This window comes from Enterobacter cloacae complex sp. 2022EL-00788, from assembly GCF_026627565.1.
GTDB classification, from domain to species: Bacteria; Pseudomonadota; Gammaproteobacteria; order Enterobacterales; family Enterobacteriaceae; genus Enterobacter; species Enterobacter pasteurii.
In genome coordinates this window covers 1-230,686 of sequence record NZ_JAPNMC010000003.1, presented here as the reverse complement: position 1 = coordinate 230,686, position 230,686 = coordinate 1, and the positions used below count along the sequence as shown (strand labels likewise).

The following is a 230,686-nucleotide window of genomic DNA, read 5'->3' as shown; positions in this document are numbered from 1 at the left end:
CTGAAAGCGTTTTAAAGGTGTCGACCACCGGCGCAAACAGCGGGCTGTAGACAGGCTGAATATCCCGCACCTCCGGCACGCCACCTTCACGCTCGGCGCGGCGGATAAAGATCTGATTCAGTAAATCCTGCACCTGTGCGGTTGTCAGCACCGTTTGCGGGGTGGCCTGCCAGGCCTGCTGAGCGTAGTCCCTAACGGCTGCAAACTCCTGCGGCTCAAGGGGCTGCTTAAGCGACGCCTGCACCGTATGCAGCGTCGGGGCGCTCTGGGCGCTGAGCGTCTGCCGCGCCTGGAGCCAGGTGACCAGATGGGTAAACTGTTTTGCCGGGATCGTCTCGCCCGCTTTCACGCCGGAGAGTTCCAGCATGGACTGCCAGATAAGCTTTGTCGGCTCGCCGGTGGCCGCAGCCAGCTTAGTGACCATCTGCTTGAGCGTGTTATGTTCCGCAGGCTGCATTGGCCGTTCTGTAGGCTGGCGCTGTTGCGGCTGCGGGATAGAGAGCTGATTACTTTGCAGCAGGGTCAGCACGGTTTTAAGCTGTTCCGGCGAAAGCTGGCTCAGCGCGGTATGCCCGTACTGTTGACGGATAAAATCACTCACCGCCTGGCGATTGTTCCCCTGGCCCAACAGCTCGGTCAGCTGCGAGACAGTCTGGCGGGTCGTATGCTGCTGCTGCGCGCTGGTGAGACGCTGATTCAGGTTTTGCTCAGCGGCAGGGAAATGGCGCGACTGTAGCGGCGCATCGTTTCTGACGCCCAAATCGTGCTTAACGCCTGCCCATACCTCAGCGTTTTGCTGCGAGGTCAACGCGATAAGGCGCGTGATCAGACGCTCCAGTACGGTGCGCTGTTGCGTGGAGAGCGGCTGGTCGCCTGGCGTGTTGGGCGTTACGGGGCCTTCACCCGGAGGGCGCGGAGGCGTACCTGAAATGGGCTGCATCGTCAAAAATCCTTAAAGTCAAACTCTGCGTAACCGGGCAGAAATATATGCCCGGCGGCGAGATTATGGCACACTTGGCAGGTTTACTTCCTCTCAAACAGGTACTCAGACGTGAAAATCCTCGTTGATGAAAATATGCCTTACGCCCGCGAGCTGTTCAGCCGCCTGGGTGAGGTTAAGGCTGTCCCTGGTCGCCCGATTCCGGTAAGCGAGCTGGACGATGCAGACGCCCTGATGGTGCGCTCGGTGACCAAAGTAAATGAGGCACTGCTCTGCGGCAAAGGGATTAAATTTGTCGGGACGGCAACGGCCGGGACCGACCATGTGGATGACCAGTGGCTTAAGCAGGCGGGGATCGGTTTTTCAGCGGCGCCAGGCTGTAACGCGATCGCCGTCGTGGAATACGTCTTTTCCTCACTGCTGATGCTGGCCGAGCGCGACGGGTTTGCGCTGAAGGACCGCACCGTAGGCATCGTGGGCGTGGGAAACGTGGGCGGACGCCTGCAAAAGCGCCTGGAAGCGTGGGGCATTCGCACGGTATTGTGCGATCCGCCGCGCAAGGATAACGGCGATGAAGGTGATTTCCGTACGCTGGATGAGCTGGTTGACGAGTGCGACGTCATTACCTTCCACACGCCGCTCTTTAAAGAGGGGCCTTACAGGTCCCTGCATCTGGCCGACGAAACGCTGATCCGCCGCCTGAAGGCTGGCACTATTCTGATAAATGCCTGCCGTGGTCCGGTGGTAGATAACGCGGCGCTGCTGAAATGCCTCGACGAAGGTCAGGATCTCAGCGTCGTACTGGACGTCTGGGAGCCCGAGCCGGATCTCAACGTCGCGCTGCTGGATAAGGTGGACGTGGGCACCGCGCATATCGCGGGTTATACCCTCGAAGGCAAAGCGCGCGGCACGACTCAGGTATTTGAGGCCTACAGCGCCTTTATCGGCCATCCGCAGCAGGTGGCGCTGGACACGTTACTTCCCGCGCCCGAGTTCGGCCGGCTCACCCTTCATGGGCCGCTGGATGAGGCAACGCTGAAAAGGCTGGTGCATTTGGTGTATGATGTGCGCCGCGATGACGCGCTGCTGCGTAAAATGGCGGGTATTCCGGGTGAGTTTGACAAGCTGCGCAAGAATTATCTCGAGCGCCGCGAGTGGTCTTCCCTGTATGTGATGTGCGACGACGCCTCAGCGGCGACGCTGCTGCACAAGCTGGGATTTAACGCCGTTCACCATCCGGCACGTTAATGTCTTTCTGCTCCCTGCCGGAGGCTCCGGCAGGGACGCTTTTTTATTTCTGGAGTAAACCACCATGTCTGAAGGCTGGAACATTGCCATTCTGGGTGCCACTGGCGCCGTGGGCGAAGCCCTGCTCGAAACCCTTGCTGAGCGTCAGTTCCCGGTGGGCGACATTTTTGCGCTGGCGCGTACCGACAGCGCCGGTGAACATCTGCGCTTCGGCGGCAAAACCGTGACGGTGCAGGATGCCGCCGCGTTCGACTGGACGCAGGCTCAGCTGGCATTTTTTGCCGCAGGTGCAGAAGCAACGGCGTCTTATATTGAAGAAGCCACCAACGCCGGATGTCTGGTTATTGACCTGAGCGGCCTGTTCTCCCTGGAGCCGGACGTGCCGCTGGTGGTACCGGACGTTAACCCGTTCGTGCTGGCTGACTACCGTAACCGTAACATCATTGCGGTACCAGACAGCCTTACCAGCCAGCTGCTGACCGCGCTGAAGCCGCTTATCGACGACGGTGGCCTGTCGCGTATTTCCGTGACCAGCCTGCTGTCCGCCTCCGCCAGCGGCAAAAAAGCGGTCGATGCGCTGGCAGGGCAGAGCGCGAAGCTGCTGAACGGTATCCCGATCGACGAAGACGATTTCTTTGGCCGCCAGCTGGCGTTCAACATGCTCCCGCTGCTGCCGGATCGTGAAGGTTCGGTGCGGGAAGAGCGCCGCATCGTCGACGAAGCGCGCAAAATTATGCAGGATGACGGGCTGACGATCTCCGTAAACGTCGTGCAGTCGCCGGTCTTTTACGGTCATGCGCAGATGGTCGGGTTTGAAGCCCTGCGTCCGCTGGCGGCCGAAGAGGCGCGCGACGCGTTTGGTCGTGCCGAAGACATCGTGCTTTCCGAAGAAGGCGAGTTCCCGACGCAGGTGGGCGACGCAACCGGCAGCGCGCACCTCTCCGTGGGCTGCGTTCGCAACGACTACGGCATGCCGGAGCAGGTGCAGTTCTGGTCCGTGGCGGACAACGTTCGCTTCGGCGGCGCGCTGATGGCGGTCAAAATCGCCGAGAAGCTGGTACAGGAGTACCTGTACTGATGTCGGAAGTGGAACAAAAGCCGGTCCACAGAATTGCCCTCGGCATCGAGTACGACGGCAGCAAATATTATGGCTGGCAGCGTCAGAATGAGGTGCGCAGCGTCCAGGAAAAGCTGGAGAAAGCGCTCTCTCAGGTGGCGAATGAACCGATAAGCGTCTTCTGCGCGGGCCGCACCGATGCGGGCGTTCACGGCACGGGACAGGTGGTGCACTTCGAAACTACCGCCGTGCGCAAAGACGCGGCCTGGACGCTGGGCGTAAATGCGAATTTACCTGGTGACATTGCGGTGCGTTGGGTTAAAGCTGTGCCGGATGACTTTCACGCGCGTTTCAGCGCGACGGCGCGGCGCTACCGTTACGTCATCTACAACCAGCGCCTGCGCCCGGCGGTGTTAAGCCAGGGCGTGACGCATTTTTATGAACCGCTCGATGCAGAACGTATGCAGCGTGCGGCGCAGTGTCTGATTGGTGAAAATGACTTTACGTCGTTCCGTGCGGTGCAGTGTCAGTCCCGTACGCCGTGGCGTAACGTTATGCATATTAGCGTCAGTCGTTATGGCGCGTATGTGGTGGTGGATATCAAAGCCAATGCCTTTGTACATCATATGGTGCGGAATATTGTAGGCAGCCTGATGGAAGTGGGCGCCGGACACCAGCCGGAGAGCTGGATTGCAGAACTGCTGGCAGCGAAGGACAGAACGCTTGCGGCAGCAACGGCGAAAGCGGAAGGGCTGTATCTGGTTTCGGTGGATTATCCGGACCGGTTCGACCTGCCAAAACCGCCAATGGGCCCGCTCTTTTTAGCGGACTAAACAAAGGTGCAATTAAGGCTTAGACAATATGGACGTAATACGTTTTCTGATTGATTTCATCCTGCATATTGATGTTCACCTGGCGGAGCTGGTCGCGCAGTACGGCGTCTGGGTTTACGCCATTCTGTTCCTCATTCTGTTCTGTGAAACCGGTCTGGTCGTCACGCCATTCCTGCCGGGCGATTCGCTGCTGTTCGTGGCAGGCGCGTTATCCGCGCTGCCAACCAATGACCTGAACGTTCATCTGATGGTTGCGCTGATGATCGTTGCGGCGATTATTGGCGATGCGGTCAACTACACCATTGGACGGGTATTTGGGGAACGGTTATTCAGTAACCCGGACTCGAAGATTTTCCGCCGCAGCTATTTAGACAAGACCCACGCCTTTTATGAGCGCCACGGCGGTAAGACCATTATTCTTGCCCGCTTTGTGCCTATCGTCCGCACGTTTGCCCCGTTTGTGGCGGGAATGGGCCACATGTCCTATCGTCATTTTGCAATGTACAACGTGGTGGGCGCGCTGCTGTGGGTGCTGCTCTTTACCTATGCGGGCTACCTGTTTGGCGATCTGCCTGTAGTTCAGGAAAACCTTAAGTTACTGATTGTAGCGATTATTGTGCTTTCCGTACTGCCGGGCGTTATCGAAATCATTCGTCACCGACGCGCGGCGGCAAAGCAGGCGAAGTAAGTGCACGCTGGCGGTTCGACCACTTTTTTATCCAAAGTTTCGGGCTGTTATGTTTTAATGTGCAACATTCATGGTCTGTTGGAGGCAAAAATGGCATTATTCGCCTCTTACAGCAAAACTGGCATACGACCAGGTTCAGGCAGAAAGGTTATCAATGAGCTGGATTGAACGAATTAAAAGCAACATTACCCCAACGCGTAAAGCGAGCATTCCTGAAGGGGTATGGACGAAGTGTGATAGCTGCGGCCAGGTTCTGTATCGTGCAGAGCTGGAACGCAATCTTGAGGTGTGTCCGAAGTGTGACCACCACATGCGTATGTCGGCGCGCAACCGCCTGCATAGCCTGCTGGACGAAGGTTCTCTGGTAGAACTGGGCAGCGAACTGGAGCCAAAAGACGTGCTCAAGTTCCGCGACTCCAAAAAATACAAAGATCGTCTGGCCTCTGCACAGAAAGAGACCGGCGAGAAAGACGCGCTGATCGTCATGAAAGGCACCCTGCATGACATGCCGGTTGTTGCCGCCGCGTTCGAGTTCTCCTTCATGGGCGGCTCTATGGGCTCCGTGGTGGGTGCGCGCTTCGTGCGTGCCGTTGAGCAGGCGCTGGAAGACAACTGTCCGCTGATCTGCTTCTCCGCCTCCGGCGGTGCGCGTATGCAGGAAGCGCTGATGTCCCTGATGCAGATGGCAAAAACCTCTGCTGCGCTGGCGAAAATGCAGGAGCGCGGTCTGCCGTACATCTCCGTACTGACCGACCCAACCATGGGTGGCGTCTCTGCAAGCTTCGCGATGCTGGGCGACCTGAACATCGCTGAGCCAAAAGCGCTGATTGGCTTCGCCGGTCCACGCGTTATCGAGCAGACCGTACGTGAGAAACTGCCGCCGGGCTTCCAGCGCAGTGAGTTCCTCATTGAGAAAGGCGCCATCGACATGATCGTCCGCCGCCCGGAAATGCGCCTTAAACTGGCAAGCGTCCTGGCGAAGCTGATGAATCTGCCGTCGCCTAGCCCGGACGAGCCGCGCGAGGGCGTGGTGGTACCGGATCAGGAACCCGAGGCCTGATAACTGAAAAGGGCAGGGCCGGTTGGCGCTGCCCTTTTGCTTTCTAAACCGCTTATGACAACCGGGCATCATGGAAAATAAACGCATTCCTCAAGCCACGTCGCCCCTGGCCGCGTGGCTTTCTTATCTGGAAAACCTGCACAGTAAAACCATCGACATGGGCCTTGAGCGCGTAAGCCAGGTTGCCGCGCGTCTCGACGTGCAGAAACCCGCGCCTTTCGTGTTTACCGTTGCCGGCACTAACGGTAAAGGGACCACCTGCCGCACCCTGGAATCTGTCCTGATGGCGGCGGGTTACAGGGTTGGCGTATACAGCTCTCCACATCTGGTGCGCTATACCGAGCGCGTGCGGGTGCAGAACGCCGAGCTTGCGGAATCGGCCCATACGGCGTCGTTTGCCGCTATCGAAGACGCGCGCGGCGATACCTCATTAACCTATTTTGAGTACGGTACCCTGTCGGCGCTGTGGCTGTTTAAGCAGGCGCAGCTGGACGTGGTGATTCTGGAAGTCGGGCTGGGCGGGCGTCTGGATGCCACCAATATGGTGGATGCGGATGTTGCCGTCGTCACCAGCATCGCGCTGGACCACACCGACTGGCTGGGCCCCGACCGTGAAAGCATCGGACGTGAAAAGGCCGGTATTTTCCGGGCGAATAAGCCTGCCGTGGTCGGCGAGCCGGACATGCCCCACACCATCGCTGACGTGGCGAGAGAGAAGGGCGCTCAGCTGCTGCGTCGTGGCGTGGACTGGCACTATGAGGTTCAGGACCACGGCTGGCGCTTTAGCGATGCACGGGGCGTGCTGGACAACCTGCCGCTGCCGCAGGTACCGCAGCCCAACGCGGCGACCGCGCTGGCGGCACTGCGCGCCAGCGGGTTAATGGTGAGCGAGCAGGCGATCCGTGACGGCATCAGCAACGCGCTGCTGCCGGGGCGTTTTCAGATTGTGAGTGAGTCACCGCGTCTGATTCTGGATGTTGCGCATAACCCGCATGCCGCGGCGTACCTCGCAGGCCGTCTCAAATCCTTACCAAAAACCGGGCGCGTGCTGGCGGTTATCGGTATGCTTCATGATAAAGATATCGGCGGTACGCTGGCCTGCATGGAGAGTGTGGTCGATAGCTGGTATTGTGCACCTCTGGAAGGGCCGCGTGGTGCGACTGCCGAACAGTTGATGGAACATCTCGGCAAAGGCGAAATCTACAGCAGTGTGGTTTCGGCCTGGCGCGCCGCGATGGCGGAGGCTAAACCAGAAGATACCGTGCTGGTGTGTGGATCGTTCCACACGGTGGCACATGTCATGGAAGTGATGGAGGCGGGGAGAACCGGTGGCGAGTAAGTTTCAGAACCGTTTAACAGGAACCATTGTGCTGGTCGCGCTCGGGGTGATTATTCTACCCGGGCTGCTCGACGGGCAGAAAAAGCATTACCAGGATGAATTTGCGGCCATTCCGCTGGTACCTAAACCGGGCGACCGCGACGAGCCCGACATGCTGCCAGCGGCAACGCAGGCGCTGCCTGCCCAGCCGCCTGAAGGCGCAGCGGAAGAGGTGCGTGCAGGCGATGCCGCAGCGCCATCCCTTGACCCGTCGCGTCTGGCTGCGAACAATAACGTTGAAATCGATCCCATACCGACAGAGCAGCCTAAGCCGGTTGAAAAACCGAAGCCGGTAGAGAAAACGCAGCCTAAACCGCAGCGTGATAAAGCGGCCGAACAGCTGGCTGCGGCATCAGAAGCGCCGCCACCGGCAAAACAGGCCCAGCAGGAGGCAGCCCCGACGGGTAAAGCCTACGTGGTACAGCTGGGTGCGTTGAAGAATGCCGACAAGGTCAATGAGATCGTGAGTAAGCTGCGCGGCGCGGGATACCGCGTTTATACTTCACCAACCACGCCGGTGCAGGGTAAAATTACCCGCATCCTCGTGGGGCCGGATGCGTCCAAAGATAAGCTGAAAGGATCGCTTGGCGAACTGAAGCAGATCTCCGGGCTGAGCGGTGTGGTGATGAACTACAGCGCGAACTGATAAGGCTCCCCTCACCCCGGCCCTCTCCCCAAAGGGGAGAGGGTGCAAATAATTCCCTCTCCCCTTTGGGGAGAGGGTTAGGGTGAGGGGGAGAAAGCAGACGTCCACAGAGACGTCAGGCGGAGGGGCGTTGAACATTTTTTCAGCGCCTTTTTTATTTACGCGCGGGAAGGAAATCCCTACGCAAACGTTTTCTTTTTCTGTTAGAATGCGCCCCGAACTGGATGACAGGGCGTTAAATCGTGGGACATATATGGTCTGGATTGATTACGCCATCATTGCGGTGATTGGTTTTTCCTGTCTGGTTAGCCTGATCCGTGGCTTTGTTCGTGAAGCGTTATCGCTGGTAACCTGGGGTTGTGCTTTCTTTGTTGCCAGTCATTACTACACTTACCTGTCTGTCTGGTTCACGGGCTTTGAAGATGAACTGGTCCGAAACGGAATCGCCATCGCGGTGCTGTTTATCGCGACGCTGATTGTCGGCGCTATTGTTAATTTCGTGATAGGTCAGCTGGTCGAGAAAACCGGTCTGTCCGGAACGGACAGGGTGCTCGGCATCTGTTTTGGCGCATTGCGAGGCGTGCTGATTGTGGCCGCGATCCTGTTCTTCCTGGATACCTTTACCGGGTTCTCCAAAAGCGAAGACTGGCAGAAGTCGCAGCTTATTCCGGAGTTCAGCTTCATCATCAGATGGTTCTTTGACTATCTGCAAAGCTCGTCGAGTTTCTTGCCCAGGGCGTAAGCTCTGAGATGTGGCTTAACGAGGAAAAGACGAATGTGCGGTATTGTCGGTATCGCCGGTTTCATGCCGGTAAACCAGTCGATTTATGACGCGTTAACGGTGCTTCAGCACCGTGGGCAGGATGCTGCGGGTATCATCACCATTGATGCAAACAACTGCTTCCGTTTACGCAAGGCGAACGGCCTGGTAAACGATGTGTTTGAAGCCCGCCATATGCAGCGTCTGCAAGGTAATATGGGGATCGGTCACGTTCGTTATCCTACTGCTGGCAGTTCCAGCGCCTCCGAGGCTCAGCCTTTTTACGTTAACTCCCCGTATGGCATCACGCTTGCCCACAACGGCAACCTGACCAACGCTCACGAGCTGCGTAAAAAGCTGTTTGAAGAGAAACGTCGCCACATTAACACCACGTCTGATTCTGAGATCCTGCTCAATATCTTTGCCAGCGAGCTGGATAACTTCCGTCACTATCCGCTGGAAGCCGATAACATCTTTGCCGCCGTTGCTGCGACTAACCGCCTGATCCGCGGCGCGTACGCCTGCGTGGCGATGATTATCGGCCACGGCATGGTGGCCTTCCGCGATCCAAACGGGATTCGCCCGCTGGTGCTCGGCAAGCGCGAGCTCGGCGATGGCCGTACCGAGTACATGGTTGCCTCCGAAAGCGTGGCGCTGGATACGCTGGGCTTCGAATTTCTGCGTGACGTTGCGCCGGGCGAAGCGGTTTACATCACCGAGAAGGGCCAGCTGTTCACACGCCAGTGCGCCGACAGCCCGGTCAGCAACCCGTGCCTGTTTGAATACGTTTACTTCGCGCGTCCTGACTCGTTCATCGACAAGATCTCCGTTTACAGCGCCCGCGTGAACATGGGCACGAAGCTGGGTGAGAAGATTGCCCGCGAGTGGGACGACCTCGATATCGACGTCGTCATTCCTATTCCGGAAACCTCCTGCGACATCGCGCTGGAGATCGCCCGCATTCTGGACAAGCCGTACCGTCAGGGCTTCGTGAAGAACCGCTACGTTGGCCGCACCTTTATCATGCCGGGCCAGCAGCTGCGCCGTAAATCCGTGCGCCGCAAGCTGAACGCCAACCGTGCCGAGTTCCGCGATAAGAACGTGCTGCTGGTGGATGACTCCATCGTGCGTGGCACGACGTCCGAGCAGATTATCGAGATGGCGCGTGAGGCCGGGGCGAAGAAGGTGTATCTCGCCTCTGCGGCACCGGAAATCCGCTTCCCGAACGTGTACGGCATCGATATGCCTACCGCCACCGAGCTGATTGCTCACGGCCGCGAAGTGGACGAAATTCGTCAGATCATCGGGGCCGACGGCCTGATCTTCCAGGATCTGAACGATCTTATCGACGCGGTACGCGCCGAGAACCCGGATATTCAGCAGTTCGAATGCTCCGTGTTTAACGGGATTTACGTGACCAAAGACGTTGACCAGCAGTATCTCGATTACCTGGATTCGCTGCGTAACGACGACGCGAAAGCCGTCCAGCTGCAAAACGATCTCGAAAGCTTAGAGATGCACAACGAAGGTTGATGCTGACGCAGGTGAGGGCGCTCGCCCTCACTTGCAACTCCCCGTAAAATCCTGCACAGTCTGCCCTGAAATCAGCAAGGGCGAAAATCATGAAACGACTCATTGTAGGGATCAGCGGTGCCAGCGGCGCCATTTATGGCGTCCGGCTGTTACAGGTGCTGCGTGACGTTGCCGACGTGGAAACCCATCTGGTGATGAGCCAGGCGGCGCGCCAGACCCTCTCTCTTGAAACCGACCTTTCGCTGCGCGACGTTCAGGCCCTGGCTGACGTTGTCCACGATGCGCGCGATATCGCTGCCAGCATCTCTTCGGGCTCGTTTAAAACCGCAGGCATGGTCATTTTGCCCTGTTCCATTAAAACCCTTTCCGGGATTGTGAACAGCTATACCGACACGCTGGTGACGCGCGCGGCAGACGTGGTGCTGAAGGAGCGTCGTCCTCTGGTTCTCTGCGTGCGGGAAACCCCGCTGCACCTGGGGCATCTGCGCCTGATGACGCAGGCGGCCGAACTGGGCGCCGTGATTATGCCGCCGGTCCCGGCGTTCTACCATCGCCCGCAAACGCTGGATGACGTAATCAATCAGACCGTTAATCGCGTGCTGGATCAGTTCGATATCGACCTGCCGGAAGATCTCTTTACCCGCTGGCACGGGGCGTGAAGGAATGCACCGACAGGGTGCATGAAAAGTTGTTTTGCCCTGTTACAGGGCAAAACTGCAACCGCGATCATATCCTCGACATTTAATTCGCTTTTTCCCTTTTTCTCTTTCCGGTTCGTTCGGCAGACCTGCTATCTTTCACCATTAAGGCAGTATCGCAACGTTTTATTAACATATTTAACGTCGTAGTTTTAGCCCGACGGCAATGTGGCATAAGACCTGCAAGAGCAGCCTGCAACACAACACACAACGCAAACCATAATAAAATCACGGTTCTTGAGGGTAAATGTATGAAGAAGACGGTTCTGGCTCTGTCTTTGCTCGTGGGCTTGAGTGCGGCAGCAGGTAGCTATGCAGCGCTTCCACAGACGGTTCGTATCGGTACGGACGCAACCTACGCGCCATTCTCTTCGAAGGATGCGAAAGGCGATTTCGTTGGGTTTGATATCGACCTGGGAAATGAGATGTGCAAGCGCATGGAAGTGAAATGCACGTGGGTGGGCAGTGACTTTGACGCGCTGATCCCATCGCTGAAAGCCAAGAAAATTGATGCGATTATCTCTTCACTCTCCATCACGGAAAAACGTCAGCAGGAGATCGCCTTCTCCGATAAGCTCTACGCGGCCGATTCACGTCTGATTGCCGCGAAAGGCTCACCGATCCAGCCGACCATCGACTCCCTGAAAGGCAAGCATGTTGGCGTGCTTCAGGGGTCGACTCAGGAAGGCTACGCAAATGCCAACTGGCGCGAGAAGGGCGTTGATGTGGTCGCCTATCAGAACCAGGATCTGATCTACTCTGACCTGGCGGCGGGCCGTCTGGACGCGGCGTTCCAGGATGAGGTTGCCGCAAGCGAAGGCTTCCTGAAGCAGCCAGCGGGGAAAGAGTACGCCTTTGCCGGCCCGTCCGTGAAGGATAAAAAATACTTTGGTGATGGCACCGGTATTGGCCTGCGTAAAGATGATACCGAGCTGAAAGCCGCCTTCGACAAAGCTTTCTCCGAGCTGCGTAAAGACGGAACCTACGACAAACTGGCGAAGAAATATTTCGATTTTAACGTCTACGGTGACTAACGCCCGACGGCAATGCTCTGTTTTGGTGCATTGCGGGTGTTGATGATCCAATATGGTGCAGCTGGTGCACCGTATTGGATCGCTTCGTGCATAGTTAAGCATTTAAAATGCAAAAATTCCCGCCCGGCGGCATTAATCTTTGCCTGAATGAGGGGATTAATGGCACATTAACGTCACCCCGTGGTCGTAAAAATCTCGTATTAAGACAGTTTGTTGAGGACAGATATGAAAAAACTGGTGTTGTCACTTTCTCTGGTACTGGCCTTTTCCAGCGCCACCGCGGCATTCGCAGCAATCCCGCAGAAAATTCGTATTGGTACTGACCCCACCTATGCGCCTTTCGAATCCAAGAATGCGAAGGGTGAACTGGTCGGTTTTGACATCGATCTGGCTAACGAGCTGTGCAAACGCATTAAAGCGCAATGTACCTACGTTGAAAACCCGCTTGACGCGCTGATCCCGTCCCTGAAAGCGAAAAAAATCGACGTGATCATGTCCTCCCTCTCTATTACGGAAAAACGCCAGCAGGAGATTGCCTTCACCGACAAACTCTATGCTGCCGATTCACGTCTGGTTGTGGCGAAATCTTCCGACATTCAGCCAACTATCGACTCGCTGAAGGGCAAACGCGTGGGCGTGCTGCAGGGCACCACCCAGGAAACCTACGGCAATGAGCACTGGGCGCCGAAAGGGATCGAAATCGTCTCCTATCAGGGCCAGGAAAATATCTACGCTGACCTGACGGCAGGCCGTATCGATGCGGCGTTCCAGGACGAAGTCGCGGCGAGCGAAGGCTTCCTGAAACAGCCGGTGGGTAAAGATTACAAGTTTGGCGGTCCGTCCATTAAGGATGAAAAACTGTTCGGCGTCGGCACCGGTATGGGCCTGCGTAAGGAAGACAATGAACTGCGTGAAGCCCTGAACAAAGCGTTCGCCGAGATGCGCGCGGACGGCACCTACGACAAGCTGGCGAAAAAGTACTTCGATTTTAATGTTTACGGCGGCTAATCGCCCCGTCTGATAACGTGCGGCCCCTCCCGCTGCGGGAGGGGAAAAGACACGGTTCCACCACTCACGAGACGACAGGGCAGGCGGTATGCTGTACGGATTTTCTGGCGTTATTTTACAGGGCGCGCTTGTCACCCTTGAGCTGGCTATCAGCTCCGTGGTGCTGGCGGTGCTGATAGGCCTGGCGGGCGCGGGGGCAAAGTTATCGGCCAACAGACCGCTGGCGCTGATATTTGAAGGCTATACCACGCTGATTCGCGGCGTTCCTGACCTGGTGCTGATGCTGCTGATCTTCTACGGGCTGCAAATTGCGCTTAACGGCGTGACGGATGCCGTCGGCATGGATCAGATCGATATCGATCCGATGGTGGCCGGCATCATTACCCTGGGCTTTATCTACGGCGCATACTTCACTGAAACCTTCCGCGGCGCGTACATGGCCGTCCCGAAAGGGCACATTGAAGCGGCGACCGCCTACGGTTTTACCTCTTCACAAACGTTCCGTCGGATCATGTTTCCGGCCATGATGCGCTACGCGCTGCCGGGCATCGGTAACAACTGGCAGGTTATTCTCAAAGCGACGGCTCTGGTCTCCCTGCTCGGCCTGGAGGACGTGGTGAAAGCCACGCAGCTGGCGGGCAAGAGCACCTGGGAACCGTTCTACTTTGCGGTGGTCTGCGGCGTGATTTATCTGGTCTTTACGACCGTCTCCAATGGTGTGCTGCTTCTGCTCGAACGTCGCTACTCCGTGGGTGTGAAGAGGGCTGACCTGTGATTGAGATTATTCAGGAGTACTGGAAATCCCTGCTGTGGACGGACGGCTACCGCTTTACCGGCGTGGCGATCACGCTGTGGCTGCTGATCTCCTCCGTGGTGATGGGCGGTATTCTGGCGGTGTTTTTGGCCATCGGGCGCGTGTCGAACAACAAATTTATCCGCTTCCCGATCTGGCTGTTCACCTACGTGTTTCGCGGCACGCCGCTGTACGTGCAGCTGCTGGTGTTCTATTCGGGAATGTACACGCTGGAGATCGTTAAAGGCACCGAGATGCTGAACGCGTTCTTCCGCAGCGGTCTGAACTGTACGGTGCTGGCGTTAACGCTCAACACCTGCGCCTATACCACCGAGATCTTCGCCGGGGCCATCCGTTCCGTGCCGCACGGTGAGATCGAGGCGGCGCGCGCGTACGGTTTCTCCTCCGTGAAGCTTTACCGCTGCATTATTCTGCCTTCGGCGCTGCGGATCGCGCTGCCGGCATACAGCAACGAGGTGATTTTGATGCTGCATTCGACGGCACTGGCGTTTACCGCCACGGTACCGGATCTGTTAAAAATCGCCCGCGATATTAACTCCGCGACCTACCAGCCGTTTACCGCGTTTGGCATTGCGGCGGTGCTCTATTTGATCATTTCTTACGTCCTGATCAGCCTGTTCCGTAAGGCTGAAAAACGCTGGTTGCAGCATATAAAACCGTCGACGCACTGAGAATTTATGATGGCTGAGAACAAATTAAACGTAATTGATTTGCACAAGCGCTACGGCGAACATGAAGTGCTGAAAGGGGTATCGCTGCAGGCGAATGCGGGCGACGTGATCAGTATTATCGGCTCATCCGGTTCCGGTAAGAGTACGTTCCTGCGCTGCATTAACTTCCTCGAAAAGCCGAGTGAAGGTTCGATTGTGGTGAGCGGACAGAATATTAATATGGTCCGCGATAAAGACGGCCAGCTTAAGGTGGCGGATAAAAACCAGCTGCGCCTGCTGCGTACGCGTCTGACGATGGTGTTCCAGCACTTTAACCTCTGGAGCCACATGACGGTGCTGGAGAACGTTATGGAAGCGCCGGTTCAGGTACTCGGCTTAAGCAAGCAGGAGGCCCGCGAGCGTGCGGTGAAATACCTGGCGAAGGTGGGCATCGACGAGCGCCAGCAGATTAAGTATCCGGTGCACCTGTCGGGTGGTCAGCAGCAGCGCGTTTCCATCGCCCGCGCGCTGGCGATGGAGCCTGAAGTGCTGCTGTTTGACGAACCGACCTCCGCCCTTGACCCTGAACTCGTCGGTGAAGTGCTGCGCATCATGCAGAAGCTGGCCGAAGAGGGCAAAACGATGGTAGTGGTGACCCACGAGATGGGCTTTGCCCGTAACGTTTCTAATCACGTTATCTTCCTGCATCAGGGCAAGATTGAGGAGCAGGGGCACCCGGATGAGGTGCTGGCGAATCCGCAAAGCCCGCGTCTGCAGCAGTTCCTCAAGGGATCGTTGAAATAGTCTTGCGGAACTGGATTGGGCTGAGGGGGACGTTTCTCCCTCTCCCCGTGGGAGAGGGCTGGGGTGAGGGCATCAGGTCGCGCTACGCTCCAGCCGGTACGCCCAGTCGTCATACCGCACGCCGTTAATCTCGTACGCCTTCTCCAGCACCTGCGTGCGCACAAAGCCGGCTTTCTCCAGCACGCGCACCGATCCGCCGTTATCCGCCAGTACATACGCATTAATCGCCTTCACGCCGATCTGGTTAAAGGCGTAATCACACACCGCACGCAGCGCCTCGCTGGCAATCCCTTTTCCCTGCGCGGCAGGCACCACGGTATAGCCAATATCCGCCTCTTCACGGTTCGCCGCGCTGATTTGCAGCCCGATATCGCCCAGCGGCGTATCGTCATTATGCAGACGGATCGCGAAGACATGCTCCGCCATCAGACGTGCGGCGAATACGCGGCGCGTCTCTTTTTCCGGGGCGATGGCGGCCATGTAACGCATGATGAGAGGATCTTCACGCAGCGAGCGAAAGAAGGCCCAGTCAGAAGGTTCGAAAGGTGTGAGGTGAAGCCGGGCTGTAGTGATGGTTGCCATAGTTACGCCATATCATCCAGACATGGCGTATAACTGTAACATATTCACCGCACCACATCCCCCAGCGCCTCTTCCAGGTCATACCAGCGGAACGTAAACCCGGCCGCTTCCAGCCGTTTCGGCAGCGCGCGCTGCCCGCCCAGCACCAGCACCGACGATTCACCCATCAACAGCCGAATCGCCGTCGCGGGCACGCGCAGTACCGCCGGGCGGTGCAGGGCATGGCCCAGCGCGTGCGCAAACTGTTCATTACGTACCGGATACGGTGACACCATGTTAAACGGCCCGCGCAGGTCGTTATCCAGCAGCCAGATAATGCCGTTAACCATGTCGTCGATGTGGATCCACGCCAGGTACTGACGACCGTTGCCGATGGGCCCGCCAAGCCCCATTTTAAACGGCGGCAGCATTTTGCCGAGAATACCGCCCTTCGGGGCGAGCACCACGCCGGTGCGCAGCAGGCAGACGCGGGTATTATCGCTCTGCGCACCGCAGGCGATGCGCTCCCACTGGGCGCAGAGCTTGTGGGTAAACTCGTTATGCGGAGGCTCTTCCTCAGTCACCACCACTTCCCCGAGATCGCCGTAGTATCCCGTGGCAGAGCCGGAAATCAGCACCGGCGGCGGCGTTTCGCTGTTGCGTATCAGCTCAACCAGCTTCCCGGTTATGTTCCAGCGGCTGCTGCATAAGCGCTGTTTTTGCTCTTCGGTCCAGCGCTTATCGGCGATGGGTTCGCCTGCGAGGTTGATGACGGCATCAAAGCCGTCCAGATCCTGCCGTTCCGCCAGGCCTTTCCAGAACGCCACCCCGCCACCCAGCACCTGACGGGCTTTCTCCGGGCTGCGCGTGACCACGGTGATGTCGTGCTGCAGCGCCTGCAGGCGCGGAATGAGATGGCGACCAATCAGGCCCGTACCGCCGGTGAGCAGAATCTTCATACAACCTCCAGGTTTACGCCTGGCGCCGCCAGCTTAACGTCATGGAGACGGAGTCGGCGTAGCGCAGGGCGTGAAGTTTATCGATCTCCACTTCAGCATAAGTGACCCAGTGGTGTTCGCGTGCGATGTCGAGCACATCCTGAGTTAATTTTTCCAGCAGCGCGAAACGGTTGTTCTCGACGTACTGGATGATGCTTTTGGTGATCGTGCGATAGTTCAGCGCGTCATTAATGTCTTCGCTGGCGCGCGCCTTGTCCGCCGGGTAATGGATCGCGACATTCACCACGATATCCTGGCGATTAGCGATCTCTTCCTCTTTGATGCCAATGAACGTGCGCAGGCGTAAATTTTTTATACGAATAACAGCGTCATGCTGGGACATTGCAGGTCTTCTCCGTGTCAGTATTATCGCCTCATCATACATGAGGACAACACCTGCACCCAACGGGGCGCAGGCTCAAATCTGATGGATTTTTTGCATGGCGCGTTCGGTGGCCGGACGGGTTCGGATGCGCTCAAACCAGTTGTTCACCGCCGGATAGGTGGCCAGGTCAATCCGGTGGCGTTCATGAGTGTTGACCCACGGCCAGCAGGCGATATCTGCGATGCTGTAGTGATCGCCACCGAGCCACGGTGACGTTTCGAGCCGCCGGTTGAGGACACCGTACAGGCGCTGCGTTTCGACCTGATATCGCTCAATGGCATAAGGGATAGTTTGCGGCGCATAGGCGGTGAAATGGTGGTTCTGCCCCAGCATCGGCCCCAGGCCGCTCGACTGCCAGAATAACCATTGCAGCGTGTGATGGCGTTCGCGCAGCTCCCCGCTCAGAAGCTTGCCGGTTTTCTCCGCCAGATAAAGCAGTATCTCCCCGGATTCAAACAGGCTTAGCGGTTTTCCGCCGTCTGAAGGCAGGTTATCAATGATGGCCGGAATTTTATTGTTGGGCGAGATGGCCAGAAAAACGGGGCGGAACTGATCGCCTTTGCTGATATCAACGCGAATGATTCGGTAGTCCAGTTCGGCTTCTTCGAGAAAGAGGGTGATCTTATGACCATTCGGGGTAGGGGCATAATAAAGATCTATCATTCTCAACTCCTGTCGGTTCGAATAGTGTTGCCATGAAAAAACAGTATAGGTGCTTGTTGTAAATCGTGAGTTTTCATCAAGTGACAGCGAGGCCGGGAGATTATATCTTGAGTGAAAACCGATCAGCCGATGAGGATGTTATGAGCCAGCCTGTAATAACGTTGTGGTCCGATGCGAACTTCTTTTCTCCTTATGTTTTGAGCGTTTACGTTGCGCTGGCTGAAAAGGGGCTTTCCTTTAGTCTGAAAACCGTCGATCTGGACAGTGGCGAACATCTGACGCCTCAGTGGCAGGGTTACGCGCTCACCCGCCGGGTGCCCGTGCTGGAGATTGACGGCTTTGAATTAAGTGAATCCTCGGCAATTGACGAGTACCTTGAAGACCGCTTTGCGCCACCGGAGTGGGAGCGCATTTATCCTCACGATCTGCAAAAGCGCGCCCGTGCCCGTCAGATTCAGGCGTGGCTGCGAAGCGATCTGGTGCCGATTCGCACGGAGCGATCGACGGATGTGGTGTTTGCAGGGGTCAAAAAGCCAGCCCTCAGCGAGGAGGGGATAGCCAGCGCTCAGAAGCTGATTGATACCGCTTCATCACTGCTCGCCCACGGTAACCCGAATCTGTTTGGCGAGTGGTGTATTGCCGATACCGACCTTGCGCTGATGCTGAACCGCCTGATCCTTAACGGAGATGCGGTCCCGCAGCTGCTGGTGGATTATGCCGCGTTTCAGTGGCAACGCGCGTCGGTGCAGCGCTATCTGGCACTCTCTGCTAAGCGTGCAGGCTGATAAGCCCGGGCGCTTCAGGTATGATATGGGCAGTCTGTATTTCCGAGGAGTAACTGATGAAGCTGATGTTTGCATCGGATATTCATGGATCGCTGCCCGCGACCGAGCGCGTGCTTTCTCTGTTTGACCAGAGCGGGGCGCAATGGCTGGCGATCCTGGGCGACGTGTTAAACCACGGCCCACGCAACGCGCTGCCGGAAGGCTATGCGCCCGCCCAGGTGGCGGAAAAACTGAATCACTACGCCTCCCGTATTATTGCCGTGCGCGGCAACTGCGACAGCGAAGTGGATCAGATGCTGCTGCAATTTCCCATCACCGCCCCCTGGCAACAGGTGCTGCTGGAAAACTGCCGTCTGTTCCTGACGCATGGGCACCTGTTCGGCCCGGATAATCTCCCGCCGCTCGCGGCTGGCGATGTCCTGGTTTACGGTCATACTCATATTCCGGTAGCGGAAAAACGCGGGGCGATTTATCACTTTAATCCCGGCTCTGTCAGCATTCCTAAAGGCGGCAACCCGGCAAGCTACGGCATGTTTGAAGACGGGACATTAAGCGTTATCGCACTTAATGATCAGCAAGTTATTGCGCAGATAGCGATTAATCCGTAAGTTACACCACAACTGCAAACGCGCCGTAAGAGCGCTTAGACGAGAAGGTTTCCCGATGGTGGAGCAGAATCATTTGGCAAGTACTGAGTGGGTTGACATTGTCAGCGAAGAAAATGAAGTGATCGCGCAGGCCAGCCGCGAACAAATGCGTGCGGAGCGTCTGCGTCACCGCGCTACGTACATCGTTGTTCATGACGGAATGGGCAAGATCCTGGTCCAGCGCCGCACGGACACCAAAGATTTTCTTCCAGGCATGCTGGATGCCACCGCGGGCGGCGTCGTCCAGGCCGATGAAGTTCTGCTGGATTCCGCACGTCGTGAAGCGGAAGAAGAGTTAGGCATTGCCGGCGTGCCGTTTGCCGAGCACGGCCAGTTCTATTTTGAAGACGAACATTGCCGCGTCTGGGGCGGTCTGTTTAGCTGCGTTTCCCACGGGCCTTTTGCCCTGCAGGAAGAGGAAGTTAGCGAAGTTAGCTGGATGACGCCGGAAGAGATCACCGCCCGCTGCGATGAGTTCACGCCGGACTCCTTAAAAGCGCTGGCGCTGTGGATGACCCGCAACGCCAAAAACGAATCCGCTAAGCCGGAAAACAAAGCGGAAAAAGAGGAAGAGGCGGAGTAAGCCTCAACAGCTTTCCCGCAGGCACAGGCTGGACGCGATGGGCTTACGATCGCGCCAGCCTCCGTCATTCAGGCGCTCCAGAAGCGCTTTTCCGGCCTCAATCCCAATCTTACGATGCGGCACCGCCATCGTCGTCAGCGGCGGCTGACAGACGCGGCTGACGTCGCTGTCGCCAAAGCCCACCACCGCTAAATCGTCCGGCACTTTGATGCGCCGACGCTGGCACTCATACAGCGCGCCGCAGGCGAGCTCATCGGATACGCACACCAGTGCGTCCAGCTCCGGCCACGCCAGCAGGAACTCGGGCAGCTGCGCCGCGCCGGTAGAGAAGTTCGGCGGCATGGCGGCATTAATCACCCTGTTCGGCGACATATGGTGGCGCAGCATCGCCTTGTACCAGCCCTGCAAATGCTGCTGAAAAATCCACTGCTCCTGGTTAGCACACAGCAGGCCGATATTCTGGTAGCCGCGCTGGATCACCATTTCTGTGAGTTCATACATGGCGGCGACATTATCAATCCCGATATTCATATCAATCGGATCGGCACGCATCGCACCCATTTCCATCACCGGAATGGAGGCATTTTTCAGCCAGTGGCGGACCGTGTCGGAGTGCTCAACGCTGAGCAAAATCGCGGCGGCGATATTCGACGCCAGCAGCGTTTCAAGCAGTTTCTCTTCCTGTTCGACTCGATGCTGAGACTCCGCCAGCATGATCTGGTAACCGGCGGGCTGAAGCACCTGCTGAAGCCCGGCAAACATCTCTGAACACCCGGCTTCGGAAAGGTTGGGAACGACCATCGCAATCGTCCACGATGACGCCGATGCCAGTGCGCTGGCGGCCAGGTTGGGCATATATCCCAGCTCCTGCACCGCAGCTTCAATTTTTTCACGCAGTTTATCGGAAACCTGTTCGGGCGTGCGGAGCGCGCGTGAGACGGTCATTGTGCCGACGCCGGCAAGCTGCGCGACATCTGCGAGGGTTACTTTTCCGGTGCTGCGCCGTTTTCGGGTTAAAGACATACATCTTCCTGCTGACAGGACGCGATTGAATTTCATCCTTCATTTTACGTGACTGGCAGTATACGCCTTAAATCCCTTTTTTTGCTGTGATTTCATACCGTGCGGGTAATTTGATAGCGCTATCACACTTCTGCATGTTAGTTTTTGGTAGCGCTATCTTTGTGATCCCGATTGCAGTCATTGGCTGACGGGTTGAATAAAGTTCGACCATGTCAGGCGTTACGCGGGAGTGAAAAATGCTCAAAAAATGGATATATGATACAACCATTACGCTACAGGATAGCGTCGATAACTGGCCGCAGGCGCTGGAGACTTGTGCGAAACCGCTGCTGGAAATGCAGGTTATTTCGCCGGAATACGTTACGGCCATCGTTGCGCAGCACCATACGCTAGGGCCTTACTACGTACTGGCGCCAGGGCTCGCAATGCCGCATGCGCGCCCGGAAGAAGGGGCGAAAGGTCTCGGCCTCTCATTATTAAAGCTGAAGCAGGGCGTTTCGTTTGGCGCCGGTGAGTTTGACCCCGTCGATGTGATTATTATGCTGGCGGCGCCGGACAAACACAGCCATATCGAAACAATCTCCGCGCTCGCAGAACTTTTTTCCAGCGACGAGGATATGGCGAAATTGCATCAGGCAAATACCCTGGAGGAGATAAAAGCCATTATCGACCGCTTCTGATTTAATTATTTCATCCGATTTATCTCAACATTACGCATCAGCGTGATGGGGCGTGCTCTACTCAAAAAAGGGGTTAACAATGAAAATCATGGCTATTTGCGGCTCCGGCCTGGGCAGCAGTTTTATGGTCGAAATGAATATTAAAAAAGTGCTCAAAAAGCTGGAAATAGAGGCCGAGGTTGAACACTCCGATCTCTCCTCCGCCACGCCGGGTGCGGCCGATCTGTTTGTAATGGCGAAAGACATTGCAGCCAGCGCCAGCGTGCCGGAAAGCCAGCTGGTGGTGATCAACAACATCATCGATATCAACGAACTCGAAGCGCAGCTGCGCACCTGGTTCGAAAGACAATAATCCTGATAAGGCGAGGTGGATATGTTTATCCTTGAAACGCTGAATTTCGTTGTTGATATTTTAAAAGTCCCTTCGGTGCTGGTGGGGTTAATTGCCTTAATTGGTCTGGTTGCGCAGAAAAAAGCGTTTTCAGATGTCGTAAAAGGCACAATTAAAACGATCCTCGGCTTTATTGTGCTGGGCGGCGGCGCCACGGTGCTGGTAGGTTCATTAAATCCCCTTGGCGGCATGTTTGAGCACGCCTTTAATATCCAGGGCATTATTCCAAACAATGAAGCGATTGTATCGATTGCCCTGGAAAAATACGGTGCCTCCACCGCGCTCATTATGGCCTTCGGGATGGTGGCGAATATTATCGTCGCGCGCTTTACCCGCCTGAAGTACATCTTCCTGACCGGACACCACACCTTCTACATGGCGTGCATGATTGGCGTGATCCTGACGGTGGCGGGCTTTGAGGGGGTAGGGCTGGTCTTCACCGGCTCGCTGATCCTCGGCCTGATCATGGCCTTCTTCCCGGCAATTGCGCAGCGCTATATGAAGCGCATCACCGGCAACGATGAGATCGCCTTCGGTCACTTCGGTACGCTGGGCTACGTGCTGTCCGGCTGGATCGGCGGCAAAGTCGGCAAAGGCTCGCGCTCCACCGAAGAGATGAACCTGCCGAAAAACCTCAGCTTCCTGCGCGACAGCTCGATCTCCATCTCCCTCACCATGATGATTATCTATCTGATCATGGCGGTGAGCGCCGGGCGCGAGTATGTGGAAGCGACCTTCAGCGGCGGCCAGAACTACCTGGTATACGCCATCATCATGGCAATCACCTTTGCGGCGGGCGTTTTCATCATCCTCCAGGGCGTGCGCCTGATTCTGGCGGAAATCGTCCCGGCCTTTACCGGCTTCTCTGAAAAACTGGTCCCCAACGCGCGTCCCGCGCTGGACTGTCCGGTTGTCTATCCCTACGCGCCAAATGCGGTGCTGATTGGTTTCCTGTTCAGCTTCCTGGGCGGGATTGTGGGGCTGGTCATCTGCGGACAGCTTAACTGGGTGCTGATCCTGCCGGGCGTTGTTCCGCACTTCTTCACCGGCGCGACCGCAGGCGTGTTTGGTAACGCCACCGGCGGACGTCGCGGGGCGATGATTGGCGCATTTGCCAACGGCCTGCTGATCACCTTCCTGCCGGTTCTGCTGCTGCCGGTGCTGGGCGCGATTGGCTTTGCCAATACCACCTTCTCGGATGCCGATTTTGGCGCGGTCGGGATTGTGCTGGGCAACCTGGCGCGCTTCCTGTCGCCGCTTGCCATCACCGGGCTGGTTGTTGCGTTGTTCGCGCTGCTGGTGGCCTACAACGTATTCGCTAAAAACAAACCTGCGGGCGGTGACGCGCAGGAAAATACCGGAGCCAAATGATGAATGAGAACGAAATAACCGAACTGGCGCGTCAGATCCGCCTTGAGACGCTGAAATCCCTGACGCAGCTGGGTTTTGGCCACTACGGCGGCAGCATGTCGGTCGTCGAAACGCTGGCGGTGCTGTACGGCGCGGTAATGAAGATTGACCCGGCCGATCCGGACTGGCCTGAGCGGGACTACTTCGTGCTGTCGAAAGGCCATGCGGGCCCGGCGCTCTACAGCACGCTGGCGATTAAAGGCTACTTCCCGATTGAAGAGCTGAACACGCTGAACCAGAACGGAACGCGTCTTCCCAGCCACCCGGACCGCCTCAAAACCCGCGGCGTGGACGCCACCACCGGTTCGCTTGGGCAGGGGATCTCTATCGCCGGCGGCATGGCGCTGTCGCACAGGCTGGCAGGAAGGCCAAACCGGGTGTTCTGCATCGTTGGCGACGGGGAGCTGAACGAGGGGCAGTGCTGGGAAGCGTTCCAGTTTATTGCCCACCATCGCCTGAATAACCTGACCGTGTTCGTGGACTGGAACAAACAGCAGCTCGACGGCGAGCTGGACGAGATCGTCTGCGCGTTCGACCTGGAAGAGAAGTTCCGCGCCTTTGGCTTTGACGCGGTGACGGTGAAGGGGGACGACATTCCGTCGCTGCTGGAGGTAACGTCGCCGATGCCCGGGGCCGATGCGCGCCCGCGGGTAGTGATCCTCGACAGCATCAAAGGGCAGGGGGTGCCGTACCTAGAACAGCTCGGCAACTCGCACCATCTGCGGTTAACCCCGGAGAGCAAAGCGGCCCTCAACGAGACGATTCGCCAACTGGAGGCTTCACATGATTAAGCTTGCACCGCCACAACAGAAAGATGCCGTTGAGATGCGTAAGGTCTACGCGGGCTTTGTGGCAAAACAGATTGAGGCCGGGAGCGAGATTATTGCCCTCGAAGCGGATCTGATGAGTTCGATGGCGATGGATGGCGTGGCGCGCGATTATCCGCAGCACGTTATCAACTGCGGCATTATGGAGGCTAACGTGATTGGAACGGCGGCGGGGCTGTCGCTTACCGGACGTAAGCCTTTCGTGCACACCTTCACCGCCTTTGCCAGCCGCCGCTGCTTCGACCAGCTGTTTATGTCCCTCGACTACCAGCGCAACAACGTGAAGGTGATTGCCTCGGACGCGGGGGTAACGGCCTGTCACAACGGCGGCACGCATATGTCGTTTGAGGATATGGGCATTGTGCGCGGCCTGGCGCATTCGGTGGTGCTGGAGGTGACCGACGCGGTGATGTTCGAAGACGTGCTGCGCCAGCTGATGGACCTGGAAGGCTTCTACTGGGTGCGCACGATACGCAAGCAGGCGCCGAGCGTGTATGCGCCGGGCTCAACGTTCACCATTGGCAAAGGCAACGTGCTGCGTGAAGGGAGTGACATCACCCTGATAGCCAACGGCATCATGGTGGCGGAAGCGCTGGAGGCGGCGCGTCAGCTAGAGCAGGAGGGCGTAAGCGCGGCGGTTATCGACATGTTTACCCTGAAGCCCATCGACAGGATGCTGGTGAAAAACTATGCCGAGAAAACCGGGCGTATTGTGACCTGCGAAAACCACAGCATCCATAACGGGCTGGGCTCGGCGGTGGCGGAAGTGCTGGTGGAAACCTGCCCGGTGCCGATGCGTCGCGTTGGCGTTAAGGAACGCTATGGTCAGGTGGGGACGCAGGACTTTCTTCAGAAGGAGTATGGCCTGACGGCCCACGATATTGTGTCGGCGGCGAGAGAGCTGCTGTAAAAAAAAGGCGACCGTCGGGTCGCCTTTTTAATGCAGTTAAAGCATTACTGCTGCTGTGAAGACTGGATCGCCGTCAGCGCGATGGTGTAGACGATATCGTCAACCAGCGCACCGCGGGAGAGGTCGTTCACAGGCTTGCGCATGCCCTGCAGCATTGGCCCGATGGAGATCAGGTCTGCTGAACGCTGTACCGCTTTATAGGTGGTGTTACCGGTGTTCAGATCCGGGAAGATGAACACGGTAGCGCGACCTGCAACCGGCGAGTTTGGCGCTTTGGATTTCGCCACGTCAGCCATAACGGCAGCATCGTACTGGAGCGGGCCGTCGATCATCAGATCCGGACGTTTTTCCTGCGCAATGCGGGTTGCTTCACGGACTTTCTCTACGTCGCTACCTGCACCAGAGGTGCCGGTAGAGTAGGAGAGCATTGCCACGCGCGGTTCGATACCGAATGCCGTTGCGGAGTCCGCAGACTGGATTGCGATTTCTGCCAGCTGCTCTGCGGTTGGATCCGGGTTGATCGCGCAGTCGCCGTAAACGTAAACCTGTTCAGGCAGCAGCATGAAGAACACGGAGGAAACCAGAGAGCTACCCGGTGCCGTTTTGATCAGCTGCAGCGGCGGACGGATGGTGTTCGCGGTGGTGTGTACCGCACCGGAAACCAGGCCGTCAACTTCATCCTGCTCCAGCATCAGCGTACCCAGCACCACGTTGTCTTCCAGCTGCTCGCGCGCAACGGCTTCGGTCATGCCTTTGTTCTTACGCAGCTCAACCAGACGGGCAACGTAGCTTTCGCGAACCACTTCTGGATCGACGATTTCGATGCCTGCGCCCAGCTCAACGCCCTGGGACGCCGCAACGCGGTTAATCTCATCCGGATTACCCAGCAGCACGCAGGTCGCGATGCCGCGCTCTGCACAGATAGCGGCCGCCTTAACGGTGCGTGGTTCGTCGCCTTCTGGCAGAACAACACGTTTGCCCGCTTTACGCGCCAGCTCGGTCAGCTGGTAACGGAAGGCTGGAGGAGACAGACGGCGGCTGCGCTCGGAGGTCGCGGTCAGGGATTCGATCCAGTCTGCGTTGATATAGCCAGCAACGTATTCCTGAACCTTCTCGATACGCTCGTGGTCATCAACCGGTACTTCCAGGTTGAAGCTCTGCAGGCTCAGGGAGGTCTGCCAGGTGTTGGTGTTCACCATAAACACCGGCAGGCCGGTGGCGAACGCGCGTTCGCACAGCTTGCTTACGCGTGGGTCCATCTCATACGCGCCGGTCAGCAGGATCGCACCGATTTCCACGCCGTTCATCGCGGCCAGGCAGGCTGCAACCAGCACGTCCGGACGGTCTGCGGAGGTCACCAGCAGAGAACCAGCGCGGAAGTGCTCCAGCATGTGTGGAATGCTGCGCGCGCAGAAGGTCACGGACTTCACGCGGCGGGTATTGATGTCGCCTTCGTTGATCACGGTAGCGTTCAGGTGGCGCGCCATATCGATTGCACGGGTAGCAATCAGATCGAAGCTCCACGGCACCGCGCCCAGAACGGGCAGCGGGCTGGAATCCTGAAGTTTAGCCGGGTCAACTTTGATGACTTTCGCTTTAGAAGAGTCGTCGAAGATTTCGGACAGGTCAGGACGCGTACGGCCCTGTTCATCAACCGGTGCGTTCAGTTTGTTAACGATAACGCCGGTGATGCTGGTGTTTTTCGCACCGCCAAAGCTGCTGCGCGTCAGTTCGATACGCTCTTTCAGCTGCTCTGGGGTATCGGTGCCCTGAGACATCACGAAAACGATCTCTGCGTTCAGGGTTTTCGCGATTTCAAAGTTCAGGGACTGGGCAAACTGGTGTTTACGGGTCGGGACCAGGCCTTCAACCAGCACCACTTCAGCGTCCTGCGCGTTAGCGTGATAGTTGGCGATGATCTCTTCCATCAGCACGTCTTTCTGGTTGCTGGAGAGCAGAGACTCAACGTGGCTCATCTTCAGCGGTTCAGCCGCCGGCAGATTGGAATTTTTGCGAACGATGGTGGTGGTCTGGTCTGGCGCATCGCCACCGGCGCGAGGCTGGGCGATTGGCTTAAAGACGCTCAGACGAACGCCTTTGCGTTCCATAGCACGGATCACGCCGAGGCTGACGCTGGTCAGGCCGACGCTGGTTCCGGTAGGGATCAGCATAATTGTACGGGACACGGTTTATCCTCTTTCGTTACCGCCGCGTTGGGCGGGCTACAAAACAGCACCGCCAGCATTGCTGGCGGTGTGGAATCAGGCGGTCAGACGGCACGCGTCTTGCGCGATGACCAGCTCTTCGTTAGTTGGGATAACGATAGCCGGGCGGGTGCCTTCTTTGTTGATGAAGCCAGACTTGCCGAAGCGGGCAGCCAGGTTACGCTCGTGATCAACCTCGAAGCCCAGAACGCCCAGTTTGCCCAGGGACAGTTCGCGAACCATTGCCGCGTTCTCACCGATACCACCGGTGAAGATAACTGCGTCAAGGCGGCCTTCCATCAGCGCGGTGTAAGAACCGATGTACTTCGCCAGACGGTGGCAGTAAACGTCCATTGCACGTTTAGCGTCTGCTTTGGTTTCGTAGTTATCTTCAACGTAACGGCAGTCGCTGGTGACTTCGGTCAGACCCAGCAGGCCAGACTCTTTGGTCAGCATTTTGTTGATGTCGTCAACGCTCATGCCCAGGGTGTCGTGCAGGTGGAAGATGATCGCCGGGTCGATGTCACCGGAACGGGTACCCATCACCAGACCTTCCAGCGGGGTCAGACCCATGGAGGTATCAACACATTTACCGTTGCGGATAGCAGAAACAGAACCACCGTTGCCCAGGTGGCAGGTGATGATGTTCACTTCTTCAACCGGCTTGTTCAGCACTTTTGCGGCTTCCTGAGTCACATAGAAGTGGCTGGTGCCGTGTGCGCCGTAACGACGGACGCCATGCTCTTTGTACAGGCTGTATGGCAGGGCATAGAGGTAAGACTCTTCCGGCATGGTCTGATGGAACGCGGTATCGAACACGGCCACGTTTTTGTCTTTCAGATTCGGGAAGGATTTCAGTGCTTCAGCGATACCGATCAGGTGAGCCGGGTTATGCAGCGGTGCGAAAGACGCAGAGTCTTTGATGCCCTGGATCACAGAGTCGTCAATCACCACGGAACTGGTGTATTTTTCGCCGCCGTGGACGATACGGTGACCAATTGCAGTCAGCTGAGCAGACAGTTCTGGTTTTTGTGCCAGAATAGTGTTAACGATAAAGTTCAGCGCTTCACTGTGAGCGGCGCCTGCACCTAAAGCCGCTTCTTGTTTGCTGCCGTCCATCTTCCACTTGATACGTGCTTCAGGCAGATGGAAACATTCGGCCAAACCAGAGAGGTACTCGTCACCGTTGAGCGCATCGATGATGGCGAATTTCAGTGAAGAGCTACCGCAGTTCAGAACCAGTACTAACTTACTCGACATGGAAGTACCTATAATTGATACGTGGCTAAAAAAACGTCAATGAGTCTAAAAGCGTAACGCATGCTGACCCAGACATTTATGATTAACATCATGCCAAACGAACATTCTGGCAGGATGGAAGAAATACCTATGATTTTAAGCCATTTTGAACATTTTTCAGACAATGGCATAATATGCGATAATTTGACGAGTTAACGCTTCTCGTCTACGGCCCTATCAGGCTGGCACAGGATACCCGATACGGGGTAGCGATGACAAAATATTTTGAACGTTGTCATAGCCTGTTGTGGTTTTGCACGAAAATTTTAATTTTTATATGTGAAGTTGAGGTACAGCCATGTCGACACCCGAAATCCCGTCCGTTAACTTTTTTAGCCTGTTTCGTCGGGGACAGCATTATGCAAAGACATGGCCGATGGAAAAGCGCCTCGCGCCCATGTTCATTGAAAACCGCACCATTCGCGCCACGCGCTACGCGATCCGCTTTATGCCCCCGATCGCCGTCTTTACCCTGTGCTGGCAAATTGCGCTGGGTGGACAGCTTGGCCCGGCCGTTGCGACTGCGCTCTTTGCCTTAAGCCTGCCGATGCAGGGGCTGTGGTGGTTAGGTAAACGCTCCATTACGCCGCTTCCGCCTTCTATTTTACACTGGTTTTATGAAGTGCGTGGAAAACTGGAGGAAGCCGGCCAGGCGCTGGCGCCGGTGGAAGGCAAGCCGGACTATCAGGCGCTGGCAGATACCCTCAAGCGAGCGTTTAAACAACTTGATAAAACATTCCTCGATGACTTGTGATTGATCATCGAAACGACGACCAAAAGAAGGCACAGTAACACACCGTTACCGTGTCTTTTTTTTACAGTGCAATGCGCTACAGGAGTCGAAAGATGGAAATGACCCATGCTCAACGTCTGATTTTGTCTAACCAGTACAAGATGATGACTATGCTTGATCCCGATAACGCTGCGCGCTACAGCCGCCTGCAGACCATCGTCGAACGTGGTTTTGGTTTGCAGATGCGCGAACTGGATCGCGAGTTTGGCGAGCTGAAAGAGGAAACCTGCCGCATCGTTATCGACATCATGGAGATGTACCATGCGCTGCATGTGTCCTGGACCAACCTTAAAGACCAGCAGGCCATTGACGAGCGCCGGGTGACGTTCCTGGGCTTTGATGCGGCGACGGAAGCGCGCTATCTGAGCTATGTGCGCTTTATGGTGAACACCGAAGGGCGCTATACCCACTTTGACGCGGGCACGCACGGCTTTAACGCCCAGACCCCAATGTGGGACAAATATCAGCGTATGCTGAGCGCGTGGCATGCCTGCCCGCGTCAGTACCACTTAAGCAGCAACGAAATTCAACAAATCATTAATGCCTGACGGAGGTGCGTGTGCAGTGTAAAGGTTTTCTGTTTGATCTGGACGGTACGCTGGTGGATTCGCTGCCGGTGGTTGAACGCTCGTGGTGCCACTGGGCCGACCGGCACGGCATCGACCATCAGGACGTACTGAATTTCATCCATGGCAAACAGGCCATTACCTCATTGCGGCACTTCCTGGCGGGACGTTCTGAGGAAGAGATCCAGGCGGAGTTTACCTATCTTGAGCAGATTGAGGCCAACGATACCGACGGCATCACCGCGCTGCCCGGCGCGCGCGAATTGCTTGAGCATCTGAATGAAGCGCAGATCCCCTGGGCTATCGTCACCTCCGGCTCGGTTCCCGTCGCTCACGCCCGCCACAAGGCGGCAGGTTTACCGACGCCGGACGTGTTCATTACCGCTGAACGCGTGAAGCGCGGCAAGCCGGAACCGGATGCGTTTCTGCTCGGCGCCGAGCTGCTTGGCCTTGCGCCTGCGGAGTGCGTGGTTGTGGAAGATGCGGCGGCAGGCGTGCTGGCCGGGCTGAACGCCGGGAGCCACGTCATCGCCGTTAACGTTCCGGCGGGATCGCCCCGGCTGAACGAGGCAGACTTTGTGCTCAACACGCTGACTGCCATCGACGTCTCGAAGACGCCGGACGGCATTGTAACCGTCTCGCTAAAAATGTAATCCCATGATATAGCCCCACGCTGCTGGGGCTTTTTTATGGCAAAATTGCTTCTCCTCCACTGACAAGGACATGTTGTGAACGGTGAACTGATTTGGGTCCTGAGCCTGCTGTTAATCGCCATCATTCTTTTTGCCACGGGCAAGGTGCGCATGGATGCCATCGCCCTGTTCGTGATTGTCGCCTTCGTGCTGAGCGGCACGCTCTCGCTGCCGGAAGCCTTTTCCGGGTTTAGCGATCCCAACGTTATTTTGATTGCCGCCTTGTTTATCATCGGCGACGGGCTGGTACGCACCGGCGTGGCGACGATGATGGGCGCGTGGCTGGTCAAGGTGGCGGGCAGCAGCGAGACCAAAATGCTGATTTACCTGATGCTGACGGTGGCCGGGCTGGGCGCGTTTATGAGCTCAACGGGCGTCGTCGCTATTTTTATTCCGGTGGTGCTGAGCGTCTGCATGCGAATGCAGATCTCCCCGTCGCGCCTGATGATGCCGCTAAGCTTTGCCGGGCTTATCAGCGGCATGATGACGCTGGTGGCGACGCCGCCGAACCTGGTCGTAAACAGCGAACTGATCCGTGAGGGGCTCGAGGGGTTTAGCTTTTTCAGCGTTACGCCGATCGGGCTGGTCGTGCTGGTGATGGGCATTATCTATATGCTGCTCACCCGTTTTGCCCTGAAAGGAGAGAAGCAGGATAACGCCAGAGAGGGCTGGAAGCGGCGCTCCTTTCGCGATTTGATTAAAGAGTACCGCCTGACCGGGCGCGCCCGGCGTCTGGCCATCCGACCGGGTTCGCCCATGGTGGGGCAGCGGCTGGACGATCTCCGGCTGCGCGAACGCTACGGCGCAAACGTGATCGGCGTGGAGCGCTGGCGTCGCTTTCGTCGGGTCATTGTCAACGTGAACGGGGTATCCGAATTCCGGGCGCGGGATGTCCTGCTGATTGATATGTCCACGGCGGACGTGGACCTGCGTGAATTCTGTAGCGAACAGCTGCTGGAGCCGATGGTGCTGCGCGGCGAATATTTCTCTGACCAGGCGCTGGATGTCGGCATGGCCGAGGTGTCACTGATCCCGGAATCGGAGCTGTTGGGTAAAACGGTGCGCGAAATCGGCTTTCGCACCCGCTATGGCCTGAACGTGGTGGGACTGAAGCGCGATGGCGTGGCCCTGGAAGGAGCGGTAGTGGATGAGCCACTCCTGCTGGGGGATATCTTCCTGGTGGTTGGCAACTGGAAACTAATTAGCCAGCTCGGGCAGAAAGGCCGCGACTTTGTTGTGCTGAATATGCCGATTGAGGAGAGCGACGCGTCGCCGGCGCACAGCCAGGCACCCCACGCGATATTCTGCCTGGTGCTGATGGTCTCCCTGATGCTGACGGACGAGATACCTAATCCCATAGCGGCGATAATTGCCTGCCTGCTAATGGGCAAATTTCGCTGTATCGATGCCGAAAGCGCTTACAAGGCGATTCACTGGCCGAGCATCATTCTGATTGTCGGTATGATGCCTTTCGCCCTGGCGCTACAGAAAACCGGCGGGGTGGATTTGATCGTTAAAGGCTTAATGGACGCGGGCGGCGGTTATGGACCCTATCTGATGATGATCTGCCTGTTTGTCATGTGCGCCACCATCGGACTGTTTATCTCCAACACCGCCACCGCCGTGCTGATGGCGCCTATTGCGCTGGCGATGGCGAAATCGATGGGCGTTTCGCCGTATCCGTTTGCGATGATGGTTGCGATGGCGGCGTCCGCGGCGTTTATGACGCCGGTCTCTTCGCCGGTCAATACGCTGGTGCTGGGGCCGGGGAATTATAAATTCAGCGACTTCGTGAAGATTGGCGTGCCGTTCACCGTGCTGGTGATGCTGGTGTGCGTGGTGTTAATTCCGGTCTTATTCCCGTTTTAAGCAGGGGCACGCGCTTCAGGCCGGGCAGGCGACGACGCCGCCCGGCAAACGTTATAGCGGGGAGTCCTGGCTAATCTCATCCAGCGACAGATGGAAGCTCGCCACAAATACCTGCATAAAGTAGTCCATCTCCTCGCTGCGGCGGGATGCCAGGGTTTTTTCCAGGCGCGTTTTCGCCAGCAGGAACTCGTTATTCCCCGCGGATAGCTCTTCCAGGCATTTCAGGTACGCGCACAGCGCATCGGCCTGCTTCACCAGGGACTTTTCTTCTTCCGTATACTGATGTTCGTCGATAAGCGGCTCGAAGATATCACGCAGCTCCTCGGGCACCATTTCAATCAGCTTCTGCTGCGCAATCTTCTCGATGGCCTTATATTCCTGCGCAATCTGCGAGTTGAAATATTTCACCGGCGTCGGCAGATCCCCGGTCAGCACTTCCGAAGCATCGTGATACATCGCCAGCAGGGCGATACGCTCGGCATTCACCTGCCCGTTGAATTTGCGGTTCTTAATGGCGGCCAGCGCGTGAGCGACCATGGCAACCTGCAAACTGTGCTCTGACACGTTTTCCGTGCGCACGTTGCGCATCAGCGGCCAGCGGTTGATGAGCTTCAGGCGGGAGAGGTGGGCAAAAAAATGACTCTGACTCATAGGTTACCTTACGTCTTAACAGCGACAGACTTCATTGTGCGGGGAGGGGAGGGAAGATGCAAATTAGCGGATGCTGAAAGCCGGGCAGGTGAAGCGCCACCCGGCAGGCGAGAAAGTTTACTGATGATACCCGGACAGGAAGCGTCCGAAGCGGCTGATGGCCATTTCGAGATCGTCTTCGCGCGGCAGCGTCACGATACGCACGTGATCCGGCCACGGCCAGTTAAACGCCGTTCCCTGCACCAGCAGCACTTTTTCCTGTAGCAGGAAGTCGAGCACCATTTTCTGATCGTCGTGAATGTTGAAGCGCTTCGCGTCAATTTTCGGGAACATATACAGCGCGCCGTTTGGCTTCACGCAGGAGACGCCCGGGATATCGTTGATCAGTTCCCACGCGCGGTTGCGCTGTTCATACAGACGGCCGCCAGGCACGATGAACTCGCTGATGCTCTGATAGCCACCGAGCGCCGTCTGGATCGCATGCTGCGCCGGTACGTTGGCGCAAAGACGCATGGATGCCAGCATCTCCAGCCCTTCTATATAGCCCTTCGCATGTTTCTTCGGACCGTTCAGCACCATCCAGCCCTGACGGAAACCGGCCACGCGGTAGGTTTTAGACAGGCCGTTAAAGGTGACGGTCAGCAGGTCGGGGGCCAGCGCGGCGATAGAGTGGTGCTGCGCCGCGTCGTACAGGATCTTGTCGTAAATCTCGTCGGCAAAGATGATCAGGTTGTGCTGGCGGGCGATCTCCACGATCTCCATCAGCAACGCTTTTGAGTAGACGGCGCCCGTCGGGTTATTCGGGTTAATGATGACGATACCGCGGGTGCGTGGCGTAATTTTGGCGCGAATATCATCCAGATCCGGGAACCAGTCAGAGGATTCGTCGCACAGGTAGTGGACCGCCTTGCCGCTGGACAGCGACACCGCAGCCGTCCACAGCGGGTAATCCGGCGCGGGAACCAGCATTTCGTCGCCGCTGTTCAGCAGCGCCTGCATCGCCTGGACGATCAGCTCCGACACGCCGTTGCCAATGTAGATATCTTCCACGGTGACGTCGCGCATACCGCGCGCCTGATAGTGCTGCATGATGGCTTTACGGGCGGAGTAAAGCCCTTTTGAATCGCAGTAACCCTGGGCCGTTGGCAGGTTGCGGATCACATCCACCAGGATCTCATCCGGCGCTTCAAAACCAAATGGCGCGGGGTTGCCGATGTTGAGTTTCAGAACCTTATTGCCTTCCTCTTCGAGACGTTTAGCCTCTTTAAGAACCGGGCCACGGATGTCGTAACAGACGTTGTCGAGCTTGCTGGATTTTTCGATAGGGGACATGAACCTTTAACCTTTTCGCTATTGTTGCTACTCCCTGCCGTGGAAGCTAGCACGGAACAATGTACTCCCACCGCGCTTCGTTTTGAAGGGCGCACAGAAGAAGATTTTGTACAACAGGACGGAGCCGTTGCGATCTCTTAAGCTGAATGCGGACCGATCGGGTTCCTGAATTTATCGCTATACAGGCAAATGTTAGGATTTTTATGCTGAAAATTTAAAATAAATGTGAATATTGTGCTGACGTAAATTAAAAGTCGATTGGGGAGGAGGCGTTAGTCGCCGGGCGTGACCTTTCGTAAAACCTGAATGCTAAGATACGCATTGCCTTATTAGCAAAGCCAGGTTAGAAGTTACTCATGTGAAATTAATGTTAAGCGATATTAATGATTGAACTGAATCTAAATTAAACTTTATTTATTATTAACGACGAAAATGCAACTTTCGTTAATTTTAATAAAAAGAGTTTAGCGGCTTATCGGTGGCGGTAAATCTGTAATATTGCAATAAGACTTATAAATATAGTGGATTTGGGTTAAGATGTGTTTCGGGAAAGCGGTTGCGCGATACGCCTGTTACGTATATCGGATTCTGCTTTCCTATATTAATCGATTGTTATTGTTGAAGTTATCTCTGGCTGAATTGGGTGAGTTACATCTTGCTGCGCTGACAACGCTGCGATATAGATAGCAGAAAACCTGTCTTACCCTATATGGAATTTACATCTACCTTCAGACAGCGAAATATCCTGAGCGCAAGAGAATAAAAATAACGTCATGAAACGTGATTTCTGACCGTTGATATACCGCAGTACAATAACTATCTGTCAGGCAGTCTGCCGGGCCGGGATGCGAGGGAAACTCTTCAGAAGGAATTGCTTAACTGTTACACACAGCTTAAACCCGGGCAGCTCCGTACGAGCAACCTGAAAGTGAAAAGATATGATAAATGCAAATCGTCCGATAATGAATCTCGACCTCGATCTGCTGAGAACGTTTGTTGCGGTCGCCGATCTCAACACTTTTGCAGCAGCTGCTGCCGCAGTTTGCCGTACCCAGTCCGCCGTGAGCCAGCAAATGCAGCGGCTGGAACAACTGGTTGGTAAAGAGCTTTTTGCGCGCCATGGGCGTAATAAGCTTTTAACGGAACATGGTATACAGCTTCTGGGTTATGCCAGAAAGATACTGCGCTTTAATGATGAAGCTTGTATGTCTTTAATGTTTAGCAACCTTCAGGGAGTGTTAACATTAGGGGCATCGGATGAATCAGCGGATACCATTTTACCTTTCCTTCTCAATCGTATTAGCTCGGTTTATCCGAAGCTTGCGTTGGACGTTAGCGTTAAACGTAATGCTTTTATCGTTGAGATGCTGAAAGAGAACGAGGTTGACTTGGTGGTCACCACGCATCGGCCCGGTCAGTTTGACTGCCTGACGCTGCGTACCTCTCCCACGCACTGGTACTGTGCGGCGGAGTATGTACTGCAACAGGGTGAGCCAATACCCCTGGTCCTGCTGGACGATCCCAGCCCGTTCCGCGATATGGTGCTGGCCGCGCTTAACGAAGCCAATATTCCCTGGCGTCTGGCGTACGTGGCATCCACGCTTCCCGCCGTGCGGGCCGCGGTGAAGGCTGGACTTGGCGTAACGGCCCGTCCGGTTGAGATGATGAGCCCGGATCTGCGCGTTCTGGGTAAATCCGATGGCCTGCCATCGTTACCGGATACGGAGTACCTGCTTTGCCATAACGCCGCCAGCAACAACGAGCTGGCGAAAGTGGTGTTCGAGGCGATGGAAAACTACCATAATCCGTGGCAGTACGCGCATGTTACTCCCGAAGGAGGGGGCAATCCCCTGATCGTGGAAGGGGATTTTGAGTGATCGTTCCCTCAAAATTCTCGTAACAAAATGTAAGTGCAAAAAAGAGCCACTCGCATGATTTTTTCATGGAGTGGTTTTTTTTTGCTAATCATAACCGCGAGCGCAGTGTGGATAAGTGAAATACCCGTTATTTATCAACGCAGCATATGCTTTTGGTTAAGATGTAAACGATGGCCGTTCTAACTTCCCTCAACCCCCGTCGATGTTAAAAAAACAGGAAATATGTTGCTGTTTTTTTGATTGAATTAACAAAAGCGTGTCTCAGATCAAGAAAATACTCCTATTTGGGGGGAGGAATCGTTGGCAAATCCTGTCAAAATAGGAGGGTTATTTTTTTTACTTCCAAAACGGACACGATTCAACAAGATGCATTTGACGTAAAGTCACCTGGCCACCAGGGTTAAAGGGCATGTTTTGTTAATGAGAATCGCACGATGTAATTTAATGTGAAGAAACCTTTGTTAAAGTTGACAAAAGGTTATAGAAAGGAGTAAAAAACCCCATCATTTTGCTGTCTATGTCTCATTTCAGACAGTTAGTGTAAGGTTATTTGTTCCTCCCCATGAATCGATGTGATGCCCATCTGCCAGCAAGAGCAGTGTCGTCGGTATCACTTTTGATGAGTAAGCAATGAGTATGTCAACATCCACAGAAGTCATCGCTCATCACTGGGCATTCGCAATCTTTCTTATTGTAGCCATTGGCCTGTGCTGCCTGATGTTAGTCGGCGGCTGGTTCCTGGGCGGTCGCGCCCGCGCAAGGCACAAAAACACACCTTTCGAATCAGGTATTGATTCAGTAGGTACCGCTCGCTTACGCCTGTCTGCCAAGTTCTACCTGGTAGCCATGTTCTTCGTCATCTTCGACGTGGAAGCGCTTTACCTCTTCGCGTGGTCTACCTCGATTCGCGAAAGTGGTTGGGTGGGCTTTGTCGAGGCCGCAATTTTCATTTTAGTGTTACTGGCCGGTCTGGTTTATCTGGTGCGTATTGGCGCGCTGGACTGGACACCTGTGCGTTCACGCCGTGAACACATCAACCTGGAAAACAGTATCTCTAATCGTCAGCAGTAACAGCGAGGCAATAAGATGGATTATACGCTCACCCGCATAGATCCTAACGGTGAGAATGACCGTTACCCCCTGCAAAAACAGGAGATCGTAACCGACCCCCTGGAGCAAGAAGTCAACAAAAGCGTGTACATGGGCAAGCTCGAGCATGCCATGCACGACATGGTCAACTGGGGTCGTAAGAACTCCATCTGGCCATACAACTTTGGCCTTTCTTGCTGCTACGTTGAAATGGTGACGTCATTCACTGCGGTGCATGACGTTGCGCGTTTTGGAGCCGAGGTACTGCGTGCTTCCCCGCGTCAGGCTGACCTGATGGTGGTCGCCGGCACCTGCTTTACCAAGATGGCGCCTGTTATACAGCGTCTGTATGACCAGATGCTGGAGCCAAAATGGGTTATCTCCATGGGGGCATGTGCAAACTCGGGCGGTATGTACGACATTTATTCCGTTGTGCAGGGCGTTGATAAGTTCATTCCGGTGGATGTTTACATTCCTGGCTGCCCGCCGCGTCCGGAAGCCTATATGCAGGCGCTGATGCTGCTCCAGGAGTCCATTGGTAAAGAACGCCGCCCGCTCTCATGGGTTGTTGGCGATCAGGGTGTCTATCGCGCGAACATGCAGTCTGAGCGCGAGCGTAAACGTGGTGAACGTATTGCCGTCACCAACCTGCGTACGCCTGACGAAATTTAATTTGCGCCTGTGGGCCTGGAGAACACCTTCGCATATCACTACTCAAATAGCGCGAAGCCAGGCTTAACAGTCACCACGGACCATTTGCAATGGTGAACAATATGACCGACTTAACCGCGCAAGAAGCCGCCTGGCAGACCCGGGATCATCTCGATGACCCCGTCATTGGCGAACTGCGCAACCGTTTTGGGCCGGATGCCTTTACTGTTCAGGCCACCCGCACCGGGGTACCCGTTGTTTGGGTGAAGCGTGAGCAATTACTGGAAGTGGTCGATTTCCTCAAGAAATTGCCAAAGCCTTACGTCATGCTGTTTGACTTACACGGCATGGACGAACGTCTCAGAACGCACCGCCAGGGCCTCCCTGCTGCGGATTTTTCCGTTTTCTACCACCTGATCTCAATAGACCGCAACACGGATATCATGCTCAAGGTGGCATTGTCTGAAAACGACATGCATCTGCCGACGATCACCAAACTTTTCCCGAACGCCAACTGGTACGAGCGTGAAACCTGGGAAATGTTCGGCATGACCTTTGACGGCCACCCGCATCTGACGCGCATCATGATGCCGCAGACCTGGACCGGCCACCCGCTGCGTAAAGACTATCCGGCCCGTGCAACCGAATTCGATCCGTTTGAGCTGACTAAAGCCAAGCAGGATCTGGAGATGGAAGCGCTGACCTTCAAGCCGGAAGACTGGGGCATGAAACGCGGTACCGAAAACGAGGACTTCATGTTCCTCAACCTCGGTCCAAACCACCCGTCCGCGCACGGTGCGTTCCGTATTATTCTTCAGCTTGACGGCGAAGAGATTGTCGACTGCGTTCCTGACATCGGCTACCACCACCGTGGTGCCGAGAAGATGGGCGAGCGTCAGTCCTGGCACAGCTACATTCCGTATACCGACCGTATCGAGTACCTCGGCGGCTGCGTAAACGAAATGCCGTACGTGCTGGCCGTTGAGAAACTGGCAGGCATCACCGTGCCGGATCGCGTTAACGTGATCCGCGTCATGCTGTCTGAACTGTTCCGTATTAACAGCCACCTGCTGTACATCTCCACGTTCATTCAGGACGTCGGCGCGATGACCCCGGTCTTCTTCGCCTTTACCGATCGTCAGAAAATTTACGATCTGGTGGAAGCGATTACCGGTTTCCGTATGCACCCGGCCTGGTTCCGTATCGGCGGTGTGGCACACGACCTGCCGCGCGGCTGGGACCGCCTGCTGCGTGAGTTCCTCGACTGGATGCCGAAGCGTCTGGCCTCTTACGAGAAAGCCGCGCTGCGTAACTCCATCCTGAAGGGCCGTTCCCAGGGCGTTGCTGCCTACGGCGCGAAAGAGGCGCTGGAGTGGGGGACCACAGGTGCTGGCCTGCGCGCAACCGGTATTGATTTCGACGTGCGTAAAGCCCGTCCTTACTCTGGCTACGAGAACTTCGACTTTGAAGTCCCGGTTGGCGGCGGCGTTTCCGACTGCTACACCCGCGTGATGCTGAAAGTGGAAGAGCTGCGCCAGAGTCTGCGCATCCTCGAGCAGTGCCTCAACAACATGCCGGAAGGCCCGTTCAAGGCGGATCACCCGCTGACGACGCCGCCGCCGAAAGAGCGCACGCTGCAACATATCGAAACCCTGATCACCCATTTCCTGCAGGTTTCCTGGGGTCCGGTCATGCCGGCACAAGAATCCTTCCAGATGATTGAAGCGACCAAGGGTATTAACAGTTACTACCTGACCAGCGACGGCAGCACCATGAGCTACCGTACCCGCGTGCGTACGCCGAGCTTTGCGCACCTTCAGCAGATCCCTTCCGCCATCCGCGGCAGCCTGGTCTCTGACCTGATTGTGTATCTGGGTAGTATCGATTTTGTTATGTCAGATGTGGACCGCTAATTATGCACGAGAATCAACAACCACAAACCGAGGCTTTTGAGCTGAGTGAAGCAGAGCGTGCCGCCATTGAGCACGAGATGCACCACTACGAAGACCCGCGTGCGGCGTCCATTGAAGCGCTGAAAATCGTACAGAAACAGCGTGGCTGGGTGCCGGATGGGGCGATCTACGAGATCGCAAAAGTGCTGGGTATTCCGGCGAGTGACGTAGAAGGCGTAGCCACGTTCTACAGCCAGATCTTCCGTCAGCCGGTAGGCCGCCATGTGATCCGCTACTGTGACAGCGTTGTCTGCCACATTACCGGCTATCAGGGCATTCAGGCTGCAATTGAGAAGAAGCTCAATATCAAGCCGGGCCAGACCACGTTCGATGGTCGCTTTACTCTGCTGCCAACCTGCTGCCTGGGTAACTGCGACAAGGGGCCGACCATGATGATTGATGAGGACACTCACAGCCATCTGACGCCGGAAGCGATTCCTGACCTGCTGGAGCAGTACAAATGAAAACTGTAATTCGTACTGCTGAGACGCATCCGCTGACCTGGCGTCTGCGCGATGACAAACAGCCGGTATGGCTCGACGAATACCAGAGCAAAAACGGCTATGCCGGGGCGCGTAAAGCCCTCGGCGGCATGGCGCCGGACGAGATCGTCAACGCGGTCAAAGAGTCTGGTCTGAAAGGCCGCGGCGGCGCGGGCTTCTCCACCGGTTTGAAGTGGAGCCTGATGCCAAAAGATGAATCCATGAACATTCGTTACCTGCTGTGTAACGCCGATGAAATGGAGCCGGGTACCTATAAAGACCGTCTGCTGATGGAGCAGCTGCCGCACCTGCTGGTGGAAGGCATGCTGATCTCCGCGTTCGCGCTGAAAGCGTACCGTGGCTACATCTTCCTGCGCGGTGAGTACATCGAAGCGGCAGAAAACCTGCGTCGCGCGATTGCCGAAGCCACCGAAGCCGGCCTGCTGGGTAAAAACATCCTGGGCACCGGGTTTGACTTCGAGCTGTTCGTGCACACCGGCGCAGGGCGCTATATCTGCGGTGAAGAAACCGCGCTGATTAACTCCCTGGAAGGCCGTCGTGCGAACCCGCGCTCCAAGCCGCCTTTCCCGGCAAGCTCCGGCGTGTGGGGTAAACCGACCTGTGTGAACAACGTCGAAACCCTGTGCAACGTTCCGGCGATCCTCGCCAACGGCGTGGAGTGGTATCAGGGCATCTCTTCAAGTAAAGATGCCGGCACCAAGCTGATGGGCTTCTCTGGTCGCGTGAAAAACCCTGGCGTCTGGGAACTGCCGTTCGGTACCACCGCACGCGAAATTCTTGAAGACTACGCGGGCGGCATGCGCGATGGTCTGAAATTCAAAGCCTGGCAGCCGGGTGGGGCAGGGACCGACTTCCTGACCGAAGCCCACCTTGACCTGCCGATGGAATTCGAAAGCATTGGTAAAGCAGGCAGCCGTCTGGGTACGGCGCTGGCGATGGCCGTCGACCACGAGATCGGCATGGTGTCGCTGGTGCGTAACCTGGAAGAGTTCTTCGCCCGCGAGTCCTGCGGCTGGTGTACGCCGTGCCGTGACGGTCTGCCGTGGAGCGTGAAGATCCTGCGTGCAATCGAACGCGGCGAAGGTCAGCCTGGCGATATCGAGACGCTTGAGCAACTGTGTCGATTCTTAGGCCCAGGCAAAACCTTCTGTGCCCACGCACCGGGTGCCGTCGAGCCGCTGCAGAGCGCGATAAAATATTTCCGCGACGAATTCGAAGCAGGCATTAAGCAGCCGTTCAGCAATACCCATTCTATCAATGGTATTCAGCCGAACCTGCTTAAAGCACGCTGGTGATTTTTTACCCCTCACCCTAACCCTCTCCCCGGAGGGGAGAGGGGATGAGCCGGAGCCGCTTTTCTCCCTCGCCCCTTTGGGGAGAGGGCAGGGGTGAGGGGAAACGAATTTTGATTAACGCTCGAAGCAATTCGAGACAACTGGAAGCATGCTAATGGCTACGATTCATGTAGACGGCAAAGAATACGAAGTCAACGGGGCGGACAACCTGCTGGAAGCTTGTCTGTCTCTTGGCCTCGATATTCCGTACTTTTGCTGGCATCCGGCGCTGGGCAGCGTCGGTGCTTGCCGCCAGTGTGCGGTGAAGCAATATCAAAACGCGGAAGACACGCGTGGTCGCCTGGTGATGTCCTGTATGACGCCAGCCGCCGAAGGCACCTTTATTTCGATTGATGACGAAGAAGCCAAACAGTTCCGCGAAAGCGTGGTGGAGTGGCTGATGACCAACCACCCGCACGACTGTCCGGTTTGCGAAGAGGGCGGTAACTGCCACCTTCAGGATATGACCGTCATGACCGGTCACAGCTTCCGTCGCTATCGCTTTACCAAGCGTACCCACCGTAACCAGGATCTGGGGCCGTTCATCTCTCACGAAATGAACCGCTGCATCGCCTGCTACCGCTGCGTGCGTTACTACAAAGATTACGCAGACGGCCAGGATCTGGGCGTGTATGGCGCGCATGACAACGTCTACTTTGGTCGTCCGGAAGACGGTACGCTTGAGAGCGAATTCTCCGGTAACCTGGTAGAAATCTGTCCGACCGGCGTATTCACGGATAAAACGCACTCCGAGCGCTACAACCGTAAGTGGGACATGCAGTTTGCGCCAAGCATCTGCCAGCAGTGTTCGCTGGGCTGTAACACCAGCCCGGGCGAGCGCTACGGCGAACTGCGTCGCATCGAAAACCGCTACAACGGTACCGTTAACCACTACTTCCTGTGCGACCGCGGTCGTTTCGGCTATGGCTATGTGAACCTGAAGGACCGTCCGCGTCAGCCGGTTCAGCGCCGTGGCGACGACGTCATCACCCTCAACGCCGAGCAGGCGATGCAGGGCGCCGCGGATATTCTGCGCCAGTCGAAGAAAGTGATCGGTATCGGCTCCCCGCGCGCCAGCATCGAAAGCAACTTCGCGCTGCGCGAGCTGGTTGGGGCGGAAAACTTCTATACCGGTATCGCCCAGGGCGAACAGGAACGTCTCCAGCTGGTGCTGAAGGTGCTGCGTGAAGGCGGTATTCACACTCCTGCGCTGCGCGAAATCGAATCCTACGATGCGGTTCTGGTGCTGGGTGAAGACCTGACTCAGACCGGCGCTCGCGCGGCTCTGGCGGTTCGCCAGGCGGTGAAGGGTAAAGCGCGTGAAATGGCAGCCGCGCAGAAGGTGGCCGACTGGCAGATTGCGGCAATCCTCAACATCGGCCAGCGCGCGAAGCATCCCCTGTTTGTGACTAACGTTGACAATACCCGTCTGGACGACATCGCCGCGTGGACCTACTGCGCGCCGGTTGAAGATCAGGCGCGCCTTGGCTTTGCCATTGCCCACGCGCTGGACGGCAACTCTCCGGCCGTTGAGCTGGATCGCGACCTGCAAAACAAGGTCGACGTGATTGTTCAGGCGCTGGCGGGGGCGAAAAAGCCGCTGATTATCTCCGGGACCAACGCCGGAAGCGCCGAGATCATTCAGGCCGCAGCGAACGTTGCCAAAGCCCTGAAGGGCCGCGGTGCGGACGTCGGTGTGACCATGATTGCCCGTGCCGTGAACAGCATCGGTCTGGGCATGATTGGCGGCGGATCGCTGGAAGAAGCGTTAAGCGAACTGGAATCCGGTGCCGCCGACGCCGTTGTGGTGCTGGAAAACGATCTGCATCGCCACGCGTCTGCCGCACGCGTTGACGCCGCGCTCTCCAAAGCGCCGCTGGTGATGGTGATTGACCATCAGCGCACCGCGATTATGGACAAAGCGCACCTGGTGCTCTCTGCGGCAAGCTTCGCAGAAAGCGACGGTACGGTGATCAACAACGAAGGCCGCGCGCAGCGTTTCTTCCAGGTTTATGACCCGGCGTACTACGACAGCAACACCATCATGCTGGAAAGCTGGCGCTGGCTGCACTCCCTGCACAGCACCGTGCAGAGCCGCGAGGTGGACTGGACGCAGCTCGACCACGTTATCGATGCGGTAGTCGAAAAACTGCCTCAGCTGGCGGGCATTAAAGATGCCGCGCCTGAAGCAAGCTTCCGCATTCGCGGCCAGAAGCTGGCGCGTGAACCGCACCGTTACAGCGGCCGTACCGCAATGCGCGCCAACATCAGCGTGCACGAACCGCGCCAGCCGCAGGATAAAGACACCATGTTCGCCTTCTCCATGGAAGGGAACAACCAGCCGTCCGCGCCGCGTTCGCAAATCCCGTTTGCATGGGCGCCGGGCTGGAACTCCCCGCAGGCATGGAACAAGTTCCAGGCTGAAGTGGGCGGCTCCCTGCGCCACGGCGATCCGGGCGTGCGTCTGATTGAAGCCTCCGAAACCGGTCTGGACTTCTTCACCACCGTTCCGGCGAGCTTCCAGGCGCAGGAAGGGCACTGGCGTATTGCGCCGTACTACCATCTGTTTGGTAGCGACGAAATGTCCCAGCGTTCACCGGTATTCCAGCAGCGCATGCCGCAGCCGTACATCAAGCTCAACCCGGCGGATGCCGCGAAGCTTGGCGTTAACGCGGGCGCGAACGTTGCCTTTAGCTACGACGGCCAGACAATCAGCCTGCCGCTGATTATCTCTGAAAGCCTGACAGCAGGGCAGGTTGGTCTGCCGATGGGTATGCCAGGCATCGCGCCGGTACTGGCGGGTGCGCACCTTGATAACCTGCAGGAGGCACAAGCATGAGTTGGTTAACGCCGGATCTTATCGACATCCTGCTGAGCATTCTGAAAGCGGTTGTGATTCTGCTGGTGGTGGTCACCTGCGGTGCGTTCATGAGCTTTGGTGAACGTCGTCTTCTCGGTCTGTTCCAGAACCGTTACGGACCGAACCGCGTGGGCTGGGGTGGTTCACTCCAGCTGGTCGCGGACATGATCAAGATGTTCTTTAAAGAGGACTGGGTTCCGCGCTTCTCGGATCGCGTGATCTTTACTCTGGCACCGATGATCGCCTTCACCTCGCTGCTGCTGGCGTTTGCTATCGTTCCGGTCAGCCCGACCTGGGTGGTGGCTGACCTGAACATCGGCATTCTGTTCTTCCTGATGATGGCAGGCCTCGCGGTTTACGCGGTGCTGTTCGCAGGCTGGTCCAGTAACAACAAATACTCGCTGCTGGGTGCGATGCGTGCTTCCGCGCAGACCCTGAGCTACGAGGTGTTCCTGGGGCTCTCCCTGATGGGCGTGGTGGCGCAGGCCGGTTCATTTAACATGACCGACATCGTCAACAACCAGGCCGACATCTGGAACGTTATCCCGCAGTTCTTTGGGTTTATTACCTTTGCTATCGCGGGCGTGGCGGTGTGTCACCGTCACCCGTTTGACCAGCCAGAAGCCGAACAGGAACTGGCCGACGGTTACCACATTGAATATTCCGGCATGAAGTTCGGTCTGTTCTTCGTGGGCGAGTACATCGGTATCGTCACCATTTCCGCGTTGATGGTAACGCTGTTCTTTGGTGGCTGGCATGGCCCGTTCTTACCGCCGGTCATCTGGTTCGCGCTGAAAACCGCGTTCTTCATGATGATGTTCATTTTGATTCGCGCAGCGTTACCGCGTCCGCGTTATGACCAGGTAATGTCCTTCGGCTGGAAAGTGTGCCTGCCGCTGACGCTCGTCAACTTGTTGGTAACGGCGGCTGTCATTCTCTGGCAGCAGCCATAAGGGGCTATAGACCATGACCTTAAAAGAATTATTGGTAGGTTTCGGCACCCAGGTACGCAGTATCTGGATGATCGGCCTGCACGCGTTTGCCAAACGCGAAACCCGGATGTACCCGGAAGAGCCGGTATATCTGCCGCCGCGCTACCGTGGCCGTATCGTGCTGACGCGCGACCCGGACGGTTCCGAGCGCTGCGTTGCCTGTAACCTGTGTGCGGTAGCGTGCCCGGTCGGCTGTATCTCTCTGCAAAAAGCAGAGACGGTAGACGGCCGCTGGTATCCTGAGTTCTTCCGCATCAACTTCTCACGCTGCATCTTCTGCGGCCTGTGCGAAGAAGCGTGCCCAACCACGGCGATTCAGCTGACTCCAGACTTCGAGCTGGGTGAGTACAAGCGTCAGGATCTGGTGTACGAGAAAGAGGATCTGCTGATTTCCGGTCCGGGCAAATACCCGGAATATAACTTCTACCGGATGGCGGGTATGGCAATCGACGGCAAAGATAAGGGCGAAGCAGAGAACGAAGCTAAGCCTATCGACGTCAAGAGCCTGTTACCGTAAGGAGAGGGCAATGGAATTCGCTTTTTATATCTGTGGCCTTATCGCCATCCTGGCTACGCTACGAGTGATTACGCACACCAATCCGGTGCATGCGCTGCTGTATTTAATCATCTCGCTGCTGGCCATTTCCGGGGTGTTCTTCGCGCTGGGCGCGCACTTTGCGGGCGCGCTGGAAATCATCGTCTACGCCGGGGCCATTATGGTGCTGTTCGTGTTCGTGGTGATGATGCTGAACCTGGGCGGCTCTGAAATTGAGCAGGAACGTCAGTGGTTAAAACCGCAGGTGTGGATTGGCCCGGCAATTTTGTCGGCCATCATGCTGGCGGTGATTGTTTACGCCATTCTCGGCGTCAACGACCAGGGTATCGACGGTACGCCGATCGGCGCTAAAGAGGTCGGTATCACGCTCTTTGGCCCATACGTTCTGGCGGTTGAACTGGCTTCAATGCTGCTGCTGGCGGGTCTGGTTGTCGCCTTCCACGTCGGACGCGAAGAGCGTTCTGGCGAGGTGCTGAGCAACCGCACCGACGACCGCGCGAAAAGAAAAACGGAGGAGCGCGCATGATCCCCTTAACACATGGACTGATCCTCGCTGCGATTTTATTCGTTCTGGGCTTAACCGGTCTGGTTATCCGCCGCAATCTGCTGTTTATGCTGATTGGTCTGGAAATCATGATTAACGCTTCCGCGCTGGCCTTTGTGGTCGCCGGTAGCTACTGGGGCCAGACCGATGGTCAGGTGATGTACATTCTCGCCATCAGCCTCGCGGCTGCCGAAGCGAGTATTGGCCTGGCGCTGTTGCTGCAGCTCCATCGTCGCCGCCAGAACCTGAACATCGATTCAGTAAGTGAGTTGCGTGGATGAACATGCTTGCCTTAACCATTATTTTTCCGCTAATTGGCTACCTGCTGCTGTCGTTCTCGCGCGGCCGCTGGTCTGAAAATCTGTCTGCCACCGTCGGCATGGGCTCTGTTGGCCTGGCTGCTCTGGTGACGGCATATGCGGGTGTCGACTTCTTTAACAACGGGCGTCAGGCCTTCAGCGTGCCGCTGTGGAACTGGATGTCGGTCGGTAACTTTAACATCGGTTTTAACCTGGTGCTGGATGGTCTGTCTCTGACCATGCTCTCCGTGGTCACCGGCGTGGGCTTCCTGATCCACATGTTCGCCTCCTGGTATATGCGCGGTGAAGAGGGATACTCCCGCTTCTTCGCCTACACCAACCTGTTTATCGCCAGCATGGTGGTTCTGGTCCTGGCCGATAACCTGCTGCTGATGTATCTGGGCTGGGAAGGCGTGGGCCTGTGCTCTTACCTGCTGATCGGCTTCTACTACACCGATCCGAAGAATGGCGCAGCGGCCATGAAAGCGTTCGTCGTGACCCGCGTGGGTGACGTCTTCCTCGCGTTCGCGCTGTTCATTCTCTACAACGAACTGGGCACGCTGAACTTCCGCGAAATGGTGGAACTGGCGCCGGCGCACTTCGAAGCAGGCAATAACATGCTGTGGTGGGCGACGCTGATGCTGCTGGGTGGTGCCGTGGGTAAATCCGCGCAGCTGCCGCTTCAGACATGGCTGGCCGACGCGATGGCGGGTCCAACCCCGGTCTCTGCGCTGATCCACGCCGCAACCATGGTGACCGCCGGTGTTTACCTGATTGCGCGTACCCATGGCCTGTTCCTGATGACGCCTGAGATTCTGCATCTGGTGGGTATCGTTGGTGCGGTGACGCTGGTGCTGGCAGGCTTTGCCGCGCTGGTCCAGACCGACATCAAGCGCGTTCTCGCGTACTCCACCATGAGCCAGATTGGCTACATGTTCCTGGCGCTGGGCGTTCAGGCGTGGGACGCGGCCATTTTCCACCTGATGACGCACGCGTTCTTTAAAGCGCTGCTGTTCCTCTCATCCGGTTCGGTGATCCTGGCCTGCCACCACGAGCAGAATATCTTCAGGATGGGCGGACTGCGTAAGTCCATCCCGCTGGTTTATGTCTGCTTCCTGGTGGGCGGCGCGGCGCTGGCGGCACTGCCGCTGATTACCGCGGGCTTCTTCAGTAAGGACGAAATCCTTGCGGGTGCCATGGCGAATGGTCATATCAATCTGATGGTTGCGGGTCTGGTCGGTGCGTTCATGACCTCCCTGTATACCTTCCGTATGATTTTCATCGTATTCCACGGTAAAGAACAAATTCACGCTCACGCAGGGAAGGGGATCACCCATCACCTGCCGCTGATTGTGCTGCTGGTACTGTCCACCTTCGTTGGCGCGATGATTGTGCCACCGCTGCAGGGCGTACTGCCGGCGACAACCGAGCTTGAGCACGGTCGCGTTCTGACGCTTGAAATTACCTCCGGCGTGGTCGCAATTGCGGGCATCCTGATTGCTGCATGGCTGTGGCTGGGTAAACGCACGCTGGTGACTGCCGTTGCCAACAGTGCACCAGGCCGTCTGCTGAGCACCTGGTGGTACAACGCGTGGGGCTTCGACTGGCTGTACGACATGATCTTCGTTAAGCCGTTCCTGGGCATTGCGTGGCTGCTGAAGCGCGACCCGCTGAACAGCCTGATGAACATCCCGGCGATCCTCTCTCGCTTCGCAGGTAAAGGCCTGCTGTTCAGCGAGAACGGTTATCTGCGCTGGTATGTGGCGTCCATGAGCATCGGTGCGGTTGTCGTACTGGCGCTGCTGATGGTGTTGCGTTGATCGTTAAGTGAATTTTATTCGAATTCGTTGAAAATCAGGCCCCTGTTGGGGGCCTTAAAAAGGAATATAAATCGCCATGTTACTACCCTGGCTAATATTAATTCCCTTCATCGGCGGCTTCCTGTGCTGGCAGACTGAACGCTTTGGCGTGAAGATGCCGCGCTGGATCGCGCTGATTACCATGGGATTGACGCTCGCGCTTGGCCTGCAACTCTGGTTGCAGGGTGGCTACTCACTGACCCAGTCTGCGGGGCTTCCGCAGTGGCAGTCTGAGTTCATTCTGCCGTGGATCCCGCGTTTCGGCATTACGATCCACCTGGCCATTGACGGTCTGTCGCTGCTGATGGTGGTGCTGACCGGCCTGCTCGGCGTTCTGGCGGTACTGTGTTCCTGGCGTGAAATCGAAAAATACCAGGGCTTCTTCCACCTGAACCTGATGTGGATCCTGGGCGGCGTTATCGGCGTGTTCCTGGCCATCGACATGTTCCTGTTCTTCTTCTTCTGGGAGATGATGCTGGTGCCGATGTACTTCCTGATCGCGCTGTGGGGCCACAAGGCCTCCGACGGTAAAACGCGTATCACGGCGGCAACCAAGTTCTTCATCTACACCCAGGCGAGCGGTCTGGTGATGCTGATTGCTATCCTGGCGCTGGTGTTCGTGCACTACAACGCGACCGGCGTCTGGACCTTCAACTATGAAGACCTGCTTAAGACGCCGATGTCCCACGGCGTGGAATACCTGCTGATGCTGGGCTTCTTCATCGCCTTCGCGGTGAAAATGCCGGTGGTACCGCTGCACGGCTGGCTGCCAGACGCGCACTCTCAGGCACCGACGGCGGGTTCCGTTGACCTGGCGGGTATCTTGCTTAAAACCGCGGCCTACGGTCTGCTGCGTTTCTCCCTGCCGCTGTTCCCGAACGCCTCCGCGGAGTTCGCACCGATTGCCATGTGGCTGGGTGTGATCGGTATCTTCTACGGCGCGTGGATGGCCTTCACGCAGTACGACATCAAACGTCTGATTGCTTACACCTCCGTTTCCCACATGGGCTTCGTGCTGATTGCTATTTACACCGGCAGCCAGCTGGCGTACCAGGGTGCGGTGATTCAGATGATTGCGCACGGTCTGTCCGCTGCGGGTCTCTTCATCCTGTGCGGTCAGCTGTACGAACGCCTGCATACCCGCGACATGCGTATGATGGGCGGCCTGTGGGGCAAAATGAAGTGGCTGCCAGCGCTTTCCATGTTCTTCGCGGTTGCCACCCTGGGGATGCCGGGTACCGGTAACTTCGTCGGCGAATTTATGATCCTGTTCGGCAGCTTCAAAGTGGTTCCGATGATCACCGTCATCTCCACCTTTGGTCTGGTGTTCGCTTCCGTGTACTCGCTGGCGATGCTGCATCGCGCTTACTTCGGTAAAGCGAAGAGCGAAATTGCTGCAAAAGAACTGCCGGGGATGTCGCTGCGCGAGCTGTTCATCATCCTGCTGCTGGTCGTACTGCTGGTGCTGCTGGGCTTCTATCCGCAGCCGATTCTGGATACCTCGCACTCCGCGATGGGTAATATCCAGCAGTGGTTTGTTAATTCTGCTTCTACTACAAGGCCGTAATTCGCCATGACAATAACTCCACAACAACTGATCGCGCTGCTACCGCTGCTGATCGTCGGATTGACGGTGGTGGTTGTGATGCTCTCCATTGCGTGGCGACGCAATCACTTCCTGAATGCGACCCTGTCCGTTCTGGGTCTGAACGCTGCGTTAGTCTCCCTCTGGTTTGTTGGCCAGGCGGGAGCGATGGACGTCACGCCGCTGATGCGCGTTGACGGCTACGCCATGCTCTACACCGGTCTGGTGCTGCTGGCGAGCCTGGCAACCTGTACCTTTGCGTACCCGTGGCTCGAAGGCTACAACGACAACAAAGAAGAGTTTTACCTGCTGGTACTGATTGCCGCACTGGGCGGCATTCTGCTGGCGAATGCGAACCATCTGGCCGCGCTGTTCCTAGGTATTGAGCTGATCTCTCTGCCGCTGTTCGGCCTGATAGGCTACGCCTTCCGCCAGAAGCGTTCTCTGGAAGCGGCAATCAAGTACACCATTCTGTCCGCTGCCGCGTCGTCGTTCCTCCTGTTCGGTATCGCGCTGCTGTACGCACAGACGGGTAACCTCTCCTTCATGGCGCTCGGCAAGAGCCTCGGAGACGACATGCTGCACGAGCCGCTGCTGCTGGCGGGTCTGGGCATGATGATTGTTGGCCTTGGCTTCAAGCTGTCTCTGGTTCCGTTCCACCTGTGGACGCCAGACGTATACCAGGGCGCACCCGCGCCGGTCTCTACCTTCCTGGCGACGGCGAGCAAAATCGCTATCTTCGGCGTGGTGATGCGTCTGTTCCTGTACGCGCCGGTGGGCGACAGCGAAGCGGTTCGCGTGGTGCTGGGCATTATCGCCTTCGTTTCCATCATCTTCGGTAACCTGATGGCGCTGAGCCAGACCAACATCAAGCGTCTGCTGGGCTACTCCTCTATCTCTCATCTGGGCTACCTGCTGGTGGCGCTGATTGCGCTGCAAAGCGGCGAGATGTCGATGGAAACCGTGGGCGTGTATCTGGCCGGCTACCTGTTCAGCAGCCTCGGCGCGTTCGGCGTGGTGAGCCTGATGTCCAGCCCGTACCGTGGTCCGGATGCAGATTCTCTGTTCTCCTACCGTGGTCTGTTCTGGCACCGTCCAATCCTGTCCGCGGTGATGACCGTGATGATGCTCTCGCTGGCGGGTATCCCGATGACGCTGGGCTTTATCGGTAAGTTCTACGTGCTGGCCGTCGGTGTCCAGGCGGGTTTGTGGTGGCTGACTGCGGGCGTCGTTATCGGCTCCGCTATTGGTCTCTACTACTACCTGCGCGTAGCGGTGAGCCTGTACCTGAGCGCGCCTCAGCAGCTTAACCGCGATGCACCGTCCAACTGGCAGTACAGCGCCGGGGGTATCGTGGTGCTGATCTCTGCGCTGCTGGTGCTGATCTTCGGTATCTATCCGCAGCCGCTGATTGATATCGTGCAGCGAGCAATGCCGCTGATGTAAAAGCAAAAAACCCGCCTCGGCGGGTTTTTTATGGTTTTCGCCTTCTCCCGGTGGGAGAGGGACGGGGTGAGGGCACCAGCCCGCACCAGACTTAAGCCAGCTGCTTCCTGCTAATCAACGGCCCGTCAATTTTCTTCATCGAACGATCCAGCACCTCTTCAATCACCGACGACAGCTCGTTCAGCTCAAACTTTGCCACGTAGCCGTCGGCCTTCACTTTGCGAATATGGTCTTCGTTGGCGTTGCCGGAGAGCGACGAGTGGATCACCACCGGAATATCTTTCAGCAGCGGATCGGTTTTGATTTTGCGCGTCAGCGTGAAGCCGTCCATCTCCGGCATTTCGAGGTCGGTCAGCACCAGGGCAATTTTATCGGTGATCGGCACCCCTTCAGCCTGCGCCTGCGCGGCCAGCACGCCAATTTTCTCCCACGCGTCTTTACCGGTAATGTGCAGCTGCGCCGGGATCTCCATCGCCTGCAACCCCTTCTCCAGCATCGAGCGCGCCACCTTCGAGTCTTCCGCAACAATCGCGACAGAGCCCGGCTTGATGTTGAATTTGGTGATCTTCAGGTTAGTGGCGTGCAGATCGTGGTTGGCCGGGGTGATGTCGTAGAGGATCTGCTCCACGTCCAGCACCATCGCCAGATCGTTGGTATCGGTCTTGTCATCAAGGCAGGCAATGCTGGTAATGTAACGTCCGCTAACGGCGGTTTCCGCGGCGTGAACCTGCTTCCAGTCCAGACGCATGATGTTCTCCACCGATTCCACGGCAAACGCCTGCACGCTGCGGGCATATTCGGTGATCAGCAGTATGTTCAGCCCGGTTGCTGGCCTGCAGCCCGCGACGGCGGCAAGATCGATCACCGGGATAACCTGGTCGCGAATATTCACCATCCCCATCAGCGGAGACTTCATCCCCGCGGGTTTGGTGAACGACGGCATCGGCACAATTTCGCGCAGCTTGAATACGTTGATGCCGAACAGCTCGGATTTGTTTTCGTTCAGAGAGGTGCCAAGACGGAACAGCAACAGTTCAAAACGGTTGGACAGGGTCAGATTCGCCCTGTCATCAATATCTTTCTGGAAATTATCCATTCTACCCTCAAGAGAAATGCTGGCCTTTTAATCGTTATCGGCATCCTGAGGGAAAAGTGAAGGACTAAACGCTGACCTTAGCGAAATCTTCCGCCAGCTCACACGCCGGGAAGACCTCCCGACACTCCGCCAGCAGGCTTTGGCAGCCGCGGGCGTCGTAGCGCGAGCTGACGTGAGTGACAATCAGCTTCCCGACGCCTGCTTCACGGGCAAGCCGTGCCGCCTGACGCGTTGAGCTATGGCCCCGGCCGTTGGCCTTTTCCTCCATCGCCGCGTCCAGCGTCGCCTCATGCACCATCACGTCCACGCCTTGCGCAAGCCTCAGCGCTGAAGGGCAGGGGGCGGTATCGCCGAATATCGCCAGTTTTTTGCCCGGCTGTGGCGGCGCGAGATAATCCTGGCCGTTGATAACGCGGCCGTCTTCCAGCGTGACGGTCTCTCCGTGCTTCAGGCGCTGAAACAGCGGACCGGGTTTAACGCCATCGGCCTGCAGCGCGGCGGCGTTGAGCGCGCCGGGTTTATCATGCTCTTCCACGCGATAGCCATAGCACTCCACCGGATGGTTAAGCGGGTAGGCGAGCACCTGATAGTCGCCGTCGTCAAAGACCAGACCTTCGCCAATCTCCACCACCTCCAGCGGATAATCGGTCCATGAACCGCTCAGGCGCAGCGTGGTCTCAACAAATTCCTGAATACCCGCCGGCCCGTAAATCGTCAGCGGGTTGGCGTTGCCCGCCATTGAACGGCTGCACAGCAGGCCCGGCAGGCCAAACAGGTGGTCGCCATGCAGATGCGTGATAAAGATCTTATCCAGCTTGCCGGGATGATATGAGGTATGCAGCAGCTGATGCTGCGTGCCCTCTCCGCAGTCAAACAGCCACAGCCCGCCGCGGGTAGGATGCTTAAGATCCAGCAGAATTGCCGTCACGTTTCGTGAGCGGGTTGGCACCCCGGCGGACGTACCCAGAAAAATCAGTTCCATAACGCAATCAGCCCTTTGCCGAATGGGAAGGGGTTTAGTATAACGTGATGAACCCCAGGAAGGAGAAACACATGATCCAGTGGCAAGATTTACACCACGGTGAACTGACCGTTCAGTCACTATATGCCCTGCTCAGGCTGCGCTGTGAAGTCTTTATTGTTGAACAAACCTGCCCGTATCAGGATATCGACGGCGACGATCTGGTGGGCGAGAACCGGCATATCCTCGGCTGGCGGGGTGATGACCTGGTGGCGTATGCGAGGATTCTGAAAAGCGAGGACGATTTCGACCACGTCGTTATTGGCCGGGTTATTGTCAGCGGCAGCGCCCGCGGTGAAAAGCTGGGCTATCAGCTGATGGAAAAAACGCTGGAAGCGTGCAGAAAACGGTGGCCTGACAAGGCGTTATACCTTGGCGCGCAGGCGCATCTGCAGCCTTTCTACGCCCATTTCGGTTTTGCCCCGGTGACGGAAATCTATGACGAGGACGGCATCCCGCACGTCGGCATGGCGCGCGAAGCGAAACAGGCGTAATGGCGAGACGTTGTCTATAGTTACCGGACTGGTGTACTAACATGGAGAACATTATGTCATTTCAATCCTGGGATTCCCGAGCAGACGACGACCTGACGCTGCTGAGCGAAACGCTGGAAGAGGTGCTTCGTTCGTCAGGCGATCCTGCCGATCAGAAGTACATTGAGCTTAAAGCGCGTGCCGAACAGGCGCTGCATGATGTGAAAAACCGCGTCAGCAACGCCTCCGACAATTACTATTACCGCGCCAAGCAGGCGGTATATCGTGCCGATGATTACGTCCATGAAAAACCATGGCAGGGCATTGGCGTCGGGGCAGCCGTAGGGCTGGTGCTGGGCCTGCTGTTAGCCCGCCGTTAAGCCGCTAAACCCCTCCCTAAACGTGGGTACTGCTATTTATCGTCAGTACCCCGTATAATAGTAGGTTTTAACAGGGAGAGGTTCGCGTGCATTCAATTTTCCTCGCGCTGGAACGCCTGCGCATTCAGCTTGCGCAAGCGTTGCCCGCTACGCCCGGCTTACGTCATTTCGACGTTTCATTCCCGTTAAACGATGCCTTCGATCCCCTGGCATGGCTGGGCGCGCAGCGGATCTATCCTCAGTTCTACTGGCAGCAGCGCAGCGGCGATGAAGAGCTTGCCGCGCTGGGAAGCCTCGTCCACTTTGATTCTCTGGCCTCGGCCTCACGGTTTTTGCATGCCCATGATGCGGCAGATGATACCCGCATCTGCGGCCTGAACGCCTTTAACCCGGCGCAGGGAAACCTGTTTTTGCCGCGCCTGCTCTGGCGACGGTCTGCCGGCGTCGCCACGCTGCGCCTGCAGCTATGGAGCGAAACGTCCCTGCGTGAAGATGCCCGTCAGGCGCTGAGCGTTATAGACAGCCTGCGCGATGCCGCCCCAATTCGCCCGCTGTCCGTTCAGGTTGCGCAGGAAACGCATCATCCACAAAAGCCGGAGTGGCTGCGGCTGATCCGTCATGCGACGGATACCATCGCGCTCGGCGATGTCGAAAAAGTGGTGCTGGCGCGAGCGACGGATTTGCAGTGCAGGCAGCCCGTAGACGCGATTGCGCTGATGGCCGCCAGCCGCGCGCTGAACCTCAACTGCTACCATTTTTGTATGGTTTTCGATGCCGGCAACGCGTTTCTCGGTTCGACCCCCGAGCGCCTGTGGCGGCGGCGCGGCACGCTGCTGCGCACCGAAGCGCTGGCAGGCACCGTTGCCAGCCATACCGACGACAGGCAGGCCAGGCATTTAGGCGACTGGCTGATGAACGACGACAAAAATCAGCGTGAAAATATGCTGGTGGTGGAAGATATCTGCCAGCGTCTTCAGCACCATACCCGGACGCTTGAGGTACTGCCCCCGCAGGTGCTGCGTCTGCGCAAGGTACAGCACCTGCGCCGCTGCATCTGGACCGAGCTTAAACAGCCTGACGACGAGCAGTGTTTACACGCCCTGCAACCGACGGCGGCGGTGGCCGGGCTGCCGCGTCAGGCCGCGCGTGAGTTTATTGAGAAAGTGGAGCCGTTTGATCGGGAGTGGTATGCCGGTTCGGCGGGCTATCTGTCGGTCGAACAAAGTGAATTCTGCGTGGCATTACGCTCCGCCCGCGTCCACGACGACGCGCTGCGCCTTTATGCCGGGGCGGGCATCGTCAGCGGCTCCGATCCGGAGCAGGAGTGGCAGGAGATAGAAAACAAAGCCGCCGGGCTGCGCTCCCTTCTCCTTAGGGATTAATACTGATTCGCGCAATCCCGATTCACATCAAAATTCTGATTTTTTCTATTATTTATACTGTGTCGCATTCTTGATACTGGACAACCTCATGTCAGTAAGTTCTTTTAACCGACGCTGGGCGACGGTGATCCTTGAAGCCCTGACCCGCCATGGCGTCAGGCACGTGTGTATTGCCCCGGGCTCTCGCTCCACGCCGCTCACCCTTGCAGCGGCGGAAAACCGGGCTTTTATTCATCACACCCATTTTGACGAGCGCGGCCTGGGCCATCTGGCACTCGGGCTGGCGAAGGTCAGCAAGGCGCCCGTGGCGGTGATCGTCACGTCCGGTACGGCGGTGGCGAACCTCTACCCGGCGCTGATTGAAGCGGGCTTAACCGGTGAAAAGCTGATTTTACTGACTGCCGATCGCCCCCCTGAACTTATTGACTGCGGCGCTAACCAGGCGATTCGCCAGCCCGGCATTTTTGCTTCGCATCCCTCTCAGACGGTTTCGCTGCCGCGCCCCACTCAGGATATCCCCGCCAGCTGGCTGGTCTCCACCCTCGACCACGCCATGAACGCGCTGCGCAGCGGCGGGCTGCACATCAACTGCCCGTTTGCCGAGCCGCTGTACGGCGAAATGAACGATACCGGCCTCGCCTGGCAGCAGCAGCTCGGAGAGTGGTGGGAGAGCGAAAAGCCGTGGCTGCGCGAGCAAACGCATCTGGAAAGCGCAAAGCAGCGCGACTGGTTCTTCTGGCGTCAGAAGCGCGGCGTGGTGCTTGCCGGGCGGATGAGCGCGGCGGAAGGCAGGCTGGCGGCGGAGTGGGCACAAACGCTTGGCTGGCCGCTGATAGGTGACGTGCTTTCCCAGACGGGTCAGCCGCTGCCGTGCGCCGATCTCTGGCTGGGGAACGCGAAAGCGGTCACCGAGCTGGCGCAGGCGCAGATTGTCGTCCAGCTGGGATCGAGCCTGACGGGTAAACGCCTGCTTCAGTGGCAGGCCACCTGTACGCCGGAAGAGTACTGGCTGGTGGACCCGCTCGAAGGGCGCCTCGATCCGGCGCACCACCGCGGTCGCCGCCTGGTGAGCGATATCGATACCTGGCTGGCGCTGCATCCGGCGGAAAAACGCAAGCCCTGGGCGGTAGCGATCCCCGAGCTGTCACGCCAGGCGTGGGAGCTTACCAAAGCGCAGTGCGAAGCATTCAGTGAAGCCGGGCTGGCGCACCGTATCCGGAAATATCTTCCCGAGCAGGGGCAGCTTTTTGTCGGTAACAGCCTCGTCGTGCGCCTGATTGACGCCCTCTCGAAGCTGCCCGCTGGTTACCCGGTGTACAGCAACCGGGGGGCGAGCGGCATTGACGGCCTGATCTCCACCTCGGCCGGCGTACAGCGCGCCAGCGCCAAATCCACGCTGGCGATTGTGGGGGACCTCTCCGCGCTCTACGATCTCAACGCGCTGGCGCTGCTGCGTCAGGCGTCGGCACCGTTTGTGCTGATTGTCGTTAACAATAACGGCGGCCAGATTTTCTCGCTGCTGCCGACCCCGCAGAGCGAACGCGAGCGCTTCTATCTGATGCCGCAGAACGTGCAGTTTGAACATGCCGCCGCCATGTTCAGCCTTAAATACCATCGCCCGGAAAGCTGGGACGATCTGGAAACGGCGCTGAGCACCGCCTGGCGACAGCCCGGCGCAACGCTGATTGAGCTGGTGGTCAACGATTCTGACGGCGCGCAGAAGCTGCAAACTCTGCTGGCGCAGGTGAGCCATCTGTGATCCTCGCAGGCGTCACGCAGCCCGGAAAGCCAGGCTACCCCTGGCTGGTTTTCCTGCACGGTTTTTCCGGCGACCGCCGCGAGTGGCAGGCTGTTGGAGCGTCGCTGAAGGGCTATCCCCGGCTCTACCTGGACCTGCCGGGACACGGTGAGTCAGCGGACGTCGGCGTGACGGGATTTGCCGGGATGAGCGCGCTGCTTACCCGCACCCTTATTAGTTACAACATACTAGAATACTGGCTGGTGGGGTACTCCCTCGGCGGCCGCATTGCGATGTTTCATGCCTGCCAGCGTCCTGCGGGCCTGACCGGGCTGATTGTGGAAGGCGGGCACCCGGGCCTGCTCCAGGCCGAGGCGCGCGAGGCGCGGCTTATATCCGACCGCCGCTGGGCGTCACGTTTTCGCGGCGAGCCGCTGGAAGCCGTCTTCGCCGACTGGTATCAGCAGCCCGTCTTTGGCTCCCTCACGCAGGCGCAGCGCCGCGCGCTTATCGCCCTGCGCAGCCGGAACAACGGCCTGAAGCTGGCAGAGATGCTGGAAGCCACCTCGCTTGCCGTTCAGCCTGACCTGCGTCCCGCGCTCAGCGCGCGTGATTTTCCTTTTTACTATCTCTATGGCGCACGTGATGAGAAGTTCAACGCCATCGCTGCTGAACTTAACGCTACGCGCCATGCTATCCCTCATGCCGGACACAACGCTCACCGGGAAAACCCGGATGCGGTTGCCGCGAGTCTGGCTCAGATACTGCGTTATCGAACAAAGGACACGCTATGATCTATCCTGATGAAAACATGCTTTACGCGCCGGTTGAATGGCAGGACTGCTCCGAAGGCTACACCGACATTCGTTACCACAAGTCCACCGACGGCATTGCCAAAATCACCATTAACCGCCCTCAGGTGCGCAACGCGTTTCGTCCGCTGACCGTCAAAGAGATGATCCAGGCGCTGGCGGATGCCCGCTACGACGACAGCATCGGCGTCATCGTCCTGACCGGCGAAGGCGAAAAAGCCTTCTGCTCCGGCGGCGATCAAAAAGTGCGTGGCGACTACGGCGGATACCAGGACGATGCGGGAACGCACCACCTGAACGTGCTGGATTTCCAGCGCCAGATCCGCACCTGCCCGAAACCGGTGGTGGCGATGGTGGCAGGTTATTCCATCGGCGGCGGCCACGTGCTGCACATGATGTGCGACCTGACCATCGCGGCGGAAAACGCCATCTTCGGCCAGACCGGCCCGAAAGTGGGCTCCTTCGACGGCGGCTGGGGCGCATCCTACATGGCGCGCATCGTCGGCCAGAAAAAAGCCCGCGAGATCTGGTTCCTGTGCCGCCAGTACAACGCGCAGGAAGCGCTGGATATGGGGCTGGTCAACACCGTGGTGCCCGTTGCCGATCTTGAGAAAGAGACCGTGCGCTGGTGTCGCGAAATGCTGCAAAACAGCCCAATGGCGCTGCGCTGCCTTAAAGCCGCGCTCAACGCCGACTGTGACGGCCAGGCGGGCCTTCAGGAGCTGGCGGGCAACGCGACCATGCTGTTCTATATGACCGAAGAGGGTCAGGAAGGGCGCAACGCGTTCAACGAAAAACGCCAGCCAGACTTCAGCAAATACAAACGGAACCCGTAATGCGTCGCGCGCAGGTTTACCGCTGGCAGATACCGATGGACGCGGGCGTGGTGCTGCGTGAACGGCGGTTAAAAACCCGTGACGGCTTTTTCGTGCACCTCCGGGAGGGCGAGCGGGAAGGGTGGGGCGAGATAGCCCCGCTTCCGGGCTTTAGCCTGGAAACGCTGGACGAGGCGCAGGCCGCGCTGTTGGCCTGGACGCACGCCTGGCGCGACGGAGACGATCCGGCGCTGCCGGACGTTCCTTCCGCCGCGTTCGGCATCAGCTGCGCGCTGGCAGAGCTGGACGGCAGTTTGCCGGACGCGGCGAACTATCGCGCCGCCCCGCTCTGCACCGGCGATCCGGATGAACTCTTCGCGCTGCTCTCCGCGATGGCGGGCGAGAAGGTGGCGAAAATCAAGGTCGGCCTGTACGAAGCGGTGCGCGACGGGATGGTGGTCAACCTGCTGCTGGAAGCCATCCCCGACCTGCACCTGCGCCTGGACGCCAACCGCGCCTGGACGCCGCTCAAGGCGCAGCAGTTCGCGAAGTACGTTAACCCCGCGTACCGCAGCCGCATTGCGTTTCTCGAGGAGCCGTGCAAAACCCGCGACGATTCCCGCGCCTTTGCCCGGGAAACGGGCATTGCTATCGCCTGGGATGAAAGCCTGCGCGAAGCCGATTTTGCCTTCTTCGCCGAGCCCGGCGTCAGTGCCGTGGTCATCAAGCCGACGCTGACCGGCAGCCTTAATACGGTGCGCGAGCAGGTCGCGGCGGCCCATGCTTCGGGGCTGACGGCGGTGATCAGCTCGTCCATCGAGTCAAGCCTTGGGCTGACGCAGCTGGCGCGCGTTGCCGCCTGGCTAACGCCGCAGACCACTCCCGGCCTCGATACGCTGAACCTGATGCAGGCGCAGCTTATTCGCCGGTGGCCAGACAGCACCCTGCCGTGCCTCGACGCTGGGGCGCTGGAGCCGCTGCAATGACTTTTACCGACTGGCCGTGGCGGCACTGGCGCGCGCGGCATGCCGACAGGACCGCGCTGCGCTTAGGCGATGTAACGCTCAGCTGGTCTCAGCTGTGCGAGCGTATCGACAGGCTCGCAGCCGGTTTTCAGTCTCAGGGAGTCAGGGACGGTGACGGCGTCATGCTGCTCGCCCACAACCATCCCCGGACCCTGCTGGCCTGGCTTGCGCTGCTGCAGTGTGGCGCACGCATTCTGCCGGTAAACCCTCAGCTTCCTCGTCCCCTGCTGGACGTGCTGCTGCCGCAGATGACGCTGCGCTTTGCGCTGGTGCTCAACGGTGAATACGACGGTCTGCCCGCGCTGGCGTTAAGAGAGGGAGAGGGGCAGGGCGGCGTGACGTGGCGGGCGGAACGTCTGGTCTCGATGACGCTCACCTCCGGCTCCACCGGCCTGCCGAAGGCGGCGGTGCACACCTGCGCTGCCCACCTTGCGAGCGCAAAAGGCGTGCTGTCGCTGATGCCTTACGGCGGTGACGACGACTGGCTGCTGTCCCTGCCGCTGTTTCACGTCTCCGGTCAGGGGATCTTGTGGCGCTGGCTGCAGGGCGGAGGCCGTCTCACCGTGCGCGAAAAACAGCCGCTGGAGCAGGCGCTACGGGGCTGCACCCACGCCTCGCTGGTGCCGACCCAGCTGTGGCGACTGCTCAATTCACACCATCCCGTCGCGCTGAAGGCCGTGCTGCTCGGCGGAGCGGAAATCCCCGTTGAGCTGACCGAACAGGCGCGCGAGAAGGGTATCCGCACCTTTTGCGGCTACGGCCTGACCGAGTTTGCTTCTACCGTCTGCGCCAAGGCGGCCGACGGCAAGCCCGACGTGGGCAGCGCGCTGCCGGGCAGGGAGGTTCAGGTGGTCAACGGTGAGGTCTGGATCCGGGCAGACAGCATGGCAACGGGCTACTGGCGAGACGGCGCGCTGCTGCCGCTGGTCAACGAGCAGGGCTGGTTTGCCACCCGCGATCGCGGCGAGTGGCGTAACGGCCGTCTGACCATTCTGGGCCGGATGGACAATCTCTTTTTCAGCGGCGGAGAAGGGATCCAGCCGGAAGCGCTGGAGCGCGTCATCGTCACGCACCCGCAGGTGAGCCAGGCGTTTATCGTTCCGCTGGATGACGTTGAGTTCGGGCAGCGCCCGGTTGCGGTAGTGGAATGCGAGCCCGGCACGGATATCACGCTGTTACCGGAGTGGGTTAAGGGCAGGCTGGCGCGCTTTGAGCAGCCGGTGCACTGGCTGGCCCTGCCGCCGGAGCTAAAAAATGGCGGGATAAAGATCTCCCGCCAGGCGTTAAAGCAGTGGGTCAATGCCCTGTTGAGGGGATAATCAGCCGATATCCGGCTGCGGTTTGTGGTGGCGTCGGCGCATCCAGCGCAGCACCGGCGGCACGACAATAACCATGATCGCCATCCCCAGCAGGATCTTCGTCACGCTGCTCTCCCACAGAATCGCCATGTTGCCGTTGCTGATGGAGAGGGCGCGGCGCAGGTTCTGCTCCAGCATTTCACCCAGCACGAACCCTAAAATCAGCGGCGACATCGGGAAGTGCATCTTGCGTAAGATGTACCCCAGCACCCCGAGCAGCACCATTAACACCAGGTCGAAGGTGGTGCTGTGCACCGCGTATACCCCAACCGCAGAAACGGCGGCGATAGCCGGGACCAGGAACCACAGGGGAATGGTCAGCATTCGGGTAAACAGGCCGATCAGCGGGATGTTCATCACCAGCAGCATCACGTTGGCAATCAGCAGCGCCGCAATCAAGCCCCAGACGATATCGGGCTGCTCGGTAAACATCGCCGGACCGGGAGTGATGTTATAGAGCGTCAGCGCGCCCATCATCACCGCCGTGGTGCCGGAGCCCGGCACGCCGAGCGTCAGCATCGGGATAAACGAGCCGCAGGCCGAGGCGTTATTGGCGGCCTCTGGCGCCGCCACGCCGCGTATGTCGCCTTTGCCGAAGCTGTCGCCGTTACCGCTCAGCTTCTTCTCGGTCATGTAGGTAATGGCGCTGGCGATGGTTGCCCCCGCCCCGGGCAGAATGCCGACGAAGAAACCGATTACCGACGAACGCAGGGTGGCACCCACGCACTGCGCCCCCTCTTTGGCGTTAAAGAGCATACGGCCGGTTTTACGCACCAGCGTCTGCCCGCTGCTGGTATGTTCCAGCATCAGCAAGATTTCCGATACGGAGAACAGGCCAATCACGACGACGATAAACTGCACGCCGTCGGACAGGTGAACGCTGTCGAAGGTAAAGCGATAAACCCCGGTGTTGGCATCCACGCCGACGGTGGCTAACCCTAAGCCAATCAGCGCGGATAAAAACGACTTCAGCGGGTTCTGCGCCATCATGCTGCCGAGGCAGGCGATGGCGAACACCATCAGGGCAAAATATTCGGCCGGACCAAAGGCCAGCGACCACTGGGCCAGCGCCGGGGCGAACAGGATGATGCCGCCAATGGCGATCAGGGAGCCAAAGAACGAGCTGACGGCGGAAATCGAGAGCGCCACGCCGCCGCGCCCCTGCTGCGCCATCGGATAACCATCCAGCGCGGTCATAATGGCGGCGGCATCGCCGGGCACGTTAAGCAGTATCGACGAAATACGCCCGCCGTATTCGCAGCCGATATACACCGTCGCCAGCAGGATCAGCGCCGATTCCGCGGGCAGATGCAGGGCAAAGGCCAGCGGCAATAAAATCGCCACGCCGTTGATGGGGCCAAGGCCGGGCAGCAGGCCGACGATGGTCCCGACAAAACAGCCGATCAGGGCAATCACCAGGTTTTCCGGGGTCATCGCTACCGCGAACCCCTGAGAGAGATAGATCCAGGTATCCATAGCGTGCTCCGTTAGTTAAACCATGCGCCGAGGGGCAGCGTCACGTCCAGCAGGCGGTCGAAGGCGTACCAGAGTAAAATGCCCAGCACGACCCCGGAGATCCCCGCCGCGGGCAGCGAGGCGTTAAACAGCAGGCCAATCACCATCGTCAGCAGGGCGGTGGCAATCGGGAAGCCGAGCCACTCAAAGCCCCATGCGTACATCAGCAGCACAATCACCATCACCAGCAGACGCTGCATCGTGCGGCGCGGCGGCCACTCCACGGTATCCGGGTGGCGCAGCAGCAGGGCTACCGAGCAGAGCAGCATCAGGCCGACAATGCCCACAGGGAAGGGGCGTGGCCCCACGGGTTCATAGCTGTATTCGCTGTGGATCTGCCAGGCGACAAACATCCCGCCAACGCAGAGCAACAGCCAGATCCCGGCAAAAATGCGATCGCTCATAGCGCCTCCGGTTATTTCGCCAGGCCAAAGGCTTTCGCCTGCTCGCGGTAATCATTCACCTGTTTTTTCACGTAGTCGTCCAGCTGCTTGCCGTTCAGGTTGAACTCAAACAGCCCGCGCAGATCGCGCTGCTTTTTGAACGACTCGGTTTGCTGGAGTTTTGCGAAGGTATCCACCCACCACTGGTACTCGGCGTCGGTCACCTTTGGCCCGACGAAGAAGCCGCGAATGATCGGCCAGACCAGGTCATAGCCCTGCTCTTTGGCGGTTGGGACGTCTGCCAGCTGGCCCGGCAGGCGGTTTTCCGAAAACACCGCCAGCACGCGAATTTTATCCCCGCTCAGGTAGGGCACCATTTCGCTAAGATCGCCAGAAACGGCCTGCACGTGGTTGCCCATCAGCGCCGTGACCGGCTCGCCGCCGCCCTCAAAGGCCACGTAGCGCATCTTGTGCGGATCCACTTTTGCCTGCTGCGCCAGCAGAGCGGCTTTCATCCAGTCCTGGCTGCCGATAGACGCGCCCGCGCCAATCACCACGCTGTTCGGATCTTTTTCCATGGCGGTCAGCAGATCTTTCAGGGATTTCCACGGGGAGTCGGCGCGAACGGCAATCATGCCGTAATCGGTGCCCACGGTGGCGAGCCAGCGCACGTCGTCCACGTCATAGCGGCCAAATTTGCCCTGCGACAGGTTCAGAAGCGAGCCGCCGGAGAAGGCCACCACGGTACCCGCTTCGGCAGGGCGCTGCGCGACAATGGCGTTGTAGGCTACCGCGCCCACGCCGCCGGGCATGTAGGTAACGCGCATCGGTTTTTCGATGGCCTTCGTCTCCAGCAGGCTGACCTGAATCAGCTTGCAGGTCAGGTCGAAACCGCCGCCGGGCTTGGCCGGTGCAATGCATTCGGTGCGGGACGGGGCATCCTGCGCCTGGACGACAGAGGCACTCAACATCAAAACGCTTGCAGCAAGAGCAGAAAGTAATTGTTTTTTCATCGTTTATCCTCACGCCGGAGAACCGGGAGTACGGGTACGGGTGTCTTTTTTCTGATTATGTGAACCACCTTGTAGCGGTTCCGTTGCGTGATTGTTAAAACAATAACCTTTCATTTCCCTTTCACTGCGATACCAACTTTACAGGATGTGATATGCGTCTCTTACTGGCGGAAGATAATCGTGAGCTGGCTCACTGGCTGGAGAAAGCGCTGGTACAGAACGGTTTTGCCGTGGACTGCGTTAACGACGGGCGCGCGGCCGATCACCTTTTGCAGGGGGAAAACTATGCCGTCGCGATCCTGGATATCGGCATGCCCGGCTTCGACGGGCTGGAGGTGGTGCACCGCCTGAGAAAGCGCGGGCAGACGCTTCCCGTGCTGTTTCTTACCGCCCGCAGCAACGTGGCGGACAGGGTGAAAGGGCTGAATGCCGGGGCGGATGACTATCTGCCGAAGCCGTTCGAGCTGGAGGAGCTTGATGCCCGCCTGCGCGCGCTGCTGCGCCGCAGTGAAGGGCGAACCCAGGAGCGCCAGCGCCTGGGGGAGCTGGAATACGATGACGACGGCTTTTTTCTTTTGCGCGATGAGCCCCTCTCGCTCACGCCCCGCGAGCTTTCGTTACTGAAGGTGCTGATGCACCGCCGCACCCGCCCCGTATCCCGACAGCAGCTTTTCGACCAGGTGTTTAGCCTGAACGACGACGTCAGCCCCGAGAGCATCGATCTCTATATTCACCGCCTGCGTAAGAAGCTGGCCGGCAGCGGGGTGCGGATCACCACGCTTCGGGGTCTGGGCTACGTGCTGGAGTGCGGCGATGAGGTGGGTTAAGCCGCAGTCGCTTTACCAGCAACTTCTGCTCTTTCTGGGTTTGCCGCTGCTGCTGTTATGGGGGCTGTCGGCCTTCAACAGCTACGTCAGCGCGCTTCAGGCGGCGACGCAGGCCTATGACCGCACGCTGCTATCCTCGGCGCGTACGGTGTCTGAGCGGCTGGAGGTGCACAACGGCAAGCTGCTGGTCAACGTTCCCTGGGTGGTGCTCGACAGCTTTGAGCTGAACATGAACGATCGCCTCTACTACAAGGTGGTTGACCCGGACGGTCGGACGATCTCCGGCTATGACGATCTGCCGAACATGCCCCCCTCCACGTCGCGCACCACGCACTATCCCGCGCTGGCCTGGTTCTATCATACCGAGTATCGCGGTCAGGCGATCCGCGTGGCGAAGCTGCTCCAGCCGGTTAACGAAGAAAGCGTGTCCGGAATGGCGGAGATCTACGTTGCCGAAACCCTGCAGTCGCGGCGCTATCTGGCCACCCAGCTTCTCTTTTCATCCCTTGTCTCGCAGGGGCTGCTGGTGCTGCTGACGCTGGTCTTAACTGCCTGGCTGCTGCGCCGCGTGCTGCGCCCGATGCGCCAGCTCTCCTCGCTGATGGTGCGCCGTGAGCCCGGGCTGCTGGCCCCGCTGCCGGAGCTGCTGCCCTGGTCGGAAACGCGGCTGCTGATCGTGGCGTTTAACCGCTATATCGACCGGCTGCGCGGCGTGCTGTCGCGGCAGGAGCGCTTCAACGCCGATGCCTCCCACCAGCTCAAAACGCCGCTGGCGGTGCTCAAAACTCAGGTTTCCGTTGCCCTGACGCGAAACGATCCGGCCCTGTGGCAGGAGAGCTTGCGGGCGATGAACGTCACGCTGGACAACACCATCGTGCTGACCGAGCGGCTGCTGCAGCTTTCGGCGGTGAAGCGAAAGGAGCAGGGTGAGCGGCAGTGTGGCCCCGTCGATCTGGTGCAGGTGGTGCAAAACTGCTGCTTTTCGCGGCTGGCGCAGGCGCGCAGCAAGGGTATCGATCTCGGATATGACGGCGTTCAGCAGCCGGTGATGATCGAAGGGGACGACGTGCTGCTGGGCGAGCTGTGCGCGAACCTGCTGGAGAACGCCATCAAATACACCCCGGAGCAGGGCATAGTCACGGTGTTTCTGCGCATCGATAACGACGCCGTTGAGCTCCGCGTGGAGGACAGCGGGCCGGGAATTGCTGAAGATCAGATCGCCCAGGCCATGCTGCCGTTTCATCGGCTGGATAACGTGGGGGACGCCGCCGGGTCCGGGATTGGGCTGGCGCTGGCCGGGGACATCGCCCGCCTGCACCGCAGCCATCTTCAGCTCTCGGCCAGTGAACAGCTGGGCGGCCTGAGCGTGAAAATGCGCTTTTTATTGATGACGTAAATGCCGATATTTTCATATCGTTACAAACTAATTGTTCGATGTATGCGGAGTCCATTGATCCCACGGATAGTCAGGTTAAAATCTCGCGGTTTTGGGACATCTGTGAATAAATTGTGCGGGATCACGACAATGAAAAAAGTGGCATTAATGGGCTTAGGCCTGATGGTTGTATCGGCTGCGGCCAACGCTATCTCCTTCAACGGCTCGGCGGGCGAGGACTATACCCACCTGGGCTTTGGTCTTGGCACGGATAGCGCAGGCCTGGCGATGACCGGCGGCTGGACGCATAACGACGACGATGGCGACGCGGCGAGCCTGGGCCTCGGCTTTAACGTTCCGCTTGGTCCATTCCTGGCGACCGTCGGCGGTAAAGGGATCTACACCAACCCGAACGACGGTGACGAAGGCTACGCGGCGGCAGTAGGCGGCGGGCTGCAGTGGAAGATTGGCGACAGCTTTGGCCTGTTCGGCGAGTACTACTACTCCCCGGACTCCCTCTCCAGCGGTATCGAGAGCTACCAGGAAGCCAACGCCGGCGCGCGCTGGACCATCATGCGTCCAATCACCATCGAAGCAGGCTACCGCTATCTGAACCTGGCCGGTAAAGACGGCAACCGCGACAACGCGCTGGCCGACGGCCCGTACGTAGGCGTTAGCGCAGGTTTCTAACCCCTTCGGCGCGGCGTTCCGTCGCGCCAGTTTCTCTCTTCCCCCGCTCTTCGATTGCGCTATAGTGTTTTGACCATTGAAATGGGAGAACACAATGATAAACGTGGAAATGTTATCCACTGGCGACGAAGTGCTGCATGGGCAAATCATTGATACCAATGCCGCCTGGCTCGCCGATCTCTTCTTTGAGCAAGGATTACCGTTAACGCGCCGCAACACGGTGGGCGACAGTCTTGAGTCACTGGTCAACGTTCTGCGCGAGCGCAGCGAGCAGTGCGACGTGCTGATTGTGAACGGCGGGCTGGGTCCCACCAGCGACGATCTTAGCGCGCTGGCCGCCGCCACGGCCAAAGGCGAAGGGCTGGTGCTGCACGAGGCGTGGCTGGCGCAGATGGAGCGCTTTTTCTCCGATCGTGGCCGCGTAATGGCTCCCAGCAACCGCAAACAGGCTGAAATTCCCGCCAGTGCGGAACTGATTGATAACCCGGTCGGCACCGCCTGCGGGTTTGCCGTTCAGCTTAACCGCTGCCTGATGTTCTTCACCCCCGGCGTGCCGTCGGAATTTAAGGTGATGGTCGAGCAGCAGATCCTGCCGCGCCTGCGCGCGCGCTTCACCCTGCCTGAACCGCCGCTGTGCCTGCGCCTGACCACGTTTGGCCGCTCGGAGAGCGATCTGGCCCAGAGCCTCGACGGCCTGCAGCTGCCGCCCGGCGTGTCGATGGGCTATCGCTCCTCCATGCCGATTATCGAACTCAAGCTGACCGGGCCGGCGACGGAAAAAGCCGCCATGCTGGCGCTGTGGCCTGAGGTGCAGCGCGTTGCCGGGGAAAGCCTGATCTTCGAAGGCACGGAAGGGCTGCCGGCGCAGATTGCACGGCATTTGCAGTCTCGCCAGCTGAGCGTGACGCTAAGCGAGCAGTTTACCGGTGGGCTTCTGGCGCTTCAGCTTACCCGCGCGGGTGCGCCGCTGCTGGCCAGCGAAGTGGTGCCGTTCCAGCAGGAGACGCTGGCGCAGACGGCACGCTGGGCGTCCGAGCGCAGAGTGAAGCATTTCGCGGGGCTGGCGCTGTTCGTCGGCGGGCTGGATGACGAATACCTCAACCTTGCCCTGGCGACGCCGGAAGGCACGCACGCCCTGCGCGTGAAGATGAGCATTACCCGCCATAGCCTGGCCGTGCGCCAGGAGGTATGCGCGATGATGGCGCTGAACATGCTGCGCCGCTGGCTGAACGGGAAAGAGGTCGCCAGCGAGCACGGCTGGATCAACGTGGTGGAAACGCTGTTCGTCGAGTAAGCGGTCGCCGGGGCGATGGCCCCGGCAACGGTTACGCCAGCGCTTTTGCAAGCAGGCTAATGGGATGTTCACAGCGCTTGCTGGTGGACATCTCAATCTGCCATTTACAGGTTTCGCAGTCGGTCACCACGATATCCGCGCCGCTTTCTTCAATCTGGCGGAACAGCGGAGCCCCAATCGCCTGTGACGTCTGGTAATTTTCCCGCTTAAAGCCGTAGGTGCCTGCGATGCCGCAGCAGCGGGAATCCAGCACCGTCAGATCCAGCCCCGGGATCAGCCGCAGCAGCTCCAGCGTATAGATTGACCAGCCCATCTTCTCCATATGACACGGGGTGTGATACACCACCTTCAGCGGCAGGTTGCCCAGCGGCAGCGTCTGCCCGCCGTCCAGCCTGCGCCAGAGAAAGCGGGTCGCCAGCTCAATGTGCTCGCGCAGGCAGCTGTTATCCACGTCCAGCAGGTGAGGATATTCATCGCGCAGCGTGAAGGTGCAGGTTGACGACGTCGCCAGCACCGGGATCCCTTTGTCGACGATCGCCTCGCGCAAAGCGGTGACGTTGCTTTTCGCCTGCTTGCGCGCTTTGTCGGTAAAACCGTTGGCAATCAGCGGAACGCCGCAGCACTTCTCCTTGCTCACCAGCTGTACGCCTGTTCCCATGGCGTTCAGCACCTTCAGCAGGTCTTTTCCCAGCTGCGGATGGTTGTAGTTCACGTAGCAGCCGTGGAAGAAGGCGACCTGGTCGGCAAAATGCGCCTGATCTGCCGCCACGGATTTATACCAGCGGCGGAAGGTGCCGTGAGCGTATTTCGGCAGGCTACGGTGATGGTCGATTTTAAGCGTTGCGTCCAGCAGCCTGCGCACCGGTTTTAGCGCGGTGGCGGCATTGACCACCGGCGCGAAAGGCGTGGAGACGCTGCCCATCAGGTCGGTGTGGCTCAGTATCGCGTCGCGCAGCGTCGGCTTTTGCGTGCTGTAGCGCGCCCGGGCGCGCTGGATGATGTCGCCAATCTTCACGTCCGACGGGCAGGCAACTTCGCAGCGTTTGCAGTTGATGCAGTATTTCAGCGCCTCGTCGTACAGCGCCCCGTCCTTCAGGCGCAGACGTTCTCCGTCGGGGCCGGCCTGTTTCGGGCCGGGATAGCGCGGATCCACGCCGCTCACCGGGCAAACCGTGGTGCAGACCGTGCATTTGATACAGCTTTCAAAACGGGTGTCGTTCATCGTGCAGCCTCCCTGCGCTGGATAATCTGCTCCGCAACGTGCAGCGCGGTAACCGCGCAAACGCCGCCGCCGCAGCCCTGCGCCACGGGATCGTATCCGCCCAGAACCGAGCCGATGGCGTAAAGATTTTCAACCGGTTTCCCGTGCAGCTGCGGACGCAGCTGGTCGTCAACGATGACGCCGAACTGCTGCCACGGCTGCGGGGCGAAGAAATCGCTCTGATACCAGTCCGCGCGGGAGCCGCTTTGCCGGACGTCCAGCCCGAGGATCGCCTCACGCACGCCATCCCGGCTGCTCAGCAGACCGTTGCTGAAAAAGCTGCCGCTGGCCAGCACCGTATAGCACGCGCGAAGGGGGATATCGCCGTGGTTGCGGGTCCAGACTTCACCTGCCGCGCCCCCGTTCAGGGTGATTTTCTTCACCTCGTCGCCCGCCATCCACACGCCGCCCTGCGCGACAAACTGGCGCTGCAGCTGGGTATGCAGACGAATGCCGGGCACGGAAGGGGGAAGCGTCGGCAGTAAACCGAGCGTGCAGGGCAGGCGCTCCGAGAGCCAGCGCCAGAGCCGGTTGTCGCTTAAGCCAAAACAGGCGGGCATAAACAGGGCGTCGCAGCTCTCGCCGAGCGGCCGAAGCGCCTCGTACAGGCGCGGCCAGTAACGTTCATTATCCAGCAGGCGGGCGATATTCACCGCACGAAACTCGCTGGGGTTCTCGCGCAGCACGTCGAGTTCGGGAAGGTCAATCTCTGCCGTCTCCGCCTGCACCCCCTGCTGCTTAAGAGACGCGGCGGCCAGGTGCGGCTGGAAATCGAGGAAACCGCCGATCCCAACCACCAGCACGCGTGCCGCCGTGATGGGGGCGACGGGCACCTCTTCCGGACTAAGCCAGGCGGCGCGCAGGGTGCCGAGCGGCGTAACGCGCAGATGATTTTGTTCTGCGTCACCCTGCATGCGGGCGCCGCAGGTGGACAGCAGATGTTCAGCTTCACAGGCAAAGCGGGCCATATTCTCTGCGCCCGTCAGGCGGTAGGGGTGCTCGGGCGGGAGATCCGCAAGCGTCAGCGCGCCCAGTAAATCCAGCGAGCCGGAGGAGAAGTGAAGGGCGCTTTGTCCACGGGTCACGATGGCGCAGCGCAGACCCTGCTGCGTCAGCTTAATGCCGCAGAGCAGGCCCGCCAGCCCGCCGCCGACGATCACGGTATCAAATTTCATGATTTGGCTCCTTCTCCAGGCCGCAAAGCCCCTGATAGACCCAGCGGGTAAACTCGCTTTCGCGCAGGGCATCGCCCCAGGCGACGGGCTGAATGCCTTTCCAGCGCTCGTTTAAAAAATCGCTCAGCTGGGCGAGCGACTGGGTAGAGGTGGTCGCGTGAAAACGTTGCAGCAACCCGGCTGCGCGGCAGGCGCAGAGCTCCCCCTGGCAGGTGCCCATCCCCACGCGCGTGCGGCGGCGTAAGTCGAGCAGGTTGTTCACCGTCAGGTTTTCCACCGCATACTGCACCTCGCCTGCGGTTACGGCTTCGCATTCGCACACCAGGCTGCGGCTCAGCCGCCCTTCACCGAGCCAGGCCGGGGTGCGGTCGCCGTGGCGGTAAATCGCCGAACCGCGAAGCGGCGCGGGAAGGGAAATGATGCTGTGCAGCGTTTTTTCTGTCGACTGCTGCGAGCCAGGCAGGGCCCGTTCTGCCGTGACGCACGGCGTGGTGTTCCCGAGCTTGCGGCAGACCGCGTCGGTGGCCCACTGCGCCATCAGGCGGTAGGTCATCAGCTTACCGCCGGTGATGGTGATAAACCCGTCCATGCCGTCGCGCTCGGCGTGATCGAGCAGCACGATGCCGCGGCTGACGTTGCGCCCGCTCGGGTCGTTATCGCTGGCAACCAGCGGGCGCACCCCGGCATAGGCGCGCAGGATGCGGGTCTGCGCCATCGCCGGGGCCAGCTTTTCCCCTTCGCGCAGCAGAATGTCCACCTCTTCAGCAGTGACGCGGTTAACGTCAATGTCGCTATAGTCGACGTGCGTAGACGTCGTGCCGATGAGCGAAATGGTGTCGCCGGGCACCAGGATGTCGGCGTCGGACGGTTTGCGGCAGCGGTTGATCACATGGTTATTGATGCGGTGATCGAGGATCAGCAGCGAACCCTTTGCCGGGAACATGCGGATGGCTAAATCGGCATATTCTGCGATGCGCTGGCCCCAGATCCCCGCCGCGTTCACCACTACGGCGGCATACAGCTCGCTGTGTTCGTTATACTGCGTATCCAGAACGCGCACCCCGCGCACGGTATTGCCTTCACGAATAAGCCCGGTGACGCTATGCCCGGTCAGAATACGTGCGCCGTGCTCGCGCGCGTCCAGCATATTCGCGGCGGTCAGGCGGAAGGGGTCAACGGTGCCGTCAGGCACTTTTACCGCGCCGAGTAAGGCCGGGTTGACCGACGGTTCAAGACGGCGCGCCAGCGCAGGATCGATTGCCTCCGCGCGGATGCCTGCCGCCGTGCAGGCGGTAATAAAGGTATGCTGAAAGGCGAGGTCATCTTCGGGAAGGGTAATAAAGAGCCCGTCGGTGGGCTCAACGCAGTGGCGGGCGATGCGCCTGAGGATCTGGTTCTCCGCGATGCATTCGCGCGCGGATTCCGCATCGGTAACCGCGTAGCGCGCGCCGCTGTGCAGCAGGCCGTGGTTTCGCCCGGTCGCGCCGGTGGCGATATCGTGGCGTTCCAGAAGCGTGACGCTCAGCCCCCGCAGGGCGCAGTCGCGTGCGATGCCGGCACCCGTCGCGCCACCGCCAATGATAATCACATCGCTGTAGCGTGGATCGTGAATTGTCATTGCCTTTCCTCTATGTTCGTTTTTTAGCATTTAGCCACAGTGATAGTGTGGTTTGTTTGATTTCGAACATAAACGCGCGAAATTCGAAAGTGAAACGTGATTTCATGCGCTTTTTTGCGCATTCTGTCATATTTCTGTAACAATCTGTGCGTTGATTCACAGTAACAATCACCGTGATTTCTTAACATCGCCGCCTCTGTAGCCGGGCGCGTTATGTCCGGTCATTTTTTGAAAGGCCACGGAGGCTGTTATGCTCAGTATCTTTAAACCTGCGCCACATCGGGCGCGACTGCCAGAGGCAGAGATAGACCCTCTCTACCGCCGTCTGCGTTGGCAAATCTTCATGGGGATTTTCTTTGGCTATGCGGCGTACTACCTGGTACGTAAAAACTTCGCGCTCGCCATGCCGTACCTGGTGGAGCAGGGCTTCTCGCGCGGCGATCTGGGTTTCGCGCTGTCGGGGATCTCTATCGCCTACGGTTTTTCGAAATTTATTATGGGGTCCGTGTCGGATCGCTCGAATCCGCGCGTGTTCCTGCCCGCCGGCCTGATCCTGGCGGCAGCGGTGATGCTGTTTATGGGCTTTGTGCCGTGGGCGACGTCCAGCATTGCCGTCATGTTCGTGCTGCTGTTCCTCTGCGGCTGGTTCCAGGGGATGGGGTGGCCGCCGTGCGGACGCACCATGGTGCACTGGTGGTCGCAGAAGGAGCGCGGCGGCATTGTATCGGTCTGGAACTGCGCGCATAACGTCGGGGGAGGGCTTCCTCCGCTGCTGTTCCTGCTGGGGATGGCCTGGTTCAACGACTGGCACGCCGCGCTTTATATGCCAGCCTTCGGGGCAATCCTGGTCGCGCTTATCGCCTTTGCGCTGATGCGCGATACGCCGCAGTCCTGCGGCCTGCCGCCGATTGAAGAGTACAAAAACGACTATCCGGATGATTACAGCGAGAAGCATGAAGAAGAGCTGACGGCAAAGCAGATCTTCATGAAGTACGTCCTGCCCAACAGGCTGCTGTGGTACATCGCGGTGGCAAACGTCTTTGTTTACCTGCTGCGTTACGGCATTCTCGACTGGTCGCCAACCTACCTGAAAGAGGTGAAGCACTTCGCGCTGGATAAATCGTCCTGGGCCTACTTCCTGTATGAATACGCGGGGATCCCGGGGACGCTGATTTGCGGCTGGATGTCGGACAAGGTGTTTAAAGGCAACCGCGGCGCAACGGGCGTGTTCTTTATGACCCTGGTGACCATCGCGACGGTCGTTTACTGGCTCAACCCGCCGGGCAACCCGGGCGTGGACATGGCCTGTATGATCGTCATCGGCTTCCTGATTTACGGCCCGGTAATGCTGATTGGCCTGCACGCGCTGGAGCTGGCGCCGAAGAAGGCGGCAGGAACGGCGGCAGGCTTTACCGGCCTGTTTGGCTATCTGGGCGGTTCCGTGGCGGCAAGTGCTATCGTCGGCTATACCGTTGACTTCTTCGGCTGGGACGGTGGCTTTATGGTGATGATTGGCGGCAGCGTGCTGGCGGTTCTGCTGCTCATCATTGTGATGATTGGTGAAAAACGTCACCACGCCGAAGTGCAGGCGCGTCGTCAATAAGGAGCATGGGCATGAAATTATCTTACTTAACAACCGGCCTGCTGCTGGCCGGTTTAATGACCGGCTCCGCGCTGGCGGCGGATAAAATCGTCATCGCCCACCGCGGCGCCAGCGGCTATCTGCCGGAGCATACGCTGCCGGCGAAAGCGATGGCCTATGCGCAGGGCGCGGATTATCTGGAGCAGGATCTGGTCATGACCAAAGACGACCAGCTGGTCGTCCTGCATGACCACTATCTCGACCGCGTTACGGACGTGGCGGAACGCTTCCCGGACCGCGCCCGCAAAGACGGCCGCTACTACGCCATCGACTTCACGCTGGCGGAGATCCGCTCGCTGAAGTTTACCGAAGGCTTCGAGATTGAGAACGGTAAGAAGGTGCAGGTCTATCCGGGACGCTTCCCGATGGGCAAGTCCGACTTCCGTATTCATACCTTCCAGGAAGAGATTGAGTTTGTTCAGGGGCTGAACCACTCAACCGGGAAAAATATCGGCATCTACCCGGAAATCAAGGCGCCGTGGTTCCACCATCAGGAAGGGAAGGACATTGCCGCGAAAACGCTGGAGGTGCTGAAGCAGTACGGCTACACCAGCAAGCAGGACAAAGCCTATCTCCAGTGTTTTGACGCCGCTGAGCTGAAGCGCATTAAAACCGAGCTGGAGCCGAAGATGGGGATGAACCTCAATCTGGTACAGCTGATTGCTTATACCGACTGGAACGAAACCCAGGAGAAGCAGCCGGACGGGAAGTGGGTGAACTACAGCTACGACTGGATGTTTAAGCCGGGCGCGATGAAGCAGATTGCGCAGTACGCCGACGGTATCGGGCCGGATTACCACATGCTGGTGGCGGAAGGCTCAACGCCGGGCCACGTGAAGCTCACGGCGATGGTGAAGGAGGCGCATGCCAGCAAGATGCAGGTGCATCCGTATACGGTGCGTGCCGACCAGCTGCCGCCGTATGCCACGGACGTGAATCAGCTTTATGAGATATTGTACAACCAGGCAGGCGTGGACGGACTGTTTACGGATTTCCCGGATAAAGCGGTGGAGTTCTTAAAATAGAAAAAGGGCCGCAAGGCCCTTTTTTACATCTCGATCTCAATATCGCCTTTCGCGCGGCAGCAGCAGGGCAAAATTTCCCCTTCACTGATAAAGGCCAGCGGTTCGGTCAGCCAGTCTACCTGACCGGCGACCAGTCGGCAGCGGCAGGAGCCGCAGTAGCCTTCGCGACACTGGTACTCTACCTCCACCTGATGCGCTTCAAGCGCCACCAGCAGAGAAGGGTGCTCTTCCTGGCACAGCACTTCTGTACCCGAAAGGCTCAGCGTTACGCGCGTCATCAGAGCTGGAAGTCGCTCAGATCGTCGGTGTTGACTTCAGAGTCAATCTGACCGACCAGATAGGAGCTCACCTCGACTTCCTGCGGCGCCACCTGCACGTTATCGGACACCAGCCAGGTGTTGATCCACGGAATCGGGTTAGAGCGCGTCTGGAACGGCAGGTCGAGACCAACGGCCTGCATGCGGATGTTGGTGATGTACTCAACGTACTGGCACAGGATGTCTTTATTCAGGCCGATCATGGAGCCGTCGCGGAACAGGTAGTCTGCCCACTCTTTCTCCTGCTGCGCGGCCAGAACGAACAGGTCGTAGCACTCCTGCTTGCACTCTTCAGCAATTTCCGCCATCTCCGGGTCGTCCGTACCGCTGCGCAGCAGGTTCAGCATATGCTGGGTGCCGGTCAGGTGCAGGGCTTCGTCACGGGCGATCAGGCGGATGATTTTGGCGTTGCCTTCCATCAGCTTGCGCTCGGCAAAGGCGAAGGAGCAGGCGAAGCTCACGTAGAAGCGAATTGCTTCCAGCGCGTTGACGCTCATCAGGCACAGGTACAGCTGCTTTTTCAGCGCGCGCAGGTTCACGGTGACGGTTTTGCCGTTCACGTTGTGCGTGCCTTCGCCCAGCAGGTGCCAGTAGCTGGTCATCTCAATCAGCTCGTCGTAGTAGTGCGAAATGCCTTCCGCACGTTTCTGGATCTGCTCGTTGGTAACGATATCGTCAAACACCACCGCCGGATCGTTAACGATGTTGCGGATGATGTGGGTGTAAGAGCGGGAGTGGATCGTCTCGGAGAACGCCCAGGTTTCTACCCAGGTTTCCAGCTCAGGGATGGAGATCAGCGGCAGCAGCGCCACGTTCGGGCTACGGCCCTGAATGGAGTCCAGCAGCGTCTGGTATTTCAGGTTGCTGAGGAAGATGTGCTTTTCGTGATCCGGCAGCGCCTGGAAATCGATACGATCGCGGGAAACGTCAACTTCTTCCGGACGCCAGAAGAAGGAGAGTTGCTTTTCAATCAGCTTTTCGAAGATGTCATATTTTTGCTGATCGTAGCGTGCCACGTTGACCGGCTGGCCGAAGAACATCGGCTCTTTGAGCTGGTCGTTTTTCGTCTGTGAAAAGGTGGTATATGCCATTGCGGTGAGTCCTGTGGTGTTATTTCCCCTCACCCTAACCCTCTCCCCTGAGGGGAGAGGGAAACGTTCGGAGCAATTTTTTCACCCTCGCCCCTGTGGGGAGTGGGCCGGGGTGAGGGGCGTATTATTAGATCTTACATGCGCCGCTTTCGCAGCCATCGTCCTGAATTGACGGCACCAGGTCGTCCTGAGCGTCTTCCGCACCGTCACGGGTGTTGTGATAGTACAGGGTTTTCACGCCAAACTTATAGGCGGTGAGCAGGTCTTTCAGCAGCTGCTGCATCGGAACCTTGCCGGACGGGAAGCGCGTCGGGTCATAGTTGGTATTGGCAGAGATCGACTGGTCGATGAACTTCTGCATGATACCCACCAGCTGCAGGTAGCCGTCGTTGTTTGGCATTTCCCACAGCAGCTCGTAGTTGTTGCCCAGCGTTTCGTAATCCGGCACAACCTGACGCAGCACGCCGTCTTTGGACGCTTTGATGCTGACGTGGCCGCGCGGCGGCTCAATCCCGTTGGTGGCGTTAGAGATCTGCGAGGAGGTCTCGGACGGCATCAGGGCAGAGAGCGTGGAGTTACGCAGGCCGTGAGTCTTGATGGACTCGCGCAGGCCTTCCCAGTCGAGATGCAGCGGCTCGCTGACGATCGCATCCAGGTCTTTTTTGTAGGTGTCGATCGGCAGAATGCCTTTCGCATAGGTGGTTTCGTTGAACCACGGGCACGCGCCTTGCTCTTTCGCCAGCTCGTTGGAGGCTTTCATCAGGTAATACTGAATCGCTTCGAACGTCTGGTGGGTCAGGTTGTTGGCGCTGCCGTCGGAGTAACGCTTGCCGTTTTTCGCCAGCCAGTAGGCGAAGTTAATCACGCCAATACCCAGGGTACGACGGCCCATTGCGCCGCGTTTTGCCGCCGGGATCGGGTAATCCTGGTAGTCCAGCAGGGCGTCGAGGGCACGAACCGCCAGCACGGCCAGCTCTTCCAGCTCGTTCAGGCTCTTAATCGCACCCAGGTTGAACGCAGAGAGCGTACACAGCGCGATTTCGCCGTTTTCGTCGTTCACGTCTTCCAGCGGTTTGGTCGGCAGGGCGATCTCAAGGCACAGGTTAGACTGGCGCACTGGCGCAACGACCGGGTCGAACGGGCTGTGGGTGTTGCAGTGGTCAACGTTCTGGATGTAGATACGGCCGGTAGAGGCACGTTCCTGCATCATCAGGGAGAACAGGTCTACCGCCTTCACGCGCTGCTTGCGGATGCTGTCGTCTTTTTCGTATTTGGTGTACAGACGCTCGAACTCGTCCTGATCGGCGAAGAACGCGTCGTACAGGCCCGGGACGTCAGACGGGCTGAACAGGGTGATGTCCTCGCCTTTCAGCAGGCGGGTGTACATCAGCTTGTTGATCTGTACGCCGTAGTCCATGTGGCGCACGCGGTTGCCTTCCACGCCGCGGTTGTTTTTCAGAACCAGCAGGCTTTCCACTTCCAGGTGCCACATCGGGTAGAACAGGGTTGCTGCACCGCCGCGCACGCCGCCCTGAGAGCAGGATTTCACTGCGGTCTGGAAGTGCTTGTAGAACGGGATACAGCCGGTGTGGAACGCTTCCCCGCCGCGAATCGGGCTGCCCAGCGCGCGGATGCGACCGGCGTTGATGCCGATACCGGCGCGCTGGGAAACGTATTTCACAATGGCGCTGGAGGTGGCGTTAATGGAATCCAGGCTGTCACCGCACTCGATCAGCACGCAGGAGCTGAACTGACGGGTAGGGGTACGCACGCCAGACATGATTGGCGTTGGCAGCGAGATCTTGAACGTCGACACCGCATCGTAGAAACGCTTCACGTAGTCCAGACGGGTTTCGCGTGGATAATTAGAGAACAGGCAGGCGGCCACCAGAATATAGAGGAACTGGGCGCTCTCGTAGATTTCGCCCGTCACACGGTTCTGAACCAGGTATTTACCTTCGAGCTGCTTCACCGCCGCGTAGGAGAAGTTCATGTCGCGCCAGTGATCGATAAACCCGTTCATCTGCTCGAACTCTTCTTCCGTATAGTCTTCCAGCAGATGCGTATCGTATTTGCCCAGCTCAACCATTTTTACCACGTGGTCGTAAAGCTTCGGCGGCTCGAACTGGCCGTAGGCTTTTTTACGCAGGTGGAAGATGGCCAGACGTGCAGCGAGGTACTGATAATCCGGCGCGTCGCGGGAGATCAGATCTGCCGCCGCCTTGATGATGGTTTCGTGGATATCAGACGTTTTGATGCCGTCGTAGAACTGAATATGAGAACGCAGTTCAACCTGGGAGATAGATACGTTGTTCAGTCCTTCTGCTGCCCAGTCGAGAACTCGATGGATTTTGTCCAGATTGATGCGCTCGGTAGTACCGTCGCGCTTTGTCACCAGCAGACTCTGATTCATGTGGGTTTTTACCTGTCCGTGAAATAAAAAAATATCCCCCGCTTATCCACAGATCCGTCTTGTGACTAACTCTGTGGATAAATACTACATATAGGGGTTTTGCGATAAGAAGAACGCTATATGGTGAGTATTCTAGTATCGAATCTTTTCAGCACAAGGGTTGATTTTGAGGTTAAATTGAGGTTGTGAAAGGGTAAAAAAGCCTAAGTCCTCGTACCGTAAGGCCTGGAAGAGATGTCAATATTTCAGAAAAAAAATTCAAAATTTGATCGAGTGCTGATTTCTTCAACGGGAGGTCAGAATTGCGCAACATGATGTCGCGCAATCTTTATAAGAATAACGAATGACGTTAGGCGTTTTTGGCGGTTGTGTGCAACATATAGTTAACATCAACGCCCGGCGCGAGCTTGAATTTATCCGTCAGCGGGTTGTAGTGCAGGCCCGTCATGTGCTGCTCCTTGAGCCACGTCTGGTCAACCCAGCTCAGCAGCTCGGCAGGCTTGATGAATTTCTTCACGTCGTGCGTTCCTTTCGGCACCATGCGCAGGACATACTCTGCACCAACCACGGCCATCAGCCAGGCTTTGCCGTTACGGTTGATGGTGGAGAAGAAGACCTGACCGCCCGGCTTGACCAGTTTCGCACAGGCGCTGACCACCGACTGCGGATCGGGAACGTGCTCCAGCATCTCCATGCAGGTCACGACATCATACTGGTGCGCGTGTTTTGCCGCATGTTCTTCTACGGTCTCCTGTACGTACTCCACCTGCACGCCGGACTCCAGGGCATGAAGACGAGCCACCTGCAGAGGTTCGAAGCCCATGTCCAGACCGGTAACGGTGGCGCCTTCGCGGGCCATGCTTTCCGCCAGGATGCCGCCGCCGCAGCCCACGTCGAGCACTTTCTTACCGAACAGACCGCCGGAACGCTCCGCGATATAGCCCAGACGCAGCGGGTTAATACGATGCAGAGGTTTGAACTCACCTTCGAGATCCCACCAGCGGGACGCCACCGCTTCAAATTTGGCAATCTCTTCGTGGTCAACGTTGTGAGCCACCGGGGATTTTTCGGCATTCATGGGCGCTTTTACTCCTTATTTAGCAAGACAAATGAGTATATCAGGCAATCCCCGTGAATAAAGCGTATAGGTTTACCTGTATCACCGCGGCTGTGTTATAATTTGCGACCTTTGAATCCGGGATACAGTAGAGGGATAGCGGTTAGATGAGCGACCTTGCGAGAGAAATTACACCGGTTAACATCGAGGAAGAGCTGAAAAGCTCCTATCTGGACTATGCGATGTCGGTCATTGTTGGCCGTGCGCTGCCGGACGTCCGCGATGGCCTGAAGCCGGTACACCGTCGCGTACTATACGCCATGAACGTATTGGGCAATGACTGGAATAAAGCCTACAAAAAATCTGCCCGTGTCGTTGGTGACGTAATCGGTAAGTACCATCCCCATGGTGATTCCGCGGTGTACGACACCATTGTCCGTATGGCGCAGCCGTTCTCGCTGCGCTACATGCTGGTAGATGGTCAGGGTAACTTTGGTTCTATCGACGGCGACTCCGCCGCGGCAATGCGTTATACGGAAATCCGTCTGGCGAAGATTGCCCATGAGCTGATGGCCGACCTGGAAAAAGAGACGGTTGATTTCGTTGATAACTACGACGGCACGGAAAAAATTCCTGACGTTATGCCAACGAAGATCCCTAACCTGCTGGTGAACGGTTCGTCCGGTATCGCCGTCGGTATGGCAACCAACATTCCGCCGCACAACATCACGGAAGTGATTAACGGCTGCCTGGCCTATATCGACGATGAAGACATCAGCATTGAAGGGCTGATGGAACACATTCCGGGCCCGGACTTCCCGACGGCGGCAATCATCAACGGTCGTCGTGGTATTGAAGAAGCGTACCGCACCGGTCGCGGCAAGATTTACATCCGTGCCCGCGCCGAAGTGGAAGCGGACGCCAAAACCGGCCGTGAAACCATCATTGTTCACGAGATCCCGTATCAGGTGAACAAAGCGCGTCTGATTGAAAAAATCGCCGAGCTGGTTAAAGAAAAACGTGTTGAAGGTATCAGCGCGCTGCGCGACGAGTCTGATAAAGACGGTATGCGCATCGTGATTGAAATCAAGCGCGACGCGGTGGGTGAAGTTGTGCTGAACAACCTTTACTCCCAGACTCAGCTTCAGGTCTCCTTCGGTATTAACATGGTTGCGCTGCACCATGGTCAGCCGAAAATCATGAACCTGAAAGAGATCCTGAGCGCGTTCGTGCGTCACCGCCGTGAAGTGGTGACGCGCCGTACCATCTTCGAACTGCGCAAAGCGCGTGACCGTGCGCATATCCTTGAAGCACTGGCCGTTGCGCTGGCGAACATCGACCCAATCATCGAGCTGATCCGCCGTGCGCCAACGCCGGCAGAAGCGAAAGCGTCGCTGGTTGCGCGTCCATGGGACCTGGGTAACGTGGCGGCAATGCTGGAACGTGCGGGTGATGACGCCGCGCGTCCAGAGTGGCTGGAACCGGAATTTGGCGTGCGTGACGGGCAGTACTACCTGACCGAGCAGCAGGCTCAGGCGATTCTGGATCTGCGTTTGCAGAAGCTGACCGGTCTTGAGCATGAAAAACTGCTCGACGAGTACAAAGAGCTGCTGGAGCAAATCGCCGAGCTGCTGCACATCCTGGGTAGCGCAGAGCGCCTGATGGAAGTGATCCGCGAAGAGCTGGAGCTGGTGCGCGATCAGTTCGGCGACGAGCGCCGTACCGAAATCACGGCCAACAGCTCTGATATCAACATTGAAGATCTGATTAACCGCGAAGACGTGGTGGTTACCCTGTCTCACCAGGGCTATGTGAAGTATCAGCCGTTGACCGACTACGAAGCACAGCGTCGTGGCGGTAAAGGCAAATCAGCGGCGCGTATTAAAGAAGAAGACTTCATTGACCGTCTGCTGGTGGCGAACACCCACGACACGATCCTCTGCTTCTCAAGCCGTGGTCGTCTGTACTGGATGAAAGTCTATCAGCTGCCGGAAGCGAGCCGTGGAGCGCGTGGTCGTCCAATCGTTAACCTGCTGCCGCTGGAAGCGAACGAACGTATCACCGCCATCCTGCCGGTACGCGAGTACGAAGAGGGCGTGAACGTCTTTATGGCCACCGCCAGCGGTACCGTGAAGAAAACCGCGCTCACCGAGTTCAGCCGTCCGCGCTCTGCCGGTATTATTGCGGTGAACCTGAACGAAGGCGACGAGCTAATCGGTGTCGATCTGACTTCCGGTTCCGATGAAGTGATGCTGTTCTCTGCGGCCGGTAAAGTGGTGCGCTTCAAGGAGAACGCCGTGCGCGCAATGGGTCGTACCGCGACCGGCGTGCGTGGTATCAAGCTGGCGGGTGAAGACGCCGTTGTGTCCCTGATCGTTCCACGTGGCGAAGGCGCAATCCTCACCGTCACCCAGAACGGCTACGGTAAACGCACGGCGGAAAGCGAATATCCGACCAAATCACGCGGCACGCAGGGCGTTATCTCCATCAAAGTGACCGAGCGCAACGGTTCCGTTGTGGGCGCGGTGCAGGTGGACGACGCGGACCAGATCATGATGATCACCGATGCCGGTACGCTGGTGCGTACCCGCGTCTCCGAGATCAGCGTGGTGGGTCGTAACACCCAGGGCGTGATCCTCATCCGTACTGCGGAAGATGAAAACGTTGTGGGTCTGCAACGCGTTGCCGAGCCGGTGGATGACGAAGAGCTCGACTCAATCGACGGAAGCGTCGCGGAAGGTGATGATGAAATCGCACCGGAAGCGGACACCGATGATGAACCAGCAGATGATGCTGACGAGTAACGTCTCCTGACGCGTAAAGGGCCGGTTTCCGGCCCTTTTGTTTTGCGCAAGCAGACAAGTGAACGTTGCGACAAGCCGCGTTTACCGCTACCTTAACCACATTCTTTTTTCCCCGATGGCGGAGCCTCGCCCCTTTGAAATACCTCGTCTCCTTTCGTACCACGCTTAAAGTCTCTCGCTATCTGTTTCGGGCGCTTGCGCTGCTGCTATGGTTGCTGGTGGCGCTACTCTCGGTGTTTTACATCGTCAACGCGTTAAACCAGAAAGAAGCGGAGATCCGCCAGGAGTTTAACTTAAGTTCAGACCAGGCCCAGCGCTATATCCAGCGCACGTCTGACGTGATGAAAGAGCTTAAGTATATTGCTGAGAATCGACTGACGGCGGAGAACGGCATCCTGGCCATCCGTGGTCGGGATGAAAAAACGGAAGTACCTGATTTCGAACCGCTCTTCCCGGACTCCGATTGTTCAGCCATGGGCAAAGCCTGGCGCGGATCGCTGGAATCGCTGTCGTGGTTCATGCGCTACTGGCGCGACAACTTTTCAGCCGCCTATGATCTGAACCGCGTCTACCTGATTGGTAACGAAAACCTGTGCATGGCGGATTTCGGCCTGCGGGATATGCCGATGGAGCGGGAAGACGCGCTGAAAAGCCTGCATGAACGCATTGTGAAATACCGCAACGCACCGCAGGAAGAGCGGGGGAACAACATCTTCTGGATAAGCCAGGGCCCGCGCATGGGCGTCGGCTATTTCTACGCCCTGACCCCGGTTTACCTCGGGAACCGCCTGCAGGCGCTGCTGGGCATTGAGCAAACCATCCGCATGGAAAACTTCTTCACGCCGGGCAGCCTGCCGATGGGCGTGACCATTCTGGATGAAAACGGCCACCCGCTTATCTCGCTTGCCGGGCCTGAAAACCGTCTGAAAGTTGAACCCGGCTGGATGCAGGAGCGCTCATGGTTTGGCTATACCTCCGGTTTCCGCGAGCTGGTGCTGAAGAAAAGCCTGCCGCCATCGTCGCTGAGCATTGTTTACTCGCTGCCTGTCGACAAGGTGCTGGAGCGCATTCGTATCCTGATCCTCAACGCCATCTTGCTGAACATCGCGGTAGGCGTGGCGCTGTTTATGCTGGCGCGCATGTACGAGCGGCGGATTTTCATTCCGGCGGAAGCGGACGCCCAGCGTCTGGAGGAGCACGAGCAGTTTAACCGTAAAATTGTCGCCTCGGCGCCGGTAGGGATCTGTATCCTGCGCACCCAGGACGGCACGAATATCCTCAGCAACGAGCTTGCCCATAACTACCTGAACATGCTGACGCATGAAGACCGCCAGCGGTTAACGCAGATCATCTGCGGGCAGCAGGTTAACTTTGTGGATGTCCTGACCAGCACCCACACCAACCTGCAAATCAGCTTCGTCCATTCGCGTTACCGCAATGAAAACGTAGCGATCTGCGTGCTGGTGGACGTCTCCGCGCGCGTGAAGATGGAAGAGTCACTGCAGGACATGGCGCAGGCGGCGGAGCAGGCGAGCCAGTCGAAATCCATGTTCCTTGCCACCGTCAGCCACGAACTGCGCACGCCGCTGTACGGCATCATCGGTAACCTCGATCTGCTCCAGACCAAAGAGCTGCCTAAAGGGGTCGACAGGCTGGTTACGGCGATGAATAACTCATCCAGCCTGCTGCTGAAAATCATCAGCGACATTCTCGACTTCTCAAAAATTGAATCCGAGCAGCTGAAGATTGAACCGCGCGAGTTCTCCCCGCGCGAGGTGATGAACCATATCAGCGCCAACTATCTGCCGCTGGTCGTGCGTAAACAGCTGGGGCTGTACTGCTTTATCGAGCCGGATGTGCCCCTGACGCTGCACGGCGACCCGATGCGTCTGCAGCAGGTCATCTCTAACCTGCTGAGCAACGCCATCAAATTCACCGATATCGGCTGTATTGTGCTGCACGTCAGTCGGGCAGGGGATTACCTGACCATACGCGTGCGCGACACGGGCGTCGGCATTCCGGCGAAAGAGGTTGTGCGCCTGTTCGATCCGTTCTTCCAGGTAGGAACTGGCGTCCAGCGTAACTTCCAGGGGACCGGGCTGGGTCTGGCGATATGCGAGAAGCTTATCAGCATGATGGACGGGGATATCTCCGTGGATACCGAGCCAGGCATGGGCAGCCAGTTCACCATCCGTATTCCGCTCTATTCCGCGCACTATCCGGCAAAAACCACGGTCGACGGGCTGAGCGATAAGCGTTGCTGGCTGGCGGTGCACAACGCCTCCTTACAGGATTTCCTGACCTCGATGCTGACCAGCAGCGGCGTGCGGGTATCGCGCTACGAAGGCCAGACGCCGGATGCGGACGACATGCTGATCACCGACGTCGAGCCGGAGCAGGCGTGGGCGGGGCGCGGCGTGGTAACGTTCTGCCGTCGGCATATCGGTATCCCGGTTGAGCGATCACCTGGAGTATGGGTGCACAGCGTGGCGACGCCGCACGAGCTGCTGGGCCTGCTGGCGCGCATTTACAGCGTACAGCTTGAGGACAGCGACGGCGCCACCGCCCTGGCTTCCCCGGATGAACTGGCGTCGGTGAACGACGACATGATGATTCTGGTCGTCGACGATCACCCGATAAACCGTCGTCTGCTCGCCGACCAGCTGGGCTCCCTGGGCTATCAGTGTAAAACGGCCAACGACGGGGTGGATGCCCTGAATGTCCTGAGTAAGAACCATATTGATATCGTGCTCAGCGATGTGAACATGCCAAACATGGACGGCTACCGCCTGACGCAGCGTATCCGCCAGCTGGGCCTGACGTTGCCGGTGGTTGGGGTTACGGCCAACGCGCTGGCGGAAGAGAAGCAGCGCTGTCTGGAGTCGGGAATGGACAGCTGTCTGTCGAAGCCGGTCACGCTGGACGTGCTCAAACAAACGCTGTCTGTTTATGCGGAGCGCGTGAGGAAAACGCGGACGTAAAAATAGGCCCGCAAGGGCCTTTTTTACTGGTGCTCTCTGCCGGGGAAGAGGGCAGGGTGCGGGCAACAGGCCGCACACCCGTTGGGATCAATCCTTGTCCGTCGCGCTCAGCGTCACGGAGGAGAGGTAGTTCAGCAGGGCGATATCGTTATCCACACCCAGCTTCATCATCGCTGATTTCTTCTGGCTGCTGATGGTTTTGATGCTGCGGTTCAGCTTCTTGGCAATTTCCGTTACCAGGAAACCTTCAGCGAACAGGCGCAGAACTTCACTCTCTTTTGGTGAGAGACGCTTGTCGCCATAGCCGCCCGCGCTGATTTTTTCGAGCAGACGTGAGACGCTCTCAGGCGTGAATTTCTTCCCTTTCTGCAGCGCCGCAAGGGCTTTTGGCAGATCGGTAGGCGCGCCTTGTTTCAGCACAATCCCTTCGATATCGAGATCAAGAACGGCGCTCAGGATCGCCGGGTTATTGTTCATGGTCAGAACAATGATCGAAATGTCCGGGAAGTGACGTTTAATGTATTTGATAAGCGTGATCCCATCACCGTATTTATCTCCCGGCATAGAGAGATCGGTAATGAGCACGTGCGCATCAAGTTTAGGCAGGTTGTTGATGAGAGCTGTGGAGTCTTCAAATTCACCGACTACATTCACCCACTCGATCTGTTCAAGTGATTTGCGAATACCGAACAGTACAATCGGATGGTCATCGGCAATAATTACGTTCATATTGTTCATGTATAAGGCTACCTTGCTACAGCAAGCTCTTGACGTAAGCGTCAATGTCGCTGATGTATTTTTCAATGCCAGAGGCATCTTTCTCACGAATTAGATGTTCCAGCGTTTCACATAACTGCTTGCCGGGAACCAGATTTAGCATGGCAAACACCCCTTTAAGCCGGTGTGCTGTCTGTGCCAGCGCTGCAAAATCCTGCGCAGCGGACTCAGTATACAACCGCTTAACATCATCTGGTACTGTATCAACGAAGAGCGAATAATATCCGCTGGCATGGAGTTCGGCATTTTCATCGCCGCCTAACGGTGACTCCAGGATCTCTTCCTGCGCCAGATGCTCTTCAATCAGTTGTAATACAGCTTCCTGCATCGCATTGCTCATATTAAAGTTGACGCGCAGCTGGCCAGGGCCGATTTTTCGCACGCCTGGCTCATCATCGCTTAAAAGCAAGCCGGAGGCAGTAAGATTAGACGGATTATCAGTTAAAAATAGATCAAATTCTTGACTCGCGAGCCTTTCGTCCGGGGTGATGCAGGACGCGCCCCAGTTTTCCAGCTGACGAACCACGATATTACGGATCTCATTAGAGGTCACATCCACCATGACCACCACGTCATCCAGCAGACGCTCTTCATCTTCTTCCTGCGGATTTGCCGCCATTTTAACGTGTAAAGAGTAGCGGGTGCCGAGGGATTCGCGCGCCTTAATATTCAGGTGGCCGCCCAGCTTGCGCGCCAGCTGATCGCAGAGCCAGAAGGTGAGGGCGTTAGCCTTACCATAGTGGTCGCGCTGGGTATCGTTCAGGAACGGGAAGTGCAGATTATCAATTTCGCTTACGGTCACGCCTTCGCCCGTATCCAGAATACGGAAGGTCAGACGATCGTCGCTGGATTCATCGGTGCTGACTTCAAGCGTGATCTTGCCGATCTGCGTCGTGGTAACGGCATACTGGATCAGCATCACCAGGATCCGGCGCAGGGCATCGCGATCGCCGTGACGCTCGTCGTTCGCCGGTAAACGGTTGTTGATCAACAGCTGGAGACCTTTGCGCTTAATGACCGGCAGCACTTCAGGAACGACTTCATCAATCAGATCCTGGATAGAGAAAAGCGTCGGGGTGCCTTTCCAGATGTCATTCTCCAGCATGTTCGCAAGCTGGATCTCATCTACCAGACGGACCAGCGAGTCGGCCTGGTTGCTGAGCTGGCGGCTTTCCGGCGTGCTTAGCTCAGCGATCTGCGTGGCGAGCGACTTCAGCGGCTGCTTAAAGGCATCGCCAATATTTTGCATAAACGCGGCGCGGCCGTGCTGGTTTTTCTCGTACAGCCTTTGTGCCTGCTTGAGTTTTTTATTCACCAGCACTTCACGGTCCTGGTCGCGGATAATGAAGATTTGCGTGCGTGAAGCGACCTGGCTGCGGAACTGACGGATTTCATACAGCTCGTTATTAATGGTGGCCTGAATTACGCCCTGATGCTGGTCCGCCATCGCGGTAATGTTTTGCAGATTAAGATGCGGCAGAAGGTGATCGGCAATTTTATTGCTCATCACCGTGCGGTTCGCCTCCTGATCGTGCACTAACACCCCGAGCGGCAGCACGGAAATAATCTCTTCGTTAAGGGCACGCAGCACGCGCAGCTCGTTGCTGGTTCCGGCTGACACCGAGGTGGAGTCGCTCTGGCGCCCTGACTGGAAGCGGAAGGTGCTGTAGCCAAACAGCGCCAGCGCCAGCAGACCGATATTCAGCAGCAGCGGCAGCAGGATATTTTGCAGGGTATCAAGCATCAGGGTGCCAAAAGGCACCTGCCAGACAAGACGCATACCGGTTGAGTTCAGCGAGGACGCAATCTCAATCTTTGAGCCATTAAAGGAGATAGCCACGCTGTCCGCGCCTTCTTTGTCCGACGGTGTACGCATGTTCTGGGAGCTGTTGTCAGGCTCCAGGCGGAAGCTGTCCAGCGGCATATCCGGCGGGATCAGGTCATTTATAGGCAGGTCGAAAGCAACCACGGTCGCCAGATGGCCCGGCTGGTTAAAGGTGGTGCGCAGCGTAAAGTAATGCCCATTCTGCCAGGCAAGGCGGCGCAGCGAGGAGAAACTTTCGCGCTCGTCCAGCGCGTTGGCCTGCTGCAACATTTCTGCCCGACGGGAATCCACAATGCTGCCGACGGTCGTCTCTTTAAAGCCTGACGAGAGATCCTTAAGCGGCAGGGTCGAGATCAGGATCATGCTGTTGTCCTGACCGTTCAGGTAATACATAGACCACGGCACCGTTTCGGCACCCCACAGGGTGTCGAGATAGGACGAGATCCGCTGCGTCATTTCAAGCGTTGCGCTGTCGTGCGAGCCGAAAATCAGGGCTTCGGTCTTGCGCTGCGGTTTTTCCAGATAATAGACATCCTGCTTCAGGCGCGTTTCCTGTAACCCTTCTCCTGACGAGGTGGCCGGAGCCGCAGCGATATTGTCGTAGATTTGCCAGGTCGCATAGCGCCACGTATCAATGCGCTTATGCACCGCGTGGGTGATATCGACGATCTGATAGCTCTTATCTTTAAGCCAGGTGTTAACGGCGCTCTGAACCATAACCCCCATTGTGACTAACAGCACAACGATCAGCAGAAGAAAGAAACGGGTGATGCTGCCCGGTAGAAGGGAAAATTTGCTCGGGGCGGTAGTTTCAGTCTGACTCATCGATGTGTTTAACCCGTAATGGCCGCGCGGTAATGGGATAGGGCAGTATAAAGGGTAATAACCGAATTTCCAGCGTCGTTATCGCTGTAACCTTGACTTTTTATCCGCTGAACCTCGCTACAGCGAGCCGGCTTAAAGGTGTACAAACCGCGGCGAAATGTACAAATGCGCGGCAACAGTCGCAGAAAAATAGCACGAATTAACAAGAAATTAATCTTTAAGGTAAAAAATCAATCAGGAAAAGGGAGAGAACAGCATTTAGTTAATAGTCGTTATCATAACGCGCGGGTAGCACATAAAATGCCTGGCGACGTAAAGAAAGGTAAAAAAAAACCGAATGCGAAGCATCCGGTTCAATTAGGGATAAACAGACATTCAGAACTGAATGACGGTAATAAATAAAGTTAATGATGATAGCGAGAGTTATTTTAGAGATGTTGAGCGAATTTTTTTTGTCATTCAGTGCTGTGTATAGTTTCGTTTTAACTTGTTGAATATAATTAGATATATTTCAATCTTGATTATAAGTGCTATATTTTTAAACTCTTCATGCTATTCAAAAAGTTCCTTCATATTTACAAATTGAAACATCTTGCAGGTAAAATGAAACATCTTCAAAGTTTTCGTATCATATTCCTGTTGGATTATTCTGTTTTTTTGAGGAGAATGAACTTGCCGACTGGTTAAGAGGGTTGACCAGTATGCAGTGGCAAATAATAAGGCATATAACAGAGGGTTAATAAAATGAAAGTTAAAGTACTGTCCCTCCTGGTACCAGCACTGCTGGTGGCAGGCGCAGCAAATGCGGCTGAAATTTATAACAAAGACGGCAACAAATTAGATCTGTACGGTAAAGTGGACGGCCTGCACTATTTCTCTGATGACGACGGTGCAGACGGCGACCAGACCTACATGCGTCTGGGCTTCAAAGGCGAAACTCAGGTTAACGACCAGCTGACCGGTTACGGCCAGTGGGAATACCAGATTCAGGGCAATACTACCGAAAGCGACAACCAGTCCTGGACGCGTGTAGCCTTTGCAGGTCTGAAATTCGCGGACGCAGGCTCTTTCGATTATGGTCGTAACTACGGCGTGATTTACGACGTAACTTCCTGGACTGACGTACTGCCAGAGTTTGGCGGCGACACCTACGGTTCAGACAATTTCCTGCAATCTCGTGCTAACGGCGTAGCGACTTACCGTAACCAGGACTTCTTCGGTCTGGTTGATGGCCTGAACTTCGCTCTGCAGTATCAGGGTAAAAACGGTAGCGTAAGTGGCGAAAATGATACTGGCCGTAGCACGCTGAAACAGAACGGCGACGGTTACGGCGCATCCCTGACCTACGATCTGGGCGAAGGCTTCAGCGTCGGTGGTGCGATGTCTTCTTCTAAGCGTACTGCTGACCAAAACAACACTGCGAACCTGGCGCTGCGAGGCGAAGGTGACCGTGCAGAAGTTTACACTGGTGGCCTGAAATATGATGCTAACAACATCTATCTGGCAGCACAGTACTCCCAGACCTACAACGCAACGCGCTTCGGCAACTCTCAGAGCAGCAGCGACATTTACGGTTTTGCTAACAAAGCGCAGAACTTCGAAGTGGTTGCTCAGTACCAGTTCGACTTCGGCCTGCGTCCATCCGTGGCTTACCTGCAGTCCAAAGGTAAAGACATCGAAGGTTATGGCGACCAGGATCTGCTGAAATACGTTGACGTTGGTGCGACTTACTACTTCAACAAAAACATGTCCACCTACGTTGATTACAAAATCAACCTGGTTGATGAAAACGAGTTCACCCGCGCAGCAGGTATCGGTACTGACGATATCGTAGCGCTGGGTCTGGTTTACCAGTTCTAATTGCTTATACCGCGACAAAGGGGCCATCAGGCCCCTTTTTTCATGCTTTTTTAGGGTCTTACAAATACGCTGTTTTAGTGTACTCTTGCCGCCCTGGCATGAGGATAATAACGAATGGAAATGACTTTTTTACGCGCCAGCTTTCTGGCTACTGTTTTACTCCTGACCGCGTGTGACTCTTCTACGCAGCCCGCAAAAACCGAGGCGCCAGCCGCGACGGTGCTGGAAGGGAAAACCATGGGAACCTTCTGGCGCGTCAGCGTAATGGATATCGATAAATCCCGCGCTGAAGAGCTGCGCGGTAAAATTCAGGCGCAGCTGGATGCCGACGATCAGCTGCTCTCAACGTATAAAAACGACTCGGCGCTTATGCGCTTCAATCGCTCCAGCAGCACCTCGCTCTGGCCAGTGAGCGAAGCAATGGCCGATATCGTGACGGAATCCATGCGCGTGGGCCACAAAACCAACGGCGCAATGGATGTGACCGTGGGGCCGCTGGTAAACCTCTGGGGATTTGGCCCCGACAGGCAGCCGGTCGCTACGCCCGATCGGGCCGCCATCGATGATGCGCGCGCGCGTACAGGGCTAAAGCACCTGGCGGTGATTACGCAGTACGGTCAGCAATACCTGCAAAAAGACATTCCCGACCTGTTTGTGGATCTCTCCACGGTGGGCGAGGGCTATGCGGCGGATCATCTTGCAGCCCTGATGGCGCAGGAAGGCATTCCCCGTTATCTGGTGTCCGTCGGCGGCGCGCTTGTCAGCCGGGGCATGAACGCCAGCGGCAAACCGTGGCGAGTGGCTATTCAGAAGCCAACCGACCAGCAAAACGCGGTGCAGGCGATTGTGGACATCAACGGACACGGCATCAGCACTTCCGGAAGCTACCGCAACTATTACGAACTGGACGGTAAACGTATTTCGCACGTTATCGATCCGCAAAGCGGAAGCCCGATTACCCATAATCTGGTGTCCGTCACGGTGATAGCGCCAACGGCGCTGGAAGCGGACGCCTGGGATACCGGACTGATGGTGCTCGGAACGGAGAAAGCCAAAGAGGTGGTGCGTCAGGAAGGGCTTGCCGTCTACATGATCACCAAAGAGGCGGACGGGTTTAAAACCTGGAGTTCACCCCAGTTCAAAAGCTTCCTGGTGAGCGAAAAAAATTAAAAAGCAAGGTTGCGGGTTTTTGTTCGGTGGCGTTCAGGCAGGCTGAGGGTATGCTTGTAAGAGGAGCCGATCATGAAAAACACAGCCTATCTCACCGATGAGGATCGCTGGCAGGCCGTTCTGGCCCGCGATCCACAGGCGGATAATCAGTTTGTCTTTGCCGTGCAGACGACCGGCATTTTTTGTCGTCCGTCCTGCCGCGCCCGCCATGCCCTGCGAAAAAACGTCTGCTTCTATCCTGACGCTCACCGCGCCGGGCAGGCGGGTTTCCGCCCCTGTAAGCGCTGTATGCCGGAAAAAGAAGACCCTCAGGCGCAGAAAAAAGCAAAAATTGCGCTGGCGTGTCGTCTGCTGGAGCAGGACGCCGGGCTGAACCTTGAGGCGCTGGCCCGGCAGGTTGCCATGAGCCCGTTCCATTTCCATCGCCTGTTTAAATCCGTCACCGGCATGACGCCGAAAGCCTGGCAGCAGGCCGCCCGTGAACAGCGCCTGCGCAGCGCGCTGGCGCAGGGCGATAAAATTACCGACGCCGTTCTGGCCGCAGGGTTTCCGGACAGCAGCAGCTACTATCGCAAGGCCGACGGCGCGCTGGGGATGACGGCGAAGCAGTACCGCAAGGGTGATGCCGCGGTGCGCTATGCCCTCAGCGACTGTTCGCTTGGCCGCTGTCTGGTGGGGGAAAGCGAGCGCGGGATCTGTGCGATACTGCTGGGGGACGACGATGCCGCGCTGACCGCAGAGCTGCGGTCGCTGTTCCCGCTTGCCGAACGGGAACCGATGGAGGGCGCGTTTGCCGATCGGGTTCGTCAGGTGATTGCCGCTGTCGACAGCCGCGAGGCGCCGCTGGCGCTGCCGCTGGATATCCGCGGAACCGCTTTCCAGCAGCAGGTCTGGCAGGCGCTGCGGGCTATCCCCTGCGGTGAAACGGCGAGCTACCAGCAGGTGGCGAAGGCCATCGGTAAACCCAACGCCGTGCGCGCCGTGGCGGGCGCCTGCGCCGCCAATAAACTGGCGATTATCATTCCCTGCCACCGCGTGGTGCGTAACGACGGTGCGCTTTCGGGTTATCGCTGGGGCGCTGGCCGTAAGGTGCTATTGTTGAAACGTGAGGCGAATAATCCGGAGGGATAATGCTCGATCTTTTTGCTGATGCTGAACCCTGGCAGGAGCCACTCGCGCCGGGGGCGACGATCCTGAGACGCTTTGCGCTCTCCCGCGCGGCGGCGCTGTTCGACGGTATTGATGCCGTCACCGCCCGTTCCCCGTTTCGCCATATGGTCACGCCCGGCGGGTATACCATGTCCGTGGCGATGACCAACTGCGGCGAGCTGGGATGGGCGACGAATGAACGGGGCTATTTGTATGCCCCGAACGATCCGCTGTCCGGTCAGCCGTGGCCGCCGGTGCCGGAGGCGTTTCAGGCGCTATGTCAGGAAGCCGCCGTGGCGGCCGGCTACCCCGATTTTCAGCCCGACGCCTGTCTTATCAACCGCTATGCCGTCGGGGCAAAGCTCTCGCTGCACCAGGATAAGGACGAGCCGGATCTGCGCGCGCCTATCGTCTCGGTTTCCCTTGGGCTGCCCGCCGTGTTTCAGTTTGGCGGACTGCGGCGCAACGATCCGCTAAAACGGCTGCTGCTGGAGCACGGTGATGTGGTGGTCTGGGGCGGCGAATCGCGGCTGTTTTACCACGGTATTCAGCCGCTGAAGCCCGGCGTTCACCCGGAGGCAGGGGCGTTTCGCTACAACCTGACGTTTCGGCAGGCAGCCAGCAGAGAATAAAAATAAGAATTATTCTTGATGTGTGCGAAAGGCAGTTTACACTGCTGGCTGATTTTTCTTGTCCGGATTGCTCTGCATGCAACTACTTCTTCTTGTCTGGCGGCAGTATCGCTGGCCTTTTATTGCGGTAATGGCGTTAAGCCTTGCCAGCGCGGCGCTGGGGATTGGCCTGATTGCCTTCATTAACGTGCGTTTGATCGAAATGGTCGATACGTCGCTCTCCGTCCTGCCGGAATTTCTGGGATTACTGCTGCTGCTAATGGCGGTTACGCTCGGCTCACAGCTGGCGCTGACCGCGCTTGGCCACCATTTCGTGTTTCGCCTGCGCAGCGAGTTCATCAAACGTATCCTCGACACCCAGGTTGAACGTATCGAGCAGCTGGGAAGCGCCTCCCTGCTGGCGGGGCTGACCAGCGACGTGCGCGCCATTACCATCGCGTTTGTACGCCTGCCGGAGCTGGTGCAGGGGATCATCCTGACCTTTGGCTCGGCGGCGTACCTCGCCTGGCTCTCCAGCAAAATGCTGGCGGTAACGGCGCTGTGGATCGTTATCACCATCTGGGGCGGATTCCTGCTGGTATCCCGCGTCTATAAGCACATGGCGGTGCTGCGCGAAACGGAAGATAAGCTTTATCACGACTACCAGACGGTGCTGGAAGGGCGCAAGGAGCTGACGCTGAACCGTGAGCGCGCAGAGCATATCTTCAACAATCTCTATATCCCCGACGCGCAGGAATATCGCCATCATATTATTCGCGCCGATACCTTCCACCTGAGCGCCGTGAACTGGTCCAACATTATGATGCTGGGCGCCATAGGCCTGGTGTTCTGGATGGCGAACAGCCTGGGTTGGGCGGACACCAACGTGGCGGCAACCTACTCGCTAACGCTGCTGTTTTTGCGCACGCCGCTGCTGTCGGCCGTCGGCGCGCTGCCGACGCTGCTGAGCGCCCAGGTGGCCTTCAACAAGCTGAAGAAATTCGACCTTGCGCCGTTTAAGGCGGAGTTCCCGCGCCCGCAGGCGTTTCCGGACTGGAAAACGCTTGAGCTGCGTAACGTTACCTTCCGCTATCAGGACAATGCCTTCTCCGTGGGGCCGATTAACCTGACGATCCATCGCGGCGAACTGCTGTTCCTGATCGGCGGCAACGGCAGCGGAAAATCCACCCTCGCGATGCTGCTGACGGGGCTATACCAGCCGCTGTCGGGCGACATTCTGCTGGACGGGAAGGCCCTGAGCGCGGAGAAACCGGAAGATTACCGCAAGCTCTTCTCGGCGGTATTTACCGATGTCTGGCTGTTCGACCGGCTGCTTGGCCCGGAAGGGCAGCAGGCGGATCCGGTGCTGGTGGATAAATGGCTTGCGCACCTTCAGATGTCGCACAAGCTGGAGCTACAGGATGGCAGGATCCTGAACCTCAAGCTGTCGAAAGGGCAGAAGAAACGCGTGGCGCTGCTGCTGGCGCTGGCTGAAGAGCGCGATATCATCCTGCTGGACGAGTGGGCAGCGGACCAGGACCCGCACTTCCGCCGCGAGTTCTATCAGGTACTGCTGCCGCTGATGCAGGCGATGGGCAAAACCATTTTTGCCATCAGCCATGACGACCACTACTTCATTCACGCCGACCGTCTGCTGGAGATGCGCGACGGCAAGCTGAGTGAACTGACCGGCGATGAGCGCGATGCGGCATCGCGGGATGCGGTGGCGCGTACGGCGTAATACCATCACCCGGCCCCTCTCTCACAGGGAGAGGGGTTAAATCGCGGCCGTTATGCCGCTTTTTTCTCCATCCCGCCCCGTTGTTTATTCTTATTTACATATCTCCGCGCTATGCTTAAAGCCAACTTATTTCATGGATTTATGATTAATGTCGTTATTAAAGAAAAACAGCGCAAGGCAGCGTGACCAGGAGCGTGCGCGCCTCATCTGGCTCCTGACGACCGATAAAGCGGTAACGTCAACGCTATTGGGTAAGCTGACCCTGGCTGAGCAATATGATGTCGGCACGCTGGCCGACGATATTGCTGAGGTAGGTGCGCTGGTTGCACATTTACCCCCTCCGGATCTGGCGGATACCCTGGAGGCGCTGCCCTCCGAGGAGCGCCACGCCCTGTGGCGGCTGGTGCAGGATCACGAGCGCGGTCAGGTGCTGCTGGAGGCCTCGGAAAACGTCTGGGATGACCTTATCGATGAGATGAGCGACCGGGACATTCTCGACGCCCTGCAAACGCTGGATATCGATGAGCAGATTTACCTCGTCCAGCATCTTCCACGCAACCTGACCGGTCGCCTGCTGGCTTCCCTGCCCGCCGAGGAGCGGGCGCGCGTGCGTCAGGTGATGCACTACGAGAAAAACAGCGTCGGCGCCATCATGGAGTTTGGCGTCATCACGGTGCGTCCGGACGTTACCCTTGGTACGGTGCAGCGCTATCTTCGTCGCCTGGGCAGTATGCCGGACAACACCGACAAACTGTTCGTCACCTCCCGGGATAAAACCCTGCTCGGAGAGCTGGAGCTTAAAACGATCCTGCTGAACAGCACCCAGCGGCGGGTCAGCGAGGTCATGGAAACCGAGCCGATGGTGTTCTCGCCGGAAGACGATGCCGAAAAAGCGGCGCGTACCTTCGAACGTGATGACCTGGTGAGTGCGGCGGTGGTGGATTCCGTGGGCAAGCTGATGGGGCGTCTGACCATCGATGAGATCGTTGACGTGGTCTATGAAGAGACCGATAACGACCTGCGCGCCCTTGGCGGGATCAGCGCCGAAGATGACGTTCACGCCTCCGTTGGCAAGGCCGTTAAAACGCGCTGGGCGTGGCTCGCCATCAACTTATGCACCGCCTTCGTGGCTTCACGCGTCATCGACGGTTTCGAACATACCATTTCCCAGCTGGTGGCCCTGGCCTCGCTGATGCCGATTGTGGCGGGGATCGGCGGAAACACCGGTAACCAGACCATCACCATGATCGTTCGCGCCCTGGCGCTGGAAAACATTCAGCCGGGGAACTTCTCGTGGCTGATTTTCAGGGAGATGGGCGTCGCGCTGATAAACGGCCTGGTCTGGGGCGGCATCATGGGCGGCGTCACCTGGTGGCTGTACGACGATATGGCGCTGGGCGGGGTCATGATGCTGGCAATGGTGCTGAACCTGCTGGTGGCGGCGATAATGGGGGTGATTATCCCGCTGACGATGACCCGGCTGGGGCGCGACCCCGCGGTGGGGTCGAGCGTTATGATTACCGCGATTACCGATACCGGCGGTTTCTTTATTTTTCTTGGGCTGGCGACGATTTTTCTTCTGTAGCCAGCGCTTTTTGCTTAAGACGGGCGGGAAGGATGAACATCATTACGATGCCGCCCAGCACGCCAATCGCCAGGTTACCGGTTGATACCGTTGCCGCAACCGTCACCAGCATAACGACGGTTTCCGCAACGGGCGCCTTTTTCAGCGTTCCGGGCTGAACGCTGTGCCAGCTAAAGGTCTTGATGGCCACAATCGCCATAATACCCGCCAGGACCGCCATCGGGATCCTGGCCATCACGTCGCTGAGCGCCGTGACCAGCACCAGCAGCACAATGCCCGCCGCGAGCGTGGAAATGCGGCTTCTTCCTTTACCCATCTCCACGTTAACGATGGTCTGCCCAATCATCGCACAGCCCGCAATGCCGCCGTAGAAGCCGGCCAAGATATTTCCCACGCCCAGCCCGATGCTTTCGCGACGCTTGCTGGATGGCGTTACGGTCAGTTCGTCCACCAGCTTCGCCGTCAGCAATGATTCCAGCAGGCCTACGAAAGCAATACTGAGCGCGCACGGCCAGATGATGCTCAGCGTTTCCAGGTTGAGCGGCACCAGCAGCTGCGTAAATCCAGGCAAACCGCCGCTCATTGAGCCTTCATCTCCCACCGTGGGCAGGATTTGCCCGCTGGTGACGGTGAACAGCGTTAGCACCACAATGGCAATCAGCGGGGAGGGCACGCTTTTGATATAGCGCGGCACCCACAGCACAATCAGCAGCGTCAGCACGAACAGGCCCACAATCAGCGGGCTTCGGCTCCAGAAGTGGGGAACCTGGGCAAAGAAAATCAAAATGCCGAGGGCGTTAACAAAACCCGTCATCACCGACTGCGGGATAAAGCGCATCAGCCGCGCCATGCCCAGCGCGCCGAACAGGATCTGAATCACGCCCGCCATCACCACCGCCGGCAGAATGTACTGTACGCCGTGCTGATGGACCATCGGGCCAATTACCAGCGCGACGGAACCAGCCGCCGCCGTCACCATGGCCTGACGTCCGCCGAGCAGGGAAAGGGCGAAGCAGAGCACCACGGAGGCGATAAGACTGACTTTAGGATCCACGCCTGCGACCACGGAAAATGAAATAACTTCCGGGATCAGCGCCAGCGCGGTAATCACGCCGGCCAGGGTTTCACGCATCAGAAGCTTAGGCGAACGTAAAACGGTGGCGACATGGCCTTCATGGGGTACGGACGAGTGGGGTAATGACATAACAATTCGCAAGTAGGGGCAGGCTTCCGTGCGCGCGATCACAAAGTGCAGCATAGTAGCCAGGTTAAACGCCTTTTGCCAGCCTGCTCCCTAAATCCACACAAACAAACGATCATTAAATTTCACAATTACAATAATTTCTTAACCTTTAAACAATATTTAAAAGTTGCTACCGTGCCACCGCAGCGTGTTTCACCTGTAATTTCTACGCATCACGCACTATTTAACTAAGGCATAAATGATGAAAAAAATGACTGCCGTGCTCTTTTCCCTGGCCGTGGGGCTGAACGCCGTCTCGCTGGCGGCGAAAGCAGACGCACCAAAAGAGCAGGAAACGGATGTCCTTTTAATTGGTGGCGGCATCATGAGCGCCACGCTGGGAACGTATCTTCAGGAATTAGAGCCGAACTGGTCAATGACCATGGTCGAACGCCTCGATGGCGTGGCGCAGGAAAGCTCTAACGGCTGGAATAACGCCGGGACGGGGCACTCGGCACTCATGGAACTGAACTATACGCCGCAGAAAAAGGACGGTTCCATTAGTATCGAGAAAGCGGTTGAGATCAACGAAGCGTTCCAGATCTCACGCCAGTTCTGGTCTCATCAGGTTAACAGCGGCGTGTTGAACAACCCGCACTCCTTTATTAACACCGTGCCGCACATGAGCTTTGTGTGGGGCGAGCAGAACGTCAATTTCCTGCGCGCGCGCTACGCTGCGCTGCAGCAGAGCACGCTGTTCCGCGGAATGAAATACTCTGAAGATCACGCTCAGATCAAAGAGTGGGCACCGCTGGTAATGGAAGGCCGCGATCCGAATCAGAAAGTGGCGGCGACCCGCACTGAAATTGGTACCGACGTTAACTACGGTGAAATCACCCGTCAGCTGGTTGGCTCTCTGAAGAAAAAAGAGAACTTCAATCTGCAGCTCGGCACCGAAGTGCGTGGCTTTAAGCGCAACGCGGACAACAGCTGGAGCGTGACCGTTGCCGATCTGAAAAACAACGAAGCCGAGCATGTGATCAAGGCGAAGTTCGTGTTTATCGGTGCGGGCGGTGCGGCGCTGAAGCTGTTACAGGAGTCCGGCATTCCGGAAGCGGATGACTACGCGGGCTTCCCGGTCGGCGGCCAGTTCCTCGTGTCGGAAAACCCGGAAGTGGTTAACCGCCATCTGGCAAAAGTGTACGGTCAGGCCTCCGTCGGTGCACCACCGATGTCCGTTCCGCATATTGATACCCGCATGCTTGACGGGAAGCGCGTTGTGCTGTTCGGGCCGTTCGCCACGTTCTCCACCAAGTTCCTGAAGAACGGTTCCCTGTGGGATCTGCTGAGCGCGACCACCACCTCGAACGTCAAGCCAATGATGGACGTGGGGCTGGATAACTTCGATCTGGTGAAATACCTGATAAGCCAGGTGATGCTCTCTGATGAAGAACGCTTCGAGGCGCTGAAAGAGTATTATCCGCAGGCGAAGAAAGAAGACTGGCGTCTGTGGCAGGCGGGCCAGCGCGTGCAGATTATCAAACGCGATCCGAAAGAGGGCGGCGTGCTGCGCCTGGGTACCGAAGTGGTGAGCGATAAGGATGGCACCATTGCCGCGCTGCTGGGTGCGTCACCGGGCGCGTCTACCGCTGCGCCAATCATGCTGCACCTGATGGAAAAAGTGTTTAAGGATAAAGTGTCCAGCCCGGAATGGCAGGCGAAGCTGAAAACCATTATTCCGTCCTACGGTACTAAGCTGAACGGTAACGTTCAGGCCACGGAACAAGAGCTGGAGTACACCAGCCGCGTTCTGCAGCTGCAGTACGTCAAACCGCAGGCTGCGGATGCTGCACCAAAGGCAGAGCTGAAGCCTCAGGCGGAAAGCAAGGCGGTTGCGGATATCGCGCTGTAAGGTAAACGAAAAACGGTAACATCCGTTACCGTTTTTCGCGTTTTCTCCCTCTCCCACCGGGAGAGGGGTGGGGTGAGGGCACCAGCACACACCCTTATACAGGTCGGGTAAGGCGAAGCCGTCACCCGGCCTGATTTTAACGTACTACCGCTTGCCCGACCGTCTCGTCCGCCTTCCATACGCGATATTTCACATCCACGTTTTCCGGCGTATACACGACGATTGGCAGCTTGCTGTTATAGCGCAGCAGACTGTTGTCACCCAGATACGCGGTGATAAATTTCTTCTCTTTTTTGCCGTCCGGGCACGCCATCATGGTGGAGACCGGCGACGTGACTTTGTCGAAGACATAGTAGTCATAGCCCCAGCCTTCCAGGGTTTTGCTTTCCAGCTGGCCGCCGAGACGATGGTGGTTGCAGTCCACTTCCAGCGTCTGGCCGATTAACAGCTCCACTTTGAAATTCGCTTCATCCTGCTGCGCCGGCAGCTGAATAACCTGGCGCTTCATCCCTTTCTCCGCCTGTGGATAAGGCGCGACTTTTTCCAGAGGCTGGACTTCAGGCGCGTCGCTGGCAAAAGCGCTGGCGCTCACGCAGGCTGCGGCGATAAGGGCAAGGGCAAATTTAGGTGCGTTTTTCACTGTCATTCCTTTTTTGTCAAAACGATCGTGACCAGACTAGCATAACTCGCATGAATGGTTGGCGTAATTTACTCACATTTTCATTTTGTTTGGCGTAATAAACTGGTGTTCTGGCTTTTTTGTGGTGTTTAATGCTGTGGTGGAGTCGATGGGAAGATCGTGTTATTTTACACGTTAGATATTGTTATTCATCTGTAAAGGGAAGAGAGAGATGGTACGCGCAAAACTGAAGACACCTGAAGGCCGCAAGTTCCTGCTGGCGCTGCTGGTGGTATTTATGATTGCTGCCGCATGCGTAGGGCGGGCAACCATTGTCGGCGTGATCGAGCAGTACAACATTCCGCTCTCCGCCTGGACAACCAGCATGTTTGTCCTGCAGTCGGCGATGATCTTTGTATACAGCCTGGTGTTTACCGTCCTGCTTGCCATCCCGCTGGGAATTTTCTTCCTGGGCGGACGCGAGAAGCACTAACCATTCCGCATGTGGGTGCAGGCATAAAAAAACCAGCCATTAAAGGCTGGTTTTTTTTATGTATTGTTGGTCGGCACGAGAGGATTTGAACCTCCGACCCCCGACACCCCATGACGGTGCGCTACCAGGCTGCGCTACGTGCCGACGCATTAAAGGAATAGTACTCGATTCCTTTTTGATTGCAAGGGGGAAGCCGCGCTAACTGATTCATAAATAATCAGTTAGCGATGAAGCGCTTCTCGTCCGTCAGCACCTGCAGCAGCAGGCTGAGCTGCGGCTTCTGGTCTTTCAGCTTCTCACCTTCGGGACTGTACGTCTGGTAATTTCCGTTACTGTTCAGCACCAGGGACAACGATGGAGTTGTCACTACCAGCGTGTTTCCACCCGCAGCCGTGACCCAGTTATGGCGCCGCGTGGCGCTAAAGAGATCCTGCCCCTGCGAGTATTCATTTGCCGGTGTGCTGACGTGCAGAAGACGCTGCATTAACGTCGTCATAACGTCTTTATGGTCGGTCAGCATGGTAATGCGCTGCGCAGGCGTTCCCGGCCAGTGGATCACCAGCGGCACGTGCAGGTTCGGACGCGACCATTCCATGCTCTTCGCCTCATCACCCAGCGGCACGCCGTGACCCGCCGTGATAATGACCACCGTATTGTCCAGTTTGCCCGCATCGCGCAGGGCGGTCAGCACGCGGCTAATCTGCGCATCGACGTCACCCGCGGCACGGCTATAGCGGCGCGCGAAGCCTTTCTGATTGCTGTCATCAAGCGTTGTGCCGTTAAACGCAACCCAGGAGAACCAGCGGTTATCTTCCTGCGCATAGCGCTTGAGCCAGTTAATCCACTGATCGGCGGTCTGAGTGTCAGACTGGCTCTGCGCGGCTGGCAGGGAGAAGTCAGACAGCAGCGCCTGGCGGTAGAGCGAGCTGTTGAACCCATCGGAGGCAAACAGCCCCAGCTGGTAGCCCTGCTGGTTAAGGCCGGTGATCAGCGCCGCCGGAATACGGGCCGACAGCACGCCGTCCATGTAGCTCGGTGAGATGCCATAGAACAGGCCGAAAATACCCGCGTCGGTCGAGTTACCGGAACTCATGTGCTGAGTGAACGTGATGTTGTTCCCGGCAAACTCCGCCAGCGCGGGCATCTGCTTCTCATAGCGGGAATAGTTCAGGCCATCGACGGTAATCAGCAGCACGTTCTGACCACGGCCCATGTCGCGGTATCTCAGATCGCTCAGGGGATACTGCACGCTGACCGCTTCCGGATTACCCTGTTCGACCAGACGACGCTGATACTCCTGCGCATCCAGCAGGCCGTGTTTTTCAAGAAAACGACGCGCCGTCATCGGATAGGAGAGCGGCAGGTTAGCGCGCTGCATGGTAATCGGGCGGTAGAAGTTCGCATCTGCCCAGATATACATCAGGTGCGAACCGATAAAAGAGGCGAAAAAGAGCGCCGCGACGGGCTTCGCGTAATGGCGGCGCCGGGTCAGACTGCGAAGCTTTTGCCAGCTCCACGTGGCGAACAACATCTCGATCAGCAGGATAATGGGCACGCTGATAAACATCAGCTGCCAGTCGCGCGCGGTTTCGTTCTGGTCCGGGTTAATCACCAGTTCCCAGACGATCGGGTTCAGGTGCAGGTGGAACCGGGTGAAGACTTCACTGTCGATAAGCAACAGCGTCATGCCCGCCGTCGCAAGAATAGCGGACAGGAAGCGCATCAGCCGCTGCGACATGACGATAAACGTCAGCGGAAACAGGATCAGCAGATAGGTGGCGAAAACCAGGAAGCTAAAGTGTCCAACCAGGCTCATCCAGGAGTAGATACGCCCGGTTAACGTGGTTGGCCAGTCTGCCACAAACAGATAACGGCAGCCGAGCACCATCGCCAACAAAATGTTGAACAGGGCAAACCAGTGCCCCCAGCTGACCATCTGGGAGACTTTTTCACGGTAGCGCTGACGATTCGTCACCATAAACTGTTGTTCGTTTCCCTTAGTGTGCCTGGTCGTCGCTAACGGAGGACTGCAAGGCCTGGGCGAAAGATTTGGCGATCGCCTGACGCTGAGCCGGAGCAACGCTGGTATTGATAAGGTTGGTAACCATATTTCCCAAAACCATCAGGGAGAGATCGGTTGGCGTTTTATGTTTTTCCAGTACGTTGACCAGCTCACTGAGCAGTTGTTCAACGTGTTCGTCACTGTAGCGGGAATGTTGTGGCATAAATCAAAATCAGTTTGTTGAGAGAAGGGCGACATATTACCGTAGCAACAGCTTTTTTTCCCCTTTTTTATCTTCTGTTGCACACATGCGTTGGTGGTGGTTGAATACCGCCCGGTCTAAAAGGAGAGTTTATCATGAGTCTGGAAATCAACCAGATTGCCCTGCACCAGCTTATCAAGCGTGATGAGCAAACCCTTGAAGTGGTGCTACGCGATTCGTTACTGGAACCAACGCCTACCGTTGTCGAGATGATGGCGGAGTTGCATCGCGTCTACAGCGCGAAAAATAAAGCCTATGGCTTGTTCAGCGAGGAGAGCGAACTGGCGGATAGCCTGCGCCTGCAGCGTCAGGGTGAAGAGGATTTCCTGGCATTCAGCCGCGCTGCGACTGGCCGTCTGCGTGACGAACTGGCGAAATATCCGTTCGCCGATGGCGGTATCGTCCTGTTCTGCCACTATCGCTATCTGGCGGTAGAGTATCTGCTGGTTAGCGTGCTGAATAATCTGAGCAGCATGCGCGTGAACGAGCAGCTGGACATCAGCTCAACGCACTATCTGGACATCAACCATGCGGATATCGTGGCGCGTATCGATTTGACCGAATGGGAAACCAACCCGGAGTCAACCCGCTATCTGACCTTCCTGAAGGGCCGCGTAGGGCGCAAAGTGGCGGATTTCTTCATGGACTTCCTCGGCGCCAGCGAAGGCCTGAACGCTAAAGTGCAGAACAAAGGTCTGCTACAGGCGGTGGATGACTTTACGGCCGAGGCGCAGCTGGATAAAGCCGAGCGGCAGAACGTGCGCCAGCAGGTTTACAGCTACTGCAACGAGCAGCTGCAGGCGGGTGAAGAGATTGAGCTGGAGTCGCTGTCCAAAGAGCTGGCGGGCGTTAGCGAGGTCAGCTTCCAGGAGTTCACCGCGGAAAAAGGCTACGAGCTGGAGGAGAGCTTCCCGGCGGATCGCAGCACGCTGCGTCAGCTGACCAAATTTGCCGGCAGCGGCGGGGGGTTAACTATCAACTTTGATGCGATGCTTCTCGGGGAACGTATCTTCTGGGATCCGGCTACCGACACGCTGACCATTAAAGGCACGCCGCCGAACCTGCGCGATCAGCTTCAGCGTCGCACCTCTGGCGGTAAGTAACAGCCATAAAAAAACCCCGCAGAAGCGGGGTTTTTCTCGACAGGTTTGCGATTACGCGCGAACGAAGTCGATGTGAGTCAGTTTTGGCTTGAACGCGTGACGCTGAACAGCCTGAACCTTCACTTTTTCTTCTTTACCGCCAACAACGATGGTCAGAACTTCGCTGTAGAATTCAGCTTTGTTCTGCATGTTCCATACTTTGTCGTGATCCAGTTCGATAGCAACTGGAGCAGCTTCGCCACCGTAAACGATAGCCGGGAACTTGTTAGCGTTACGCAGGCGGCGGCTCGCACCCTTACCCTGCACGTTACGTACTTCTGCTTCGATAGTGAACATTGATTTCTCTCTGTATTTAAAACCCTACTACAGGCGACCCAGCAGCAGGTGAGTGTTCTGCCTCACGGATGTGAAGCGGGCGGCATTTTATACTCAAATGGCGCGCGCATCAACGAAAAGTCCCGTTAACCGCGCAATTCATTTGCCCGGCGGAACCGTCCTTCATAGTCAAAGACCTTCTCACGTACCTGCCAGAACTGGCCTTTTTTGCGGGCGACAACAAAATCAGGATGGCGCAGCAGCGCCTGCTGATGCACGATGTCGGCAACGGTTATCCAGCGCAGCGGCACGCCGGGCGTGCGGGTATGGGGGCGGATAAAGAGCTGCTCGAAAGCGGTCCGCTGGGCGGGCGTCTGAACCCTGAAGCGCTCGCTCACGTCCGCCCCGTCCTCGTCGTAATAGGTAATCTTTAGCCACTCGCCTTTTTCATCCGCGCCGGGCTGCAGCGCCATGCCGGAACAGCGCAGCACCAGCGCATCTTTCAGCTTCAGCGCCGCTTTCAGCATGTCGTCCGGGTCTACCAGAACCGTGTCGCACTCGCGGCAGCGGCGGGCGGCGATATCGTTCTCGGCGTTGCACTGCGGACAGTTTTTAAAGCGAAAGCGGAAGTCACACTGTTCGCGATGGCCCTCATCGTCTTCAAACCAGCCCTGGCAGCGGCGGCCAAAGTGTTCAATCAGCGTACCGTCGGCGGTGGTTTTCCCCCAGAAGGTGTTGGCAAACCCGCAGGCCGGACAAAATACCTGTACCGGCACGTTGTCGCTTTTTCCTTTTGGCGTGCCCACTTCAGGGGAGTAAAGATCGTGCGGATTACCGGCGTAATCGAGGATCAGACAGTCGGTTTTGCCCGGGGCCAGGCGCAGCCCGCGCCCGACAATCTGCTGATACAGGCTGACGGATTCGGTCGGGCGCAGAATCGCAATCAGGTCGACGTGCGGGGCGTCAAACCCGGTGGTTAATACGGAGACATTCACCAGATAGCGGAACCGCTGGGCTTTGAAGGCCTCAATCAGGCTGTCGCGTTCCGGGCCGGGAGTTTCACCGGTAATCAACGCCGCGTCGCTTACGGGCAGCAGCCCCGTGATTTCGCGCGCGTGTTCGACGGTGGCAGCAAAAATCATCACCCCTTTTCGCGTTTGGGCGAACTCTTCAATCTGGCTGACGATATGCGGCGTGATCCGCTTCTGCTTTTTCAGTTCGTGATTAAGGTCCGCTTCGCTGAACAGCCCGTTACTCTGCGCCTGCAGGCGGCTGAAGTCGTACTGCACCACCGGCATATCCAGACGCTCCGGCGGCGTCAGGTAGCCGTGCTTGATCATGTAGCGCAGCGGAAGCTCATAGATGCAGTCGCGGAACAGGGCCTTCTCATCCCCGCGAACCATGCCGTGATAATGAAACTGATAAATCCAGCCCTTGCCCAGCCGAAACGGCGTGGCGGTCAGGCCAAGCAGACGTAAGTGAGGATTCACCTCTTTCAGGTGCGTGAGGATTTGCTGATACTGGCTGTCGTCGTCATCGCTGATGCGGTGACACTCGTCGACAATCAGCAGGGAAAACTCGCTGCGGAACAGATCCAGGTTGCGGGCCACCGACTGCACGCTGCCAAACACCACCTTGCCGTGGCTCTCCTTGCGCTTCAGCCCGGCGGCAAAGATATCGGCCTCCAGGCCGAGCGCGCAATATTTGGCGTGATTCTGCGCCACCAGCTCTTTGACGTGCGCCAGCACCAGCACGCGCCCGCGCGCCAGACGCGCCAGTTCGGCGATGACCAGGCTTTTCCCGGCTCCGGTCGGGAGCACGATGGCGGCAGGTTCCCGGTGCCTGCGAAACCAGGCGAGGGTGGCGTCAACGGCTTCCTGCTGATAGGGGCGTAGTGTAAAAGTCATGACATCTCTATTCAGTTAACTCGCATATAGTATGCCACGAAACTTTTTCCCTTGAGTGGCGCAACCAGACCATTATACTGAACCGTTTCTGACTGCTTCTTTTTCGGACGCGTAGTCCGACTTCCAGCACCATTAAGGCTAAAAAGATTTCATGCGACTTGATAAGTTTATCGCTCAGCAACTCGGCGTAAGCCGCGCTATTGCCGGGCGTGAAATTCGCGCCAGCCGCGTAACCGTGGACGGCGACATTGTGAGAGACAGCGCTTTTAAACTCCAGCCTGACCACCAGGTGGAGTATGACGGCAACCCGCTGACCCAGCAGAACGGCCCGCGCTATTTTATGCTCAACAAACCGGAAGGTTACGTGTGCTCAACGGACGATCCGGATCACCCGACGGTGCTCTACTTCCTTGATGAACCTGTGGCGCACAAGCTGCATGCGGCAGGGCGACTGGATATTGATACCACCGGCCTGGTGCTGATGACCGATGACGGTCAGTGGTCGCACCGTATTACCTCCCCGCGCCATCACTGTGAAAAAACGTATCGGGTGACGCTTGAGTCGCCGGTCTCGGACGACACGGCAGAGCAATTCGCGAAAGGCGTTCAGCTGCATAATGAAAAAGATCTGACCAGGCCGGCGGTGCTTGAAATCATCACCCCAACCGACGTGCGCCTGACCATCAGTGAAGGCCGCTATCACCAGGTGAAGCGTATGTTTGCCGCCGTGGGCAACCACGTTGTGGGTCTGCACCGTGAACGTATCGGCGCGATTGAACTCGATCCGGAACTGGCGCCAGGTGAATATCGCCCGCTGACGGAAGAAGAGATCGCCAGCGTCGGGCTGCCATCACGCTAAATTCAGGAGAACCCTGTGACCACCAGGCCACACTCGTCGTTTAAAATCGTGTTTATCCTTGGCCTGCTGGCCATGCTGATGCCGCTGTCTATTGATATGTACCTGCCCGCGCTGCCGGTGATTTCCGCGCAGTTTGGCGTTCCGGCAGGCAGCGCGCAGATGACGCTCAGCACCTACATTCTCGGTTTCGCGCTCGGTCAGCTTTTTTATGGCCCCATGGCAGATAGCCTGGGGCGTAAACCCGTTATCCTCGGCGGGACGCTGATCTTTGCCGCGGCGGCGGTGGCCTGCGCGCTGGCGCAGAGTATCGATCAGCTGATCGTGATGCGTTTCTTCCATGGCCTGGCGGCGGCTGCGGCAAGCGTGGTGATAAACGCGCTGATGCGCGACGTCTATCCGAAGGAAGAGTTCTCGCGCATGATGTCGTTCGTCATGCTGGTCACGACAGTTGCGCCGCTGGTTGCCCCCATGGTGGGCGGGGCGGTGCTGGTGTGGTTTAGCTGGCATGCGATTTTCTGGATCCTGGCGATTGCCGCGCTGCTGGCATCGGTGATGATCTTCGTCTTTATTGATGAAACGCTGCCCGTCGAGCGCCGTCAGAAGTTCCACGTCCGTACCACGCTTGGAAACTTTGCCTCGCTGTTTCGCCATAAGCGCGTCCTGAGCTACATGCTGGCCAGCGGCTTCAGCTTTGCCGGGATGTTCTCGTTCCTGAGCGCGGGGCCGTTTGTCTATATTGAACTCAACCACGTTTCACCCCAGCACTTTGGCTACTACTTCGCGCTGAATATCGTCTTCCTGTTTGTGATGACCATCATCAACAGCCGCTTTGTCCGGCGGGTAGGGGCGCTGAATATGTTCCGCGCCGGGCTGTGGATCCAGTTCGTGATGGCCATCTGGCTGGTGGTGAGCGCACTGCTGGGCGTTGGCTTCTGGGCGCTGGTAGTGGGCGTGGCGGCGTTTGTGGGATGCGTGTCGATGGTCTCTTCTAACGCGATGGCGGTGATCCTCGACGAATTTCCCCATATGGCGGGCACCGCTTCGTCGCTGGCGGGGACATTCCGCTTCGGTATCGGCGCGATTGTCGGCGCGCTGCTTTCAATGGCGACCTTTAATACCGCCTGGCCGATGCTGTGGGCGATAGCGTTCTGCGCCACCAGCTCCATTCTCTTCTATCTTTATGCCAGCCGGCCGCGTAAGACGGCGCATAAATAAACAGTTAAGGCCCGGTACGGGCCTTTTTGTTGACCCATATCAACCAACCCTTCGTTCGTTTACCCTGTGTTTGTTTCTTTTATGTAAAATCTATTTATGTAAAAAGTCACACCATTGTATTTAAAAAGGTTGAGTTAGATCGCAGAAACGGGTACATATAGCGCCGACGTGAGCCTGTAACGCTTATAAAATCTGCTAAATAGTGCAGGCTGGCGATGATGTGTTACTATAAATGTAAATAAATTGTGAAGTAAATTTGCTTCCGGGGAAATGAACGTGAATACATTACAACTCTCCATTGTCCATCGCTTGCCCCAGAGCTATCGCTGGTCAGCGGGTTTTGCAGGTTCGAAAGTTGAACCGATTCCGCAAAGCGTTGCAGGGGGAGATAATTGCCTGGTGGCGCTCAAGCTGCTCAGCCCGAGCGATGAAAACGCGTGGCCGGTAATGGAGCGTCTCAGCCAGGCGCTGACGGACATCGAAGTGGACAGCTCCGTGCTGGAATGCGAAGGGGAGCCGTGCCTGTTCGTCAACAGCCAGGACGAATTTGCCGCGACCTGTCGCCTGAAAAACTTCGGCGTAGCGATCGCCGAGCCGTTCTCCGGCCACTATCCCTTCTGAGTGCTAGTCAGCGGACAATAGCTGGCGCGTGTAATCCTGCGTCGGCGCAGTGAATACGCGCTGGCACTCACCCTGCTCAACGACCTCTCCCTGTCGTAACACAATCACCTGATGGCAAAGCGCGCGCACCACCTGTAAATCGTGGCTGATAAAGATATAGGCCAGCCGATGTTTTTCCTGTAACCCCTTCAGAAGCGCCAGGATCTGCGCCTGCACGGTGCGGTCCAGCGATGACGTGGGTTCGTCCAGCACGATCAGCGCCGGTTTCAGGATCAGCGCGCGGGCAATCGCAATGCGCTGGCGCTGCCCGCCGGAAAACTCGGCCGGGTAGCGGTGCCGGGTTTCGGGATCTAAGCCCACTTCCGCCATCACCCGTTTCACCTCGTTTTCACGCTGCCGCGCCGTCAGCGCGGGCTGGTGAACGCGCAGGCCCTCTTCAACAATCTGCAATACGCTGAGCCGTGGGTTAAGCGACGAGTTGGGATCCTGAAATACGACCTGCATCCGCGGGCGAACGGACAGCAGCGCGCGGCGATTCAGGTTTTGCAGCGGCACGCCGTCAAAAACAATGCTGCCCCGGGAAGCGATTAAGCGCAGCAGCGCCAGGCCGGTGGTGCTTTTTCCGGAGCCGGATTCACCCACCAGACCCAGCGACTCGCCCGGACGCAGCGAGAAGCTCATGTTTTTCACCACGGGGTTGCAGGCGACCACGCGGCGGAAAATGCCTTTGCGGATCGGGAACGACACCGCCAGATCCTCAACCTTCAGCAACGGCGCGCTGCCGGCGTCCAGAGGAACCGGGTCGCCGGAGGGTTCGCTATCGAGCAGGCGCTGCGTATACGGGTGCTGAGGCGCGCTCAGCAAGGCAGATGCCGTATTCTGCTCCACGCAGCGGCCGTTTTGCATTACGGCTACCGCGTCAGCGAGCTTTCTCACGATGCTCAGGTTGTGCGTGATAAACAGCAGGCTCATGTTCAGCTCGTCGCGCAGTTCGCGCAGCAGCTGGAGAATTTGCGCCTGCACCGTAACGTCCAGCGCGGTGGTCGGTTCATCGGCAATCAGCAACTCGGGACGCGTCAGCAGGGCCATTGCAATCATCACGCGCTGGCGCTCGCCGCCGGAAAGCTGGTGCGGGAAATCGTTCAGCCGTTTCGCCGCATTGCGAATGCCGGTACGTTCAAGGCAGTCGAGGATCTCGCCCCGGGCCGCTTCTTTGCGCATTCCCCGGTGGAGCGACAGCACTTCCCAGAGCTGTTTTTCCAGCGTATGCAGCGGGTTGAGCGACACCATCGGCTCCTGGAAAATCATGGCTATCCTGTTGCCACGGATGCCGCGCAGGGTGCGCTCGTCGGCGTTCAGCAGCGATTGTCCATGGAACAGGATATCCCCCTGCGGGTAGCTGACCGGCGGGGAAGGCAGCAGGCGCAGCACCGACAGCGCCGAGACGCTCTTACCGGAGCCGGATTCCCCCACCAGCGCCAGCGTCTCGCCGCGCTGGATCTGTAGCGATAAATCCGTCACTACGGTGCGCGACTCGCCCTGTTTTGAAAACGCAATCGACAGATTTTCAATACTCAGAAGGGGCCGGGTCATGTCATACCGCCTTGTTGGGGTCGAAGGCATCGCGGACGGCTTCGCCAATAAAAATCAGCAGGGAAAGCAGCACCGCCACGGAAAGAAAGGCGGTGATGCCCAGCCAGGGAGCCTGGAGGTTGTTTTTGCCCTGCAGCAGCAGCTCGCCAAGGGATGGCGAACCCAGGGGTAAACCGAATCCGAGGAAATCAAGCGATGTCAGGGTGGTGATGGAGCTGCACAGTATAAACGGCAGGAAGGTGAGGGTCGCCACCACCGCATTGGGGAGCATATGGCGGAAGATGATTGCGCGGTCGCTCACGCCTAACGCCTGCGCGGCGCGGATATAGTCGTAGTTGCGCGTGCGCAGAAACTCCGCGCGCACGACGCCGACCAGCGCCATCCAGCCGAACAGGACGGTGATCCCGAGCAGCCACCAGAAGCCAGGCTGCACCACGCTCGACAGCAGGATAATCAGAAACAGCGTCGGCATGCCGGACCAGACCTCAATCACGCGCTGCCCCCACAAATCGATTTTCCCGCCGTAGTAGCCCTGTACGGCGCCGGCCACGACGCCCATCGCGCTTGAAAAGAGCGTCAGCATCAGCCCAAACAGGAGCGAGATGCGGGTGCCGTAGAGAATGCGCGCCAGCACATCGCCGCCGTTCGCGTCCGTTCCCAGCCAGTTTTGCGATGACGGCGGAGAAGGGAAGGGGGTGGATGTGGCAAAGTTAATGCTGTTCGCGCCAAACCGAATGGGAGCCCAGAGCGCCCAGCCGTGCTGCGCTATCTGCTCGCGCAGCCACGGATCCTGATACTCGGCCGGCGTCGCAAACGGGCCGCCAAAATCGCTTTCGGTGTAGCTGGCAAGCACCGGCACGTACCAGCGGTCTTTGAAATGCACCAGCAGGGGCTTATCGTTGGCAATCAGCTCCGAACACATACTTAAAACGAACAGTACGGCGAAGATCCACAGCGACCAGTAACCGCGACGGTTGTGGCGAAAGCGGGCCCAGCGGGCCTGGTTGACGGGGCTTAAACGCGACATCAGCGGCCCTCAAAGTCGATACGGGGATCGACCAGCGTATAGCTGATATCGCTGATGATATTCAGCAGCAGGCCGATCAGGGTGAAAATGTAGAGCGTGCCGAACATGACCGGATAATCACGGGAGACGGTGGCCTCATAGCCCAGCAGCCCTAATCCGTTCAGGGAGAACATGACCTCTATCAGCAGCGAGCCGGTAAAAAACATGCTGATGAACGTGGCGGGAAAACCGGCAATGACCAGCAGCATGGCGTTACGAAAAACGTGCTTCCACATGATCTGCTTTTCGCCAACGCCCTTGGCGCGCGCGGTGACGACGTACTGTTTGCGGATCTCATCGAGAAAGGCGTTTTTAGTCAGCATCGTAAGCGCCGCAAAGCCGCCGATCACCGTCGCAAGCACCGGCAGCGTGATGTGCCAGAAGTAATCGGTGATTTTCTGATACCACGGCAGGGTGTCGAAATCAGCTGACACCAGCCCGCGCAGCGGGAAGAGGTCGAAGTAGCTGCCGCCGGCGAAAAAGACAATCAGCAGCACGGCGAACAGAAACGCCGGGATGGCGTAGCCGATGATGATGAACGTGCTGCTCCAGATATCAAAACGGCTGCCGTTGTGGACTGCTTTACGGATCCCCAGCGGAATGGAGACCAGGTAAATAATCAGCGTTCCCCACAGCCCGAGCGTGATGGAAACCGGCAGGCTTTGCTTGATCAGGGTTAACACCGAGGCGCTGCGAAACAGGCTGTCGCCGAAATCAAAGCGAACGTAATCCCAGAGCATGCTGAAATAACGCTCGTGAAGCGGCTTGTCGAAACCATAACGATGGGTGATCTCGGCGATCACCTCCGGATCCAGCCCCCGGCCGCCCCGGTAGTGGCTTTCACTGATATTCCCCACGCCGGTGCGGGCATGGCTGGCGCCCATCCCTTCACCGCCGCCGCCCGGCATGCCGCCGGCGTGGCCAAATTCTATTGCCGCAATCGCCTGGTCGACCGGGCCGCCCGGAGCAATCTGGACGATGAAAAAGTTGATGGTGATGATGGCCCACAGCGTCGGGATAACCAGCAGCAGACGGCGGATAAGATAAGCGCCCATCGTAATTCCTTAACGCCGCTCTGCGGGCAGTTTTGCGGCTTTATTCACGTCATACCACCAGGTATCAAAGCCCAGGGTGTAAACGGGACGCACGGCAGGCAGGGAGAATTTGTCCCAGCGCGCCACGCGATCTTCACCCATATACCACATTGGCAGCATGTAATAGTTCCAGGTTAACACCCTGTCGAGCGCGCGCCCGAGCGGCAGCAGTTTTTCTTTGTCGCCCTGAGCGGCCACGATTTTCGCAATCAGGGCATCGACCACCGGGCTTTTGACGCCCGGGGCGTTATAGGAGGAGTCGATATAGCCTGATGCCCAGGAGATTTGCAGATCTGAGCTCGGCCACGGCTGCGCGGCCCACAGGCTTTGCATCATGTCGTAATCGCGGCTGCGCTTGCGGTTGGTGAGCTGGGCCATATCGACCTGGCGAATATTCATCGTTACCCCAAGCCGGGCAAGGTTCTTCTTAAAGGGGAGCACCCACTGATCGTTTGCCCCGGAGGCAATCAGCAGTTCGAAGCTCAGCGGTTTACCGGTTTGGGCATTGACCCGCTTCTGATTTTTCAGCACCCAGCCCGCCTCATCCAGCAGGCTGCTGGCTTTCAGCAGGTTTTCGCGGTCGAACCCGTTGCCGTCAGAGGTAGGGGGCTCAAATACGCGGGTAAATACTTCCGGCGGCAGTTCCGCTTTTAGCGGGGCCAGCAAAACCAGCTCATCCGCGTGGGGGTAATCCCGGGCGGCGTACTCGGTATTCTGGAAATAGCTGTTAGCCCGGCTGTAGGCCCCGTAAAACAGCGCCTTGTTCATCCATTCAAAATCAAACGCCAGGGTAATCGCTTCGCGCACCCGACGATCGTGAAAGACCGGGCGCTGAATATTAAACGCCAGCCAGCGCGTGTCCTGCGCGGATTCGTTTTTATGTTCGTCCTTAACGATATAGCCTCTGTCGAAGTTTTTGCCGATATAGCGAGTGGCCCAGTTTTTGGCGCTGTTCTCCACACGCAGATCAAACGCGCCTGCCTTAAACGCCTCAAAGGCCACGTTGTCGTCAAGATAGTAGTCGTAGCGGAGGGTATCGAAGTTCCAGCGGCCGCGGTTTACCGGCAGCCCGGCAGCCCAGTAGTCCTTCACGCGGGAATAGATCACATACTGGCCCATCCGCCAGTCGGTGATGCGATACGGCCCGCCGGCTAACGGCGGGGTCGAGAGAGGATCGCTCAGCTTGTGGTGCTTCCAGAATGACTCGGGCATCACGGGCAGTGAGAACAGGCTCAGCATATTCTCTTTGTTCGGTTCGCTCAGCTCGATTCGTACGGTCAGCGGAGCGATGGCCTTTACCGTGGTGCCTTTGTACACCAGACGAAACTGGGGAACGCCCTCGGTCATAAATTTATGAAAGGTGAACGCCACGTCGCGGGCGCTAACCGGGGTGCCGTCGTGAAACCGCGCCCGCGGGTTAAGGGCGATTTCTGCCCAGCTAAAATCGTCGGCGTAACGCACGTTCTCGGCAACCAGCGGATAATAGCTGCCGGGCTCGTCGTCGGAGGTGACGAACAGCGTGTCGTAAAGCGATTCGGTTCGGGCTGCCGCCACGCCGCGCAGGGCAAAGCGGTTAAAGTTATCAAACGTGCCCGTGGCGGAAAGCGTCACGCTCCCGCCTTTGGGCGCGGCGGGGTTCACGTAATCGTAGTGGGTAAAGTTAACCGCGTATTTCGGCTCGCCTATGACGGCAAAGGCCGTGCTTTCTTTGATGGTCTGCGCCTGGCCAGGCAGGCTCACCAGCGCCAACAGCATCAGTACAACGCGCATAATCATAGTGCGGCGGATCCCTTTGTTCACAGGCAGGCTCGGTTGAACAGAATAATAAGTGACTGCGCCGCGATTGTGAAATTATTCCCCGAGCGTAACGCTGGGCTGCCACGTCTTAAACTGCTCCAGCGGCATCGGGCGGCCGATCCAGTAGCCCTGGAGATAGTTCACGCCGTGCTCGCGCAGCCACGCCGCCTGCTCCGGCGTTTCGACGCCCTCTGCGACGGTTAACATATTCAGGCGTCCCGCCAGCGTCAGCACCGCATCAAGCACTGGCGAGGTCACGGTTTCTGTCCCAATGGCGTTCACGAAACCGCGGTCAATTTTCAGGTAATCCATCGTGAAGCGTTCTAAATAGATGAGCGCGCTGTGGCCGGTGCCAAAATCGTCGATGGCGATTTCAAATCCTTCATCGTGCAGCCATTCGAACAGCTGGTTAGCCTCGCGGTGGTTGATCATGTCGCGCTCGGTTATTTCCAGCACAATCTGGAAGTGATCGGGGGGAAGGGCGGCGGCAAACGCGCGCATATCCTCTTTAAAGCTTTCCGAATGCAGATGACCGGGCGCGATGTTTATCCCAAACTTGGCGCCGGGGGGAAGCAGGGTTTGCAGAACGGGGGCATCGCGCACGATAAGGTCAAAAAGATGCAGCGTCAGCGGAACAATCAGCTTCTGCGCTTCGGCAAAATTGATAAACGCGTCCGGTGGGATTTCCCCCATCACCGGGTGCTTCCAGCGCATCAGGACTTCCAGCCCGGTCATCCTGAGCGACTGCGCATCCACGACCGGCTGATAGACAACGTAGAACTGGTCGCGCTTGATGGCCGTGAGGATCTCTTTTCCGGGATTAAGTCGAATAGTGAGAATATAGAAGTTCAGCAGACCTGCCGCGATGCCGCAGACCAGGCCGAAAAACACGGCGTAGAGCAGTTCATCGGTCGTCCACTCTTGCGCGTAGACGTTAACGGTCAGAGGAATATTTTTCAGCGTGGCGGTGCGGGCAGGGACGTCGGGCAAATCCCGCGCCTGAACCAGCATTCCGGACTGGGTGGATAACGCGGCATCGCCAATAACGATCGATATTCCGGCAAATTCATCCTGACGTGACGTATAGAGAAGGTAAGGCGTCAGGTTGATGTTCACGGAGGTAAATACGCCTCCGTCTTTCACCAGCGGATTACGATACCAGATGGCGATCGCGGGCTTATCCGGGAGCATGGGCGTGCCCGGCAGAAGCGCGATATCAACAGGTTTGCTGATATGTAGCTGAGGGATAAGCGTTTCCATCGGGGTATTCATCGGACCTGTTGCCGAGGAGCAGAAGGCCTGTTTATCCCTGACCAGCAAAAAGGCGCGCACGTTAAGGCTGAAGGCCGCGCGCGAGGTCAGCGCCGCGCTGACTTCGTCACAGCTGTTCAGCGTGAGCGGTTGGAGCGTATCAATGGAGGTTTTGAGCTCGTCGAAAAAGCTCTCCATGTAGACGCTTAAATCCGTAATGAGGGTATCGTACCTGACTTCTCGCTTGTGATAGCTCCAGTAAAACTGTAACGCACCCAGAAGCAGGGCGGTAAATAACCCCGTCAGAAAACTGAGAAACAGTATCCTGCGGTTGCTGGAGAAGTAGCGGGTAAACATAGATGTCGTGATTCCTGAAATGCCGCTGAATAACTATCAGTGTAACGGGCAAAAAAAAACACTGCCGAAGCAGTGCTTTTTTTTATCGTATCGCCGGCCAAGGGATAACCAACGATACGACAGCAAGATTAACTGCGGCTCAGAACGCGGCGCGCTTCGTTGTAGCGCTTCTTCCAGTAAGGCTCGTTCATGCTGGAAATCGTCACACCACTGCTGGTGGAGGCATGGACAAACTGATCGTTACCGATATAGATGCCAACGTGTCGACCAGTTGAACCCGCTCTGAACAGGACTAAATCCCCGGTGCGCAGTTTAGTGCGCGAAATGGACTTGCCCATCTCCTGCTGTTCATAAGTAGAACGCGGAAGATCTAACCCAAACTGCTCGCGGAACGTACGCTGCACGAATGCGGAACAGTCAATACCTTTCTTGGTGCTGCCGCCCAGGCGATAGCGCACGCCCTTCCAGTCAGCATACTGGTCCATAATGCGGGACTTCACGTCCAGATTACGTACCATATTTTCAAATTCATCCTGAGAGGCTTGCAGTGAAGAGGAATCTTCCATTCCCACAACACGCGTCTCAGGATGCATATTCCTGGCGGTATTGGTTGTACTACATGCCGAAAGCAGAACCGCTACTGCAATCGCCGGGATCCCCCGCATGATATATCTCAAGATTGGTTGAGATTTGACCATTTTGTTTATTTTCCCTTGAAGTCCTTAACGAAAAAAATCGTTATAAAAATGCCAACCGTGACGAGACTAATTATCTGTTCACAATGAGACAATTCTTTATGGTGAAAACTGTGGCGCAACGCACAAAATTATTCACCACGAAAATAATTATCTCCGTGGGGCAAAACGAGTTCGAGGTTAACCGATTGCAAGGGGCATTGCGAGCAAAAAAGTCTGATTTTTTATAAGAAATTGTGATACACAACGTTACAGCGCGCAATTGCTCAAAATACCGTCGACGATGCCCGTAAACCCTGCAATTGCTTCATTTTTATCATGAACGGTATGACGGGATGATGACAGCGTGGCGCGCGACGGGAAAGAAATAAATCAGGGATCGAAAACAATCCCTGATGAATGATGTTAATTTTGGTTATTTATTTGTTTTCGGTTTGTTTAAATTTACCGGGAAGATAACGATCAAACAACCTTATTAAGCGATCGCTGAGGGGGGTCATCAGAACCCATGGTAAACCAATCAGCACCGCCGTAAGCGAACCCACCGCGATATCGGTCAGCCAGTGAGCGCCAATCATCACCCTCGGGAATGCAAATATCACCACGATCGCCAGAGCTACCGCGAAGGCTTTTTTACCGAAATAGCGCAGCATAAAGCCGGCGAAAATCAGCAGCATCATACCGTGGTCGCCCGGGAAGCTATCCTTAGAGGCGTCTTTTGTCGGAATGTGCAGCAGCTCGCTGACGCGGTTAATATTCGGGAAGGTGAGCGACGGGCTGGCGCGTTTAACCGGCATCAGGTGCTGCGCCAGCTGGTTGATGATGACCGCGGACAGCAGCATCACCAGCCCGATAATCAGAATGCGTCGACGACCCGCGCTGTCCTCTTTTAGCCAGAAGGAGAGCATCAGGCAGCCCATTGCCAGCAGCGAAAAGCCGTCAAAGGCGCGGTTGTTGGTGATCGCGACCAGCCACAGGAACGCCTGACTCTTCGCCAGCGCCTGGTTAAAGAAGTGGAAAAGACCAGAATCCAGCGGGAACCAGAAGCCGTGATCCACCGGGATATACCAGGAGAAAAAGATCGCCAGGCCGGCAGCATTAAGCAATAAAATAGCAGGAAGTCGAGTCGTCATAGTCTTCAGCACGCAATAAACCAGGGGAAACGTTAGCCGCCCAAACTTAAACGAAGCTTCAACAGGGTGGACTGAAGAGCGTTCCAGTCGGCGTTAACCGCACTTATTAACTCTATTCGGCTGTCGGGTGGCGCAACATTCTGCGTTTCAATGAAGAAATCCTCGCCCTGACGGTTAATGCGAACCAGCCCATCCGGGGTGCGCATGATCCCCTTAACCCGTTCAACCGGGGCCAGCCTCGCCCACTCCAGTATGCCAATGGTATCGAAAACCGTGTCGGCGTCGAAGATCCACCCGCACGCCTGATGCCCCTGGCCGCTGTTCAGGTTACGACGCCAGCGCTGATGTTCTGGCAGGCTCAGCGCAGCCAGACCGTGCTTCACGCCGTGGCTATGGGAATGCGCCGCGCTGGCAGGCAGCGGCGTCTGGTTGAGGCGGGGGAGATCCAGCAGGGCGCCATCGATATTACCCTGAGTCGCCTGAACAAACTGACGTCCGCCGCCAGCCTGCCGCCACCAGGCCTCGAACGCGGCCTGACTCTCGGCCGTCGCGCGATCGGATTTATTCGCAACGATAATATCTGCCGAGGCGAGCTGGTCGCGGAAATTATCGTTATTAACCGCTTTTTCATCCAGCAGCTGGCGCGGATCGAGCAGGCAAAGCGTCGCGCGGAGCTCAAGCCAGGGCTCGTATACCGGCGCGGTCAGTAAATCGAGAATTTGCTTCGGATGACCCAGCCCGGTAGGTTCAATCAGCAGGCGGTCCGGTTTGCCCTGACGCAGCAGCGTATTAAGCCCGACCTGCATCGGCAGACCATTCACGCAGCACATACACCCGCCCGGGATCTCTTTTACCATCGCGCCGCTGTCGGCGAGCAGCGCGCCGTCGATGCCGACTTCGCCAAATTCGTTTACCAGCACGGCCCATTTTTCCGACGGATCTTTATTGGCCAGCAAATGCAGGATGGACGTAGTTTTACCGCTGCCGAGAAAACCGGTGATCAGGTTGGTTTTGGTCACGTGCGCTCCGATAGATAATTGTGATGTACTAACAGCTATCTATCATCCTGACGAAAAAAACGGGCATTGAGAAGAGGGAGGGCGAACGGAGCGCAATGCCGTTCGCCATAAACGCAATTATCGCTAAATTTTTAACGTTTCGATAACGGCCTGGCGCGCGCCGAGGCGGGCGATGCGCCGGTACGCCCCGTCTATCGCGTCGACAAAGACAGGGTTTTGCGGCAGGTCGTCGCCAAAAATTTCTTTTAGCGTCAGCAGGGCGTTAACGCGCTCCGCGTCGCTGCTGGCTTCAGCAATCGCCCTAAATTTTTCGCTCAGCGGATCGCGCACGTCAATGGCGTTGCCCTGGTCGTCCGTCCCGCTGACGTAGCGCATCCAGCCTGCGACGCCCAGCGCCAGCAGTGGCCAGGGGGTCTGGCGCGCAAGATGCACGCGGATCCCGTCCAGCAGGCGTTGCGGCAGCTTCTGGCTACCGTCCATTGCAATTTGCCAGGTGCGGTGCTGTAGCGCCGGGTTCGCAAACCGCTCGATGAGGCTGTCGGCATACGCCGTAAGATCGACGTCGGTGATGCGCAGCGTTGGCGCCTGCTCGTTCAGCATCAGCCTGCGGGCGGCCTCGCGGAAGCTGTCGTCCTGCATACATTCATTAATATGCGCGTGTCCGGCAAGGTAGCCGAGATAAGCGAGGAAGGAGTGGCTGCCGTTCAGCATCCGCAGCTTCATCTGCTCCCAGGGCAGAACGTCCTGCACCATCTGCACGCCTGCGGCTTCCCACTCCGGGCGTCCGGCGACAAAGTTATCTTCCACTACCCACTGAATGAACGGCTCACAGCTGATGGCACACGGATCGTCAACGCCCAGCTCCCGGGTAATTTCCGCGAGCGAGGCGTCGGTGGCGGCGGGAACAATTCTGTCGACCATGGTACCAGGGAAGCTCACGTGCGCCTCTATCCAGCCGGCCAGCTCTGCGGACCGCTTCGTGGCCATGCCGAGTACGGCGTTTTTCACAACGTGGCCGTTGTCGGGGATATTATCGCAGGAGAGCACGGTAAACGCCGGCAGCCCCCGCTCGCGGCGGCGATGAAGCGCTTCGACCAGGATCCCCGGCGCGGAATGCGGCTCGGAAGGGTGTTCCAGATCGTGAAGTATGCGGCCGTTTTGCATGTCCAGCCTGCCGGTTGCCGGATCGATGCAATACCCCTTTTCGGTAATGGTGAGCGAGACAATCGCCACCTGCGGTTCGCAGAACTTTTCGATAATGGCTGCCAGCGAGTCGAGTTTCGCATTCAGGCATTCATTTACCGCCCCGACGATGATGGGCTGGTTGCCATCGGCGCCTTTCTCCAGCACGGTGAACAGATGATCCTGCGCCCTAAGCTGGCTCATGAGGACATCGCCGCTAAAAAGACTAATCTCACAAATACCCCAGTCGCCTCCTCTGGCGTTAAGTACCCGGTTTGTTAACAGCGCCTGATGCGCCCGATGGAACGCGCCGAAGCCGAAATGGACGATGCGGGAGCGCAGTAGCGCGCGATCGTAGCGGGGCTGCTGGACGTGGGCAGGAAGCGCGGTGGAGGCAATAGTCTTCATGAAGTACACACCTGATTAACCATTAATTAACAATGCCAGTGTAAAGTTATATGACAACAAATTGAATTGGTAAGCCGTAAATATCCCCGTTATGTGAGTTTGATCAATCAATGCCGCCTGCTGTATTGACCACTGACGGTAAACATGTATGGTAGTCGTCATCGAAGACATTCATATTGGTATAACAACTTGCGAGGGTGGGGCAATGGAACAAACCTGGCGTTGGTACGGGCCGAACGATCCGGTTTCTCTTGATGATGTGCGTCAGGCTGGCGCAACGGGTGTGGTCACGGCGCTGCATCATATTCCGAACGGCCAGGTGTGGCCGGTTGAGGAAATTCAAAAGCGTCAGGCACAGCTGGCCGAGAAAGGGCTAACCTGGTCTGTTGTGGAAAGCATTCCGGTTCACGAAGATATCAAAACGCATTCCGGCGAGTGTGAAACCTGGATTGCGAACTATCAGCAAAGCATTCGTAACCTGGCGGCCTGCGGTATTGATACCGTCTGCTATAACTTTATGCCGATTCTGGACTGGACGCGTACCGATCTGGAATATGAAATGGCGGACGGTTCAAAGGCCCTGCGCTTCGATCAGATTGCCTTTGCGGCTTTTGAGTTGCACATTCTGAAGCGTCCGGGTGCGGAAGCAGATTACACCGCCGATGAGCAGCAGCAGGCGCTGGCGTGGTTCAATGCCGCCAGCGAAGCGGAGAAAGAAAAGCTGGTCCGCAACATCATCGCTGGCCTGCCGGGGGCGGAAGAAGGGTATACCCTCGACAGGTTCCGCGCGCGCCTGGCGGAATATGGCGATATCGATAAAAACCAGCTGCGCGAAAACATGGCGCACTTCCTGCGCGCTATCGTGCCGGTGGCTGAAGAGGCTGGCGTGCGGCTGGCGGTTCACCCGGACGATCCTCCGCGCCCCATCCTTGGCCTGCCGCGTATCGTGTCGACCATTGAAGACATGCAGTGGCTGAAAGAGACGGTGGATAGCATTTACAACGGCTTCACCATGTGTACGGGCTCTTACGGCGTGCGTGCGGATAACGATCTGGTGCGGATGATTGAAACCTTCGGCGATCGCATTCACTTCACGCACCTGCGCGCAACCTGCCGTGAAGAGAACCCAAAAACCTTCCACGAAGCCGCGCACCTGGGCGGTGACGTGAACATGGTTGCGGTGGTGGACGCCATTCTGACGGAAGAGGCGCGCCGGAAGAAGGCGGGGGATTTACGTCCTATCCCGTTCCGTCCGGACCACGGCCACCAGATGCTGGACGATCTGCGTAAGAAAACGAACCCAGGGTATTCGGCGATTGGCCGGCTGAAGGGCATGGCGGAAGTGCGCGGTATTGAGCTGGCGCTGAAAATGACGAAATATCCAGAGCTGCTGTAAAGGGTGTTGTCGGACTATCCGACCAGCAAAAATACAAAAACCGGCCTCAGGGCCGGTTTTTCGTGAGATACGCTAAGCGTATCAGTCAGCGCGACCCATATAGCGTTTTTCTTCGATATGGATGCGGATTTTCTCACCAGCAGACAGGTATTCTGGCACCTGTACGACCAGGCCGGTGGTCAGTGTAGCCGGCTTGTTACGCGCGCTCGCAGACGCGCCTTTGATGCCCGGTGCCGTTTCAACGATTTCCAGATCGACCGTCTGCGGCAGCTCCAGCGCCAGCAGCACGCCGTCCCAGGTCAGCACCTGCATGTCCGGCATCCCGCCTTCAGGAATGAACAGCAGCTCTTCTTCAATCTGATCTTTGGTGAAGATATACGGGGTGTAGTCTTCTTTATCCATGAACACGTATTCGTTGCCGTCGATATAGGAGAAATCAACGTAGCGACGGGTCAGGGTCACGGTATCCACGATATCGTCACCTTTGAAGCGTTCTTCCACCTTCAGGCCGGTACGGACGTCGGCGAAGCGCATTTTGTACAGCGTTGCTGCGCCACGGGCGCTCGGTGCCTGAATATCGATATCTTTCACAAACAGCAGTTTGCCGTTGTAATTCAGTACCATACCTTTCTTAATTTCGTTCGCTCTTGGCATTGCAGTAATCCTGTTTACGGGAGGTAAAAAATATCGCGCCAAATTACTCGCGCGCGGCCTTTCAGGCAAGCGGAATTCGTGGGTTTTGCTATCAATACATAAAAGGTGTTACTGTGCGCGCAATGCCCGACCGCACGGGCGTTTGCCACCAGCAGAGAGCATTTATGGATTGTCGTTCCGACTGTGGCGCGTGCTGTACCGCACCGTCCATCTCAAGCCCCATTCCAGGAATGCCGGACGGCAAGCCTGCCAATACCCGCTGCGTTCAGCTCTCTGATTCCAACCTGTGTATGATCTTTGGCTCGCCCCTGCGCCCGAAGGTGTGCTCCGGCCTACAGCCAACCGCCGAAATGTGCGGCAGTACGCGGCAGCAGGCCATCACCTATCTTCTTGAGCTGGAAGCGCTCACCGCGCCTTAGACGTCCTTAATACGCGTCAGGCAGCCTAGCGTCAGGACGCACATCACCAGCGCAATCCAGAACACCGTATGATAGTTCCAGATTTCTGCCACGATGCCCGCCAGCGAGCCTGCAATAATCCAGCCCACGCGGGTGGTATTAGTATAAAGGGTGGTGGCAGCGCCTGCCTGACCCGGCATCAGATCCTGGAAGTAGAGCATGCCGATACCGGCCAGAATGCCGATATAAATGGCGTTCAGCAGCTGTAAAGCAAGAAGCAGAGCGGGCATATGGACCGTCAGCATGCCGACATAAAACAGCAGCCCGGCAGCGGCGGCAATGCGCATCAAAAAGCGCTTTCCGAAACGCTTCGCGTAATAGCCCGCAATCAGCATGGTGGGGATCTCAAGCCCTGCGGCGGTACCCATCATGATCCCGGCCAGCTTCTCGGGCAGATGCAGCTCATCAATAATAAACAGCGGCATATTAATGATATACAGGCTGTTCGTTCCCCACATCAGCGTACAGATAATGAATAACAGCAGCGCGTCGCGCCGGTTACGCCGCGGTGCTTCCAGCGTACCGGTTGCCACTTTTGGCTCTTTACGCATGGATGGCAGAAAGAACCAGACCATCGCGCCGCACACCACGAAGGCTACCGCCGCGCTGAGGTACATCACCGTAAAGCCAAAACCCATTGCCAGCGCGTAGGCGAGCGGGGGACCAATCACCCACGCCAGCGACACCTGAGCGCGCAGTATCGAGCTGAACATCACCGCTTCCCGCCCGGTACGGTCGGCGTGCTCGCGGGCAAGGGCGAACATTTGCGGGTTGGCGGTGGAGCCAAAGCTGCTCAGGAACACGCCCACAAACAGCAGGATGAAATAGTTACGGTTCCAGGCAAACAGCAGGCAGGCAAACACCCCGAGCAGGCAGCAGAACACGATCAGGCTTTTGCGGTCGCCTTTGCGGTCTGAACGCCCGGCAAGAAACTGGCTGACGAGAATGCCGATGATGGCGCTCCCGGTAAAGAAGAAGCCGACCATCGCCGGGCGCGCGTGGACTTCATTGGTCAGAAACAGGCTCAGGGTAGGCGTTTGTAACGCACCGGCAATCCCGGTGAGGAAAGCGACTATCAAAAACGCCGTTGACGTCAAATCAAAGGGCTTTGGTGAGGCGGCAGCGGGGGTGTTATGCATGGTCAGTATTTGCGAGTGACAGGGAGACGCGGAGTTTACGCCGCCCGTCATTAAATAAACAGAGGGTGAGGTCAAGATTGCCACAAAAAATCAAAATGCCATTTCAGTTTATTGAGCCTGCGCTGAAGCGTGCTGAACCTGTTTGCTGAACATCAGCAAAACGTCACGGTGTGAAGAAGAAATGTGCTGCACTTCTAAATTCTGATACACGAAACGTAACTTTTCTTGCAACCTTCTGAAGAAAAGACAAGACTTCTTGAAACGTTTCAGCGCTATCTTGTTTGTCCTGATGGAGCAGGTTAGCGCCTATTTTCTCAGTTAAGCTGAAACGATTCAATTTCAGCAGGAGAGGAGAACCATGTTCCAGTTATCTGTTCAGGATATCCACCCGGGCGAACAGGCCGGGAATAAAGAAGAGGCTATTCGCCAGGTCGCCGCTGCTCTCGTGCAGGCTGGCAACGTGGCTGACGGCTACGTCAACGGCATGCTGGCGCGCGAGCAGCAGACCTCCACCTTCCTCGGCAACGGCATTGCTATCCCGCACGGCACCACGGACACCCGCGACCAGGTGCTGAAAACCGGCGTACAGGTTTTCCAGTTCCCTCAGGGCGTGCTCTGGGGAGACGGTCAGGTGGCTTACGTGGCTATCGGCATCGCGGCCAGCGGTGACGAACACCTGGGTCTGCTGCGTCAGCTGACCCACGTGCTGAGCGATGACTCCGTTGCTGAACAGCTTAAATCCGCGACCACCGCTGAAGAGCTGCGCGCGCTGCTGATGGGCGAAAAGCAGAGCGAAGCGCTGAAGCTCGACAATGAAACCCTGACGCTGGACGTCGTCGCTTTCGATCTGGTCACCCTCCAGGCGCTGAATGCGGCGCGCCTGAAAGAGGCGGGCGCGGCTGATGCCGTCTTCGTCACGCGCGCCATCAACGACAGGCCGCTGAACCTGGGCCAGGGCATCTGGCTAAACGACAGTGCTGAAGGCAACCTGCGCAGCGCTATCGCCGTCAGCCGCGCTGCTGCTGCCTTTGACGCAGACGGCGAGCGTGCGGCAATGCTGGTGACCGTCGCCATGACCGACGACCAGCCGGTTGCCGTGCTGAAGCGTCTGGGTGACCTGCTGCTGAACAATAAAGCTGAAAAACTGCTGAACGCCGACGCGGCAACGGTGCTGGCGCTGTTGACCAGCGACGATGCGCTGAAGGACGACCTGCTGAGCGCAGAGTACGTGGTGCGTAACGAACACGGCCTGCATGCCCGTCCGGGAACCATGCTGGTGAATACCATTAAACAATTTGAGAGCGAGATCACCGTGACCAATCTGGATGGTTCGGGTAAGCCTGCCAACGGGCGCAGCCTTATGAAAGTCGTCGCGCTGGGCGTGAAGAAAGGACACCGCCTGCGTTTCACCGCGCAGGGAGCAGATGCTGAACAGGCGCTGAAAGCGATTGGCGATGCCATCGCGGCCGGTCTGGGGGAGGGCGCATAATGAGCAGACGTGTTGCGACCATTACGCTGAATCCGGCCTACGATCTGGTGGGCTTCTGCCCGGAAATAGAGCGTGGCGAAGTTAACCTGGTGCGAACCACCGGCCTGCATGCCGCAGGGAAAGGAATTAACGTGGCGAAAGTGCTGAAAGATCTCGGCATCGACGTCACCGTTGGCGGATTCCTCGGTAAAGACAACCAGGACGGTTTTCAGCAGCTGTTCAGCGAGCTGGGCATCGCTAACCGTTTTCAGGTTGTACAGGGCCGTACCCGTATCAACGTAAAGCTGACCGAGAAAGACGGTGAAGTGACCGATCTGAACTTCTCGGGCTTTGAGGTTACCCCGTCTGACTGGGAGCGCTTCGTTGCCGATTCCCTGAGCTGGCTGGGACAGTTTGACATGGTGTGCGTCAGCGGCAGCCTTCCGTCCGGCGTCAGCCCGGAAGCCTTCACCGACTGGATGACCCGTCTGCGCAGCCAGTGCCCTTGCATTATTTTCGACAGCAGCCGCGATGCGCTGGTCGCCGGACTGAAAGCCTCTCCATGGCTGGTTAAGCCTAACCGCCGCGAGCTGGAGATCTGGGCTGGCCGTAAGCTGCCAGAATTAAAGGATGTGATTGACGCTGCCCATGCGCTGCGCGAGCAGGGTATCGCTCACGTGGTGATTTCGCTTGGCGCAGAAGGTGCCCTGTGGGTTAACGCCTCCGGGGAATGGATTGCTAAACCCCCTTCAATGGAAGTGGTCAGCACCGTGGGTGCCGGGGATTCCATGGTTGGCGGCCTGATTTATGGCCTGCTGATGCGGGAATCCAGTGAACATACCTTACGTCTTGCTACCGCCGTTGCGGCCCTGGCCGTAAGCCAGAGCAACGTCGGCATTACCGATCGTACCCAGTTAGCCGCGATGATGGCGCGCGTTGACTTAAAACCGTTTAACTAACAGCAGGAGAGGAATAATGAAAACGCTGCTGATCATTGACTCCGGTCTCGGACAGGCTCGTGCCTATATGGCGAAGACCCTGCTGGGCGCGGCGGCACAAAAAGCGCACCTGGATATCATTGATAACCCGGGTGATGCCGAAATGGCGATTGTTCTGGGCGATAAAATCCCCGCCGACAGCGCCCTGAACGGCAAAAAAGTGTGGCTGGGCGATATTAACCGCGCGGTGGCACACCCTGAACTGTTTCTGAGCGAAGCAAAAGGTCATGCCGCGGTTTACAGCGCACCCGTTGAGGCGGCGCCGGTTGCGGCCACCGGGCCGAAGCGCATCGTCGCGGTAACGGCGTGCCCGACGGGCGTGGCTCATACCTTTATGGCGGCAGAGGCCATTGAAACCGAAGCGAAAAAACGCGGCTGGTGGGTGAAGGTTGAAACCCGTGGCTCCGTGGGCGCAGGTAACGCCATCACGCCGGAAGAGGTCGCTGAAGCCGATCTGGTTATCGTGGCGGCAGATATCGAAGTGGATCTGGCGAAGTTTGCCGGCAAGCCGATGTATCGCACCTCTACCGGCCTGGCGCTGAAGAAAACCGCGCAGGAATTTGACAAGGCGCTGGCGGAAGCCAAACCGTATCAGGCAACCGGTGCGGCTAAAACCCCGACCGAAGGGAAAAAAGAGTCTGCGGGCGCGTATCGTCACCTGCTGACCGGCGTCTCCTATATGCTGCCGATGGTGGTAGCGGGCGGCCTGTGTATTGCGCTCTCCTTCGCCTTCGGTATCGAAGCGTTTAAGGAGCAGGGCACGCTGGCGGCGGCGTTAATGCAGATTGGCGGCGGCTCCGCCTTCGCGCTGATGGTGCCGGTACTGGCTGGCTTTATCGCCTTCTCTATTGCCGACCGTCCGGGCCTGACGCCGGGTCTTATCGGCGGCATGCTGGCGGTAAGCACCGGTTCAGGCTTTATTGGCGGTATTATTGCCGGTTTCCTGGCTGGCTACGTGGCGAAGCTGATTAGCTCGAAGCTGAAGCTGCCGCAGAGCATGGAAGCGCTGAAGCCGATCCTGATCATCCCGCTGATTTCCAGCCTGGTGGTCGGTCTGGCAATGATTTACCTGATCGGTAAGCCGGTCGCGGGCATTCTGGAAGGCCTGACCCACTGGCTGCAAACCATGGGGACGGCGAACGCGGTTCTGCTGGGCGCTATCCTCGGCGGTATGATGTGTACCGACATGGGTGGTCCGGTAAACAAAGCGGCATACGCGTTTGGCGTTGGCCTGCTGAGTACCCAGACCTATGCGCCGATGGCGGCGATCATGGCGGCAGGCATGGTGCCACCGCTGGCGCTCGGCCTGGCGACGATTATTGCCCGTCGTAAGTTCGATAAAGCGCAGCAGGAAGGTGGGAAAGCGGCGCTGGTGCTGGGCCTGTGCTTCATTACCGAAGGCGCAATCCCGTTTGCGGCGCGTGACCCAATGCGCGTTCTGCCCTGCTGTATCGTAGGCGGTGCGGTAACGGGCGCCATCTCTATGGCGGTGGGTGCGAAGCTGATGGCGCCGCACGGCGGTCTGTTCGTTCTGCTGATCCCAGGCGCAATCACTCCGGTGCTGGGTTACCTGCTGGCGATTGTTGTCGGTACGCTGGTGGCGGGCCTGTCTTACGCGGTGCTGAAGCGCCCGGAAGCGGAAGCGGTCGCCAAAGCGGCATAAGCGTTAACGCAATAAAAAAGCCGGGTCGCATTACGCGCCCGGCTTTTTTTATGCCGCCTGTTCAGCGGTCTGCTGCGCTTTCAGCCAGGCAATTTCTTCCGCCCAGATATCCGGGTTGATGGTTTCCAGCACCATCGGAATGCCGTCGAAGCGGGCGTCCTGCATAATAAAGCGGAACGCATCGTGGCCAATATTGCCTTCGCCCAGGCTGTGGTGGCGGTCAACGCGGCTGCCGAAAGCGCTTTTCGCATCGTTTAAGTGCATGCCGCGCAGGTAGTTAAAGCCAACAATCCGCTCGAACTCGTCGAAGGTGTTCTTCGTTGCCTCGGTCGTGCGCAGGTCATAGCCTGCCGCAAACGCGTGGCAGGTATCAATGCACACGCCCACGCGGGATTTGTCTTCCACGCCGTCGATGATCGCCGCCAGATGTTCGAACCTGAAGCCCAGGTTGCTGCCCTGACCGGCGGTGTTTTCAATCACCGCCGTCACGCCTTTGGTTTTATCCAGCGTTATGTTAATGGACTCGGCAATGCGCGCCAGGCAGGCGTCTTCATCGATCTGCATCAGATGGCTACCCGGATGGAAGTTGAGCAGCGTCAGGCCCAGCTGCTCGCAGCGCTGTACCTCATCCAGGAACGCTTCACGGGATTTTTCCAGCGCCTCAGCAACCGGGTGGCCGAGGTTAATCAGATAGCTGTCGTGCGGGAGGATCTGGCCTGGCCCATAGCGGTACTTCTCGCAGGCGGCCCTGAAGCTATCAATCACTTCAGCGGTGAGGGGAGCAGCGCGCCACTGGCGCTGATTTTTGGTGAACAGGGCGAAGGCGGTCGCCTCGATTTCGGCGGCACGAATGGCGGCATTCGCAAGGCCACCGGCAGCGCTAACGTGCGCTCCAACATATTTCATAAAAAGACTCCTGTTAACCCGAAACGCCTATGATAACGGGTTAACAGGAGAAGGACGAGATGGTTTATGCCAGCAGGCTGTGTACGGCGAGGTTAATCGCGCCGCCGCCCACAATCAGCCAGATGAAGAGCACCAGCGCCATCAGCAGCGGCTTCGCACCGGCTTTTTTCAGGGCGCTCACGTGCGTGGTTACGCCCAGCGCCGCCATCGCCATGGCCAGCAGTACCGTATCCAGCGTGACCAGCATATCCACCACCGCCTTGGGCAGCAGGTGGAAGGAGTTAAAGATGGCAACCACGATGAACAGGATCGCAAACCATGGAATGGTGATTTTACTTTTCTCGTTGCCGCCCGCCGGCGCCAGCTGTTTAACCCGCGCCGCCAGGAAAATCAGGAACGGTGCCAGCATCATTACGCGCAGCATTTTAGCGATGACCGCCGCGTTTTCCGCATCCGGACTGATGGCGTGACCTGCCGCTACCACCTGCGCCACTTCATGCATGGTTGAACCGATATAGATGCCGTAGGTTTCCGGGCTGAACCAGTGCGCCACCAGCGGGTACATGGCCGGATAGAGGAAGATCGCCAGCGTACCGAAGATGACTACCGTCGCGACGGCCACCGTGACTTTACTGGCCTCGGCCTTAACCACCGGCTCCGTCGCCAGCACCGCGGCCGCGCCGCAGATGCTGCTGCCAGCACCAATCAGCCAGCTGGTTTGTTTGTCGAGCCCAAAGATCTTCTGGCCGATGAAGCACGCCAGTAAAAAGGTGCTCGTAAGGGTCAGGACGTCGATGGCAATCCCGCTGACGCCCACATCCGCAATCTGCGAAAAGGTGAGGCGAAAGCCGTAAAGGATGATCCCGAGACGCAATAAATGCTGTTTGGCGAAAATAACGCCCCCGTCACAGGATTTCCAGATGTGCGGATAAACGGTATTCCCGACGACCATGCCGAGCAGAATGGCCAGCGTTAAGGCGCTGAACCCTGCACCGGCCACCGCCGGAATGCTGCCGCCCCATAAGGCGACACCGGTAACCACGGCGCTGAGCGCAAGACCCGGCACGAAGTGCCACACTATACGATGATGTTGTAAGGTGATTTCTGACATAACCTTCTCCTTTGTCTGGCTAAAGGTTACGGCGCTCTGGCTTAAAAATAAAATTGATTATATATTTATAATCAATCTTTATAAGTGGTAAGCAACCATGCACATTACATTGCGTCAGCTGGAAGTTTTTGCCGAAGTGCTGAAGAGCGGCTCGACGACCCAGGCGTCACAAATGCTGGCGCTCTCGCAGTCTGCCGTCAGCGCGGCCTTAACCGATCTTGAAGGCCAGCTGGGCGTCCAGCTGTTCGACAGGGTAGGGAAGCGGCTGGTGGTGAACGAACATGGCCGACTGCTCTACCCGCGCGCGCTGGCGTTGCTGGAGCAGGCCGTCGAAATCGAACAGCTGTTCCGCGAGGACAACGGTGCGATCCGCGTGTACGCCAGCAGCACGATCGGTAACTATATTCTGCCGGAAGTGATCGCCCGCTACCGCCGGGATTTCCCGACCCTGCCGCTGGAGATGAGCGTGGGCAACAGCCAGGATGTCATCAACGCGGTGATTGATTTCCGCGTGGATATCGGGCTTATCGAAGGGCCATGCCACAACGTCGATATCATCGCCGAACCCTGGCTGGAAGACGAGCTGGTGGTGTTTGCGTCTCCGGCCTCTTCTCTACTGCAGGGCGAGGTCACGCTGGAGCGGCTGGCGCAGGCCCAGTGGATCCTGCGAGAGCAGGGATCCGGCACGCGTGAGATTGTCGATTATCTGCTGCTCTCGCACCTGCCTCATTTCCAGCTGGGCATGGAGCTGGGCAATTCAGAGGCGATTAAGCACGCCGTACGCCATGGTCTGGGCATTAGCTGTCTTTCCCGACGGGTGATTGCCGAGCAGCTGGAAACCGGATCGCTGGTTGAGATCCCCGTTCCGCTGCCGAAGCTGGTGCGCACATTATGGTGCATCCACCATCGCCAAAAGCACCTTTCCAGTTCGCTGCAGCGTTTTCTGCGCTACTGCGAGATGTAAAATCGCCCCTCACCCTGGCCCTCTCCCCAAAGGGGAGAGGGTGTTTTAAGTCCCCTCTCCCCTTTGGGGAGAGGGTTAGGGTGAGGGGATAGACCCTATTTATGCTTTACTTATAATCCTGGCCGAGTCATGAAGCTCTCTTATAACTGAGCATTTCTGCCGGAAGGAACGCGGATCGTCTGCTACAATCGCGCCTCATTTATTGAATGGACAGCATTTTCACATGGTTTCAGAAACTAAAACCACAGAAGCGCCCGCGCTACGTCGCGCACTTAAGGCGCGTCACCTGACGATGATCGCCATTGGCGGATCTATCGGTACAGGTCTTTTCGTTGCCTCTGGCGCAACGATTTCGGCAGCAGGCCCGGGTGGGGCACTATTCTCTTATATCCTGATTGGCCTGATGGTGTACTTCCTGATGACCAGCCTGGGCGAACTGGCAGCCTATATGCCGGTATCGGGTTCGTTTTCGACCTACGGTCAGAAATACGTTGAAGAAGGCTTCGGCTTCGCGCTGGGCTGGAACTACTGGTACAACTGGGCGGTGACTATCGCCGTGGATCTGGTCGCCGCACAGCTGGTGATGACCTGGTGGTTCCCGGACACGCCGGGCTGGATCTGGAGTGCGCTGTTCCTTGCGGTGATTTTCCTGCTGAACTACATCTCCGTTCGCGGCTTTGGCGAAGCGGAATACTGGTTCTCTTTGATTAAAGTGGCAACCGTCATCATCTTTATCGTCGTCGGTGTGGCGATGATCGTTGGTATTTTCAAAGGGGCTGAACCGGCCGGGTGGAGCAACTGGAGCATAGGCGATGCGCCGTTTGCCGGAGGCTTCTCGGCGATGATTGGCGTGGCGATGATTGTCGGCTTCTCCTTCCAGGGCACCGAGCTGATTGGCATTGCGGCCGGTGAATCTGAAAACCCGGAGAAGAACATTCCTCGCGCGGTGCGTCAGGTGTTCTGGCGTATCCTGCTGTTCTACGTATTCGCGATCCTGATTATCAGCCTGATCATTCCGTACACCGATCCAAGCCTGCTGCGTAACGACGTGAAGGACATTAGCGTCAGCCCGTTCACGCTGGTCTTCCAGCACGCGGGGCTGCTCTCTGCGGCGGCGGTAATGAACGCGGTGATCCTGACGGCGGTGCTGTCTGCGGGTAACTCCGGCATGTACGCGTCCACCCGTATGCTCTATACCCTGGCCTGCGACGGCAAAGCGCCGCGTATTTTCTCGAAACTGTCCCGCGGCGGCGTGCCGCGCAACGCGCTGTACGCGACCACGGTGATTGCCGGTCTGTGCTTCCTGACCTCCATGTTCGGCAACCAGACGGTGTACCTGTGGCTGCTCAATACCTCCGGTATGACGGGCTTCATCGCCTGGCTGGGCATTGCCATCAGCCACTATCGTTTCCGCCGCGGCTACGTCAAGCAGGGCCACGATCTGAACAACCTGCCGTACCGTTCAGGGTTCTTCCCGCTGGGGCCGATTTTTGCCTTCGTTCTGTGCCTGATCATCACCCTGGGCCAGAACTACGAAGCCTTCCTTGCGGACACCATCGACTGGGGCGCCGTGACGGCCACCTATATCGGTATTCCGCTGTTCCTGATTATCTGGTTTGGCTACAAGCTGACGAAAGGAACCCGCTTCGTTCGCTACAGTGAAATGGATTTCCCGGAACGATTTAAACGCTAAACGCACTTCCTCTCTTTAAGCCCGCTCATTTGAGCGGGCTTTTTTATGGGCAGATCAGAAGCTGTAGGTCATGCCAACCGTATAGCGTCGCCCGTCAAGCACGGTGTCATACGTATCGTAATCAATCTGCTTATCAAGCACGTTATACACACCGGCGGTAACAAGCAGGTTTTTATTCGCGTTGTAGCGCAGACCGACATCAACCTGAGTGTAGGACGGCGTGCCCTGGGACATTGACGTACGGCTCAGATACTCGGACGTTTTACCGCGAAGGTTCAGACGGCTCCAGAAACCGACGTCGGGCGTCGCCTGCCAGTCCAGGGTGGTGTTGAACATGTGCTTAGGCATCTTGTTCAGCGGCTTGCCGGAGAACTGACCGCTCTTCTGCTCGGATTCGGTATAGGTATAGTTTGCGGTCCAGTTCACATCGCGCGAGATTTTCCAGCCGAAGGAGGACTCCACGCCGCGCATGTTGGCTTTGTCCACGTTGACGCGGTCGCTCACGAAATCATAGCTGTGATCGCCAATCGTACAGGCGGGATCGGCGCTGCTGTTACAGCGGCGAACTTCCGTAATCTTGTCCTTGAAGTCGGTATTAAACAGCGTCACGCCGGCATTCAGGTTATCGTTGTTATCCCAGAGCAGGGCGAGCTCTTCGCTCAGGCTCTTCTCTGGTTTCAGATCCGGGTTGCCAACGATGATACCGTCAAGACGGCCGCCACCCGTTACCTGGCCCCAGCTGGCGGAAGACTGACGCAGATCCGGCGCCCGATAGCCAGCCGAAACCCCGCCTTTCAGCGTCCACTGTTCGGCCAGGTGCCATACGCCGTAACCGCGCGGCGTCCAGTTCGTCCCGTAGTTTTGGTCTTTGTCCATACGCAGGCCACCGGTCAACGTAAAGCTTTCCGTCATTGACCATTCATCTTCGGCAAACAGGGCCCAGCTCCAGCGCGTCAGTTTGTTCAGGCCGTCCGCAGCTTCCAGCTGATTGCCCTTGTCGCGCAGTTTCTCATACCGATACTGCCCGCCGAGGGTCAGGGTATGATCGCCGAGGAAAATCTGGTTCTGGTTGTTGAAGGTGGTGTTATACGAGCGCATTTTGCGACCTGGGTTATTGGTCTCTTCCTGCTGGATATAGCTGGTGGAATTGAAGTCGTCGTAATACCCGCTGTGGGTTAAGGAGTAAGTTGTATGCTCATAGCGCGAGTCGCTTTTGGTATTTGGCTTACAGGTCGTTCCCCGGCAGGTTTCAGCCGCTTTCGACATGCCTGGCGTGCTGTTTCTGTCCTGAAGCTCACGAGCAAAATCAAGATCGAAATCGTTCTTCTCGTCCGGCGTAAAGTTCAGCGTAATGCCACCGTTACGCATTTTCTGCTCGTTATACCCGTTCACTATCTTATCTTCGGCGCGGCGTGACAAAAGCCCCGTCACTTTTGCGCCCAGCAGGCCGTCAATCAGAGGACCTGAAGCGTAGGCGTTGGTCTGGAAGATGTCGCCGGAATCATGGTTTTCCTGGAAGGTTGCATCGCCATGCAAAGAACCGGTCCAGGCTTTGGTGTTCGAGACTTTTTTGGTAAAAACGTTGATGACACCACCCATAGCATCAGAGCCGTAAAGCGAGGACATCGGGCCGCGGATGACCTCGATGCGCTCTATGGACTCCAGTGGCGGCAGCCAGCCTTGTTCAATACCCGAGTTATCGCTGTTTGGGCGGGTGCTTCGCGTACTGACGCGTTTGCCGTTCACCAGAAACAAGGTGTACTGAGATGCCATACCGCGAATGCTGATATCACTGCTACTCCCGCCGCCAGTGACGACAACGCCCGGGACGTCTCTCAGGGCATCGGTAACATCACGGTAGGCTTTATCTTCAATCTGCTGTTTCGAAATAACAGAGATGGAGGCGGGGGCATTCTGGATCTTTTGTTCAAAACCCGTCGCGGTGACGACAACGGTGTCCTGATCGGCTGCGTGAACGAAGGGGGTAAATGTGGCAGCGCCAACGGCGACGGCCAGGAGCTTAACGCGGAGTATTGTCATTTGTACATTCCATATAAAAAGAATAAAACTCCATCGGGATAACCCTGAGAACTGTATGTTTTTGTCTTTTAAGAACTCTTTGAGATGGAGAAGAGCCTGGAATTGTACAAAAGAATGTAGAATTGTAAACACAAATGATAATTGAAATCATTTGTGTTTGATGTAAATAAAAAAAACCGGTCTGGTTTCAAGCGGATAGGATTATGTAAATGAGGGGGAGGGGATAGGCCCGGTATACAGGAGTCTACCGGGCAAAAGGCCGAACTTACCTGAACAAATGCTCCGCATGGAAGCGGAGATGGTCCTCAATAAAGGACGCCATAAAGTAATAGCTGTGGTCGTATCCCGGCTGGATGCGCAGCGTCAGCGGCCAGTCTTTCTGACGCGCCGCTTCGGCCAGCACCGCAGGCTGTAGCTGCCCGGCGAGGAACTGATCCGCATCACCCTGATCGATAAGCATCGGAATCGCGTCTTCCGTCCGGCTTGCCAGCATCAGCGCGCAGCTGTCCCATTCCTGCCATTTTTGTACATCTTCCCCCAGATAGGCCGTAAAGGCTTTTTGCCCCCACGGTACCTGCGTTGGGTTCACGATGGGCGCAAATGCCGACACGCTCGCGTACTTACCCGGATTTTTCAGCGCCATTATCAGCGCGCCGTGGCCGCCCATGGAGTGACCGCTAATCGCGCAGCGCTCGCTCACCGCGAATTCTGACTGAATCAGTGCAGGTAGTTCATCACGGACATAATCATACATGCGGTAGTGGCTCGCCCACGGCTGCTCGGTGGCGTTCAGATAGAATCCGGCGCCTTTGCCTAAATCGTACGCGGCATCGTCCGCCACATCATCCCCTCGCGGGCTGGTGTCTGGCATCACCAGCGCGATGCCCAGCTCAGCGGCAATACGCTGGGCTCCCGCTTTAGTGGTGAAGTTTTCGTCATTGCAGGTCAGGCCTGAAAGCCAGAACAGAACCGGTGGATTTTCCGTCGGTGGGAGGAAAATGCTGAACGTCATGGCGCAGTTCAGGACGGTGGAGTCGTGCCGCCAGCGCTGCTGTCGACCTTCAAAACAACGATGCTCTTCGAGCAGTTCCATGCAGGGCTCCTTATACGGAAGACTATTCATGAAACTCATAATACAGAGTTTTCATTGACCTGTGAGCAACTTTCACTTTCGCAGGACGGCGAGATGTTGCATCATGATTTTACTTTTCTTTAACATTTGGAGCGATCATGGCGCTGCGTATCGCGCTCAGCGGATTTGTGGTTCTGGTCGTGGCGATGGGGATAGGGCGCTTCGCCTTCACGCCTCAGGTGCCGCTGATGATTGCCGCCGGGCAACTCACGCTCACCAGCGCGGGGCTGGTCGCGGCGATGAACTATCTGGGCTATCTGGTAGGCGCGTGGGATGCCATGCGCGCCCATCGCTTCGTTGAAACGCGTCTCTGGCTGGGCATTGGCGGCGCGGTGGCGCTGACGCTGCTCTCCGCGGCGGCAGATAACGCCATCGTTCACGGCCTGCTGCGCTTTGTGATTGGCTGCATGAGCGGCTGGTCGATGGTGCTGATTGCCGCCTGGACCAACGAGCGGCTGGGGCAGCTGGGCAAGCCGGGGCTGAGTGCGGCCGTCTTTGCCGGTCCCGGTGCCGGTATTGCCCTGAGCGGCCTGCTGGCGGTCTATATTCAGGCGAAATCCCTGTCCGCCGGAGCGGCATGGCAAATTTACGGCGTGCTGGCGCTGGTGCTGATTGCGCTGGTGGCCCGGTATCTGCCGCGTGCGGGTCAGCTTCATCGTCCGGGTTCCGCACCTGAACCGCTGCTGCTGACCGCAGATTTAAAGCGCCTGGTCTGGAGCTACAGCCTGGCGGGGTTTGGCTATATCCTCCCGGCGACCTTCCTGTCGCAAATGGCGACCGTGCGCTTTCCCGGCAGCCTGTTTGCCCAGTTTGTCTGGCCGATTTTTGGCGCCGCCTCGGTGGTGGGAATTGCCCTCAGCATCATCCTGCGCCATACCTCGACGTCCAACCGCAGGCTGGCGATTGTCCTGTGGCTACAGGGCGTTGGCGTGCTGGCGGCATGGCTCCTGCCGGGCATTGGCGGTTTGCTGACGGGCGGGCTGCTGGTGGGCGGCGGTTTCCTCTGCGCCGTACAGCTCTCCCTTTTATACGGGCGCGAGCTGGCGCCAGACCACACGCGCTACATGGCGGGACTGCTCACCACCGGGTATGCCATCGGTCAGCTGATCGGTCCGGTCACCTCGGCCCTGTCGACCTGGCTTACCCACCGGCTGGAGCCTGCGCTTGGGCTGGCCGGTATCGCGCTCTTTGTTGCTGGCGGCCTTGTCTGGAATCGTCACGCTGAAAGGCAACAGCAATTGCAATAATTATCGTCGTGAATACTGGATTATGTGCGTCGCCTCACGCACAATGAGCGCACACTTTTGCCACAACGAGGGCAAAAGACGCCACACCTGCAGGAGAAAAGAATGCCATCACTCAGTAAAGAAGCAGCCCTTGTCCATGAAGCGCTGGTTGCGCGCGGTCTTGAAACGCCACTGCGCCCGCCCGTGCAGGAACTGGACAATGAAACCCGCAAGAGTCTGATCGCCGATCACATGACGGAGATCATGCAACTGCTGAATCTCGATCTGAGCGACGACAGCCTGATGGAGACGCCGCACCGCATTGCAAAAATGTACGTCGACGAAATTTTCTCCGGCCTGGACTACGCGAACTTCCCGAAAATTACCGTCATTGAAAACAAGATGAAGGTTGATGAGATGGTGACGGTGCGCGATATCACGCTGACCAGCACCTGTGAACATCACTTCGTGACGATCGATGGCAAAGCGACGGTGGCCTATATTCCTAAAGATACGGTGATCGGCCTGTCCAAAATCAACCGCATCGTGCAGTTCTTTGCCCAGCGTCCGCAGGTGCAGGAGCGTCTGACGCAGCAGATCCTGACCGCGCTGCAAACCCTGCTGGGTACCAACAACGTGGCGGTGTCCATCGACGCGGTACACTACTGCGTGAAGGCCCGCGGCGTACGTGATGCCACCAGCGCGACCACCACCACCTCGCTGGGCGGTCTGTTTAAGTCGAGCCAGAACACCCGCCAGGAGTTCCTGCGCGCCGTGCGTCACCACAACTAAGCAGACAGGGCAGGGACCATGGAGCGAAACGTCACGCTCGATTTTGTTCGCGGCGTCGCCATTCTCGGTATCCTGCTGCTGAATATTAACGCCTTCGGTCTGCCGAAGGCGGCGTATCTCAATCCGGCGTGGTATGGCGACATCACGCGCAGCGATGCCTGGACGTGGGCCCTCCTCGATCTCTTTGCCCAGGTTAAATTCCTTACCCTCTTTGCGCTTCTCTTTGGCGCGGGGCTTCAGCTTCTCCTCAGGCGCGGCACGCGCTGGATCCAGTCGCGCTTAACGCTGCTGGTCATCCTCGGCTTTATTCACGGACTCCTTTTCTGGGACGGCGATATTCTGCTGGCTTATGGCCTGGTGGGCCTTATTTGCTGGCGGCTGATCCGCGACGCGCCCGGCGTAAAAAGCCTGTTCAACAACGGGGTGATGCTCTACGTCATGGGGCTGGCCGTGCTGCTGCTGCTGGGCATGATTGCGGATGGTTCCACCAGCCGGTCATGGACCCCGGACGCGGCGAACCTGCAATATGAGCAGTACTGGAAGCTGAAAGGCGGCGCGGAAGCCATCGGCAACCGGGCCGATATGCTCGGCGATAACCTGCTGGCGCTGGGCGCGCAATACGGCTGGCAGCTGGCGGGAATGATGCTGATTGGCGCCTCCCTGATGCGCACCGGCTGGCTGAAAGGGGAGTTTAGCCTGCGTCACTATCGTCTCACAGGCGCGGGCCTGGTGCTGCTCGGCGTGATGATTAACCTTCCGGCGACGATCGTACAGTGGCATCTTCAGTGGGATTACCGCTGGTGCGCGTTCCTGCTCCAGGTCCCGCGAGAGCTGAGCGCACCGTTCCAGACCGTTGGCTATGCGGCGCTGATCTACGGCTTCTGGCCGCAGCTTTCTCGCCTGTGGATCGTCAGCGCGGTGGCCTGCGTTGGGCGGATGGCGTTAAGCAATTACCTTCTGCAAACCCTGATATGCACCACGCTATTCTATCGATTCGGCCTGTTTATGAAATTCGACCGCCTGACGCTGCTGGCGTTTGTTATTCCGGTCTGGATTGTTAACGTGATGTTTTCCGTCATCTGGCTGCGCTATTTCCGTCAGGGCCCGCTGGAGTGGGCGTGGCGGCAGTTAACCGCGCGTGCGTCGGGTGTATCATTACGTAATACATCCAGATAACGATCTGGATCACAATCATTAACAAAACGGATGTAAGCGTTTTCATCTGTGTGAGCTTCTTCACGTAGTCTCCTTTCTCTCGCTGCCAGAATAGCCACCTTGCTAAACACAGGGGGTGTCTGTGAGTTGCTGCAATTCCTTAAAGGGTGGTGAATATGATCACCATTCGTGACGTCGCCCGCCTGGCGGGTGTTTCTGTTGCTACCGTCTCCCGCGTGCTGAACAACAGCGCGCTGGTCAGCCCTGAAACGCGTGAAACCGTAATGAAAGCCGTGACCCAGCTGGGGTACCGGCCAAACGCCAATGCTCAGGCGCTGGCCACGCAGGTCAGCGATACCATTGGCGTGGTGGTGATGGATGTGTCGGACGCCTTCTTTGGCGCGCTGGTTAAGGCGGTGGACGTTGTCGCCCAGCAGCACCAGAAGTATGTGCTGATTGGCAACAGCTACCACGAGGCGGAAAAAGAGCGTTATGCCATTGAGGTGCTGATCCGCCAGCGCTGCAACGCCCTGATCGTACACTCAAAAGCCCTGAGCGATGAGGAGCTTGCCGGGTTTATGGAGCAGATCCCCGGCATGGTGCTCATTAACCGCATCGTGCCCGGCTATGCGCACCGCTGCGTTGGTCTGGATAACATCAGCGGCGCAATGATGGCGACGCGGATGCTCATCAGCAACGGCCATCAGCGTATTGGCTATCTGGCTTCCAGCCACGGCATTGAAGACGACATGATGCGCCGCCAGGGCTGGCAAAACGCCCTCAAAAAGCAGGGCATTGTGCCGCTGGAGAGCTGGGTAGGAACCGGTTCGCCGGATATGCAGGGCGGTGAAGCGGCAATGGTTGAGCTGCTGGGACGTAATCTTCAGCTGTCGGCAGTGTTCGCCTACAACGACAGCATGGCGGCAGGGGCGCTTACCGCGCTGAAGGACAACGGCATTGCGGTGCCGCAGCATTTATCGCTGATCGGCTTCGACGATATCCCGATTGCCCGTTACACCGATCCGCAGCTGACGACGGTGCGTTACCCCATTGCGTCGATGGCGAAACTGGCGACGGAGCTGGCGCTGCAGGGGGCGGCAGGGCTGCTGGATCCTGACGCAACGCATTGTTTTATGCCGACTTTAGTGCGGCGTCATTCGGTCGCGGTTCGGCAAACTGTGGCTCCGATCACTAACTGATAACATCAGGTGATGTAACCGTTTTCAATCTGTGAGTAAATTCACAGTATCTTAACAAGCCGCTGTCTATGATGTCAGCGTTTTAGGGGCTGAAACATAATGTAACGGTGATTATTCGCTTTTACCGTTACCACCATGCCTCAAACAACGAATAAAACGCATTTCTGGAGCGTTACCGAACACGGAAGCTGGACATTTTATAAGTGAACTTCGGCGATCAGTAACGTTTTATTAACATCTGCCCGCCGACCGTTTTTCACAAGAACTACCCTGCATAAAAAAAACCGGAGATACCATGAATAAGAAGGTGTTGACTCTGTCTGCTGTCATGGCAAGCATGCTTTTTGGCGCAGCAGCGCACGCAGCGGATACCCGTATTGGCGTAACTATCTATAAATACGACGACAACTTCATGTCTGTTGTGCGTAAAGCAATTGAAAAAGATGCTAAAGCGGCGCCAGACGTGCAGCTGCTGATGAATGACTCCCAGAACGACCAGTCCAAACAGAACGATCAGATTGACGTTCTGCTGGCAAAAGGCGTGAAGGCGCTGGCCATCAACCTGGTTGACCCGGCGGCGGCGGGCACGGTTATCGAGAAAGCGCGCGGCCAGAACGTGCCAATTGTCTTCTTCAACAAAGAACCTTCCCGTAAGGCGCTGGATAGCTACGACAAAGCGTACTACGTGGGTACTGACTCCAAAGAGTCCGGTATTATCCAGGGCGATCTGATTGCGAAACACTGGGCGGCGAACCCGAACTGGGATCTGAACAAAGATGGGCAGATTCAGTTTGTGCTGCTGAAAGGCGAGCCGGGCCACCCGGATGCTGAAGCACGTACCACTTACGTTATCAAAGAGCTGAACGACAAAGGCCTGAAAACCCAGCAGCTGGCGTTAGACACCGCAATGTGGGACACCGCTCAGGCGAAAGATAAGATGGATGCGTGGCTCTCTGGTCCGAACGCTAACAAAATTGAAGTGGTTATCGCAAACAACGATGCGATGGCAATGGGCGCAGTAGAAGCGCTGAAAGCGCACAATAAATCCGCCGTTCCCGTGTTTGGCGTAGATGCGCTGCCAGAAGCGCTGGCGCTGGTGAAATCTGGCGCCATGGCCGGTACCGTGCTGAACGATGCTAACAATCAGGCGAAAGCCACCTTCGACCTAGCGAAAAACCTCGCTGACGGTAAAGGCGCTGCTGACGGCACCAGCTGGAAAATTGAAAACAAAATCGTTCGCGTTCCTTACGTGGGCGTAGACCAGTCCAACCTGGCTGAGTTTATCGGTAAATAAGATCTTCGTTTTATCTTCACTGGGCGCAATTCGTTGCGCCCTTTTATAACGCGATATGCGAGGCCAACAAGGTATAATTATGGTCAGCACAGCTACTCAGTCGTCCGGTGAATACTTGTTGGAAATGACCGGCGTTAATAAGTCATTCCCCGGCGTTAAGGCACTCGATAATGTTAATTTAAAAGTGCGTCCTCACTCTATTCATGCGTTAATGGGTGAAAACGGTGCGGGTAAATCAACGTTATTAAAATGTCTTTTTGGGATCTATCAAAAAGATTCTGGCAGCATTCTTTTTCAGGGAAAAGAGATCGATTTCCACTCAGCGAAAGAAGCGCTGGAAAACGGCATCTCGATGGTACACCAGGAGTTAAACCTGGTTCTGCAACGTTCAGTAATGGATAACATGTGGTTGGGTCGTTATCCAACCAAAGGCGTTTTTGTCGATCAGGACAAAATGTATCGCGATACTAAAGCCATTTTTGACGAGCTGGATATTGATATCGATCCGCGCGCGCGCGTGGGGACATTATCCGTATCCCAGATGCAGATGATCGAAATTGCCAAAGCGTTCTCCTATGATGCGAAAATCGTGATCATGGATGAGCCGACATCGTCATTAACGGAAAAAGAGGTTAACCACCTTTTTACCATTATTCGCAAGCTGAAGGATCGCGGCTGCGGCATCGTCTATATCTCACATAAAATGGAAGAAATTTTCCAGCTGTGCGATGAAATCACCATCCTGCGCGACGGCCAGTGGATTGCCACGCAGCCGCTGGAAGGGCTGGATATGGACAAGATCATCGCCATGATGGTTGGCCGTTCCCTGAACCAGCGCTTCCCGGACAAAGAAAACAAGCCGGGCGAAGTGATTCTGGAGGTGCGAAACCTTACCTCGCTGCGTCAGCCGTCCATACGTGACGTCTCTTTCGACCTGCACAAAGGCGAGATCCTGGGTATCGCGGGGCTGGTGGGCGCTAAGCGTACCGATATCGTGGAAACCCTGTTCGGGATCCGTGAAAAATCCGGCGGCACCATTACGCTGCACGGCAAGAAAATCAATAACCACAACGCGAACGAAGCCATTAACCACGGTTTTGCGCTGGTGACGGAAGAACGTCGTTCAACCGGTATTTATGCCTACCTCGATATTAACTTTAACTCGTTAATTTCGAATATCCGTAACTACAAAAGCAAAATCGGTCTGCTGGATAATTCCCGCATGAAGAGTGATACCCAGTGGGTCATTGACTCCATGCGCGTGAAAACGCCGGGCCACCGTACGCAAATTGGCTCACTCTCAGGAGGGAACCAGCAGAAGGTGATTATCGGTCGCTGGTTATTAACGCAGCCTGAAATTCTGATGCTGGATGAACCCACGCGCGGTATCGACGTCGGGGCAAAGTTTGAGATTTACCAGCTGATAGCAGAGCTGGCTAAAAAAGATAAAGGGATCATTATTATCTCTTCCGAAATGCCGGAACTGTTAGGGATCACAGATCGTATTCTGGTTATGAGCAATGGTCTCGTTGCCGGTATTGTTGACACCAAAACGACAACGCAAAACGAAATTTTGCGTCTTGCGTCTTTGCACCTTTAAGATCAGGGGCTCCTCATGAGTGCGTTAAATAAAAAAAGTTTTCTCACTTATCTGAAAGAAGGCGGTATTTACGTTGTTCTTTTAGTATTGCTGGCAATTATTATTTTCCAGGACCCTACGTTCTTAAGCCTGCTGAACCTGAGTAACATTCTGACCCAGTCTTCCGTACGTATTATTATCGCGCTCGGCGTGGCGGGGCTTATCGTTACCCAGGGGACTGACCTTTCGGCAGGACGCCAGGTGGGTCTGGCGGCGGTTATTGCGGCAACCCTGCTGCAGTCGATGGAAAACGCCAACAAGGTGTTCCCGGAGATGGCAACCATGCCGATTTTTGTGGTGATCCTGATCGTCTGCGCCATCGGCGCGGTGATTGGCCTGATTAACGGCATCATCATCGCTTACCTGAACGTGACGCCATTTATCACCACGCTGGGCACGATGATCATCGTTTACGGTATCAACTCCCTGTACTACGATTTCGTCGGCGCGTCCCCCATCTCCGGCTTCGACAGCGGTTTCTCCACCTTCACGCAGGGGTTTGTGGCGCTGGGCAGCTTCCGGCTCTCCTATATCACCTTCTATGCGCTGATTGCGGTGGCGTTCGTCTGGATCCTGTGGAACAAAACCCGCTTCGGTAAAAACATCTTCGCCATCGGCGGTAACCCGGAAGCGGCGAAGGTCTCCGGCGTTAACGTGGCCCTGAACCTGCTGATGATTTATGCCCTGTCCGGCGTGTTCTACGCCTTCGGCGGGCTGCTGGAAGCGGGCCGCATCGGCTCTGCCACCAACAACCTCGGCTTTATGTACGAACTGGATGCGATTGCGGCCTGCGTGGTTGGCGGCGTCTCCTTCAGCGGCGGCGTAGGCACCGTGCTGGGCGTGGTGACCGGTGTGATCATCTTCACCGTGATTAACTACGGCCTGACCTATATCGGCGTGAACCCTTACTGGCAGTACATCATCAAGGGCGCGATTATCATCTTCGCGGTTGCGCTGGATTCACTGAAGTACGCGCGTAAGAAATAAGCCAATCGATAACCCTGAACCCGCCGCATGGCGGGTTTATTTTTTCTTCTGCATTTCCAGCAGCTGCTCCGGCGTTACCGCCGGGTAACCCTGCGCATTTTCCGGTACTTCATGCATCGCCGGGATCGGCACCAGTGGGCCTAAAAAGCGCGGCTCGCGCTTGAACAGGTACAGGTCAGCCAGGGCGCCGAAGCGGGCGCCAAACTCGCGCACGCGTACGCTCAGCATATCTTTTGGCGACGGCACGGCGTAGCACTGAGCCTGAATGCCCATGTGCAGCGCGATAAACAGCGCCCGCTCGCAGTGGAAGCGTTGGGTGATAATGATGAAGTCATTGGTGTCGAACACCTTGCGGGTGCGCACGATGGAGTCCAGCGTGCGGAACCCGGCGTAGTCGAGCACGATGTCGGCCGGGTCGACGCCTGCGGCAATCAGATCTTTGCGCATCGTCACCGGCTCGTTATAGCTTTGCAGCGCGTTATCGCCGCTCAGCAGCAGATAGTTCACCTTGCCGCTGTTATAGGCGTTGAGCGCGCCCTGAATACGGTAGCGGTAGTACTGATTAATAACGCCGGTGCGATAATACTTGGCGGTACCGAGCACCACGCCCACCTGGCGGTAGGGGAGGTCCTGAAGGTCATCGAAGATGTAGGGAGCTGTTTTCCAGCTCATCCAGCGGTCGAGGCCCAGCACGATCAACAGCAGTATGCCGACCAGGACAGACAGGCTGTAAAACACGCGCTTTAACATGCAGATGGCTCGTACCGATGATGAAATTTCCCTCAGGCTACTGTACCCGCCTGGTTAGCGCAAGAAACAGCGAATCAACTGAGGGGTTTTTCGTCAGACGGGCGGGCATTTAGGCCCGCCGACGTGATTAAGCGAGCAGGACGCGGTCGATGGTTGAACAGCCCAGCGCTTTCAGCGTGGCCGCGGTGGCGTCCCACTGGATCAGCGGTGCATCGGCTTTTTCAGCCAGAATGGCGCGCTGAATATCCGGGTAGTCGTACCCGTTCAGGCTGAGCAGGTTCAGTGCACCCTGCAGCGGGGGCAGCGTCGGGTTAAACGCGGCGTTCTCTGCATAGCTACCGGTGAAGATGCGCCTGTCGCGGCACTGAAGGGCGACGCCGCTTGGGGATTTGCTGTACGGCGTGTGGCTTTTATTGGCGGCTGCAATGGCTGCCTCGCTGAGCGCATCCCCCGTCAGCGCAAAACCGTGGTTCTGCTCGTCCATCAGCAGGGTTTTGATCTCAAGATCTTTCGGGCCAAAAGCGTCAGGCAGATAATCGCCCAGCGTATGCGGCGCGCGTCCCGGCAGGTTGATGCGCAGCTCCAGACCGCTGTTCAGCTCGTTCATAAACTGGCGGCAGTGGCCACAGGGGGTATAGTTGACGGTGATGGCGCTCAGCGCTTTTTCACCGCGCAGCCAGGCGTGGCTGATGGCGCTCTGCTCCGCGTGAACGGTTTGCTGCATGGTGGCGCCGAGAAACTCCATGTTCCCACCGAAGTACCAGGTTCCACTCACGCCGCGCGCGATTGCACCTACGTTAAAATGGGAAAGGTCAGCGCGGGCGCAGGCAGCGGCCAGCGGCAGCAGGGCGAAAGCCAGCGCGTCTTCGTCCAGCCCCGTCGCCTGCTTAAGCGTCGAGACCTGTTCTGCCGTCAGCAGGGCGGGGAAATGCGCATCCGCCAGAACCGGAGCCAGGGCTGATTGCAAATTCTCTGCAAGCTGAGAGAAAGCAGCTTGAAAACGTGGATGCATGACGTTGCCTCATCAAGGTTAATGGATCGGTAGTGTACGGAGCCGTTCGGCCTTTATATGTGATCCAAATCTCATTCTTTGTGCAACTTATGAAATGAAAATGAAATTTGCGCGACGCATCGCAAATTTTAGCCCATTACCGCCAGAATAACCGGGAAAATAAACGGCGCGACCAGGGAGGTAATAATCCCGCAGATCACCAGCGCCAGCGAGCTGAACGCCCCTTCCTGGTAGTCCAGCTCCGCGCAGCGTGCGGTGCCCAGCGCGTGCGAAGCGGTGCCCATCGCCAGACCGCGCGCCGCTTTGGTACGAATTTTCATGATGTTCAGCAGCGTGTGGCCAAACACCGCGCCCAGAATACCGACAAATATTACGCACACGGCGCTGATGGCCGGGATGCCGCCAATGCTGCCGCCCACGGCCATGGCAATTGGCGTGGTGACGGATTTAGGCAGGATAGAGGCGGCAATCTGCGGTGACGCGCCCATCAGCAAGGCCACTGAGGTGCCGGTGATCATCGCCACCAGGCTTCCCACGAAGCAGATTGTGATAATCGACTTCCAGCGAGCGCGGATCTGATGCAGTTGCTCATATAAAGGAAACGCCAGCGCCACCACGGCAGGCTGCAATAAATCGTTGAGGATCTTGCTCCCGGCGAAGTAACGCTCGTAGGGAATGCCGGTAAGCAGCAGGAAAGGAATAATTACCACCATGGCAACCAGCAGCGGGTTAAGCAACGGCATTTTGAAACGAACCGCAAGCTTACGCGCGGCGAAGAACACCGCCAGCGTTAACGGCAGGGACCACCAGATATTGGCCATCATTTTTTAGCTCCTTTCTGCCCGACCACGCGACGTTCACCGTGCACCAGATGCGAGCTCCAGCTCACCACCAGGAACACCACCAGCGTGCTGATGGCGCAGGAGACAACAATCGGGCCGAACTGCGCTTTAAGCACATCGTAATACTGCATTACCCCAACGCCGATAGGCACAAAGAGCAGGGCCATATAGCGAATAAGCACGAAGCATCCCGGGTTGACCCATTGCGCAGGCAGGACCTGTAATGCCAGCAGCACAAACAGGATCAGCATGCCGATAATGCTGCCGGGGATGACGATGGGCAGCAGCGAGGCGATAAAAATGCCGGCGTACAGACAGGCATAAATCAGGACGAAGGCGCGAAGATATTGCCAGATAGTATTCAGTGATTTGCTCATGGTGAAAGTCCTTGCTGAGACGTATTCATCATACAATTAAACCTGAAAATGTGCCACGGATCACATCATGAATTTTGCGCATGCCAGACATTCCGCAATGGAACGCCGGGCTTTCAACATACATAGAGAGCAGCTACTATAGCGCGTCTTTTTTCACAGGTACTCAGAATGCGTGTTTTACTGGCCCCGATGGAAGGCGTGCTCGACTCGCTCGTGCGCGAGCTGCTAACCGAGGTGAACGATTACGATCTTTGCGTGACGGAGTTCTTGCGCGTGGTCGATATGCTGCTGCCAGAAAAATCATTTTATCGCCTCTGCCCTGAGCTGCACCGCCAGAGCCGTACCCCTTCCGGAACGCTGGTGCGCATCCAGCTGCTCGGCCAGTATCCCGAGTGGCTGGCGGAAAACGCCGCCCGCGCGGTGGCGCTTGGCTCTTACGGGGTTGACCTTAACTGCGGCTGTCCGTCAAAGCTGGTGAACGGCAGCGGCGGCGGGGCGACACTGCTCAAGGATCCTGAGCTGATTTATCGCGGCGCAAAGGCCATGCGTGAGGCGGTGCCGTCGCATCTGCCGGTCACGGTTAAGGTACGTCTTGGGTGGGACAGTGGCGATAAGCAATTTGAAATTGCTGACGCGGTGCAGCAGGCCGGGGCAACCGAGCTGGTGGTTCACGGACGCACCAAAGAGGACGGCTATAAAGCCGAGCGCATCAACTGGCAGGCCATAGGCGAGATCCGCAAGCGGCTTGCCATCCCGGTTATCGCCAACGGTGAAATCTGGGATTACGAGAGCGCGCAGGCCTGCCTGAAGGAGACCGGCTGTGATGCGTTGATGATCGGCCGCGGCGCGCTTAACGTGCCAAACCTCAGCCGGGTGGTGAAATATAACGAGCCGCGCATGCCGTGGGCTGACGTGGTGAAGCTGTTGCAAAAATACACGCGGCTGGAGAAGCAGGGCGATACCGGGCTGTACCACGTCGCGCGCATTAAACAGTGGCTGAGCTATTTGCGTAAAGAGTACGGCGAAGCGCTGGGGTTATTTCAGGAGATCCGGACGCTGCAAACCTCGGCAGATATTGCGCGGGTGATCCAGTCGAAGCATTAAGCAAAGCGTTACTGTACTCGCCCGGCAGGACGCCGGGCGACAGAATCAGAAAATCATCTTGAATACGCCGGTTACTACCAGCAGCCCTATCAGAAATATAATCAAAATAACCCACAATAGTATTTTCATTCGCTTCTCCTGCGTATGTCTGTCGTGAATAAGTGTAGCAGCCAATTCATAATTGGTATGAATACATGTAATTAATACATTTTTTAAGGATATAAATTTCCGAATATAAAAATGTATGACAATGTACGGATTGCCACGCGTTACTAAAAAACGCTGCGCCATCAAGCGTAAGTTGCGCCTTTATTTTTTTGAGTGCATGGCGTAATGAAACGTTTTCTTATTTTATCTCTGAGTGCTCCCCTTGTTTTAATCCTGGCCGCCTGCGCGCCGGAACATGCGACGGTGTCGCCAGTAAAGGCGCAAACGGCGGCCGCGTCGGTGAATAGCCCGCTGCGCCATGCCGACTGGCCGAAAAGCGAATGGTGGAAAGACTATAACGATCCGCAGCTCAGTTCGCTGATCGCCAAAGCGATAGCCGATGCGCCGGATATGCAAATTGCCCGGCAGCGCATCACGCTGGCGGAAGCGCAGGCGAAGGCCGCTATCGCTGCGGATGGCCCGCAGATGGATTTTTCCGCAGACGTGGAGCGGCAAAAAATGTCGGCTGAGGGGCTGATGGGGCCGTTTGCCCTGACTGACCCCGCCGCGGGAACTACCGGTCCGTGGTACACCAACGGGACCTTTGGCCTGACGGCGGGCTGGGATCTGGATCTGTGGGGTAAAAATCGCGCCCGGATTGAGGCCCGCATCGGTAAGGTGAATGCGCAAAAAGCGGAGCTGGAGCAAACCCGCCAGCTGCTTGCCAGCAGCGTCGCGCGCCTGTACTGGGACTGGCAGACCGAGGCCGCCGTGGGGGATGTGCTCGCCCAGATTAAACGGGAGCAGGAAAATATCATCGGTGCCGACCGTGAACTCTATCAGCACGGCATTACCTCCTCGGTGGAGGGCGTTGAAACCGACATCAATGCCGGTAAAACCGACGAGCAGCTAGCTGACGTGAAGGGTAAAATGAGGGTTATTGAAGCGCGCCTGAACGCGTTGACCAACACGCCTTCCGTTAGCCTGGCCAAACGCCCACTGCCCGCGGTAGAGGCAACGCTGCCGTCTACGCTCGGCTACGAGCTGCTGGCCCGCCGGCCGGACCTTCAGGAAGCCCACTGGTATATCGAAGCGTCCATGAGCGAAGTGGATGCCGCGAAGGCCGCGTTCTACCCCGACGTTAATCTGATGGCCTTCTTACAGCAGGATGCGCTGCACCTGAGCGATCTGTTCCGCTCGTCCGCGCAGCAGATGGGCGTGACCGCGGGGCTGACGCTGCCGATCTTTGACAGCGGTCGCCTGAATGCGAACCTGGATATCGCTCAGGCGCAGAACAACCTCTCCGTGGCGAACTACAACAAGGCCGTGGTGGACGCCGTTAACCAGGTCGCCCGCACGGCCAGCGAAGTGGAAACGCTGACCGCCAAAAATCAGCACCAGCAGCAGATCGAAAAAGACGCGGCGCGAGTCGTTGCGCTGGCGCAGGCGCGCTTCAGCGCGGGTATCATTGCCGGTGCGCGGGTGAGCGAGGCAAAAATCCCGGCGCTCAGGGAGCGTATTTCCGGCCTGATGCTGAAAGGCCAGTACGTGGATGCCACGCTCCAGCTGACCTCCGCGCTGGGTGGCGGATATCATCACGGCTAAAATCGCGCGTTATCTATACTTACCTCTTTACAGATTTTCAGGAGGTGAGTATGACGCGAGTCGCAATTGTTACCGCATCGGATTCGGGAATTGGTAAAACGACGGCCCTGATGCTGGCCGAACGCGGGTTTGATATCGGCGTGACCTGGCATTCGGATGAAAAAGGAGCGCTGGAAACCTGCCGTGAAGTTGAAGCGCGCGGGCAGCGCGCCGAGGCCATTCATCTGGACCTGAGCAACCTGCCGGAAGGCGCCAGGGCCATTGAAACGCTGGTTGCGCGCTTCGGGCGGCTGGATGTGCTGGTTAACAATGCCGGGGCAATGAACAAATCGTCTTTTCTTGACCTGTCCTTTGACGACTGGCGGAACATTTTCACCGTTGATGTCGACGGCGCGTTTCTCTGCTCGCAAATCGCCGCGCGTCAGATGGTGAAGCAGGGGGAAGGGGGGCGAATAGTGAACATCACTTCGGTGCATGAACATACGCCGCTGCCGGAAGCCAGCGCCTACACCGCCGCAAAGCATGCCCTGGGCGGGTTAACCAAGTCGATGGCGCTGGAGCTGGTGCAGCATAAGATCCTGGTGAACGCCGTCGCCCCCGGCGCGATTGCCACGCCAATGAACGACATGGACGACAGCGAAGTTAAAGAGGGATCAATGCCGTCAATCCCGCTGGCGCGCCCCGGCCACACCAAAGAAATTGCCAGCCTGGTGGCGTGGCTATGCGACAGCGACGCCAGCTACACCACCGGGCAGTCGTTTATTGTCGACGGCGGTTTTATGCTGGCGAACCCGCAGTTTAAGCCACAAGGGTAGATACCCTTCTCCCTCTCCCTGTGGGCTGAGGGATCCCCAGTAATTTTTTTACCGAAAGCGACGAATGTTGTTTCAGGAAAATAAATGAATTACAGCGATGCCCTGGTCCGGCTGTAAATCGCTGAGGCGTTTCCTGCAGGCCGGGGCGAGGCGCAGGGATGCGCCGAGAGGGCGGCTTTACAGGGATGTTACCTCCGCCCGTCCCCGATAAGCCGGAAGGAATAAGCCGAAGGCACCGCGAAGCGGCGATTTACCGCCGGGAGCCCGGGTCGCCAGGGCGGCGGCGACTGAGCCGCCATGGCACGTTCACAAGTCATGCCGTTAAAGAGTAGCAAGGAATTTAAAGTGAACGGAATTACCTCTACAACCATATGTTCCCCCTCACCCCAGCCCTCTCCCTCAAGGGAGAGGGGGTCCTCCGTGCAGGCATTATTTTGTGGGGATCCCTCAGCCCGGTGGGAGAGGGACGGAGTGAGGGCAGCAGGACGCACTCACTCCTCATCCCGCCGCTTTTCGCGATGCTTAAGCCACAGCCGCACCCCAACCACCGCCACCACCACGAGGATCAACCACGCCCAGTGCTTAAGATGCCGATCGAGGTTATGCAGCCACGGCCCGATCACCTCGCCGCCCGCGTAGCCAAGCGTGGTGAAGATAAGCGCCCAGGCAATCGCCCCGATAATGTTGAGCGGCAGGAAGATTTTCGGCGGTAAGCGGCTGGCGCCAATCAGTATTGGGCCAATGATGCGAAAGCCGTACATAAAGCGGGTGCCAATCACAAACAGATAGGGATGTCGCTGGATGAGGCGCTGGGCGCGGCGGATTTTCTTTTGATGCCTGGCAAAACGCTGCAGGAGCGCTGGGCCAAAGCGCAGTCCCAGAAAGTAGAGCAGCTGATCGCCAATCATTCCGCCCAGCGCCACCGCGGCGACCACCAGCGGAAACGACAGCAGTCCCTGGTGTGCGGCGACGCCGCCCAGCAGCGTGATGGTTTCGCCCTCTGCCACGCTGCCGATCACCAGCGCGGCGTAGCCATATTGCTCAATGAGACCGTTGATATCCATGCTGTACATGTCATCTCCCTTAAAATGCCTGCGTTAATCATATACCCCATCCATCAACCGCGCGGCAATCAACGGAAATTTCCCACTGTACATAAAATAATCTAAAGGCTGCATTATACTTAAGCTATCGCTGACGGGCCGACAACAAGGGGGCGTTATGAACCATGTCTGGGGACTTTTCTCCCATCCCGATCGTGAAATGCAGGTTATCCGAAACGAGAATGAAACGGTCGCCCATCACTACACCCACCACGTGCTGCTGATGGCGGCGGTGCCGGTGGTCTGCGCGTTTATTGGTACAACGCAAATCGGCTGGAACTTTGGTGATGGCACCGTGGTTAAGCTCTCCTGGTTTACCGGTTTGTATATGGCCATTCTGTTCTATGGCCTGATGCTGGCCGGGGTGGCGGTGATGGGGCGGGTCATCCACTGGATGGCGCGCAACTACCCGCAGCGCCCGTCGCTGGCGCACTGTATGGTCTTCGCCGGGTACGTCGCGACCCCGCTGTTCTTAAGCGGTATTGTCGCGCTCTATCCACTGGTCTGGCTGTGCGCGCTGATCGGTACGGTTGCCCTCTTTTACACCGGTTATCTGCTGTATGTGGGGGTGCCAACCTTCCTGAATATCAATAAAGAAGAGGGCCTGAGCTTCTCCAGCTCAACGCTGGCCATCGGCGTTCTGGTCCTGGAGGCGCTTCTGGCCCTGACAGTTATTCTTTGGGGCTATGGATACCGTCTCTTTTAGCTCCACTGCATTGCTGGCGTAAATGCCAGCAATGCAGCATCTGCTCATGATTCTCCGCTGGCGACATCGTCCGCCGCCCGCTATGATGCCGAAGCCAGCCTGTGAAGCGCGTCGACGCAGGCGGTGTACGTCATAACGTGCGTGAATCATTATCAGAAGTCTCATCATGCTGAAATTCCGAGTTTCACTACTTAGCCTTGCGCTGCTGTTGGGTGTGTCCGCTACCGCGCCAGCCGTCGCCAAAACCCCCGCAGTCGCTACCGCTGCTGCGCAGCCACAGATTGCTTCCGGCAGCGCGATGATCGTTGACCTGAATACCAACAAGGTGATCTACGCCAGTCAACCGGATCTGGTGCGCCCGATTGCCTCCATCACCAAAGTCATGACCGCGATGGTGGTGCTTGATGCGCGGCTGCCGCTGGACGAAAAGCTGAAGGTGGATATCAGCCACACGCCGGAGATGAAAGGGATCTATTCCCGCGTTCGTCTGAACAGTGAAATCAGCCGTAAAAATATGCTGCTGCTGGCGCTGATGTCCTCTGAGAACCGCGCGGCGGCAAGCCTCGCCCATCATTATCCTGGCGGTTACGACGCGTTTATTCGCGCGATGAACGCAAAAGCCAAAGCGCTGGGGATGAAAAACACCCGTTTCGTGGAGCCAACCGGCCTGTCGATCCATAACGTCTCGACGGCGCGAGATTTAACGAAGCTGCTGATCGCCAGTAAGCAATACCCGCTGATTGGCCAGCTCAGCACCACGCGTGAAGATATGGCAACATTCTCGAACCCGGCCTACACGCTGCCGTTCCGGAACACCAACCATCTGGTTTACCGTGACAACTGGAATATTCAGCTAACCAAGACCGGCTTTACCAATGCGGCAGGGCACTGCCTGGTGATGCGCACCGTGTTCAACGGCAAGCCGGTGGCGCTGGTGGTGATGGATGCCTTCGGCAAATATACTCACTTTGCCGATGCGAGCCGCCTGCGTACCTGGATTGAAACCGGGAAAGTGCAGCCGGTGCCGGCTTCAGCGCTGGCGTATAAAAAGCAGAAAGCGCAGCAGATGGCAACGGCGCAAAACGACTGAGCAAAGTTTTCTCCCTCGCCCACAGGGAGAAGGCCGGGGTGAGGGCACCAGATCGTGCCCTTATTCCGGCAGCGTCCAGTCCCCGTCGTTGAGCGGGCGCTGCATCATTACCGTGTCCCGCCAGTCGCCTTTCTTATATCCCACGCTCCTGAGCTGGCCCACAATCTCGAAACCGTGTTTTTTATGCAGCCGTAACGACCCGGGGTTATTCTGCCCGTCACCGACGACGGCAATCATCTGCCGCCAGGGCCCTTGCTCACAGCGGGCAATCAGCGCCTGAAGCAGGGACGAACCAAACCCGCGGCCGGTGGTGCTGGCATCGACATAGATGGATTCTTCAAGGGTATACCGGTAGGCCTGGCGAGGACGATAAAACGTGGCGTAACAGTAGCCGACGATGATGCCGCGATACAGCGCGACCAGCCACGGTAAGCCGCTGTCGGTCACGCTCTTTATCCGCTGACGCATCTCATCGACGGTTGGGGGAACTTCCTCGAACGACGCACGTCCATGAAGCACATGCCAGGCGTATATCGCCGAGATGGCATGCGCATCGTCAGGAAGGGCGTCGCGCACCTCAATTTCGGTTTCGGATAAAATTTCTATAGCCGACATGCTCTGCCTGCTCCTCAGTCAGGAAAGCCAGAGAAACGTTTCTCTGGCTACAGGCAGCTACTCTAGTACGATTGCGGAAGGCTTAACAATCTCTAAAATTTGGCTGCTGGGTTCAATCAGCGGCTTGCGTATTGTCCTGCGCTGTTTCGGCACTCTCTTTCCAGTATTTCTTCCGGGTTGTTTTGCCAATGCCGGGGTTCATACTGTTGGTAGGGTCATTTTTGCGATAAAACGCTTTTAGGGTTTCCGGCGCCTTATACAGATGGCCCACGTTATGCTCGGCAGGGTACTGTGCGCCGCGCTCGTGCAGCAGCGCCAGCATCTGCTCTTTCAGCGCATGCGCATCAACCCCTTTTTTGACGATGTAATCCTGGTGGAAGACATAGCACATAAAGTGGCCGTAGTAGAGCTTGTGCACCAGCTTGCTGTCGATCTCCGGTGGCAGGTGTTCAAACCACTCGGTATCGTTGCGGCGCAGCGCAATATCCAGCGCCAGGATATCCTCCACCTCCTCCGAATGCACCGCCTGATAGCGAATGGCGGCTCCCGCCGCGGCAAAACGGTGCAGGAAGGCCTTGCAGCCTTCTTCCGGCGTACAGGCGAAGAAATCCCCGTCGGCGGATTTGAAAAACGCCGTAAGCCAGCTCTGCGCTTCTTCAATGCCGTCACCGGCCATCTTCAGCAGCAGGTGGTGTTCATATCTGTCACGCCAGGTCTTCATCCGCTCCGGTAAATGCGCCGGGAAGACGTTGCCCAGCTTTTGCATAAAGCGGTCGGTGAAGTGCGGCTTAAACAGCGAGACTTTCTCCAGCATCGCGTCGGTGCGGCCCTTCATGGTGAAGAAGAACGGCATTTTGTCGGTGCCGAGCTTGTCGATCATCAGGAAGGTGTCTTTGCCGTAGCGCTCGGCGATGTCGTAAATGTCCCGGTGCATGTACTCGCCCGCCACCGGCAGGTGGGTAAATTCCGCCAGAATATGGCGGCGGATCTCCGTGAGCACCTCTGGCTGATTGGTGCCGATATAAAACACCTGCTGTTTTTTCTCCGCCGGGAAGGTATCAAGGCGCACCGCAAACACGGCCAGCTTGCCCGCGCAGCCGGAGGATTCAAACAGGCGATCCGGATCCGCGTTATAGCGCGCCGGCGTATCGGCGTCGATGTCGCGCACGCGGGTGATGTAATCATGGTCGTGCGCGTGACGGCCATCGTGCTGTACGTCTTCATCCCTTACGCGGTCGTCGTCAAGCTTGCTGAGGATCTGCTCGGGCGTTACGCCCAGATCGATGCCCAGATGGTTCACCAGCGTCAGCTTGCCGTTTTCATCAATCCGCGCAAACAGCGACATCTCCGTGTAGGCCGGGCCGCGCTGCACCAGCGAGCCGCCGGAGTTATTGCAGATCCCGCCGATCACCGACGCGCCGATGCACGAGGAGCCGATCACCGAGTGCGGCTCGCGTCCCAGCGGCTTGAGCGCTTTTTCCAGCGAGTAAAGGGTGGTACCGGGGAAGGCGAGCACCTGTTCGCCTTTGTCCAGCAGGTGCAGCTTGTCGAGACGCAGGGTGCTGATGATGACGATGTCACGATCGTAGTCGTTACCGTTCGGCGTGGAGCCTTCGGTCAGGCCGGTATTGGCAGCCTGCATTAAAATAATCTTGTCCGCCGCGACGCAGGCGCTCAGCACGCGCCACAGTTCGAGCAGCGTGCCGGGGAAGACCACCGCCAGCGCGTCGCCCTGTCCGGAGCGAAAGCCCTTACGGTAGCGGGCGGTTTTAGCCGGGTCGGTAAGCAGGTGAGAGTGACCAACCAGGCGCGACAGTTCGTTAATAAATGTATTGTTATCGTCAGTTCGAACAGAAGACATCTTCCACTCCTTGTGGTGGGGCAAATTTCTCGCTGTAAAGCATAGCGCGATTAGCCGTTAAGCGGTCGGGTATTCATGAGAAAAATCAGAGAATAACCCTGCAAGGTTTTCGGGCTTTGTGGCACACTGCGCTTTTCGCACGGTCTGGCCGGGTGCTTCCCGCGGTTATTGATGAGAGAGAATAACGACATGAAATGGCTATGTTCTGTAGGTGTCGCCGTCAGCCTGGCGCTGCAGCCTGCGCTGGCAGAGGATTTGTTTGGTAATCACCCGCTCACGCCTGAAGCCCGCGACGCGTTTGTCACGGAATTGCTCAAAAAGATGACGGTCGATGAGAAAATCGGCCAGCTGCGGCTGATCAGCGTCGGCCCGGATAATCCAAAAGAAGCCATCCGCGAGATGATTAAAGAGAGCCAGGTAGGGGCGATTTTCAACACCGTCACCCGTCAGGATATCCGCGCCATGCAGGATCAGGTGATGGCGCTTAGCCGCCTGAAAATTCCGCTGTTCTTCGCCTACGACGTGCTGCATGGCCAGCGTACCGTTTTCCCCATCAGCCTCGGCTTAGCCTCCTCCTTTAACCTCGATGCGGTGAAAACCGTCGGGCGCGTATCGGCATATGAAGCCGCAGACGACGGCCTGAACATGACCTGGGCACCGATGGTCGACGTCTCCCGCGATCCGCGCTGGGGCCGCGCGTCAGAGGGCTTCGGTGAAGATACGTATTTAACTGCCACGATGGGCAAGGCCATGGTGGAAGCGATGCAGGGCAAAAGCCCGGCGGATCGCTACTCGGTGATGACCAGCGTCAAGCACTTCGCGGCCTACGGCGCGGTGGAGGGCGGCAAAGAGTACAACACCGTCGACATGAGTCCGCAGCGCCTGTTCAACGACTATATGCCGCCGTACAAAGCGGGGCTGGACGCCGGCAGCGGCGCGGTGATGGTGGCGCTGAACTCCCTCAACGGCACGCCAGCCACCTCCGATGCCTGGCTGCTAAAAGACGTGCTGCGCGACCAGTGGGGCTTTAAGGGCATCACCGTTTCTGACCACGGCGCGATTAAAGAGCTGATTAAACACGGTACGGCGTCTGACCCGGAAGATGCGGTGCGCGTGGCGCTCAAGTCCGGCATCAACATGAGCATGAGCGACGAATACTACAGCAAATACCTGCCGGGGCTGGTCAAGAGCGGCAAGGTGACGATGGCGGAGCTGGACGACGCCACGCGGCACGTGCTGAACGTGAAATACGACATGGGGCTGTTTAACGATCCGTACAGCCATCTGGGGCCGAAGGAGTCTGACCCGGCGGACACCAACGCCGAAAGCCGCCTGCACCGTAAAGAGGCCCGGGAAGTGGCGCGCGAAAGCCTGGTGCTGCTGAAAAATCGCCTCGACACGCTGCCGCTGAAAAAATCCGGCACCATTGCCGTGGTCGGCCCGCTGGCCGACAGCAAGCGTGACGTGATGGGCAGCTGGTCCGCCGCGGGCGTGGCCGATCAGTCCGTTACCGTGCTGACCGGCATCAAGAGCGCCGTGGGCGAGAACGCGAAAGTTATCTACGCCAAAGGCGCGAACGTCACTGACGACAAAGACATCGTCACGTTCCTCAATCAGTATGAGGAAGCGGTGAAGGTGGATCCGCGCACGCCGAAGGCGATGATCGACGAAGCGGTTAACGCCGCGAAGCAGTCCGACGTGGTGGTCGCGGTCGTGGGTGAAGCGCAGGGGATGGCGCACGAAGCGTCCAGCCGTACCGACATCACCATTCCGCAAAGCCAGCGCGATCTGATCGCGGCCCTGAAAGCCACCGGCAAGCCGCTGGTGCTGGTGCTGATGAACGGTCGTCCGCTGGCGCTGGTGAAAGAAGACCAGCAGGCTGACGCCATTCTGGAAACCTGGTTTGCCGGTACCGAAGGCGGTAACGCCATTGCCGACGTGCTGTTTGGCGATTACAACCCGTCCGGCAAGCTGCCGATGTCCTTCCCGCGCTCCGTCGGGCAGATCCCGGTTTACTACAGCCACCTGAACACCGGTCGCCCCTATAACGCCGATAAGCCGAACAAGTACACCTCGCGCTACTTCGACGAGGCCAACGGCCCGCTGTATCCGTTTGGCTACGGCCTGAGCTACACCACCTTCAGGGTTTCTGACGTGAAGATGTCAGCCCCGACCATGACGCGTGACGGCAAGGTCACCGCCAGCGTGGACGTGACCAACAGCGGCAAGCGCGAAGGGGCGACGGTGATCCAGATGTACGTGCAGGACGTCACCGCCTCCATGAGCCGTCCGGTGAAACAGCTGCGCGGCTTCGAGAAGGTCAACCTGAAGCCGGGCGAAACCAAAACGGTCAGCTTCCCGATCGACGTGAACGCGCTGAAGTTCTGGAATCAGCAGATGAAATACGATGCCGAGCCTGGCAAATTCAACGTGTTTATTGGCGTGGATTCCGCCCGCGTGAACAAAGCCGAATTCGAACTGCAATAACCCTTCCTGCCTCACCATCCCCCGCCTGGCCGGGGGATGTCTCTCATCTTGTACTAAAAACGGTTAAATTCGCCGTTTTAAGCTACGCTTTTCTCTCAAGCCTATGAAAAAGGCCACAAAATAATGAGGAAAGCAGAATGACGATTATTAAGGGGATTTCAGGTTCAGCGGTGCTTCTGGCGGCGCTGAGCCTGCCGCTGCAGGCAGCTGAGCCGGTTAAGGTAGGCTCCAAAATTGATACCGAGGGAGCGCTGCTCGGCAATATCATTTTGCAGGTGCTTGAAAGCCACGGCGTGAAAACGGTCAATAAAGTGCAGCTTGGCACCACGCCGGTCGTGCGCGGCGCTATCACCTCTGGCGAGCTGGATATCTATCCGGAATATACCGGCAACGGGGCGTTCTTCTTCAAGGATGAAAACGATCCGGACTGGAAAAATGCCAAAGCCGGCTATGACAAAGTCAAAAAGCTGGACGCGGAGAAAAACAAGCTGATCTGGCTGACGCCGGCACCGGCCAACAACACCTGGACAATCGCGGTGCGCAAAGATATCGCCGAAAAGGGCAAGCTTGCCTCGCTTGACGATCTCAGCCGCTACCTGAAAGAGAAGGGCGAGTTTAAGCTCGCGGCCTCGGCCGAGTTTATCGAGCGCGCGGATGCCCTGCCGGCGTTTGAAAAAGCCTATGATTTCAAGCTCGACCAGTCTCAGCTGCTCTCTCTGGCGGGCGGCGATACGGCCGTGACCATCAAGGCGGCGGCGCAGCAAACTTCCGGGGTGAATGCCGCGATGGCCTACGGCACCGACGGGCCGGTAGCGGCGCTTGGCCTGCAAACCTTAACCGATCCGAAGGGCGTTCAGCCGATTTACGCCCCCGCCCCGGTGGTGCGCGAGGCGGTTCTGCAAGCCTATCCGGATATGGACGAATGGCTGAAGCCGGTCTTTGAAAAACTGGATGCGAAAACGCTGCAACAGCTGAACGCCAGCATTGCCGTTGAGGGGCTGGATGCCAAAAAAGTGGCCGCCGACTTCCTGAAGCAACAAGGGCTTGTGAAGTAACGGGATAAGGCTGTGCCAATAAAATGTCATAACCGCGTACTGCTGCTGCTGGCCTGCGTGGCCATCGCGGCGGTCGCGTTACCCTTTGTGAATGTTGCACCAAACCGCCTGGTGTCGGGCGAACCGCGTGCGCTCTGGCAGATATGGTCGTTTACGCCGCTGCTGCTGGGGGCGGCGCTGGCGGGTGCCGTTGCCTTATCGCTCTGGCCGGGCCGCGCCGCGCAATGGCTGACGCTACTTCTCTGCGAAGCGCTGTTTATCGTGCTGTTCTGGAGCGCGGGGCAGGCGGCAGCGCAGATGGCCTCGGTTGAAAGCCCGCTTGCCCGCACGTCAATTGGCAGCGGCCTGTGGCTGTGGCTGGCGCTCTGCCTGCTGGCCTGTAGCGATGCCATTCGCCGTCTGACGCCGATGCCCGTCTGGCGCTGGCTGCTTAACGCGCAGTTCTGGGTTATTCCGCTGCTGATCCTCTTCAGCGGCGATCTGAATCAGCTCTCGCTGTTAAAAGAGTACGCCAACCGCCAGGAGGTGTTTGACAACGCGCTGGTGCAGCATCTGACGATCCTGTGCGGGACGCTGCTCCCGGCGCTGCTGCTGGGCGTGCCGCTTGGCATGTGGTGCTACCGGCATCCCGGCAAGCAGGGCGCTGTCTTTACCGTGCTCAACGTCATTCAGACCATACCCTCCGTCGCCCTGTTCGGCCTGCTGATTGCCCCTCTGGCCGGTCTGGTGAAAACTTTCCCTGCCCTGGCCGCGGTGGGCATTGCCGGAACCGGGCTGACGCCGGCGCTTATCGCCCTCGTGCTGTATGCGCTGTTACCGCTGGTGCGCGGCGTGGTGGCGGGGCTAAGCCAGGTTGCGCCGGACGTGCTGGAAAGCGCGCACGCGATGGGGATGAGTGCGCGCCAGTGTTTCTGGAAAGTACAGCTGCCGCTTGCGCTTCCGCTGCTGGTTCGCAGCCTGCGGGTGGTGACGGTACAAACCGTGGGGATGGCGGTGATTGCCGCGCTGATTGGGGCGGGCGGCTTTGGGGCGCTGGTCTTCCAGGGGCTGCTCAGCAGCGCGCTGGATCTGGTGTTGCTGGGCGTCGTACCCACCATTGCGCTGGCGGTCGTGCTGGATGCCTTATTTGCCCTGTGGCTCGCGCTGCTCGGGAGAAGAGCCAATGATTGAATTTCACGATGTAAGTAAAACCTTTGCGGGCCGTCCGGCGGCAAGCCACCTGAACCTGAACTTTGCCGAGGGGGCGTTTTCGGTGTTGATCGGTACGTCGGGGTCGGGAAAATCCACCACCCTGAAGATGATCAACCGGCTGGTGGAGCATGACAGCGGGACGATTCGCTTTGCCGGAGAAGAGATCCGCAGCCTGCCGGTGCTGGAGCTGCGGCGTCGGATGGGCTACGCCATTCAGTCCATCGGCCTGTTTCCCCACTGGACGGTGGCGCAGAATATTGCCACCGTGCTGCAGCTTGAGAAATGGTCGCGGGCGAAGATCAACGCGCGCGTCGACGAGCTGATGGCGCTGCTGGGGCTTGACGCGTCGCTTCGCGACCGCTATCCGCATCAGCTTTCCGGCGGACAACAGCAGCGGGTCGGCGTGGCGCGCGCGCTGGCCGCCAACCCGCAGGTGCTGCTGATGGATGAACCCTTTGGCGCTCTGGATCCGGTTACGCGCGGCGCGCTGCAGGCGGAGATGACCCGCATCCATCGGATCCTTGGGCGTACGATCGTTCTGGTGACCCACGATATCGACGAGGCGCTGCGTCTGGCCGATCGTCTGGTGGTGATGGATCGCGGTGAGGTCGTTCAGCAGGGAACGCCGCTTGAGCTGCTGACGGCGCCGGCAAACGACTTTGTGCGCGAGTTTTTTGGCCGCAGCGAGCTGGGCGTCAGGCTGCTCTCGCTGCGCACCGTCAGGGACTATATGCGTCCGCAGGATGCGCGGGTTGGCGGCGAAGCGCTGCACGACCAGATGAGCCTGCGCGATGCGTTATCTGCGTTTGTCGCGAGGCAGTGTGAAGCGTTGCCGGTGGCGGATGCGCAGGGAACGCCGTGCGGAACGATCCATTTCCGCGATCTGCTGGCGGGGGAGGTGACGCGTGAAGCGGGTGCGTGATCCCTTGCTCTGGCTGGTGCTGCTCTTTATTGCCCTGCTTTTCCTGATGCCGCACAGCGCGTCGCTGTTCAGCGCGCTGTTTCCCGGGCTGCCGCGTCCGGTTTATCAGCAGGAGAGCTTTGTTAATCTCACCCTGGCGCACTTCTGGCTGGTGGCGGTTTCGAGCGTGGTCGCCATCGTGCTGGGCGTGGGGGCGGGTATTGCGGTGACGAGACCTGCGGGCAGGGAGTTTCGCCCGCTGGTGGAGACCATCGCCGCAACGGGGCAGACCTTCCCGCCGGTAGCCGTGCTGGCGATTGCGGTTCCGGCCATCGGCTTTGGACAGGAGCCGGCGATTGTTGCGCTGATTTTGTACGGCGTGTTGCCCATTCTGCAGGGAACGCTGGCGGGTATTGCGGCGGTGCCTGCATCGGTGCTGAGCGTAGCGGAAGGGATGGGGATGAGCGCCCGGCAGCGGCTGGTTAAGGTAGAGCTGCCGCTGGCTGCACCGGTGATTATCGCCGGCGTGCGGACGTCGGTAATTATCAACATCGGTACGGCAGCCATCGCCTCGACGGTGGGAGCGAATACGCTTGGTACGCCAATCATCATCGGGTTAAGCGGGTTTAATACGGCCTATATTATCCAGGGCGCCGTTCTGGTCGCGCTGGCGGCGATTGTGGTGGATCGCCTGTTCGAACGTCTGGCCGCGTATCTCAGCCAACACCGCCGCGGACAATAAACGAGTAGCCTGCGAGCATAACGCCACCGATCCCGCTGAGGGCCATCAGTGCAAAAAGGGTAATTACGGCGAGTTTCGTTGCCTTCATCATGTGCTCCTGTTGTTAACGGAACAATTATACGGTGAAGCGCAGCTGTTAATGAACCATTAAATGCCGTTACGACGCATTTGGCCCCAGCGGGTAAACGGGATAGCCATGCGCGCGCCATTCGGTCAGGAGCTGCCGCTGGGAGGCCGAAGGGACTTCTCCGCACCAGACCAGCAGCGTCTGGCCGTCAAACAGCTCCGGTCTGAGCTGGGCCAGCGAGTGGGCAAGTACGTCAACGCGCCAGCCCTGCTGGATGGCTATCCACGCTTCGAGCCACAGCCGGGTGGTATCGTGCACGTTCCAGCCGACCACCAGCGCATCCTTGCTGTTTTTATTGCGCGCGGAGGCAAGACAGACGGAAATATAGTTAATCAGCACGCCGTCGAGCATGCTGAGCAGCGCCTGGAGGGTAGTTTGCTGACACTGGAGGCGTCGCCGCAGGGGAATAAAAAGGTGGGTGATAAGGGTCTGCGCGGGGTAATCCCGCCCCTGTTCTTTGATCCAGCCGCGCAGACGCTGCAAATTGCCCGCCTGCAACAGCCTCAGCAGGGTTTCCTGCTGCTCGCGCCAGGCACGCTGGGTATCCGGATCGTCCTGGCTCAGCAGCGACTTCACCTTACCCACCTGCACGCCGTTGTCGATCCAGCTTTTGATCTCACGGATGCGATCGATGTCCGCATCGTTGAACAGGCGATGCCCGCCGTCCGTTCTTTGCGGCTTAAGCAATCCGTACCGTCGCTGCCACGCCCGTAGCGTAACGGGATTGATATCACACAGGAGTGCCACTTCACCTATCGTGTAAAGCGCCATTTTCGCCCCCAGGCTCACGCGTCCCCAGCTTAACTGTAGACCTACATTGCGGAACCAGGAAGAATTGATTCTTTTTTGTACAAATTATGCGAGGCACGGATCGGGTACGGCAAAAGGTGTGATAGCGGACACGATTTATCGCTTTTATGGCACGTTTCAAAGAAAGTTTACCGCCATCAGTGTATGTTACGCGTTTTTAGACTGTGCGGTTGTGGGTATGTACGAGTTTAATCTGGTGCTGCTGTTGCTTCAGCAGATGTGCGTGTTTCTTGTTATCGCGTGGCTGATGAGCAAAACGCGCCTGTTTATTCCGCTGATGCAGGTCACCGTACGTTTACCGCACAAGCTGCTCTGCTACGTCACGTTCTCCATTTTCTGCATTATGGGCACCTATTTTGGCCTCCATATTGAAGATTCTATTGCCAATACGCGCGCCATCGGCGCGGTTATGGGCGGGCTGCTGGGCGGCCCGGTTGTGGGCGGTCTGGTAGGATTAACCGGCGGCCTGCATCGCTATTCAATGGGGGGCATGACGGCGCTGAGCTGCATGATTTCGACCATCGTCGAAGGATTACTTGGCGGTCTGGTTCACAGCTACATGATCAAACGTGGCCGCCCGGATAAAGTCTTTAGCCCGTTGACCGCCGGTGCCATTACCTTTGTGGCCGAAATGGCGCAAATGGCGATCATTTTGCTTATCGCGCGTCCGTTTGAAGACGCCCTGCACCTGGTGAGCAATATCGCCGCGCCGATGATGGTGACCAACACCGTGGGGGCGGCGCTGTTTATGCGCATTCTGCTCGACAAACGCGCCATGTTCGAAAAATACACCTCGGCATTTTCCGCCACCGCCCTGAAGGTGGCGGCCTCCACCGAAGGGATCCTGCGTCAGGGATTCAACGAAGAAAACAGCATGAAGGTGGCGCAGGTGCTTTATAAAGAGCTGGATATCGGGGCCGTGGCGATTACCGATCGCGAGAAGCTGCTGGCGTTTACCGGTACCGGGGACGATCACCATCTGCCGGGCAAACCGATCTCCTCGGCCTACACCCTGCGCGCGATTGAAACGGGCGAAGTGGTCTATGCCGACGGTAACGAAGTACCTTACCGCTGCTCCCTGCATCCGCAGTGCAAGCTCGGTTCGACGCTGGTTATTCCCCTGCGGGGCGAAAACCAGCGCGTGATGGGCACCATTAAGCTTTACGAAGCCAAAAACCGCCTGTTCAGCTCCATCAACCGCACCCTGGGAGAGGGTATAGCCCAGCTGCTTTCGGCGCAGATCCTTGCGGGGCAGTATGAGCGGCAAAAAGCGTTGCTGACGCAATCCGAAATTAAGCTCCTGCACGCCCAGGTGAACCCGCATTTCCTGTTTAACGCGCTCAATACGCTGAAGGCGGTGATCCGCCGCGACAGCGATCAGGCCGCGCAGCTGGTGCAGTTTCTGTCGACATTTTTCCGCAAAAACCTGAAGCGGCCCTCGGAGATTGTCACCCTCGCGGACGAGGTTGAGCACGTAAACGCCTATCTGCAAATCGAAAAAGCGCGCTTCCAGTCTCGTTTACAGGTGTCGTTATCCGTCCCGGACGAGCTGGCGTATCAGCATCTGCCCGCGTTTACCCTGCAACCGATCGTGGAAAACGCCATTAAGCACGGCACCTCGCAGCTGCTGGGCACCGGAGAGATTACGATTTGCGCTTCCCGTTTTAACCATCATCTGGTGCTGGATATTGAAGACAACGCCGGGCTGTACGAGGCCTCCGCGTCAGGCGGTTTAGGCATGAGCCTGGTGGATAAACGCCTGCGCGCGCACTTTGGTGACGACTGCGGTATCACCGTCGCCTGTGAGCCAGACCGCTATACCCGAATTACCTTACGATTGCCGCTGGAGGAGAACGCATGTTAAGAGTGCTGATTGTTGACGATGAGCCGTTAGCACGGGAAAACCTGCGGGTCCTGTTGCAGGAGCAGAGCGACATAGAGGTGGTGGGCGAGTGCGCGAACGCGATTGAGGGCATTGGCGCGGTGCACAAGCTGCGCCCGGACGTGCTGTTCCTCGATATTCAGATGCCGCGCATCAGCGGGCTGGAGATGGTCGGGATGCTCGATCCGGAGCATCGTCCCTATATCGTCTTTCTGACGGCGTTTGACGAATACGCCGTAAAGGCGTTTGAAGAGCACGCCTTTGACTATCTGCTGAAGCCCATCGAAGAGAAGCGGCTTGATAAGACCCTGTCCCGTTTGCGCCAGGAGCGGAGCGTGCAGGATGTGTCGCTGCTGCCGGAACATCAGCAGCCGCTGAAGTTCATCCCGTGTACCGGGCACAGCCGAATTTATCTCCTGCAAATGGACGACGTTGCCTTTGTCAGCAGCCGACTGAGCGGCGTGTACGTCACCAGCGCCGAAGGTAACGAGGGATTTACCGAGCTGACGCTGCGCACGCTGGAGAGCCGCACGCCGCTGATCCGCTGCCATCGCCAGTATCTGGTGAACATGGCGCACCTGAAGGAGATCCGCCTGGAGGATAACGGCCAGGCCGAGCTGGTGCTGCGCGCCGGACAAACGGTGCCCGTCAGCCGTCGCTACCTGAAAAGTTTGAAAGAGGCGATTGGCCTGTAAAACTGGTACACTGCGCGCCATTGCATCATCGACATTTGAAGGCTCTATGCTAAGTAACGATATTCTTCGTAGCCTGCGCTACACCCTGAAAGCGAACAACAATGATATGGTGCGCATTCTTGCGCTTTCCGACATGGAGTCCACGTCCGCCGGGTTTGACACCTGGATGACCAAAGAAGACGAAGAGGGTTTCGTTCGCTGCCCGGACATTATCCTGTCGGGCTTTCTGAACGGGCTGATTTACGACAGGCGCGGCAAAGACGAGTCTGCGCCCGAGCTGGCGCTGGAGCGTCGGGTGAACAACAACACGGTGCTGAAAAAGCTGCGCATCGCGTTCTCCCTGAAAACGGACGATATTGTGGCGATCATGACGGAGCAAAAATACCGCGTATCCGTGCCGGAAGTCACCGCCATGATGCGCGCGCCGGACCACAAAAATTACCGCGAGTGCGGCGACCAGTTTCTGCGTAACTTCCTGCGCGGGCTGACCCACCGGGTGCATCACCCGAAGGCATAAAGGCGGTAGGGTGCGGCCTGATGCCCTCACCCCGACCCTCTCCCACGGGGAGAGGGAGAAAATAAAATGCCATAAAAAAAGCCGGAGATTATCTCCGGCTTTTTTGTTATTTCACCTGCTGACCCGGCTTCGCGCCTTCGTCAGGGCTTAACAGGAAAATATCTTTCCCGCCAGGGCCTGCGGCCATCACCATCCCCTCAGAGATGCCGAAGCGCATTTTGCGCGGCGCCAGGTTTGCCACCATCACGGTCTGGCGGCCAATCAGCACCTGCGGATCGGGATAGGCTGAGCGGATGCCGGAGAAGACGTTACGCTTCTCGCCGCCCAGATCCAGCGTCAGGCGCAGCAGCTTGTCAGACCCCTCCACGAACTCCGCGTTTTCAATCAGCGCCACGCGCAGATCGACCTTCGCGAAATCGTCAAAGGTGATGGTTTCCTGAATCGGATCGTCAGCCAGCGGGCCGGTCACCGGGGCGGCAGCCGCTTTCACCTCTTCTTTAGAGGCTTCCACCAGCGCTTCAACCTGCTTCATTTCGATGCGGTTATACAGTGCCTTGAAGGTGTTCACCTTGTGGCCAAGCAGCGGCTGCGCCATTGCATCCCAGGTGAGTTCGGTGTTCAGGAACGCTTCCGCGCGGGCTGCAAGCTGCGGCAGCACCGGCTTCAGGTACGTCATCAGCACGCGGAACAGGTTAATGCCCATGGAGCAGATCGCCTGCAAATCGGCATCGCGGCCTTCCTGTTTTGCCACTACCCACGGCGCCTGCTCGTCGACATAGCGGTTAGCCAGGTCGGCCAGGGCCATAATTTCACGCACCGCCTTACCGAACTCGCGCGCTTCCCAGGCTTCGCCAATAGTCCCGGCGGCGTCGGTGAAGGTTTTGTACAGCGCAGGGTCAGCCAGTTCAGCCGCCATCACGCCGTCAAAACGCTTGGCGATAAAGCCCGCGTTACGGGAAGCCAGGTTCACCACCTTGTTGACGATATCCGCGTTCACGCGCTGCACGAAATCTTCGAGGTTCAGGTCGATGTCGTCGATGCGGGATGAGAGCTTCGCCGTGTAGTAGTAGCGCAGGCTGTCCGCGTCGAAGTGGTTCAGCCAGGTGCTGGCCTTGATGAACGTCCCGCGAGATTTGGACATCTTCGCGCCGTTCACCGTCACGTAGCCGTGCACGAACAGGTTGGTTGGCTTGCGGAAGTTGCTGCCTTCCAGCATGGCCGGCCAGAACAGGCTGTGGAAGTAAACGATGTCTTTACCGATGAAGTGATACAGCTCGGCGGTGGAATCTTTCTTCCAGTATTCGTCGAAGCTGACGCTGTCGCCGCGCTTGTCGCACAGGTTCTTGAAGGAGCCCATGTAGCCAATTGGCGCATCCAGCCAGACGTAGAAATATTTGCCCGGCGCGTTCGGGATTTCGAAGCCGAAGTAGGGCGCATCGCGGGAGATATCCCACTGCTGCAGACCGGATTCGAACCACTCCTGCATTTTGTTCGCCACCTGCTCCTGCAGGGCGCCGCTGCGCGTCCACGCCTGCAGCATTTCGCTGAACGACGGCAGGTCGAAGAAGAAGTGTTCGGAATCACGCATCACAGGCGTCGCGCCAGAGACGACGGATTTCGGCTCGATAAGCTCGGTCGGGCTGTAGGTTGCGCCGCAGACTTCGCAGTTATCGCCGTACTGGTCCGGAGATTTACATTTCGGACAGGTGCCTTTCACGAAACGGTCCGGCAGGAACATGCCTTTCTCCGGATCGTACAGCTGAGAAATGGTGCGGTTTTTAATAAAACCGTTCTCTTTCAGACGGGTGTAGATCAGCTCCGACAGCTCGCGGTTTTCGTCGCTGTGCGTGGAGTGATAGTTGTCGTAGCTGATGTCAAAGCCAGCAAAATCGGTCTGATGCTCCTGACTCATTTCGGCAATCATCTGCTCCGGGGAGATACCCAGCTGCTGTGCTTTCAGCATGATCGGCGTACCGTGGGCATCGTCCGCGCAGATGAAGTTAACCTCGTGGCCGCGCATTCGCTGGTAACGGACCCAGACATCAGCCTGGATATGCTCCAGCATGTGGCCGAGGTGGATTGAGCCGTTGGCGTACGGCAGGGCGCACGTTACCAGAATTTTTTTCGCGACTTGAGTCATAGTGGGCATTACTTCTTTTAACTGTGAAAAGGGTTTTCGATATTACCAAAAGGGGCATTATTAAGTAAGCACAAACCGCGCCCTTTCAGGTAAACTTGTTTGTCTAAGGTCTTATTCACAAGAACAAAGGAGTCGGGATGAGTTCTCAGTCCCAGGCCAAATCACCGGAAGCCTTACGAGCAATGGTCGCCGGAACGCTGGCTAATTTTCAGCACCCAACCCTGAAGCACAATCTCACCACGCTAAAAGCGCTGCACCATGTCGCGTGGCTGGACGATACGCTGCACATTGAACTGCAAATGCCGTTCGTCTGGACCAGCGCCTTTGACGCGCTGAAAGAGCAGACCAGCTCCGAGCTGCTGCGTATTACCGGGGCAAAAGCGATTGACTGGAAGCTGAGCCACAGCATCGCCACGCTCAAGCGCGTGAAAAATCAGCCGGGCGTTAACGGCGTGAAGAACATCATCGCCGTCAGCTCCGGCAAGGGCGGGGTGGGTAAATCGTCTACCGCCGTTAACCTGGCCCTCGCGCTGGCGGCTGAAGGGGCGAAAGTCGGCATTCTGGATGCGGATATCTACGGCCCCTCCATTCCGAACATGCTCGGCGCGGAAAACCAGCGTCCGACTTCCCCGGACGGGACCCACATGGCGCCGATCATGGCGCACGGCCTGGCGACCAACTCAATTGGTTACCTGGTGACGGACGATAACGCAATGGTCTGGCGTGGCCCGATGGCCAGCAAAGCGCTGCTGCAAATGTTGCAGGAGACCATGTGGCCGGATCTGGATTATCTGGTGCTGGATATGCCGCCGGGTACCGGTGATATTCAGCTGACGCTGGCGCAGAACATTCCGGTAACCGGGGCCGTTGTGGTAACCACCCCGCAGGATATCGCGCTGATCGACGCCAAAAAAGGCATCGTGATGTTCGAGAAGGTGGAGGTGCCGGTACTGGGCATCGTCGAGAATATGAGCATGCACATTTGCAGCAACTGCGGTCACCATGAGCCAATCTTTGGTACCGGTGGTGCGGAGAAGCTGGCGGCGCAGTATCACACTCAGCTGCTTGGGCAGATGCCGCTGCACATCACGCTGCGTGAAGATCTCGATAGCGGGAAACCGACGGTCGTCAGCCGTCCGGACAGCGAATTTGCGGAGATCTATCGTCAGCTGGCAGGGCGCGTTGCGGCGCAGCTGTACTGGCAGGGCGAGGTAATTCCAGGTGAAATCGCGTTCCGCGCGGTGTAGCGTTTCTGCGCGTTAGTGCCGGGGGGCGGCTTCGCCTTACCCGGCCTGTTGAGTTTTTACGTCAGTTAAGCGTAACCCCCACCCGACGCTAGCCCAGCCGATAGTGCATCAGGTAATACTCGCCTTCCGGTGAATCCCCTGATGCTTCAATGTGCCAGCCGTGGCGCTGGTAAAAGGCAACCGCCCGTTCATTCTTCACCAAGCACTTCAGGGCGCCGGTGCTGGTAAACGACTTCTGTACCTGTTCAAGCAACAGGCGTCCAACCCCCATGCCCTGATGCTGCGGATCGACAAACAGGTTGTGCAGAAAGTTATCGTTTTCATGGACGGAGGCAAAACCCACGCGGTGGCCGTCGTGAATCGCAACCCAGATCTGCTCGTCGCGCGTTGCGGCGTCGAAGTCCTCAAGCTGCCATTCCACGCTGTCCAGCCACGGCCAGGCCTCGCGTCGCGCATGCAGGTAGAGCGTGCGCAGGAACGGCCTGTCGTCCTCCTGCCAGGGCCGGATCAGCATCGTATCAGCGGTGATAGAAGATATCTCCGTTATAGGCTTTGTAGATTTTGCCATCGGCATCACCGATCAGAACGTAATTCTCGCCCATGTAGGTCCAGTGCGTGCCGGCATCCGGCGCAGGAAGGTTGCGCAGCTGATACTGTTTGATGGTGTACTCGGGCGTCTGATACTGCGCAGGCGCCGTGTCGCCAATTTTGAACTTTGTAAAATCGGCAATGAACTCTTGTTCTTCGTAAGCTTTGATGCCCGAAGGGGACGTCGACGCTTGCGGCGCAGAGTTCGCGGCTCCCGCCAGTGACAGTAAAACGCCCAGAAGCAGCAATTTACGCTTAGCCATTTTTTCTCCAGTCATATCGTTACTGATACTTTTGCGTGCAGATCCGGAAACGGAGGGCAGGCAGTTCATTTTAAGTATCATCATCAGGATGAGTTTGAAAAAAATGTAACAAAAGTGAAGGGATTTGTGTAGTCAAAACGGCCATAAAGTATTTCGGCTATGAATTAATGCCAGACTTAATAGATATAATAATTATTGTTTTATTAATTAATTCTGAAAAGACATTTTCAGAGCCAATTTACAAGGATACAGGCATGCATTCAACGAATAGAACATTTAAGATTGTCCGAAACTAAACCTCCGCGATCAAGATTCATTAATTATCCGACTGACAAAGGCTTAATGCAGCGCTAGCGGCCAGCTTTTTAATTGATACTGGCTGCTTCGTTAATGCGTTGACTAACAGGAGCTTGTTCTTAAAGGAAGTTTTAGGTTTTTACCAGACTTATGATAATCACTACTATAAAACAATTTTAATAAATGAAAAATACAACGGCATTTTCGATACTGCTTTTCACTATTATCCCGCTCGCGGGCTGCGTATTTTCTCCCGGTCAGCATCTCGACCCTGGGGGAAAGCAGGTCATTGCCACAGAAGATGCAAACTATCAGCGTGAGAAACGAGTGGACGTTTATCCCCTCACGCCTTCGCTAATTGAAAAACTGCGGCCTCCGGTCTCAAAATCTCAGGCAAATCCTAATCTGGATAACGAAGTCAAAAACTGGGAATACCGTATCGGAACCGGCGATATTTTAACCGTTACCGTCTGGGATCACCCTGAGCTGACTACCCCGGCGGGCCAGTATCGTAGCGCAAGCGACACCGGTAACTGGGTTAACGCTGACGGCACGCTTTTCTATCCGTACGTTGGCAAACTGCATGTGGCAGGCAAAACGGTCTCTCAGGTACGTGAAGAGATCACCGCCCGGCTGGACAACGTCATTCAAAGCCCGCAGGTGGACGTCAGCATCGCCTCCTTCCGCTCGCAAAAAGCCTACGTCACGGGTGAAGTGATGAAGTCGGGCCAGCAGGCTATCACGAATATTCCGCTGACGGTCATGGATGCTGTCAATGCTGCCGGGGGTCTCTCTGCTGACGCGGACTGGCGTAACGTGGTGCTCACCCATAACGGCAAGGATACGCGCCTCTCTCTGTATGCGCTGATGCAGTGTGGCGATCTCACCCAAAATAAGCTGCTCTATCCGGGCGATATTCTGTTTGTTCCCCGTAACGACGCGCTGAAGGTGTTCGTCATGGGTGAGGTTATTAAACAAAGCACGCTGAAAATGGATCGCAGCGGCATGACCCTCGCCGAAGCGCTGGGTAACGCGGGCGGCCTGAACCAGAATATGGCGGATGCCACCGGCATTTTCGTCATACGTTCGGTGCCGAAAAAGGATCGCGCCGACAAACTCGCCACGGTCTATCAGCTGGATGCCAAAGACGCTTCAGCCATGGTGTTAGGCACCGAATTTCAGCTTGAGCCCTACGACATTGTCTATGTGACCACCGCGCCGCTGTCACGCTGGAATCGCGTGATTACGCAGCTTGTGCCAACCATCAGCGGCGTGCATGACATTACCGAGACGGTGCGTTACATCAGATCGTGGCCGCAATAATGTTTGATTCCATCTTAGTGGTCTGCACCGGCAATATTTGTCGCTCGCCGATTGGCGAGCGGCTGTTGCGTCAGTTGCTACCGGGAAAACGGATAACCTCGGCAGGTATCTATGGGCTGGAGGGCAGTCCGGCGGATGTCAGCGCTCAGGACGTGGCAAGGCGACATGGGATCTCACTTGAGGGACATCGCGCGCGCAAACTGACCCCGCAGATCATGCGGGAATCGGATCTGATTCTGGTGATGGAACCTGCTCATCTTCGCTTTATCTCTGACATGGCCCCGGAAATTCGCGGCAAATCGCTGCTTTTTGGGCAATGGTTGGGGCCGCAGGACATCCCCGATCCCTATTGTAAAAGTCGTGAAGCATTCGATTATGTTTTCGGTCTGCTGGGCAAAGCCAGTCAGGAATGGGCTCATCGTTTGAGTCAACAAGGAATGAAGCGTTAATGTCGTCTTACACAACAGACAGTTACGGTGCGGCAGCACCGGAGAATCATGAAATCGATCTCATTAGCCTGCTCGGCGAGGTGATCGATCACCGTGCAGTCATTTTATCGATAACTTTCCTGTTCACCCTGTTGGCGGGGCTGTATGCCTTTCTGGCCACGCCCGTTTATCGCGCAGATGCTTTAATCCAGGTAGAAGGAAAGCAGGATAACAGCCTGCTCAAAAATTTAAGGCAGTTTGGGAGTGAGATGTCTCCCGATGTCGAACCTGAAATTCTTCTGCTTAAATCACGCATGATTCTGGGCGCAACCGTCGATGAATTAGGCCTAACACAGCACGTGACGCAGCGTACGTTCCCGGTAGTGGGTCGTCTGTGGGCACGGTTGCAGGGCCGTAAACCAGCGACGGTTGCCCTTGACTGGCTGCAACTTCCCCCTGTCGAAGGAAAACCTCGCACCCTTGTGCTCACTGTGCTGGAAAAAGGGGCATACCGGCTGGAGGGCGATAACTTTTATGCCGAGGGCAGGGAAGGGAAACCGCTGGAAAAAGCCGGCGTTTCGCTGCTAGTGGTGAAAATGAATGCGCCAACGGGCACGCAATTCACGGTGCAAAACAGCACCCGTCTGGAAGCTATTAATACGCTCAGCACCCAATTTAGCGTCGTTGAATCGGCAAAGCAGAGTGGGGTACTGATGCTCACGCTGACCGGAAACGATCCTGAGCGCATTGCGCATGTGCTTGACCGGATTGCCAACAACTATCTGCAGCAAAACATTGCGCGCCAGGAAGCACAGGATGCACGCAGTCTTGCATTTTTGCAGCAGCAATTGCCTAAAATCAGAAGCGAACTGGATCTGGCTGAAGAGCGGCTTAATCAGTATCGCAAACAGCGTGACTCGGTGGATCTCTCCCTGGAAGCGAAATCGGTTCTTGAGCAGATTGTGAATATCGAAAACCAGCTCAACGAGCTGACGTTTCGTGAGGCGGAGATTTCTCAGCTTTTCAAGAAAGAGCACCCGAACTACCGCGCCTTGCGTGAAAAGCGTCAGACGCTTGAGCAGGAGAAGGTCCGCCTTAATCAGCGTGTCACCGCCATGCCATCGACCCAGCAGGATATTTTGCGCCTCAGTCGGGATGTGGAGTCAGGCCGCACCATCTATTTGCAGCTACTCACCCGTCAGCAGGAGCTGAACATTTCGCGCTCCAGCGCCATTGGTAACGTGCGAATTATCGACAGCGCGGTGACGCAACCCGATCCCATCAAACCGCGAAAGCTGGTGATTATCGTCTTAGGCATCCTGTTGGGGCTGATATGCTCAATGGGGCTGGTTCTGGTCCGCATGGCACTCAGACGCGGCATCAATACCTCCGAGCAGCTGGAAGGTCTTGGCGTACAGGTGATGGCTACCTTGCCCCGTTCCCTGTGGCTGTGGAAAAAAACCAACCTGCGTAAAAAACGCGTATTTGGCTCACGCTGGAGACACAAGATTGTCGATGTTCCTTTCCTGCCGGTTGATCGGCCTGCGGATGTTTTTGTCGAGGCCGTGCGGGGGCTGCGCACCAGCCTGCATTTCACTTTGCAGGATGCCGCTAACCGGATCGTGATGATTTCTGGCCCAACGCAGGACTGCGGTAAAACCCTTGTCAGCACTTCGCTGGCCGTGATTGAAGCGCAGGCCGGGCTCAGGGTGTTATTTATTGATGCGGATATGCGCGAGGGATATGTACACAACATCTTTGACCTGAAAAATCATACCGGGCTTTCCGACGTGCTTGACGGAAAATGTCATTTCCAGGCGGTGATTCAGCGCTATGAGAAAGGCAACATTGATGTCCTGACCTGCGGGCCGGTTCCGTTACGCCCCTCTGAACTGCTGATGAGCGAACGCTTCAGGGCGTTAATGATCTGGGCAGATGAGCATTATGACCTTGTGATCCTCGATACCCCACCGGTGCTGGCCGTAACCGACGCCTCAGTGGCTGCCCCGGTGGCCGCCACCTCGCTGCTGGTGGCCCGCTATGGTAAAACCAGCCTGAAAGAGATGGAGAACAGCATTAAGCGTTTGCAGCAAACGGGGGCGCATATCAACGGCACCGTGCTGAACGATGTAGTGAAATCGGCAGCGCTGTATTACCGTGCAGGCTATGGCCATTACGAGTATGGACATAGCCCGACACGGCAACCGCGCAAGGATTAGTGCTTCACCAGCGTGGCAAAGTAATACACCAGCGGAATGGCGAGGATCCACAGACCAACGGGGATTTCTCGCCATTTTCCTGCAATCGCTTTGATGACGATGTAAAACAGCAGCCCTCCCGCAATCCCTGTCCCAAAGCTGTTGGCAATCAGCGTAATCATCACCATCATCAGCACCGGCAGCCCGTCGGTGAAGTTTGCCAGATCCACCTTACGCAGGCCGCTGAACATATTCAGGCCTATCAGGATTAGGGCAGGCGCCGTGGCTTCTTTGGGGATCATGAGCGCAACGGGCGTAAACAGCAGCATCAGTAGGAACATGATCGCAGCGGCCAGCGCCGTCATGCCGGTTTTACCCCCCGCTTCTGCGGCCGCTGAGGATTCAATCAGCGCCGTGGCGGCAGGAATACCCACCCAGGGGCCAATCGCGGCGGCAATCGAGTCCACCATAAACGGGCGATTGATGTTTGCCATATTGCCCTCTTCATCCAGCAACCCGGCTTCACCTCCCACCGCCAGCGTGGTGCCCATGGTGGAGAAAAACTCCGATGCGAAAAAGACAAACAGGAACGGCAGGAAGGCAATATTCAGCGCGCCCAGCATGTCGATATGGCCCAGTACCGGCGTCAGTGAGTGAGGCATGTCAATAAAGCTGGCAGGAAGGCGGGTCACCCCCATCGGAATGCCTACGAGGGTAGCAAATAAAATGGCCCACAAAATGGCGCCCGGAATGCGACGCGCCTGCAGGGCAATGGCGAGGAACAGGCCGCTGAGCGCCACCAGCGCGCCTGGGGAGAGAAAATCACCCAGCATCAGCGCGTTCGTTTTTGCGTTAGCCTGCACCAGGCCGGCATTGCGAAAGCCCAGTACGGCGACAAAAAGACCGATAGAAGCCGTCAGTCCCAGTTTGATGGACTGCGGTACGGAGCGGGTCACAACCTCTCGCAGGCCAAAACGGGTGAGCAGGAAGAACAAAATACCCGACCAGCAGGCAATGCCCAGACCAATTTGCCAGCCGATGCCTTCACTGCCCGCCAGCGTTACCCCGACCAGCACCGAGCCACCAATGCCGGGCCCGACAATGAACGGCAGGTTGGCGTAAAACGCCATCAGCAGCGTACCGGCCACAAACACCAAAATGGTGCCGGTGGTCGCCGCGCCTTTGTCCATCCCGCCTACGGCGAGAAGCCCCGGGATGACCACCAGCAAATAGGCGGCGGCGAGAAAACCGGTGAGACCGGCCAGGCACTCTGTGCGCACGGTACTGCCGCGCGTATGCAGTGCAAAACGACGTTCAAGCCAGTTCCCTGGTGCTGGCGAATTAACGGTATTGTCGGCCATTATCCGGCTCTCCTTCGGTATTATTGTGTGGTGTCCGGGGTTTCCCGGTAAGAAATCAGCGGATCGACAATCTGGCGCGTGCTGCCATCGGTCAGTCCAAGATCGGTTAAATGCGGCCCGGCGTTGCAGGCAAGGCACGTCCCTTCAATCGCTTTAAATACTCTGTATGGCGGCTCCCAGTCGGCAATCTGGCTGCTGCGTTCACGCAGTTCACGAAACTGGCGCGCCAGTTCCGCAGGGGCGAGTTCTGACAACATCCCCGCAATGGGCATAGCCACATGGGCGATCACATCCCCGTTCTGCACCAGCGCCATCCCACCACCGCTTTGGATCAGCGTGTTGGCGGCCAGTGCCATGTCATCAGGATTGCGTCCCAGTACCACCAGGTTGTGTGAATCGTGGGAGTAGCTGGTGGCAATGGCCCCCCGCAGCTCTCCCCAGCCTTCCAGCAGGGCGATTTGCGGTTTTGCCGCATGGCGTGCGTGGCGGTGCTGAACCCAAATCAGGCTAAAACCAGCCGGTATCTCAACGCGTCCGTCACGCACCCGGGCGTCGGTTTCTCCCCAGCGGGTAAAACGTGCGCCGCTGATATGACGCAGGCGCGCCACACCGTGGTTTGCGTTATCGATGCGCATGTAAAAATCACTGGCGGTCAGCGACGACAGGCGCACGGTATCCCGGGGCAGCGTCAGGGGCGTATCAACAATCGGCTCGATCATCGCTCCGTCACGGGCAATGCATTTTCCGGCGACGTACACCCGGCGAGCCGTCAGTTTATCCAGTGAATCGAACACCACCAGATCCGCACGACGACCCGCGGCAATCAGCCCGAGATCGTTACGCTGCAGGCGCAGGGAAGCATTCAGGGTGGCAAACCGCAGCGCGTCCGTCGCCGGAAGGCCATGTTCAATCAGCAGGTTGAGCAGGGCGATGATGCCGCCTTTTTCCATCAGGATGTCCGGTGGGACATCATCAGTGCAGACCGTGATTTGTGACGACAGATGCGGCAGCGTTTTCAGCGCGCTGACGATATCAGGCAGCAGATAAGGATGCGAGCCGCGGATCTCCAGCGTCAGCCCGGCGCGTAATTTTTCCAGCGCATCGTCGGCAGAGGTGAGTTCATGATCGGAGGTGACGCCCGCCGCCAGGTACGCCTGTAAATCCGCGCCGCTCAGACCACGCGCGTGACCTTCAATCAGCTTCCCACTTTCCAGCCCGGCCTGCAGGATCTCCAGCATACGCTGACTGCCATTCAGCACCCCGTGCATGTCCATCACTTCCGCCACGCCGCGCACTTCGGGCCAGCCAAGCAGGGTATTCATCTCTTCGCCCGCAAAGTCTGCGCCGGACATCTCCAGCCCCGGTGTGGAAGGAACGCTCGATGGCGCCGCGACCATTACCTGCAGCGGCAGGTTGCGGCTCGCCTCAATGGCAAAGCGGACGCCCTCAATCCCCAGCACGTTCGCCAGTTCGTGCGGATCCCAGAACACCGCGGTGGTGCCCTGCGCCAGTACAATCTCTGCGTAGCGGGCGGGCAGCAGGTGCGAGCTTTCAAGATGAACATGCGTGTCCATTAGCCCCGGAGAGAGAAACTGGTTGTCCAGGTCATGCGTCTCAAGCGCATCGTTGCGGCTGCCGCGTGGATGGACGCTGGCGATAAGCGAGCCGACGATGCCCACATCCGCGTCGCGGATCTCACCGGTTGCCATATCAACAACTCGGGTATGCGTAAGCAACAGGTCAAACGGCGTTTCGCCTCGTGCAGCCTTCACGGCGCGGCGTCGGGTTTCGGCAGTCATGCAATTAACAGTTCCAGCATTGAAATATTGACGTTACTCTATGCACCCGGCAAACGTTTGCCCAGCTGATAAAATTTATCGCCCGATAACCCCGGGTTATTCTGTGACGCGTGTAATGGATAATGATGACGGAACCCTGGCAGCGCTTGCCTGCGCTCTCCCTTCGGCAGCTACAGTATTTTGTCACTCTGGCGCAGCTGCGTCATTTTACGGATACCGCCAGTAAACTGGCCATCAGCCAGCCGGCGCTCAGCAGCGCCCTGCGGCAAATCGAAACCGTGCTCGGCGGTAAACTGGTCAACCGTACCGCGTCGGCGGTCACGCTGACCGAGCTGGGTCACGCCATTCTGCCACACGCCCAGCGGGTGCTCAGCGTGGCGCAGCTGGCGTTTGATGATATGCAGCAGATTGTGCAGGCCGGCGGCGACGGTACGGTGCGGATCGGTCTGGTGCCTTCAGTCAGTTCGCTACTGTTTCCGCTGCTGCCGCAGACGCTGGCGCAGGCTTTTCCGCGCCTGCGGGTGGAGTTTCACGACCAGACCAACGATGCGCTGGTGGCGCAACTGCTGAAAGGGCAGATTGATTTTGGCATCGGGGCGCTGGACAACTCGGTATCCGAACAGCTGGACGTGTTCCCGCTGCAGGAGGATCCGTTTGTGGCCGTGCTGCATTGCGACGATCCGCTCGCCGCGTCGGCACATGTTCCCTGGAAACAGCTGGTGGGCCGGGATATTGCCGTCTTCTCAAAAGGCAATATTCAGCGGCTGGTCAATGCGCTTGCCGAAAGCCACCGTCTGTCCCTGCAGACCCGTTATCAGGTGGACTATATCGAGACATTATACGGGCTGGTGCGCTCGAAGCTTGCCGTGGGGATATTGCCTCAGCTTTACACCACCCACCTGCAGGACCCGCAGCTTAAGGTGGTTCACCTACAGCAACCGGCCCTGGCGCGCACGGTGGCGCTGATGCGTGCCTCGCAGGCGCTGCCTCCGCTCATTGAATCCTGCTTTACCCTGATGGTTGATACCTTACGCACCAGGTAAGGCGACACTTCTTTACAGCGAAACGGCGCGCAGCTCGCTAAGGTGACCTTCGTTAAATCACGAGGTCATAATGGAAAACCGCAAATTCAGCCAACTGCGCCGCTGGGCGCGGGAAGGGATCATACTCGTACTGCTGGCGCTGGCCGTGATCTGGAGTGTGGATCAGTACCGCAAGCCGTTATTACCCGCCACGTTTAGCGCTACTCCGATGCAGGACGTTTATGGTTCAGTACATGACATTGCTGCACTCAGTCACAGGATCGGCCGCTGCTGATTTACGTCTGGGCGACCTGGTGCAGCATCTGCCGTTATACCACGCCTGCGGTCGTTAGGCTGGCAGAAGAGGGCGGTAACGTGGTGAGTATTGCCATGCGCTCTGGTGATGACGCTAAGCTTGCGCGCTGGGCCGAAAAGAAACAGCTGAAAATGCCGGTGATTAATGACGAAAACGGTGCGCTGTCAAAGCAATGGCAGGTTAGCGTAACGCCGACGCTGGTGCTGGTCTCTAAAGGCAATGTCGTTAGCACAACAACGGGCTGGACAAGCTACTGGGGATTAAAAGTCAGGATGTGGTGGGCAGGGTTATAAAAATAGCCCCTCTCCCGGCGGGAGAGGGGTTTGGGTTATTTCGCCATAACTTCCTGAGCGGTACGCTCAACCAGAGACAGCAGAACTTTAATGTCCTCCAGCGTCACGGTTGGGTTCAGCAGGGTCAGCTTCAGGCAGGTGATACCGTTATGTTCGGTAACACCGACGTTTGCGCGGCCTGATTCCAGCAGCGCATCGCCAATCTTCTGGTTCAGCAGGGCAATACCGGCGTCATCCATCTGCGCCTGCGGACGGAAGCGGAACAGAACGCTTGCCAGCTGTGGCTGCATAACCAGTTCCAGAGCAGGCTGCTCTTTCACGTAGGCCGCAACCTGCTGCGCCAGCGTCACGCCGTGATCGATGATCGCCGCATACTGTTCCTGACCCAGCGCTTCCAGGCTCATCCACAGCTTCAGCGCGTCGAAACGGCGCGTGGTTTGCAGAGATTTGGACACCAGGTTAGGCACGCCCGCTTCTTCATCAAACTCAGAGTTCAGGTAAGCCGCCTGATAGCGCATCAGCTCATAGTGACGTGCTTCTTTCAGCAGGAAGGCACCGCAGCTGATGGTCTGGAAGAACTGCTTGTGGAAGTCCAGCGTCACGGAGTCCACCAGCTCGATGCCGTCCAGGTAGTGACGATACTGCTCGGACATCAGCAGCGCGCCGCCCCAGGCCGCATCAACGTGTACCCAGATATTCTGTTTCGCAGCCAGCTCGGCAATGGCACGCAGCGGATCGATTGCGCCCGCGTCGGTCGTGCCTGCAGTGGCCACGATAGCCAGGATCTGTTCACCGTTCGCGTTGCACTGCTCAATTTTCGCCGCCAGATCGTTGAGATCCATACGGGAAAATTCGTCAGTTTTCACCTGCACCACGGACTGATAGCCCAGACCCATCAGCGCCATGTTTTTCTGCACGGAGAAATGCGCGTTTTCGGAGCACAGCACGCGGATCTTACGCAGATCGCCGGTCAGACCATCCTGCTGGACAGAGTGGCCCTGACGCGCGAAGAACGCGTCACGCGCCAGCATCAGGCCCATCAGGTTGCTCTGGGTACCGCCGCTGGTGAAGACACCTGCGTCGCCAGCCTGATAACCCACGCGGGTACGCAGCCATTCAATCAGCTTGATTTCAATGATGGTTGCGGACGGGCTTTGATCCCAGGAGTCCATACTCTGGTTGGTGGCGTTAATCAGCACTTCCGCTGCCTGGCTTACCACCAGGCTCGGGCAGTGCAGGTGCGCCACGCACTGCGGGTGATGAACGGACAAGCTGTCTTTCAGGAAAAACTCCACGGCGCGTTCAATCGCCGCTTCGTTGCCCAGCCCTTTCGGGTTGAAATCCAGCTTAATACGGTCGCGCAGCTCCGCGACCGTTTTGCCCTGGTACATCTCAGGCTGCTTCAGCCACTGCATCACAGCCTGAGTGCTTTGTTCAATCGCCTGCTGGTAAGCTTCAATGCTCTGCGCAGAGGAGAACAAAATTGGGTTTGAATCAGACATCGTAATCAACCACTCCGGTTACGCCGGGCGAACGCCCGCAGCAAGCAGCGCCTGCTCAAATTTATCCAGGAACACCTTCAGCTCATCATCACTGATCAGCAGGGAAGGCAGCAGACGCAGAACGATACCGTTACGACCGCCGCGCTCCAGAATCAGACCGGCTTCGAAGCACTTCTTCTGGATCAGCGCAGACAGTTCGCCGTCGCCCGGGAAGCAGCCCATGTGGTCAGCGGCTTCATGCGGCTTAACGATCTCGATACCGATCATCATGCCCAGACCGCGAACGTGGCCGATTACCGGATAACGTTTCGCCATCTCTTTCAGCTGGCCCTTCAGCCATTCGCCCTGTGCAGCCACTTTGCCAGCGATGTTCTGGTCTTTCAGGATTTTAAGCGTGGTCAGACCGGTTGCCATTGCCAGCTGGTTACCGCGGAAGGTGCCGGTGTGGTGGCCTGGCGCCCATGCATCGAACTGCTTTTTGATACCAAGCACGGCCAGCGGCAGACCGCCGCCAACGGCTTTAGACATCACGATGATGTCTGGCTCGATGCCCGCGTGTTCGAAGGCGAAGAATTTACCGGTACGGGCAAAGCCAGCCTGAACTTCGTCGAGGATCAGCAGAATGCCGTGTTCCTGAGTCACTTTACGGATGCGTTGCAGCCACTCGGCCGGAGCCGGGTTCACGCCGCCTTCACCCTGAACGGCTTCAAGGATCACCGCCGCAGGTTTACGCACGCCGCTTTCAACGTCGTTAATCAGGTTGTCGAAGTAGTAGGTCAGCGCTTTCACGCCCGCTTCACCACCGATACCCAGCGGGCAGCGGTACTCGTGCGGATAAGGCATGAACTGAACTTCAGGCATCATGCCGTCTACCGCTTCTTTCGGAGACAGGTTGCCGGTAACGGACAGTGCGCCGTGGGTCATACCGTGGTAACCACCAGAGAAGCTGATGATACCGCTACGACCGGTCACTTTTTTAGCCAGCTTCAGCGCCGCTTCTACAGCGTCAGCACCGGATGGGCCGGTGAATTGCAGGCAGTACTCTTTGCCCTGACCAGGCAGCAGAGAGAGCAGGTATTCTGAGAACGCGTCTTTAAGAGGCGTGGTCAGATCCAGGGTATGTAACGGCAAGCCGCTGGTAATGACATTTTGGATGCTTTTCAGCACATCAGGATGATTGTGACCAAGCGCAAGGGTGCCTGCGCCTGCTAAACAGTCAAGGTACTCTTTATTATCTGCATCGGTGATCCACACGCCTTCTGCTTTAGTGATGGCTAAAGGCAGCTTGCGAGGATAACTCCTGACGTTAGATTCAAACTCGGCCTGACGGGCCAGATAGGTTTCGTTGCTTTTGTGGGCATCTACGGTGTCAATACGGACTTTATCCGTCATCATATCACTCCTACAACCGCCGCTTCGTTATGAGCAACGATTGAATAAAAAGTTAAAAAACAGATGGGGCCTGAAAAAAACGCCGCCAATATAGAGCCTTTTGTCACCGGGCTCAATGGTTAATTTGTTTACTGTTTTGTGACACAGAGCACAGGGGGGGCAATATCCACGTTTACAGGCGGAAAATTGCGGTTTATGACAAATAAAAACAATGAGTTACGTGTGGTTTGTCAGCATTGTAAAATCAGAGAAAAGAGTGTGACAAATCGTGCGATTGACGGATAAAAAGGAGGCTGACCGCCTCCTTACGCGCTTTATTTCTGCATGACCTGCAAAATACCGCGATCGCGTCCCTTCGTTTTATTCCACGACGCGTCCGTAATACCGTTTTCATCAAGGCTAAGCGATATCACAACACCATCGCCATGAATCTCGTAGAAATGCGCATTCAGGCGTTTTACGCTGGCTTTTTTACCGTTAACCGTAGCGTTAAAAAAGCCGTTTGAAACCGTGGCGCTAACCGTGTTTGAGGTTAATGAGGCTTCCCGCAGGGGATCGTGAACCGCTGTCGTTCGATCGCCTTGTACCGCGTTTTCCGCTTTCGTTTTGCTGATATCGCAAGAACCGTCGGTAGCGCTAATTTGCGTGCATCCCGAACGTTCCAACTGGGCACGATAATGTGCGCTAATGGCGTGCGCGGGCATTACGACAACGGAGAACAGTAATACGATCGGCGTTAATTTCGTTTTCATAAAATAAACCTTAGCTGTGGTGATAGTGTTTTTGGCCAGCGTCTGCCGCTCGGGCTGCATCTGCGTTGCTCGGGCGAGACATATCCCACAAGCATGATTATCATCATTAACTTTTTCATTTATCGCCTTAATAACGACATAAATAATATGAGACGTACATTATGCCGATCCAGATCCCAACGGAAATCAGCATCAGGTACAGGGCTGCGGAAATAAAAATATATTTATACATGCGCGTTGCTATCAATTAATGCCCATTAAAAGGGCGAAGTTTTAAAAGCCCAAACCTATCCCAACCGATGCCCCCATGTTATTCGCGGTATCATCAGAGAAGCTCATTTTACCGATGACGTGGGAAGAAAAGTTTACCGACGCGCCGACGGCAAGGGCGCTTTCGCCGTTATAGGTCGCACCGCCTGCTGAAAACATCACGCGCTGGTTAGTTTGCACCTGTGGTAAACCCGCCATCGCCATCGCGCCCGAAATACCGGCATTTGCCTGTTTCTTATTATTGTCCACTTCTTCACGCAGGGATTTAAATTGCTGGCTGGTGGCGTTATTCATTGCCTGCAAGGTCTGCCTGGTCGCTTGCAGCTCCTGCGTTGCTGCGTTAACCGCCAGGCTATTTTTAGCGACCTTAGCCTGGGTTGCCGTGTCGACTTGTTTTTGCGTAACGGTGGTTGTCACGCCATCTTTGCCGTTATGGCCATTTACGCCGTCACGACCGTTTATTCCCGCGAGGCCCTGTGCGCCGGTGTCGCCTTTCGCTCCGGTTGCTCCTGTATCGCCTTTGTCGCCCTTAGCGCCGTCTTTACCATCAACACCATCTTTAGGAACAGGCTGACTTTCAAGCTTTTGAATGCGGGTTTCATGATTATCAAGAACAACATCCTGATTATCGTTAGTAGCCGAAATCAGTTTGTCAGAATCAATTCTTGCTTGTTTTTCAGTGCTGATTCGATCGTTAAGTTGGCGATCGGCAACTAAACGGGTGTCTGCTTCCTGGGTAATCTCACCCTGAATAGCATTACTTACAGTGGTGAGTTTCTTTCCTACACTATCAGCAGCGGTAAGAGCATTATTAGCTGTATCTTGGGCAACCTGCGCTTTATCAGAAAGCGCTTGTTTAGATGTTTGCAAATCAGCATTTACACCATCAATAGCAGTAGTATTAGCATTGATGGTTTTATCTTGTGCTGCATTGTTACTAATACGTTCATTAGCCTCAGCAGTGAGATCGCCACGTAAAGCAGATATTTTATCTGCGTTATCAATGGTAACTCCCTGAACAGTATTAATAGTGTTTGTATTAACGTTGATAGCAGCGGTGTTAGCATCAATCTGATCCAGATCGTAGCTTTTAACGCTTTCATCTTGCCCTTGCAGGTGAATGAAGACGCCTTGTGTACCTAAGCCGCTAACGTCTTGAATGTAAACATCACCAGCATTAACAGTATTAACGAAAAGAGCACCAAAAACAGCAATAGCAATCGCTGATTTATAAAGAGATTTCATTTAAAAAGACTCGCGGCAGAAGAATTTAAAATTAAAGATTAAATAAGTGATAACGGAGCTAAACTATAAATAGTTTAGTCTTGCAAGTGTTGATGCAGATCACCTTTTACACTTATTACGATGCAGTTAGAGGTGGTGTTTTTAGTGTTTTTATAAATACTATTTCGAATGAAAATTAAAAATTCGCAAGCTGAAAGTAAACATTAAAGAGCACGGCTTAAAGGCAACAACTTAATAAAAGATTAGATTACCTAACTTTGCTAAAGTGAGATTTATTATCATCTTTTACGGTGTCGTTTTGTTTAGGTTTTCTCTCTCGAAGGAGTGGGTAATAATAAATCGAAAACCCTTGCGCCAGAACTACGCTCCCGGTTACACTAAAAAAGCATTAGTTTTTAATGCATAACTGATTCTTTTATAAGTAATTTGACTCGGGGTGTGAATAGCCACGAATAATCTAGACACTTCCGAGCCGTTGATAGTACTGGTTTTCATATTCTGCCGGTGACATCTGATTGCTCGAACCATGCCGACGCTTACTGTTATAAAACATTTCGATGTAATCAAAAATATCGCTGCGGGCTTCTTCCCACGTTCCGTAGATCTTTTTCTTTATCCGCTCGCGTTTCAGTCACAGGAAAAAGCTTTCTGCAACCGCGTTATCGTGACAGTTACCGCGACGGCTCATACTCCCTTCCAGGCCGTGTGATTTCAGGAACGACTGCCACTCATGGCTTGTGTACTGACTACCCTGATCAGAGTGAACCAGCACCTGTTTTTGGGGATTACGCCGCCATACAGCCATCAGCAATGCGTTCAGGACAATGTCCTTTGTCATCCGGGATTGCATTGACCAGCCGATAATTTCGCGTGAGAACAGATCAACAACCACGGCAAGATACAGCCAGCCTTCGTGGGTCCTGATGTAGGTGATGTCCGTTACCCAACGCTCATCCGGAGCATCCGGATTGAACTGCCGCTGGAGCCTGTTGGGCGACACGATACAGGCCTCGCCTTTACGTGCCCGCGTGCTCCGGTATCCGACCTGAGCCTTTATCCCGGCACGTTTCATCAGTCGCCAGACTCTGTTGACTCCGTACAGTTGCCAGGTATCCCGCAGATCCAGATGGATCTTGCGATAACCATAGACGCAACCGGATTCCAGCCAGAACTGTTTAATCTCTCCTGTCAGTCTCAGGTCTGTCTGATGGCGTTGTGAATGCGGCTGCTGAAGCCAGGCGTAAAAGCCACTTGGATGAACATCCAGCACCCGACAGAGCAGGCGAACAGGCCAGCAACTGGTGTTGTCACGGATAAAGGCGTACCTCAGTCGCACTGCTTTGCGAAGTACGCCGCGGCTTTTTTAATATGTCCCGTTCGTCGGTAACCCGCTTCAGCTCTTTCTGGAGATGGCGGAGCTAGGCCTGAGCATCTGACTGTTCTTTATGAGTGGAAGAATCCGGACCGTACTTCGTTATCCAGGCGTAAAGGCTGCGAGTGGTGATATCGAGACGTGTTGCAACGCTGGAAAGAGAATGACCGCGATCAACAACCTGTTTGACTGCTTCAATTTTAAACTCTACGGGATAACGCTTAACGCTCATGGGCACTTCTCTTTAAGTCATCTTGAATGACTCTGAGGTGTCTGTTAAACCTGTGGCGATTCTGGGTGACGCGGATTTGTATGTTTTGTCTAACCGATGTGGAATTTCGTTGTTTAAATTGGCGAAGAATGTATTTCGACATTCTCCGCTCATATTGCGCTGAGCCTGGGATTGAGGCGTTATGGTAGAGGTATAACAGTATAAGATTGGTTTACAAAAGTTCTGAAGACCTATCAGGGGCTCCCTCTCTGCCACTATAGTACGTGATTACCCTAATGCCTGATTGAAATCAGATATCAAATCTTCGGCATCTTCCAGTCCAACAGAGACACGAACCAAGCCATCCGGGATGTTCATTAGCTTGCGCACTTCTGCTCCTGACTCCCAAAAAACAGTTGGAGCAACAGGAATGGCAAGCGTACGAGTATCCCCCATGCCCGTAGCGCGGGATACGATGCGCAGCCGATTCATCATGGGCATTAACGCGTCAATGTCAGCTATCTCGAACGATAGAAGCCAAGAACCAGCCGAAAAATTATTCTGGGCGTACTCATGCTGAGGATGGCTGGGTAAAAAAGGATACAGTACATTTTTTACTTTCGGATGCATTTCAAGAAACTTCGCCAGTTTCAGTGCGGTCGCGCTACTACGTGCCACTCTCAGCTCCAGCGTTTCCATCCCGATGGCAATTTGATGCGCATGTTCAGACGAGAGCGAAGCACCCATGTCACGAAGCGCTTTCTTACGAAGCTGGTTAAGCCCCCACATCGTACTATCGCCTTTCCGATAGCTCTCTGAAATAGCAGGATACTGACGCCAGTCGAATAACCCTGTATCCGTTACAGCGCCTCCCAGCGCTGCGCCGTGACCGCCCAGTGTTTTGCTTAACGAGTTGATAGCAAGCCCTGCACCTACTTTTTTAGGGCTAAAGAGTACCGGAGAGGTGATCGTATTATCTATGACAAACAAGATCCCTTGTTTCTCGCACAGCTTACCAATGCCCTGCAAGTCAGGAACTTCTGTACCTGGGTTCGCGATGGTTTCAAGAAAGACCATTCTTGTTTTCGGCGTGATCGCATCTGCTACATCTTGTATGCAGGTGGAATCGACTTTACTGACACCAACACCTAATCCTGATAGGGTATCAAGTAGACTGTTGGTTCCTGCAAAGACGTAGCGGCTAGTCACTAGATGATCGCCTGCACGCAGCATCGTTAGGAATACCGCCGCAATGGCGCCCATACCGGTCGCGAAACAAACGCTCCCGATACCGTTTTCCAGCATAGTCATTTTAGATTCAAGCGCTGCTGTCGTTGGCGTTCCAGTCCGCGAATAGTTAAAAGCTCCTTTAAGCTTGCCCTGAAAAACATCAAGCAAATCTTCTATCCGTTCGAAGTCATACTGAACGGCAGTGTGAATAGGCTTGCGGATCGCCCCGTGCTCAACGCCAAAATGACGGTCGGCATGCACAATCCGTGTCGTTAATGAATTCTTAGACATACAAAATCCCATTTTTAAAAAATAGTTAGCGACTCACTCTTCCATTGACGTTAGAGGTTGAGACATATCAGATGTAGGAGATACACGGTAACGTTCAAGAAAAGCGCTATAATCTTCGAAACCAACTACCATTTCTTTTACGTTGTTATATCCACGCTTACGATTACGCTGGATCTCTTGCAATTCATTCAGACGTTGACGAAATGCTTCCGTCATCGGGATTCCCAATTCTCCGTATACGCGTTCCATAGTACAGGGAATGTTTTCCAGCAGCTGAGAATAATCGACATATGTAATTGCTCCTTTCTCTTCTAGTTCCTGGCAAAATATCATCTGTTGCTGGCACTGACGGATACGGAAATTAAGGTTGTCCTCATGATAACCGGTCAATGTATTTGGATTAATATCATGTTTCGCACGTATAGAGGCATCTGACGCTGATATGTATGAGTTCACAAAGCCACTGGGTTCCCGACCAATGCAAAGGAAACGAGCATTGGGAAAAGCAGAATAGAGTTCGCGATAGAAATCCGCATTTTCATTTTCTTTTGTTAACCACATTCGCCCGTTGCCCCGATGGTATGCGGCACGACGTACAACCCCAGCCAGACTATGCACCAATTTCCTTTTTGCGAAGGAGGATAATGCGCCGACGGTCTCTATCCGGCGCAGCACGTTTGCAAACGGAAAACGACGATAAGTGAAATAATGGTGGTACATATTTTCTTCAAGAAAAACACCGTGCCCCTCAATGGACCCTAGCGTATGGACATGCATTTTCGAGGCCAGACGCCCCTGCTCAGTATTGGGCCAGTAGTCAATCTTTTCGAGGTGCTTACGGATGCCCAGAAAATCAAACAAGCGCCACGCAATAATACTTGGTACCCGCCAATCCAGATGCTTTAAAGTGAAGAAATTTTTGTCATCTTCCGCAAGGGTGCGCAGCAAAAAAGTGGTTCCACTTCGCGGCTGGCTTATAATAAATAAGGGACCCATAACTTCTTGCTTACGGTAAGCTCGAACAAAGATGTCATCCAGACGATAAAGCAGACCCGAAAGGGGCAAATAAAAGAAACTTTTTACCAAATACCCTACCAGTGCACGTTTTTCTTTTCCCGAAACTTCCTGGCTTTTGATACTTGAATAAAAAATAATAAAATACGAATGCCAAAGCGGAAATGGACTACTAACATATATTACAGCAATAACACCAAAAATCGAAAGCGCGACTAACATTCACCTCTCCTTTATTGAGTAGATAGCTAAATAGGTCATTATTTGAGTAAAAGGTAGTCTTCACTTGAACGACGAAGCGCCAGCCCTGTCTTGTCTGCGGCAGTCATAATGATCCATTCCGTCAGCAAGCTGACCTCTACGGCTGACGAGCTTACCAACTGGAAATGCCAGGGATACCAGGTACTGTTCATGTCCGGCACCTGCATCCCCGAGGTATAGTGATAAGAGAGATGAGACAGGAGTGGACGAAAATCGGCATCCCAGGTCTCGCTGGTGAAATCGTCAGCCAACCGTCCCGGATACTTCGGCCCCAAGCTGCGGGTCGCAGCCGCGCGTACCGGCGTAATGTCCTGGCAGATCGCTGGCATGCGTCCCGTCAGGAAAATCTCCAGTAAGAGCTCATAAGGATCGATATCGGTTGCCAGGTTGAACACGGCCGGAATGTTTCCACCCATTATGCGCGGGTTTATTTCCACCAAAACCGGGCCTTCTGGGCCGTAAATCAGTTCAATGTGGAAAATGCCTAAGTTTAGCTTACAAGCGCGCACGACATCTGCTGTGTACTCAAACATAGCATCACGGATCGTCACTGACACAGGCGCGGGGATAACCGTGCCCAGCTCAATAGCCGGATTTTCAGTGCAGCGTTTACGCCAGGACAGAACCAGCGGCTGTATTACCCCCCCGGCAACCGCAATTTCAACCGAGAACAGCGGCCCTTCCACATAGTGTTCGAGCAACGTTTCAGCAGACATTGCGTCAAGGTAGCCCTCCGGCCCTTCAACCGCAACTTGCAGGCTGGCAAAATAACTCACCAGATCATCGTCATTCACCAGCTTCAGCGCACGAAGACTCGCAGCACCGACCTTTGGCTTCGCAATCATTGGATAGCCAATGTGCCGAGCCGCCTCTCGTGCCGCTTCAAGACTCTCAACCACAGCGTAAGAAACTGAGGCCAGACCGCATTCTGCAATCTGTTTACGACAAAGCGCCTTATCCTGAGAGAGATGTACTGCTTCTGGTTCTATACCCGGAAGTCCTAACGCCTTGGCGCACTTGGCCACCGAGGCCACATTAACTTCAATCACGGTAAACAGCGCATCAATTTTTCTTTCATCATCAATGGTTTTTAACGTCGCCAGCAGCGTCGCTTCGTCCTGCGCGGTGTCGAGGGTTACCACCCTGTCGCTCAGTTCAGGGACTCGAAGGTTGTCAAAATTAACCACAAGTTCTTCCAGCCGACGCGAACCAATAAACGTGACATAGTGACCCGCCCGTTTAGCGGCACGAAGTGCACGCAGCCCGATACGGTTAGAATCTACGATAACAATATGCATGACTTACTCTCCTTCACCTACGGCACTGGACACGCGTTTTTTGCCGAGAAAAACATTGATTAAAACGGGGATCATCAGCGCCAGGACAATAAAGCTCAGCGTGACGGAGCCAAAGTTAAGTTGCTCAACCAAGATACTGCCGAGTAGGGCAACCACAATCATTGCCCCCAATCCCAACGCATTAGCATTGGCCACAATTTTGCCAAGCTGTTCAGGTGGCGCGGCGACAATTATGTAGCGCTGATGGACGGCCCATGCCACCTCAAATAGCAGCGCAAACAGGCCATAGACGGCAAGACCAGGGACCGCGGACGTGATAAAGGGGAGCGGCAGCATCAGCGCCAGAGTGAGTAAATGCGAAACAGGGGCAGTAACGGTATAACGGTTGCCGGATAGATCCAGTCGCGCAGCAAAAATTGCGCCCAGAATGTAAGCAAAACTCGCAATGGTTTGTATCAAAGCAATCCCGGACGGATCCATGCCCAACTGTTCTGTGGGATAGACCGAACGCGCGACGTTCTGATACCCCTGATAGAGCGCAACGGTCGAGACATAGTAAATAATGGACATGCGTAGGCGAGGATCGCGTACGGGCGTGTGAAACGATGTCCCGTTCGCTGTTGGTATTTTAACGTCGTTTAGTGGCGCTGGCAGGCGCGTATACAAAATACCCGCGGCCAGGTGACAGATCATACATAGTCCCAAAATGGCTTCCAGCGGAAGCACGGATAGCAATAGTGCCCCCAGCAGGGCACCGACTCCGGCCCCCCCCAGCATTGCCGTGTTATAGTAGGATGCCGCCTGATTCAACGCTTGGCCAGAAAAGTAATTTTTCAGAGCCACCGCGCGTGCCATCTTGGACAGAGAGTCTAACCCACCCTTCAACAGAAGAAGAAAAATCATGACGTAATAAGAACCGGAAACGAACGCAATGGCTGGAACAATTAGCGCGCTGGCAAATTCTGACGTCCGTAGCAGATTACGGGGTGAGAATCTTGCCCCCGCCCGCCGGATAAGCGGCAAAGCCAACACAGCAGGTAACCACTGGGTTAATACGACCATATTCGCCGCAAGAGGAGACGCGCTGTCATTAAACACGCGCGCGGCGAGAACCATTAATAGGAAGAACGTTGACAGGGAGGCAAGGAAAATTGCCGTCCAGATTTTCAGAAAAATCGATCGCGTCACACGACCGGAATGCTCCTTGGTAAGCGTCAGCGGATGATCCCATGCGCTAGAACGATTATGGAACAAGCGTTCAAATCGGCTGTGCCCAAGGAACTTACGCCATGCCCAGACAGGTATGAACAGAAGAACATACAGGGCAGTAGTTATGACTTTCAGCATTGTAACTTGCCTCATAATTTAATCGAGAGCGATTTCTGTACGCCAGTCCGAATCGTTCTCCAGGGCGGGTTGTTCTTCCTTACGCAAGACACAATTACCCAACACTAGGAGATCGATATTAGTTCGCATAAAACAGAGGTATGCCTCAGCCGGCGTGCATACAATGGGCTCTCCTCTGACGTTAAAAGAGGTGTTTACCAACACGGGATAATCCGTAAGCTCATCAAACTTTTGTAATAGTCGAGCCAGAAGCGGATTCGTTTCCGGATGCACGGTTTGTACACGAGCTGAATTGTCAACATGGGTGATAGCGGGCATCGTCGAGCGAACATCATTGATTGAGCCAAGATGACGGTTTTCAACAGGTTTAAGCCACTTTTTACGCACCTCTGAAACCACCAACATATAGGGGCTTTCCTGACGGATATCGAAGAATTCCGATGCACGTTCAGCAAGCACCATAGGAGCAAAAGGTCGGAACGACTCGCGAAACTTTATTTTGAGATTCATGGTTTTTTGCATTTCAATGTTACGTGGATCGCCTAGAATAGAACGCGCGCCCAGCGCCCTTGGCCCAAATTCCATTTTTCCTTGGAACCAGCCCACAACCTTGCCAGATGCCAGCGCTTCTGCTGTAAAACTCAGCATTTCTTCCTCTGATAACAGCTGATGGGGAATATCTTGTTCATTCAGATAATTCATCACCCTCTCGTCACTGAATGCCGGTCCCAGGTAAGCCCCCTGCATTGCATCTCGGTGACCAGAAGCTGGCTTCATTCGTTTTTGTTGACATTTAGCATCCTGCTCCAACGCAATACCAAGCGCACACCCGGCATCACCCGCCGCTGGCTGGATCCAAATCTCATCGAAGATCCTCGCCCGTGAAAGACAGCCGTTCGCCACACAGTTCAAGGCAACGCCGCCAGCGAGACAGAGACGGTCCTCTCCCGTCAACTGCTTCGCTGCTCTCGCCAGGCCTAATACCACCTCTTCTGCAACCTTCTGAATTGAGGCAGCAAAATCACAATCGTCTTGCGTGATTACACTTTCTGGTTGACGTTTGGAACGACCAAACAAGGATTCAAATTTTTCACCCACCATGTTCTGTCCCTGAAGGAATGTGAAATAGTTCATATTAAGGGAGAATGATCCGTCGCAACGAAGCGTAATAAGCTCATCGAGAATTTTTTGTGCGTAAATCGGTTCGCCATAAGGGGCAAGCCCCATAAGCTTGTATTCACCTGAATCGACTTTGAAACCGCAGAACTCGGTAAATGCTGAATAAAGCAGTCCGAGTGAATGTGGATAGGAGATTGCATTTTTCAGCGTGAGGTCAGAACCCTCTCCGTGCCAGATAGTGGTCGTTTGCCATTCGCCTACACCATCGATACACAGCACAGCTGCACGATTATAGGGAGAAGGATAAAACGCAGACGCCGCATGAGAGCGATGATGCGTACCGTAAATGATATTTACCTTGGGGTGCCCGCGATTAAGTTTCAATAGCGAAGACATGATCTGTTTTTCTGGCCGCGCCTTCCAACGAATCCATTCTGGAAAGACCCGCTGAAAAGCGGCAAGACCTCCCGGTCCCGCGCTGGCAAACGAGGAAATTAAACGTTCGAACTTAAGATCTGGAGCATCATAAAAGCTAATTGACGTCAAGTCACTAAGCCCTACACCTGCCTCATCCAAACAATAACAGATGGCATCTGCTGGGAAGCTGCTGTCGTGGCGTTTCCTACTGAATCTTTCCTGTTGCGCAGCGGCAATAATTTGTCCTTCAGACACCAGAGCTGCTGCGCTGTCATGGAAATAGGCTGAAATACCTAAATGATAATGTCTCACTCTACCACCTCGAAGGAATGGAATTGACGGTGTAACAAGGGGGAAAGGTCACTCGAAAATTGCAGATCTCGCTTATGTGAAGAAAAGAAATTCAGCTGTTCCGGTGAATTAACAACAGGAGCAAGAGACTCGTAACCAAGTCGTATACGTGCCCAAGTTGCTTCTACGGGAATCAGATCTTGCGAGTATTGCATCCATGCATCAATCGCCTCTGCGGCCCAAGCTGCATGCCCAGTTGAGACGTTATCTATGGTGTTATGTAAATCGACAAAAGTGGTCGGCAGTCCATAATGCTTGAGGAAACGGTGCGCGTTTCGGTAAGTGCCGCCGACCCCGGACAGTTCCATCGCCAGATTCATACCTAAAATTTCCGGTCGGAATGTTAACGGAAATTTACCGAGGCAAAGCCAGTAAACCGGGAGTTGAAAAGCGTCATCTGCAAACCGTATATCTTGCGCAAAAGAAAGGCTGCCAGTTGCAGGTAACGTTATCGACATTGCAGCGAGAACATCTCGGTAAATTTTCGGATGATTAAGTCTCCACTGACCATTACCGAGCTCATCCCAGAATGTCTCAAACAGAGGACTTCCCGTGCGACTAGAGGCCAGCGAGATGTCAGTAAATCCTTGAAGCCAAGCCCCATCAATCAGGGTGAGTGGTGCTAGTTGTAGCGTCTGCGCAATGACAGATTCACGCGAAGGCATATCGACGTTTTGTGAGGTACTAAAATTCTGAGCATGTGCATCATGCGACGTTAACAACCATTCCCTGAGTATGCCCGGAGACCAAGTATGTGGGAAAGAACGAGGATTTTTGTCGAAAGATTCCTGTGCTTTCTGGAGCCAGAAGTGGCAATAACTTTTGGCAAAATCACGTAAGTTTGGGGTAAGTGCCCTCCCTTGTAATAGGTAATATGCGCTGCGGATGTCGCCAGGTTGGGCTCCAAGTGAGCAATCGCCAGCACGAACCTCACAAGAGAATGAGGCTACGCAAACTTCAGCGGGTAAAATTGTCTCGCCGTTGTTAGGAGCATCGGTAAGGCTGAGTATCCAGTTACGGATCGTTAGAAGATCTTTCTGGCTAAAGATGCGGAACATCGCTCCATTGTCTGACACCAAGCCATTAATCAAAACACTACGATCAGGAGCCCCTGGACGAACCAAGCGGCTGCAACCAAGAGCATCAACCAGAGGAAGGGGATTATCACGAGCCTCAGCAAACCACTCTGAAAGAGGGCGTCCCTCAAGAATAAATCCTGCATGATAAACCTGAGCTTCACGAGCTCGTTCCTGAATAAGGCTAGCCATCGCGAGGCGGGGATTGCACATCGAGCGCGTAATCGTAAGTACAGCATCATCCAGCTCCTGCAACAACGCCTCGAATAAGCCAATGCCGAAGGCTATTCTCGTCCGGGCTGTTTGTTCAGCACACAGGCTGTTGAAAAGCTCTTCAGTAATCGGCTGTACTATCTCTCCGTAAGAAAGGGCAGCACCGCGTCCGACTCCCATGTTTAGGTGCATTAGCGCCGATTCATTAACATCGAGCGATTGCCAGGCAGGCAAAAGACCAGCGGTTCTCCAAGCAAAATCGAAACCAATAAGTTCATAATCAAAAGCGTCACTGCGCCTGCTCATAGCGTAAAGTATGGCGGGAAACTTAAAGCATATATCACGAATTTCACGAATATCACTCAACTCCCGGCTGCCAGCTGACATATTCGAGACGCCTTGGGTACGCGCGAGTGAACAGAACCGGTCAAAGCGAGAATTTTCTGCCTCTCCCACTCCAACATCATCGGCAAGCAACGTAAGAAGACGTAAATGCACTGCATCCTCAAAAACGCCCGGTGCGCTCATTCCGTGAAGCGCCACTCCCATACTTGCTGCAAGGGGAGCGGTCTGCTGAAGAATAATATTTTGCACAGACGAGCCATGCCCTGCGAATTCATGAAATTGCTTCCAGCGTAGTGCTAAATTTTTCAATGTTAAAGTGAGCGAAGAAACACATGATGTAATATTTCCGCTCAGGGGGATTTGTTCAGGAAACAAACTATAAATATTATCTACGTCCAGATAAATCTCCGGACGCACCGAGTAAGCAAAAACAGCTCGCCACATAAGCCCCTCATAAATAAATAACGAAATACCTTCCAATTATGTTGCGATGTGCCTCAGAACATAGGATAAATAGAGGGATCGTCTTTTTTCTTTTTCTTTTTACGTACGAATAACATTTTAATTGCAAGAATAAGTCGCTTCATGATTTCCTCTTTTTCATCGCAAGTTGTTCAATCAAAATGCGGGCAACAATGTCATGCCCTTCATCTGTGAAATGAATACGATCAACAAAAAGCCATAAATCATCCGAAATGGAATCCTGAATGGCCGATGTCAGATCGATAAAAGAAATACCCAGTTCGTCACACGCCGCAGCCAGTTTGTCACGGTATGTTTCATAGGTCTCTTGACTAAGAATATCCCCGTACTGCTGGGCAAATCCGCCCAATTTCTCACGTTCAGCAAAAAGTAATTCCTCTTCTTTTGCCCCACGGACACGCACCCAGTTTGCTAGAGGTTGCAACACAAAAGTTAGGGGGGCCTTCATATCTGAGCAAAGCGCTGACCAGTTTGATAGGTTCCGTCTCGTGAGTTCAACAGCATAGGAAATCTGTTCTTCGAGAGAAGGAACATCATCATGCTCTACTGCCTTCCTACGACTAACCCATCGTGACACACGAGTCTCCTGGAAGCTCTGCATGGCACTATGAAACTGGTTGCCCATAAAAAAAGCACCATGTTCTTGCCGAAAACGCGCAGGTAACCGCGCCAGCCCAAGATCGTTAAAACCAGACATTAAAACGACCTCATCAATCTCAGGCAACAGGTGGCGATTAAGCGAAAACAGAATCATTTCCTGTGTAGAATTAAAACTACGCCCCCCGAAGTTAATCCATGGAGATGTATGCGGATCATTTATACTCATCCGTGACGCCAGGGTATGACAGTCCGCGCTTGCTCCTATACCGAATACCGTTGAACTCCCAGCGATAATGCGGCAACTATTAAGTTGACTGCAATCACCAACAGAATATATTTTTCCGCAGGCGTTACTATACCTGAAGCCCCGACTATCTGTATTAACAACAGATGATCGATGATTATACGGATGAAAGTACATGACATAAGGAAGCCAATTTATTTTGCCATTATCAGCAAACTCTTTCGAATATGCCAACATCTGCGGAGTTAATTGTTCCACATAACTCATAGCATCTCCCTTGTTATATTCTGGTTCCTGATGTGGACAGACTTAGTAATGAACCATTAATATGTAATCATTAATAAATGATGAATTAAGCATGGCTTAACTTGGTTTTTTTGAGCCATTGTCACTTGGCTTATACAATTTTTAAAGAATATATCCAGATCTTTTTTCTCTGAATTATTCGTAGTTCTGTGAATGTATCGTTATCGGTAGAAACATGTCAATCACAATTAATTTACACTTTGGGTGAGATAATTTCTGCATGTGTTACCCGCCATCTACTCCTAGCGGTTTTTTCATCTGATTAGTATGTCTTACGTAACACTAAAAACTAAATTTCGAAAAAATAAATTCTTTTCCAATAGACATGAAAAAAATTCAACATGAATTAATATGATAATAAAGAGGAAATAATTAACAAAGTTAATGGCCTAAAGCCCGTGAATCACGAGATACTATTTACAGTCTTTGTGAGGTACGTGCTTCCTAGGGTCACTTTGGTGATCGAAAATTATTGTACGCTAAGGTTGTTTTTTGACTTTTCGACTTTAACTGGCCTTAGCCGACGAAACTTACTGGAAGCCGATATCCGGTTGCTTTTCCATATATAATCACTTGTGGATAAAGTGCATATGTACCCGGGGGATGAGTATTGAATCGCCACAGGTTTAACAGACACCTCAGAGTCATTTAAGATGACTTAAAGAGAGGTGCCAATGAGCGTTAAGCGTTTCCCGTAGAGTTTAAAATTGAAGCAGTCAAACAGGTTGTAGATCGCGGTCATTCTCTTTCCAGCGTTGCAACACGTCTCGATATCACCACTCGCAGCCTTTACGCCTGGATAACGAAGTACGGTCCGGATTCTTCCACTCATAAAGAACAGTCAGATGCTCAGGCCTAGCTCCGCCATCTCCAGAAAGAGCTGAAGCGGGTTACCGACGAACGGGACATATTAAAAAAAGCCGCGGCGTACTTCGCAAAGCTGTCCGACTGAGGTGCGCCTTTATCCGTGACAACGCCAGTTGCTTGCCTGTTCGTATGCTCTGCCGGGTGCTGGATGTTCATCCGAGTGGGTTTTACGCCTGGCTTCAGCAGCCGCATTCACAACGCCATCAGGCAGACCTGAGACTGACAGGACAGATTAAACAGTTCAACCCGGAAGCACCGGATGAGCGTTGGGTAACGGACATCACCTACATCAGGATCCACGAAGGCTGGCTGTATCTTGCCGTGGTTGTTGATCTGTTCTCACGCAAAATTATCGGCTGGTCAATGCAATCCCGGATGACAAAGGACATTGTCCTGAACGCAATGATGATGGCTGTATGGCGGCGTAATCCGCAAAAACCGGTACTGGCTCACTCGGACCAGGGCAGTCAGTACACAAGCTATGAGTGGCAGTCGTTCCTGAAATCACACGGCCTGGAAGGGAGTATGAGCCGTCGCGGTAACTGTCACGATAACGCGGTTGCAGAAAGCTTTTTCCAGTGACTGAAACGCGAGCGGATAAAGAAATAGATCTACGGAACGTGGGAAGAAGCCCGCAGCGATATTTTTGATTACATCGAAATGTTTTATAACAGTAAGCGTCGGCATGGTTCGAGCAATCAGATGTCACCGGCAGAATATGAAAACCAGTATTATCAACGACTAGGAAGTGTCTAGATTATTCGTGGCTATTCACACATCATTATTGACGGTCTCAAGATCAGCTGTTCCCGCTTGTCATTTGCATTTCAATTGGAATTGGCAAAAGCACTTCGACTGCATGAAGAAAACGTATGCGGTTTAAATCATCATGACTGAATAATTTCCTTAAGCCGCCTTATGGGCGGTTTTTTTGTGCCTGCCATTTATCTGTGGGACACAACGTGAGACACAAGCTGGGACACAGAGGAATTTTTAGGGTTGAGTCTTTGGCTTCCCGCTGGCATGATCCAGAACAGGGATTAACGGGACGTTAATCGCAAGCTTTTGATTTTTTTTGTAAATGACTCGGGGTGCCCTTCTTTGTGAAGGCTGAGAAATACCCGTATTACCTGATCTGGATAATGCCAGCGTAGGGAAGTCAGATGCCTTCCCGGTCATCGCTTCTTCACGTACGGCAGGAGCGAAACCATGCAGACTAACCTGCTCGATCTACCTGTTTTACATCATTTCCGAACCCGTTCCCCGCTTACACACTGTATGACTAACGACGTCGTGCAGACGTTCACCGCCAACGTTCTGCTGGCGCTTGGCGCATCGCCGGCGATGGTGATCGAAGCCGAAGAAGCCGAACAGTTTGCCGCGCTTGCCGACGCGCTGTTAATCAACGTTGGCACGCTTACCGCCCCGCGTGCCCAGTCGATGCGCCGGGCCATAGAGAGTGCGGTGGCCGCAGGCAAACCCTGGACTCTGGATCCGGTCGCGGTAGGCGCCCTGACGTTCCGTACCCGCTTTTGCCACCAGGCACTTTCTCTCAAACCCGCGGCTATTCGAGGTAACGCCTCGGAAATTCTTGCCCTCACCGGCATGAGCGCGGGTGGACGCGGCGTGGATACCACCGATACCGCGGCGAGCGCGTTGCCCGCTGCGCAGGCGCTGGCCCGCCAGACCAGCGCCATAGTGGTGGTGACGGGAGAGGTGGATTACATTACCGACGGCCAGCGAACCCGCACGGTTACGGGGGGCGATCCGCTGATGACCCGCGTGGTGGGAACGGGCTGCGCGCTCTCTGCGGTCGTCGCCGCCAGCTGTTCGCTGCCGGGCGACAGGCTCGACAACGTGACGGCGGCCTGCGGGTGGATGAAGCGCGCGGGGGCGATTGCCGTATCCCAGACCCGCGGCCCCGGAAGCTTTGCCGCTGCTTTTCTGGACGCGCTCTACGCGCTGGAGGAGCGGGTATGAAACGCATTAATGCTCTCACCATTGCGGGTACCGATCCAAGCGGCGGGGCAGGGATCCAGGCCGACCTGAAAACCTTCTCCGCACTTGGCGCGTACGGTTGCTCTGTCATCACCGCGCTGGTGGCGCAAAACACGCGCGGCGTACAGTCGGTTTATCGCATTGAGCCAGATTTTGTTGCCGCGCAGCTGGATTCGGTATTCAGCGATGTACGCATTGATACCACCAAGATCGGCATGCTGGCAGAAGCCGATATCGTTGAAGCGGTCGCCGAACGGCTCAGGCATTATCAGATACAAAACGTGGTGCTCGATACCGTGATGCTGGCAAAAAGCGGCGATCCGCTGCTCCCGGCCTCCGCCGTCGAAACGCTGCGTAAGAAGCTACTGCCGCAGGTGGCCCTGATCACGCCCAACCTGCCTGAAGCCGCCGCGCTGCTGGATGCGCCACACGCCCGGAACGAGCGCGAAATGAAAGAGCAGGGGAACGCGCTGCTGGCGATGGGGTGTAGCGCGGTGCTGATGAAGGGCGGCCATCTTGATGACGCAGAAAGCCCGGACTGGCTCTTCACCCGCGACGGCGCGCAGCGCTTCACCGCACCGCGGGTACAGACCAAAAACACCCACGGAACGGGCTGTACGCTCTCTGCGGCGCTGGCGGCGCTGCGTCCGCGCCACGCTGACTGGGCGGGTGCGGTGCAGGAAGCCAAGGTATGGCTCTCCGGCGCGCTGGCAAAAGCGGATTCTCTGGAAGTGGGTCACGGTATTGGTCCGGTTCACCATTTCCATGCATGGTGGTAAGCCGTATACTGGCAGGAAACCTTATGCCAGAGAAAAACAGAGATGGAACAAGCGCATACCCGGTTAATTGCCCAACTCAGGGAACGCATTGCCGCGCCAGACAACATGCCGTTGTACCTGAAATTTGCCGAAACGGTGAAAAACGCGGTGCGCAGCGGGGTGCTGGCACACGGGAATATTTTGCCCGGCGAGCGGGACCTGAGCCAGCTCGCCGGGGTATCGCGTATTACGGTGCGTAAAGCAATGCAGGCGCTGGAGGAGGCTGGCGTCGTCACCCGCGCCCGCGGCTACGGCACGCAGATCAACAATATCTTTGAATATTCCCTCAAAGAGGCGCGGGGTTTTTCCCAGCAGGTGGTGCTGCGCGGGAAAACGCCCAACACGCTGTGGGTCAACAGAAGCGTCGTGAAGTGCCCGGAAGAGATTGCCCGCCAGCTTTCTCTGGAGCCAGAGAGCGAGGTGTTTTTGCTTAAGCGCATCCGCTACGTGGACGACGATGCGGTATCGATAGAGGAGTCCTGGGTACCGGTAGGGTTAATTCCTAACCCGGACGACATTGGCGTCTCGCTGTATGATTACTTCCGCAGCCAGAATATCTTTCCGCAGCGCACCCGTTCACGCGTCAGCGCCTGTATGCCGGACAGCGAATTTCAGGCGCATATTAAGATGGACGATAAAATACCGGTGCTGGTTATCAGGCAAGTCGCGCTCGATCAACAGCACCGGCCAATTGAGTACAGCATCAGCTACTGCCGCAGCGATCTATACGTTTTTGTGTGCGAGGAGTAATGCCTCGCGCGTGGGGGCACAGTCTCCACCGCGATGGCTGACCACCCAGGCGGCGACGGCGTTGCCAAGCCGCACCGCCTCAGGCAGTGACCAGCCTGCGGCCAGTCCGGCAAGCAGGCCACCCGCATGGCTGTCACCCGCACCGATGGTATCGACGACGGTTGCTGGAAAAGCCGGAACGTGCCCCGAAGCATCACCGTCATACCAGACCGCCCCGTCTTTGTCGTGGCGCACGATCAGCGCAGCGCCGAACCGGTGTTGCCACTGCGCGCCGAGGTTTTCTGCATTCACGCCAAGCCATTCGGCGGCGAGTTCCGCCTCCTGGCGATTGAGCGAGACGATCGGTTTACGGGCCATGATCCGCGCCATCAGCGGGTCCGGAATATCCGCAATGCGCGGACCGAAATCGATAAAGGCGGTCACATCCTGAAGGTTTTCCAGCCAGGCCGTCAGCAGTTCGCCGCTGGGTGAAGCCAGCTGGTAGCCGGACAGATAGACCAGGCTTTTCTCTGGTACGCTTAACCCGTCCAGCCAGCCCTGCTGCCACTGGTTCTCCACGCCGCTGAACGACATAAAGGTGCGTTCACCGTCGGGCTCCACCAGCGCCAGGCACCAGCCGTTATCGCCCGTTTCCGCTTCTACCGCACTGTGCAGATCCTGCTTTGCCATGGCGTTACGGATAATATCTGCCCACACGCCGTGGCCGACGGGGAGTGCATTTTGCGCGGCAATGCCGAGCCGCTTCAGGGCGATGGCAATATTTAGCGCGCAGCCGCCAATATTCACCCCCTGCTGCTTCAGTTCGATATCACACCCCCGCCAGGGCAGGGCGTACGCGTCGGCAATCACGTCGATGACGGCCGCACCAAGCACCGTGACCGGCCGTGTGGCATGAAGGGTTTCAAGACGGTGGGCAAAAGCGCTCATACCCCCTCCCTTTGCTCCCTGAAGTGCAGCAGCTTGTCGCAGTAATGGCCGAAATCAAGCCGGTTCACCGCATCAAGCTCGTGCTTAAGCGCGGGATCGATCGCCTGCACGCCGTGCAGCGCGCCGCAGATTGCCGTTGCCATCGCACCTATGGTGTCCGTATCGCCGCCCAGGTTGGCGCACAAAAACGCGCAGCGGTTCGGGTCGGTTCCCGCCAGTTCGACCATCGCAATGGCTGCCGGAACGGACTCAACGGTACTCGTTCCCGCGCCAATAAGCTGATAGATCTGCTCGCTGGCCGATTCCGTACCGTTGGCTTCACGCACGGTTTTCAGGGCCAGCTCAATGCGTGCCGAGAGCGACGCGCTGAAGGTGGTGGTGTTCGCCTCCTGGGCCGCACGGGCGATACCCGGCAGGGCATCGGCGATGTTCTGCCAGCTTTCGCCGTCGATGGCGCGCGATACCGCCCAGGCGATGACCACAGCCCCGGCGATGGCGAGATCCGATTTATGCGTCGGGCTGGAGGCCATCGCAACCTGTTCCACAAAGTGCGCCAGGCGCGTGGCCGGCAGCAGGCAGCCCAGCGGGGAGGCGCGCATCGCCGCCCCGTTGGTGACGCCGTTGTTTTCCAGCTCGCTCACCGGCCTGCCGTCACGGATGGCGTTCAGGGCGATTTTGGACGTCGGGCCGAGCACATTCTTATTGAACGCGTCGAAGTCCAGCGCCCAGCGCAGAATATGTTTACCGATAACATCCGGATCGATTTCTCCGTCGCATTCGATAATCGCATCGGCCAGGCACAGCGCCATCGACGTGTCATCCGTAAATTCCGCCTGCTTAAAGTAGCAGGCGGCATTATTCTCAGCCGGGCCGGGTAAGAAACGGTCGATCCAGCCGAAGTGCGCTTTCACCCGCTTGCGCGGCCACAGCTCCGACGGCATCCCCATCGCATCCCCTAACGCCTGCCCATAAAGGGCACCGAGAATACGGTCTTGTTTCATTTAACTTCCCCTCGTGTCAGCGCGGTATCGCCATCAACCACCTCAATTGCGGTGATCTCTTTATCCGATTCGCGGAAAAACAGCATAAACAGCACGGCAATCACCACAATCATGATTGCGCCAAATGTCCACATTCCGGCCCAGTTGAAGGTCTGCCCATTCACCGGCTCTTTGTAAGCGAACATTTTTTCCATCATCACGCCGCCCAGGCGGTAACCCAGCAGGCTACCAAAGCCCTGACAGCACAGCGTGATCAAGCCCTGCGCCGCGTTGCGCATATGCACAGGCGCTTTTTTATCCACGTAGATGTACGCGGTAACGTAATAGAAGTCATAGCTCACGCCGTGCAGCAGGATTCCGAGGAACAGCAGGGCGTAAGTGAAGTACTGCTCCGCGCCGCCGTAGACAAAGAAGCCGTAGCGAATGGCGGCGGTGATCAGGCCCAGCAGCAGGACCTTCTTAATACCAAAGCGTTTGGTAAAGAACGGCAGCGCGAGCATGAAGAAGATTTCAGAGAACTGGCCGAGCGTCATCCAGCCGGTGGCGTTTTTCATCCCCACTTCGGTGAGATAGCCGTTAGCAAAGATGTAGTAGAAGGCCAGCGGCATGGCGAACAGGAACGAGCAGAAGAAGAACACCAGGAAGTTCCTGTCGCGAAGCAGGATCAGCGCATCCAGCCCCAGCATCACCCTGAAGTCCAGCTTGCCGGTACTCTTCGGCGGGGTATTCGGCAGGAACAGCGCGAAGACGCCAAGCAGGAGAGAGCTGGCTGCGGTCATCAGCAGGGGAATATTGGTGTCAGAGATATCGCTATAGCCCATCATCTGCGGCAGGAAACCGCACGCCAGGCCGGAAGCAATCCAGCCAATGGTTCCCATTACGCGAATGCGCGGGAAGTCGGCCTCCACGTCATCGACGTTCGCAAAGGCGATACTGTTGGTCAGGGCGATGGTGGGCATGTAGGTCAGAGAGTAGGCCAGCAGCAGCGGGAAGAAGGTGCTGAACTGGGTTTGCTGTGCGGCGAAGTACATCAGAATGGCGCCGGCGAACATCAGCACCGCCAGCACCTTCTGGGCGGCGAAGAAGCGGTCCGTCAGCGAGCCGACCAGGATAGGAGAGAGGATCGCGGCAATGGCGGTACAGGCATAGGACCAGCCGATTTCCCCTGCGGTAAACCCGCTTTTACTCAGCCATAGCCACAGCGGCACAAACCAGGCGCCCCAGATAAACCATTCAACGAACATCATGAATGACAGTTGGACTTTCGTTTTCATTTTTTAATCCTGCATGTCAGAGGTACGCGAGTAACATACCATGTGATAATACCTTTTAAATACCTTTAAGGCGATTGTATGATCAGTGTAACAAAAATGTTGTACACGAAACGAGCCAGCAGATTGTGCTTAAAAAAGTTGCACATGGTGGAAAATAGAGTAAGTCGGTACCAGGCTTAGTCTGCCTGCAAAAAACGCAGGTTTGGATCACACGTGCCGACATCACGTCGGACTTACGGGAGCATCACTATGACTGATATTGCGCAGTTGCTTGGCAAAGACGCCGACAGCCTTTTACAGCATCGTTGTATGACCATTCCAGCCGACCAGCTTTATCTGCCTGGCCATGACTACGTAGACCGCGTTATGGTCGACAACAACCGTCCGCCTGCCGTCCTGCGAAACATGCAGACGCTATACAATACCGGCCGTCTGGGCGGGACAGGCTACCTCTCTATTTTGCCCGTTGACCAGGGCGTTGAGCATTCTGCGGGGGCGTCGTTTGCCGCGAACCCGCTCTATTTCGATCCAAAAAACATCGTCGAGCTGGCGATTGAGGCGGGCTGTAACTGTGTCGCCTCCACCTACGGCGTGCTGGCTTCCGTATCGCGTCGCTATGCCCACCGCATTCCGTTCCTCGTCAAACTGAACCACAACGAAACCCTGAGCTACCCAACCGAATACGACCAGACGCTGTACGCCAGCGTCGAGCAGGCGTTCAACATGGGCGCGGTAGCGGTGGGGGCGACAATCTATTTCGGCTCCGAGCAGTCGCGTCGTCAGATAGAAGAGATTTCCGCCGCGTTCGAGCGTGCGCATGAGCTGGGCATGGTGACCGTGCTGTGGGCCTATCTGCGCAACGCGTCGTTTAAGAAAGACGGCGTGGATTATCACGTATCTGCGGATCTCACCGGCCAGGCAAATCACCTGGCGGCGACCATTGGCGCGGACATTGTGAAGCAGAAAATGGCCGAGAATAACGGCGGGTATAAAGCGGTGAACTTCGGCTACACCGATGACCGCGTTTACAGCAAGCTGACCAGCGACAACCCGATCGATCTGGTGCGCTACCAGCTGGCGAACTGCTATATGGGCCGCGCCGGGCTGATTAACTCCGGCGGTGCGGCAGGCGGCGAAACCGACCTGACCGACGCGGTACGCACGGCGGTGATTAACAAACGCGCGGGCGGCATGGGGCTGATCCTCGGCCGTAAGGCGTTCAAAAAATCCATGGCCGACGGCGTGAAGCTGATTAACGCGGTTCAGGATGTGTATCTGGACAGTAAAGTCACGATCGCTTAAGTTTTTTTCCCCTCACCCTAACCCTCTCCCCAATGGGGAGAGGGGACCGTAAGGTGCGATCTTTGCTCCCTCGCCCTTTTGGGAGGGGCCGGCGTGATGGGTGTTCAAACCCGCAGTTTATTTCTCCCGATCCACCTCACACTTCCCCTCTCTTTTGTGAAAACTGTCACTTCAGTCCGTGCATATGCACAAAAAATGGTCGGCGCTTAGCGGAATTTGTCTAAGGAAGTGGATGAATTTTGCGCTTAAAGTTAGTTTCGAAACGGCTTTTCAAAATTAGAGCCGCTCTGAACCTCTGTCGCGTTAAGGACTGATAATGAAAATTGAATCTGTAAACGTCACCGTCTTCCAGTACCCGACGCGCCGGGCCTCCGACAGCGCCGGGCATTCGCATCCGGGGCCGGAGAGCCTGGCCAGAATGGCGATGCTGACCATCACGACAGACGATGGCACGCAAGGGTATTCCTTCGCCCCGCCGGAAGTAGTGCGCTCCTTTGTGGTTAATACCTTCTTTCGCAAGGTATTGATTGGCCAGGACGCGTTTAACCGCGAGCGCATCTGGCAGGACCTGGCGCACTGGCAGCGGGGGAGCGCGCATCAGCTGACCGAGCGCGCGCTGGGCTTCGTGGAACAGGCGCTGTGGGATCTCATCGGGCGCAAGCTCAACATGCCGGTCTGGAAACTGCTCGGCGGCTATCGCGACAGGGTTCCGGCCTACGGCAGCACCATGTGCGGGGACGATCTGCCGGGCGGGCTTTCCACGCCGGATGAATACGCCAGCTTTGCTGAAAAGCTGGTGGCGCGCGGTTATAAGGCCATCAAGCTGCACACCTGGATGCCGCCGGTCTCTTTCGCCCCCGATCCGAAGATGGACGTCAAAGCCTGCGCCGCCGTGCGCGAAGCGGTCGGTCCGGATATCGACCTGATGATTGATGGCTACCACTGGTACAGCCGCACCGAGGCGTTGTACATCGGCAAAGAGCTGGAAAAGCTCAGCTTCGCCTGGTTTGAAGAGCCAATGGAAGAGGAGAGCATGGCCTCCTACGCGTGGCTGGCGGAGAACCTTTCGATCCCGATTATCGGGCCGGAAAGCCTGGGCGGGAAACATCACAGCCGCGCGGACTGGGTGAAGGCCGGGGCGTGCGACATCCTGCGCGCCGGGGCAAACGGCGTGGGAGGCATCTCACCGACGTTAAAGGTGGCGAACCTTGCGGAGTCTTTCGGCATGGACTGCGAAATCCACGGTAACGGGGCGGCAAGCCTGGCGGTGATTGGTGCCATTAAAAACTGCCGCTGGTACGAGCGCGGCCTGCTGCACCCGTTCCTCGACTACGACGAACCGGCGGCGTACCTCAACAGCCTGGTCGACCCGATGGATGAAAACGGCATGGTCAGCCTGCCGACCCGCCCCGGACTGGGCGAAGACATTAATTTTGCATATATCGAAGCCAATACCGTCAGCCACGACTGACAGCTAAAAAAACGTACCCTACAGGCGATATATACATGAAAAGAACTTCCTTAGCCGGGGCGTGCTTATTCGCGCTCTCGCTGATGATGGGGAGCGGGGCCGCGTATGCGAAAACGCCGCCCGACCAGCTCATCATCGGCATGAATATGAACAATCTGCTGACCCTCGATCCGGCGGCAATGACCGGTAACGAAGTGGTAGGCATTGTGGTTAATCTCTACGATTCGCTGGTGGAACTGGATCCGAACGACCTCACCAACGTCAGGCCCGCGCTGGCAGCGTCCTGGGACATTTCTGCGGACCGTAAAACCCTGACCTTCCACCTGCGCGACGGCGTAAAATTCCATTCCGGCAATCCGCTGACGGCGGAGGACGTGGTGTGGTCGATGCGGCGTCTGCTGCACCTTAACCTCGCCCAGGCGTCGGTGTGGAAATCCTACGGCTTTTCTAAGCAAAACATCGACAGGCAAATCAGCGCGCCCGATGCCCGGACCGTCCAGATTGAGCTGCCTAAGCCTAACGATCCGCAGCTGGTGATTTACTCTCTCGGCGCGTTGGGCAACCTCGGCGTGCTCGACAGCAAAACGGTACAGCAGCATGCGGTAAACAACGACTGGGGCAACCGCTGGCTCACCACTAACGAGGCCGGCTCGGGCCCTTTTATGCTGGAAACCTGGCAGGCGAAAGACGTACTGCGTATGCAGCGTAACCCGCACTACTGGCGGGAAGCGCCAAAGATGAGCCGCGTGGTGCTGCGCCATTTTCAGGAGTCGCAAACCCTGAGGCTGATGATAGAGAAGGGCGACCTCGACATCGCCAACAACATGGCGGTGGCGGACATTAACGCCCTGCGCAACGATCCGCAGCTTACCGTCGAAGCCGTGCAGAAAGGCACGGTTTACTACGTGGCGATGAGCATGAAGGAGGCGCATTTCGCCAACCCGAAGGTGCGCGAAGCGGTGCGTTACCTGATTGACTATCAGGGCATCAATAAAGCGCTGATGCCGGGCTACGGCGTGCTGCACCAGCGCCCGATTAAAGCCGGTATGCCGTCCACGCTGCCGGACCCGGGCTACAGGCTGGATATCCCGCGCGCTAAAAAGCTGCTGGCAGAGGCGGGCTACCCGGACGGGTTTGATACCACCCTGCGGGTGCTGGCAGATCAGCCTTTCCTGAATATCGCCATCGCCGTGCAGTCGACGCTGATGCAGGCGGGGATCAACGCCAAAATCATCACCGGCACCGGGAACCAGATCTACGGCGCGATGCGCGAGCGCAGATTCGACATGCTGGTAGGGCGCGGGGGGAGCGGGGTTGAGCCGCATCCGCACTCCAGCCTGCGCGCGCTGGTCTATAATCCGGACAACAGCGACCAGGCCCGGCTGACCAACTTCCAGGGCTGGCGCACCAGCTTCTATGACAAGCCGCTCAACGAGATGATCGACAGGGCCCTGCTGGAGCGCGACCCGAAAAAACAGATCGCCGATTACCAGCGGATCCAGGTGCGCTACGACGCGCTGATCCCGGCGATGATCCCCCTGTCGCAGATGGTGGATTCGGTGGTGGTGCGTAACGAGGTTAAGAACTTCCAGTCGCACCCGTCGGCAACCACGTTCCTGCGTGAGGTCTACAAAACCGGAGGTGAACAATGAGTGCGGCGATCCTCGCGCCCGGCTCCCGGACCCGGCGCTTCTCTAAGCGGTTGACGCAGGTGGTGGTAACGCTGTTCGGCCTGCTGCTGCTGACCTTTTTCATCGGCCGCGTGATGCCCGTCGATCCGGTGCTGGCGATTGTCGGCCCGGATGCCGATCACAGCACCTATCAGCAGGTGTATCACCAGCTGGGGTTCGACAAGTCGCTGCTGACGCAGTTTGGCATATACCTCAGCAATCTCCTGCAGGGCGATCTGGGCAACGCGCTGCTGACGGGCAAACCGGTTACCGCCGATATTCTGCGCGTCTTCCCGGCGACGCTGGAGCTGGCGACAATGGCGATTATCGTCGGCGCGGGCTTAGGGATTCCGCTGGGAGTACTGGCGGCGGCGCGGCGCAACAGCGTATCGGATTACGTGGTGCGCATCATCAGCCTTGCGGGCTATTCCACGCCAATATTCTGGGTCGGGATGATGGGGCTGCTGCTCTTTTACGCCTGGCTTGGCTGGGTAGGCGGCGCAGGGCGTCTCGATCTCGGGCTGGAGGGATTAGTGCCGCGTCGCACCGGGCTGATGACGGTGGATGCGCTGCTGGCAGGAAACAGCGCGGTGTTCTGGAACGCCATTAACCATCTGGTGCTGCCCGCGTCGCTGCTTGGCTTCCACTCTCTGGCCTACATCAGCCGCATGACGCGCAGCTTTATGCTGGCGCAGCTGTCGCAGGAGTTCATCATTACCGCGCGGGTGAAAGGCTTAACCGAACGTCAGGTGATCTGGAACCACGCGTTCCGCAACATTCTCGTTCAGCTCCTGACGGTGGTGGCGCTGGCCTACGGCTCGCTGCTTGAGGGGGCAGTGCTGATTGAAACCGTCTTCTCCTGGCCTGGCTTCGGCTCTTATCTTACCGGCAGCCTGCTGCTTGGGGATATGAACGCGGTGATGGGCTGCGTGCTGCTGGTGGGGATTATCTTCGTGATGCTCAACCTGCTCTCCGACATGCTGTATCAACTCTTTGATCCGAGGACGAAATCATGACCGTTTCGCTGGATACGCCGCTGGGGGCGGGACAGTCCGAAAGCCGCCAGCGTATCAGACGCGCGCTGGGGCGCGCCGCCAGCTTTGTCGGCAGAATGGCGCGCAACCCGCTCACCGCCATCGGCGGCGGGATTATCCTGCTGCTGCTGATTGTGGCGGCGTTTGCCCCACTGATCGCCCCGTACAATCCGCTGGTGCAGGATCTTAACAACGCGCTGGTCGCGCCGAACGCAGAGCACTGGTTCGGCACCGACGAGTTTGGTCGCGACATCTTCAGCCGGCTGGTGTACGGCGCGCGCATTACGCTCTATATCGTGCTGCTGGTTTCCGTCACCGTCGGTCCGCTGGGGCTGCTGCTGGGCGTGACCGCAGGTTACTTTGGCGGCAAGGTTGATGCGGTGCTGATGCGCGTCACCGATATCTTTATCTCGTTTCCGAGCCTGGTGCTGGCCCTGGCGTTTGTCGCGGCGCTCGGGCCGGGGCTGGAGCACGTGGTGATTGCCATTACGCTCACTGCCTGGCCGCCGATTGCCCGCCTGGCGCGCGCCGAAACGCTCTCGTTGCGGCAGGCCGATTTTATCTCCGCCGTACGTTTGCAGGGAGCGTCCCCCGCGCGCGTGCTGTGGCGCCACATCGTCCCGCTGTGCCTGCCGTCGGTGATTATTCGTATCACCATGAACATGGCCGGGATCATCCTCACCGCGGCCGGACTGGGCTTCCTCGGTCTCGGCGCGCAGCCGCCAGAGCCGGAGTGGGGGGCGATGATCTCCAGCGGCCGTACCTACATGATGGAGTGCTGGTGGGTGGTAACTATTCCGGGGCTGGCGATCCTGATTAACAGCCTGGCGTTCAACTTCTTAGGAGATGGCCTACGTGACATCCTCGATCCCCGCAGCGAATAACACCTTGCTCGACGTGCGCGACCTCCACGTCGATTTCATCAACGGCGGCGCGGTTACAAACGCGGTGCGCGGCGTCTCTTTCCAGCTCGGACGCGAGAAGCTGGCGATTGTTGGCGAATCTGGCTCCGGTAAATCCACCGTCGGGCGGGCGCTGCTGCGCCTGCATCCGGCCAAGGCGCAGATCCGCGCCGAGCGGATGCAGTTCGGCGATGTCGATCTTCGCATCGTCAGCGAGGCGCAGATGCGCGGCATTCGCGGCAAGCGGATTTCGATGATCATGCAGGACCCGAAGTATTCCCTCAATCCGGTGGTGTGCGTGGGGGATCAGATTGCTGAAGCCTGGCTGACCCATCACCCCGGGCGCAAGGCTGAAGCCAAAGCGAAGGTGCTGGAGATGCTCGACGTGGTGCGTATCCGCCAGCCGGAGCGGGTTTACCACCTCTATCCGCACGAGATTTCCGGCGGGCAGGGGCAGCGCATCATGATCGCCATGATGCTTATCACCGATCCGGAGCTGGTTATTGCCGACGAACCCACTTCGGCGCTGGACGTTTCGGTTCGCCTGCAGGTGCTGGGCCTGCTCGACGACCTGGTGCAGTCCCGCGGTCTGGGGCTGATCTTCATCAGCCACGACATCAACCTTGTGCGCAGCTTCTGCGACCGGGTGCTGGTGATGTACGCCGGACGGGTGGTGGAGTCGATTGCCGCGAAGGAGCTGCACAACGCGAAGCATCCCTATACTCAGGGCTTAATTAGCGCACTGCCGGAAATCAACCATCGCCGCCCGACGCTGCCGGTTTTGCAGCGTCAGGCCAGCTGGCTCACCGATTAAGGAGCAGAGATGATCGAGATAAAACACCTCAACCTGACGTTTGGCGAGGGCGAAAAGCGCAATCAGGTGCTGGATGATGTGAGTATTAGCGTTGCGGAAGGGGAGATTTACGGCCTGGTGGGCGAGTCCGGTTCGGGCAAAACTACCGTGCTGAAATGCCTTGCCGGGCTGTTTATCCACTGGGAGGGCGAACTGGCGATTGACGGCAGGCCGCTGGAAAAGCGCATCAGCCGTGAACGCTGTCGTCGGGTACAGATGGTGTTTCAGGATCCGTACGGCTCGCTGCATCCGCGCCACACCATCGGCGATATTCTGGAAGAGCCGCTGCACATTCACGGTATAAAAGACCGGGATCGGCGCGTTCACGCCCTGCTGGATAAAGTGGGGCTGAACCGCGCCTTTCGTGACCGCTATCCCCATCAGCTTTCAGGCGGACAGCGCCAGCGCGTGGCGATTGCCCGGGCGCTGATTCTGGAGCCGCAGGTGCTGCTGCTGGATGAACCGACTTCCGCGCTGGACGTTTCCGTGCAGGCGGAGATCCTTAACCTGCTGGCGGAGCTCCAGCGTGAGTCGAATCTGACCTACCTGATGGTGACGCACGATCTGGGCGTGATTGCCCATCTGTGTCGGAAGGTGGCGGTGATGCAGTACGGCAAAATTCTCGAAAGCCTGACGGTAGACGAGCTGGTCGCCGGGAAAGCGAAGACCGACTATACGAGGATGCTGGTCAATGCCAGCCAGCAGTACTCCCGCGAGATGGCGCGGGAGGTGGCGGTGTATTAGGTTTGTGCGATCCGTTGCCCTCACCCGCAGGGTTGAGGGGGGAAAGCGTAGGCCGCTACCCGGTAAAATATCAGCGCAACAGCTGACAGTCAGGCGGCAGCCGGCACTGCAGCGCTCCGGGCAAAACTTCGATGCGGAAGCGCTCTCCGCTCAGCGGCTCCCCGTCTAGGTTAAAGGTCATGCCGTGTGGGGCGATCACCTCAAACCACGCGGATTTCCCGTCGATAATATTTGGGCTCTCCTCCGGCTGCGTCAGCGTGGTGAACAGCGCTGGCAGCAGCCCGTCGCCGGTAAAAATACGCAGCTGTAATTGACCGTCGTTGATCAATGCTTCCGGGCAAAGCTGCTGACCGCCCCCCGCCTGCCGCCCGTTGCCGATACCAATCACCAGCGCGTCGCCCTGCCAGTGGAAGTTTTCACCTTGGATCTCACAGCTGTCGGGCCTGAGCGTATCCATGCGCATCAGGCCATGGATGAGATACGAAACGCCGCCCAGCGCGGCCTTAAGTTTTTCCGGCGTTTCGCTGGTAATGCGGGTGCCGAAACCGCCCGTCGCCATATTGATAAAGCAGGTTTTTTCATTAACCTGAGCAATATCGACGGCGGTAGCCTTACCAAGAATGGCCAGCTGTAGCGCTTTTCCCACATCCTCCGGAATACCGGCGCTGGTGGCAAAATCGTTGGCGGTACCGAGCGGTAAAATCCCCATCGCCGGGCGAGCTGCGGCGTTGAGGTCAATGAGCGCACCGGCGATCTCGTTGATGGTTCCGTCGCCGCCGCCGGAAATGATGGTCTGAACACCTAACCTGATGCCCTCGTCGATGTAGCGCGCCGCATCGCCTTTTTCAAACGTTACCCGCACGTGTATGCATGCTCCGTCTTCACGCAATTCGGTAATCGCCTGGCGCAGCAGATCGTTGCCTGCACTCTTGCCGTTAAGAATTAATAAACTGTCTGGATAGGTTGCCATCCGGGTTGCTCCCTTTTTTAGCTATAGAAAGAGTGTATCCCAGAGAGGGAAAAAGCGGGTAAGAACAGGATGAAAGGCAAAAAATAAGCCCGCGTAAGGGGCTTTGAAATCGACTAAAGAACCCCGTAGCGCTTACAGTGCATACTACTGCCGCTCAATTGACTATTGTGGTCCACGTTTGAGGTGTGACATTGGCCTTGCCTCGATTTTGAGCTGCTTACGCCAGACCCGATTATGTAGCGTTAGCGCAATGGAGCGGTAAAAAATCGATGAATTCATCCACATAATGTTCAGAAAGAAACATCCCAGCCCCAGCAAAGAGGTTATTTGCGGTGTGTAGTTCTCAACAGGGCCGAATAAAAGCGAAATCCCCGTCCAGATGAAATAAATGATGCTCATTATGCCTGTCAGCGTAATGACGAAAATATGCAGTTTATATCCAGGTAAAGAACCTCGTGTAGTCAGAAACATCGTGCTCATCACTACCAGGCAATACACAATCGCTGCAATGAATACTCCCATCATAACCTTAAATTCGGGTAAACCGAGCCAGCGAAACAGTAACAACCAGAGGGACACTTGCAGCATGGCGTAGCAAAAAATAGCCAGTAACGTGCTCACTGCCAAAGGAATTCCTGTCATATGGACGCCCACAGGAACGCCGAACCGATCTTTTAACTGTTCTTTTAATGTTTCAAGCTGGTTGAGATCATCGGTCGCCATTTTACTTTTAACCAAAGCACTTAATGCAAGGCTATCTTTAATGTATTTCATCATGGACGGGTCAAAAACTTCCTGTAAATGAAAAAGACTGAATTAAACCAAAAATGTATTTACCCGTTTGTGCAACATTCTGTGGATTTCTGATATTTCCTGAGATGGCACTTCCAACGAAGGCAGAAGAATTTGAAATGGTATTCAGCAACTCACGCTGTAAGAGCAACTGCAACGCTTCTGACGGATAACGTTTGGGATACACGCCTGCCTTCATTGCTGCTTTTACACCTGAATTCGAGATGCCGGGATTGCGGATACGAATAATCTCCTCTGTTAATCGCGTACGGTCGGCCCGGCTCATTTTTTGTAATAAGGAGAGCAAACTCTCAGACGATGAACGGTTAAGAAGGCGATATGTTAATGCAGCGCTTTTTAGACCCGCAGCAGCCCCGGCAAGAGAAATCGCATCCAGGGCTGTGTTGGTTGCTGTATACCACTCCTGGGAGTCCATCCACGCAACGTAGTCATCATGATTCATAGCAATCAACGATAGTCGGCCAAGCCCATTTGCACATTGAATTCCAGTTGCTACACCACCGGCTAAAATCACAGCGGCTATAGCACCGGAAGACCCTGCAGTGAGAGGTATAGCCATACCGGCCCCTGCCGCAAGTACAACAGTAAGAATTGCGGCTCCGCAGGAAATTGCCGTTGAACCAATTTCAGTCGCCAGGGAAGGGGACTGAATCGTAGCCGTTGTTGCATGAACGGGGTTAACTTGTGAGGCATTTACTTTGGTTATGACTACATGACTAACCGAGCTTTCGTTTGGTGTCGCAATCCTTCTTGATGGCCTTACTAGCCACTGACGTGTACCGTCTGAGTAGATAATCCCGGCCTGGCTAAAATTTCTGCTGCAGTCTAGTTGACCAGCAAGTGCTGTGAAATTTATATCGCCGCCAGAGGCAAGACCAAGACTGCGTGCGAGTTCGTAATCTGGAAGATCTTTTGAAAACTGTCCTGTGAATGTCACTTCATCTCTCCGTCCGTGTGAAACGTTGACTGTTATTAAATCAAGAGTAAAGGTCCTGTTAACACTTAAAATTAGGAATGTTCCGAATAGTGTTCATCCCTCTCAAATCCATTAAAAAATGTGATTAGCATCCTTTGTTCGTTCGATTTCCTTAGATGATACGCCTGATGCTGACACAAACCTTTCCCGGGTCAATGCAACGCCATATTTATCAGGGGGAAGAATTTCAGGAGTTAACAAAAAAATAAGCCCGCGTAAGGGAGATTACGCAGGCTAAGGAGGTGGTTCCTGGTACAGCTAGCATTTATGGGTTATGTTTTTCAGCGGGGGGGATAATACCCATATTGAACGAAGCGGTATGTGATCCGATTCTAAGAATTATCCCGGCGCGAAAAAATCCCGCTGATTGACTATTTGCCGTGCGGATTTCGGGTGTTTTCACCTTCAAAATTGCGCATCAACAGCGCAAACTCCAGCTCCACCTCTTCCGGTACCGGCAGCCACACGGTGTGTCCGTCACCCGGCGCAACCTCAATCGCTTCACCTTTACCGTTTTCCAGATGCTCCAGACGGAAGTTCATGTTGCCCTGCGGGGTCATCAGCTCCAGGCTGTCGCCTTTGGTGAATTTGTTTTTTACCGCCACGGCCGCCAGCGCGCCTTTGCGCTCGCCGGTGAAGTCGCCGACAAACTGCTGACGCTCGGAAACGGAGTAGCCGTGATCGTAGTTCTGGTAGTCGTCGTGCGTATGGCGACGCAGGAAGCCTTCGGTATAGCCGCGATGCGCCAGGCCTTCCAGCGTTTCCAGCAGGCTGGTGTCGAACGGTTTTCCGGCGGCGGCATCGTCAATGGCTTTACGGTACACCTGCGCGGTGCGGGCGCAGTAGTAGTAAGACTTGGTGCGGCCTTCAATTTTCAGAGAGTGCACGCCCATCTGGGTCAGGCGCTCAACGTGCGCAATGGCGCGCAGATCTTTCGAGTTCATGATGTAGGTGCCGTGCTCGTCCTCAAAGGCGGTCATGTACTCGCCCGGACGTTTGGCTTCTTCAATCATAAACACGCTGTCGGTTGGCGCGCCGATGCCAAGCGTAGGCTCAACGTTCGTAACCGGTATCGGCTCGTGTTTGTGCACGATATTGCCTATGTCATCCTCTTTGCCTTCCTGAACGTTGTACTCCCAGCGGCAGGCGTTGGTGCAGGTACCCTGGTTCGGATCGCGCTTGTTGATATAGCCGGAGAGCAGGCAGCGGCCGGAGTAGGCCATGCACAGCGCGCCGTGAACGAAGATTTCGATTTCCATATCCGGCACCTGGGTGCGGATCTCTTCGATCTCTTCAAGGGACAGTTCGCGAGACAGAATGACGCGGGTCAGCCCCATCTGTTTCCAGAATTTCACCGTTGCCCAGTTGACGGCGTTAGCCTGCACGGAGAGGTGAATATCCATCTCCGGGAAATTCTCCCGAACCAGCATGATTAAACCCGGGTCCGACATGATCAGCGCGTCCGGCCCCATGTCCACCACCGGCTTCAGGTCGCGAATGAACGTTTTCAGCTTGGCGTTGTGCGGCGCGATGTTGACCACCACGTAGAATTTTTTGCCCAGAGCATGCGCTTCGTTGATGCCGAGCTGCAGGTTCTCGTGGTTGAATTCGTTGTTGCGCACGCGCAGCGAGTAGCGCGGCTGGCCCGCGTAGACGGCGTCGGCACCGTAGGCGAAAGCGTAACGCATATTTTGCAGCGTTCCCGCCGGGGAAAGGAGTTCCGGTTTAAACATGTTTGTTCTCGTTCTGATGACAGGTCAGATCCGCATACACCTGGTGCAGCGGTAAGGGGAGATCCCCCACTTTAAGGGCGGGCATTGTAGCGCTGCGGGGCGGGGAGGTAAAGCCCGGACCCCTCACCCTAACCCTCTCCCCAGGGGGGAGAGGGGACTAAAACACCATCTTCCCCCTGGGGAGATGGCAGGGTGAGGGGAGAATGTTGTCAGGTAATCCGGCACGCGTCCGCTTCCCAGCGATACCCCACGCCGTACACCGCGCGAATAAACGACTGGTCGGCATCCAGCGCCTCCAGCTTGCGGCGCAGGTTTTTGATGTGGCTGTCGATGGTGCGGTCGGTTACCACGCGGTAGTCGTCATACAGGTGGTTGAGCAGCTGTTCGCGGGAAAACACTTTCCCCGGCTCGTGGGAGAGGGTTTTAAGCAGGCGGAACTCGGCGGGCGTCAGGTCCAGCATTTTGCTGCGCCAGCTCGCCTGGAAGCGGCTTTCGTCAACAATCAGCGGGCTTTGCGCATCCTGCACCTGGAGTTCGCGCTGCGGCTTGCAGCGGCGCAGAATGGTTTTCACGCGGGCAACCACCTCCCGCGGGCTGTATGGCTTGCAGATGTAATCGTCGGCGCCAATTTCCAGTCCCAGCAGGCGGTCGATCTCTTCTATTTTGGCCGTCACCATCACGATGGGAACGTCGGAGAAACGACGAATCTCGCGGCACAGGGTCAGGCCGTCGGTGCCCGGCAGCATCAGATCCAGCAGGATCAGATCCGGCGGCGTCTGGCGCACGTAGGGCAGTACCTGGTCGCCGTGGCTGATAAGCGACGGGGCGTAGCTTGCGGCGCGTAAATAGTCGATCAGTAACTGCCCAAGCTTAGGCTCGTCTTCCACGATCAAAATGCGGGGCGTGTTGTCGTCAATCGGTAATTCGGTCATGCTTCCCTCGATAAATCCCGTTCCAGAGGTAACTCTACTGTAATGCTAACCCCGCCAAAAGGCGAATGCGCGGCGCGAATGGTGCCGCCGTGCGCCTCCACGATGTTGACGCAAATCGCCAGCCCGAGACCGGAGCCGCCGCTGGCACGGTTGCGGGAACCTTCGGTGCGGTAAAAGCGCTCGAACAGTTTTTCCAGCTGCGCATCCTTTACGCCAGGGGCGGAGTCCGCGAAGGTCAGGGCAAAGCGTCCGTTCTCCTGCCTGCCGGAAATATGCAGCGCGCCGCCGCCGTCGGTATAGCGAAGGCTGTTTTCCAGCAGGTTATTGAACAGCTGCATCAGGCGATCTTTGTCGCCAAACACCACCGCGCTGTCCGGCAGCGAGAGGTTGATTTTCAGGTCACGGCTGGCGAAGCGTTCCCGGAACGCGCCGGTCGCGACTTCAAGAATATTGATCGCGTCGACTGGCGCCTTCTGGTAGGCCAGCGCGCCTTCGTCGGACATGGACAGCTGATGCAGATCGTTCACCAGCTTGGTCAGCGTACCCACCTCCGCCTGCAACGAGGCCACGGATTCGGGGGTGAACTGCCGCACGCCGTCCTGAATCGCCTCCAGCTCGCCTCGCAGCACCGCCAGCGGGGTGCGCAGCTCGTGCGAAATGTCAGCCATAAAGTCGCGGCGCATCTGCTGGTTTTTCTCCAGCGTGCTGGCGAGCTGGTTGAAGTCCTGCGCCAGCTTGCCCAGTTCATCCTGACTGCGGGTGTCCACGCGGGTAGAGAAATCGCCCGCCGCCAGCTTGTGCGTACCTTCAACCAGACGCTTAACCGGCGCCAGCAGGCCCCGCGCCAGCGGGAAGGTGGCGAGTGCCGCAAGCAGGGTGGAGAGGGCGACGATCAGCCAGCTGGTCTGACGCTGCTGGCGGTCAAAGTTGATGTCGGTGTTGCGCGTCAGCCGCTCGACCGGCGAGGCAATAACCCAGCCTACCGTGGCGCCGTTCGAGGTGATGGCGCGCTTTGTACCATCCGGCGGTACCGGCGAGCGCGGGCCGACGAGCACGCGCCTGTCCTGGTCTATCACCCAGAACTGGGTGCGCCAGCCGTGCGGCGGCATGCCCGGCCCCGGGCGGTCGTCGTCATTATCGTGCTCCAGCGAGCGAAGGATTTGAAACACAAAGCGGTCGTTGTTGCGCAGAAAACGCCAGTTACCGTGCAGGCCGTACTGCTCGCCCAGCGCGTCGCTTAAGCCCTGTAACCGCTGCTCGTTTCCGTGCTTGATGTAATCAATAAAGCCGCGCTCGAAGCTGACCCGCACCGCCCAGTGCATGGTGATCAGCAGAACAATACAGGTGGCGAAAATGGCTAAAAAAAGCTTGCCGGTGATCCCGGGACGCCAGAATTTCATGGTGCACTCCTTTTGCCGCGGCGGAGCACGACGTTTTTAGTCGCGTCATTCGGCACTCTGGCAAAGATAAAAGCGGGCAGGGCGATAATGACCGCCATGCTGATATAGGTAAAGAAAAAGACCTGATGCGCGACGGGGGTGTCGACGCTGAGATGCTGCTGGCCGTACATACCCAGCAGCATACCGGCCACCGTGACCCCCACGCTCATGGAAAGCTGCATGATCATCGACAGCAGGCTGTTGCCGCTGCTCGCCAGCTCGTCCGGCAGATCCTTAAGCGTCAGGGTGTTCATCGATGAAAAGCGCATGGCGTTGATTGTCCCCTGCAAAAACAGCACCAGCGGCAGGATGTAGTACCAGCCCAGCAGCGCCACGGCCATAAACAGCAGGCTGACCAGCGCCAGCCCGAGCGTTGACGCCACCAGCACGCGGCGATAGCCGAAGCGGTTTACCACCTGCACCACGATGCGCTTCATCCCCATGCTGCCGAGCACCATCGGGATCATCATCAATCCGGCATGGAACGGCGAAAAGCCCATGCCGATCTGCAAAAACACCGGCGTCATAAACGGCAGCATACCGCTGCCGATGCGCCCGGCGAAGCTGCCGAGCAGCCCCAGACGGTAGGTGGGGTTTTTAAACAGGTTCAGGCTGAACAGCGCCTTCTCGTTGCCTCTGGCATGCCACAGGTACCAGAGGATGGCGGTAATTCCCAGTCCTACCAGCGCGGCGAGCGAGAGGGCCGAAATGCCCAGCCCTTTTTGGCCGTCGAGCGCCAGGGTGAGCGTTGCCATCCCGGCAGCCAGCAGGATAAAGCCGAAGAAATCGAAGCGCCGGGTCTGCATTTTGTAGTTCGGCATCAGCATCAGGGTGGCAATCGCGCCGATGATGCCGACCGGAAGGTTAATCAGGAAAATCCAGTGCCAGGACGCGTACTCCACCAGCACCCCGCCCAGCGCCGGGCCGAGCAGCGGGCCAACCTGGCCGGGCAGGGTGACGAAGGTCATCGCCGCCATATACTGCTCGCGCGGAACAATTTTCATCACCGTTAAACGCCCGACGGGCACCATCATCGCGCCGCCGACGCCCTGCAGCACGCGCGCCATCACCAGCCGATCGAGGGTATTGGCCTGAGCGCACAGCAGCGAGCCGGCGGTAAACAGCACGATGGCGGTAAAGAAGATATTCCGCACGCCGACCTTATCCGCCAGCCAGCCGCTGGCGGGCAGCATCACGGCGACCGTCAGCACGTAGGCGACAATCACCATATGCATGTGCAGCGGGCTCTCTCCCAGGCTTTTGGCCATCGAGGGGAGGGCGGTGTTAACGATGGTCGTGTCCAGCGACTGCATAAAGAAGCCGAACGCGACTATCCACAACTGCCAGCGAACGTTACCGGGGAGTTCGGTCATTTACTCGGTCACCGTGATTCTCTTTTTACGCGAAAAACGCAGCCGCAGGCGATCGAAGAACAGATAGACCACCGGCGTGGTGTACAGGGTCAACAGCTGGCTCATCACCAGCCCGCCGACGATGGTGATCCCCAGCGGCTGGCGCAGCTCAGAGCCGTCACCGCCGGAAATAACCAGCGGCAGGGCACCGAACAGCGCCGCAAGCGTAGTCATCATGATCGGGCGAAAACGCAGCAGACAGGCCTGAAATATCGCCTCGTCCGGCGTGAGGTTGCCGTTGCGCTGGGCGTCCAGCGCGAAGTCGACCATCATAATCGCGTTTTTCTTCACAATACCTATTAATAGCATGATCCCGATAAGCGCGATGAGGCTGAAGGGCGCACCGAACAGCTCCAGGGCCAGCAGCGCTCCCACGCCCGCTGAAGGAAGCGTTGAGAGAATGGTTAACGGATGCACGTAGCTTTCATAAAGCACGCCCAGCACGATATAGACCGTCGCAATCGCCGCCAGAATCAAAATGACCTGCGAGTTCATGGTCTCCTGGAAGACCTGCGCCGTACCGGCAAAGCTGCCGCGCACGGAGGAGGGCACCCCGAGCTGGGTCATGGCGCGGTTGATGGCATCGCTGGCCTCAGAAAGCGACGAGCCGGTCGGCAGGTTAAACGACACGGTCGAGGCGGCAGAAAGCCCCTGATGGTTCACCGACAGCGGTGCGTTCGACGGCTGCCAGCTGGCGAAGTACGACAGCGGAATCGCCTTGCCGTCGCTGTTGATGACAAACATCTTGTCCAGCGCGCTGATGTCCTGGGTGTAGCGCGGATCCACCTCCATCACCACCTTATACTGGTTCATCGGCTGGTAGATGGTGGACACTTCGCGCTGGCCGAAGGCGTTGTTAAGCAGGCTGTTAGCCGCTTCGACGTTAATGCCCAGCCGCGCCATGGTTTCACGATCGTAGGTGAGCGCCATCTCCGCGCCGTTGTTCTGGCTGTCGGAGTTCACGTCCGCCAGCTGCGGCAGCGCGGCCAGCGCTTTACGTATTTTCGGCTCCCACTCGCGCAGGGCGGATAAATCGTCCGAGAGCAGGGTGTACTGGTAGCTGGCGTTAGCCTGACGACCGCCGACGCGGATATCCTGAACGGCCATCAGAAACAGGTTTGCCCCCGGCTCTTTGGCGAGCTTCACCCGCAGGCGGTCAATCACCTGCTGCGCGGTGTCGTTACGCTCGCCGCGCGGCTTAAGGGTAATAAACATCATCCCGCTGTTAACGCGCGAGCCGCCGGTAAAGCCGGTCACGTTGTCCACGGCCGGATCTTCCCGGATGATCTTCATAAAGTCCTGGAGCTTGCCGCGCATCGCCTGGAACGAAATGCTCTGGTCCGCCTGAATGCCCCCCATCAGCACCCCGGTATCCTGCTCCGGGAAGAAGGTTTTTGGGATGGTGATGTACATCCAGACGTTAAGGCCAATGGTGGCGATAAGCACCAGCCCGACCATCCGCGTGTGGTTCAGCACCCACTTCAGCGACCTGCCGTAGCCCTCCTGCATCGCCATCAGGAAACGGCCAAAGCCTTTGCGGCGCGGCTGGGAGTGCGGCCTGCTGCGCCTGAGCATCCAGCCGCACATCATTGGCGTGAGCGTCAGCGAGATAACCAGCGAAATGCCAATCGCCACCGAGAGGGTAACGGCAAATTCACGCAGCAGCCGTCCGGGGAGGCCGCCCATCAGCAGCAGCGGCAGGAATACCGCCACCAGCGACAGGCTCATGGACAGCACCGTGAAGCCCACCTCGCGCGTTCCCTGAAGCGCCGCCTGCAATGGCTTCATGCCTGCTTCCAGATGGCGCGAGATATTCTCCAGCACCACGATGGCGTCATCCACCACAAAGCCGGTGGCAATCGTCAGCGCCATCAGCGACAGGTTGTTGAGGCTAAAGCCGCACAGGTACATGGCGGCAAAGGTGCCTATCAGCGACACCGGCACCGCAACGGCGGGAATAAGCGTGGCGCGACCCGAGCGCAGGAACAGAAACACCACCAGGATCACCAGCGCCACGGAGATAATCAGCGTTTGCTCTACCTCTTCGAGCGAGGCGCGAATAGTGGGGGAGCGGTCCTGCGCAATCTGCAGATCGATTGCCGCCGGAATGGTTTCCTGCAGCTCCGGCAGGCGCGCGCGGATGCTGTTCACCGTCTGGATGATGTTGGCTTCCGGCAGCTTGCGGATCATCAGCAAAATTGCCGGTTTGGCGTTGGTCATCCCAGCGTTACGCACGTCCTGCACCGAGTCGGTAACGCTGGCGACGTCGCTTAAGCGCACCGCCGCGCCGTTGTTGTAGTGAATAATCAACGGCTGATACTCGGCGGCGGTTTTCAGCTCGTCGTTGGTCTGGATCTGCCAGCGGTGGCTGCCGTCCTCAATCGCCCCCTGGGGCTTGCGCACGTTGGCGCTACTGATGGCGGAACGCACATCGTCCAGCGACACGCCCTGATTAAACAGCGCCTGCGGATTCAGCCCCACGCGCACGGCGGGCAGGGAGCTGCCGCCGACGTCCACGTCGCCCACGCCGTCAATCTGGGCAATGGTCTGCGCCAGCTGCGTGGAGGCAAAATCGTACAGCTCGCCCTGAGAGTAGGTCTCCGAGGTGAGCGTCAGGATCATGATCGGCGCATCGGACGGGTTGGCTTTGCGGTAGGTTGGGCGGCTCGGCATGCCGCTCGGCAGCAGGCTTTGCGCGGCGTTGATCGCGGCCTGCACGTCACGCGCCGCGCCGTTGATGTCCCGGTCGAAGCTGAACTCCAGGATGATGCGCGTGCTGCCCAGCGAGCTGCTGGAGGTCATTTCGTTGACCCCGGCAATGCGCCCAAGCGACCGTTCAAGCGGTGTTGCAACGGACGAGGCCATGGTTTCAGGCGACGCGCCCGGCAGCGAGGCGCTGACCATGATCACCGGGAAATCCACCTGCGGCAGCGGCGCCACCGGCAGCAGCCGGAAGCCCAGCACGCCGCACAGCGTAATGGCGACGGAGAGCAATATGGTCGCCACCGGGCGGTAAATGAAGAGGGCGAAAAACTTCACTTACGCCTCCTCTTCACGTTTCGGGAAGCGGCTTTTCGTCCACAGCGCCAGACGGTCAAACAGCAGGTAAATGACCGGCGTGGTGAACAGCGTCAGCACCTGGCTCACCAGCAGGCCGCCGACCATGCCGATACCCAGCGGACGGCGCAATTCCGCCCCCACGCCGGTGCTCAGCATCAGCGGCAGCGCGCCCAGCAGGGCGGCGAGGGTAGTCATCAGGATCGGACGAAAGCGCAGCAGGCAGGCCTGGAAGATAGCCTCGCGCGGCGCCATGCCCTGCTCGCGCTCGGCGGCAAGGGCAAAGTCGATCATCATGATGGCGTTTTTCTTCACGATCCCGATAAGCAGGATGATGCCAATTATCGCGATCACGTCCAGCTCGCTGCCCGCCAGCATCAGCGCCAGCAGCGCCCCTACGCCCGCCGTCGGCAGGGTGGAGAGAATAGTGATCGGATGGATAAAGCTCTCATACAGCACCCCGAGCACGATATACATCGCCACCACAGCCGCGACAATCAGCCAGACGGTGCTGCCCAGCGCGGCCTGGAACGCCAATGTACTGCCCTGGAACTGGGTCTGAATGTCGGACGGGAAGCTGAGCGCTTTCTCTGCGCCCAGAATAGCCTCCACCGCCTCGCCCAGCGAATAACCGTCCGGCACGTTGAAGGAAATGGTGGTGGACGGGAACTGATCGAGATGGTTAATCGACAGCGGGGTATGACGCTCCTCCACCGTCGCGATGGCGCTTAGCGGCACAATGCCGCCGTCTTTGCTGGTCAGGCGTACCGAGTCCAGCGCGGCCAGCCCCGGCGTATTTTCCGTGTTGTGCTCCAGCACCACGCGGTACTGGTTCGCCTGGGTATAGATGGTGGAGATGAGGCGCTGGCCAAAGGCGTTATACAGCGCGTTATCCACGTCGGACATGGTAATGCCCAGGCGGCTGGCGGTGTCGCGGTTGACGTTGACGTAGGCCGCCAGCCCTTTGTCCTGCCAGTCGCTGCTGACGTCAGAAACCTGCGGCAGCGCCTTCAGCCTGTCGACCAGCTGCGGCACCCAGGTGCTCAGGGCCTCGAGCGAGGTGGCCTGGAGCGTGAACTGGTACTGCGTGCGGCTTACCTGGGTATCGATGGTTAAATCCTGAATCGGCTGCAGGTACAGCTCAATGCCCGGCACCCGTGCCACGGCGCTTTGCAGGCGCTCAATCACCGCGCTGATCCGGTCGTCGCGGTCATCGAGCGGTTTGAGGTTAATTTGCAGGCGCGCGCTGTTCAGCGCCGGGTTAGTGCCGTCCACGCCCACGTAGGCGGTCAGGCTTTCCACCGCCGGATCTTTCATGACGATCTCCGCCACCTGCTGCTGGCGCTGCGCCATGTTCGCGAAGGAGACCGACTGTGGCGCCTGAAGCGTGCCCTGAATAATGCCGTTATCCTGAATCGGGAAGAAGCCTTTCGGGATGAATACCCACAGCATCACGCTGAGCGCCAGCGTACCCAGCGCCACGCCGAGCGTTGCCCAGGGATGGTTCAGCACTTTCGCCAGCACGCGGCCGTAGGCGGCAATAACGCGCTCGAACATCCGCTCAGAGGCGCGGGAGAAGCGGTTTTGCCTGCGCAGGGACTCATGGCTCAGCATGCGGGCGCACATCATCGGCGTGAGCGTCAGCGACACCACGGCGGAGATGAGAATGGCGACCGCCAGCGTGACGGCAAACTCGCGGAACAGGCGGCCGACGATATCGCCCATAAACAGCAGCGGGATCAGCACCGCAATCAGCGAAAAGGTCAGCGAGATGATGGTAAAGCCAATTTCGCCGGCCCCTTTCAGCGCGGCGGCCAGCGGTTTTTCGCCCTTTTCGATATAGCGCGAGATGTTCTCGATAACCACGATGGCGTCATCCACCACGAACCCGGTGGCGATGGTCAGCGCCATCAGCGTCAGGTTGTTGATGGAGAAATCGAGGAACACCATCACCGCGAAGGTGCCGACCAGCGAGAGCGGCACCGCGACGGCAGGAATGATGGTGGCCGGGACGTTACGCAGGAACAGGTAGATGATCATCACCACCAGCGCAATCGCCAGCATTAGCTCAAACTGGGTGTCGGTGACCGAGGCGCGAATGTTGGTGGTGCGATCCGAAAGCACCTTCACGCTGACCGACTTCGGCAGGCTTTCCACCAGCTGCGGCAGCATGGTGCGAATGCTGTCGGCGGTATCAATAATGTTCGCGCCCGGCTGGCGCTGCACGTTCATGACGATTGCCTGCTGCCCGTTGGCCCACGCCCCGAGCCAGCTGTTTTCGGCCCCTTGCTCAACGGTAGCCACGTCGCCAAGGCGGATCGGCGCGCCGTTTTGATAGGCCACAATCAGCTGGCGGTACTCATCGGCGGACTGCATCTGGTCGTTGGCGGAGAGGGTGACCGCCCGGTCAGGGCCGTCCAGCGAGCCTTTCGCCGAGTTGACGTTAGCGCTGCTGATGGCGGTGCGAATGGTTTCGCTGGTCAACCCCAGCGCGGCGATGGCCTGGGCGTTGAGCTTAACGCGCACGGCGGGGCGTTGGCCGCCCGCGAGCGTTACCAGCCCCACGCCTGAGACCTGCGAAATCTTCTGCGCCACGCGGGTTTCGACCATGTCTTCCACCTGCGTCATCGGCATAGCGGACGACGTCACGGCAAGCGTCATGATCGGCGGATCCGCCGGGTTGACCTTGCTGTAGACCGGCGGGTTCGGCAGGTCAGACGGCAGCAGGTTGGTGGCGGCGTTAATGGCGGCCTGCACCTCCTGCTCGGCAACGTCCAGCGACAGCGTAAGCTGGAACTGAAGCGTCACCACCGACGCGCCGCCGGAACTCTGGGAGGACATCTGCTTCAGGCCAGACATCTGGCCAAACTGGCGCTCCAGCGGGGCGGTGATGGCGGACGTGACCACATCCGGGCTGGCGCCCGGATAGAGCGTGATAACCTGAATGGTCGGGTAGTCCACTTCCGGCAGCGCCGACACGGGCAGAAAACGGTAGCCAATTATCCCGGCCAGCAGGATCGCCACCATCAGCAGGGTCGTTGCGACCGGACGTAAAATAAACAGGCGTGAAGGCCCACCTGTGGAGCTCGGCGGCATTACCTGCATCAGGCTTTTGCTCCCGCGGTCCGGGCTTCCACCACCTCGACCTGCGCGCCTTCGGTCAGGCGGTCGATACCGTCGGTCACGACGCGGTCACCCGCAGAAAGTCCGGCGTCGATGACCACCGTCTGGCTGTCCTGGATGCCGGTTTTCACCAGATGCTTGCTAACCTTGTTTTCGCCGTTGAGCACCCAGACAAAGTTGCCTTCACTGCCCATTTGCAGGGCCGCCGTTGGGATCACTACCGCGTTTTCCTCGGTCGCAACCAGCATTCGCGCATTGACGAACTGGTTCGGGAACAATGCATCGTCCTGATTGTTAAAGCGTGCTTTTAGCTTGATGGTGCCGGTAGTGGTGTCGATCTGGTTATCCAGGCTCAGCAGCGTGCCTTCGCTCAGCTTCTTCTTGTTGGTGCGATCCCAGGCTTCCACCACCAGCGCTTTTCCGGCCTTCTGCGCCTGCACTACCGTGGCGATGTCGCTTTCCGGCAGGGTAAAGACCAGATCGACGGGATGCGTCTGGGTGATCACCACGATGCCCGTGGTGTCGCCGCTGGAAATTTGGTTGCCGATATCCACCTGCTTCAGGCCGACGCGCCCGTCAATCGGCGCGACGATCCGGCTCCAGTCGAGCTGCAGCTGGGCGCTGGCGACCGCGGCCTCGTCGGCCTTAATGGTCCCCTGAGACTCGCTGACCAGCGACTGCTGGGTATCCAGCTCCTGACGCGACACGAGGTTGGTTTTGACCAGCTGCTGATAGCGGGCTAAATCACGCCGGGCGTTGGCAAGGGTAGCTTTATCTTTCGCGAGCTGCCCCTGCGCCTGCGCGAGCGCCACCCTAAACTGGCTTGGATCGATTTCGGCCAGCAAATCCCCGGCTTTCACCTGCTGACCTTCCTGGAAGTGAATGGCCATCAGCTGGCCGTCCACGCGGCTGCGCACCGTGACGGTGTTGGCGGCGGTTACGGTTCCAAGCCCGGTGAGATAACGAGGTACCGCTTTATTCACCGCCGTTGCCGCCTGCACCGGCGCCAGCGCGCCGCCGCGCATACCCTGGCGACCCCCGCCCGCCGGGCGCTGAGACGGGCTGCTGGCGCCTGCGGGAGCCGTGGAGTTCGCGGACTGGCTGTGCCAGTACCAGGCGGCGGCAAGGACCACCACAAAAAGACCTGCGGCGATTGCCCAGCGGGATTTGTTACTGCCTTTCATCGTTATACGTTCTCATCCTGAAGCTCTTTCGGGGAATGATACTAGTTTAGTCAGGTAACACAGCGGAAAAATGGAGGAAATATGGAACACTGTCAGGAATGGTCTGAATGGAGGTAAACGCAAAACGGCAACATCCGTTGCCGTTTTTGGTGTTTGCACCCTCTCCCTGTGGGCTGAGGGATCCCCAGTAATTTTTTTACCGAAAGCGACGAATGTTGTTTCAGGAAAATAAATGAATTACAGCGACGCCCTGGTCCGGCTGTAAATCGCTGAGGCGTTTCCTGCAGGCCGGGGCGA

General features: G+C 56.9%; 194 protein-coding genes, 1 tRNA gene, 3 pseudogenes and 1 riboswitch (1 of these 199 cut by a window edge). Of the genes and pseudogenes, 113 read left to right on the top strand and 85 right to left on the bottom strand.

The window, feature by feature from the left end; all coding sequences use genetic code 11:
* Positions 1 to 940: the 5' portion of a flagella biosynthesis regulator Flk gene (gene flk / locus OWK27_RS05870; protein WP_148419956.1), read on the bottom strand. Its footprint begins 65 nt before the window's first position; only the first 940 of its 1,005 coding nucleotides appear in the window; its start codon is at positions 938 to 940; the stop codon falls past the left edge of the window.
* Positions 941 to 1,051: 111 nt separating this feature from the next.
* Between flk and pdxB the strand changes: the two genes are divergently transcribed.
* The 15 genes from pdxB (at position 1,052) to hisP (ending at position 15,151) form a co-directional block, all read left to right on the top strand.
* Entirely contained in the window at positions 1,052 to 2,188 is a 1,137-nt protein-coding gene (gene pdxB / locus OWK27_RS05865; RefSeq protein ID WP_267590012.1) for a 4-phosphoerythronate dehydrogenase PdxB, read from the top strand.
* 64 nt (positions 2,189 to 2,252) lie between these two features.
* The gene (locus tag OWK27_RS05860) at positions 2,253 to 3,266 is read left to right on the top strand and encodes an aspartate-semialdehyde dehydrogenase (protein ID WP_148419954.1); all 1,014 of its coding nucleotides are present in this window, start codon (positions 2,253 to 2,255) and stop codon (positions 3,264 to 3,266) included.
* On the top strand, positions 3,266 to 4,078 hold the full coding sequence (gene truA / locus OWK27_RS05855) for a tRNA pseudouridine(38-40) synthase TruA (RefSeq protein WP_148419953.1): 813 nt from the start codon (positions 3,266 to 3,268) through the stop codon (positions 4,076 to 4,078). The genes OWK27_RS05860 and truA overlap by 1 nt, the downstream gene beginning before the upstream one ends.
* 28 nt (positions 4,079 to 4,106) lie before the next feature.
* Positions 4,107 to 4,766, top strand: a complete 660-nt coding sequence (locus OWK27_RS05850; RefSeq protein WP_148419952.1) for a DedA family protein — start codon at positions 4,107 to 4,109, stop codon at positions 4,764 to 4,766.
* Between the two features lie 154 nt (positions 4,767 to 4,920).
* Positions 4,921 to 5,826 carry an acetyl-CoA carboxylase, carboxyltransferase subunit beta gene (accD, locus tag OWK27_RS05845; RefSeq protein WP_148419951.1) on the top strand — a complete coding sequence of 302 codons (906 nt, stop codon included), beginning with the start codon at positions 4,921 to 4,923 and terminating at the stop codon, positions 5,824 to 5,826.
* A 70-nt stretch (positions 5,827 to 5,896) separates the two neighbouring features.
* On the top strand, positions 5,897 to 7,165 hold the full coding sequence (gene folC, locus OWK27_RS05840) for a bifunctional tetrahydrofolate synthase/dihydrofolate synthase (protein WP_267590011.1): 1,269 nt from the start codon (positions 5,897 to 5,899) through the stop codon (positions 7,163 to 7,165).
* Positions 7,155 to 7,850, top strand: coding sequence for a cell division protein DedD (gene dedD / locus OWK27_RS05835; RefSeq protein ID WP_193354538.1), 696 nt, complete (start codon positions 7,155 to 7,157; stop codon positions 7,848 to 7,850). Before folC ends, dedD begins: the two co-directional genes overlap by 11 nt.
* 253 nt (positions 7,851 to 8,103) lie before the next feature.
* Positions 8,104 to 8,592 (top strand): colicin V production protein, encoded by a 489-nt coding sequence (gene cvpA, locus OWK27_RS05830; RefSeq protein WP_045327894.1) that lies wholly within the window; start codon positions 8,104 to 8,106, stop codon positions 8,590 to 8,592.
* A 33-nt stretch (positions 8,593 to 8,625) separates the two neighbouring features.
* Entirely contained in the window at positions 8,626 to 10,143 is a 1,518-nt protein-coding gene (gene purF / locus OWK27_RS05825; RefSeq protein WP_148419948.1) for an amidophosphoribosyltransferase, read from the top strand.
* An 89-nt stretch (positions 10,144 to 10,232) separates the two neighbouring features.
* A complete protein-coding gene (locus tag OWK27_RS05820) occupies positions 10,233 to 10,802 on the top strand; it encodes a UbiX family flavin prenyltransferase (RefSeq protein WP_148419947.1) in 570 nt (189 codons plus the stop codon).
* Positions 10,803 to 11,092: 290 nt separating this feature from the next.
* A complete protein-coding gene (gene argT, locus OWK27_RS05815; protein WP_148419946.1) occupies positions 11,093 to 11,875 on the top strand; it encodes a lysine/arginine/ornithine ABC transporter substrate-binding protein ArgT in 783 nt (260 codons plus the stop codon).
* 225 nt (positions 11,876 to 12,100) lie between these two features.
* Positions 12,101 to 12,883: a histidine ABC transporter substrate-binding protein HisJ gene (gene hisJ / locus OWK27_RS05810; protein ID WP_148419945.1), complete on the top strand. Its 783-nt coding sequence runs from the start codon at positions 12,101 to 12,103 to the stop codon at positions 12,881 to 12,883.
* A gap of 88 nt (positions 12,884 to 12,971) precedes the next feature.
* The gene (locus tag OWK27_RS05805) at positions 12,972 to 13,658 is read left to right on the top strand and encodes a histidine ABC transporter permease HisQ (RefSeq protein WP_148419944.1); all 687 of its coding nucleotides are present in this window, start codon (positions 12,972 to 12,974) and stop codon (positions 13,656 to 13,658) included.
* Complete coding sequence (gene hisM, locus OWK27_RS05800; RefSeq protein WP_148419943.1) at positions 13,655 to 14,368, top strand: histidine ABC transporter permease HisM; 714 nt, start codon at positions 13,655 to 13,657, stop codon at positions 14,366 to 14,368. Before OWK27_RS05805 ends, hisM begins: the two co-directional genes overlap by 4 nt.
* Before the next feature lie 9 nt (positions 14,369 to 14,377).
* Entirely contained in the window at positions 14,378 to 15,151 is a 774-nt protein-coding gene (hisP, locus tag OWK27_RS05795; RefSeq protein ID WP_148420012.1) for a histidine ABC transporter ATP-binding protein HisP, read from the top strand.
* Between the two features lie 72 nt (positions 15,152 to 15,223).
* Here hisP and OWK27_RS05790 read toward each other — a convergent pair whose 3' ends face one another.
* The 4 genes from OWK27_RS05790 to yfcG all read right to left on the bottom strand — a co-directional run bounded on the left by OWK27_RS05790 (position 15,224) and on the right by yfcG (position 17,758).
* Complete coding sequence (locus OWK27_RS05790) at positions 15,224 to 15,733, bottom strand: GNAT family N-acetyltransferase (RefSeq protein ID WP_267590010.1); 510 nt, start codon at positions 15,731 to 15,733, stop codon at positions 15,224 to 15,226.
* Between the two features lie 44 nt (positions 15,734 to 15,777).
* Positions 15,778 to 16,671, bottom strand: a complete 894-nt coding sequence (locus OWK27_RS05785; RefSeq protein ID WP_267590009.1) for a TIGR01777 family oxidoreductase — start codon at positions 16,669 to 16,671, stop codon at positions 15,778 to 15,780.
* Positions 16,672 to 16,684: 13 nt separating this feature from the next.
* Positions 16,685 to 17,053 (bottom strand): dihydroneopterin triphosphate 2'-epimerase, encoded by a 369-nt coding sequence (gene folX / locus OWK27_RS05780; protein ID WP_148419940.1) that lies wholly within the window; start codon positions 17,051 to 17,053, stop codon positions 16,685 to 16,687.
* 75 nt (positions 17,054 to 17,128) lie between these two features.
* Positions 17,129 to 17,758 (bottom strand): GSH-dependent disulfide bond oxidoreductase, encoded by a 630-nt coding sequence (gene yfcG, locus OWK27_RS05775; RefSeq protein WP_148419939.1) that lies wholly within the window; start codon positions 17,756 to 17,758, stop codon positions 17,129 to 17,131.
* 140 nt (positions 17,759 to 17,898) lie between these two features.
* On the opposite strand from yfcG, the gene yfcF reads away from it, so the two are divergent.
* Genes yfcF through yfcD form a run of 3 tightly spaced genes read left to right on the top strand, consistent with a single transcriptional unit; the run spans position 17,899 to position 19,773 of the window.
* Positions 17,899 to 18,543 (top strand): glutathione transferase, encoded by a 645-nt coding sequence (yfcF, locus tag OWK27_RS05770; RefSeq protein ID WP_267590008.1) that lies wholly within the window; start codon positions 17,899 to 17,901, stop codon positions 18,541 to 18,543.
* A 56-nt stretch (positions 18,544 to 18,599) separates the two neighbouring features.
* On the top strand, positions 18,600 to 19,151 hold the full coding sequence (gene yfcE / locus OWK27_RS05765) for a phosphodiesterase (RefSeq protein ID WP_242171894.1): 552 nt from the start codon (positions 18,600 to 18,602) through the stop codon (positions 19,149 to 19,151).
* 55 nt (positions 19,152 to 19,206) lie between these two features.
* Positions 19,207 to 19,773 (top strand): NUDIX hydrolase YfcD, encoded by a 567-nt coding sequence (yfcD, locus tag OWK27_RS05760; RefSeq protein ID WP_003861439.1) that lies wholly within the window; start codon positions 19,207 to 19,209, stop codon positions 19,771 to 19,773.
* A 3-nt stretch (positions 19,774 to 19,776) separates the two neighbouring features.
* Here yfcD and OWK27_RS05755 read toward each other — a convergent pair whose 3' ends face one another.
* Positions 19,777 to 20,796, bottom strand: coding sequence for a LacI family DNA-binding transcriptional regulator (locus OWK27_RS05755; RefSeq protein WP_176609833.1), 1,020 nt, complete (start codon positions 20,794 to 20,796; stop codon positions 19,777 to 19,779).
* A 236-nt stretch (positions 20,797 to 21,032) separates the two neighbouring features.
* On the opposite strand from OWK27_RS05755, the gene OWK27_RS05750 reads away from it, so the two are divergent.
* From OWK27_RS05750 to OWK27_RS05730, 5 genes are all read left to right on the top strand, one after another.
* Positions 21,033 to 21,476, top strand: a complete 444-nt coding sequence (locus OWK27_RS05750) for a PTS sugar transporter subunit IIA (RefSeq protein ID WP_176609834.1) — start codon at positions 21,033 to 21,035, stop codon at positions 21,474 to 21,476.
* A 79-nt stretch (positions 21,477 to 21,555) separates the two neighbouring features.
* Positions 21,556 to 21,828 carry a PTS sugar transporter subunit IIB gene (locus tag OWK27_RS05745; protein WP_267590007.1) on the top strand — a complete coding sequence of 91 codons (273 nt, stop codon included), beginning with the start codon at positions 21,556 to 21,558 and terminating at the stop codon, positions 21,826 to 21,828.
* A gap of 21 nt (positions 21,829 to 21,849) precedes the next feature.
* A complete protein-coding gene (locus tag OWK27_RS05740; RefSeq protein ID WP_148419933.1) occupies positions 21,850 to 23,238 on the top strand; it encodes a PTS ascorbate transporter subunit IIC in 1,389 nt (462 codons plus the stop codon).
* Positions 23,238 to 24,068, top strand: coding sequence for a transketolase (locus tag OWK27_RS05735; protein ID WP_267590084.1), 831 nt, complete (start codon positions 23,238 to 23,240; stop codon positions 24,066 to 24,068). The genes OWK27_RS05740 and OWK27_RS05735 overlap by 1 nt, the downstream gene beginning before the upstream one ends.
* Complete coding sequence (locus tag OWK27_RS05730) at positions 24,061 to 25,014, top strand: transketolase family protein (RefSeq protein WP_148419932.1); 954 nt, start codon at positions 24,061 to 24,063, stop codon at positions 25,012 to 25,014. Before OWK27_RS05735 ends, OWK27_RS05730 begins: the two co-directional genes overlap by 8 nt.
* Positions 25,015 to 25,058: 44 nt before the next feature.
* Here OWK27_RS05730 and pta read toward each other — a convergent pair whose 3' ends face one another.
* Together pta and ackA are read right to left on the bottom strand one after the other, a co-directional pair.
* Positions 25,059 to 27,200, bottom strand: coding sequence for a phosphate acetyltransferase (gene pta / locus OWK27_RS05725; RefSeq protein ID WP_148419931.1), 2,142 nt, complete (start codon positions 27,198 to 27,200; stop codon positions 25,059 to 25,061).
* A 75-nt stretch (positions 27,201 to 27,275) separates the two neighbouring features.
* A complete protein-coding gene (gene ackA / locus OWK27_RS05720; protein WP_148419930.1) occupies positions 27,276 to 28,478 on the bottom strand; it encodes an acetate kinase in 1,203 nt (400 codons plus the stop codon).
* Between the two features lie 337 nt (positions 28,479 to 28,815).
* Here ackA and yfbV point away from each other — a divergent pair, with 337 nt between their 5' ends.
* The 4 genes from yfbV (at position 28,816) to OWK27_RS05700 (ending at position 32,437) form a co-directional block, all read left to right on the top strand.
* On the top strand, positions 28,816 to 29,271 hold the full coding sequence (gene yfbV, locus OWK27_RS05715; RefSeq protein ID WP_063853427.1) for a terminus macrodomain insulation protein YfbV: 456 nt from the start codon (positions 28,816 to 28,818) through the stop codon (positions 29,269 to 29,271).
* A 92-nt stretch (positions 29,272 to 29,363) separates the two neighbouring features.
* The gene (locus OWK27_RS05710; protein WP_148419928.1) at positions 29,364 to 29,858 is read left to right on the top strand and encodes a YfbU family protein; all 495 of its coding nucleotides are present in this window, start codon (positions 29,364 to 29,366) and stop codon (positions 29,856 to 29,858) included.
* Positions 29,859 to 29,869: 11 nt separating this feature from the next.
* Positions 29,870 to 30,529 carry a sugar phosphatase gene (locus OWK27_RS05705; protein ID WP_267590006.1) on the top strand — a complete coding sequence of 220 codons (660 nt, stop codon included), beginning with the start codon at positions 29,870 to 29,872 and terminating at the stop codon, positions 30,527 to 30,529.
* A gap of 75 nt (positions 30,530 to 30,604) precedes the next feature.
* The gene (locus tag OWK27_RS05700) at positions 30,605 to 32,437 is read left to right on the top strand and encodes an SLC13 family permease (RefSeq protein ID WP_267590005.1); all 1,833 of its coding nucleotides are present in this window, start codon (positions 30,605 to 30,607) and stop codon (positions 32,435 to 32,437) included.
* Between the two features lie 51 nt (positions 32,438 to 32,488).
* Here the strand turns inward: OWK27_RS05700 and yfbR are convergent, their stop codons facing one another.
* Together yfbR and alaA are read right to left on the bottom strand one after the other, a co-directional pair.
* The gene (gene yfbR, locus OWK27_RS05695) at positions 32,489 to 33,088 is read right to left on the bottom strand and encodes a 5'-deoxynucleotidase (protein WP_267590004.1); all 600 of its coding nucleotides are present in this window, start codon (positions 33,086 to 33,088) and stop codon (positions 32,489 to 32,491) included.
* A 117-nt stretch (positions 33,089 to 33,205) separates the two neighbouring features.
* Entirely contained in the window at positions 33,206 to 34,420 is a 1,215-nt protein-coding gene (gene alaA, locus OWK27_RS05690; RefSeq protein ID WP_013098109.1) for an alanine transaminase AlaA, read from the bottom strand.
* A 938-nt stretch (positions 34,421 to 35,358) separates the two neighbouring features.
* On the opposite strand from alaA, the gene lrhA reads away from it, so the two are divergent.
* From lrhA to nuoN, 14 genes are all read left to right on the top strand, one after another.
* The gene (gene lrhA / locus OWK27_RS05685) at positions 35,359 to 36,297 is read left to right on the top strand and encodes a transcriptional regulator LrhA (RefSeq protein WP_148419924.1); all 939 of its coding nucleotides are present in this window, start codon (positions 35,359 to 35,361) and stop codon (positions 36,295 to 36,297) included.
* 630 nt (positions 36,298 to 36,927) lie between these two features.
* Positions 36,928 to 37,368 (top strand): NADH-quinone oxidoreductase subunit NuoA, encoded by a 441-nt coding sequence (gene nuoA / locus OWK27_RS05680; RefSeq protein WP_267590003.1) that lies wholly within the window; start codon positions 36,928 to 36,930, stop codon positions 37,366 to 37,368.
* Between the two features lie 15 nt (positions 37,369 to 37,383).
* The gene (gene nuoB, locus OWK27_RS05675) at positions 37,384 to 38,058 is read left to right on the top strand and encodes an NADH-quinone oxidoreductase subunit NuoB (protein WP_003861482.1); all 675 of its coding nucleotides are present in this window, start codon (positions 37,384 to 37,386) and stop codon (positions 38,056 to 38,058) included.
* Between the two features lie 89 nt (positions 38,059 to 38,147).
* Positions 38,148 to 39,950, top strand: coding sequence for an NADH-quinone oxidoreductase subunit C/D (nuoC, locus tag OWK27_RS05670; protein ID WP_148419923.1), 1,803 nt, complete (start codon positions 38,148 to 38,150; stop codon positions 39,948 to 39,950).
* 2 nt (positions 39,951 to 39,952) lie between these two features.
* Positions 39,953 to 40,453, top strand: coding sequence for an NADH-quinone oxidoreductase subunit NuoE (gene nuoE / locus OWK27_RS05665; protein WP_006176513.1), 501 nt, complete (start codon positions 39,953 to 39,955; stop codon positions 40,451 to 40,453).
* Positions 40,450 to 41,787 (top strand): NADH-quinone oxidoreductase subunit NuoF, encoded by a 1,338-nt coding sequence (gene nuoF, locus OWK27_RS05660; protein ID WP_148419922.1) that lies wholly within the window; start codon positions 40,450 to 40,452, stop codon positions 41,785 to 41,787. The genes nuoE and nuoF overlap by 4 nt, the downstream gene beginning before the upstream one ends.
* A 154-nt stretch (positions 41,788 to 41,941) precedes the next feature.
* Entirely contained in the window at positions 41,942 to 44,665 is a 2,724-nt protein-coding gene (gene nuoG / locus OWK27_RS05655) for an NADH-quinone oxidoreductase subunit NuoG (RefSeq protein WP_193354545.1), read from the top strand.
* Positions 44,662 to 45,639, top strand: coding sequence for an NADH-quinone oxidoreductase subunit NuoH (gene nuoH, locus OWK27_RS05650; protein ID WP_267590002.1), 978 nt, complete (start codon positions 44,662 to 44,664; stop codon positions 45,637 to 45,639). The genes nuoG and nuoH overlap by 4 nt, the downstream gene beginning before the upstream one ends.
* Positions 45,640 to 45,652: 13 nt before the next feature.
* Positions 45,653 to 46,195, top strand: coding sequence for an NADH-quinone oxidoreductase subunit NuoI (gene nuoI, locus OWK27_RS05645; RefSeq protein WP_003861491.1), 543 nt, complete (start codon positions 45,653 to 45,655; stop codon positions 46,193 to 46,195).
* A gap of 10 nt (positions 46,196 to 46,205) precedes the next feature.
* Complete coding sequence (gene nuoJ, locus OWK27_RS05640) at positions 46,206 to 46,760, top strand: NADH-quinone oxidoreductase subunit J (protein WP_148419920.1); 555 nt, start codon at positions 46,206 to 46,208, stop codon at positions 46,758 to 46,760.
* Positions 46,757 to 47,059, top strand: a complete 303-nt coding sequence (gene nuoK / locus OWK27_RS05635; protein ID WP_003861496.1) for an NADH-quinone oxidoreductase subunit NuoK — start codon at positions 46,757 to 46,759, stop codon at positions 47,057 to 47,059. The genes nuoJ and nuoK overlap by 4 nt, the downstream gene beginning before the upstream one ends.
* Positions 47,056 to 48,897, top strand: a complete 1,842-nt coding sequence (nuoL, locus tag OWK27_RS05630; RefSeq protein WP_193354546.1) for an NADH-quinone oxidoreductase subunit L — start codon at positions 47,056 to 47,058, stop codon at positions 48,895 to 48,897. The genes nuoK and nuoL overlap by 4 nt, the downstream gene beginning before the upstream one ends.
* 76 nt (positions 48,898 to 48,973) lie before the next feature.
* Entirely contained in the window at positions 48,974 to 50,503 is a 1,530-nt protein-coding gene (nuoM, locus tag OWK27_RS05625; RefSeq protein ID WP_148419917.1) for an NADH-quinone oxidoreductase subunit M, read from the top strand.
* 6 nt (positions 50,504 to 50,509) lie between these two features.
* Positions 50,510 to 51,967, top strand: a complete 1,458-nt coding sequence (gene nuoN, locus OWK27_RS05620; protein ID WP_148419916.1) for an NADH-quinone oxidoreductase subunit NuoN — start codon at positions 50,510 to 50,512, stop codon at positions 51,965 to 51,967.
* Between the two features lie 91 nt (positions 51,968 to 52,058).
* Here the strand turns inward: nuoN and OWK27_RS05615 are convergent, their stop codons facing one another.
* Together OWK27_RS05615 and rbn are read right to left on the bottom strand one after the other, a co-directional pair.
* Positions 52,059 to 53,063, bottom strand: a complete 1,005-nt coding sequence (locus OWK27_RS05615) for a chemotaxis protein (RefSeq protein WP_267590001.1) — start codon at positions 53,061 to 53,063, stop codon at positions 52,059 to 52,061.
* A 64-nt stretch (positions 53,064 to 53,127) separates the two neighbouring features.
* Positions 53,128 to 54,045 (bottom strand): ribonuclease BN, encoded by a 918-nt coding sequence (rbn, locus tag OWK27_RS05610; protein WP_267590000.1) that lies wholly within the window; start codon positions 54,043 to 54,045, stop codon positions 53,128 to 53,130.
* 71 nt (positions 54,046 to 54,116) lie between these two features.
* On the opposite strand from rbn, the gene OWK27_RS05605 reads away from it, so the two are divergent.
* The 8 genes from OWK27_RS05605 to menE all read left to right on the top strand — a co-directional run bounded on the left by OWK27_RS05605 (position 54,117) and on the right by menE (position 62,028).
* Complete coding sequence (locus OWK27_RS05605) at positions 54,117 to 54,578, top strand: GNAT family N-acetyltransferase (protein ID WP_267589999.1); 462 nt, start codon at positions 54,117 to 54,119, stop codon at positions 54,576 to 54,578.
* 53 nt (positions 54,579 to 54,631) lie between these two features.
* Positions 54,632 to 54,937, top strand: a complete 306-nt coding sequence (gene elaB / locus OWK27_RS05600) for a stress response protein ElaB (protein ID WP_148419912.1) — start codon at positions 54,632 to 54,634, stop codon at positions 54,935 to 54,937.
* Between the two features lie 86 nt (positions 54,938 to 55,023).
* A complete protein-coding gene (gene menF, locus OWK27_RS05595) occupies positions 55,024 to 56,319 on the top strand; it encodes an isochorismate synthase MenF (protein ID WP_267589998.1) in 1,296 nt (431 codons plus the stop codon).
* Between the two features lie 88 nt (positions 56,320 to 56,407).
* On the top strand, positions 56,408 to 58,078 hold the full coding sequence (gene menD / locus OWK27_RS05590) for a 2-succinyl-5-enolpyruvyl-6-hydroxy-3-cyclohexene-1-carboxylic-acid synthase (RefSeq protein ID WP_193355641.1): 1,671 nt from the start codon (positions 56,408 to 56,410) through the stop codon (positions 58,076 to 58,078).
* Complete coding sequence (gene menH / locus OWK27_RS05585; protein ID WP_267589997.1) at positions 58,075 to 58,851, top strand: 2-succinyl-6-hydroxy-2,4-cyclohexadiene-1-carboxylate synthase; 777 nt, start codon at positions 58,075 to 58,077, stop codon at positions 58,849 to 58,851. The genes menD and menH overlap by 4 nt, the downstream gene beginning before the upstream one ends.
* The gene (gene menB, locus OWK27_RS05580; RefSeq protein WP_242171930.1) at positions 58,848 to 59,705 is read left to right on the top strand and encodes a 1,4-dihydroxy-2-naphthoyl-CoA synthase; all 858 of its coding nucleotides are present in this window, start codon (positions 58,848 to 58,850) and stop codon (positions 59,703 to 59,705) included. The genes menH and menB overlap by 4 nt, the downstream gene beginning before the upstream one ends.
* Positions 59,705 to 60,670 (top strand): o-succinylbenzoate synthase, encoded by a 966-nt coding sequence (gene menC, locus OWK27_RS05575; protein ID WP_267589996.1) that lies wholly within the window; start codon positions 59,705 to 59,707, stop codon positions 60,668 to 60,670. Before menB ends, menC begins: the two co-directional genes overlap by 1 nt.
* Positions 60,667 to 62,028 (top strand): o-succinylbenzoate--CoA ligase, encoded by a 1,362-nt coding sequence (gene menE, locus OWK27_RS05570; protein WP_267589995.1) that lies wholly within the window; start codon positions 60,667 to 60,669, stop codon positions 62,026 to 62,028. Before menC ends, menE begins: the two co-directional genes overlap by 4 nt.
* Here the strand turns inward: menE and OWK27_RS05565 are convergent, their stop codons facing one another.
* The 3 genes from OWK27_RS05565 to OWK27_RS05555 are packed head-to-tail and all read right to left on the bottom strand — an operon-like array spanning position 62,029 to position 64,978.
* The gene (locus OWK27_RS05565; RefSeq protein ID WP_148419905.1) at positions 62,029 to 63,543 is read right to left on the bottom strand and encodes a tripartite tricarboxylate transporter permease; all 1,515 of its coding nucleotides are present in this window, start codon (positions 63,541 to 63,543) and stop codon (positions 62,029 to 62,031) included.
* A gap of 11 nt (positions 63,544 to 63,554) precedes the next feature.
* Entirely contained in the window at positions 63,555 to 63,986 is a 432-nt protein-coding gene (locus OWK27_RS05560) for a tripartite tricarboxylate transporter TctB family protein (RefSeq protein ID WP_267589994.1), read from the bottom strand.
* A gap of 11 nt (positions 63,987 to 63,997) precedes the next feature.
* Positions 63,998 to 64,978: a Bug family tripartite tricarboxylate transporter substrate binding protein gene (locus tag OWK27_RS05555; protein WP_193355636.1), complete on the bottom strand. Its 981-nt coding sequence runs from the start codon at positions 64,976 to 64,978 to the stop codon at positions 63,998 to 64,000.
* Between the two features lie 152 nt (positions 64,979 to 65,130).
* Between OWK27_RS05555 and tctD the strand changes: the two genes are divergently transcribed.
* The 4 genes from tctD to OWK27_RS05535 all read left to right on the top strand — a co-directional run bounded on the left by tctD (position 65,131) and on the right by OWK27_RS05535 (position 69,164).
* Positions 65,131 to 65,805: a transcriptional regulator TctD gene (gene tctD / locus OWK27_RS05550; RefSeq protein ID WP_176609855.1), complete on the top strand. Its 675-nt coding sequence runs from the start codon at positions 65,131 to 65,133 to the stop codon at positions 65,803 to 65,805.
* Positions 65,792 to 67,201, top strand: a complete 1,410-nt coding sequence (locus OWK27_RS05545; protein WP_267589993.1) for a sensor histidine kinase — start codon at positions 65,792 to 65,794, stop codon at positions 67,199 to 67,201. Before tctD ends, OWK27_RS05545 begins: the two co-directional genes overlap by 14 nt.
* A gap of 129 nt (positions 67,202 to 67,330) precedes the next feature.
* Complete coding sequence (locus OWK27_RS05540) at positions 67,331 to 67,870, top strand: YfaZ family outer membrane protein (RefSeq protein WP_148419900.1); 540 nt, start codon at positions 67,331 to 67,333, stop codon at positions 67,868 to 67,870.
* Positions 67,871 to 67,964: 94 nt separating this feature from the next.
* On the top strand, positions 67,965 to 69,164 hold the full coding sequence (locus OWK27_RS05535; RefSeq protein WP_242172060.1) for a nicotinamide mononucleotide deamidase-related protein YfaY: 1,200 nt from the start codon (positions 67,965 to 67,967) through the stop codon (positions 69,162 to 69,164).
* A gap of 31 nt (positions 69,165 to 69,195) precedes the next feature.
* Here OWK27_RS05535 and glpC read toward each other — a convergent pair whose 3' ends face one another.
* Genes glpC through glpA form a run of 3 tightly spaced genes read right to left on the bottom strand, consistent with a single transcriptional unit; the run spans position 69,196 to position 73,218 of the window.
* Positions 69,196 to 70,386 (bottom strand): anaerobic glycerol-3-phosphate dehydrogenase subunit GlpC, encoded by a 1,191-nt coding sequence (gene glpC, locus OWK27_RS05530; protein ID WP_267589992.1) that lies wholly within the window; start codon positions 70,384 to 70,386, stop codon positions 69,196 to 69,198.
* A complete protein-coding gene (gene glpB, locus OWK27_RS05525) occupies positions 70,383 to 71,600 on the bottom strand; it encodes a glycerol-3-phosphate dehydrogenase subunit GlpB (RefSeq protein ID WP_267589991.1) in 1,218 nt (405 codons plus the stop codon). The genes glpC and glpB overlap by 4 nt, the downstream gene beginning before the upstream one ends.
* Positions 71,590 to 73,218: an anaerobic glycerol-3-phosphate dehydrogenase subunit A gene (gene glpA, locus OWK27_RS05520; protein ID WP_267589990.1), complete on the bottom strand. Its 1,629-nt coding sequence runs from the start codon at positions 73,216 to 73,218 to the stop codon at positions 71,590 to 71,592. The genes glpB and glpA overlap by 11 nt, the downstream gene beginning before the upstream one ends.
* 250 nt (positions 73,219 to 73,468) lie before the next feature.
* Between glpA and glpT the strand changes: the two genes are divergently transcribed.
* Complete coding sequence (gene glpT / locus OWK27_RS05515; RefSeq protein ID WP_176609861.1) at positions 73,469 to 74,821, top strand: glycerol-3-phosphate transporter; 1,353 nt, start codon at positions 73,469 to 73,471, stop codon at positions 74,819 to 74,821.
* An 11-nt stretch (positions 74,822 to 74,832) separates the two neighbouring features.
* Positions 74,833 to 75,885 (top strand): glycerophosphodiester phosphodiesterase, encoded by a 1,053-nt coding sequence (gene glpQ, locus OWK27_RS05510; RefSeq protein WP_242172065.1) that lies wholly within the window; start codon positions 74,833 to 74,835, stop codon positions 75,883 to 75,885.
* Positions 75,886 to 75,908: 23 nt separating this feature from the next.
* Here the strand turns inward: glpQ and yfaE are convergent, their stop codons facing one another.
* The 4 genes from yfaE to ubiG all read right to left on the bottom strand — a co-directional run bounded on the left by yfaE (position 75,909) and on the right by ubiG (position 80,784).
* Positions 75,909 to 76,163, bottom strand: a complete 255-nt coding sequence (yfaE, locus tag OWK27_RS05505) for a class I ribonucleotide reductase maintenance protein YfaE (RefSeq protein WP_010433414.1) — start codon at positions 76,161 to 76,163, stop codon at positions 75,909 to 75,911.
* Complete coding sequence (nrdB, locus tag OWK27_RS05500) at positions 76,163 to 77,293, bottom strand: class Ia ribonucleoside-diphosphate reductase subunit beta (protein ID WP_047346599.1); 1,131 nt, start codon at positions 77,291 to 77,293, stop codon at positions 76,163 to 76,165. Before nrdB ends, yfaE begins: the two co-directional genes overlap by 1 nt.
* A 127-nt stretch (positions 77,294 to 77,420) precedes the next feature.
* Entirely contained in the window at positions 77,421 to 79,706 is a 2,286-nt protein-coding gene (nrdA, locus tag OWK27_RS05495) for a class 1a ribonucleoside-diphosphate reductase subunit alpha (protein WP_176609863.1), read from the bottom strand.
* Positions 79,707 to 80,055: 349 nt separating this feature from the next.
* Positions 80,056 to 80,784, bottom strand: a complete 729-nt coding sequence (gene ubiG, locus OWK27_RS05490; RefSeq protein ID WP_148419892.1) for a bifunctional 2-polyprenyl-6-hydroxyphenol methylase/3-demethylubiquinol 3-O-methyltransferase UbiG — start codon at positions 80,782 to 80,784, stop codon at positions 80,056 to 80,058.
* Positions 80,785 to 80,930: 146 nt separating this feature from the next.
* Here ubiG and gyrA point away from each other — a divergent pair, with 146 nt between their 5' ends.
* Together gyrA and rcsC are read left to right on the top strand one after the other, a co-directional pair.
* Complete coding sequence (gene gyrA / locus OWK27_RS05485; protein ID WP_148419891.1) at positions 80,931 to 83,567, top strand: DNA topoisomerase (ATP-hydrolyzing) subunit A; 2,637 nt, start codon at positions 80,931 to 80,933, stop codon at positions 83,565 to 83,567.
* Positions 83,568 to 83,701: 134 nt separating this feature from the next.
* Positions 83,702 to 86,548, top strand: a complete 2,847-nt coding sequence (rcsC, locus tag OWK27_RS05480; RefSeq protein ID WP_267589989.1) for a two-component system sensor histidine kinase RcsC — start codon at positions 83,702 to 83,704, stop codon at positions 86,546 to 86,548.
* Between the two features lie 87 nt (positions 86,549 to 86,635).
* Here rcsC and rcsB read toward each other — a convergent pair whose 3' ends face one another.
* Positions 86,636 to 87,286 (bottom strand): response regulator transcription factor RcsB, encoded by a 651-nt coding sequence (gene rcsB / locus OWK27_RS05475; protein WP_003859405.1) that lies wholly within the window; start codon positions 87,284 to 87,286, stop codon positions 86,636 to 86,638.
* Between the two features lie 16 nt (positions 87,287 to 87,302).
* Positions 87,303 to 89,975 (bottom strand): phosphotransferase RcsD, encoded by a 2,673-nt coding sequence (gene rcsD, locus OWK27_RS05470; protein WP_267589988.1) that lies wholly within the window; start codon positions 89,973 to 89,975, stop codon positions 87,303 to 87,305.
* A 744-nt stretch (positions 89,976 to 90,719) separates the two neighbouring features.
* Here rcsD and OWK27_RS05465 point away from each other — a divergent pair.
* The 6 genes from OWK27_RS05465 (at position 90,720) to mgtE (ending at position 98,091) form a co-directional block, all read left to right on the top strand.
* Positions 90,720 to 91,835: a porin OmpC gene (locus OWK27_RS05465; RefSeq protein WP_148419888.1), complete on the top strand. Its 1,116-nt coding sequence runs from the start codon at positions 90,720 to 90,722 to the stop codon at positions 91,833 to 91,835.
* Between the two features lie 114 nt (positions 91,836 to 91,949).
* Positions 91,950 to 93,005 carry an FAD:protein FMN transferase ApbE gene (gene apbE / locus OWK27_RS05460; protein ID WP_267589987.1) on the top strand — a complete coding sequence of 352 codons (1,056 nt, stop codon included), beginning with the start codon at positions 91,950 to 91,952 and terminating at the stop codon, positions 93,003 to 93,005.
* 72 nt (positions 93,006 to 93,077) lie between these two features.
* Positions 93,078 to 94,136 carry a bifunctional DNA-binding transcriptional regulator/O6-methylguanine-DNA methyltransferase Ada gene (gene ada / locus OWK27_RS05455; protein ID WP_267589986.1) on the top strand — a complete coding sequence of 353 codons (1,059 nt, stop codon included), beginning with the start codon at positions 93,078 to 93,080 and terminating at the stop codon, positions 94,134 to 94,136.
* A complete protein-coding gene (alkB, locus tag OWK27_RS05450; protein WP_267589985.1) occupies positions 94,136 to 94,786 on the top strand; it encodes a DNA oxidative demethylase AlkB in 651 nt (216 codons plus the stop codon). The genes ada and alkB overlap by 1 nt, the downstream gene beginning before the upstream one ends.
* A 76-nt stretch (positions 94,787 to 94,862) precedes the next feature.
* The gene (locus tag OWK27_RS05445) at positions 94,863 to 96,506 is read left to right on the top strand and encodes a multidrug ABC transporter permease/ATP-binding protein (RefSeq protein ID WP_242172079.1); all 1,644 of its coding nucleotides are present in this window, start codon (positions 94,863 to 94,865) and stop codon (positions 96,504 to 96,506) included.
* Between the two features lie 148 nt (positions 96,507 to 96,654).
* Positions 96,655 to 98,091 (top strand): magnesium transporter, encoded by a 1,437-nt coding sequence (gene mgtE / locus OWK27_RS05440; RefSeq protein ID WP_148419883.1) that lies wholly within the window; start codon positions 96,655 to 96,657, stop codon positions 98,089 to 98,091.
* Here the strand turns inward: mgtE and OWK27_RS05435 are convergent.
* Positions 98,054 to 99,349 (bottom strand): SulP family inorganic anion transporter, encoded by a 1,296-nt coding sequence (locus tag OWK27_RS05435; RefSeq protein WP_267589984.1) that lies wholly within the window; start codon positions 99,347 to 99,349, stop codon positions 98,054 to 98,056. The genes mgtE and OWK27_RS05435 overlap by 38 nt on opposite strands.
* Positions 99,350 to 99,536: 187 nt before the next feature.
* Between OWK27_RS05435 and mqo the strand changes: the two genes are divergently transcribed.
* The gene (mqo, locus tag OWK27_RS05430; protein ID WP_267589983.1) at positions 99,537 to 101,186 is read left to right on the top strand and encodes a malate dehydrogenase (quinone); all 1,650 of its coding nucleotides are present in this window, start codon (positions 99,537 to 99,539) and stop codon (positions 101,184 to 101,186) included.
* Between the two features lie 136 nt (positions 101,187 to 101,322).
* On the opposite strand, the gene eco is transcribed toward mqo, so the two are convergent.
* Complete coding sequence (gene eco / locus OWK27_RS05425; protein ID WP_242172088.1) at positions 101,323 to 101,832, bottom strand: serine protease inhibitor ecotin; 510 nt, start codon at positions 101,830 to 101,832, stop codon at positions 101,323 to 101,325.
* Between the two features lie 205 nt (positions 101,833 to 102,037).
* On the opposite strand from eco, the gene OWK27_RS05420 reads away from it, so the two are divergent.
* On the top strand, positions 102,038 to 102,298 hold the full coding sequence (locus OWK27_RS05420) for a DUF2534 family protein (protein WP_148419880.1): 261 nt from the start codon (positions 102,038 to 102,040) through the stop codon (positions 102,296 to 102,298).
* A gap of 67 nt (positions 102,299 to 102,365) precedes the next feature.
* Here OWK27_RS05420 and OWK27_RS05415 read toward each other — a convergent pair.
* The 3 genes from OWK27_RS05415 to OWK27_RS05405 all read right to left on the bottom strand — a co-directional run bounded on the left by OWK27_RS05415 (position 102,366) and on the right by OWK27_RS05405 (position 104,523).
* A tRNA-Pro gene (locus tag OWK27_RS05415) sits at positions 102,366 to 102,442 on the bottom strand.
* Between the two features lie 73 nt (positions 102,443 to 102,515).
* On the bottom strand, positions 102,516 to 104,276 hold the full coding sequence (gene yejM / locus OWK27_RS05410; RefSeq protein ID WP_176609870.1) for an LPS biosynthesis-modulating metalloenzyme YejM: 1,761 nt from the start codon (positions 104,274 to 104,276) through the stop codon (positions 102,516 to 102,518).
* 19 nt (positions 104,277 to 104,295) lie between these two features.
* Positions 104,296 to 104,523, bottom strand: a complete 228-nt coding sequence (locus tag OWK27_RS05405) for a YejL family protein (protein WP_001135586.1) — start codon at positions 104,521 to 104,523, stop codon at positions 104,296 to 104,298.
* A 134-nt stretch (positions 104,524 to 104,657) separates the two neighbouring features.
* Here OWK27_RS05405 and yejK point away from each other — a divergent pair, with 134 nt between their 5' ends.
* Positions 104,658 to 105,665 carry a nucleoid-associated protein YejK gene (gene yejK, locus OWK27_RS05400; protein ID WP_148419878.1) on the top strand — a complete coding sequence of 336 codons (1,008 nt, stop codon included), beginning with the start codon at positions 104,658 to 104,660 and terminating at the stop codon, positions 105,663 to 105,665.
* A gap of 51 nt (positions 105,666 to 105,716) precedes the next feature.
* Here the strand turns inward: yejK and rplY are convergent, their stop codons facing one another.
* Together rplY and OWK27_RS05390 are read right to left on the bottom strand one after the other, a co-directional pair.
* Entirely contained in the window at positions 105,717 to 106,001 is a 285-nt protein-coding gene (gene rplY, locus OWK27_RS05395) for a 50S ribosomal protein L25 (RefSeq protein ID WP_148419877.1), read from the bottom strand.
* A 125-nt stretch (positions 106,002 to 106,126) separates the two neighbouring features.
* On the bottom strand, positions 106,127 to 107,887 hold the full coding sequence (locus OWK27_RS05390) for a DEAD/DEAH box helicase (protein WP_148419876.1): 1,761 nt from the start codon (positions 107,885 to 107,887) through the stop codon (positions 106,127 to 106,129).
* Between the two features lie 151 nt (positions 107,888 to 108,038).
* Between OWK27_RS05390 and rsuA the strand changes: the two genes are divergently transcribed.
* The 3 genes from rsuA (at position 108,039) to OWK27_RS05375 (ending at position 110,582) form a co-directional block, all read left to right on the top strand.
* Positions 108,039 to 108,746, top strand: a complete 708-nt coding sequence (rsuA, locus tag OWK27_RS05385) for a 16S rRNA pseudouridine(516) synthase RsuA (RefSeq protein ID WP_176609871.1) — start codon at positions 108,039 to 108,041, stop codon at positions 108,744 to 108,746.
* Between the two features lie 15 nt (positions 108,747 to 108,761).
* A complete protein-coding gene (locus OWK27_RS05380; protein WP_148419874.1) occupies positions 108,762 to 109,961 on the top strand; it encodes a Bcr/CflA family multidrug efflux MFS transporter in 1,200 nt (399 codons plus the stop codon).
* A gap of 276 nt (positions 109,962 to 110,237) precedes the next feature.
* Positions 110,238 to 110,582 (top strand): YejG family protein, encoded by a 345-nt coding sequence (locus OWK27_RS05375; RefSeq protein ID WP_148419873.1) that lies wholly within the window; start codon positions 110,238 to 110,240, stop codon positions 110,580 to 110,582.
* A gap of 3 nt (positions 110,583 to 110,585) precedes the next feature.
* Here the strand turns inward: OWK27_RS05375 and yejF are convergent, their stop codons facing one another.
* From yejF to OWK27_RS05330, 9 genes are all read right to left on the bottom strand, one after another.
* Complete coding sequence (yejF, locus tag OWK27_RS05370) at positions 110,586 to 112,175, bottom strand: microcin C ABC transporter ATP-binding protein YejF (RefSeq protein ID WP_267589982.1); 1,590 nt, start codon at positions 112,173 to 112,175, stop codon at positions 110,586 to 110,588.
* Position 112,176: 1 nt separating this feature from the next.
* Complete coding sequence (locus OWK27_RS05365) at positions 112,177 to 113,202, bottom strand: microcin C ABC transporter permease (RefSeq protein WP_267589981.1); 1,026 nt, start codon at positions 113,200 to 113,202, stop codon at positions 112,177 to 112,179.
* Positions 113,202 to 114,296, bottom strand: coding sequence for a microcin C ABC transporter permease YejB (locus OWK27_RS05360; RefSeq protein ID WP_148419870.1), 1,095 nt, complete (start codon positions 114,294 to 114,296; stop codon positions 113,202 to 113,204). The genes OWK27_RS05365 and OWK27_RS05360 overlap by 1 nt, the downstream gene beginning before the upstream one ends.
* A gap of 9 nt (positions 114,297 to 114,305) precedes the next feature.
* Positions 114,306 to 116,111: an extracellular solute-binding protein gene (locus OWK27_RS05355; protein ID WP_176609873.1), complete on the bottom strand. Its 1,806-nt coding sequence runs from the start codon at positions 116,109 to 116,111 to the stop codon at positions 114,306 to 114,308.
* A gap of 75 nt (positions 116,112 to 116,186) precedes the next feature.
* Positions 116,187 to 117,740, bottom strand: a complete 1,554-nt coding sequence (locus tag OWK27_RS05350; protein ID WP_267589980.1) for a cyclic di-GMP phosphodiesterase — start codon at positions 117,738 to 117,740, stop codon at positions 116,187 to 116,189.
* 128 nt (positions 117,741 to 117,868) lie between these two features.
* Positions 117,869 to 118,438, bottom strand: coding sequence for a bifunctional murein DD-endopeptidase/murein LD-carboxypeptidase (mepS, locus tag OWK27_RS05345; protein ID WP_267589979.1), 570 nt, complete (start codon positions 118,436 to 118,438; stop codon positions 117,869 to 117,871).
* A 416-nt stretch (positions 118,439 to 118,854) separates the two neighbouring features.
* Entirely contained in the window at positions 118,855 to 119,568 is a 714-nt protein-coding gene (locus OWK27_RS05340) for a phosphatase PAP2 family protein (protein WP_267589978.1), read from the bottom strand.
* A gap of 32 nt (positions 119,569 to 119,600) precedes the next feature.
* Positions 119,601 to 120,587, bottom strand: a complete 987-nt coding sequence (locus OWK27_RS05335; RefSeq protein WP_267589977.1) for a CobW family GTP-binding protein — start codon at positions 120,585 to 120,587, stop codon at positions 119,601 to 119,603.
* A gap of 123 nt (positions 120,588 to 120,710) precedes the next feature.
* On the bottom strand, positions 120,711 to 122,177 hold the full coding sequence (locus tag OWK27_RS05330) for a mannitol dehydrogenase family protein (RefSeq protein WP_267589976.1): 1,467 nt from the start codon (positions 122,175 to 122,177) through the stop codon (positions 120,711 to 120,713).
* Between the two features lie 205 nt (positions 122,178 to 122,382).
* Between OWK27_RS05330 and uxuA the strand changes: the two genes are divergently transcribed.
* Positions 122,383 to 123,573, top strand: coding sequence for a mannonate dehydratase (gene uxuA, locus OWK27_RS05325; protein WP_148419863.1), 1,191 nt, complete (start codon positions 122,383 to 122,385; stop codon positions 123,571 to 123,573).
* Between the two features lie 81 nt (positions 123,574 to 123,654).
* On the opposite strand, the gene yeiP is transcribed toward uxuA, so the two are convergent.
* Positions 123,655 to 124,227 (bottom strand): elongation factor P-like protein YeiP, encoded by a 573-nt coding sequence (yeiP, locus tag OWK27_RS05320; RefSeq protein ID WP_267589975.1) that lies wholly within the window; start codon positions 124,225 to 124,227, stop codon positions 123,655 to 123,657.
* 164 nt (positions 124,228 to 124,391) lie between these two features.
* Here yeiP and OWK27_RS05315 point away from each other — a divergent pair, with 164 nt between their 5' ends.
* Positions 124,392 to 124,646, top strand: coding sequence for a YkgJ family cysteine cluster protein (locus OWK27_RS05315; RefSeq protein ID WP_148420009.1), 255 nt, complete (start codon positions 124,392 to 124,394; stop codon positions 124,644 to 124,646).
* Here the strand turns inward: OWK27_RS05315 and setB are convergent.
* Positions 124,643 to 125,824 (bottom strand): sugar efflux transporter SetB, encoded by a 1,182-nt coding sequence (setB, locus tag OWK27_RS05310; RefSeq protein ID WP_267589974.1) that lies wholly within the window; start codon positions 125,822 to 125,824, stop codon positions 124,643 to 124,645. The two genes, OWK27_RS05315 and setB, sit on opposite strands and share 4 nt — an antisense overlap.
* A gap of 358 nt (positions 125,825 to 126,182) precedes the next feature.
* Between setB and fruB the strand changes: the two genes are divergently transcribed.
* From fruB to fruA, 3 genes are read left to right on the top strand one after another with little or no spacing between them, the layout of a single operon-like run.
* Entirely contained in the window at positions 126,183 to 127,313 is a 1,131-nt protein-coding gene (gene fruB / locus OWK27_RS05305; RefSeq protein ID WP_267589973.1) for a fused PTS fructose transporter subunit IIA/HPr protein, read from the top strand.
* Positions 127,313 to 128,251, top strand: a complete 939-nt coding sequence (gene fruK / locus OWK27_RS05300; protein WP_148419860.1) for a 1-phosphofructokinase — start codon at positions 127,313 to 127,315, stop codon at positions 128,249 to 128,251. Before fruB ends, fruK begins: the two co-directional genes overlap by 1 nt.
* Before the next feature lie 16 nt (positions 128,252 to 128,267).
* On the top strand, positions 128,268 to 129,953 hold the full coding sequence (gene fruA / locus OWK27_RS05295; RefSeq protein WP_242172108.1) for a PTS fructose transporter subunit IIBC: 1,686 nt from the start codon (positions 128,268 to 128,270) through the stop codon (positions 129,951 to 129,953).
* Between the two features lie 48 nt (positions 129,954 to 130,001).
* Here fruA and nfo read toward each other — a convergent pair whose 3' ends face one another.
* Both nfo and OWK27_RS05285 read right to left on the bottom strand, forming a co-directional pair.
* Positions 130,002 to 130,859 (bottom strand): deoxyribonuclease IV, encoded by an 858-nt coding sequence (nfo, locus tag OWK27_RS05290; protein ID WP_148419858.1) that lies wholly within the window; start codon positions 130,857 to 130,859, stop codon positions 130,002 to 130,004.
* 64 nt (positions 130,860 to 130,923) lie between these two features.
* Positions 130,924 to 131,970 carry a YeiH family protein gene (locus tag OWK27_RS05285; RefSeq protein ID WP_267589972.1) on the bottom strand — a complete coding sequence of 349 codons (1,047 nt, stop codon included), beginning with the start codon at positions 131,968 to 131,970 and terminating at the stop codon, positions 130,924 to 130,926.
* A 97-nt stretch (positions 131,971 to 132,067) separates the two neighbouring features.
* Between OWK27_RS05285 and yieE the strand changes: the two genes are divergently transcribed.
* Positions 132,068 to 132,934: a DNA-binding transcriptional regulator YeiE gene (yieE, locus tag OWK27_RS05280; RefSeq protein WP_148419856.1), complete on the top strand. Its 867-nt coding sequence runs from the start codon at positions 132,068 to 132,070 to the stop codon at positions 132,932 to 132,934.
* Between the two features lie 223 nt (positions 132,935 to 133,157).
* The gene (locus OWK27_RS05275; RefSeq protein ID WP_252004426.1) at positions 133,158 to 134,627 is read left to right on the top strand and encodes an amino acid permease; all 1,470 of its coding nucleotides are present in this window, start codon (positions 133,158 to 133,160) and stop codon (positions 134,625 to 134,627) included.
* Between the two features lie 54 nt (positions 134,628 to 134,681).
* On the opposite strand, the gene OWK27_RS05270 is transcribed toward OWK27_RS05275, so the two are convergent.
* Both OWK27_RS05270 and fghA read right to left on the bottom strand, forming a co-directional pair.
* A complete protein-coding gene (locus OWK27_RS05270) occupies positions 134,682 to 136,667 on the bottom strand; it encodes a ligand-gated channel protein (protein ID WP_267589971.1) in 1,986 nt (661 codons plus the stop codon).
* A gap of 265 nt (positions 136,668 to 136,932) precedes the next feature.
* Positions 136,933 to 137,760: an S-formylglutathione hydrolase gene (gene fghA / locus OWK27_RS05265; protein ID WP_267589970.1), complete on the bottom strand. Its 828-nt coding sequence runs from the start codon at positions 137,758 to 137,760 to the stop codon at positions 136,933 to 136,935.
* Positions 137,761 to 137,897: 137 nt separating this feature from the next.
* Here fghA and OWK27_RS05260 point away from each other — a divergent pair, with 137 nt between their 5' ends.
* The 7 genes from OWK27_RS05260 to mglC all read left to right on the top strand — a co-directional run bounded on the left by OWK27_RS05260 (position 137,898) and on the right by mglC (position 146,091).
* Positions 137,898 to 139,046, top strand: coding sequence for a YbfB/YjiJ family MFS transporter (locus OWK27_RS05260; RefSeq protein ID WP_176609885.1), 1,149 nt, complete (start codon positions 137,898 to 137,900; stop codon positions 139,044 to 139,046).
* Positions 139,047 to 139,148: 102 nt separating this feature from the next.
* Positions 139,149 to 139,817 carry a GTP cyclohydrolase I FolE gene (gene folE, locus OWK27_RS05255; RefSeq protein WP_148419851.1) on the top strand — a complete coding sequence of 223 codons (669 nt, stop codon included), beginning with the start codon at positions 139,149 to 139,151 and terminating at the stop codon, positions 139,815 to 139,817.
* An 18-nt stretch (positions 139,818 to 139,835) separates the two neighbouring features.
* A complete protein-coding gene (gene yeiB, locus OWK27_RS05250) occupies positions 139,836 to 140,993 on the top strand; it encodes a DUF418 domain-containing protein YeiB (protein WP_267589969.1) in 1,158 nt (385 codons plus the stop codon).
* A gap of 155 nt (positions 140,994 to 141,148) precedes the next feature.
* The gene (galS, locus tag OWK27_RS05245; RefSeq protein ID WP_176609887.1) at positions 141,149 to 142,171 is read left to right on the top strand and encodes an HTH-type transcriptional regulator GalS; all 1,023 of its coding nucleotides are present in this window, start codon (positions 141,149 to 141,151) and stop codon (positions 142,169 to 142,171) included.
* Between the two features lie 295 nt (positions 142,172 to 142,466).
* A complete protein-coding gene (gene mglB / locus OWK27_RS05240; RefSeq protein WP_148419848.1) occupies positions 142,467 to 143,465 on the top strand; it encodes a galactose/glucose ABC transporter substrate-binding protein MglB in 999 nt (332 codons plus the stop codon).
* Positions 143,466 to 143,544: 79 nt separating this feature from the next.
* Entirely contained in the window at positions 143,545 to 145,065 is a 1,521-nt protein-coding gene (gene mglA, locus OWK27_RS05235) for a galactose/methyl galactoside ABC transporter ATP-binding protein MglA (protein ID WP_148419847.1), read from the top strand.
* A 15-nt stretch (positions 145,066 to 145,080) separates the two neighbouring features.
* Positions 145,081 to 146,091, top strand: a complete 1,011-nt coding sequence (gene mglC, locus OWK27_RS05230; protein ID WP_176609889.1) for a galactose/methyl galactoside ABC transporter permease MglC — start codon at positions 145,081 to 145,083, stop codon at positions 146,089 to 146,091.
* Between the two features lie 36 nt (positions 146,092 to 146,127).
* On the opposite strand, the gene sanA is transcribed toward mglC, so the two are convergent.
* The 4 genes from sanA to OWK27_RS05210 all read right to left on the bottom strand — a co-directional run bounded on the left by sanA (position 146,128) and on the right by OWK27_RS05210 (position 149,072).
* Positions 146,128 to 146,841, bottom strand: a complete 714-nt coding sequence (gene sanA, locus OWK27_RS05225) for an outer membrane permeability protein SanA (RefSeq protein WP_176609890.1) — start codon at positions 146,839 to 146,841, stop codon at positions 146,128 to 146,130.
* A gap of 127 nt (positions 146,842 to 146,968) precedes the next feature.
* On the bottom strand, positions 146,969 to 147,853 hold the full coding sequence (gene cdd, locus OWK27_RS05220) for a cytidine deaminase (protein WP_267589968.1): 885 nt from the start codon (positions 147,851 to 147,853) through the stop codon (positions 146,969 to 146,971).
* Between the two features lie 128 nt (positions 147,854 to 147,981).
* Positions 147,982 to 148,677, bottom strand: a complete 696-nt coding sequence (locus OWK27_RS05215) for a CidB/LrgB family autolysis modulator (RefSeq protein WP_148419845.1) — start codon at positions 148,675 to 148,677, stop codon at positions 147,982 to 147,984.
* Entirely contained in the window at positions 148,674 to 149,072 is a 399-nt protein-coding gene (locus OWK27_RS05210; RefSeq protein ID WP_148419844.1) for a CidA/LrgA family protein, read from the bottom strand. Before OWK27_RS05210 ends, OWK27_RS05215 begins: the two co-directional genes overlap by 4 nt.
* Positions 149,073 to 149,240: 168 nt before the next feature.
* Here OWK27_RS05210 and dusC point away from each other — a divergent pair, with 168 nt between their 5' ends.
* The 3 genes from dusC (at position 149,241) to OWK27_RS05195 (ending at position 152,743) form a co-directional block, all read left to right on the top strand.
* Entirely contained in the window at positions 149,241 to 150,176 is a 936-nt protein-coding gene (dusC, locus tag OWK27_RS05205; protein ID WP_267589967.1) for a tRNA dihydrouridine(16) synthase DusC, read from the top strand.
* 333 nt (positions 150,177 to 150,509) lie between these two features.
* Positions 150,510 to 151,928, top strand: a complete 1,419-nt coding sequence (gene mdtQ, locus OWK27_RS05200) for a multidrug resistance outer membrane protein MdtQ (protein WP_267589966.1) — start codon at positions 150,510 to 150,512, stop codon at positions 151,926 to 151,928.
* Positions 151,929 to 151,978: 50 nt separating this feature from the next.
* Complete coding sequence (locus OWK27_RS05195; protein ID WP_193355603.1) at positions 151,979 to 152,743, top strand: SDR family oxidoreductase; 765 nt, start codon at positions 151,979 to 151,981, stop codon at positions 152,741 to 152,743.
* 491 nt (positions 152,744 to 153,234) lie between these two features.
* Here the strand turns inward: OWK27_RS05195 and OWK27_RS05190 are convergent, their stop codons facing one another.
* Positions 153,235 to 153,807 carry a DedA family protein gene (locus OWK27_RS05190; protein WP_176609896.1) on the bottom strand — a complete coding sequence of 191 codons (573 nt, stop codon included), beginning with the start codon at positions 153,805 to 153,807 and terminating at the stop codon, positions 153,235 to 153,237.
* Between the two features lie 157 nt (positions 153,808 to 153,964).
* Here OWK27_RS05190 and OWK27_RS05185 point away from each other — a divergent pair, with 157 nt between their 5' ends.
* Positions 153,965 to 154,552: a Yip1 family protein gene (locus tag OWK27_RS05185; RefSeq protein ID WP_102750707.1), complete on the top strand. Its 588-nt coding sequence runs from the start codon at positions 153,965 to 153,967 to the stop codon at positions 154,550 to 154,552.
* Positions 154,553 to 154,718: 166 nt separating this feature from the next.
* On the top strand, positions 154,719 to 155,642 hold the full coding sequence (pbpG, locus tag OWK27_RS05180) for a D-alanyl-D-alanine endopeptidase (RefSeq protein WP_267589965.1): 924 nt from the start codon (positions 154,719 to 154,721) through the stop codon (positions 155,640 to 155,642).
* A gap of 60 nt (positions 155,643 to 155,702) precedes the next feature.
* Here the strand turns inward: pbpG and OWK27_RS05175 are convergent, their stop codons facing one another.
* Both OWK27_RS05175 and dld read right to left on the bottom strand, forming a co-directional pair.
* A complete protein-coding gene (locus tag OWK27_RS05175) occupies positions 155,703 to 156,257 on the bottom strand; it encodes a GNAT family N-acetyltransferase (protein WP_148422754.1) in 555 nt (184 codons plus the stop codon).
* Positions 156,258 to 156,369: 112 nt separating this feature from the next.
* Positions 156,370 to 158,118, bottom strand: a complete 1,749-nt coding sequence (dld, locus tag OWK27_RS05170) for a D-lactate dehydrogenase (protein ID WP_267589964.1) — start codon at positions 158,116 to 158,118, stop codon at positions 156,370 to 156,372.
* Positions 158,119 to 158,307: 189 nt separating this feature from the next.
* Here dld and bglX point away from each other — a divergent pair, with 189 nt between their 5' ends.
* From bglX to OWK27_RS05145, 5 genes are all read left to right on the top strand, one after another.
* Complete coding sequence (gene bglX, locus OWK27_RS05165; protein WP_267589963.1) at positions 158,308 to 160,605, top strand: beta-glucosidase BglX; 2,298 nt, start codon at positions 158,308 to 158,310, stop codon at positions 160,603 to 160,605.
* A 137-nt stretch (positions 160,606 to 160,742) separates the two neighbouring features.
* On the top strand, positions 160,743 to 161,660 hold the full coding sequence (gene osmF / locus OWK27_RS05160) for an ABC transporter substrate-binding protein (RefSeq protein ID WP_267589962.1): 918 nt from the start codon (positions 160,743 to 160,745) through the stop codon (positions 161,658 to 161,660).
* A 12-nt stretch (positions 161,661 to 161,672) separates the two neighbouring features.
* Positions 161,673 to 162,830 (top strand): ABC transporter permease, encoded by a 1,158-nt coding sequence (locus tag OWK27_RS05155; RefSeq protein ID WP_267589961.1) that lies wholly within the window; start codon positions 161,673 to 161,675, stop codon positions 162,828 to 162,830.
* On the top strand, positions 162,823 to 163,773 hold the full coding sequence (locus OWK27_RS05150; protein WP_148422759.1) for an ABC transporter ATP-binding protein: 951 nt from the start codon (positions 162,823 to 162,825) through the stop codon (positions 163,771 to 163,773). Before OWK27_RS05155 ends, OWK27_RS05150 begins: the two co-directional genes overlap by 8 nt.
* Positions 163,757 to 164,494: an ABC transporter permease gene (locus OWK27_RS05145; protein WP_267589960.1), complete on the top strand. Its 738-nt coding sequence runs from the start codon at positions 163,757 to 163,759 to the stop codon at positions 164,492 to 164,494. The genes OWK27_RS05150 and OWK27_RS05145 overlap by 17 nt, the downstream gene beginning before the upstream one ends.
* On the opposite strand, the gene OWK27_RS05140 is transcribed toward OWK27_RS05145, so the two are convergent.
* Entirely contained in the window at positions 164,469 to 164,582 is a 114-nt protein-coding gene (locus OWK27_RS05140) for a protein YohO (RefSeq protein ID WP_148422764.1), read from the bottom strand. The genes OWK27_RS05145 and OWK27_RS05140 overlap by 26 nt on opposite strands.
* A 69-nt stretch (positions 164,583 to 164,651) precedes the next feature.
* Positions 164,652 to 165,392 (bottom strand): HTH-type transcriptional regulator MlrA, encoded by a 741-nt coding sequence (gene mlrA, locus OWK27_RS05135; protein ID WP_252004580.1) that lies wholly within the window; start codon positions 165,390 to 165,392, stop codon positions 164,652 to 164,654.
* Positions 165,393 to 165,609: 217 nt separating this feature from the next.
* Between mlrA and OWK27_RS05130 the strand changes: the two genes are divergently transcribed.
* Genes OWK27_RS05130 through OWK27_RS05120 form a run of 3 tightly spaced genes read left to right on the top strand, consistent with a single transcriptional unit; the run spans position 165,610 to position 168,525 of the window.
* Entirely contained in the window at positions 165,610 to 167,295 is a 1,686-nt protein-coding gene (locus OWK27_RS05130; RefSeq protein WP_252004416.1) for a sensor histidine kinase, read from the top strand.
* A complete protein-coding gene (btsR, locus tag OWK27_RS05125) occupies positions 167,289 to 168,008 on the top strand; it encodes a two-component system response regulator BtsR (RefSeq protein WP_176609902.1) in 720 nt (239 codons plus the stop codon). Before OWK27_RS05130 ends, btsR begins: the two co-directional genes overlap by 7 nt.
* A 46-nt stretch (positions 168,009 to 168,054) precedes the next feature.
* Positions 168,055 to 168,525, top strand: a complete 471-nt coding sequence (locus tag OWK27_RS05120) for a DUF1456 family protein (protein ID WP_148422763.1) — start codon at positions 168,055 to 168,057, stop codon at positions 168,523 to 168,525.
* 106 nt (positions 168,526 to 168,631) lie between these two features.
* Here the strand turns inward: OWK27_RS05120 and metG are convergent, their stop codons facing one another.
* Positions 168,632 to 170,665, bottom strand: coding sequence for a methionine--tRNA ligase (gene metG / locus OWK27_RS05115; RefSeq protein WP_176609903.1), 2,034 nt, complete (start codon positions 170,663 to 170,665; stop codon positions 168,632 to 168,634).
* Positions 170,666 to 170,802: 137 nt separating this feature from the next.
* Here metG and apbC point away from each other — a divergent pair, with 137 nt between their 5' ends.
* Complete coding sequence (gene apbC, locus OWK27_RS05110) at positions 170,803 to 171,912, top strand: iron-sulfur cluster carrier protein ApbC (RefSeq protein ID WP_148418279.1); 1,110 nt, start codon at positions 170,803 to 170,805, stop codon at positions 171,910 to 171,912.
* Between the two features lie 88 nt (positions 171,913 to 172,000).
* Here apbC and OWK27_RS05105 read toward each other — a convergent pair whose 3' ends face one another.
* Positions 172,001 to 172,480, bottom strand: a complete 480-nt coding sequence (locus OWK27_RS05105; protein WP_267589959.1) for a GNAT family N-acetyltransferase — start codon at positions 172,478 to 172,480, stop codon at positions 172,001 to 172,003.
* A complete protein-coding gene (locus OWK27_RS05100; protein WP_148418277.1) occupies positions 172,431 to 172,763 on the bottom strand; it encodes an RcnB family protein in 333 nt (110 codons plus the stop codon). The genes OWK27_RS05105 and OWK27_RS05100 overlap by 50 nt, the downstream gene beginning before the upstream one ends.
* A 480-nt stretch (positions 172,764 to 173,243) precedes the next feature.
* On the opposite strand from OWK27_RS05100, the gene OWK27_RS05095 reads away from it, so the two are divergent.
* The 3 genes from OWK27_RS05095 to etk are packed head-to-tail and all read left to right on the top strand — an operon-like array spanning position 173,244 to position 177,030.
* On the top strand, positions 173,244 to 174,383 hold the full coding sequence (locus tag OWK27_RS05095; protein WP_193355594.1) for a polysaccharide export protein: 1,140 nt from the start codon (positions 173,244 to 173,246) through the stop codon (positions 174,381 to 174,383).
* The gene (locus OWK27_RS05090; protein WP_013097923.1) at positions 174,383 to 174,832 is read left to right on the top strand and encodes a protein-tyrosine-phosphatase; all 450 of its coding nucleotides are present in this window, start codon (positions 174,383 to 174,385) and stop codon (positions 174,830 to 174,832) included. Before OWK27_RS05095 ends, OWK27_RS05090 begins: the two co-directional genes overlap by 1 nt.
* A complete protein-coding gene (gene etk, locus OWK27_RS05085) occupies positions 174,832 to 177,030 on the top strand; it encodes a tyrosine-protein kinase (RefSeq protein WP_267589958.1) in 2,199 nt (732 codons plus the stop codon). The genes OWK27_RS05090 and etk overlap by 1 nt, the downstream gene beginning before the upstream one ends.
* On the opposite strand, the gene OWK27_RS05080 is transcribed toward etk, so the two are convergent.
* On the bottom strand, positions 177,027 to 178,370 hold the full coding sequence (locus OWK27_RS05080; RefSeq protein WP_267589957.1) for an NCS2 family permease: 1,344 nt from the start codon (positions 178,368 to 178,370) through the stop codon (positions 177,027 to 177,029). The genes etk and OWK27_RS05080 overlap by 4 nt on opposite strands.
* Before the next feature lie 20 nt (positions 178,371 to 178,390).
* Positions 178,391 to 180,169: an adenine deaminase gene (locus OWK27_RS05075; RefSeq protein WP_267589956.1), complete on the bottom strand. Its 1,779-nt coding sequence runs from the start codon at positions 180,167 to 180,169 to the stop codon at positions 178,391 to 178,393.
* Positions 180,170 to 180,291: 122 nt separating this feature from the next.
* Between OWK27_RS05075 and OWK27_RS05070 the strand changes: the two genes are divergently transcribed.
* Together OWK27_RS05070 and OWK27_RS05065 are read left to right on the top strand one after the other, a co-directional pair.
* Positions 180,292 to 181,212: a LysR family transcriptional regulator gene (locus OWK27_RS05070; protein WP_267589955.1), complete on the top strand. Its 921-nt coding sequence runs from the start codon at positions 180,292 to 180,294 to the stop codon at positions 181,210 to 181,212.
* A 70-nt stretch (positions 181,213 to 181,282) separates the two neighbouring features.
* A pseudogene (locus OWK27_RS05065) lies at positions 181,283 to 181,800 on the top strand (protein disulfide oxidoreductase).
* Between the two features lie 35 nt (positions 181,801 to 181,835).
* Here OWK27_RS05065 and OWK27_RS05060 read toward each other — a convergent pair.
* From OWK27_RS05060 to OWK27_RS05005, 12 genes and pseudogenes are all read right to left on the bottom strand, one after another.
* On the bottom strand, positions 181,836 to 183,302 hold the full coding sequence (locus OWK27_RS05060) for a pyridoxal phosphate-dependent decarboxylase family protein (protein WP_148418271.1): 1,467 nt from the start codon (positions 183,300 to 183,302) through the stop codon (positions 181,836 to 181,838).
* An 18-nt stretch (positions 183,303 to 183,320) separates the two neighbouring features.
* Positions 183,321 to 184,697 carry a diaminobutyrate--2-oxoglutarate transaminase gene (locus OWK27_RS05055; RefSeq protein WP_032623920.1) on the bottom strand — a complete coding sequence of 459 codons (1,377 nt, stop codon included), beginning with the start codon at positions 184,695 to 184,697 and terminating at the stop codon, positions 183,321 to 183,323.
* Between the two features lie 311 nt (positions 184,698 to 185,008).
* On the bottom strand, positions 185,009 to 185,446 hold the full coding sequence (locus OWK27_RS05050; protein WP_242172159.1) for a hypothetical protein: 438 nt from the start codon (positions 185,444 to 185,446) through the stop codon (positions 185,009 to 185,011).
* 273 nt (positions 185,447 to 185,719) lie between these two features.
* Positions 185,720 to 186,961, bottom strand: a complete 1,242-nt coding sequence (locus tag OWK27_RS05045) for a YadA-like family protein (protein ID WP_242172160.1) — start codon at positions 186,959 to 186,961, stop codon at positions 185,720 to 185,722.
* A 457-nt stretch (positions 186,962 to 187,418) separates the two neighbouring features.
* Positions 187,419 to 188,565 (bottom strand): annotated as a pseudogene (locus OWK27_RS05040) (IS3 family transposase).
* Positions 188,566 to 188,832: 267 nt separating this feature from the next.
* A complete protein-coding gene (locus tag OWK27_RS05035) occupies positions 188,833 to 190,065 on the bottom strand; it encodes a cystathionine gamma-synthase family protein (RefSeq protein ID WP_242172161.1) in 1,233 nt (410 codons plus the stop codon).
* Between the two features lie 33 nt (positions 190,066 to 190,098).
* Positions 190,099 to 191,301: a sulfotransferase gene (locus OWK27_RS05030; protein WP_242172162.1), complete on the bottom strand. Its 1,203-nt coding sequence runs from the start codon at positions 191,299 to 191,301 to the stop codon at positions 190,099 to 190,101.
* Between the two features lie 38 nt (positions 191,302 to 191,339).
* Positions 191,340 to 192,638, bottom strand: coding sequence for an ATP-grasp domain-containing protein (locus OWK27_RS05025; RefSeq protein WP_242172163.1), 1,299 nt, complete (start codon positions 192,636 to 192,638; stop codon positions 191,340 to 191,342).
* A 3-nt stretch (positions 192,639 to 192,641) separates the two neighbouring features.
* Positions 192,642 to 193,985 (bottom strand): MFS transporter, encoded by a 1,344-nt coding sequence (locus tag OWK27_RS05020; protein WP_242172164.1) that lies wholly within the window; start codon positions 193,983 to 193,985, stop codon positions 192,642 to 192,644.
* 18 nt (positions 193,986 to 194,003) lie between these two features.
* Positions 194,004 to 195,833, bottom strand: coding sequence for a carbamoyltransferase (locus OWK27_RS05015; RefSeq protein WP_242172165.1), 1,830 nt, complete (start codon positions 195,831 to 195,833; stop codon positions 194,004 to 194,006).
* Positions 195,830 to 197,950, bottom strand: a complete 2,121-nt coding sequence (locus tag OWK27_RS05010) for an iron-containing redox enzyme family protein (protein WP_267589954.1) — start codon at positions 197,948 to 197,950, stop codon at positions 195,830 to 195,832. Before OWK27_RS05010 ends, OWK27_RS05015 begins: the two co-directional genes overlap by 4 nt.
* A 139-nt stretch (positions 197,951 to 198,089) precedes the next feature.
* Positions 198,090 to 199,100: an SGNH/GDSL hydrolase family protein gene (locus OWK27_RS05005; protein ID WP_252004403.1), complete on the bottom strand. Its 1,011-nt coding sequence runs from the start codon at positions 199,098 to 199,100 to the stop codon at positions 198,090 to 198,092.
* 745 nt (positions 199,101 to 199,845) lie between these two features.
* Here OWK27_RS05005 and OWK27_RS05000 point away from each other — a divergent pair.
* The 4 genes and pseudogenes from OWK27_RS05000 to OWK27_RS04985 all read left to right on the top strand — a co-directional run bounded on the left by OWK27_RS05000 (position 199,846) and on the right by OWK27_RS04985 (position 203,572).
* Positions 199,846 to 200,762, top strand: a pseudogene (locus OWK27_RS05000) (IS3 family transposase).
* Positions 200,763 to 201,083: 321 nt separating this feature from the next.
* Positions 201,084 to 201,180, top strand: a riboswitch (TPP riboswitch).
* A 35-nt stretch (positions 201,181 to 201,215) separates the two neighbouring features.
* Positions 201,216 to 201,986, top strand: a complete 771-nt coding sequence (thiM, locus tag OWK27_RS04995; RefSeq protein ID WP_267589953.1) for a hydroxyethylthiazole kinase — start codon at positions 201,216 to 201,218, stop codon at positions 201,984 to 201,986.
* Complete coding sequence (thiD, locus tag OWK27_RS04990) at positions 201,983 to 202,783, top strand: bifunctional hydroxymethylpyrimidine kinase/phosphomethylpyrimidine kinase (protein ID WP_252004400.1); 801 nt, start codon at positions 201,983 to 201,985, stop codon at positions 202,781 to 202,783. The genes thiM and thiD overlap by 4 nt, the downstream gene beginning before the upstream one ends.
* A gap of 42 nt (positions 202,784 to 202,825) precedes the next feature.
* A complete protein-coding gene (locus tag OWK27_RS04985; protein ID WP_148418267.1) occupies positions 202,826 to 203,572 on the top strand; it encodes a GntR family transcriptional regulator in 747 nt (248 codons plus the stop codon).
* Here the strand turns inward: OWK27_RS04985 and OWK27_RS04980 are convergent.
* From OWK27_RS04980 to OWK27_RS04970, 3 genes are read right to left on the bottom strand one after another with little or no spacing between them, the layout of a single operon-like run.
* The gene (locus OWK27_RS04980; protein ID WP_148418266.1) at positions 203,546 to 204,499 is read right to left on the bottom strand and encodes a PfkB family carbohydrate kinase; all 954 of its coding nucleotides are present in this window, start codon (positions 204,497 to 204,499) and stop codon (positions 203,546 to 203,548) included. The two genes, OWK27_RS04985 and OWK27_RS04980, sit on opposite strands and share 27 nt — an antisense overlap.
* Positions 204,496 to 205,500: an ADP-ribosylglycohydrolase family protein gene (locus OWK27_RS04975; protein WP_148418265.1), complete on the bottom strand. Its 1,005-nt coding sequence runs from the start codon at positions 205,498 to 205,500 to the stop codon at positions 204,496 to 204,498. Before OWK27_RS04975 ends, OWK27_RS04980 begins: the two co-directional genes overlap by 4 nt.
* Positions 205,497 to 206,774 (bottom strand): nucleoside permease, encoded by a 1,278-nt coding sequence (locus tag OWK27_RS04970; RefSeq protein ID WP_267589952.1) that lies wholly within the window; start codon positions 206,772 to 206,774, stop codon positions 205,497 to 205,499. Before OWK27_RS04970 ends, OWK27_RS04975 begins: the two co-directional genes overlap by 4 nt.
* Before the next feature lie 249 nt (positions 206,775 to 207,023).
* Between OWK27_RS04970 and fbaB the strand changes: the two genes are divergently transcribed.
* From fbaB to OWK27_RS04935, 7 genes are all read left to right on the top strand, one after another.
* Positions 207,024 to 208,076, top strand: a complete 1,053-nt coding sequence (gene fbaB / locus OWK27_RS04965; RefSeq protein ID WP_000129585.1) for a class I fructose-bisphosphate aldolase — start codon at positions 207,024 to 207,026, stop codon at positions 208,074 to 208,076.
* 316 nt (positions 208,077 to 208,392) lie between these two features.
* Entirely contained in the window at positions 208,393 to 209,547 is a 1,155-nt protein-coding gene (locus OWK27_RS04960; RefSeq protein ID WP_267589951.1) for a mandelate racemase family protein, read from the top strand.
* A gap of 35 nt (positions 209,548 to 209,582) precedes the next feature.
* Positions 209,583 to 211,199 (top strand): ABC transporter substrate-binding protein, encoded by a 1,617-nt coding sequence (locus tag OWK27_RS04955; protein WP_267589950.1) that lies wholly within the window; start codon positions 209,583 to 209,585, stop codon positions 211,197 to 211,199.
* Positions 211,196 to 212,233: an ABC transporter permease gene (locus OWK27_RS04950; protein WP_242172176.1), complete on the top strand. Its 1,038-nt coding sequence runs from the start codon at positions 211,196 to 211,198 to the stop codon at positions 212,231 to 212,233. The genes OWK27_RS04955 and OWK27_RS04950 overlap by 4 nt, the downstream gene beginning before the upstream one ends.
* Positions 212,230 to 213,135, top strand: a complete 906-nt coding sequence (locus tag OWK27_RS04945; protein ID WP_193355580.1) for an ABC transporter permease — start codon at positions 212,230 to 212,232, stop codon at positions 213,133 to 213,135. Before OWK27_RS04950 ends, OWK27_RS04945 begins: the two co-directional genes overlap by 4 nt.
* The gene (locus tag OWK27_RS04940) at positions 213,107 to 213,967 is read left to right on the top strand and encodes an ABC transporter ATP-binding protein (RefSeq protein WP_267589949.1); all 861 of its coding nucleotides are present in this window, start codon (positions 213,107 to 213,109) and stop codon (positions 213,965 to 213,967) included. Before OWK27_RS04945 ends, OWK27_RS04940 begins: the two co-directional genes overlap by 29 nt.
* A 9-nt stretch (positions 213,968 to 213,976) precedes the next feature.
* Complete coding sequence (locus tag OWK27_RS04935; protein ID WP_267589948.1) at positions 213,977 to 214,750, top strand: ABC transporter ATP-binding protein; 774 nt, start codon at positions 213,977 to 213,979, stop codon at positions 214,748 to 214,750.
* A gap of 70 nt (positions 214,751 to 214,820) precedes the next feature.
* Here OWK27_RS04935 and yegS read toward each other — a convergent pair whose 3' ends face one another.
* The 10 genes from yegS to OWK27_RS04885 all read right to left on the bottom strand — a co-directional run bounded on the left by yegS (position 214,821) and on the right by OWK27_RS04885 (position 230,389).
* The gene (yegS, locus tag OWK27_RS04930) at positions 214,821 to 215,720 is read right to left on the bottom strand and encodes a lipid kinase YegS (RefSeq protein WP_038416387.1); all 900 of its coding nucleotides are present in this window, start codon (positions 215,718 to 215,720) and stop codon (positions 214,821 to 214,823) included.
* 162 nt (positions 215,721 to 215,882) lie between these two features.
* Positions 215,883 to 216,497 (bottom strand): hypothetical protein, encoded by a 615-nt coding sequence (locus OWK27_RS04925; protein WP_252004391.1) that lies wholly within the window; start codon positions 216,495 to 216,497, stop codon positions 215,883 to 215,885.
* Between the two features lie 7 nt (positions 216,498 to 216,504).
* Positions 216,505 to 217,470: a hypothetical protein gene (locus OWK27_RS04920; RefSeq protein WP_267589947.1), complete on the bottom strand. Its 966-nt coding sequence runs from the start codon at positions 217,468 to 217,470 to the stop codon at positions 216,505 to 216,507.
* Positions 217,471 to 217,880: 410 nt separating this feature from the next.
* The gene (gene yegQ, locus OWK27_RS04915; protein ID WP_176609918.1) at positions 217,881 to 219,242 is read right to left on the bottom strand and encodes a tRNA 5-hydroxyuridine modification protein YegQ; all 1,362 of its coding nucleotides are present in this window, start codon (positions 219,240 to 219,242) and stop codon (positions 217,881 to 217,883) included.
* A 209-nt stretch (positions 219,243 to 219,451) separates the two neighbouring features.
* A complete protein-coding gene (baeR, locus tag OWK27_RS04910; protein WP_148418255.1) occupies positions 219,452 to 220,174 on the bottom strand; it encodes a two-component system response regulator BaeR in 723 nt (240 codons plus the stop codon).
* Positions 220,171 to 221,574: a two-component system sensor histidine kinase BaeS gene (gene baeS / locus OWK27_RS04905; protein ID WP_242172181.1), complete on the bottom strand. Its 1,404-nt coding sequence runs from the start codon at positions 221,572 to 221,574 to the stop codon at positions 220,171 to 220,173. Before baeS ends, baeR begins: the two co-directional genes overlap by 4 nt.
* On the bottom strand, positions 221,571 to 222,986 hold the full coding sequence (locus OWK27_RS04900; RefSeq protein ID WP_267589946.1) for an MFS transporter: 1,416 nt from the start codon (positions 222,984 to 222,986) through the stop codon (positions 221,571 to 221,573). Before OWK27_RS04900 ends, baeS begins: the two co-directional genes overlap by 4 nt.
* Positions 222,987 to 226,064, bottom strand: coding sequence for a multidrug efflux RND transporter permease subunit MdtC (gene mdtC, locus OWK27_RS04895; RefSeq protein WP_148418252.1), 3,078 nt, complete (start codon positions 226,062 to 226,064; stop codon positions 222,987 to 222,989). It lies immediately after the preceding gene.
* The gene (locus tag OWK27_RS04890) at positions 226,065 to 229,187 is read right to left on the bottom strand and encodes an MdtB/MuxB family multidrug efflux RND transporter permease subunit (protein WP_267589945.1); all 3,123 of its coding nucleotides are present in this window, start codon (positions 229,185 to 229,187) and stop codon (positions 226,065 to 226,067) included.
* The gene (locus OWK27_RS04885; RefSeq protein ID WP_267589944.1) at positions 229,187 to 230,389 is read right to left on the bottom strand and encodes an MdtA/MuxA family multidrug efflux RND transporter periplasmic adaptor subunit; all 1,203 of its coding nucleotides are present in this window, start codon (positions 230,387 to 230,389) and stop codon (positions 229,187 to 229,189) included. The genes OWK27_RS04890 and OWK27_RS04885 overlap by 1 nt, the downstream gene beginning before the upstream one ends.
* Positions 230,390 to 230,686: the final 297 nt, after the last annotated feature.

Coding starts and splice junctions, on each gene's coding strand:
- OWK27_RS05860 (WP_148419954.1), top strand. CDS start 2,253: ATGTCTGAAGGCTGGAACATTGCCATTCTGGGTGCCACTGGCGCCGTG.
- truA (WP_148419953.1), top strand. CDS start 3,266: ATGTCGGAAGTGGAACAAAAGCCGGTCCACAGAATTGCCCTCGGCATC.
- OWK27_RS05850 (WP_148419952.1), top strand. CDS start 4,107: ATGGACGTAATACGTTTTCTGATTGATTTCATCCTGCATATTGATGTT.
- accD (WP_148419951.1), top strand. CDS start 4,921: ATGAGCTGGATTGAACGAATTAAAAGCAACATTACCCCAACGCGTAAA.
- folC (WP_267590011.1), top strand. CDS start 5,897: ATGGAAAATAAACGCATTCCTCAAGCCACGTCGCCCCTGGCCGCGTGG.
- cvpA (WP_045327894.1), top strand. CDS start 8,104: ATGGTCTGGATTGATTACGCCATCATTGCGGTGATTGGTTTTTCCTGT.
- purF (WP_148419948.1), top strand. CDS start 8,626: ATGTGCGGTATTGTCGGTATCGCCGGTTTCATGCCGGTAAACCAGTCG.
- OWK27_RS05820 (WP_148419947.1), top strand. CDS start 10,233: ATGAAACGACTCATTGTAGGGATCAGCGGTGCCAGCGGCGCCATTTAT.
- argT (WP_148419946.1), top strand. CDS start 11,093: ATGAAGAAGACGGTTCTGGCTCTGTCTTTGCTCGTGGGCTTGAGTGCG.
- hisJ (WP_148419945.1), top strand. CDS start 12,101: ATGAAAAAACTGGTGTTGTCACTTTCTCTGGTACTGGCCTTTTCCAGC.
- OWK27_RS05805 (WP_148419944.1), top strand. CDS start 12,972: ATGCTGTACGGATTTTCTGGCGTTATTTTACAGGGCGCGCTTGTCACC.
- hisP (WP_148420012.1), top strand. CDS start 14,378: ATGGCTGAGAACAAATTAAACGTAATTGATTTGCACAAGCGCTACGGC.
- OWK27_RS05790 (WP_267590010.1), bottom strand. CDS start 15,733: ATGGCAACCATCACTACAGCCCGGCTTCACCTCACACCTTTCGAACCT.
- OWK27_RS05785 (WP_267590009.1), bottom strand. CDS start 16,671: ATGAAGATTCTGCTCACCGGCGGTACGGGCCTGATTGGTCGCCATCTC.
- folX (WP_148419940.1), bottom strand. CDS start 17,053: ATGTCCCAGCATGACGCTGTTATTCGTATAAAAAATTTACGCCTGCGC.
- yfcG (WP_148419939.1), bottom strand. CDS start 17,758: ATGATAGATCTTTATTATGCCCCTACCCCGAATGGTCATAAGATCACC.
- yfcF (WP_267590008.1), top strand. CDS start 17,899: ATGAGCCAGCCTGTAATAACGTTGTGGTCCGATGCGAACTTCTTTTCT.
- yfcE (WP_242171894.1), top strand. CDS start 18,600: ATGAAGCTGATGTTTGCATCGGATATTCATGGATCGCTGCCCGCGACC.
- yfcD (WP_003861439.1), top strand. CDS start 19,207: ATGGTGGAGCAGAATCATTTGGCAAGTACTGAGTGGGTTGACATTGTC.
- OWK27_RS05755 (WP_176609833.1), bottom strand. CDS start 20,796: ATGTCTTTAACCCGAAAACGGCGCAGCACCGGAAAAGTAACCCTCGCA.
- OWK27_RS05750 (WP_176609834.1), top strand. CDS start 21,033: ATGCTCAAAAAATGGATATATGATACAACCATTACGCTACAGGATAGC.
- OWK27_RS05745 (WP_267590007.1), top strand. CDS start 21,556: ATGAAAATCATGGCTATTTGCGGCTCCGGCCTGGGCAGCAGTTTTATG.
- OWK27_RS05740 (WP_148419933.1), top strand. CDS start 21,850: ATGTTTATCCTTGAAACGCTGAATTTCGTTGTTGATATTTTAAAAGTC.
- OWK27_RS05735 (WP_267590084.1), top strand. CDS start 23,238: ATGAATGAGAACGAAATAACCGAACTGGCGCGTCAGATCCGCCTTGAG.
- OWK27_RS05730 (WP_148419932.1), top strand. CDS start 24,061: ATGATTAAGCTTGCACCGCCACAACAGAAAGATGCCGTTGAGATGCGT.
- ackA (WP_148419930.1), bottom strand. CDS start 28,478: ATGTCGAGTAAGTTAGTACTGGTTCTGAACTGCGGTAGCTCTTCACTG.
- yfbV (WP_063853427.1), top strand. CDS start 28,816: ATGTCGACACCCGAAATCCCGTCCGTTAACTTTTTTAGCCTGTTTCGT.
- OWK27_RS05710 (WP_148419928.1), top strand. CDS start 29,364: ATGGAAATGACCCATGCTCAACGTCTGATTTTGTCTAACCAGTACAAG.
- yfbR (WP_267590004.1), bottom strand. CDS start 33,088: ATGAGTCAGAGTCATTTTTTTGCCCACCTCTCCCGCCTGAAGCTCATC.
- alaA (WP_013098109.1), bottom strand. CDS start 34,420: ATGTCCCCTATCGAAAAATCCAGCAAGCTCGACAACGTCTGTTACGAC.
- lrhA (WP_148419924.1), top strand. CDS start 35,359: ATGATAAATGCAAATCGTCCGATAATGAATCTCGACCTCGATCTGCTG.
- nuoA (WP_267590003.1), top strand. CDS start 36,928: ATGAGTATGTCAACATCCACAGAAGTCATCGCTCATCACTGGGCATTC.
- nuoB (WP_003861482.1), top strand. CDS start 37,384: ATGGATTATACGCTCACCCGCATAGATCCTAACGGTGAGAATGACCGT.
- nuoC (WP_148419923.1), top strand. CDS start 38,148: ATGGTGAACAATATGACCGACTTAACCGCGCAAGAAGCCGCCTGGCAG.
- nuoE (WP_006176513.1), top strand. CDS start 39,953: ATGCACGAGAATCAACAACCACAAACCGAGGCTTTTGAGCTGAGTGAA.
- nuoF (WP_148419922.1), top strand. CDS start 40,450: ATGAAAACTGTAATTCGTACTGCTGAGACGCATCCGCTGACCTGGCGT.
- nuoG (WP_193354545.1), top strand. CDS start 41,942: ATGGCTACGATTCATGTAGACGGCAAAGAATACGAAGTCAACGGGGCG.
- nuoH (WP_267590002.1), top strand. CDS start 44,662: ATGAGTTGGTTAACGCCGGATCTTATCGACATCCTGCTGAGCATTCTG.
- nuoI (WP_003861491.1), top strand. CDS start 45,653: ATGACCTTAAAAGAATTATTGGTAGGTTTCGGCACCCAGGTACGCAGT.
- nuoJ (WP_148419920.1), top strand. CDS start 46,206: ATGGAATTCGCTTTTTATATCTGTGGCCTTATCGCCATCCTGGCTACG.
- nuoK (WP_003861496.1), top strand. CDS start 46,757: ATGATCCCCTTAACACATGGACTGATCCTCGCTGCGATTTTATTCGTT.
- nuoL (WP_193354546.1), top strand. CDS start 47,056: ATGAACATGCTTGCCTTAACCATTATTTTTCCGCTAATTGGCTACCTG.
- nuoM (WP_148419917.1), top strand. CDS start 48,974: ATGTTACTACCCTGGCTAATATTAATTCCCTTCATCGGCGGCTTCCTG.
- nuoN (WP_148419916.1), top strand. CDS start 50,510: ATGACAATAACTCCACAACAACTGATCGCGCTGCTACCGCTGCTGATC.
- OWK27_RS05615 (WP_267590001.1), bottom strand. CDS start 53,063: ATGGATAATTTCCAGAAAGATATTGATGACAGGGCGAATCTGACCCTG.
- rbn (WP_267590000.1), bottom strand. CDS start 54,045: ATGGAACTGATTTTTCTGGGTACGTCCGCCGGGGTGCCAACCCGCTCA.
- OWK27_RS05605 (WP_267589999.1), top strand. CDS start 54,117: ATGATCCAGTGGCAAGATTTACACCACGGTGAACTGACCGTTCAGTCA.
- elaB (WP_148419912.1), top strand. CDS start 54,632: ATGTCATTTCAATCCTGGGATTCCCGAGCAGACGACGACCTGACGCTG.
- menD (WP_193355641.1), top strand. CDS start 56,408: ATGTCAGTAAGTTCTTTTAACCGACGCTGGGCGACGGTGATCCTTGAA.
- menB (WP_242171930.1), top strand. CDS start 58,848: ATGATCTATCCTGATGAAAACATGCTTTACGCGCCGGTTGAATGGCAG.
- menC (WP_267589996.1), top strand. CDS start 59,705: ATGCGTCGCGCGCAGGTTTACCGCTGGCAGATACCGATGGACGCGGGC.
- menE (WP_267589995.1), top strand. CDS start 60,667: ATGACTTTTACCGACTGGCCGTGGCGGCACTGGCGCGCGCGGCATGCC.
- OWK27_RS05565 (WP_148419905.1), bottom strand. CDS start 63,543: ATGGATACCTGGATCTATCTCTCTCAGGGGTTCGCGGTAGCGATGACC.
- OWK27_RS05560 (WP_267589994.1), bottom strand. CDS start 63,986: ATGAGCGATCGCATTTTTGCCGGGATCTGGCTGTTGCTCTGCGTTGGC.
- OWK27_RS05555 (WP_193355636.1), bottom strand. CDS start 64,978: ATGAAAAAACAATTACTTTCTGCTCTTGCTGCAAGCGTTTTGATGTTG.
- tctD (WP_176609855.1), top strand. CDS start 65,131: ATGCGTCTCTTACTGGCGGAAGATAATCGTGAGCTGGCTCACTGGCTG.
- OWK27_RS05545 (WP_267589993.1), top strand. CDS start 65,792: ATGAGGTGGGTTAAGCCGCAGTCGCTTTACCAGCAACTTCTGCTCTTT.
- OWK27_RS05540 (WP_148419900.1), top strand. CDS start 67,331: ATGAAAAAAGTGGCATTAATGGGCTTAGGCCTGATGGTTGTATCGGCT.
- OWK27_RS05535 (WP_242172060.1), top strand. CDS start 67,965: ATGATAAACGTGGAAATGTTATCCACTGGCGACGAAGTGCTGCATGGG.
- glpC (WP_267589992.1), bottom strand. CDS start 70,386: ATGAACGACACCCGTTTTGAAAGCTGTATCAAATGCACGGTCTGCACC.
- glpB (WP_267589991.1), bottom strand. CDS start 71,600: ATGAAATTTGATACCGTGATCGTCGGCGGCGGGCTGGCGGGCCTGCTC.
- glpA (WP_267589990.1), bottom strand. CDS start 73,218: ATGACAATTCACGATCCACGCTACAGCGATGTGATTATCATTGGCGGT.
- glpT (WP_176609861.1), top strand. CDS start 73,469: ATGCTCAGTATCTTTAAACCTGCGCCACATCGGGCGCGACTGCCAGAG.
- glpQ (WP_242172065.1), top strand. CDS start 74,833: ATGAAATTATCTTACTTAACAACCGGCCTGCTGCTGGCCGGTTTAATG.
- yfaE (WP_010433414.1), bottom strand. CDS start 76,163: ATGACGCGCGTAACGCTGAGCCTTTCGGGTACAGAAGTGCTGTGCCAG.
- nrdB (WP_047346599.1), bottom strand. CDS start 77,293: ATGGCATATACCACCTTTTCACAGACGAAAAACGACCAGCTCAAAGAG.
- nrdA (WP_176609863.1), bottom strand. CDS start 79,706: ATGAATCAGAGTCTGCTGGTGACAAAGCGCGACGGTACTACCGAGCGC.
- ubiG (WP_148419892.1), bottom strand. CDS start 80,784: ATGAATGCCGAAAAATCCCCGGTGGCTCACAACGTTGACCACGAAGAG.
- gyrA (WP_148419891.1), top strand. CDS start 80,931: ATGAGCGACCTTGCGAGAGAAATTACACCGGTTAACATCGAGGAAGAG.
- rcsB (WP_003859405.1), bottom strand. CDS start 87,286: ATGAACAATATGAACGTAATTATTGCCGATGACCATCCGATTGTACTG.
- rcsD (WP_267589988.1), bottom strand. CDS start 89,975: ATGAGTCAGACTGAAACTACCGCCCCGAGCAAATTTTCCCTTCTACCG.
- OWK27_RS05465 (WP_148419888.1), top strand. CDS start 90,720: ATGAAAGTTAAAGTACTGTCCCTCCTGGTACCAGCACTGCTGGTGGCA.
- apbE (WP_267589987.1), top strand. CDS start 91,950: ATGGAAATGACTTTTTTACGCGCCAGCTTTCTGGCTACTGTTTTACTC.
- ada (WP_267589986.1), top strand. CDS start 93,078: ATGAAAAACACAGCCTATCTCACCGATGAGGATCGCTGGCAGGCCGTT.
- alkB (WP_267589985.1), top strand. CDS start 94,136: ATGCTCGATCTTTTTGCTGATGCTGAACCCTGGCAGGAGCCACTCGCG.
- OWK27_RS05445 (WP_242172079.1), top strand. CDS start 94,863: ATGCAACTACTTCTTCTTGTCTGGCGGCAGTATCGCTGGCCTTTTATT.
- mgtE (WP_148419883.1), top strand. CDS start 96,655: ATGTCGTTATTAAAGAAAAACAGCGCAAGGCAGCGTGACCAGGAGCGT.
- OWK27_RS05435 (WP_267589984.1), bottom strand. CDS start 99,349: ATGCTGCACTTTGTGATCGCGCGCACGGAAGCCTGCCCCTACTTGCGA.
- mqo (WP_267589983.1), top strand. CDS start 99,537: ATGAAAAAAATGACTGCCGTGCTCTTTTCCCTGGCCGTGGGGCTGAAC.
- eco (WP_242172088.1), bottom strand. CDS start 101,832: ATGACAGTGAAAAACGCACCTAAATTTGCCCTTGCCCTTATCGCCGCA.
- OWK27_RS05420 (WP_148419880.1), top strand. CDS start 102,038: ATGGTACGCGCAAAACTGAAGACACCTGAAGGCCGCAAGTTCCTGCTG.
- yejM (WP_176609870.1), bottom strand. CDS start 104,276: ATGGTGACGAATCGTCAGCGCTACCGTGAAAAAGTCTCCCAGATGGTC.
- OWK27_RS05405 (WP_001135586.1), bottom strand. CDS start 104,523: ATGCCACAACATTCCCGCTACAGTGACGAACACGTTGAACAACTGCTC.
- yejK (WP_148419878.1), top strand. CDS start 104,658: ATGAGTCTGGAAATCAACCAGATTGCCCTGCACCAGCTTATCAAGCGT.
- rplY (WP_148419877.1), bottom strand. CDS start 106,001: ATGTTCACTATCGAAGCAGAAGTACGTAACGTGCAGGGTAAGGGTGCG.
- OWK27_RS05390 (WP_148419876.1), bottom strand. CDS start 107,887: ATGACTTTTACACTACGCCCCTATCAGCAGGAAGCCGTTGACGCCACC.
- rsuA (WP_176609871.1), top strand. CDS start 108,039: ATGCGACTTGATAAGTTTATCGCTCAGCAACTCGGCGTAAGCCGCGCT.
- yejF (WP_267589982.1), bottom strand. CDS start 112,175: ATGACCCGGCCCCTTCTGAGTATTGAAAATCTGTCGATTGCGTTTTCA.
- OWK27_RS05365 (WP_267589981.1), bottom strand. CDS start 113,202: ATGTCGCGTTTAAGCCCCGTCAACCAGGCCCGCTGGGCCCGCTTTCGC.
- OWK27_RS05360 (WP_148419870.1), bottom strand. CDS start 114,296: ATGGGCGCTTATCTTATCCGCCGTCTGCTGCTGGTTATCCCGACGCTG.
- OWK27_RS05355 (WP_176609873.1), bottom strand. CDS start 116,111: ATGATTATGCGCGTTGTACTGATGCTGTTGGCGCTGGTGAGCCTGCCT.
- OWK27_RS05350 (WP_267589980.1), bottom strand. CDS start 117,740: ATGTTTACCCGCTACTTCTCCAGCAACCGCAGGATACTGTTTCTCAGT.
- mepS (WP_267589979.1), bottom strand. CDS start 118,438: ATGGTCAAATCTCAACCAATCTTGAGATATATCATGCGGGGGATCCCG.
- OWK27_RS05340 (WP_267589978.1), bottom strand. CDS start 119,568: ATGACGACTCGACTTCCTGCTATTTTATTGCTTAATGCTGCCGGCCTG.
- OWK27_RS05330 (WP_267589976.1), bottom strand. CDS start 122,177: ATGAAGACTATTGCCTCCACCGCGCTTCCTGCCCACGTCCAGCAGCCC.
- uxuA (WP_148419863.1), top strand. CDS start 122,383: ATGGAACAAACCTGGCGTTGGTACGGGCCGAACGATCCGGTTTCTCTT.
- yeiP (WP_267589975.1), bottom strand. CDS start 124,227: ATGCCAAGAGCGAACGAAATTAAGAAAGGTATGGTACTGAATTACAAC.
- OWK27_RS05315 (WP_148420009.1), top strand. CDS start 124,392: ATGGATTGTCGTTCCGACTGTGGCGCGTGCTGTACCGCACCGTCCATC.
- setB (WP_267589974.1), bottom strand. CDS start 125,824: ATGCATAACACCCCCGCTGCCGCCTCACCAAAGCCCTTTGATTTGACG.
- fruB (WP_267589973.1), top strand. CDS start 126,183: ATGTTCCAGTTATCTGTTCAGGATATCCACCCGGGCGAACAGGCCGGG.
- fruK (WP_148419860.1), top strand. CDS start 127,313: ATGAGCAGACGTGTTGCGACCATTACGCTGAATCCGGCCTACGATCTG.
- fruA (WP_242172108.1), top strand. CDS start 128,268: ATGAAAACGCTGCTGATCATTGACTCCGGTCTCGGACAGGCTCGTGCC.
- nfo (WP_148419858.1), bottom strand. CDS start 130,859: ATGAAATATGTTGGAGCGCACGTTAGCGCTGCCGGTGGCCTTGCGAAT.
- OWK27_RS05285 (WP_267589972.1), bottom strand. CDS start 131,970: ATGTCAGAAATCACCTTACAACATCATCGTATAGTGTGGCACTTCGTG.
- yieE (WP_148419856.1), top strand. CDS start 132,068: ATGCACATTACATTGCGTCAGCTGGAAGTTTTTGCCGAAGTGCTGAAG.
- OWK27_RS05275 (WP_252004426.1), top strand. CDS start 133,158: ATGGTTTCAGAAACTAAAACCACAGAAGCGCCCGCGCTACGTCGCGCA.
- OWK27_RS05270 (WP_267589971.1), bottom strand. CDS start 136,667: ATGACAATACTCCGCGTTAAGCTCCTGGCCGTCGCCGTTGGCGCTGCC.
- fghA (WP_267589970.1), bottom strand. CDS start 137,760: ATGGAACTGCTCGAAGAGCATCGTTGTTTTGAAGGTCGACAGCAGCGC.
- OWK27_RS05260 (WP_176609885.1), top strand. CDS start 137,898: ATGGCGCTGCGTATCGCGCTCAGCGGATTTGTGGTTCTGGTCGTGGCG.
- folE (WP_148419851.1), top strand. CDS start 139,149: ATGCCATCACTCAGTAAAGAAGCAGCCCTTGTCCATGAAGCGCTGGTT.
- yeiB (WP_267589969.1), top strand. CDS start 139,836: ATGGAGCGAAACGTCACGCTCGATTTTGTTCGCGGCGTCGCCATTCTC.
- galS (WP_176609887.1), top strand. CDS start 141,149: ATGATCACCATTCGTGACGTCGCCCGCCTGGCGGGTGTTTCTGTTGCT.
- mglB (WP_148419848.1), top strand. CDS start 142,467: ATGAATAAGAAGGTGTTGACTCTGTCTGCTGTCATGGCAAGCATGCTT.
- mglA (WP_148419847.1), top strand. CDS start 143,545: ATGGTCAGCACAGCTACTCAGTCGTCCGGTGAATACTTGTTGGAAATG.
- mglC (WP_176609889.1), top strand. CDS start 145,081: ATGAGTGCGTTAAATAAAAAAAGTTTTCTCACTTATCTGAAAGAAGGC.
- sanA (WP_176609890.1), bottom strand. CDS start 146,841: ATGTTAAAGCGCGTGTTTTACAGCCTGTCTGTCCTGGTCGGCATACTG.
- cdd (WP_267589968.1), bottom strand. CDS start 147,853: ATGCATCCACGTTTTCAAGCTGCTTTCTCTCAGCTTGCAGAGAATTTG.
- OWK27_RS05215 (WP_148419845.1), bottom strand. CDS start 148,677: ATGATGGCCAATATCTGGTGGTCCCTGCCGTTAACGCTGGCGGTGTTC.
- OWK27_RS05210 (WP_148419844.1), bottom strand. CDS start 149,072: ATGAGCAAATCACTGAATACTATCTGGCAATATCTTCGCGCCTTCGTC.
- dusC (WP_267589967.1), top strand. CDS start 149,241: ATGCGTGTTTTACTGGCCCCGATGGAAGGCGTGCTCGACTCGCTCGTG.
- mdtQ (WP_267589966.1), top strand. CDS start 150,510: ATGAAACGTTTTCTTATTTTATCTCTGAGTGCTCCCCTTGTTTTAATC.
- OWK27_RS05195 (WP_193355603.1), top strand. CDS start 151,979: ATGACGCGAGTCGCAATTGTTACCGCATCGGATTCGGGAATTGGTAAA.
- OWK27_RS05190 (WP_176609896.1), bottom strand. CDS start 153,807: ATGGATATCAACGGTCTCATTGAGCAATATGGCTACGCCGCGCTGGTG.
- OWK27_RS05185 (WP_102750707.1), top strand. CDS start 153,965: ATGAACCATGTCTGGGGACTTTTCTCCCATCCCGATCGTGAAATGCAG.
- pbpG (WP_267589965.1), top strand. CDS start 154,719: ATGCTGAAATTCCGAGTTTCACTACTTAGCCTTGCGCTGCTGTTGGGT.
- OWK27_RS05175 (WP_148422754.1), bottom strand. CDS start 156,257: ATGTCGGCTATAGAAATTTTATCCGAAACCGAAATTGAGGTGCGCGAC.
- dld (WP_267589964.1), bottom strand. CDS start 158,118: ATGTCTTCTGTTCGAACTGACGATAACAATACATTTATTAACGAACTG.
- bglX (WP_267589963.1), top strand. CDS start 158,308: ATGAAATGGCTATGTTCTGTAGGTGTCGCCGTCAGCCTGGCGCTGCAG.
- osmF (WP_267589962.1), top strand. CDS start 160,743: ATGACGATTATTAAGGGGATTTCAGGTTCAGCGGTGCTTCTGGCGGCG.
- OWK27_RS05150 (WP_148422759.1), top strand. CDS start 162,823: ATGATTGAATTTCACGATGTAAGTAAAACCTTTGCGGGCCGTCCGGCG.
- OWK27_RS05140 (WP_148422764.1), bottom strand. CDS start 164,582: ATGAAGGCAACGAAACTCGCCGTAATTACCCTTTTTGCACTGATGGCC.
- mlrA (WP_252004580.1), bottom strand. CDS start 165,392: ATGGCGCTTTACACGATAGGTGAAGTGGCACTCCTGTGTGATATCAAT.
- OWK27_RS05130 (WP_252004416.1), top strand. CDS start 165,610: ATGTACGAGTTTAATCTGGTGCTGCTGTTGCTTCAGCAGATGTGCGTG.
- btsR (WP_176609902.1), top strand. CDS start 167,289: ATGTTAAGAGTGCTGATTGTTGACGATGAGCCGTTAGCACGGGAAAAC.
- OWK27_RS05120 (WP_148422763.1), top strand. CDS start 168,055: ATGCTAAGTAACGATATTCTTCGTAGCCTGCGCTACACCCTGAAAGCG.
- metG (WP_176609903.1), bottom strand. CDS start 170,665: ATGACTCAAGTCGCGAAAAAAATTCTGGTAACGTGCGCCCTGCCGTAC.
- apbC (WP_148418279.1), top strand. CDS start 170,803: ATGAGTTCTCAGTCCCAGGCCAAATCACCGGAAGCCTTACGAGCAATG.
- OWK27_RS05105 (WP_267589959.1), bottom strand. CDS start 172,480: ATGGCAAAATCTACAAAGCCTATAACGGAGATATCTTCTATCACCGCT.
- OWK27_RS05100 (WP_148418277.1), bottom strand. CDS start 172,763: ATGGCTAAGCGTAAATTGCTGCTTCTGGGCGTTTTACTGTCACTGGCG.
- OWK27_RS05095 (WP_193355594.1), top strand. CDS start 173,244: ATGAAAAATACAACGGCATTTTCGATACTGCTTTTCACTATTATCCCG.
- OWK27_RS05090 (WP_013097923.1), top strand. CDS start 174,383: ATGTTTGATTCCATCTTAGTGGTCTGCACCGGCAATATTTGTCGCTCG.
- etk (WP_267589958.1), top strand. CDS start 174,832: ATGTCGTCTTACACAACAGACAGTTACGGTGCGGCAGCACCGGAGAAT.
- OWK27_RS05080 (WP_267589957.1), bottom strand. CDS start 178,370: ATGGCCGACAATACCGTTAATTCGCCAGCACCAGGGAACTGGCTTGAA.
- OWK27_RS05075 (WP_267589956.1), bottom strand. CDS start 180,169: ATGACTGCCGAAACCCGACGCCGCGCCGTGAAGGCTGCACGAGGCGAA.
- OWK27_RS05070 (WP_267589955.1), top strand. CDS start 180,292: ATGATGACGGAACCCTGGCAGCGCTTGCCTGCGCTCTCCCTTCGGCAG.
- OWK27_RS05060 (WP_148418271.1), bottom strand. CDS start 183,302: ATGTCTGATTCAAACCCAATTTTGTTCTCCTCTGCGCAGAGCATTGAA.
- OWK27_RS05055 (WP_032623920.1), bottom strand. CDS start 184,697: ATGATGACGGATAAAGTCCGTATTGACACCGTAGATGCCCACAAAAGC.
- OWK27_RS05050 (WP_242172159.1), bottom strand. CDS start 185,446: ATGAAAACGAAATTAACGCCGATCGTATTACTGTTCTCCGTTGTCGTA.
- OWK27_RS05045 (WP_242172160.1), bottom strand. CDS start 186,961: ATGAAATCTCTTTATAAATCAGCGATTGCTATTGCTGTTTTTGGTGCT.
- OWK27_RS05035 (WP_242172161.1), bottom strand. CDS start 190,065: ATGTCTAAGAATTCATTAACGACACGGATTGTGCATGCCGACCGTCAT.
- OWK27_RS05030 (WP_242172162.1), bottom strand. CDS start 191,301: ATGTTAGTCGCGCTTTCGATTTTTGGTGTTATTGCTGTAATATATGTT.
- OWK27_RS05025 (WP_242172163.1), bottom strand. CDS start 192,638: ATGCATATTGTTATCGTAGATTCTAACCGTATCGGGCTGCGTGCACTT.
- OWK27_RS05020 (WP_242172164.1), bottom strand. CDS start 193,985: ATGCTGAAAGTCATAACTACTGCCCTGTATGTTCTTCTGTTCATACCT.
- OWK27_RS05010 (WP_267589954.1), bottom strand. CDS start 197,950: ATGTGGCGAGCTGTTTTTGCTTACTCGGTGCGTCCGGAGATTTATCTG.
- OWK27_RS05005 (WP_252004403.1), bottom strand. CDS start 199,100: ATGAGTTATGTGGAACAATTAACTCCGCAGATGTTGGCATATTCGAAA.
- thiM (WP_267589953.1), top strand. CDS start 201,216: ATGCAGACTAACCTGCTCGATCTACCTGTTTTACATCATTTCCGAACC.
- thiD (WP_252004400.1), top strand. CDS start 201,983: ATGAAACGCATTAATGCTCTCACCATTGCGGGTACCGATCCAAGCGGC.
- OWK27_RS04985 (WP_148418267.1), top strand. CDS start 202,826: ATGGAACAAGCGCATACCCGGTTAATTGCCCAACTCAGGGAACGCATT.
- OWK27_RS04980 (WP_148418266.1), bottom strand. CDS start 204,499: ATGAGCGCTTTTGCCCACCGTCTTGAAACCCTTCATGCCACACGGCCG.
- OWK27_RS04975 (WP_148418265.1), bottom strand. CDS start 205,500: ATGAAACAAGACCGTATTCTCGGTGCCCTTTATGGGCAGGCGTTAGGG.
- OWK27_RS04970 (WP_267589952.1), bottom strand. CDS start 206,774: ATGAAAACGAAAGTCCAACTGTCATTCATGATGTTCGTTGAATGGTTT.
- fbaB (WP_000129585.1), top strand. CDS start 207,024: ATGACTGATATTGCGCAGTTGCTTGGCAAAGACGCCGACAGCCTTTTA.
- OWK27_RS04960 (WP_267589951.1), top strand. CDS start 208,393: ATGAAAATTGAATCTGTAAACGTCACCGTCTTCCAGTACCCGACGCGC.
- OWK27_RS04955 (WP_267589950.1), top strand. CDS start 209,583: ATGAAAAGAACTTCCTTAGCCGGGGCGTGCTTATTCGCGCTCTCGCTG.
- OWK27_RS04950 (WP_242172176.1), top strand. CDS start 211,196: ATGAGTGCGGCGATCCTCGCGCCCGGCTCCCGGACCCGGCGCTTCTCT.
- OWK27_RS04945 (WP_193355580.1), top strand. CDS start 212,230: ATGACCGTTTCGCTGGATACGCCGCTGGGGGCGGGACAGTCCGAAAGC.
- OWK27_RS04935 (WP_267589948.1), top strand. CDS start 213,977: ATGATCGAGATAAAACACCTCAACCTGACGTTTGGCGAGGGCGAAAAG.
- yegS (WP_038416387.1), bottom strand. CDS start 215,720: ATGGCAACCTATCCAGACAGTTTATTAATTCTTAACGGCAAGAGTGCA.
- OWK27_RS04925 (WP_252004391.1), bottom strand. CDS start 216,497: ATGATGAAATACATTAAAGATAGCCTTGCATTAAGTGCTTTGGTTAAA.
- yegQ (WP_176609918.1), bottom strand. CDS start 219,242: ATGTTTAAACCGGAACTCCTTTCCCCGGCGGGAACGCTGCAAAATATG.
- baeR (WP_148418255.1), bottom strand. CDS start 220,174: ATGACCGAATTACCGATTGACGACAACACGCCCCGCATTTTGATCGTG.
- baeS (WP_242172181.1), bottom strand. CDS start 221,574: ATGAAATTCTGGCGTCCCGGGATCACCGGCAAGCTTTTTTTAGCCATT.
- OWK27_RS04900 (WP_267589946.1), bottom strand. CDS start 222,986: ATGACCGAACTCCCCGGTAACGTTCGCTGGCAGTTGTGGATAGTCGCG.
- OWK27_RS04890 (WP_267589945.1), bottom strand. CDS start 229,187: ATGCAGGTAATGCCGCCGAGCTCCACAGGTGGGCCTTCACGCCTGTTT.
- OWK27_RS04885 (WP_267589944.1), bottom strand. CDS start 230,389: ATGAAAGGCAGTAACAAATCCCGCTGGGCAATCGCCGCAGGTCTTTTT.